Source organism: Streptomyces sp. Y7 (genome assembly GCF_043195415.1).
Lineage (GTDB): Bacteria > Actinomycetota > Actinomycetes > Streptomycetales > Streptomycetaceae > Streptomyces.
In genome coordinates this window covers 1-207,174 of record NZ_JBIDDQ010000014.1, presented here as the reverse complement: position 1 = coordinate 207,174, position 207,174 = coordinate 1, and the positions used below count along the sequence as shown (strand labels likewise).

The window sequence follows — 207,174 nt, the reverse complement described above, 5'->3', positions numbered from 1 at the left end:
CCCCTATCCAGCCCGTCCGGCGTTTGAGGACGAGGCCGTTCAGGCCGATGCGGGGGTCCGGGGGCGGCAGCCCCCGGGGACGGGACGGGTAGGGGCGGCGGGGGCGAAACCCCTCGTCAGTCGCCCGGCGACGGCGGAGCCGTCCGATGCACACTGCGCACCGCGGCCACGTCGGCCGCAACCACGGGCAGCGGAACGTGCGCGCTCAGCACGTCCAGCCGCCGCTTGATGCTCGCCGCGATCCCCTGCCCCAGCACGAACCGGGTGGCAGTGACGGCGTCCCGCGCGGTGTCGAGCAGCCGATGGGCCTCCCGGCTGCGCATACCGGTGTGCGTCAGCACCAGATGGGCGAGCCGGTGCTCCTGCCCCGCGAGCACCCGCGCCATCTCCTCGGCGGCAGCGAGGTCGACCCGGTTGTCCGCCGCCGCGAGCACCGCCGCCGCACGTACCCGCCCGAGATCCAGCAGGGTCACACCGGAAGCGGTGGCCGCCGCCACCAGCCGGGCCGCGGCCCGCGGTCCGATGCCGTTGCTGGCGAGGGACAGCCGGGCGAGCCGGCCGTGCGGCGCCCGTTCCAGGGCGTCGGCCAGGCACAGGGCCCCCGCGTCCCCCAGCCGCGCGGCGGACACGTACAACTCATCGACCGCACCCGCCTCGACCAGCGCGGCCAACGCCCGCGCACCGCGCTCCCCCAGCGGATTGCCGCCGACGAAGAGCCGCTCGATCCGCCGCCCGTTCCCGGCGGCGGCCAGGACCGCGTCGGCCAGGACGGCGACGGCACGCGCGTCGAGCCCGGTCTGCACGAGGTCGAGCGTGCGCAACGACCTGGCGGATTCGACGAGTTCGGCGGCGGCCCGCCCTCCGTCGCCGCCCAGCGGATTCCGCTTGAGCCAGAGACCGGTCACCACCTGCGGCGACGCCCGCAGCCGGTCGGCGATCCGGCAGGCCCCGCCCGCGGTGATCCCGTTGCAGCCGAGGTACAGCGTCTCGACGTCCGTGGCGGTGCCGGCGACCACGGCGGCCCCGTCGTCGCCCAGCCCGTCGGTGCCGAGCAGCAGATGCCGTACCGGAGACGGCCCTTCGGCCAGCGCGTCGGCGACGAGCGCGGCACCCTCGGCGCCCAGTCCCTGCTTGCACAGGTCGAGCCGTCCGTCGGGCAGCGCCGTGCCCGCGGCGAAGTCCAGCCGTTCCCCGGTGGGGCGCCCGGCGCGCAGCCATCGCAGCAGCGGCCCGAGGTCCGCGGTCGGGCGCGGCACCACGGACGACACACCGGCGAAGCCGACCACCGTCGCGGCGTCCACCACCGTCCCGGCGCCCACCACCGCGTCGGCGCCCACCACCGCCTCGATGGCCACCACCCTCTCGGCGTCAACCACCGCCTCGGCGTCCACCGCCGGTCCGTCCGACTCCACCCTCCGACCGACCTCGTCGTTCACCACGCCGCCTCCCGGTAGTCCTTCAGGAACACCCCGGACACCGGATCCCCGGCCTCGCCCCGCACGATCGGGTCGTACACCCGCGCCGCCCCGTCCACGACGTCCAGCGGCGTACGGAAACCGGCCCCGGCCATGCGGGCCTTCTTCGGCGCGGGGTTCTCGTCCGTGATCCAGCCGGTGTCGACGGCGCACATGTGCACGCCCTGCTCGGCGAGTTCGGCGGCGCTGGTGCGGGTGAGCATGTTGAGGGCGGCCTTGGCCATGTTGGTGTGCGGATGGCCCGCCATCTTGTTACGGACGGCGAAACGGCCCTCCACCGCGGTCACGTTGACGACGTAGCGCCGTGGGTGCGGTGCGGCCAGCAGCAGCGGCAGCAGCCGGTCGCACAGCAGCGCGGGCGCGAGGGCGTTGACCAGCTGGGTCTCCAGCACCTCGGCGGGATCGAGCTCACCGAGCCGCGCCGACCAGGAGTTCTCCGGGGACGGGTCGGGCAGCAGTCCGGCCTCGTCGGCCTCACGGAGGGCGAGCGGCAGGGACGCGGCGCCGCTCTCCAGCATCCGCATCGGGGTGAAGCCCGGTGCCCGCCGGGCGCCCTCGGGCAGCGCGTCGTACTCGCCGGCGGCCAGCAGGGCGTAGGACTCCACGGGCCGCCGTACCGTCTGCGCCGCGTTGTTGACGAGGATGTCCAGCGGCTCGCCCTCGCGCCGCAGCTCCTCGCAGAACCCGAGGACCTGGCGCGGGTCGCGCAGGTCGACGGCGACGACGGTGAGCCGGTCCAGCCACTTCTCGCTGCCGGGTGCCTCCCGGAACCGGCGCACGGTGTCGTGCGGGAAGCGGCTGGTCACGAGCAGCTCGGCGCCGTCCCGCAGCATCATCAGCGCCAGCTGGAACCCGATCTTCACCCGGCCGCCGGTGAGCAGTGCCCGGCGTCCGCTCAGGTCGGTGGTCAGGGCGCGCCGGGAGGCGTTGTCCGCGGCGCACCCGGGGCACAGCCGGTGATAGAAGGAGTCGACCTGTCGATAGGGCGACTTGCAGATGTAGCAACCGCGGGGCTTGTGGTACACGCCCGCTTCGCCCGGCGCGTCCTGGAGGGAGGCCAGCGGCGCGTCCTCGCGCCGGTCCACGGCGCCCGTCGAGGTCGCGGCCATCGTCGCCGCGTCCGCCGCCGACGCCTGCGCGTCCCGCACCTTGCGCCGCCGCAGCCGTCCGTCGCGGGCGAAGGACGCGGCGACCTGCTCGGCGCGCAGCCGTACCGGATCGTCCGGGGACAGCGCCCGCAGTCGTCCGACCGTACGGTGAAAGGCGTCGAGCTCCTCCTGCCCGATACCGGAGCCGGTGTCGGTGTCGGTACCGCTCGCGTCGCCCATCGTTCCCGCCCCGAATCGCCGCCCGTGTGGTGGGCTCCGCGGCCCCCTGTACGTGTGGGGCCCCGGCCGGATTCGAACCGGCGTATCCGCCTTGAGAGGGCGGCGAGTCTGCCTCTGCTCCACAGGGCCCACGGACGCGACCCGGGGATCGGATTCGAACCGATGTCTTTCGCCTGGGCAAGGCGAGTGCGCCTGCCTCTGCGCTACCCCGGGCGCGCCCCCGGATCCTAACCGCCGCCCGGACCCCGTCCCCACCGAATTCCGCGCTCGACACGATGGACGCGCACTTCGCTTGAAGGCGGCCCGGAGGCGGTGTTCAGCGTGACATGCGCCTGAGCTCCAGGCGCTCCTTCTCCGACAGGCCGCCCCAGACGCCGAAGCGTTCGTCGTTGTCGAGGGCGTACTCGAGGCAGGCGGAGCGGATCGGGCACATGGCGCAGATCCGCTTCGCCTCCCGGACGGAGCTTCCTGGTTCGGGGAAGAAGAAGTCCGCCCCGGTCTGTGCGCACAGCGCCTCCTCCTGCCAGGCCAGGTCGGGCGAGGTGATCATCGGGATCGTGTCGATGTGCATGCGCAGGATCGTGCCGGGCGGCGAAAAACGTTCGATCAACGCGGGATCAACGCCGCGCCGCAGGGCCCCCGGCCGACTCGATGGTCCCCTTCGCCGCGCCGTGGCGCACGGCGGCGCGCGGGTCCGGAGGAAAACATGGAGAAGCCCGACCGTCACCGACAGTGACCGGCGCCGTGGCCCCGGCAGACGGCGGCATTCCGGCAGCGATTGTCAGTGGGCGGTGCAAGACTCGGCAGTGCAGACAGCGGGACCCTTCCGAGGAGGGCGATGATGCTCACCACCCGTTTCGTCACCGGCGCGCCGAACTGGATCGACCTCGGCACACCCGACATCGAGGGAGCCGGTTCCTTCTACGGCGCCCTGTTCGGCTGGCGGTTCCAGCCGAGCGGCCCCGAGACCGGCGGTTACGGCCTCTTCCAGCTCGACGGGAAGACGGTGGCCGGCGGTATGCAGACCAGCGAGGAACAGGGTCCGCCGTCCTGGACGGTGTACTTCCGGACGCCGGACACGGACGCCACCGCGAAGGCCGCGGAGCAGGCGCACGGCGCGGTCCTGGTGCAGCCGATGGACGTGATGGACCTGGGCCGTATGGCCATCCTCGCGGACAAGGCGGGCGTGTCCTTCGGCTTGTGGCAGCCCGGAACCAACAAGGGACTCGACCTCGTCCAGGAACCCGGTTCACTGTGCTGGCTGGAGCTGTACACGCCGGACGTGCCGGCCGCGGCGGGCTTCTACAACGCGACGCTCGGGATGGAGACCTTCGCCCTCGACTTCTACGGCGGCACCTACACGACGTTCAGCCCCGGCGGCCAGGGCGAGGACGCCATGTTCGGCGGGGTCGTCGACAAGGCGGACGATCCGGCGGAGGCGCAGGGCCCGCCCTACTGGCTGACGTACTTCGAGGTCGCCGACACGGACGCGACGGTCGCCAAGGCCCAGGAGCTGGGCGGCACGGTCCGGATGCCCGCCACGGACCTGCCGGACGTCGGCCGTATCGCCAAGCTCACCGACCCCTACGGCGCCCGCTTCGCGGTGATCAAGAGCGCGCCGGCGCGGAGCTGACGGGGCGGCACCGGGTCCGGCCTACGCGGACGCGCGCCGTATCAGAGTGGTCGGCAGCACCACACTCGACGGCGCGGCCGCGATGCCCTCGTCGGCGGCGCCGCGTGCGAGGCCGCGCAACAGCAGGCGGGCCATCAGCCGGCCCATCTCCTCGATGTCCTGACGGATCGTCGTGAGCGGCGGTTCGGTCTGCTCCGTCACCGGCAGCATGTCGTCGAAGCCGACCACGGCGACATCGTCCGGCACCCGCCGCCCGGCCTCGCGCAGCACCCGCAGTGCCCCGGCCGCGGTGAGGTCGTTGGCCGCGAACACCGCGTCCAGGTCCGGGCAGCGCGCCAGCAGCTCGCGCATCGCGCGTTCCCCGCCGGCCGGTGTGAAGTCGCTCTCGACGATCAGCCGCGGATCGGCGTCCACCATCACGTCGCGGTAGCCGTCGAGCCGGTCCACCGCCGAGGTCTGGTCGAGTGCGCCGGTGATGTGCGCGATCCGGGTGCGGCCCAGACCGGCGAGATGCCGTACGGCGTCGCGGGCGCCGCCGCGGTTGTCCACGTCGACGTACACGACACCGCGCCGGTCGCCGCTCCAGCCGGGCCGTCCGCCGAACACGGTGGGCACGCCGGCGCGCTGGATCAGTTCGGGCAGGGGATCGTCGAGGTGCAGGGAGAAGACGAGCGCCCCGTCGACGTGCCCGCCGGCGAGGTAGCGGCCGACCCGGGCATGGTCGTCCCGGCCCTCGGTGAGCAGCAGCACGAGCTGGTTGTCGTGAGCCGTCAACTCCTTGCTGATGCCGCGCAGTTGCAGGGCGAAGAAGGGGTCGGCGAAGACGCGGGTCTCGGGTTCGGCGACGATGACCGCGATGGCGTCGTGACGCCGGGTCACCAGGCTGCGGGCGGCCTGGTTCGGCACGTAGCCGAGCTCGTCCACGGCCTTGCGGACCCGTTCGACGAGCGGTTCCCGCACGCCGTCCCCGCCGTTGACCACGCGTGACACGGTGGCCCGCGAGACCCCGGCCCGCGCGGCGACGGCCTCCAGGGTGGGGCGCGGGGCTGTGTCGGTCACTGCGTGGCTCCTCATCGACGGTTGCCGATCAGGATAGCCCTGCCACGAACCGCACGTGAGAGCGCTCTCGCCGCGACGACGTTCCCCTCTCGGCACCCCGGGGCAGGACGACCGGCGTTCACGGCATCTCGTGAGCCTGGGGGCCTGCGTTCTCGCCGCCTCCCGAGCCGGACAACCCCCTTCACGGCATCCCCTGAGCAGGACCCCCGACGCTCTCAACGCCACCCGCTCCCGAGCCGAACCCCCCTTCACCGCATCCCCGAGCCGGACCCCCGGCCCTCACGCCATCCCCTCAGCCTGACGGCAGGCGTTCTCGGCATCCCCTCAGCCGGACCGCCGGCGTTCACGCCAGCAGATCGACTCGCCGTCCCCTGCCCGCCCGCTCCGCCGCCCGGTAGGCCTGCCACGCCAGTGCCAGGTCCTGCCAGGGCAGCCCCACGGGTGCGTAGACGCTCCGGCTCGCGGCGCTCACCCGCCCCGGGTGGTCGCCCCGCAGGACATCGCCCAGTTCGGCGTCGGCGGCGGTCGCCGGCAGGCCGGCCGCCGCCAAGGCTCCTGTGCTCGCGGCGAGTTCGCGGTCGTCCACGACGAGCAGCGCGGCGCGCAGCAGATCCGCGGAGAGCTCCTGCTTGTCGGGCTCGTCCGCGCCGAGGCTCGTGAAGTGCTGACCCTCCCGTGTGTCCGCCAGCCGCAGCAGCGGCTGGCGGGCCCAGGTGGCCAGCAGTACGGTGTCGGCGGCCGACGCGACCTCCTGGGCCGAGGCCGCCGGCCGGCCGCCGTGGCGTGCGGCGAACTCCTCGGCCCGCCCGGCGTCCGTGTCATGGACGACGAGGGTGCTGAAGGACCGTAGCTCCGCGAGCCCGCGCAGCGTCAGCTCGGCCTGGGCGCCCGCCCCGACCACCCCGAGGGCGTCCCCCGGACCGGCCAGCGCATGCGTGCCCAGAGCCGCCGCGAACCCGGTGCGCCACGCGGTCACCGTGGCCGAGTCCAGGAGCGCGAGCAGTTCCCCGTCCTGCCCGCTGTGCAGGCAGATGACGCCGCGCAGTGCGGGCCGGGCGCCGGGGAACTTGGCGTTGACCTTCACCGTGTACGCCCCGATGCCCGGCAGGACGCCGGGGATCAGCGCGGTGGCCGTGCCGGGGAACGGCAGGTCGGTGCGCACGCGCTGCCCGGCGACCGTGGCGTCCCGTGCCCGGCGGAAGCCGTCGCGCAGCGCCTCCAGACAGGCCTCGGGTGCCAGTACCGCTTCCAGATCGCTGCGTGTCAGAACAAGAGTCACGCGTCCATGATCCGTCAGTGCTCGTGCGCGGATCCGGAGGCCGGCTCATGGCCGTGTTCGTGCGGCTCGTAGCCGGGAATCGTGCCGTCCGTCTTCTTCACCAGGAAGAGCCCCACCATCCCCATGTCGGAGTGGCTCTGCACATGGCAGTGGTACATCCACGCACCGGCGCCCACCCCCTCACCGGCGATGACCTGGAAGCCGAACGAGTCCGCGGGACCGACGATCTTGTTGTCGATGACCTGGCTGGGGTCGTCGGGACCGGTGAGCATGCCCGTGCGGTTGTCGGCCCAGCGATGACCGTGCATGTGGAAGGTGTGGTAGTACTCGCCGTGCGTGATCATCACGATCTCGACGCGATCGCCCACCGTGGCCTCGAAGTTGGGGCCGCTGTGCGCGGGTTTGTTGTTGATGAGCATGTCGTTGAAGACGATCGCGTGGGTGGCGTCGGGCAGGATGTCGCCCTTGCGCCGCACGATCACCGCCCCGTACAGGCCCTTGCGGATACCGACGGTGCCGTGCTCGGTGCCGACGACATGGTCGTGGTAGTGCCAGTAACCGGCGCTGCCCGCCCGCCAGGTGCCGTCCTTGCGGCGGCCGGGGGCGTGGGTGCGCCAGGTGTAGGTGCGGGTGCCGCCGGGTTCGACGTCGCTCTTGTTGAGCTTGGTCCCGTCGCCGGTGATCTCGTAGTCGAGGCCGTGGACGTGCAGGCTCACCGGTATGTCCATGGTGTTCTCGAACTCGACGTGCAGGGTGTCGCCCTCGTTGAGCTCGATCAGCGGGCCGGGGATGGTCGCCTTGCCCTTCTCCAGGCCGTAGCCCATCTGCCCGTCGGCGAGCTTCTCGGCGTACAGCTTCAGGTGTCTGACCTCACCTCCGGCCGGGGCGGTCCTGGCGGGTGTGTCGGCGCCGACGGCCTCGGGTACCGATCCCAGCGACAACGATGTCGCGACGGTGGCGCCGCCCAGCAGTACACGTTTGTTGAAGCTGCGTCGGTCAAAGCTGCGTCTGTCCATGCCGAACTCCCCACGGCGGTACGGAAATTACGGGGATGAACCGCTGAGACGGTACCGGCCGCTCCCTCGTTTATCCACACTCAGGACAAAGTTCGTCTCAGTCCGGTCATAGGTATTGGCGTGTCGTTCAAAGGGGTCTAGCTTCCATGTCGCTGTTGCTGTGACCGTGGAGGTGCCCATGCACTTACGAGGGTTGAGCACGAGAAGACAGACCTGGGTGGCTGCCGTGACGGCAGGGATCGTCGCCGGCGGGCTGATGGCAGCCCCGGCGGCCGACGCGCGCCCTGCCCCGGAACCACCCCTGACAACGATGTCCATCAAGTCGCCACCAGGCGGCGCCAACGTACGCGTGCTCATCTTCTACGGGTCCGCGGCGGCCGGCGAGGAGTCGCCGCTGGTGAACGCCGGTATCGAGGCGATCGAGAAGATCGGCCTGTCGGGACCCGCCGACCAGCGGTTCAAGACCGAGGCCACGAACGACGCCTCGGTGTTCACCAATGAGACCAGGCTGAGCCGGTTCAATTCCATCGTGTTCCTGACCGGTGGCGGCGACGTCCTCGACCCGGAGCAGGAGGCGGGCCTGGAGGCGTACATGGAGGCGGGCGGCGGTTTCGTCGGCATCCATGACGCCGCCCGCGCCGAGCCGTACTCGGACTGGTTCACCGGCCTGGTCGGCGCCCGCCCCGCGGCCGGCGGCCCGGCGAACGCGCAGCGCGCGGTCGTCGAGGTCGGCGACCGCCGGCACCCGGCCACCAAGGACCTGCCGGTGCAGTGGAAACGGCCCGACAAGTGGCTGAACTGGGCGAAGAACCCCTCGGGTTCCGTGCACACCGTCGCCCGGGTGCGGGAGTCCAGCTACCAGCCGGGTTCCGGCGCCAACGGCTGGGACCACCCGGTGAGCTGGTGCCGCGACTACGACGGCGGCCGCTCCTTCTACACCGGCATGGGCGGCACGGTGTCGTCGTACGACGAGACCGACTTCCGCGCGCATCTGCGTGGCGCCCTGCAATGGACGACCCGGCTGTCCCAGGCGGACTGCAAGGCCACCATCACCGGGAACTACAAGGCCGAGCGCCTCACCCAGCCCAACCAGGCCGGCCAGAACGACCAGATCGGTGAGCCGCACGGCCTGGTCACGGCCCCCGACGGCCGCGTGCTCTACATCGGCCGGGGCGGCGCCGACTCCTCCCAGCCGGTGGTGACCGACTGGAACAACCCCGACATCGGCAAGGGCAAGGGCGAGATCCACGTCTACGACCCGAAGACCAAGAAGGTCACCCTGGCCGGGGCGCTCACGGTGTTCGGCAACAAGGGCGGCGGCGACGAGCTGATCAAGGTCGAGGAGGGGCTTCTCGGCATCGAGCTCGACCCGCGCTTCGAGGAGAACGGGTGGGTGTATCTGCACTACACCCCGCACTCTCAACTCGACCGCGACAAGCAGATGGCCGAGCGGCGCGTCTCCCGCTTCACGCTCGACCTGGCGACGAACAAGCTGGATCTGGGCAGTGAGAAGGTGCTGCTCAAGTGGCCGGTGCAGGTGCACAGTTGCTGCCACGCGGGTGGCGGGATGACCTGGGACTCCAAGGGCAACCTGTACATCGCGACCGGTGACAACAACTCCAGCGGCTTCAGCGGCGGTTACTCGGGCAACAACCCCGAGCCCAACTACAAGGGCGTCTCCTTCGCCGACGCGCGCCGCACCGCCGGCAACACCAACAACCTCAACGGCAAGATCCTGCGCATCCACCCGGAGCCGGACGGCACCTACACCCTGCCGACGGGCAACCTCTTCACCGGCGAGGAGCCGGACGAGGGCGGCGGCAAGACGCGCGGCGAGATCTACGTGATGGGCGTAAGGAACCCGGCGCGCATCTTCGTCGACCAGCAGACCGACATCCTGTACGCGGGCTGGGTCGGCCCCGACGCGGGCTCGCCGTCGACGACCTGGGGTCCGGCCAAGTACGACACGTTCGCCGTCATCACCAAGGCGAGCAACCGGGGCTGGCCGTACTGCATGGGCAACAAACAGCCCTACCGGGACCGCAACCTGCCCGATCCGAGCAAGCCGCTGGGCTGGTACGACTGCGACCACCCGAAGAACGAGTCGCCGAACAACGACGGCCTCGTCAACCTGCCGCCGGTCACCGGCAACAACATCTGGTACTCGCCCCAGGGCGGCGCCCCGGACTTCCCGCGCGACGCGAACGGCGTGCCGTCGTACAAGCAGGAGGAGGCCACCTACGGGCTGCCGTGGCTCAAGGGCGGCGGTCAGGCCGCGATGAACGGTCCGGTGTACCGGTACGACGCGGCGAGCACCAGCGGCACCCAGTGGCCCGCCTACTGGGACGGCAAGTGGTTCGTCGGTGACTTCTACGACGCCGACCAGCCCCGCAACGCGGTGCTCACCGACCCGAAGACCCACGGGGACGGTGGTCTGCCGGTGCACTCGGAGTCGCTGAAGAAGATCGTGCCGATCGGCAACGACGGCATCAAGAACCTCATGGACTGGAAGTTCGGTCCGGACGGCGCGCTGTACGTGCTCGACTACGGCCGGGGCTTCTTCACCTCGGACGCGAAGTCGGCGCTGTGGCGGGTCACCTACACGGGCGGCGGGCCGACGCCGGCCGCCGACCAGCTGGCGAGGGGGGCGCAGTGACACGGCAACGAAGAATGTGGGCGGCCCTGTTGGCCGCACTGCTGGTGGTGCTGGGCCTGCAGGCACTGCCCGCGACCGGACAGCCGCAGCCGCGGCCGGAGGCGGCCGCCGCCGCACAGGTCCTGACCTGGACGGCCGGCGACGACATCACCAAGTACGGCTCGGCGCCCACGACGGCCGTGGCGGGCGCGACGACGATCGTGTTCGAGAACAGCACGGCGACCGGCAACACCACCGGGATGCCGCACACGCTGACGTTCGACACGTCCGATCCCGAGTACAACAACGACGTCCAGCTGAACATCCTCGCCAACCCGAACGACGACCAGGCGGGCAAGCACACCGCCGAGGTCACGCTCACCCCCGGCCGCTACCGCTACTACTGCACGATCCCCGGCCACGGGCAGATGCAGGGCATCCTGGTGGTGACCGAGGGCAGCGGTGAGGACACGACGGCGCCCGAGGCGTCGGCGCACGTCAGCGGGACGCAGAACGCCCAGGGGCAGTACGTCGGTTCGGCGAGCGTGGCGCTGCACGCCACCGACAACGAGGGCGGATCCGGCGTCGACCGCGTCGAGTACGCGGTCGGCGACGAGGGCGCGTGGACGCCGTACGCCGCGCCGGTCGTGGTCGACCAGGTCGGCGATCACAAGATCCGCTACCGCGCGCTCGACAAGGCGGGGAACGTCTCGGCGGAGAAGAGCGTCACGTTCACCGTCGTGGCACCGCAGAGCGACGACACCACCGCGCCGGCGACGTCGGCGACGGTCACCGGTGAGCAGAACCCCGACGGGACGTACGTCGCCATGGCGACCGTCACCGTCTCCGCCTCCGACACCGGTTCCGGCGTCAACACCATCGAGTACGCGATCGGCTCCGGGGCCTGGCAGCCGTACACCGCGCCCGTGATGGTGCACGAGGTCGGCAGCCACACGGTGCGCTACCGCGCCACCGACAAGGCGGGCAACGTCGCGGCCGAGAAGAACGTGCAGTTCACGGTCGTGGCGGCGCCCCAGCCGGACACGACGGCGCCGGTGACGGGCGTGAGCGTGGACGGTACGAGGAACTCGTCCGGGGCGTACATCGGCACCGCCAGAGTGACCGTCACGGCGACGGACGAGCACCACGGCTCGGGTGTCGACCGGATCGAGTACTCGATCGCCGGCGGACCGTACCTCGCGTACACCTCCCCGGTCGTCGTCGACCGCGTGGGCACCCACACCCTGGCCTACCGGGCCACCGACAAGGCGGGCAACACCTCGGCCGCCCGCACGGTGACCTTCACGGTGGTGTCCGGTCAGGTGCCGGCGCCCAACTGCCCCGAGTTCGACGAGCGATTGACGGTGATCGTCGGCACGGTCGACTCCGGTGTCCCCAACCGGCTCACCAACAGCCGGTGCCGGATCAACGAGCTGATCGAGGACGAGAAGGAGTGGACGTCCCACGCGCTGTTCCTCAAGCATGTGACGGCGGTCCTGGACAAGCTCCTCAAGGAAGGCGTCGTCGACCAGCGGGAGTACAACGCGGTGCGCAAGGCGGCCCGCCAGTCCGGGATCGGCAAGCCCGGCCAGACCGAGGGCTACCGCACGATCCTCGACGGCAGCGCGGCGTCGTTCGCCAAGTGGCAGCAGGTGGGCGGCGGTTCGTTCGCACCGAACGGCGACGGCTCGATCACCTCGGGCACGACCAAGGCCGGCCTGGGCATGCTGTGGTTCCCCGAGCGCAAGTACGGCGACTTCTCGCTCAAGCTCCAGTGGCGTGACGACGCCCCGGGTACCGGCAACGCCAACTCCGGTGTGTTCGTGCGGTTCCCGTGGGTCCACGACCACCCGGAGGAGTCACGGCCGGAGTGGGTCGCCATCAAGTACGGGCACGAGGTCCAGGAGTTCGACCGGCCCGACGGCGACATGTACAAGACCGGTTCGGTCTACGGCTTCGACCGGGTGGGGCTCGCCGGTGCCGGCGTCACCCAGAAGGGCACGTGGAACGACTACGAGATCCGCGTGGTCGACCAGCACTACTCGGTCTACCGCAACGGTGTGCTGATCAACGAGTTCGACAACACCGGCGGCCAGGTGTTCTCCCCGCCACGCTCGGACGACCCGGGCACGGACGGGCGGCGCTTCGCCTCCGGCTACATCGGGCTCCAGGTGCACGGCACGACGGACGTGGTCTCGTACCGCGACGTGCGGATCAAGGAGCTGTAGGTTCCGAGGGAGGCGCCTCCGACGGGGGCGTCTCCTTCTTCGCGGCCTTCTTCGCCCGGCTGGGCTGCACCCGCTTCGGCTCCCCCGGCATCTTCGGGTATTCCGGCGGATAGGGCAGGTCGCCCAGCCCGTGTTCCTCCTCGTCGCGGCGGGCGAGGTCCAGCAGGGCCTCCAGGGAGAAGCGGTGATCGTCCATGTCGGCGTGCACGTCGCCGAGTTCGGCGAAGCGCGCGGGCATGGTGGTGATGTCGAAGTCCTGGGGGTGGGCCACCCCGACCTCGTCCCAGCGCAGGGGCGCGGAGACCGGGGCGTGCGGGCGGGGGCGTACGGAGTAGGCGGAGGCGATCGTGCGGTCGCGGGCCGTCTGGTTGTAGTCGACGAAGATGCGCTCGCCGCGCTCCTCCTTCCACCACTTGGTCGTGACCTGGTCCGGCATCCGCCGCTCCAGTTCCCGGCCGACGGCGATCGCGGCGCGCCGGACCTGGGTGAAGGTCCAGCGTGGCTCGATGGGGACGAAGACGTGCAGGCCGCGGCCGCCGGAGGTCTTGGGCCAGCCGCGCAGGCCGCCGAACTCGTCGAGGACGGCGCGCAGTTCATGGGCGGCGCGCACGGCGTCGTCGAAGTCGGTGCCGGGCTGCGGGTCGAGGTCGATGCGCAGTTCGTCGGGGCGGTCGACGTCGTCGCGGCGGACCGGCCACGGGTGGAACGTGAGGGTGCCGTACTGGGCGGCCCACAGGACGGCGGCCTCCTCGGTGGGGCACATCTCGTCGGCGCTGCGCCCACTGGGGAAGGTGATGTGGGCGGTGGGGATCCAGTCGGGCATGTTCTTGGGCGCCCGCTTCTGGTAGAACCACTCGCCGTTCAGGCCGTCCGGGTAGCGCTCCAGGGTGGTGGGGCGGTCGCGCAGGGCGCGCAGGATGCCGGGGCCCACCGCGATGTAGTAGCGGGCGAGGTCCAGCTTGGTGTAGCCGTGCTCCGGGAAGAAGACCTTGCCCGGGTTGGACAGGCGTACCGTCCGCCCGGCCACCTCCAGTTCCACCGCTTCGCCCATGCGAGCCACGGTAGGCGCCCGGCGCACCGCTCGCACACCGGGCGGCGCCGACCGGATGCGAGCAGAATCGTCTGCATGGACCTGCCGGTGATGCCGCCCGTGAAGCCGATGCTCGCCAAGTCGGTGGCGAAGATCCCGCCGGGCATGCAGTACGAGGCGAAGTGGGACGGGTTCCGGGCGATCGTGTTCCGCGACGGGGACGAGGTCGAGCTCGGCAGCCGTACCACGAAGTCGCTGACCAGGTACTTTCCCGAGCTGGTCGCGGGGCTGAAGGCGCGGTTGCCGCAGCGGTGCGTGCTGGACGGGGAGATCGTGATCGCGCGGGAGGGGCGGCTGGACTTCGACGCCCTCACCGAGCGCATCCACCCGGCGGACTCGCGGGTGCGGATGCTGGCCGAGCGGACCCCGGCGTCGTTCGTGGCCTTCGACCTGCTGGCGCTGGCGGACGACTCCTTGCTGGAGACCCCGCTCGCGGACCGGCGGGCGCTGCTGACCATGGCGTTGTCGGGGGTGTCGGAACCGGTGCATGTGGCGCCGGCGACGACCGATGTCGAGACGGCGAAGGGGTGGTTCGAGCAGTACGAGGGGGCCGGTCTCGACGGTGTGATCGCCAAGCCGCTGACGTTGCGCTATCTGCCGGACGAACGGGCCATGTTCAAGATCAAGCACGAGCGGACGGCGGATGTCGTCGTCGCGGGCTACCGGCTGCACAAGAGCGGGCCGATCGTGGGCTCCCTGCTGCTCGGCCTGCACGACGAGCACGGCACGCTCCAGCACGTGGGGGTGTCGGCCGCGTTCTCGATGAAGCGGCGGGCCGAGCTGATCGAGGAGCTGGAGCCGCTGCGGATGGAGGACGCAGCGGGGCATCCCTGGGCGGCGTGGGCCGAGGAGGCGGCGCACGAGTCGGCCCGGCTGCCGGGCGCGCCGAGCCGCTGGTCGGGCAAGAAGGACCTGTCCTGGGTGCCGCTGCGACCGGAGCGGGTGGCCGAGGTGGCCTACGACCACATGGAGAACGGCGTGCGCTTCCGGCACACGGCCCGCTTCCGCCGCTGGCGCCCGGACCGGACCCCGGACAGCTGCACGTACGCCCAGCTGGAGGAGCCGGTCCGCTACGACCTGGCGTCGATCTTCGGCCCGCAGGCGTGATTGCGAGGGCGGGGCGTCCTCACCCGTCCCGTCAGGGCTTCATCAGCACCTTCACGGCGCCGTCCTGCTTCCGCTGGAACATCTCGTAGGCGTGCGGGGCGTCGCTCAACGGCACGCGGTGGGTGGCGAAGTCGTCGACGCCGAGAGGGTCCTCGTCCGTGAGGTACGGCAGGATGTCGTCGGTCCAGCGGCGCACGTTGGCCTGGCCCATCCGTATCTGGATCTGCTTGTCGAACAGCGTGAGCAGCGGAATCGGGTCGGCCATGCCGCCGTACACGCCGGACAGCGAGATGGTGCCGCCGCGCCGCACCAGGTCGATGGCGGTGTACAGGGCGGCCAGCCGGTCGACGCTGAAGCGCTCGGCGAGCGGCGCGCCCAGCTTGCGCGGCAGCAGTGCCGAGGCCTGCTGGGCTAGCCGGGCCGCGGCGCTGCCGTGGGCCTCGGTGCCGACCGCGTCGATGACGGCGTCGGGTCCGCGGCCGTCGGTCCGGTCACGGATGGCGCCGACGAGTTCCTTCTCGTCGTCGAAGCTCCTGAGGTCGAACGTCTCCACGCCCCGCTCCCGCGCCCGCTGCAGCCGCTCGGGCACCAGGTCCACGCCGAACACCCGCCCCGCGCCCGTCACCTGGGCGACACGGCAGGCCATGTCGCCGATGGGCCCGAGGCCGAGCACCGCGACGCTGCCGCCCTCGGGGACCTCGGCGTAGCGGACCGCCTGCCAGGCGGTGGGCAGCACGTCGGAGAGGTAGACGAACCGGTCGTCGGGCGGCCCTTCCGGGATCTTGATCGGGCCGAACTGTGCCTGCGGGACCCGCAGGTACTCGGCCTGTGCGCCCGGTACCGCGCCGTACAGACGGGTGTAGCCGAACAGAGCCGCGCCCATGCCCTCGCCGGTGACCTGGGTGGTCTCGCACTGCGTGGGCAGCCCGGTCAGACACATCCAGCAGTCGCCGCACGCGATCTGGAACGGCACCACGACGCGGTCCCCCGCCTGGAGGTCCGGAACTCCCGCGCCGACCTCCTCGACGATCCCCATCGGTTCGTGGCCGAGGATGTCCCCCGGTGTCATGAACGGGGTGAGCACCTCGTACAGATGCAGATCGGATCCGCACAGCCCGGTGGAGGTGATGCGGATGACCGCGTCCGTCGGTTCCTGGATCCCGGGATCGGGCACGGTCTCCACCCGCACGTCCCGCTTGCCCTGCCAGGTCACTGCCCTCATCGCCCGCGCTCCCTCCGGTCGTCCGCGCACGGCGCTCGTACGGTGGGCGACCCGGGTACCCCCACGCTTCCGGGCCGAATCCGTGCGGGCGGGCCCCCGGCCGGTTCCCGGCCAGCCGGGCGGTACCCGAGGGCGCCCGGTGTGTGGGCCGACCGGCCCTCGCCGCCAGGTCCGATCGACGGAATCCCGGGAAGCGGCGGACCCCACCGGGTATGGGCACCTATGAACAGATAAGCGCACTATTGATGACATGAACCGGACGGGTGGCTACGGGTGACGACAGTGGGCAGACAACGAGCTGCGCGCGCAAGACGCGCCACGACCATGACCGGACTGCTGGCCGCCGGCCTGGCGGCCTCCCTGGCCGCGGGCTGCACGACGTCCGACGGCCCGCGCGACGACGGCCGCGGCCAGAGCAGTTCCGCGGACGGCGAGAGCCGGGCGAAGGGCGGCTCGGTACTGGCCGTGAAGATCGACAACTCCCGTCACGCACGCCCCCACACCGGCCTGAACGAGGCCGACATCGTGTACGTCGAGCAGGTCGAGGGCGGCCTCAGCCGTCTGATGGCGGTGTACGCGCAGAAGCTGCCGAAGGCCATCGGGCCGGTGCGCAGCGCCCGCGAGAGCGATCTGGAGGTGCTGCGCCAGTTCGACCGGCCGACCCTCGCCTTCTCCGGCGCCCAGGGCAAGCTCCTGCCGAAGATCGACAAGGCCCCGCTGAAGGCGGAGCCGCCGGGCAAGGCGTCCGACGCGTACTTCCGCAGCAAGATGCGGCCCGCCCCGCACAACCTGTACCTGCGGCCCCACCGCCTGATGGCGAAGCCGCCCGGCACGTCCGCCCTGACGACCGGCTTCCGCTTCGGTTCCGCCCCCGCGGGCGGCAGGCCCACCGCCACGCAGACGGTGCGCTACGACGCCGCCGAGTACACCTTCACCTGGTCCAGGAGCCAGAAGCGCTGGCTGGTCGGCATGGACGACAAGGCCGCCGGCACGACGGACGGCAAGCGGGTCATGGCCGGCACGGTCGTCGTGCAGTACGTGAAGGTGCGCAAGTCCACGTTCCACGACAAGCTCGGCCACTACACGCCGTACACCGAGACCGTCGGCTCCGGAAAGGCGCGGGTGCTGCGCGACGGGCGGGCCTACGACGTCAGGTGGAAGCGTCCGAAGCCGTCGGACGGCACGACGTTCACGACCGGCGACGGCAAGCGCATGAACTTCCAGCACGGCCAGGTCTGGGTGGTGTACGCGAACGCGTCCTGACCGCCGGGCGCACGCGTGCCGGGCCGGGATCAGGGCCGGGCGACGAGGGGCTCCGCAGGGTTGCGCAGCCCCTCGGCTGCGTCCGCCACCCGCCGGATCAGGTCGAAGAACAGCTTCTGCTCCTCCCCGGAGAGCGGGGCCAGGAACACCTGGTTCATCCGGGCCGTGCGCACGGTGAGCTTCTTGTGGGTGCGCACGCCGTCGTCCGTGAGGCGCAGCAGGAAGCGGCGGCCGTCCTGGGGGTCGCGGACCTTGTCGAGCAGCCCGCGCCGGCCGAGCCGGCTGATCACCTCGGCGATGGTCGACCGGTCCAGCCCGACCCGCTCCCCCACCGTCCGCTGGTCCAGGCCGGGCTCGGCGACCAGGGTGTTGAGCACGGCGAACTGGGGCGAGGTGATCTCCTCGGAGACCATCGTGTTCCACAGCAGGTAGTGCGCCTGCTGGAGCCGCCGGGCCAGATGCCCGGGGTGGGTGGTCAGATCCACGGCGGCCATGCACGCTCCCCTGGTCGTTATCGTCGGTGCACTGAACAATACCCGGCCACATCACGGCTGTCTGCGGCTCGGGCAGCTCCGTCGGCCTCGTATTCGCCGAGGTCTTGACGGCTCCCCGCTCCGGTGGCAGCGTGAGGGACGACCTCGCACGAATAATCAGTGCCCTGACTAATTCGGGTACTGGGGGCGCGGAAGAGATGGGGCTTCTCGGATGGACAAGGTGGTCGCCACGGCCCTGGAGGCAGTGGCCGATGTCGGCGACGGCGCGTCGCTGGCGGTGGGTGGCTTCGGGCTGAGCGGTGTGCCGAACGTACTGATCCAGGCGCTGTACGAGCGTGGTGTGTCCGGGCTGTCGGTCGTCTCGAACAACTGCGGGGCGATGGAGTCCGGCCTCGCGGTGCTGCTGTCGGCGGGCCGGATCGCCCGGGTGACCGGCTCCTACATCGGCGCGAACAAGGAGTTCGCCCGTCAGTACCTGGCCGGGGAGCTGGAGGTGGAGATGATCCCGCAGGGCACGCTGGCCGAGCGGCTGCGGGCCGGCGGGGCCGGGATCCCCGCCTTCTACACCCCGGCAGGTGTCGGCACCCAGGTCGCCGAGGGCGGACTGCCCTGGCGCTACGACGGCTCCGGCGGGGTCGCGCTGGCCTCTCCGCCGAAGGAGGTCCGGGAGTTCGACGGCACCGAGTACGTGCTGGAGCGCGGCATCCGGACCGACTTCGCGCTGGTACGGGCGGCCAAGGGCGACCGGCACGGGAACCTGGTGTTCAACAAGTCCACCCGGAACTTCAACCCGCTGGCCGCGATGGCCGGGCGGGTGACGATCGCCGAGGTCGAGGAACTCGTGGAGCCGGGCGGGATCGACCCGGACGCGGTGCATCTGCCGGGGATCTTCGTGCAGCGGGTCGTGGCGCTCACCCCCGAGCAGGCCGCGGACAAGGGCATCGAGCAGCGCACGGTTTCCGTGCCCCAGGCACGAGGGACGGAGAACTGACCATGGCGTGGACGCGGGAAGAGATGGCCGCGCGGGCCGCACGCGAGCTGACGGACGGCCAGTACGTGAATCTCGGCATCGGCCTGCCGACCCTGATCCCGAACTATCTGCCGGAGGGCGTGGAGGTGATCCTGGAGTCGGAGAACGGCATCCTGGGCACCGGCCCCTACCCCACCGAGGAGCAGGTCGACCCCGACCTGATCAACGCCGGCAAGGAGACCGTGACGGTCCTACCGGGCGCCTCCTTCTTCGACTCGGCGCTGTCGTTCTCGATGATCCGCGGCGGGCACATCGACGTCGCCGTCCTGGGCGCCATGCAGGTGTCGCAGACCGGTGACCTGGCGAACTGGGCGATCCCCGGCAAGATGATCACCGGGATCGGCGGGGCGATGGACCTGGTGCACGGCGCCCGCTCCGTCATCGTCGTGATGACGCACACCGCCAAGGACGGCTCGGCGAAGATCCTCACCGAGTGCGCGCTGCCGCTCACCGGCAAGGCGTGCGTGAACCGGATCATCACCGACCTCGGCGTCCTGGACGTCACCGAGGACGGCCTGCTGCTCGTGGAGACGGCACCCGGCGTGAGCCCGGACGAGATCGCCGCGAAGACCGACGCCAAGCTCACCGTCGCGGAGGGCCTGCTGTGAAGACCGTGTACCTCGTGGACGCCGTCCGCACCCCCGTCGGCCGCTACAACGGCGCCCTGGCGGGCGTACGCCCGGACGACCTGGCCGCCCACGCCATCCGCGAACTGGTGGGCCGCACGCCCGACCTGGATCCGTCCCGCATCGAGGACGTCTACTTCGGCAACGCCAACGGCGCGGGCGAGGAGAACCGCAACGTCGGCCGGATGGCCGCCCTCCTCGCCGGGCTGCCCACCTCCGTGCCGGGCGTGACCGTCAACCGGCTGTGCGCCTCCGGGCTCGAAGCGGTGATCCAGGCGGCCCGCGCCATCGCCGCCGGGGACGCCTCCATCGCCGTCGCGGGGGGCGTGGAGTCGATGACGAGGGCGCCGTACGTGCTGCCCAAGTCCGACCGGCCCTTCCCGGCCGGGCACACGGAGCTGTTCTCCACCACGCTGGGCTGGCGCATGGTCAACCCGGCGATGGAGCCGCAGTGGACGGTCCCGCTCGGTGAGTCGGCCGAGCTGATCGCGGACAAGCACAAGATCGGGCGGGAGCAGCAGGACGAGTACGCGCTCGCCTCGCACCTCAAGGCGGCGAAGGCCCAGCAGGCCGGCCTGTTCGACGCCGAACTGGCGCCCGTGTCGATCCCGCAGCGCAAGGGCGACCCGGTCGTCGTCGCCGCCGACGAGTGCGTACGTCCCGATGCCTCCCTCGCCGCGATGGCCCGGCTGAAGCCGTCGTTCCGCACGGAGGACGGCACCGTGACGGCGGGCAACGCCTCCCCGCTCAACGACGGCGCCGCCGCCCTGCTGCTGACCGACGAGGAGGGCCTCGAGGCCACCGGCCGAGAGCCGCTCGCGCGGATCTCGGCCACCGGCGTCTCCGCGCTCGACCCGCACTACTTCGGCCTCGCCCCCGTCGAGGCCGTCAACCGGGCCCTCGCCAAGGCGGGCAAGGGATTCGGCGATCTGGACGTCCTGGAGCTGAACGAGGCGTTCGCCGCCCAGGTGCTGGGCTGTGTCGCCGAATGGCCCGACTTCGACCCGGCGATCCTCAACCCGCAGGGCGGCGCCATCGCCCTGGGCCACCCGCTGGGCGCATCCGGTGCCCGGCTCGCCGGCACGGTCGCCCACCAACTCGCCCGCAAGGGCGGCGGAGTCGGCGTCGCCACCCTCTGCATCGGCGTGGGCCAGGGCCTCGCCCTCGTTCTGGAGCGTTAGGAACCCGAGGAACTCCCATGACTCTCACCCAGCACGACATCGACCAGGAGATCGCGGCCGAGCACGCCGCGTACGAGAAGCGGGTCGCCGACGGCGCCCCCGTCGAACACCACCCGCGGCGCGACTACGCCCCGTACCGCTCCTCCGTCCTGCGCCACCCGAAGCAGCCGCCGATCTCCATCGACGTCAGCCGGGACCCGGAACTGGTGGAGCTGCACTCCCCCGCCTTCGGCGAACGCGACATCACCGAGATCGACAACGACCTCACCCGGCAGCACACCGGGGAGCCGGTCGGCGAGCGCATCACCGTCGAGGGCCGCCTCCTCGACCGCGACGGCCGCCCCGTCCGCGGCCAGCTCATCGAGATCTGGCAGGCGAACTCGGCCGGTCGCTACGCCCACCAGCGCGAGCAGCACGACGCCCCGCTGGACCCGAACTTCACGGGCGTCGGCCGCACCCTCACCGACGCCGGCGGCTTCTACCGGTTCACCACCGTCCAGCCGGGCCCGTACCCCTGGCGCCAGCACGAGAACGCCTGGCGTCCGGCCCACATCCACTTCTCGCTGTTCGGGACGGCGTTCACCCAGCGGCTCGTGACCCAGATGTACTTCCCGAGCGACCCGCTGTTCCCCTACGACCCGATCATCCAGTCGGTGACGGACGACGCGGCCCGGCAGCGGCTGGTCGCGACGTACGACCACAACCTGTCCGTGCCGGAGTTCTCGATGGGCTACCACTGGGACATCGTGCTCGACGGGCCCGCCGCCACCTGGATCGAAGAAGGGCGCTGACCTGCCATGACGAAGATCGACACGAGCCGTCCCGAGACGGTGCTGCCCACTCCGTCGCACACGGTCGGCCCCTTCTACGGCCACGCCCTGCCCTTCCCCGGCGGCGGCGACATCGCCCCCGCCGGCCACCCGGACACGATCACGCTCCAGGGGTACGTCCTCGACGGCGAGGGCAACCCGCTCCCGGACGCCTTCGTGGAGCTGTGGGGCGCGGACCCCGACGGCGGTGTCCCGCACGTCGACGGCTCGATGCGGCGCGACCCGGCGAGCGGCGGGTTCCTCGGCCGCAACGGCGTGGAGTTCACGGGCTGGGGGCGTGTCCAGACGGACGCCAACGGGCACTGGACCGCACGGACGCTGCGGCCGGGAGCGCGCGGGCGGAGCGCGCCGTACATCAGCGTGTGCCTGTTCGCGCGCGGGCTGCTGGTGCACCTGTTCACCCGGATCTATCTGCCGGGCGACGACACCGCGCTGGCCGCCGACCCGCTGCTCGCCCAGGTGGACGGGGCGCGACGCGACACGCTGATCGCCGAGGAGCAGGGCCGGGGCGCATACCGTTTCGACATCCGCCTTCAAGGCGAGGGCGAGACGGTCTTCCTGGAGTTCCAGTGACTTCTGCCGACGGCGACGACACCGGCCTGCTCGCCCCCGGGTGGGCAGGCTCCCCCGCGGCCACCGCGACCGGCGACACGGCCTGGCTGCGGGCCCTGCTCGACGCGGAGGCCGCCCTCACCCGGGCCCAGGCCGCCCTCGGCCTCGCCCCGGCGGAGGCCGCCTCGGCGGTGACCCGGGCGGCGCACGCGGCACGGTTCGACGTACGGTCCCTCGCCGAGCGTGCCCGTGCCGGCGGCAACCCGGTCATCCCGCTGGTCGGCGACCTGACGAAGGCCGTCGGCGACGCGTACGGGCCCTACGTCCACCGGGGCGCGACCAGCCAGGACATCATGGACACGGCGACGATGCTGGTGGCCGCGCGCACCCTCGACCTCGTCCTCGGCGACGTCGACCGCACGGCGCAGGCGCTCGCCCGGCCGGCCGCCGAGCACCGTGACACCGCGATGCCGGGGCGGACGCTGACCCAGCACGCCGTACCGACCACGTTCGGGCTGAAAGCGGCCGGGTGGCGCTCGCTGGTGCTCGACGCCCGGGACCGGGTCCGGACCGTTCGGGACGCGCTTCCCGCCCAACTCGGGGGAGCCGCAGGGACGTTGGCCGCCTTCGGGGCCTACGGCGCGGACGATCCGACCGCGCTGCCCGCCGCGTACGCCCGTGAACTCGGCCTCCGCGCGCCCGACCTGCCCTGGCACACCCTGCGCACGCCCGTCGCCGATCTCGCCGGGTGTCTCGCCTTCACGGCGGGCGCGCTCGGCAAGGTCGCCGTGGACGTGCTCACCCTGTCACGCACCGAGATCGCCGAGGTCGCGGAGGGCAGCGGCGGCGGCTCGTCCGCGATGCCGCACAAGTCCAACCCCGTACGGTCCACGCTCATCGCCGCCGCCGCGCGGCGGGCGCCGCAGCTCGCGGCCACGCTGTACGGGTCGCTGGCGGCGGAGGACGAGCGTCCGGCCGGCGCCTGGCACGCCGAGTGGGAACCGCTCAGGGACCTGCTGCGGCTGGTCGGCGGGGCCGCCCGGGACGCCGTGGAACTGGCCGGCGGGCTGCGGGTCAGGGCCGACGTCATGCGCGAACACCTCGATCTCACCCATGGGTTGATCGTCTCCGAGCGGCTGTCCGCCGAGCTGGCACCGGTGCTGGGCCGGGCCCGCGCCAAGGAACTGCTCACCCGGCTGGCCGCCGAGGGACGGCCGCTCGCCGCGGCGCCGGAACTCGCGGACGTCGACCTCGACCCCACCCACTACACCGGCTCCGCCGGAGCCCTCACCGACCGCGCTCTGGAGCGACGTTGAAACTCCTCGACCACCGTGCCGAAGGACCCGCCTCGGCACCGCCGCTGCTGCTCGGACCCTCGCTCGGCACGTCGTCCGCCCTGTGGGACAAGGTCGCGCCCGAGTTGTCGATCACCCATCGGGTGGTGCGCTGGGAACTGCCGGGGCACGGCGGTTCGAGTGCCGATCTCATCGGGGCGGGCGCGACGGTCGGTGATCTGGCCGCCCTGGTACTGGCGCTCGCCGACTCGCTCGGCATCGAGCGGTTCGCGTACGCGGGTGTCTCGCTGGGTGGCGCGGTCGGCCTGCATCTCGCCGTGCACCACCCCGAACGGGTCGACGCGCTGGCCGTGATCTGCTCGTCGGCCCACTTCAACGGTTCCAGGCCATGGGAGGAGCGGGCGGCGCAGGTGCGCCGCGAAGGACTCGCGGAGCTCGCGCAGAACGCGAACGCCCGCTGGTTCACCCCCGGTTTCACCGTGCCGGAGCTGGTCCGGGACCACCGCGACGCCGATCCCGCCGCGTACGCCGCCTGCTGTGACGCGCTCGCCGCGTTCGACCTGCGCGACCGGCTGGCCGAGATCTCCTCCCCGACGCTGCTGATCGCCGGGCGCGAGGACCCCGCGACCCCGCCGGTCCACCTGCGGGAGATCGCGGACGCCGTACCGAACGCCGCCCTCGTCGAGATCCCGGGGGCCTCGCATCTGGCACCGGCGCAGTGCCCGGAGGCCGTCCTCACGGCGCTGCGGGCGCACTTCGACGGAGCGTCGGGGCGTGGCATGGAGGTGCGGCGCGAGGTACTGGGCGACACGCATGTGGACCGGGCGCAGGCACGGCAGACGCCGTTCACCGCACGCTTCCAGGACTTCATCTCGCGCTACGCCTGGGGCGAGATCTGGACCGACCCGACGCTCACCCGCCGCGAGCGCAGCATGATCACCCTGACGGCGCTCGTCGCGCACGGCCACTACGACGAGCTGGCCATGCACGTCCGCGCGGCCCGGCGCAACGGGCTGACGCCGGAGGAGATCGGCGCCGTACTGCTCCAGACGGCCGTGTACTGCGGGGTCCCGGCGGCGAACTCGGCGTTCGCGACGGCGCAGCGGGTGCTCGCGGAAGAGGAAGGGTGACCCTGCCGGTCGTAGCTCCAGCGGCACCTCGCACATGCCTCCGCCCGCGCCTACGGTGGGGGCATGTCCACGATTCTGATCACGGGCGCCACCTCCGGTCTCGGCCGTCACGTGGCCTTCGAGCTGGTCCGTTCCGGGCACGGCGTCCTCGCTCACGGACGGGACCCGGGCCGGGTCGAACGGCTCGTGGAGGAGCTGCGGGCCGAGGGCGAGGCCGACGGGTACGTGGCGGACCTGGCCTCGCTGGAGCAGGTGCGTCAGCTGGCGGCGCACGTCGCCGGGGAGCATCCCGAGCTGGACGTGCTGATCAACAACGCGGGGGTCGGCTTCGGCTCGCCCGGCACGGGCCGTGAGCTCAGCGCCGACGGGCATGAACTGCGCCTCGCGGTGAACTACTTGGCGCCGGTCGCGCTGACCCGTGCCCTGCTGCCCGTGCTGCGTGCGAACGCGCCCGCGCGGATCGTCAACGTGGGGTCGGCGGGCCAGGAGCCGCTCGATCTGGACGACCCGGAGCTGACCCGCGGCTACGACGGCACCGCGGCCTACCGACGCAGCAAGTTCGCCCTCGCGGCCCACACCTTCACCCTGGCCGAGGAGCTGGCGGGCACCGGGGTCGCGGTCAACGTGCTGCACCCGGCGACGTTCATGGACACCGGGATGGTCCGCGAGGGCGGCATCACGCCCTGGAGCACGGTCGCCGACGGCGCCCCGGGGGTCCTGGCCCTGGCGACACGGGACATGGGAACGGGCGGCTACTACGACGGGACGTCACAGGCGCGGGCGCACGAGGGGACGTACGACCCGAACGTGCGGCGACGACTGGCCGCCGTCACGGATCAACTCCTCAGACTCTGACGCCCCCGTAGGGGCGCGGGGAACTGCGCGACCGGCCACAACGGCGCGGCAGCCGAGAACCGCCCCCTCTCGGCCGTCTAGCGGAGCGCGAGCGCCGCCTCGGCCTGAAGCACCAGCCCGTCCGCCCCGCACGACTGCGCGAGCGTGATCCCCCGCCGCAGCTCCGCGGCGGACCGCGCGGCGATGCCGTACTCGACGCGGGCCGCCGCGTGTTCGTACTGGCACGGCGAGGCCTCCAGATAGGTGACCGCCTGTTCGGCCAGCCGCACCGCCCGCTGCCCGGTCTCCAACGCGGCGGCGCACCGCAGGGCCTCGCCGATCGCGGTGTCGGTGCCCAGGCGCTCGGCGCTGCGGCGGACCTCGGTGGCGAGGCGGGCGGCACGCGCCGGGTCCTCGCTCGCCAGGACCCGGGTGAGGTCGACCGCCCAGGGGACGAGCACCGGGTTGTGGTGGCCACGCGCTTCGGCCGCCTTCTCCGCCGCCTCCAGTTCGTTGATGCCGTCCTTGGTGCGGCCGACGGCCAGGAGCAGCCGGCCGCGGACGGAGCGCGGGTCCGGCAGGACGATGGTGGACGGGTACGGCGGCGCGAAGCCGTACTGGTCGGCGATCTCCCAGGCCTCCTCGACATGGCCGCGGGCCAGGAGCGTGTCGACGAGGTTGCAGGTGGCGGACCAGTGCAGCGGCAGCCGCCGCCCGACGCGCTCGGCGAGCGCCAGCGACTTGCGCAGGGACGCCTCCGCCTCACGCAGCCGACCGCGCCTGCGCAGCCCGAGTCCGACGTAGGCGTGGGCCAGGGAGAGGTGGCCGCCGCTCCAGCCGGCGGACTCGTACGCGCGCAGCGCCTCGTTGTAGAGGGCATCGGCGCGGTCCAGCCGGTCGGTGTAGGCGTAGGCGCTGGCCAGCATCATCGGCAGTTCGATGCCCCACTCGGGGTCGGTCCAGCCGAGCCCGGGGGCGAGGCGGCCGTTGACGAGGGCCCGGTCGCACAGTTCGACGACCTCTTCGGCGTTCTCGCCGCGGGCCATGGCGTCGAAGCCGCGCAGTATCAGCAGGGCGCGCTCGGAGTTGTCGCGGCCGGTGCAGGTCCGGGCGAGTTCGGCGAGGCGGGTGGAGCGTCCGGGTGAGGTGGTCTCGCCCGCGTGGATGCCCTCCCACATGAACTGCACGGCCTGGAGGCGCAGCCTGGCCGGTCCGGCCGGGTGCCGGGCGGCCTCCGCCTCCACGGTGCGGACGGCCTCCTCCAGCTGGTCGTTGTGCAGGAGCGCCTGGGAGAGCCGGTAGACGGCGTCGACGCGCTCGTCGCCGTCGAGGCCGGGCATGGCGAGGGCGGCCTGGAGGTGGTCGATGGTGGTGGCGGGCGCGGTCAGCAGGGTGGCGCAGCCGAGTTCGTGGAGCACGCGCGCGTGGACCTCGGGCAGCGGCGGTTCCAGCAGGGCGCGCTCCAGACAGCGGCGGGCCGCGTCGGGCGCGCCGACGGCGAGGTGCTCACGGGCGGCCTCGCGCAGTTGCTCGACGAGTTCCGCGTCGTCGTCCGGGTGGACCTCCAGGAGGTGGCGGGCGGCGACCGCGGCGCCGTGGCCGTTGTCGGTGACGACGCGGGCGGCGATGCCGTGCATCGCGGTGCGCAGGGCGTCCGGGATGGAGTTGTAGACGGCGGTGGCGATCAGCGGATGCACGAACTGCAGCTCGCCGTCGTCCGGTTGGACGCCCGCCGGGTCGGCCTCGGTGAGGATGCGGGCGGTGCGCAGCTTCTCGGCGCAGCGCACGGCCTCGTCCAGGCTCATGGTGGCGAGTTCGGCGACCAGGTCGACGGAGATCCCGGTGCCGAGGATCGCGGCCGCCCAGGCGAAGCGGGTGGACTCGATGCCGAGGGTCTCCAGGCGGGCGACGAGGCCGCCGCCGCGAGCCGCGCGGTTCAGGGCGCGCAGCTCGGCGGCCGCGGACTCGGTCGGTTCGAACTCGCTGTCCTGGACCTTGGCGAGAAGTTCGACGGTCTCGTACGGGTTGCCGCCGGTGACCGCCCAGACCTCGCGGCAGAACGGGGCGTCGGCGTGCACGCCCAGCGTGGCGCGGGTCAGACCGGTGGTGGCGTCCGGGGTGAGGGCGCTCAGGGTGGCGACGGAGGACCCCGCGGCGGCGACCGTGTCGAGGTGGCGGGCGCTGTCGCCGCTGGTCTCGCCGGGGCGGCGGGCCACGACGACCAGGACGTTCTGCTCGCCGACGTGCTCGGCGAACGCGGCGAGCCAGCGCAGGGTCTCCTGGTCGGCCCAGTGCGCGTCGTCGATCAGCAGGACCAGCGGCCAGTCGCGGCGGGCCAGCCTGCGGACGGCGGCGACGAGCCCGTCGCACACGCCCTGCGGGTCGGCCTGGCGGTCGCCGGGGTCCGTTATGCCGAGGGCGGGGCCGGCGATGTCGTACCAGTCGCCGAGGTACTCGCGTGCCTCTTCCGGCATCAGCGACAGCAGCGCGGGCTGCAGGAGCTGCCGTACCACGTTGAAGGGGACGGAGCTCAGCGTCTCGCTGCCGCGGGCGGACCAGACCGTGCAGCCGCGGGCCTCGGCGATACGGCGGGTTTCGGCCAGCAGAGCGGTCTTGCCCAGTCCCGCCTCGCCCCGGAGCACCAGGAGGCTGCCCGACGAGGAGTTGTCCGCGCACAGCGTGTCGAGGGCCCCCTCGACCGCGGCGAGTTCCTCGTCGCGCTCCCAGAGGGAAGCCGAGGCGGCCGGTGTGGGCCGTACCTGCGTCATCCCGCTACCTCCCCAATGTCGCCCTGACGACGTACAGACCTCGAGCGTAGCCGTCCGGGTGACTGAGTGGAGGCCGGTCCGGGCAGCTGTTGCCGTGATGGGTGACGGTGGGTACGGGCAGGCGACGCGAACGGCCCGCGACCTGCCCCTGAAAATCTGAATGACAGTCAAAAACTGTCGCTCGAACCGGTATTCAGTCGACACCCGCTCGACCTGGCGGCCGGCCCCGGGCGACCGTCGAACGCGCGGAGATGACCTTGGCTATCCACGAGCGAGGCACGGTCCGGTCCCGCAAGGCCCTGGTCGCGGGGTCGGTGGGCAACTTCATCGAGTGGTACGAGTTCGGTGTCTACGGCTACTTCGCGACGATCATCGCGGCGCGCTTCTTCACGCCGGAGGGCGGCAGCGAGGCGGAGGCGCTGGTGAGGACGTACGCCTCGTTCGCGCTGGCGTTCTTCTTCCGGCCCGTCGGAGCGGCGTTGTTCGGCCGGCTCGGGGACCGGATCGGGCGGCGTCCGGTGCTGATCCTGGTGATCACGCTGATGACCGTGGCGACGACGCTGATCGGCGCGCTGCCGACGTACGCCACCGTCGGTGCCCTCGCGCCCTGGCTGCTGACGTTCCTGCGGGTGCTGCAAGGGCTCTCGGCGGGCGGGGAGTTCGGGGGCGCGGTGTCGGTGATGACCGAATTCGCGCCACCGGGGCGGCGCGGGCTGTACGGGTCGTGGCAGTCGTTCACGGTCGCGCTGGGGCTGCTGGGCGGCGCGGGGGTGGCGACGCTGCTCGCCACCTTGCTGACCGAGACGCAACTGGGTAACTGGGGCTGGCGGTTGCCGTTCCTGCTGACCTTGCCGCTGGGGCTCGGCGCGCTGTGGTTGCGGCTGCGGCTGGACGAGACGCCGGCGTTCCGGGAGGAGCGGCGGGCGGAGCGGCCGCCGGCCAGGGCGGTCGCGGGGGCGATCGCCCTGGGGGCCGGGCGGATCATGGGCTGGGCGGCGGCCGGCTACACCTTCCTCGTCGTACTGCCGTCCTATCTCCAGTCCACGCTGGACGCGACCTTCCAGCAGGCCCTGATCGCGACGGTGCTGGCCAACTTCGGCTTCGCGGCGACGATCGTGCCGGCGGGATGGCTCAGCGACCGGTTCGGACGGCGGCCGGTGATGCTGACGGGAGCGGTGCTCGTGGTGCTGCTCGCGGTGCCGCTGCTCAACCTTCTTCAGGACCCGGGCGTTTCCCTCACCGTGAAAGGTGCGGCAGTGTGGGGCGCGGGAGCCGTGGTGGGGCTGATGGCGGGCCCCGGGCCCGCGATGCTCGCGGAACTGTTCCCGACGAACGTGCGCTACACGGGACTGGGACTCGCCTACGCGTTGTCCAATGCGGTGTTCTCGGGGTGCGCCGGCCTCATCATCACGGAGACGATCGAACGGACCGGGAGCGTGGACATCCCCGCGTACTACGCGGCGGCCACGTGCGCGGTGAGCGTTCTGGCGCTGACGTGGACACCGAGGTCCGTGGTCGCCGGGGCCGGGGTCTCCGAGTCCGGGGGCAGGGCCGAGTCCGGGGTCAGGGCCGGGGATGCGGACGGGGCCGCGGATGCGGACGGGGCCGCGGATGCGAAGGACCCGGCGGTGGAGAACGCGAAGGGGAAGGCGAGTTGATCTGGTGCGGGCGACCGGATGCGGGTGATCGGGATGCGGGCGAAGGATGCAGGCGATCTGGTGCGGGCGACCGGATGCGGGTGGTCGGATGCGGGTGATTGCATGCGGGTGATCGGATGCGGGTGATCGGTCTGATGTCGGGGACGTCGTACGACGCCGTCGACGCCGGTGCCGTCGATCTGGGTCTCGACGGCGACAGCCTCGTCCTCAAGCCGCTGGGGCTGGTGAGCGAGGCGTACGACGAGCCGTTGCGGGAGGCGCTCACGGCGGCGCTGCCGCCGGCATCGACCTCGATGGCCGAGGTGTGCCGGCTGGACACCCGCATCGGGCAGACGTTCGCCGCGACGGCCGTACATGCGGTGCGTGAACTGTGCGACGGGCGGGCGGAGTTGATCGCCTCGCACGGGCAGACCGTGTACCACTGGGCCGAGGAGGGCCGGGTGCACGGGACGCTCCAGCTCGGGCAGCCCGCGTGGATCGCCGAGGCGACCGGGCTGCCGGTGGCCGCCGACTTCCGCTCGCGCGACATCGCCGCCGGCGGTCAGGGCGCGCCGCTGGTCAGCCTGGTCGACCTGCTGTGGCTGCGCGGCCGGCCGGGCACGCCCGTCGCGCTCAACATCGGCGGCATCGCCAACCTCACCACACCCGACGGCACCGCCTTCGACACCGGGCCCGGCTGTGCGCTGATCGACGCGGCGGCGCGGGGGTTCAGCGGCGGACGGCTGTCGTACGACGTGGACGGGGCGCTGGCCGGTCGCGGCACCGTCCACGAGCCGCTGCTGAACCGGCTGCTGGAGGAGCCCTATTACGCGCTGCCCGCGCCGAAGACGACCGGCAAGGAGCTGTTCCACCTGGGTCATCTGCGGGACGCGCTGGCCGGTGTCGGCACCCTGCCGGCCGAGGACGTCGTCGCCACGCTGACCATGCTCACGGCCCGGACGATCGCCGACGCCGTGGGCGCAGTGGGCGCGACCGAGGTGATCGCCTCGGGCGGCGGGACGCGCAACCCCGTGCTGATGAGAATGCTCGGGCAGCGGCTGCCCGGCGTGGCGCTGCGCACCTCAGACGAGCTGGGTCTGCCGTCGGCGGCGAAGGAGGCGTACGCCTTCGCCGTGCTGGGTTTCCTGACGGCGCACGGCCTGCCCGGCACCGAGCCCTCGGCCACCGGCGCCCGGCACGCACGCGTACTGGGCTCGATCACCCCGGGACAAGACGGACTACGGCTCCCACCACCGGCCGGGCGCCGTCCGGTACGGCTCGTCGTGCAGTGACGCCGGACGTCGCGCCGTACCGCCGGGGGCGAGGCCACGACCGCGCGGCCACCTTTGCGCGGCTGACGTCCGCGGGCGGGCAACGGCCCGTATGGCCTCGTCATGGCGGGACGCCCGGCCTCGCGCCATAGCGCCAACGCGGTCACGCCCACGCCGGCTCACCCTCGCCGGGCGGACTTCCACCACTGAGCCGGCAACCGCCCGTACGGCCCCGTCGTGGAGAGACGCCGGCCTCGCGCCGTAACGCCCGGCGCGGTCACGGCCACGCCGACCCGCCCTCGCCAGGCGGACTTCCACCACTGAGCCGGCAACCGCCCGTACGGCCCCGTCGTGCAGAGACGCCGACCTCGCGCCGTAACGCCGGCGAGGTCGCGAGCGCCCCGCCGCTCCCTCGTGAGGCTTCGCGGGACCGACATTCCGGGCGCCTGGCGGGGTCCTCTCATCCCGCTTTCACCGACGCCTCATACGGTGTGCACATGACCCAGGTGACTCCTCCCGGCTGGTACCCCGACCCCGGCCGGAAAAGTGACGGTCCGCCCACCGAGCGCTGGTGGGACGGCAAGGCATGGACGGACCAGGTCCGGCCCGTGGAGCCGGCCGGCGGATGGAGCCCTCCGGAGCAGCCGTCGGCCGTCGCGGAGCCCGCGGCGCATCCGGAGCAGCCACCGGCCGGGGACGAGCCCGCCGCGCAGCCGGGCCGGCCGTCGGCTGTCGGCGAGCCCTCGGCGTATCCGGCCCAGCCACCGGCCGCCGGCGACCCTTCGGCCTATCCGGCCCACCAGGGCCAGCCGGGCCAGCCGGGCCAGCCGGGCCAGCCGGGCCAGCCGGGCCAGCCGGGCCAGCCGCAGCATCCGGGCCTTCCGGCGTACCCGGGCTACCCCGTGCACCCCGGTTATCCCGGCCAGGTGCAGTCCGGCGGGCGGCGTGGGCTGCGCACGGGCATAGCCGTGGGGGTGGCCGTGGTCGTCCTCGCGAGCATCGGCGTCGGCGTGTACGCGCTGACCGCGGACGGCGGCTCGGGCGGCGGCAGCTCCAGCTCCCAGCAGGGCCCCGACGGACAGGGTGGTCAAGGCGGCCAGGGTGGTCCCGGTGGCGGCCAGGGCGGCCCCTTCGGGGACTCCGGCGGCGGCGACGGCGGTTCCGGTGGGCAGTCGCCCACGCCGGAGGGATCCGAGGCGCCGAGGATCGAGAGCGGTTCGGTCGCCGACCCGGTGAACGGGATCAGCGTCCCCGTGCCCGAGGGCTGGTACGGCCAGGAGATCACCGTGGGTGCGCAGGTGTCGTCGAAGGAGACGTACAAGTGCCCCGCCGACACCTCCGAGACCTGCATGAAGGGCGGCGCCTACTCGGCCCCGGCGCTGGCGCTCGGCACCAAGGGCGATACCGCCGAGGAGGTCGCCAAGGCGGACATCTCGGCGAACGCCGAGGAGTCCTACGGCAAGGGGTACGGCGAGATCACCTCGCACGAGGTACTGGCGTCCAAGGCGGTGACCGTGGCCGGGCAGAAGGGCTACCTGGTCCGCTGGAAGGCGGTCACGAGCAAGGGCTCCGACGGCTACGTCGAGTCGCTCGCCTTCCCCTCCCCCGCCAACGCGCGGCAGATGGTCGTGGTCCGCTTCGGCGTCGACGTCGGTGAGAAGCAGTCGGTGATCGACGAGATCACGAAGGGCATCAAGGTGTCCAGCGGCGGGGGCAACGGCCAGGACGTCTGAACCGCCCCGCCCCACCCCGATCCCCCGCCCAGGCCCAACGGTCCCCGCCCTGGGCCCGGTCCACCCAGGACAACTCGACCCCGATCCGCATCGGCCAGGCCCACCCGGGTCCGTGCCGGCCAGGACCGCCCGAACCCGCGCCGGCCATGCCCACCCCGGTCCCGCCCGGGACCACCCGACCCCGGTCCGCCTCGGACAAGAGGCGGCCGGGTGGAGCTCCTCTCCGCTCAAGAGGAACCCCACCCGGCCGGGGGGTGCGCGCCGCCCCCGTCCCCACGGTGCGGCGCGGAACAGGTCACCGTCCAGTCATCCCGTGGACGGCGGCCTGGGTCCTAGGTGAGTCCGAGCGTGGGCAGCACGGCGGCCTCCACGAACCGGACGATGTACTCCGGGTCGGCGTCCTCGCCCTCCAGCACGGGCCGGGCGCGCAGCACGCCGAAGATCTGGGCGGGGATGTACTCCAGCGCCGGATTGTCGGCGGCCACCTCTCCCCGTTCGACGCCGCGCCTGAGGATCTGCCGCAGCGCGTCGATCTCGGGGTCGATCAGCGCCTCGCGCAGCGCCTTCTTCAGTTCCGGATCCTCCATGACGGCGTGACCGAGAGCCTGCAGCAGCCGGGTGTCCTTCGCCGACCAGGCCCCCGCGGCCCGTGCGGCCTCCCGCAGGTCGTCCGCGAGCGTGCCGGTGTCGATGCCGTCGAAGCGCGTCTGCCGGCTGGCCCGCAGGGCCGCCGCCACGAACTGCGGCTTCGTCTTCCACTGCCGGTAGAGCGTGGCCTTGCTGCACCGCGTGCTGGCGGCGACGCCCTCCATGGTCACGGAGTCGTAGCCGCAGGCGCGGACCTGTTCGAGGACGGCGTCGAAGAACTCCTGCTCACGCTCGGGCGTGATCTTGGAGCGGCGCGTGGCGGCGACCGTCTCCGGTCCGTCAGCGGCCTGCGACGTCATCTGCTCGTCTCCTCGCTCGCGTGTCTCGCCCCGCCCTGTCCGGGGCTCGCCTTCCAGTGTGTCGCACGTCTATCGAAACGCCACTGTACCGGAACGCTGGCGTATCGGTACAGTGGCGTATCGGTACAGGCACGTTTCGGTACGTCGCCGTATCGATGAGTTCGCCGAACCCGCGGAGTCATCACAGTTCGACAGCACAGCCAGCACCACCCACGTGAGCGAAAGGGCCGGGGGAATGAATGCCCGCACCGAGCCTTCAGAGGCGGAGACCGCGATAGCGCGGCCTCCGCTCGTCCGGGAGCTCCTGCTCGTCGCAGGGCTCTTCCTCGTCTACAAGTTCGGCCGCCGGCTGGCCACGGGCCACACGCCCGAGGCCTTCCACAACGCGAACCGCGTGTGGGATCTGGAACGGGCGGTGCGTCTGCCCGGCGAGGGCTCGGTGCAGGACCTGCTGCTGCACGGCGACACGCTCATACACATCGCGAACACCTACTACGCGACCGTCCACTTCCCGGCCACCCTGGCCTTCCTGGTCTGGCTGTATCTGCGGCGCCCCACGCACTACGTCTGGGCCCGTCGCGTCCTCGCCGCCGTCACCGCCGCCGCCCTGGTGGTGCATCTGACGTTCCCGCTCGCCCCGCCGCGCATGCTCGCCGCGACCGGACTGCTCGACACCGGGCAGCTCTACGGCCCCTCGGTGTACGGCTCCCCGCAGACCGACCACCTGTCGAACCAGTTCGCGGCGATGCCGTCGCTGCACTTCGGCTGGGCCCTGATGGTCGCGATCGGCCTGATCGTGACGACCCGGAGCCGCCGGCGCTGGCTGTGGCTGCTGCATCCGCTGCTGACCCTGCTGGTGATCGTGGGCACGGCCAACCACTACTGGCTCGACGCGATCGTGGCGACGGCCATGCTCGGCATCGCCCTCGCGGTGATTCACCTGCCCGAGCGCACCGCGACGACGGCCGGACGCGGCACCGGCGAGCTGGTGCCGGCGGCCCGCGGCGGGGCGGCCGTCGACAAGGAGTCCGCACTCGTGGGAGCGGCCCGATGAACGCCACCGTCCTCGCCGTCGTCCTGTCGCTGTTCTCCGCCGTCGCCTACGCCGCCGCGGCCGTCGCCCAGGAGCGGCTGGCCTCCCGTGCACCGGGCTCGGGCGTGCTGCGTCTGCTGGCCTCGGGCGCCTGGTGGGGCTCGGTCCTGCTCAACGGCTCCGGCGCGCTGCTGCACGTCGTGGCCCTGAAGTACGGTCCGCTGACCCTGGTGCAGCCGCTCGGCGCGCTCACCCTCGTCGCCGCGGTGCCGCTGGGTGCGCGCCTGGCGGGGCGGCGCGTCAGCGGGCTCGAGTGGCGCGGCACGGCACTGACGCTGGCCGGCCTGGGCGCGATCCTCGTCACGGCCTCCGGGCCCGCGCCCGACGACGTGCTGAGCGCCCCCGAGGCGCTGGCGGTCGCGGCGGTGACGGCGGCCCTGATCGGCATGCTGTCGCGGCCGGGTGCCCGGCCGGGGCTGCGGCACGCGACCGCGTCCGGCTTCGCCTCCGGTGTCGCCTCGGCACTCACCCAGACCGTGACGGTGGCGGCGACGGACCACTCCGCCCCGCTGGTCAGTCTTCAGGTGGTGGGCGTGGCGCTGCTGGTCGCGGCCTTCGCGGCGAGCGGGCTGCTGTTGTCGCAGACCGCCTACCGGGGCGGCCTGGGCGCCCCGCTCGCGGTGGTGACGCTGGCGAACCCGCTGGCGGCCGCCGTGATCGGACTCGTCCTGCTCGGCGAACGCCTCCAGGGCGGGCCGACGGGGATCCTGCTCGCGCTGGCCGGAGCGGGCCTGGCGTCGTGGGGCGTGGTGCTGCTGAGCCGCGCGACACCGAAGCCGGCCGAGTCCGGCACCTCGATCGTCGTCGCCACGAACAGACCCGACATGCCCGGCCTCGCCACGACCACTCGCGCCGCGACCGACCCAGCCACGAACCCTCTCGTCACACCCGGCCCCGCCACGACCGCCCCCGGCACGACCGGCCTCGCAACGAACCCTCTCGTCACACCCGGCCCCGCCACGGCGGCCCCCGGCACGACCGGCCTCGCCACAGCCACTCCCGGCACGACCGGCCTCACCGCGAACCTCGCGGCAACCACCGGCCTCGCCACCGACCTCGCGGCGACCACCGCCCCCGCCACGAGTCCCGTGGCAACCACCGGCCACGCCCTGAACCCCGGGGCAACCACCGGCCCCGCCACAAACCCCGCGGCAACCACCGCCCCCGCCACGAACGACCGTGTCTCGCCCGAGCAGGCCGCGCACGGCGGCGCCCCGGTGGACCCGGTCCCCGGCGAGGACCATCCGGTCGCCGCCGTACTGGCCCTGGAGACCGGGCCGGCCGCCCCGGAACCGGCGTTGGTGCCCCGGCAGACGGAGCCGGGGCACCTCACCGCGTGGTGAGGTGCCCCGGGCGGCACGGCGTTCCGGACTACTCCGAGATGATCGCCGGGTCGCTGACGCCCGGCCGTCCGTTCTCGACGTGCCCGGCGAAGCGGCGCAGGAACGCCGGGTCGGACTCGGACGTGACCGTCAGGTCGTACCAGCGCCGGCTCCCCGCGAGGTCGACCGTGCGGCACACCTTGGCGCCGGGGCGCACGGTCACCGTCGAGGGACGGCCGCCGTAACCGTTGGCGATCTTGAGGCGGACGCTCGTCGTGCCCTTGTTGGTGAAGGTCAGCTCGATGTCGTCGCCCTGGTGGCGGGCGGTGACCTCGGGTCCGGCGACCTTGTTCGAGCCCTTGAAGTACCGCACGAAACCGGCCGGGCCGTGCACGGTCAGGTCGTACGAGCCGCCCGAGTACGCCGAGTTCCAGGTGTCCGCGATGCCCTTGCCGGCCTCGGTGGTGTACATCCACGGGCCGTCGGTGCGGTTGCCCGACGTGATGTGGAAGGCGGCACCGGCCTTGGCGCCGGAGGCGAGGGACAGCGTGAACTTGCCGGCCGCCGCGTCCACCGAACCGTCCACGTACGGGGCGTACTTCAGCGCACGCGAGGGACGCAGACCGCGCTCCTGCTTCGGCATGTCACCGGCGGCCGGCGGGGTCGGCTTGTAGTCGGGGTGGCGCTCGCGGTCCTGCGGCTCGTACTCGTCCGTCTCCGGCAGGGAGGCCGGGCGGCTGTCCTTGCGGGAGAAGTCGAACGCCGAGGTCAGGTCGCCGCAGATGGCCCGGCGCCACGGGGAGATGTTCGTCTCCTTGACGCCGAAACGGCTCTCCATGAAGCGCAGGATCGAGGTGTGGTCGAGCGTCTCGGAGCAGACGTAACCGCCCTTGCTCCACGGCGAGACGACCAGCATCGGCACGCGCGGGCCGAGGCCGTAGGGGCCCGCCGGGCGCTTGCTGTCGCCCTTGTAGAGGTCGAGCGAGACGTCGACGGTGGACTTGCCCTGGGAGGCGTCCTTCGGCGGCAGCGGCGGCACGACGTGGTCGAAGAAGCCGTCGTTCTCGTCGAAGGTGATGAACAGGGCCGTCTTCGACCAGACCTCCGGGTTGGAGGTGAGGGCGTCCAGGACCTGGGCGATGTACCAGGCGCCGTAGTTCGAGGGCCAGTTGGAGTGCTCGGAGAAGGCCTCGGGCGCGGCGATCCAGGAGATCTTCGGCAGCTTGCCGGCCTTGACGTCGGTCTTCAGCTGGTCGAAGTAGCCTTCGCCGTTCTTGACGTCGGTGCCGGTGCGGGCCTTGTCGAACCAGGGGTCGCCCGGCTTGGCCTCGCGGTACTTGTTGAAGTACAGCAGCGAGTTGTCACCGTAGTTGCCACGGTAGGCGTCGTTGATCCAGCCCCACGAGCCGGCCGCGTCGAGTCCGTCGCCGATGTCCTGGTAGATCTTCCAGGATATGCCCGCCTGCTCGAGGCGCTCGGGGTAGGTCGTCCAGCCGTAGCCGAGTTCGTCGTTGCCGAGGACCGGGCCGCCGCCCTGTCCGTCGTTGCCCGTGTAGCCCGTCCACATGTAGTAGCGGTTCGGGTCGGTGGAGCCGATGAACGAGCAGTGGTAGGCGTCGCAGATGGTGAAGGCGTCGGCGAGCGCGTAGTGGAAGGGGATGTCCTCGCGGTCCAGGTACGCCATGGTCGTGGTGCCCTTGGCCGGGATCCACTTGTCGTACTTGCCGCGGTTGTAGGCCTGCTGGCCGTCGTTCCAGCCGTGCGGGAGGCCCTCCAGGAACTGCATGCCGAGATCGTCGGCGTCCGGGTGGAACGGCAGGATGTCCTTGGTGCCGTTCGACTGGTGCCAGATCGACTTGCCGTTGTCGTGGGCCACCGGGCGCGGGTCACCGAAGCCGCGGACGCCGCGCAGCTTGCCGAAGTAGTGGTCGAAGGAACGGTTCTCCTGCATCAGGACGACGATGTGCTCGACATCCTCGATGGAACCCGTGCGGTGGTTCGCCGGAATGGCGGCGGCCCGCTGGATGCTGCTGGAGAGCGCCGTGAACGCCGTGGTCGCGCCCGCGATCTGCAGGAAACTGCGGCGATTGACTTCGGGCATGAGTGAGGGACCTCTTCCCATAGGGGTGTGATGACCGAACGGCATGTGACGGAATGCGCGCGGAAGGAGTGTTCCAGGAGCACCAAACGTCAGGGAAGGGTCCGGTGGCGCTCGTGTGAAAGTCGCGGGTACGTGAGGTGTGCCGGGGCCGGAGCCCGGGGATGGTCGCGATCATGACAGAGACGACGCGCACGGTTTCCCCGCCGTCCTCCCGGCCCGTACGCCAGCTTTTCGCCGCCTCGGTCGGCAACGCCGTCGAGTGGTACGACTGGTACGCCTACACGTTCCTCGCCACCTACATCGCGGCCGAGGTCTTCCCCAAGAGCGCGGACAACTCCCTCGTTCCGCTGCTGTCGACGTTCGCGGTCTTCGCGGTGGGCTTCTTCATGCGGCCGGTGGGCGGGCTGCTCATGGGCGCGATCGCCGACCGCCGCGGCCGGCGCGCCGCGCTGACGGTCACCATCCTGCTGATGGGCGGCAGCAGTCTGCTGGTCGGACTGACCCCGACGTACGACGCGGCGGGCGTCCTCGCCCCGGTGGTCCTGGTCCTCGCCCGGCTCCTCCAGGGTCTGTCCGTGGGCGGCGAGTTCGCGGCGTCCACGACCTTCCTGGTGGAGTCGGCGGGGCCGGGCCGGCGCGGGCTGTTCTCCAGCTTCCAGTACGTGTCGACCACCGCCGGACAGCTGCTCGCGTCCGGCATCGCGACCCTGCTGGTGGACACCTTGAGCGACGGGCAGATGAACGGCTGGGGCTGGCGCGTGCCGTTCGTCCTCGGGGCCGTGCTGAGCCTGGTCGGCTTCTGGATCCGGCAGGGCGCACAGGAGACACGCAGCGCCGAGCAGCAACAGGCGCCGCGCCCCGGCCTGTTGGAGGCGCTGCGCCGCCATCCCCGGCAGTCCCTGCTGATCTGCGGCATCACCGCGGGCGGTACGATCGCGTACTACACCTGGACGTCGTACCTGCCGACGTACGCCGAACTCAACGCCGGCATCGAGAAGTCGGACGCGCTGCTCGCGGGCACCCTCTCGTTGGCCTTCTTCGGCGTGCTCCAGCCGCTCGGCGGCCTGCTCTCGGACCGCTTCGGCCGCCGGCCCCTGCTCCTCTTCTTCGGCCTGGGCTTCACCCTGCTCACCGTCCCGCTGCTGCACACACTGCGCGACTCGTTCGCGGTGCTGCTGCTGGTGCAGTGCGCGGGCATGGTGCTGCTGACCGGCTTCACGTCGATCAGCGCGGCCGTCAACGCCGAGGTGTTCCCGCCCCGGGTGCGGGCGGCGGGCATCGGGTTCCCGTACTCGCTGACGGTCGCGATGTTCGGCGGCACGGCACCGTACGTCGGCACGCTGTTCAAGGAGATCGGCCACGCGGACCTCTTCCCCTGGTACGTCGCCGCCCTGTGTCTCGGCTCGTCGCTGGTGTACCTGCGCCTGCCGGAGACCGCGCACAGGCCCCTGGAACGATGAGTGCCTGGCCGGATGCCCGGGCGGCGAACGCCGGGGCGCGGCCGCCCCGTGGCGGGGCAGGCCGAGGCGGCGCATTCTGAGGGGAACGGGCCCGGCCGGGGACCGGCCTGCGCGGCCCCTCGCGCTCCGGGCCCGCCCTGCGGGGGCGGCGGAAGGATTGCCATGGTGTATGTCACGGGCCCTCTGCTCTACGGGGCCGCCGCGGGCGCCGCGGGGACGACGGCGCTCGACGTGGTCTCCTACGGCGACATGCTGGTGCGGGGCCGGCCGGCCAGTTCCACCCCCGAGACGACCGTGCGCAGGCTCGCGCAGCGGCTGCACCTGCGTATCCCCGGCGAGGGCCGGGCCGAGGAGAGTCGCGTCGCGGCTCTCGGCGCGCTGACGGGTCTGGCGGCCGGGACCGGGATGGGCGTCATGCTGGGGCTGGCCCACGCGGCCGGTTGGCGCCCCGCTCGCAGCAGCCGGTACGCGGTGGCCGTGATCGGGGCGCTGGTGGCCACGAACGGGCCCATGACGGCACTGGGAGTGACCGATCCTCGGACCTGGTCCGCGACCGACTGGGTGTCCGACATCGTTCCCCACCTCGCCTACGCCCTGGTGACGGTGAGCGTGTTCGACCGGATGGTCGGCGGGGCACCGGCCGCTCCCTGAACACCGGACTGCGGGTGCGGCCTCCCCCGAGCCGGGCGATCCTGTGGGCAGGACCTGCGGCGGCCACGTCACCGCCCCCTGCGGCCCCGGTCGGGAGGACGTCACATCATGGCCGACACGGTCTCTGACCTCATCGTCTCCATGCTCAAGGCGTCCGGGGTGCAACGGGTGTACGGCCTGCCCGGCGACTCCCTCAACGGCTTCACCGACGCCCTGCGCCGCGACGGCGGCATCGCCTGGGAGCATGTCCGGCACGAAGAGGCCGCGGCCTTCGCCGCCGCTGCCGAGGCCGGCGTCACGGGACGCCTCGCGGTCGCGGCCGGCAGCTGCGGGCCGGGGAACCTGCACCTGATCAACGGGCTGTTCGACGCGCAGCGCAGCCGCGTCCCGGTGCTCGCGGTGGCCGCGCACATTCCGCAGGAGCAGATCGGCAGCGAGTACTTCCAGGAGACCCATCCGGAGCTGCTGTTCCGCGAGTGCAGCGTGTACTGCGAACTGGCGAGCATGCCCGAGCAGGTGCCCTGGCTCCTCGGGATGGCCGTCCGCGCCGCGCTGGAACGCAGCGGAGTGGCGGTGCTGGTCGTCCCCGGCGAACTGTTCCTGGCGCCCGCCCCCGACAGGCCCGCGCAGCACCCGGTGCTCAAGACCTCGTCCCACATCCGGCCGGACGACAGCGCGCTGGACCGTGCGGCGCGGGTCCTCAACTCGGCCGAGCGGGTGACGATCCTCGCCGGGGCCGGCTGCGAAGGCGCCCACGACGAGGCCGTCGCCCTCGCCGAGGCGCTGAAGGCACCCATGGTGCACTCGCTGCGGGGCAAGGAGTTCCTGGAGCACGACAACCCCTACGACGTGGGGCTGACCGGGCTGATCGGCTACAGCTCCGGCTACCGGGCGATGGAGCACTGCGACGCCCTGCTGATGCTGGGCACCGACTTCCCGTACCGCTCGTTCTATCCGCAGAAGGCGTCCGTCGTGCAGGTCGACGTGCGCGGTGAGCACATCGGCCGTCGTACGCCGGTGGAAGTCCCGCTGGTCGGGACCGTCAAGGACACCGCCCGGGCGCTGCTTCCCCTCCTGGAGCGCCGGGACGACGACAGCTTCCTGGGGACGATGCGCCGCCACTACGAGCGGGTGCGGACCCGCCTGGACCGGCTGGCCGAGGCCAAGCCCACCGACTCCCCACTGCACCCCCAGCACGTCGCGGCCACCATCGACCGGCTGGCGGCGCGCGACGCCGCGTTCACCGCCGACGTCGGCACGCCGACCGTGTGGGCGGCACGCTATCTGCGCATGAACGGGGAGCGGCGGCTGATCGGTTCCTTCAACCACGGTTCGATGGCCAACGCCCTGCCGCACGCGATCGGCATCCAGGCCAGTCACCCCGGCCGCCAGGTGATCGCGCTGTCGGGCGACGGCGGCCTGGCGATGCTGCTCGGCGAACTGATCACGCTGCGGCAGCTGGACCTGCCGGTGAAGGTCGTCGTCTTCAACAACTCGGCTCTGGCGTTCGTCGAGTTGGAGATGAAGGCGGCGGGCGTGGTCACCTACGGCACCGGCCTGGACAACCCCGACTTCAGCGCCCAGGCCCGCGCCGCCGGCCTGCACGCGTCCCGCGTCCGGCGCGCCGACGAGTTGGAGGACGCGCTGCAGGCGGCCTTCGACCACGACGGGCCCGCACTGGTCGACGTCCACACCGAGCGCCAGGAACTCTCGCTGCCGCCCAAGCTCACCCTGGAGCAGATCAAGGGCTTCACCCTGTTCGCCACCCGCACCATCCTCTCCGGACGCGGCGACGAGATCGTCGAACTCACCAAGACCAACATGCGCCAGCTCAGCCTCGAATAGGACCACCACCCGGCCGACCGGCCACCGCTCCCGAGCCGGGAACGCCATGCCTCACATGACAGTTCGGCGGCACGGCGCCGGCCCGGGCTCCCGAGCGGGCCCATCCCGACTTCCCGGCGCACTGCCAGTAGCTGCAACGCGCGTGAGGTGCGATCATCGATGCAGGTCACAGCCACGCATCGGTGGTGACAGCGGACTCCGGTCGAAGATCGCCTGCCGTTATTCTCCGCGTATGTCCCCGACTGGCGCACAGCGCCTCCTGCGAAACGATCCGCGCACCGCCGATGTGGCGGTCCGGGAAACCGTGGCGCTTCCGCCGGTCAAGGCGCAGGCCCTGCTCGACGCCCTGAGGCCCGGCGAGCGTGTGCTGGCGCTGTATCACCAAGGGCTGGGGTACGCCGCTCTCACCGAAGACGCACTCATCCTCCTGGCCGGGGGCGCACCGACGCGGGTTCCGAGGCCCCTGGTGATCTTGCGCTCTGCGTACGGCGCCGCGCGGCGCGTGGACGTGTCCGTGGACGGGCGAACCGTGACCGTGCGGGGCTCGCAGCTCGACGCGGCCGGTGAACTCCTGTGCCGGGCGGGATCAGTGGTGCCCGAGTCCCCGGCGGATGATCCGCGCGCCGCCACGGCCTTCGCGGGCGAGAGCCTTTCTCTGCCCGAGGATCACCGGAGGAAACTGCTGGCCGAGCTCGAACCCAGCGAAGTCGTGCGGTCCTTGTACCACTGCGGCTGGGGATATGCCGCGCTCACCGACAACGGACTCATCGTTCTGCGCCGTCTCGTGGCACCCAAAGTGAGCCGAGCGCCCAGACCGTTGCGCGTCCTCCGCCGGGATCACGGCGTTCTCGACTCGGTCATGATTCTCGTCGACGGCAGGCCGTACAAGCTGCACGGGTCGAAGCTCGACCCGAAGGGGCAGCGCCTCCAAGCCGCGGGCCAACTCCTGCCTGCCGACTCCCCTTTGCGACCCAAGGGCCGTGCACGCGTCTCCGCGTGGATACGCAGACACCCCGTGCTGATGTCCGCCGTTGCGGCGGGAGCGATCTTCTCGGGGCTGGGGACGGGCAACCAGGCGACGCCGGCACGGGCCGGCGGGGACAGCTCCGTGGCCGTACCGGATCTCGGTGGGGACGCTCTCACATCGGCTGTCGCCCAAGCACGACGTCATCCCTGGCTGCGGGTCACGACGGTGGATGCCTCGTCGTCCTTCCGGCCGGTGAAGGCCACCACGCTCGGCTGGCAGGTGTGCTTTCAGACTCCGTCCGGCGGTGAGACGGTCCGCCCGTCCGTCAGGACGCTCACCCTTTACGCGGTTCCCGAGGAGGAGGCCTGCCCCACACGGCTGTTCGGCTCACGCCGGATCGTCATGCCGGACCTTCTCGGGGAGAGACTCGACGACGCCTCACGCGTCCTCGACGACCTCGGCGTGGAACACATCGCCACCTGGCACGCCCACACCGGTAAGCGTCTGACCGAAGGATCGCAGGACCTGGACGACTGGCGGGTGTGCCGGCAGGAGCCGGAGCCCGGCAGTGAAGTCCCGCTGACCGTGCAGGCCGGCCTGTGGTTGATCGGTCCCGGTGACCCCTGCACTCAGCCCAGTCCGAAGCCGACCCCCGAACCGAAGCCGAAACCCGAGCCCGAACCGAAGCCGCGCACCGATCCCCCGTCCGGCTCCACCACGGTCGCAGGCACGACAGGTGGTGGCTCCGGTGGCGACGACTCGACCGGCGGTGGCTCGACCGGCGGTGGCTCGTCCAGCAGCTCGGGCGGCACCAGCGGCGGCACCGGAAGCCGGCCCGGGATCCAGTTCGGGCAGCACTGCTCCCCGGTGGGCGCCACCGCGACCACCGTGGACGGGCGACCCGCGAAGTGCTTCATGGGCAAGGACGGCCGGCCTCGGTGGGGCTACAACTCGGGGTGATCCGCAGGATCTGTCCTCCGGCGGGCCATGACCTGTGCGGCGGTCGGAGCGTGCCCTTCACGGGACTTGCCGCCGGCCGACCCGGTCGGACGTGCACGCTCGGCAGCTGTGGGGCGCGTGCGTGGCGCGCGGTGGTGGTCCAAGTGCGGCCCCGCGCCTGTCGCATCATCAGGCCCTGTGCTGTGTCGGGGTGACCTGAGAATCAGGCGCCGGAACACGCACGGGCTGGGCGTAGGCTTCGGTCGGCAGGACACGGGGGGCGGAGTGTATGAAGTCTGAAGCTGCACCTGGGTGGGCGTCGTCGCTCGACGCGGTTGTGGTGTACGCGCAGGGTGCGCTCTGCACCCGGGTCGCGCGGGGAAGCATGCCGACGGGCGGCCGGGTACGGGTGACGGGACTGCCCCGGTCGATGGACGCCGGCTCGCTGCGGGCGAGGGTCGTGGGTGAGCGCGGCGTACGCGTCACCGAGGTGCGGGTGGAGGTCGATGCCGAACCGTCCGGCACCGGCACGGTCGAGCCCCTGCGGCAGGAAATGGAGAGGTTGCGCAACGCGTGTGCCTCGGCGCAGGGGCGGCGTGACCGGCAGGTGAACCTGATCGCGGAGGTGGCGGGGCTCCGTCCGGTACCGCCGGCCCGCAGGCGTGAGGACCCGCCCCGGCGCACGGCCGCCGATGCCTGGCTGAGGCTCGCCGAGTTCGTCGACGAACGGCTGCGAGGGCTTCACGGCCGGCTCGTCGAGTTGGAGGAGGAGCTCCGCCGAGTCCGGCACGAGCTCTCGCTCGCCACCGACCGCTGGATGCGTGCCTCCACCGACGTACCGCCCGAGCATGTCGCGACCACCGTCGTCGCGGTCCTGACGCTCGACGGAACCCCGACCGGGACCGGATCCGACGCCACAGCCGAGGGTGGGGCCGAGGTCGTGGAAGTGGAGCTTGAGTACGGTGTGCCGGGGGCCGTCTGGGTACCGGCCTACCGCCTCACGCACCGTCAGGGCGACGACGCCGGCACCCTGGTGTTGCGTGCCTCGGTCGCCCAGCGCACCGGAGAGGACTGGAACGGGGTGCGCGTCGCCCTCGCGACCGCGGATCTGAGGCGGCGACCGATCTGCCGAAGCTGCGTTCGATCCGGGTCGGACGCCGGCAGCCCGCCCCCGCGCCCTCCGGCTGGCGCGAGCCCCCCGCGGGCCTCTCCGACCTCTTCTCCGGCTACGACGCGGCGGGCCCCGGCCCCGCCCCGGCCGCCCTACCCGTCCCTGCCGCCGCGCCTGCGCCCGGCCCCGTCCCCCCGTTGCCGCCGGCACCGCAGGGGTACGGCATGCCGAGCCCCGAGTCGACCGGCACAGTGGGCGCGCCTCCGGCAGCCTTCAGCGCCGTACCGCCACCGCCGCCGCCCGCACCGCAGGGGTACGGCATGGCGCGCGCGGCGCTGCCCGAGCCGTCCGGGCTCGCCGGTGCTCCGCCGGCGGTCTTCGACACGGCCGTGCCGCGCTCGGCACCGCCGGCGCGGTCGGGACCACCGGGTGTCGGGTCCGGGCCCGCCGCCGGCGGGGGCGCCGCGCGACCCGCCATGGCCCCGGCGGCCCCTCCGCCTCCCCCGCCGTCCGCGCCCGCGGCGGCCGGTCCGCCGCGGCCGAGCGGTGCGGAGCTCGACTACGCCGGGCTCGTCCTGTCCGGCGCCGACGAGCCCGACGGCCGCAGGGGCAGGCTCTTCCCCCGCACGCCCTACGACCCGGTGGCGGACGAGCACCGCCGTCGCGCCGACGCGGTGGCCGCGCTGCCGTTGCCCGGTCACGCCGTGCGGCCCCGCGAGTCGGCGGGCTCCTTCGACCACCGTTACGACGCCGTCGCCCGCGCCGACATCCCTTCCGACGGCACCTGGCACACCGTCACCGTGACGGAGATTCCCGTCGGTCTGCGCACCGAGTACCTCTGTGTGCCCTCGGTGGAGCAGACCGTCTACGCCACCCTCGTGCTCTCCAACTCCACCGACCAGGCCCTGCTCGCCGGCCCGGTGGAGGTGACCGGCGACGACGCCTTCCTGACGACCGCCGCCCTGCCCACCCTCGCCCCCGGCGGGGTCCGCCGGATGGGGCTGGGACCCGCCGAGGGCATCCGGGTCACCCGCCGCACGAACCTGCGCGAGTCGACCTCGGGGCTGCGCAACACCACCACGGTGCTCGCCCACCACGTCCATGTGGAGCTCGCGAACCGGCTCGCCCAGGCCGTCACCGTCGAGGTCCACGAACAGGTTCCGGTCACCTCCGAACCGGACGTGCGCATCGACGAACACGCCGACTGGACCACGCCCGAGCAGGACGGCGGACCCGACCGGCACGCCCCGGGCACCCGCGTCTGGCGAGTGGACCTGCCCGCCGGCGGCAGCGCCGCCCTCGACGGCGGCTACGACATCCGCGTCCCGGCCGCCAAGGCCCTGGTCGGCGGCAACCGCAGGAGCTGACACCATGTCCACGGACCCCCAGCCGATCCCCCTGCCTGTCACAGCGGTCACGTGCCTGGAGGACCGCGCCCACATCGAGCGGACCGCCGAACTCGACCTGCGCGCCGGCGTCCAGCGGCTGCGCCTCGGGCCGATCAGCGCGCTCGCGGTCGACCGCACCCTCCACGCGGAACTGACGGGCGAGCACCGGGCGACCGTCCTCGACGTACGGATCGTGCGCACCTGGGCACCGCGCGGGCCGCTGCCCACCGCCGACGATTCCGCCCTGCGGACCCGGATCCGTGTCCTCGAAGAGGAACAGATCACCGTCGGCCACACGCGGGACCGGCTGCGTACCCGTCTCGACCTCCTCGGCGGCCTCGCCATCGATCTGCTGCGGGACATCTCCGAAGGAACCGGTCACGGCGAGACGGACGAGGCCCGCTGGACCCGCGAGCTGGACCGCATCGACGCCGAGCGCGATGCCTGTGGCGAGCAACTGCGCGCCGCGGAAGCACGGTTGACCGATGTCGCGGGCGAGCTGGCGCAGGCCCGGCAGGCCATCCTCCTCGCCGAGGAGCGGCCCGCCGAGCTGACCGGCCATGTGGAGCTGACCGTACGGTCCGAGGTCGCCGAGCGGGTCGGTCTGCGGCTGACCCATCTCACCTCGTGCGCACTGTGGCGCCCCGCCTACCGGGCCGTACTGGACGGGGACTGCGTGACCCTGGAGACCGACGCGATGGTCTGGCAGCGGACCGGCGAGGACTGGTCGGACGTGCGGCTCACCCTGTCGACGGCCCGCTCGGCGCAGACCACCGACCCGCCGCGGCTGACCGAGGACCGTCTCACCCTCAAGGACCGCTCCGCGGCGGAGCGCCGCACCGTCGACGTGGAACTGCGGGAGGAGGAGATCGCGGAGCTGGGTCCGGTCCCGGTGCTCGGCCTGCCCGGGGTGGACGACGGCGGCCAAACACGTGTGCTGCACGCGCCCGCTGCCGTTTCCGTCCCCACGGACGGCCGCGCCCACCGGGTGCCGCTCACCGCCATCACCACCGCGGCGAGCAGCGAGTTCTCCTCCTCGCCGGAGCTGTCACCACTGGTCACGCAGGTGGTGCGGTTCGACAACACCTCCGGCCACGCGCTGCTGGCCGGGCCCGTGGACCTGGTGCGCGGCAGTGGCTTCACCGGTCGCGGCACGCTGAGCTTCACCGCGCCGGGCGCCCCGGTCGATCTGGCCTACGGCAGCCGCGACGACTACCGGGTGATCCGGCACACCGAGAAGTCCCGCGACACGGCGACGTTGACGCAGCGCACCGTGATCACCCACACGGTCCGCCTGCATGTGTCGCGCTTCTCGGCTCCCGGAGCACGCGGTGAGCAGATCGTCGCACTTCGGGAGCGCATTCCCGTCTCCGAGGTCTCGGCGGTCGAGGTACGCCTGCGCAAGGAGTCCTGTGCACCGGAGCCCGCCGAGGTCGACGCCGACGGCATCGCTCACTGGAACCTCCGCCTGGCCCCCGGCGCTCACGCCACCGTCACCCTGGTCTACGAGATCTCCGCGAGCGGCAAGGTCGCGGGCCTGTGAACGGTGCGCGAGCGGGCCGGTGAGTGACGGGCCCGCTCACGCACCGACGGACATGCGTGACCTGACACGATGCAATCTCTGCTCCCGTACGGCCAGTTCTCGGCACGGCGGCCGGCCTTCGCACTCCCGCAGACGAGCACCGGCCCTGAACAGGAAGGTCCCCCGGCGTCTTCCGTGAGGCGGAAGAGGTGTTGCGGCGCCGTGACGCCGTTCCGGACGATGTCGCCATCACCCGCAGACGGGAGCCGCAGCCATGCCGCACATGACGACCTTCGCCAGGAACCAGTGGTACGTCGCCGCCTACAGTCACGAAGTCGGGCGGGAGTTGCTCGGTCGGACGATTCTCGGTGAGACGCTCGTGCTGTACCGGACCGAGGAGGAGGGGACGCCGGTGGTGCTGCACGACCGGTGTGTGCACCGGCGCTACCCGCTGTCCGAGGCGCCGACCCGGCTGGACGGGGACCGGATCGTGTGCGGGTACCACGGGTTCACGTACGACACGACGGGGACGTGCGTGTACGTGCCGGGGCAGAAACGCGTCCCGCGCACGGCGCGTGTCGCCTCGTACCCGGTCGTCGAGCAGGACTCGCTGATCTGGGTGTGGATCGGCGACCCGGCGCTCGCCGACCCGCAGGGCATCCCGCGGGCCAGGCATCTCGACTCCCCCGGCTGGGTCACCGTACGCGGCATGGAGCCGATCGACTGCGACTACGGCCTCCTCGTCGACAACCTCCTCGACCTCTCCCACGAGACCTATCTCCACGGCGGCTACATCGGCACCCCCGAGGTCGCCGAGACGCCGATCACCACGGAGGTCGACGAGGGCGCCGGGATCGTGCGGGTGAGCCGGCACATGGACGACGCCGAATGTCCGCCGTTCTACGCCAGGTCGACCGGCATCGAGGGCCGCATCACCCGCTGGCAGGACATCGAGTACTTCGCCCCCTGCCTGTATCTGCTGCACAGCCGGGTGGCGCCCGTCGGCGTGGTGCCCGAGCCGGACGGCACTGACCCGGGCGGCTTCCACACCGAGGTCACCTACGCCATCACGCCCTGCGGCGACGGCAAGGTGTACGACTTCTGGGCGGTCTCGCGGGACTGGGCGACGGACGACGACGAGGTCACCGAGTTCCTGCGCGGCAACAACCACACGGTCGTCATGCAGGACGTCAACGCCCTCAACCTGCTCCAGAAGACCCTCGGCACGGAGCGCCACGGCTACCAGGAGCTGAGCATCAACATCGACACCGGCGGTCTGGCCGCGCGCCGTATCCTCGCCCGGCTGGTCGAGGAGGGCGACAAGCCCGTGGAGAAGGTCCTGTGAGCACGGGTTCGACGGGCGAGATCTACCGCATCGACTGGCTGCCGGGCACCGATGTCCTGCACGGCACCTGTCACTGCGGCCGCGAGCACACCGCGCAGGACCCGGTGGAGATGTGGGCGTGGATGCTCGCCCACCCGCAGGGGCACGAGCCGCGAGGGAACACCGTTGATGAGTGACGTCGTCCACGAAACCGAACTCGTCGTCGACCGCCGGGAGTTCGCGGCCGACGGCGTCCTCGCCCTCACCCTGCGCCACCCGCTCGGCGAGCGGCTGCCCGTCTGGGAGCCCGGCGCCCATGTCGACGTCGTGCTCGGGCCGGAGCTGGAGCGGCAGTACTCGCTGTGCGGTGATCCCGCCGACCGGACGGCGTGGCGGATCGCCGTACTCCGCGAGCCGGACGGGCGCGGCGGATCGGCCCATGTGCACGAGCGATTGGGGCTCGGCGACAAGGTCCGGGTGCGCGGCCCGCGCAATCACTTCCGGCTGGAGCACGCTCCCCGCTACCGCTTCGTCGCCGGCGGCATCGGCATCACCCCGGTCCTGCCGATGCTGGCGGCGGCCGAGGCGGCGGGCGCCGAGTGGACGCTGCTGTACGGCGGCCGCTCCCGTCGTTCCATGGCGTTCGCCGGGGAGTTGGAGCGGTACGGCGATCGGGTCACCGTCGCCCCGCAGGACGAGTCCGGGCTGCTGGACCTCGGCTCGGTACTCGGCGACCTTCCCGACGGCACGCTCGTCTACTGCTGCGGTCCCGGTCCGCTGCTCGACGCCGTCGAGGAGATGTGTCCGGCCGGGGTGCTGCGTGTCGAGCGGTTCCAGCCGAAGGAGCAACCCGTCGGTGCGGACGGGGAGTTCGAGGTCGAGCTGGCGCGCAGCGGGCGGACGCTCACCGTCGCGCCCGGCCTCTCCGTGCTGGACACCGTCCGGGCCGCCGGCGTCGAGGTGCTCTACTCCTGCACCGAGGGCACCTGCGGGACCTGCGAGACCGACGTTCTCGACGGCACCCCGGACCACCGGGACTCCGTGCTCACCCCTCAGGAGCAGGAGGGCGGCGAGACGATGATGATCTGCGTGTCCCGCTGCCGGGGGAAGCGGCTGGTCCTGGATTTGTGATGCGCAGGTCGGACTCGATCGCGGCGACCGTCGAGCGCAGGTGCGGCAGCAGGTCCCGCCGCACCGAGTCCACGGTGTTGCGGCCCGCGTGCACCGCGATGTTGACCGCCGCGACCACCTCGCCGTCCCGGTCCCGCACCGGGGCGGCGACCGACATCAACCCCTCCTCCAGTTCCTGGTCGACCACGGCGTAACCCTGTCGGCGGACGCGGCCCAGCTCCGCCCGCAGGGCGTCCGGCGAGGTGAGCGTGCGCGCGGTCAGGGGCTTCAACCCGGCGCGGCCGAGGAGGACTTCGACCTGTTCCTTCGGACCGTGCGCGAGGATCACCCGGCCCACCGACGTGACGTACGCCGGGAAGCGCGTCCCGACCGTGATGGACGCCGTCATGATGCGCCGGGTCGCGACCCGGGCCACGTACACGATGTCGTCGCCGTCGAGGACGCACAGCGACGACGACTCCCGTACCTGCGCGACGAGTTGCTCGAGATGCGGCTCGGCGATCTGGGGCAGGGTGTAGCCGGCGAGATAGGAGTAGCCGAGTTCCAGCACACGCGGGGTGAGGCGGAAGAGGCGGCCGTCCTGGTGGACGTAGCCGAGGTCGGCGAGGGTCAGCAGCAGGCGGCGGGCGGCGGCGCGGGTCAGGTCGCAGGTGTGGGCGACGTCGCTGAGCGTGCGCGCGGGATGGTCGGCGTCGAAGCAGCGGATGACGGCGAGTCCGCGCTCGAAGGACTTCACGAAGTGCGGTGCGCGGGCCTCGTCGGACATCGCCATCTCCAAAAGTGTCAACAATGTTGTCGGCGAACCTTGGTGAAACCATTGACCGGATGCGTTTGAGGCTTCTACCTTCCCGCTGAGCAACCCCGCGCACTACTGTGCGCCTTGCGCACAACCTGTCGGAACACCGTTGCACGTTGTCTGTACAGGAGGAGCCATGCGTCGTCTGTCCGCCGGTCTCGCCGCCGGCGCCCTGCTGCTCGTCGGGACGGCCTGTGGCTCGTCCGACGGCGACTCGCCGGACGCGGGAGCGTCGTCGGGCGGGGTCACCACCGTCAAGCTCGGCGTCATCCCCATCGTCGATGTCGCTCCGCTGTATCTCGGCCAGAAGAAGGGCTTCTTCGAGAAGCAGGGCCTGAAGCTGGAGTTCACGACCGCTCAGGGCGGTGCGGCGATCGTGCCGGGTGTGGCGAGCGGTCAGTTCCAGTTCGGCTTCAGCAATGTGACGTCCCTGATGGTCGCGCAGAGCAACGGCGTTCCCGTGAAGGCCGTCGCCAACGGCATCGCGTCGACCGGCGTGCGGGGCAAGGACTTCAACGGCCTGATGGTCAAGAAGGACAGCCCCGTGAAGTCGGCGAAGGAGCTGGAGGGCAAGAAGGTCGCCATCAACACCCTGAAGAACATCAACGAGACCGCGGTCCGCCAGGCGGTGCGCGAGGCGGGCGGCGACCCGGACAAGGTGCAGCTCGTCGAGATGGCCTTCGACCAGATGCCCGCCGCGCTCGACCAGGGTCAGATCGACGCCGCCTGCGTGGTCGAGCCGGCGACGGCCACCATCCGCAGCCAGGGCGGCCGCGAGATCGCCTCGCCGCTGATCGACGTCGCGCCCGAGCTCACCGTGGCGATGTACTTCACCTCGACGCAGTACGCGCAGCAACACCCGGACGTGGTGAAGAAGTTCCAGGACGCCACCGCCGAGTCCCTCGCGTACGCCGAGGCCCACCCGGACGAGGCGCGGCAGATCGTCACCACGTACACCAAGATCCCGGCGTCTGTGCTGGAGCAGGTCATCCTGCCGAAGTGGCCGGCCGAGCCGAACCGCCCCTCCATCGAGGCCCTCATGAAGCTCGGCGAGGAGGACGGACTGTTCAAGAAGACGCCCGACCTGGACGCGCTCCTCCCGTGAGGAACGCGGCCCTCGGTGCGGCCGGGCTCGCGGCCTTCCTCGCCCTGGGCGAGGCGGTGCCGCGGCTCGGCCTGGTCAAGGAGGCGTACTTCCCGCCGACCAGCCGGATCGCCTCGGCCCTCGGCGACGAACTCTCCGACGACACCTTCTGGCACGCCCTCGGCGACACCCTCACCGGCTGGGCGCTGGGCCTCGCCATCGCGGTCTGCGGGGGCGTCGTCGCGGGCGTCGTGGTCTCGGTCGTGCCGTACCTGCGCGCGGCGACCGCCTCGACGATCGAGTTCCTGCGGCCGATCCCGTCGGTGGCCCTGATCCCGCTGGCGGTGCTGCTGTACGGCACCGAACTGCGGTCGGTCCTGCTCCTCGTCGTCTACGCCTCCTTCTGGCAGGTACTGATCCAGACGCTGTACGGGGTCCAGGACGTCGACCCGGTCGCCGAGGAGACGGCACGCTCGTACGGTCTCGGCACCTGGGCGCGTGTCCGCCATGTGCTGTGGCCTTCCGCGCTGCCGTACGTCATGACCGGTGTGCGGCTGGCGGCGGCGGTGGCGCTGATCCTCGCGATCACCGCGGAACTCGTCATCGGCGCACCGGGGTTGGGGCAGCGGATCGCGGTGGCCCAGACCTCGCAGGCGGTGCCCGAGATGTACGCGCTCGTCGTGGTCGCGGGGCTGCTCGGGCTGGTCATCAACGTCGGCGCGCGCACGGTGGAGCGGTGGGCGCTGGCCTGGCACCAGTCGGTGCGCGGGGAGGTGGCGGTGTGACCGGGCGTCTGCTGCTCAGAGGAGTGTTCGTCGTCGCGTTGCCCCTCGTCCTGATCGTCGTGTGGTGGGCGGCGTCGGCCGGGAGCACGGACCCGTTCTGGCCGCCGCTGCGGACGATCGTGGACACCTTCCCGGACGTGTGGACCGCCGACCGGCTGCGCACCGATGTCGTCCCCAGCCTGCTGCGGCTCCTCGCCGGCTATGCGCTCGCCGCCCTGGCCGGTGTCGCGCTCGGCACGGTCATCGGCTCCTACCGTGCGGTGCGCGCGGTGTGCGAGCCGGTCCTGGAGTTCCTGCGGGCGGTGCCGCCGCCCGTGCTGGTGCCGGTCATCATGCTGTTCGCGGGCATCGGCGACACGATGAAGATCGTCGTGATCGCGAGCGGCTGCGTGTGGCCCATCCTGCTCAACACCGTGGAGGGGGTGCGCGCGGTCGACTCGGTGATGCTGGAGACGGCCCGCTCGTACGGTGTCTCGGGCCTCGCCCGGCTGCGGCATCTGGTGCTGCCCTCGGCGAGCCCGCAGATCTTCGCCGGCCTGCGCCAGGCTCTGTCGATCGGGATCATCCTGATGGTCATCAGCGAGATGTTCGCCGCCGACAACGGCATCGGCTTCACCGTCGTCCAGTTCCAGCGCAGTTTCGCCATCCCCGACATGTGGACCGGGATCCTCGTCCTCGGTCTGCTCGGCTTTCTGCTCTCCGTCGTGTTCCAGCTGGTCGAGCGCCGGGTGCTCGGCTGGTACCACGGTCTGCGCGCGACCACCCGGCGGTCCTGAGTGAACACCGTGAAGGGGAGGGTCATGCTCGACGTACGCGCCCTGAGGAAGGTCTACGAGGGTTCCGGGCGGCGGGTGGAGGCGGTGCGCGACCTCACCTTCACCGTGGCCGCCGGGGAGCTCGTCTGTCTCGTCGGGCCGTCGGGCTGCGGGAAGACGACCCTGCTGAAGTGCATGGGCGGACTGCTGACGCCGACGAGCGGCGAGGTGCTCCTGGAGGGGCGCGCGGTGAACGGGCCGCCGCCCGGGATGGCTTTCGTGTTCCAGGAGTACGGGCGCAGTCTCTTCCCCTGGATGCGGGTCGGCGAGAACGTCGAACTTCCGCTCAAGCAGAAGGACTTGACCAAGGCCCGGCGTCGGGAGCTGGTCCGCGACGCGCTGGAGTCGGTGGGCCTCGCGGACGCCGCGGGGGCGTATCCGTGGCAGCTCTCCGGTGGCATGCAGCAGCGCGTGGCCATCGCCCGTGCCCTCGCCTACGAGCCCCGTGTCCTGCTGATGGACGAGCCCTTCGCGGCCGTCGACGCGCAGACGCGGGCCGATCTGGAGGATCTGGTGCGGGGGCTGTGGCGGGAGCGCGGCATCACGATCCTGTTCGTCACCCATGACATCGACGAGGCCGTGTACCTGGGCGAGCGGGTGATCGTGCTGTCGGCCTCCCCCACCGTCGTACGGGAGCAGCTGAAGGTCGATCTGCCCGCCGGGCGCGACCAGTTGCACACCCGCGTGGACCCGCGCTTCGCCGAGCTGCGGACCCATGTGTACGAGCAGATCCAGGCGGCGAAGCGCGGGGGCGTGCAGGACGCGGTCACGAAGTCTGATACGCCTCCACCTCACTGAACTGGCCCGCCGGCCAGCCGGTGTTGGCGCTGACCGACAGCCGCAGGTGGCGCAGGCTGGTGCCGGCGGGCAGGGCGACGGTGACGGTGTTGCCGGTGGCCGGGTCGAAGCGGTAGCCGGTGGCGCCGACGACCGTGGACCAGGTCGAGCCGTCGGTGCTGCCCAGCACTGTCACGGTCTGGGTGCGGGCGCCCCACGCCGAGGACGGCGGCAGCTTGAGCACCAGACGGCGTACCGGCTGGCTGGAGCCGAGGTCGATGGTCAGGGACTGCGGGAAGGCGTTGTTGCCGGACTCCCAGTAGCTGTTGACGTCGCCGTCGACCGCCTTGCCCGGTGTGTAGACGTCCTGGGAGCCGGTGGCGGTCGCGGGGCGGCCCTTGGCGAGGTTGCGCGCCGGGTCGGGGTCCGGGTTGCTCTGGCCGGGCTGCGGCCAGGTGGAACAGTCGGACCAGGTGCTGGACCAGCCGGAGTTGCCGCCGCCGTCGGTGAGGGTGAAGGAGCCGGCGGGGTAGGGGCAGTTGTAGATGCCCGCGGCGCCCACGCCGGTCGCCGTGACGTTGCGGAAGGTGGCGGCGCCCGGGGTCTCGGCCTGGACGACGACCGTGCCGGTGGTGCGGACGGTGGCGCCGTCGACGGTGACGTTCTTGGCCGCGAGGCCCCGTCCGCCGCCCGAGACGAACTCGAAGGCGCTGTACGGACTGTCGGTGATCGTCGTGTTGGTGATCTTCACCTGCGCCTCGATGGCGCTGTCGTAGGAGTCGACGCGCAGGGCGCCCATGGGGTGGTTCCAGTTGGGGTTCATCGCGCCCGTGCGGACGAGCGTGTTGCCGTCGACCGTGATGGTGCCGGACAGCGGGTGGAAGGGGTCCAGGAACTTCTGGTTGGAGATCGCGATGCCGCTGCCGAGGGCGTTGGTGTCGGAGATCAGGTTGTTCCTGACGGTGATGTCGGTGCCGCCGTAGATCGCGATGCCGTTGGCCAGGTTCGGCTGGGTGATGGTGTTGTTCTCGAAGCTGCTGTCGGTGTCCGGCGCGTTCAGGGACCACATGGCCAGCGCGTCGTCGCCCTGGTTGCGCAGGAAGTTGCCCCGGACCCTCACACCGCGCGCGTTGCCGTTGAGGTTGAGGCCGTCGGCGGTCATGTCGAGGAAGCGGTTGTTCTCGACGACGAGGTTGTCGTTGTTGCCCATCAGCCAGAGGCCGACCTTGAGGTGCTGGAGCCACATCCCGGAGACGGAACTGTTCGGCCCCAGCGAGCCGTTGACGAAGTTGTCGGGGTTGGAGTCGACCCGTTCGGTGACCTCGCCGATGACCGCGAAGTCCTTGATGTGGACGCCGCCGGACGAGCTCGCCTGGTCGATGAAGCGCGAGGTGCGCACGATCGAGTGCCAGCTGCCCGCGCCCTGAAGGGTGACGTTCTGCACCCCGCTGAGCGAGGACGTCAGCCGGTACTCCCCCGGTGGGATCCACACGACGCCGCCCTGCGCCGAGGCGATGGCGTCCCGGAAGGCCTGGGTGGAGTCGCCCTGGCCGCTGGGGTCGGCGCCCTTGGACGTCACCGACACCGACCCTGCTGGCCGGCTCGCCGCCCCCGCGACCTGCTCGAAGTCGGCGACGTCGACGGTGACCTGCGCGTTCGTCGCCTCCAGGGCCACCTTGTCGCCGGCCTGGATGTTCTGCCCGAGCAACAGCCGGGCGTTGTCGTAGAAGTGATGGGTCTTCGAGCCCGGGATCCAGCCGGTGTCCACGTAGGAGTACTTGGACGTGACGGCGATGGTCTTCGCGAGCCTGGTCCCGTTGACGTACACGTTCAGCGAGCCGCTCTGGCCGTCGGGGACGCTGTAGGCGACGTTGAGGGCGTTGGCCGCGCGCGGCGCCGTGAACTCGACCCGCTGGCCGGAGGCCAGGCGTACGGCCTGGCGCCCGGAGGCCTCCGAGGCGAGGGTGCCCTGGGTGTGATCGGGGCCGATCCTCGTGCCGGTGGTGGTCGCGGACTCGGCCTCGACCGAAGTGAACGGGAGGGTGGCCCCGGCCGCCGCGTGGGCGGTGGGTGCCGTCGCGGTGAGCAGGCCGGCGGCGAGGACGACCGTCACCGCAGTTGGCATGATCCTGACAGTTCTGCGCGGGTACCGCATGTGTGCTGATCCCTTCGTGTGGGGGTGCGGGGACAGCCGGGTCCGCGGTCAGGCGCGCAGCCAGGCCGCGGTGTCCTTCGGCAGCCGCCCGTCGGGGGCCAACGGGCCGCTGGCGAGCAGGAGTTCGGCGTGCTCGGGCAGGTCGGCGCCGGCGTCGGCGAGGTTCACCACGCAGGTCACGCCCGGCGCGCGGGTGAAGGCGAGCACCCCCTCGGGCGCCGGCAGCCAGGTCAGCGGGCCGTCGCCGAACTCGGGGCGCAGCGCGATCGCCCGGCGGTAGAGGGCGAGCATCGAGCCGGGGTCGGCGACCTGCCGGTCGGCGGCGTACGCGGCCCAGCCGGCGGGCTGCGGCAGCCACGGCTCCGCACGGGAGCCGAAGCCGGCGTGCGGCGCCTCGGCCGCCCAGGGCAGCGGCACCCGGCAGCCGTCCCGGCCGGGGTCGGCGCCACCCGAGCGGGCGTGCATGGGGTCCTCGATGCGGTCGAGGGGAATGTCGGCCTCGGGCAGGCCGAGTTCCTCGCCCTGGTAGACGTAGACGGCTCCGGGCAGGGCGAGCGAGAGCAGCGCGGCCGCCCGCGCGCGCCGGGTGCCGAGGGCCAGGTCGGTCGGGGTGCCGAAGGCCTTCGCGGCGAAGTCGAAGCCGGTGTCGTCGCGGCCGTAGCGGGTGACCGTGCGGGTGACGTCGTGGTTGCACAGCACCCAGGTGGCGGGGGCACCGACGGGCGCGTGCTCGGCGAGCGTGGTGTCGATGGACGCCCGCAGCCGCTCCGCGTCCCAGGGGCAGGACAGGAACGCGAAGTTGAAGGCGGTGTGCAGCTCGTCCGGGCGCAGATAGCGGGCGAAGCGCTCGGTGTCGGGGAGCCAGACCTCGCCGACGAAGACGCCGTCGTAGTCGTCGGCCACGGTGCGCCAGGAGCGGTAGATGTCGTGGAGTTCGTCGCGGTCGACGAAGGGGTGCGGGTCGGGTGCGTCGACGAGGTCGGTGAGCGCGGGGTCCTTGGCGAGCAGCGCGGCCGAGTCGATGCGTACGCCGGCCACGCCCCGCTCGAACCAGAAGCGCAGGATGTCCTCGTGTTCCTGACGGACCGCGGGGTGGGCCCAGTTGAGGTCGGGCTGCTCGGGGGTGAACAGGTGGAGGTACCACTCGCCGTCCGGCAGCCGGGTCCACACGGGTTCGGTGGAGCCGACGAACTGCGAGGGCCAGTCGTTGGGCGGGAGGGCACCGTCCGGGCCGCGTCCGGGGCGGAAGTGGAACAGCTCCCGCTCCGGGCTGCCGGGCCCCGCGGCGAGCGCGGCCCGGAACCACGGGTGCTGGTCGGAGACGTGGTTGGGCACGATGTCGACGATCGTGCGGATGCCCAGCTCACCTGCCTCGGCGATGAGCTTCTCCGCCTCGGCGAGGGTGCCGAACGCCGGGTCGATCGCCCGGTAGTCGGCGACGTCGTAGCCGCCGTCCTTCAGGGGTGAGACGTACCAGGGCGTGAACCACAGGGCGTCCACGCCGAGTTCGGCGAGGTACGGCAGCCGGGCGCGGACGCCCGCGAGGTCGCCGGTGCCGTCGCCGTCGCCGTCCGCGAAGCTGCGGACGTAGACCTGGTAGATGACGGCGGAGCGCCACCACTGTGCGGCGGCATGACGGGGCTGTGCCACGGTGCGGCCCTTTCTGTCGGAAGGAGGAGGGCGGGCGGTGGGAGGAGGGCGTCAGCCCTTGGTGCTGCCCGCGCCGATCCCGGCGATGATGTGCCGCTGGAAGACCAGGAACATCACGACCATGGGGATGCTCGCGATGACCATCGCGGCGATGAGCACGGTCAGCTGGATGTTCTGCGACAGCTGGACCAGCGCGACGCTGATCGGCTGCTTGTCGGTGTCGGAGAAGACCATCAGCGGCCAGAGGAAGTCCTGCCAGACGGCCACCAGGGCGAAGATCGAGACCACGCCGAGCACCGGCCGGGACATCGGCAGCACGATCGACCACAGGGTGCGCAGCTTCCCGGCGCCGTCGATCTCGGCGGCCTCCAGGACGTCGCGCGGGAGCTGGTCGAAGAACCGCTTCAGCAGATAGAGGTTGAAGGCGTTGGCGACGGCCGGCAGCCAGATGGCGAGCGGGTCGTTGAGCAGCCCCAGGTCGGACACGGTCAGGTACTTGGGTACGACCAGCGCCTGGGCCGGGACCATCAGGGTGGCGAGGATGCCGCCGAGGACCACCTTGCCGAAGACGGGCCGCAGCTTGGACAGCGCGTAGGCGGCGGCCGTGCAGAACACGATCTGGAACAGCCAGGCGCCGGCGGCCTGCACGACCGTGTTCCAGAGGTGGCTGGGCAGCTGCATCAGGTCCCAGGCGTCGGTGTAGCCGCTGACGTGCCACTGCTCGGGCACGAGGGTGGGCGGGGTCCGCGCCACCTCGTCCGGCGACTTCATCGCGCCCGACACCATCCAGTACACGGGGAAGAGGAAGGCGAGCGTGAACAGCAGGACGGTGCCGGTGAAGACGGACCAGTAGGCGGCCTTGCCCCGCGGGCGGGCCAGGACCGCCGGGGATACAAGGGTGCGGGTGCTCATGCGTCCTCCCCCTCGGTGCGCGTCAGACGCAGGTACACGGCGGAGAAGGCGCCCAGGAGCACGAGGAGCATGACGCTGAGGGCGCAGGCGCCGCCGAAGTCGTTGTAGAGGAAGGCGTACTTGTAGATCAGGTACAGGACGGTGACCGTCGCGTTCTCCGGGCCGCCGCCCGTGATCACGAACGGTTCGGTGAAGACCTGCATCGTGGCGATGATCTGAAGGAGCATCAGCATCAGGATCACGAAGCGGGTCTGCGGGATCGTGACGTGGCGGATGCGCTGCAGGAGGTTCGCGCCGTCGAGTTCGGCGGCCTCGTACAGCTCGCCCGGGATGGACTGGAGCGCCGCGAGGTAGATCAGCACGGTGCCGCCCATGTTGGCCCAGGTGGCGACGAGGACCAGGGAGACGAGGGCGGTGTCGGCGCCGTTGGACCAGTTCGAGGTGGGCAGGTGCAGGAACCGCAGCGCCTCGTTGGCGAGGCCGGTGCCGGGGTCGTAGAACCACTTCCACAGCAGGGCGCTGACCACCGGCGGGATCATCACCGGCAGATAGACCACGACCCGGAAGAACGCCTTGGCGTGCCGCAACTCGTTGAGGACCAGGGCGAGTACGAAGGGGATCGCGAAGCCGATCAGCAGGGCGAGCAGGGTGAAGGTGAGGGTGTTGCGCCAGGCCGCCGCGAACTCCGGGTCGCCGAAGACGCGGGTGAAGTTGGCGGTGCCGACCCACTCGGGGTCGCTGCCGGGCGTGTACTTCTGGAAGGCGATCACGACGGCGCGGATCGCCGGGTACCAGGAGAACAGGGCGAAGCAGACGAGGCCGCCGAGGAGGAAGCCGTAGGCGCGGGCCTGTTCGGCGAGGCGGCGCCGCCTCCGGTCCCCTGCCGGGGGCGGCGCCTGCATCGGGTGGACCGCGACCTTCGCGACGGTCCGTCGCTGAGCCGTCTTGGTCATGGACCGTCAGCCCCGGGCCAGAATGCTGTCGATCTTCCCGGACGCGTCCTTCAGGAGCTGGTCGATGTCGGCGTCCTTCTTGGTGAGGACGGCGGAGACGACTCCGTCGAGGACGGAGTAGATCTGCTGGGCGCTCGGCGGTTCGATCTTCATGTCGAGGCTCTGGTTGCCGTCGAGGAACGCCTGGTAGTTGTCCACCGGGACGTTGGCGTTGGCCTCCTTGACCTGCTGGTCCTTGGCGTCGGCGGCGCCGGTGAACAGCCGGGGCTCGGGCAGTCCGACGGGGGCGTCGTTCTTCTTGGCGCGGGCGTAGTCGCCGAGGAAGCCGTCTCCGGGCGTGAGGAACATGTGGTCCAGCCACTTCAGGCCGGCCCGGATCTGCTCGGGGCTCGCCTTCTTGTTGAACATGTAGCCGTCGCCGCCGATGAGCGTGCCCTCGCCGCCGGGCATGGGGGCGAGCGCGAGGTCCTTGTAGTCGCCGCCCTTCTCCTTGACGAGGATCGGGATGTTGTCGGGGGCGGAGAGGTACATGCCGAGCTTGCCGGAGCCCATCATCTGCTGGACGTCGTTGATGACCAGGAGCTGCTTGCTGCCCATGGAGTCGTCGGTCCAGCGCATGTCGTGCAGGTTCTGGAGCACGGCGCGTCCCTCGGGGGTGTCGACGGTGGCCTTCTTGCCGTCGGCGCTGACGACGTCGCCGCCCTGGGAGTAGAGCTCGGCGGTGAAGTGCCAGCCGCCCTGGTTCTGGGCGCTGTAGTCGGCGTAGCCGACGGTGCCGCCTCCGAGACCGGCGATCTTCTTGGCCGCGGCGCGCAGTTCGTCCCAGGTGGCCGGGGGCTTCTCGGGGTCGAGGCCGGCCTTCTCGAAGAGTTTCTTGTTGTAGATCAGGCCCATCGAGTAGCCGGTGCGCGGGATGCCGTAGATCTTGCCGTCGACGGTGTAGATGTCGCGCAGCTGCTGCTGGATGGTCTCGTAGCTCTTCAACTCCTTGACGTACGGAGTGAGATCGGCGGCCTGGTTGATGTCGACGACGTGCCGGGCGTCGGTGAAGTACGTGTAGAAGACGTCCTCCATCTGCCCGCCGGCGAGCTTGGCGTCGAAGGTCTTCGGGTCCTGGCAGGGGAACGCGTCGTGCGCGACGACGTCGATGTCCGGGTTGGCCTTCTCGAAGGACGCGATGTCCTGCTCGAAGAACTGGCGGTCGACCTTGGCGCTCTTGGGCGGCATGCAGTTGACCGTGATGCGGGTCTTTCCGCTCGCCGAGTCGTCGTCGCCCGACCCGCAGGCGGACACGGCCAGGGCGAGGGAGCAGACGCTCAGCGTGGCGAAGGTGCGGCGGAACCCGGTGCTTCTCATCGGTGGACCCCTCTGGGCAGGAGCGGTGGGCGCCGCACACTCAAGCACCGCCAACATCTGAACGCAAGATGTCGCGCGAGATTTGAAATTTATTAACAGCGGAATGGATGCCTCAGGAACGCCGGGGCACGGAGAGGGGCGGGCGTCAGACGCGAGGCGCCTGCGCCGTCGAACCTCGCACCACCAACTCCGGTTCGAAGAGCAGTTCCTCCGCGGGCACGGCGGCGCCGCCGATCTGCGCGTTCAGCAGCTCCACGGCCGCCCTGCCCATGGCCTCGATGGGCTGGCGGACGGTGGTCAGCGGGGGCTCGGTGCAGTTCATGAACGCCGAGTCGTCGTAGCCGACCACGGAGATCTCCGACGGGACGCCGAGTCCCTTGCGGCGGGCGGCCCGGATCGCGCCGAGCGCCAGCGGGTCGCTCGCGCAGATGATGCCGGTGACGCCCCGGTCGATCAGCCGCGAGGCGGCGGCGTGACCGCCCTCGATCGAGAAGATGGCCCGCGCCACGCGCTCCTCGGGCAGCTCCCCCGCCACGCTTCGCGCCGCGGCCAGCTTGCGCGCCGACGGCATGTGGTCGGCCGGCCCGAGCACCAGCCCGATGCGCTCGTGCCCGAGCGAGGCCAGGTGCCGCCACGCCTGTTCGACGGCCACGGCGTCGTCGCAGGACACCGCCGGGAAGCCGAGGTGCTCGATGGCCGCGTTGACCAGCACGACCGGGATGTTGCGGTCGGCGAGCTCCTTGTAGTGGTCGTGCGGGGCGTCGGCCTGGGCGTAGAGCCCGCCGGCGAACACCACCCCCGAGACCTGCTGTTGCAGCAGCAACGTCACATAGTCGGCCTCCGACACCCCGCCCTTGGTCTGGGTGCACAGCACCGGGGTCAGGCCGAGCTGGGCGAGCGCGCCGCCGATCACCTCCGCGAACGCCGGGAAGATCGGGTTCTGCAGCTCGGGCAGCACCAGGCCGACGAGCCGGGCGCGTTCGCCGCGCAGCTGCGTGGGCCGCTCGTAGCCGAGTACGTCCAGCGCGGAGAGCACCGCCTGCCGGGTGGCCTCGGAGACACCGGGCTTGTCGTTGAGCACCCGGCTGACCGTGGCCTCGCTGACCCCGACCTTCTTCGCCACTTCAGCAAGTCGTCGCGTCATGGACGCAAGAATAGCGCAAGAAGCGCAAACGGCTTGCGTTCCAGCGGCATCTACTTCCTCGCGGCCCAGAGTCCGCGCACATGCCCCAGGTGGCGGGTCATGACCTCGTGCACGGCCTCCTCGTCGCGGGCGATCAGCGCGTCGAGGAGTTCGAGGTGCTCCTCGGCGGAGGCGAGGAGCCGGCCGGCCTCGACGAGCGCGGTGAGGCCGTAGAGACGGGAACGCTTGCGGAGGTCGCCGACGACCTCGACGAGATGGGCGTTGCCGGCGAGGGCGAGCAGGCCGAGGTGGAAGCGGGTGTCGGCCTCGACGTACGCGATGAGGTCACCGGAGACGGCGGCCTGGACGATCTCCCGGGCGGCGGGGCGCAGCGCCTCCAGCGAGACCTTGTCGGCGCTGCGGGCCAGCTCCACCACCGTCGGGACCTCGATGAGCGCCCGGACATGGGTGTACTCGTCCAACTGCTGCTCGGAGACGGCGGTGACCCGGAACCCCTTGTTGGGAACCGTGTCGACCAGGCCCTCCTTGACCAGGTCCAGCATGGCCTCGCGCACCGGAGTCGCCGAGACACCGAAGCGGGCGGCGAGCGTGGGCGCGGAGTACACCTCGCCGGGGAGCAGCTCCCCGGCGATCAGCGCGGCGCGCAGGGCGTCGGCGACCCGCTCCCGGTAGCTGCTCTTCCTGCCGCCCAGGCTGGGCAGCGCCGGGGCGGCTGCGGTGGACGGGGCGGCGCCGGTGCGCTGGGCGGCCATGCGGTGTCTCCTAGCTGGTGCGATGTCACGCGCCGGTGGGTCGGTCGTGATCCTGACGCGCTGGTGCGTCGTGATCGTGACGCGCCGGTGGGTCGTGATCGTGACGCGTTGGCGCATCGTGATCGTGACGCGCCGGTGCAATGTCACGCGCTACCGTCACGCGGTACCGGCCATTATCCCCGGCGTCGGTGCTCCGCCGGGGCGCTTCCCTACAGCACGAAGCCGGCCGGGAACGGGTCCGAGGGATCGAGCAGGTACTGCGCGGTCCCGGTGATCCAGGCGCGGCCGGTGAAGCTGGGCAGCACGGCGGGGCGCCCGGCGACCTCGGTGGTGCCGAGGAGCCGGCCGGTGAACCGGGTGCCGATGAAGGACTCGTTCACGAACTCGGTGTGCAGCGGCAGTTCACCCCGCGCGTGCAGCTGCGCCATGCGGGCGCTCGTGCCCGTCCCGCAGGGCGAGCGGTCGAACCAGCCGGGGTGGATGGCCATCGCGTGCCGGGAGTGCCGGGCGGTGGCGCCGGGGGCGATCAGGTGGACATGATGGCAGCCGCGGATGGACGCGTCCTCCGGATGGACGGGCTCCTCGGCGTTGATCGCGTCCATCAGCGACAGACCCGCCTGGAGGATGTCGTCCTTGCGCGAGCGGTCGAAGGGCAGCCCGAACTGCTCCAGCGGCAGGATGGCGTAGAAGTTGCCGCCGTACGCCATGTCGTATGTCACCGTGCGCCCGTCGGCGAGGGTGATCTTGCGGTCCAGGTCGACGGAGAAGGATGGCACGTTCTTCAGGGTGACCGCCTTCGCGGCGCCGTCCTCCACCGCCACTTCGGCGACGACGAGGCCCGCCGGGGTGTCGAGCCGGATGGTGGTGACCGGCTCGACGACCTCGACCATGCCGGTCTCGACGAGCACGGTCGCGACCCCGATCGTGCCGTGCCCGCACATCGGGAGATAGCCGGAGACCTCGATGTAGAGCACGCCCCAGTCGCAGTCGGGGCGGGTGGGCGGCTGGAGGATGGCGCCGCTCATCGCCGAGTGGCCGCGCGGCTCGTTCATCAGGAGCTGCTTGATGTCGTCGCGGTGCTCACGGAAGTACAGCCGCCGCTCGTTCATCGTCGCACCGGGGACGGTGCCGATCCCGCCGGTGATCACCCGGGTGGGCATGCCCTCGGTGTGCGAGTCGACGGCGTGCAGGACGAGTTTGCTGCGCATGGTCCAGCCTCCCTTGTGCCTACGCGAGCCCTGCGGCCACGGCCTTCTCGGTGGCGGCGCGGATCGCGGCCTCCTGCTCCGGCAGCAGCGGCACCCGCGGTGGACGGCAGCGTCCCCCGTGCCGGCCCACGATGTCCATGGAGAGCTTGATCGCCTGCACGAACTCGACCTTGGAGTCCCAGCGCAGCAGCGGGTGCAACTGCTCGTACAGCTTCTTCGCGGTGCCGAGGTCACCGCCGACGGCCGCGCGGTACAGCTCCACGGTGGACCGGGGCAGCGCGTTCGGATAGCCGGCCACCCAGCCCTTGGCGCCGGCCAGCGCGAGCTCCAGCAGGACGTCGTCGGCGCCGATCAACAGGTCGAGTTCCGGGGCGAGTTCGGCGAGCTGGTAGGCGCGCCGGACGTCGCCGGAGAACTCCTTCACCGCTTGGATGTACCCCTCGCCGTGCAGCTTGGCGAGGAGTTCCGGGACGAGGTCGACCTTGGTGTCGATGGGGTTGTTGTACGCCACGACCGGGACGCCCGCCCCGGCGACCTCCTCGTAGTGGGCGAGGACGGAGCGCTCGTCGGCGCGGTAGGCGTTCGGCGGCAGCAACATCACGGACGCGCAGCCCGCGTCCCGGGCCTGCTCCGCCCAGCGCCGGGACTCGGCCGAACCGTAGGCGGCCACGCCCGGCATCACGCGTGCGCCGCCGATCGCGGCGACGGCCGTCTCGACGACCTTCGCCCGCTCCTCGGGGGTGAGCACCTGGTACTCCCCGAGGCTGCCGTTCGGCACGACACCGTCACAGCCGTTCTCGACGAGCCAGGAGCAGTGCTCGGCATACCTGCCGTGGTCGACGCGGAGGTTGTCGTCGAGCGGGAGGGCGGTGGCGACCAGGACGCCACGCCAGGGGCGGTGTTCGGTGACGGTCATCTCGGATTCCCTCTCAGTGGACTGCGATAGTGGCGTGTGACATTGCATTGAAGCGGGTGACCTTGCATGGGAGCGTGCGGCCTTGCATTGATCCGTACGGCCGACCGGCGCCCGGCGGCTCCGGCGCTCAGCCGTCCTCGTCCTCCCCCGCCCGCGCGAGCACCCCGAGGGGCACGGGCCGGGCGAAGGGCCTGCGCGAAGGGGTGAGTTCGCACCCGGCGAGCCCCGCGACCGCCGGCCCGCACACCCGCCCCTGGCACCATCCCATCCCGGCCCGGGTCATCAGCTTCACCGTCCTCGCGTCCCCGGCGCCCAGCTCCACGACCGCCGTCCGGATCGCCCCGCCCGTGACCTCCTCGCAGCGGCAGACCACGGTGTCGTCGGTGATCCGCTCGGCCCAGCGCGCCGGCGGGGCGTACACGGAGTCGAGCGCGGCGAAGAACGCGCGCAGTCGGGTACGGGTCCGGGCGGCGGCCGCCCAACCGGCCGGGTCGGGCCGCTCACCGCGCAGACGGGCGGCGGCCGAGCGCCCGGCGATGTGCCCCTCGGCGAGCGAGAGCGCCGCCCCTCCGATGCCGGTGGCCTCCCCCGCGGCCCAGACGCCGGGCACGTCGGTGCGCTGTTCGTCGTCGACGCGTACGGCGAGTCCGTCGAGGCCGCAGCCGAGGGTCTCGGCGAGGTCGGTGTGCGGGAGCATCCCGTGGCCGACGGCGAGGGTCTCGCACGGGATACGGCGCCCGGTACCGGGCCTGACCCTCCCGTCGACGTCCAGCGCAGCCACCGTCACGGCCTCCAGCCGCTCGGTGCCGTGTGCCTCGACGACGGTGTGCCGCCCGAGCAGCCGCACCCGGTGACGCAGCAACCGGGCGGCGTACCGCGCGCCTTCGGCGACCTTGGCGGGCTGGGCCGCCAGCGCCCGGGTGCGTCGCAGGAACGCCTTCGGGTCGGCGGACTCGACGAGCGCGGCCACCTCGACGCCGGCCGCGGCCAGCCCGGTCGCCACGGGGAGCAGCAGCGGGCCGGTCCCGGCGACGACCGCGGTGCGCCCGGAGAGGGCGAGGGCACCCTTGAGCATGGCCTGGGCGCCGCCCGCCGTGACGACGCCGGGGAGGGTCCATCCGGGGAAGGGCAGGACCTTCTCGTAGCCGCCGGTGGCGAGGAGCACGGCGTCGGCGCGCACTTCGGCCGGATCCCGCTGTTCGGGGCCGAGCAGGGCGTGCACGGTGAACCCACCGGCGGGCAGACGCTCGACGAACCAGACATGATGATCCGTCAAATGCCGTACATGTCCTGCCTCGACGTGTGCGGCCAGCCCGTCCCGCAGCCGCTCCCACACCCGCCACTGATGGTGCAGAGCCTGCGGGCTGCGGGCGTTCAGCCCGGCGGCCGGCTGCCGGTAGAACTGGCCTCCCGCCTCCGTCGCGGAGTCGAGCAGCGTGACCCGGACCCCTCGGGCGGCGGCGGCAACGGCCGCGGCGAGCCCGGCGGGTCCCGCGCCGATCACGGCGAGGCGCGGGGCTCCAGAGTCGGCGGGGTCGCGGTCAGTCATCGTGCCCCGTCCCTTCCTGGGTCCGGATGGTGTCGCCGGGGTGCAATGGCACCAGACAGGCCCGTTGGTTGGGGTGGTCGTTGACGGTGATCAGGCAGTCGAAGCAGACGCCGATGCCGCAGAACACCCCGCGCCTGCGGCCCTCGCCGCGGGTGGTGCGCCAGGAGGTGACCCCCGCCGCCCACAGCGCGGCGGCGACCGTCTGGCCGGGCAGGGCCTCGATCTCACGGCCGTCGAAGGTGACCGTGAAGGCCGGGCCCGGGTGGGCGTCGGCGAGCTCCAGAGGGGTTCTCATACGGCCTCCTCGCCGAAGCGGTCGGGGCGGAACGGCGTCAGGTCCAGGTCGGGGGTCTTCTCGGTCAGGGCCTGCGCGATCAGGTGGCCGGTGCCGGTGGCCAGTCCGATGCCGGCGCCCTCGTGACCGCAGGCGTGATACAGACCGGGCACACGGGGGTCGGGGCCGACGGCGGGCAGGTGGTCCGGCATGTAGGGGCGGAAGCCGAGGTAGGCACGTGTCGCGCGGACGTCGGCGAGGAACGGGAACAGGCGCGTCGCGTCCGCCGCCAGCGCCCGCACGACGGGCAGCGCGAAGGTCCGGTCGAAGCCGACGCGTTCCCGGCTCGCGCCGATGAGGACCGGCCCCGCCGCGGTGCCCTCGACGACCGGCGAGGTCTGCAGCGCGGCCGAGTCGCTGGCCACGTCGGCCACGTAGTCGGCGGCGTAGACCTTGTGCCGGACCCTGCGCGGGAGGGGTTCGGTGACCAGGACGAAGCCCCGGCGCGGCAGCACCGGCAGCACGGCGCCGGCGAGTGCGGCGACCTCACCGCCCCAGGTGCCGGCGGCGTTGACGACCGCCGGGGCGTGGATGTCCCCCCGGTCGGTGCGGACCCCGCGCACGGCGCCGGCGCTCGTACGCAGGACGTCGGTCACCGTGCGGCCGGTGAACAGGCGGGCGCCCGAGCCGCGCGTGAGGTGGGCGGCGGCCAGGGCGGGCATGACCTGGCAGTCCTGGGGATAGTGGACGCCGCCCGACAGGCCGGGGGCGAGATGGGGTTCCAGGGCGTACAGGGCGTCGCCCGCGACCGGTTCGGCGACGACCCCGGCGGCGCGCTGTCCGTCGGCGAACCGCTCCAGCGCCGCGAGGCCGTCCAAGGACGAGGCCACGACGACACCGCCCTTCGCCTCGTACTCGACGGCTGCCCCGAACTCCCCCGCCAGCTCGCCCCACAGCCGGCCGGACAGCAGAGCGAGGTCCAGTTCGGGGCCGGGTTCCTTGTCGGAGACGAGGAGGTTGCCCTCACCGGCGCCGGTGGTGCCGCCCGCCACCGGGCCGCGGTCGACGAGGATCACGTCCAGGCCCGCCCGGGCCGCGTACAGCGCGCAGGCCGCGCCCACCATGCCGGCTCCGACGACCACGACGTCGCAGGTCAGTCGCTCGCTCACGCCAGTACTATGTCACACACCACTCTACGAGGGAATGGTGCGACGCCCTGGTCCCGCGAAAGGGATAGGCCCGAAAACTCCAGGGCGAACGTTCCCGCGCTGACGGGGCGCCGTCGGCGACCTGAACGCCGACGGTGCCCCGTTCAGTCCTCGGTGGCGGGCACGACGCGCAGATGGCCGGCGCCGCGGCGCGCCACTCGCGTCCGGGGCCGCTCGCGGCGCAGCTCGCGCAGCACCAGCGTCAGCCGGGTGTAGCCCATCTCCTCAAGGGTCCTGGGCGTCTCGTCCACGACCCGGCACTCGGTCGCGCCCCAGCGCGGGTCCGGGTGCAGCAGCGGACGTACGGCGCCGTCCCGGGCGACCACCTGCTCATCGACCGCGCGGATCCAGTGCGGCAGACCCTGCCGGTAGGCGGCCTCCATGATCGGGTCCTGCGCGATGTCCCGGCGGATGGCCTGCAAGCCGTGGTCGTGGCCGTGCCGCTCCACGGCGGCCGCGAAGTGGGCCAGCATCGGCAGGCACCAGCGGGACTCGTGCTCGCCGAGGACCGTGCTCGCGTCCGGGTGGAAGAGCACGAATCTGAGGAAGTTGTCGCCGGGCATCGCCGTCGGATGCGGGCCCACACCGCGGAAAAGTGACGCGAAAGCGGTGTTCGCGAGCACGACGTCCCAGCGGTGGTCCAGCACGACGGACGGGAAGGGCACGGCCTCCACGAGAGCGGCGTAGTCCCGCAGATACGCCTGGGCCTCCGGCCTCTCGAGGACGGGGCGCGGCACGGACCGCTCCCCACCTGCCTGATATGCCATCGGGAGGTCACCCCTCTTGCCTATGCGGCCTTCACGCGGCGCCCCGATCCTGATGCCCGAGCCGGAGCCGTGTCAACTATCGTGGCATTTCATGTCTGTTGACGGCTGAAATTGGCCACAGTTGTGGCGAGACCTGGATGTGAGTTCGAACTACCCGGTAATCTCCGTCGAGTTCACGGGAAGGGCTTGTGAGGAGCCTGTGAGAGACGTAGGAGATCTGCCGGTGACGGATGGCTTCGAGGGTTCGGGCGCCACGCCGACGGTAGCGCTGCCGGCCGTCGTCGCCCGGGTCACCGCGCTCGCCGACCGGCTCGGCGTGTCGCACGCGGAGGTCTTCGACACCGGGCGGCTGTCCGTCGCCTCCGGCGTCCCCGAGCCCGTCGTCAAGGCCCTGCTGAGCGGCCGCCCGGCGGGTGAGCCCGATGTGCAGGCGCGTTTCCTCCAGCGGCTGGACCTGTTGCGCCGCACCCGGCTGAAGCCGAACGGCCGCAAGTACACCCAGCAGGAGATCGCCGACGGCGCGGGCATGTCCCGGCAGCAGGCCGGCGCCCTGATCAACGGCGACCGCCGTCCCACCATGGAGCACTGCGACGCCATCCAGCGTTTCTTCCGCGTGCACGCCGGATTCCTCACGGCCGAGGACCCCGAGGCGCTCGCGGGCTCCCTCCAGCGCACCGAGCAGGACCTGCTCCAGAAGCTCGCGGAGCGCGAGGCGGCCCAGGCCGCCGAGGACCCGCTGGAGAGACTCCTCCAGGATCACGGCGTGCGCGGCATAGCCTGGCGTGCCGCCCAACTGCCCACCGACCAGCACCGTGACAAGGTCGCGGAGTGGCTGGACATGCTCCTGGAGAGCGTCAAGCGACCCGAGTCGTGATCCGGGGAGAACGGGAGATCTGTGGGCATCGGTAAGGAAATGCGCCGCCTGTGCGGCGAGTTGATCGCGGAGCTGGAGATCCCCGCCCCCGCGGCACCCGGCATGCTGTACGGCGCGCTGTGCGACGCGATGAGCAGACGCCGCGGCCGTCCCGTCCATTTCCGTACGGCCGCCTTCCCGGCCGGCACCGCCAGCGGGCTGTGGCTCGACATGGCCGACCAGGACCTGGTCGTGATCGAGGAACGCACCGCGCCGGACCACCAGTTGGTGATCCTCGGCCACGAGCTGTGGCACATGAAGGCAGGCCACTGCACCCACAGCATCGAGGGCGCGACCGTGGCGGCCCGGCTGCTCAGCGACGACGCCGATCTGCGCTCCACGGTGCTGAAGGTCGCCGCCCGCAGCCGCTTCGACGAGGCCGACGAGCAGGAGGCCGAGAGCTTCGGGCTGCTGCTGGCCAGCAAGTGCCGCACCTGGCTGGCGGACTCGTCGGTGCGCGGGCAGCGGGACCATCTGGCGGGGCGCATCGAGGCGTCACTGGGCTATCTGGGGCCGCAGGGCTGACCGGGAGGCACACCGGTTCGAGGTCGCGCGGCGGGTCAGGTCGCGCTGCGCTCGCTCGCCTCCCGCAGCTCCCGTTCCACCGCCCGGGAACGCGCCGTGTCCGGCTGTCCCGCCGCCGTACCGGGCCGTCCCGCCCGCAGCATCTCGCGCCAGTTCTCACGGCTCCAGTCGGCGGCGGCCGTGCCGGCTGCGAACTCCTCGACCAGCGCGACGAAACGGGCCGGGTCGGTGTGGAACGGGAAGTGGCCCGCCCCTTCGAAGATCTCCAGCCGGCTGCCGGGCATCGCCTCGTGCGCGCCGTACGCGTGCCGCACCGGCACCACGCTGTCCCGGTCGCCCCACACCAGCAGCGTCGGCATGCCCGCGGTCAGATAGCAGCGGTCCAGCATGGTGACCACCTGCCCGCGCCAGTCCACCACCGCCCTGAGGGTCCGGATGAAGGCGTTGCGCGAGGTCTCGTCGGGCAGGGCGTCGACGAGGGTGAGCAGTTCCGGCGCGTCCTGCCCGAGGTCGGTGTCCAGCAACCGCATCAGCCGTACCGCCTGCCCCACTTGCAGCCGCATGCCCGGCAGCCGCAGCGCGGACAGCAGCAGATGGGCGCCCGGCAGCGAGACCAGCCGCAGCACCGGATTGACCTCGCGGCCCACCCCGCCCGCGCTGACCAGGATCAGCCGCTCGGTGCGCTCGGGGAACTGGTACGCGAACTGCATCGCCACTCCCCCGCCCAGCGAGTGTCCGACCAGCGTCGCCGACTCGATGCCGAGGGTGGTGAGCAGATCCCGCACGCCGTTCGCGTAGGCGGCCACCGAGTAGTCGGCACGCGGCTTGTCGGAGGCGCCGTGGCCGAGCAGGTCGGGGGCGATCACCGTGTGCGTGCGGGCGAGGTCGGGGATCAGCTCGGCCCAGGTGTCGGAGGAGTCCCCGATGCCGTGGATCAGCACCAGCACCGGCCCCTCACCGGCCATGCGAAAGGCGCGCCGGTAGCCGTGCACGACGCGGTACTGCAGCGCGAGTTCTCCGTCGCCCACCGGCCGCAGCCGTACCGCGCGCACCGGGCGTCGGCCCTGGGCATCAGCCACGTGCCCACCTCCGTTCCTGCCGCGCTCCCGGGCCGCGGGTGTGCGGCGCGAGGCCGTTCCCTCCAGCGTAGGACTCCTTTCCCACCAGGGGTTTCGGGGAGGTTTCGCCTCCGCTAAGCGGGCGAACGGACGGGGGACCGAACCCGATTGTCAGTGGTGGACGGCAAGCTGGTGGTGCGCCCTCGTATGCGGGCGTGACGCGACGACGCCGACTTGGGGAGAGCCGACCGATGCCCACTGCCGTACTGACCGATCGCGAGCGCACCGCCGTCCAGGCCTACCTGCGGCTTTTGCACACCGTACGAGCCGCGTTCGACGGTCCGCCCGGGAAGGGCCGACCACCCGTGGTGCCGCCGGCCGTGCTCGCGGAGGCGGAACAGGCGCTGGCCGCCGCGGGTCTGACGGGCAACGAGGAGGAGTTCTTCCGGCTGCTGAAGGGCTGGTGCCCGGCGGAGCCGTAGCGGACCTCAGGACGCCGGAGGGGGCTCAGGTGTGCGGCACGCTGACCGAGGTCGCCACCAGCCCCCGCTGGACGGTCCACCGGCCCTCGAAGACGTCGATCCGGCGTTCGCCCACCAGTGGGCCCGGCACGAGCAGCCGTGCGCGCAGGCCGCCACTGTGCCGCTCGCCGGGGTCGGCGAAGAGGTCGATGTCGGCCTCGGTGAAGTCCAGCCACTTCCCGGTGAGGGGGAACCACGCCTTGTAGACGGACTCCTTGGCGCTGAACAGGAGCCGGTCCCAGTGGACATCGGGGTGGTCGGCGGCCAGCCGGCGCAGCCGGTCCGCCTCCGCGGGCAGGGAGACGGCGGGCAGCACGCCCTCCGGGAGCGTCCGGTGGGGTTCGGCGTCGATGCCGAGGGAGGCCAGATCGGCGGCGCGGACCAGGGCCGCGGCGCCGTAGCCGTCGCAGTGGGTCATGCTGCCGACCAGTCCGGGGGGCCAGCCGGGGGCGCCCCGTTCACCGGGCAGGATCGGCTGCGGGGGCACCCCGAGCTTCTCCATGGCGCGGCGCGCGCAGGAGCGTACGACGGCGAACTCCCGGCGGCGCTTGTCGACCGCCTTGGCGACGACGGCCTCCTCCTCGGGATACAGGACCGTGCCGGCGTGCTCGTCGTTGCCGTACGCCTCGACGGTGACCACCGGGTCGGGCAGCAGTTCCTCGATCACCGGGCCGCGCCCTCCTTCGGCAGAATCCGGCGCAGACGGCCCGGCGGGTCCGGTCGCTTGCGCCACTCGCGGGGATACCCCACCGACACCTCCTCGAAGCGGACGCCTTCGTGCCAGGTGGTCCGCGGGATGTGGAGGTGGCCGTAGACCATGGTCCGGACGCGGAACCTGCGGTGCCAGTCCGCGGTCAGCCGGGTGCCGCACCACATGGCGAACTCGGGGTACCACAGGACGTTCGTGGGATGCCGGTCCAGCGGGTAGTGGTTGACGAGGACGGTGGGCAGGTCCTCGGGCAGCGCGGCGAGCCGCCGTTCGGTCCCGGCGACGCGGGCCTCGCACCAGGCCTCGCGGGACGGGTAGGGGTCGGGGTGCAGCAGGTACTCGTCGTTGCACACGATCCCGGTGCCGTGCGCGTACTTCAGTCCCTCCTCCTTGGTGGCGCAGCCGGAGGGCAGGAAGGAGTAGTCGTACAGCAGGAACAGGGGGGCCACCGCGACGGGGCCGCCGGGTCCCTCCCAGACGGGGTAGGGGTCCTCGGGGGTCGTCACGCCGAGTTCCCGGCACATCTCGACCAGGTGCTCGTAGCGTGCGACGCCGCGCAGGGTGACCGGGTCCTTCGGGTGGGTCCACAGCTCGTGGTTGCCGGGCGCCCAGACGACCTTGTCGAACCGCCCGGCGAGCGTCTTGAGGGCCCAGCGGATGTCGGCGACGGTCTCCGCCACGTCGCCGGCCACGAGCAGCCAGTCGCCGTCCGACTCGGGGCGCATCCGCTCGACGAGGGCGCGGTTCTCCTCGTATCCGATGTGCAGGTCACTGATGGCCAGCAGCTGTCCGGCCCCGCCGGCCGTCGACGTCACCCTTCGCCCCTTCCGGTCACACGGAACGATCACACGAACAGGACCACCAGAACACAGTGTCCCCCGCCCGTACAAGGCCGGATCACGTCGTCACCGGGAGGGAGTACCGGGGGTGTTCCTGACGGTCAGGAAGCATCCGCAATTCCGTAACACGTACGTTGCACGCGGCACCCCTTGAAACCCGTATGATCGCCCCAACACCACCGCCGTGAACGTCCCTTCGCAAGGGGCGGTTTGGTGTACCTCCAACCACCCTGCCCGGGCACGGGCCTGCTTCGCCCTGCCCGCACACCCGAAAGGACGGCCCTGCATGGTCTCTCGCGTACGCGTCTGGCTCAACCGCACGTACGCGGAGAACGTGTTCTTCATGGATCAGCTGCGACGAAATCCCAGCGATCGGGCCGTGGAGATCCATGCGACGCACGGGGACGCCGACTCACCCGTGCTCGCCGCCGCCGACACCGCCGAGCTGGAGCCGGAGGGCCTGTCCCCGGCCGGGTACGTGGAGTACGCCCTCGCCCAGTGCCGCCGTCGCGGTATCGACGTGTTCGTGCCCCGGCTGCACCAGTCGGCGGTCGTGGCACACCGCGCGGAGTTCGAGGCGGTCGGCACGGCGCTGCTGGCGCCGCCGCCGGAGGCCGTGGCCGTCTTCCAGGACAAGGTGATCGCGTACGAGGCCGTGCAGGCGGTCGGCGTGCCGGTGCCGCCGTGGTGGCGGGTGCGCAACGCCGATGAACTGGTCGCCGCCGTCGAGGAGTTGGAGGAGGCCGGGCACAAGGCCTGCTTCAAGCCGGCGTCCGGCGCGGGTGGCGTGGGCTTCCGGGTGATCACGCGCTCCCCCTTCTCGCTGATGCACCTCAGCGGCTTCCCGACGCCGTATGTGCAGCTGGACCTGGTGGTGGACGCGCTGCGGCGGAGCGACGAGCCGGTGGACTGGCTGGTGATGCCCCGGCTGGAGCAGCCGGAGGTGTCGGTGGACTGCCTGACCGGGCCGGACAACCGGGTCCGGCTGGCGATCGGCCGCAGCAAGAGCGGCCGCCGGCGCGGGTTCACGCTCCAGGAGCAGTGGCTGGAGCCGGCGCGGCTGATCGCGGAGGGGTTCGGGCTGCACTACCTGTCCAACATCCAGTTCCGGATGTTCGGGGACACGCCGGTGCTGATGGACGTCAACACACGCCCCGCGGGCGGGCTGCACCAGCTGTCGCTGTGCGGGGTCAATGTCCCGTGGCTGGCCGTCCAGCTGGCGCTCGGCGAGGACCCGGGCGAGGTCGTTCCGCCGTTCCTGGGGCAGGACTACACGGTCGTCTCGGGCCCGCGGCAGCTGCGGCCCGTGTCCATTCCGCTGCAGCGGGCGGCCGAGGAGACGGAGCCGCTGCTGCCGGCCGTCCCGGCGCCCGCGCCGGTCGAGTCGGTCGAGAGCGCGACGGCTCAGGTCCTGCCGCTCTAGGCCGTACGCCGGGTGCGGGCCGCGCGTGGCCGATCGCGCGGTTCCCCGCACCCTGACGGCGTTTCACCACCCCTGGTATGGACCAATCTCGGCGCCGGCACTTGACACCTGAATTGGTCCATACCAACTTGGTCTGCGCACCTCTTCGCACATCTCTGCACCTGTGCACTCCCGAACACCCCACTTTCCCAGGGAGATCACGTGCGCAACCAACCCCTCAGACGTCTCAGACGTCGACTTCTCGCTCTCGTCGGCTCCACCGCTCTCGCGATCGCCGGAGCCGTCGCTCTTCCCGGTACGGCCCAAGCGGCCAACGTCCTGTCCAACGCCGGCTTCGAGTCGGGCGGGCTCTCCCCGTGGAGCTGCACCGGCAATCTCGGGTCGGTCGTCTCCTCGCCCGTGCACGGTGGGTCCAAGGCCCTTGCGGGGGCCGTCAGTTCGAGCGACATCGCCAAGTGCGGCCAGACCGTCGCGGTGCAGCCGAACACCACGTACAGCCTCAGCGGCTGGGTGCGCGGCTCCTACGTCTACCTCGGCGTGGACGGCGGCGCCTCCACCTGGACGTCGTCGCCGTCGGCGTACAGCCGCCTGTCGCTGTCGTTCACGACCGGCGCCTCGCAGACCAGCGCCCAGGTGTACGTGCACGGCTGGTACGCGCAGGGCACCTACTACGCCGACGACATCAGCCTCGACGGGCCGGGCGGCGGCTCGGACGGCCAGGCGCCGAGCGTGCCCGGCAGTCTGCGGTCCACCGGCAAGACCTCGTCCAGCGTGTCGCTGGCGTGGAACGCCTCGACGGACAACGTCGGGGTGACCGGGTACGACGTCTTCCGCGGCGCCACCCAGGTGCTCAGCGTCTCCGGTACGAGCGCCACGGTCAGCGGGCTGTCGCCCAGCACGGGCTACACCTTCACGGTGAGGGCACGGGACGCGGCAGGGAACGTGTCGGCCGCCTCCAACGCCGTCACGGTCACGACGGACGCGGGCGGCGGTGGCGGTACCGGCTTCAAGCAGGCCGCGCCCTATCTGTACCTGGGCTGGGGCGATCCGCCGAGCGCGACCTCGGTGATGAGCTCGACCGGGATCAAGTGGTACACGATGGCGTTCATCCTCTCCTCCGGCGGCTGCAACCCCGCCTGGGACGGGTCGCGTCCGCTGACCGGCGGGAACGACCAGAGCGTCATCAACTCCATCCGGTCCGCCGGCGGTGACATCGTGCCGTCGATCGGCGGCTGGAGCGGCAACAAGCTCGGGCCGAACTGCTCCAGCGCCGAGGCGCTGGCGGGGGCGTACCAGAAGGTCATCGACGCCTACGGGCTGAAGGCCATCGACGTCGACATCGAGAACACCGACGAGTTCGAGAACGCGACCGTGCAGGACCGGATCCTGAACGCCCTGAAGATCGTCAAGGCGAACAACCCGGGTCTGCGGACCGTCCTCACCTTCGGCACCTCCACGACCGGCCCGACGTACTGGGGCAACCGGCTCATCGAGCAGGCCAAGGCGCTGAACGCGGACATCGACGTGTTCACGATCATGCCGTTCGACTTCGGCGGCGGCGCCGACATGTACGGCAACACCGTGAACGCCTCGGAGGGGCTGAAGAACAAGCTGAAGTCCACCTTCGGGTGGGACGACGCCACGGCCTACGCCCACCTCGGCATCTCCGGCATGAACGGCCTGTCCGACCAGCAGGAGCTCACCTCGACCGCGACCTGGACACAGATCCGGGACTGGGCGAACTCGCATCACATCGCCCGCCTCGCGTTCTGGTCGGTCAACCGTGACCGGCCGTGCCCGGGCGGCGGCGTGACGAGCAACTGCTCCGGGATCAGCCAGAGCAACTGGCAGTTCACTTCGATCACGGCCGGGTTCACCGGCTGAGGCCCCGGTCACCCTCCCGGAGAATTTTTTCCGGGAGGGTGTATCAGGGCTCCACCGACGTGCTCATAAGAGTGAAAGGCAACGGGGGAACAACCGGGGGACCGAGGAAACACGGGGGAAGCACCACCACGGGGGAAGCACGGGGGATTCGGGCCGGCCGACCGCTGCGACGGGGGCGGCGGCCGACCGGCCCGAAGGAAACCGCGGGGTGACGCGTCAGAAGCGGCCCGCGCCCCGGTACAGCTCCAGCTCCCCGTCCAACTCGACCGCGAGCACCGTGGCGTGCGGGTCGAGGTCCGCCCCGGTGGGCGGTTCGATCCAGAGCACCCCGGGCGTCTCGTGCAGACCGCCGGTGACCCGGTGGGCCAGTTCCCGGCCGCTGCCGAGCACCGTGACCCGGTGTACCCCACCGAGCAGCCCGCGTACGTTGATCTCCGCGCGCGGGGCGTCGAAGACCATCAGGTACAGGGTGCGGCGGTCCTTGGAGAGGGTGCTCGGGCCGTAGTGGTGCCCGGCCGGCAGACCGCGTTCGGTGCCGTACACCGCCTCCGCGTGCCTGGCGATCCAGTCGCCGAGTCCCTCCAGCCGCTCGGCCTGTTCGGCCGGGATCGTGCCGTCCTCGCGGGGGCCCACGCTCAGCAGCAGATTGCCGCCTCCCCCGATGGTCTCGGTGAAGTAGCGGATGAGCTGGTCGACCGACTTGTGGTTGTGGTCGTGGTGCTGGTGGCCCCAGGAGTCGTTGATCGTCAGGCACAGCTCCCAGGGGCCGTCGGGCGGGACGACCGGGGCGCCCTGCTCGGGCGTGGCGTAGTCGCCCTCGCTGAGCATGCGGGCGTTGAAGACGACGTCCGGCACCTCGGAGCGGATCAGCGCGGCCAGCTCCGGGATGCGCCACTGCTCCTCGCTGCGGTCCCACTCGCCGTCGAACCACAGCAGGTCCGGCCGGTAGCGGGACGTCAACTCGGCTATCTGGCCGTCCCGGTAGGCCAGGAAGCGTTCCCATGCCTCCAGGTCCTCGTCCTCGGCGGCGACCTCGGAGTACCGGTTGTCCTCCAGCTCCGGCGGGCGGCCGGGTTTGCGGGTGGAGGCGTAGTCGGGGTGGCTCCAGTCCGAGTGGGAGTAGTAGAGGCCGACCTTGAGGCCCTGCTCGCGCAGGGCGTCGGCGTAGCCCGCGATCAGGTCGCGGCCCACGTTCAGCTCACCGTGGGCCGAGTCCCACAGGGCCACGCCGTCGTGGTGGCGGCTGGTCAGGACGGCGTACCCGGCACCGGCCCGCGCGAAGAGCTTCGCCCAGTCGCGGGGCTCGTAGCGGGACGCCGTGAAACGGTCGAACTGGGACATGTAGCGGTCGTACGGGACGATGTCGTCGTAGAACGACCAGGACTCCTGGACGCCGTCGACGGCGTAGATGCCCCAGTGGATGAAGATCCCCAACTTGGCGTCGGTGAACCAGGGTTGTACCGCCATCAGCCCACCTCGGCGCGCTGGAGGCGAAGGGTCAGCACCTGGAAGGGGCGCAGCGACACGGGCACCCCGCCGTCGACCTCGGCGGCCTCCAGCGGGCGCTCCAACAGATCGGTGACCTGGGCGCCGGCCAGCGGGAACCCGGTGCGCAGCACGCCCTGGGCCCGCCCGCCGCGGGACTCGTAGAGACGTACGACGACGTCGCCGGATCCGTCGTCGGCCAGCTTGACCGCCTCGACGGTGACGCCGGCGCCGTCCACCGAGACGACCGGTTCGGGGGCGCCGGCCGCGTCCGCCACGCGCAGCGGGAGGTTGAGGGCGTAGCCCTCGGCGACGGCGTCCTCGATGCTCGCGCCGGGCAGCAGGGAGTAGGTGAAGCGGTGCATGCCCTGGTCGGCCTCGGGGTCCGGGACGCGCGGGGCGCGCACCAGGCTGAGGCTGACCCGGGTCGTCGTGCCGCCGTCCTCGCGGACCGTGCGGGTCACGTCGTGGCCGTACGTCGAGTCGTTGATGACGGCGACGCCGTAGCCGGGCTCGGCGATGTGCACCCAGCGGTGGCCGGAGACCTCGAAGCGGGCCGCCTCCCAGCTGGTGTTGGTGTGGGTGGGGCGCTGGATGTGGCCGAACTGGATCTCGGCGGAGGAGTGCGGGGCGCGGATGTCGACCGGGAAGCCCGCCTTCAGGATCTTCTCGGCCTCGTGCCAGTCGATCTCGGTCTCGAAGTCGACGCGGGGGCTGCCGGCGCGCAGGGTGATGGTCTGGGTGAGCGTCGAGCCCTTGCCGAAGGCGCGGGTGACCCGGATCGCGCCGATGAGCGGATCCTCCTCGACGACCGTCAGCGACTCGGTCTCCAGCAGGTCCTTGTAGCGGTTGCGGTAGTGCTTGTCGATGTCCCAGGCGTCCCAGTAGTTGGGCAGGTCCGTGTGCAGACGGAGCAGGTTGCCCTTGTCGGCGAGGACTTCGCGGCCTGCCCGGAGGTCGTACACGGACGCCAGGGTGCCGTCCTCGGCGACCTCGACCCGCACCAGGCCGTTGTCGAGGACCCGGCCGGTGACGGACACGGGCCGCGCGGGCTCCGCCGACGCGAGGGGCGCGCTGCCGCTCGCGGGCACCGTGACGTACGCCGGTGCGCCCTCGGCCGTGCGGACGACCTCGGAGCGCTCGAACGGGCTCGTGTTGAAGACCCGGGCCTCTCCCCCGCCCAGCGCCGCGACCGCCTCGGCCGTCAGCTCCTCCAGCTCCGCGGCCACGCGGGCGTATTCGGCCTCGGCCTCGCGGTGCACCCAGGCGATCGAGGAGCCCGGCAGGATGTCGTGGAACTGGTGCAGCAGGACCGTCTTCCACAGCCGGTCGAGCTTGTCGTACGGGTAGGCGTAGCCCGGCGCGTGCAGCGCGGCCGTCGTCGCCCACAACTCGGCCTCGCGGAGCTTGTGTTCGCTGCGCCGGTTGCCCTGCTTGGTGCGGGCCTGGGAGGTGTAGGTGGCGCGGTGCAGCTCCAGGTAGAGCTCGCCGTTCCAGACGGGGGCGTCCTCGTACTCGGCGCGGGCCTTGGCGAAGAACTCGTCCGGGTGCTCCACGACGACCTTGGGCGAGCCCTCCAGGTCGGCGAGCCGGCGCGCCCGTTCCATGATCTCGCGGGTGGGGCCGCCACCGCCGTCGCCCCAGCCGAAGGGGGCCAGCGAGCGCGTCCCGCCGCCCTTCTCGGAGTAGTTGCGGACCGCCCGGTCCATCTCCTCGCCGCTGAAGCGGGCGTTGTAGGTGTCGACGGGCGGGAAGTGGGTGAAGATGCGGGTGCCGTCGATGCCCTCCCACCAGAAGGTGTGGTGGGGGAACTTGTTGGTCTGGTTCCAGGAGATCTTCTGGGTCAGGAACCACTCGTTGCCGGCCAGCTTGGCGAGCTGCGGGTAGGCGGCGGTGTAGCCGAAGGAGTCCGGCAGCCAGACGCCCTTGGTCTCGACGCCGAAGTGCTCGATGAAGAACCGCTTGCCGTGGATGAGCTGGCGGGCGATGGCCTCGCCGCCGGGCAGGTTGCCGTCGGCCTCGACCCACATGCCGCCGACCGGCGCCCACTGGCCCTTCTTCACCGAGTCCTGGATCCGGGCCCACACGTGCGGGTAGTTGTCGCGCACCCACTCGTACTGCTGGGCCTGCGAGCAGGCGAAGATGAAGTCGTCGTACTCGTCCGCGAGGGACGTGACGTTGGAGAAGGTGCGGGACGTCTTGCGCTTGGTCTCGCGGATGGGCCACAGCCAGGCCGAGTCGATGTGCGCGTGGCCGACGCCGGAGATCGTGTGCGCGCTGGCGTGGGCCGGCTTGGCGAGCACGGGGGCGAGCACTTCGCGTACGGCCGCCGCGCTGCCGGAGATGTCGTCCAGGTCGAGGACGTCCATGGCCCGGTCCAGGGCGTGCATGATCTCGTGCCGGCGGGGCTCGTGCTCGCCGAGGTGGACCATGAGCTCGCGCAGCACCTGGAGGTCCAGGTCGAGGTGCCAGACCTCCTCGTCCAGGACGGCGATGTCGGCGCGCTCGAAGGTGTAGAGCGGCTTGTCGCCGGCGGTGAGGACGTCGCCGAGCGGGGTGGGGGCCGCGAAGTCGTTGGCGAGGATGTCGGGGTTGGAGGCGGCCTCGACGAGGTAGTCGATCTCCTCCCCGCCCACGACCGGGTTGCCGATCGGCACGTACTGGTTGAGCGGGTTGACGGCCTTCAGGGGGCGGCCGTCGACGAGGTGGACCAGGGCCTCGGCCTGGTTGCCGGGCCAGTCCCCCACGAAGCCGAGGTCGATGACGGCCTCGACGCGTCGTCCGGCCCAGTCGGCGGGCACCCGGCCGCGCATCCGGAACCAGGTCGTACCCCAGGGCGGGCCCCACGGCGTGTCCATCGCGAAGGGCTCGTACCGGGCGGCCGCCGCCTCCTCGAAGGAGACCGGCTCGCCCGGCGCCTGCCAGGCCGCGACCTCGAAGGGGACGGTGGCCGAGTAGATCGCGGGCTTGATGCGCTGGTTGTGGACGCGCTCGACGCGTTCCTCGATCCGGCGGCGTTCGTCGTGCATCAGGGTCTCCAGGGAGGGAGAGAACGGAGGGGAGGCGAGGGGCGGACAGGGCGAGGGAAACGCGAGGAGAAAGCGCTTTCGACGGACGAGCGCTACTTAAGGTACGCCAGTCCCGGATGGACGGAGGAGTACCCCTCCACCAGCCTGCGGGCGACGTTGACCGAGTCGACCAGCGGGTGCAGCGCGAAGGCCTTCACGGCCGTCGTACGGGAGCCGGACTCGGCCGCGGCCAGCACCTCCCGCTCGACCGCCTTCACCGAGCAGACCAGCCCGGTGGCGTGGTCGGGCAGCGGGGCGACGGCGACCGGGTGGGCGCCGTTGGCGTCGACCAGGCAGGGCACCTCGATCACCGCGTCGGAGTCGAGCACCGACAGCGTGTTCTGGTTGCGGACGTTGAGGATCAGGGTCGTGCGCTCGTCCCGGGCGATGGCCCGCATCAGCGCGAGCGCCACCTTCTCGTAGCCGCCGGAGAGGTCGTCGGCGTCGCGCTCGCCGGCGCCGGCCGTCTCCCGGTTCTCGGACATGTAGGTGGCCTCGCGCTCGGCGCGGGTGCGGTCCCAGACCTCCAGGGCGGAGGCGCCGGGGTCGCGCATCTGCTCGTAGAAGCCGGCCTGCTGGTCGCGCAGGAAGGCGCCGCGGGTCTTGTCGGCCTCCTGGTAGGCGCGGACGGCCTCGCGGTTGAAGTAGTAGTAGTGCAGGTATTCGTTCGGGATGGCGCCGAGCGAGCGGAGCCAGTCGACGCCGAAGAGCTTGCCCTCCTCGAAGGAGCCGAGCAGGTCCGGGTCGGCGAGCAGACGCGGGAGTTCGTCGCGGCCTGCGACGCGCAGGCCGCGCACCCAGCCGAGGTGGTTCAGGCCGACGTAGTCGATCCACGCCTCGCCCGGGTTCTTCACGCCGAGCACCCGGGCGATACGGCGGCCGAGGCCGACCGGCGAGTCGCAGATGCCGATGACGCGGTCGCCGAGGTGGCGGGACATGGCCTCGGTGACCAGGCCCGCGGGGTTGGTGAAGTTGATGACCCAGGCGTCGGGCGCGAGGCGGGCGACGCGCCGGGCGATGTCGACGGCGACCGGGACGGTGCGCAGGCCGTAGGCGATGCCGCCCGCGCCGACCGTCTCCTGGCCGAGGACGCCCTCGTCGAGGGCGACCCGCTCGTCGTTCGCCCGGCCCTCGAGGCCGCCGACGCGGATCGCGGAGAAGACGAAGTCGGCGCCGCGCAGGGCCTCGTCCAGGTCGGTGGTGGCGGTGACCTCGGGTGCGTCGGGCACGCCGGCCGCCTGTTCGGCGAGCACCCGGGTCACGGCGTTCAGACGGCCCGCGTCCAGGTCGTGCAGCACGACGTGGGTGACCCGCCCCTCGGCGCGGTCCGTCAGGAGCGCCCCGTACACGAGCGGCACACGGAATCCTCCGCCGCCGAGAATCGTCAGCTTCACGTCTGCACCTTTCCCGCCACGACGACCTCGACGCCCGCCTCCTGCAAGGAGGCCCGCGTCGCCGGGTCGACCGGCTCGTTCGTCACCACCACGTCCAGGTCCTCGGGACCGCACACCTTCGCCATGCCGTGCCCGGGGAACTTCGCCGCGTCGGCGAGCAGGACGACCTTGTCACTCGACTTGATCATGGCCCGCTTCACCGGCACCTCGACGACCGTCGTGTCCATCACCTGCCCGCCCGGCCGCACTCCACTGGTGCCCAGGAACAGCCAGTCGGCATGCAGCTGGCGCAGATTGTCCTCGGTGAGGAAGCCGACCAGGGAGCGGTACTCGCGGCGGAGCATGCCGCCGAGCAGCACCAGCTCGATGCCCTCGTCGTCGGCGAGCTCCTCGTAGACCACCAGGTTGCTGGTGATCACGGTGAGGCGGCGGCCGTGCAGCTGACGGGCCAGCCGGAAGGCGGTGGTGCCGATGTCGAGCAGCACGGACTGGCCGTCCTGGACCATCGCCGCCGCGTGCGCGGCTATGGCGTCCTTCTCGGCCACGCGCACCTCGGCGACCTCGGCGAAGGGCTGGTCGCCCTCCTCCACGACCGCGCCGCCGTGCACACGTGTCAGCAGGCCGTCGTCCTCGAGTTTGAGCAGGTCACGCCTGATCGTGGCGGGGCTCACACCCAGCTGCTCGGAGAGATCGGTCACGGCCGCGGGGCCGCCCGAGCGCAGGGCCCGCAGGATGAGTTGGTGTCGTCGTTCTGCCAGCACGCCGTGAACACTACTCGGCATCTTCAATCATCGCCATGCTCATTTCTGCTCGGGTATTGACCAATCCCTCGGAGCGGCGCACGATTCCGGTCACCAAATGAAGAGTTTTGACGAGCTCTCCGAGCGGGTCCCGAACGAGAGGACGTTTCCGTGGACGACGACCGGCCCGATGTGCTGCTGACCGGGCTGCTCTTCTACGACCTCGTTCTCACGGGGCTCGGGAAGCCGCCGACACCGGGCGAGGAGATCTGGACCGGCGGCATGGGCTGCGGCCCGGGCGGCATCGCCAACCTGGCGGTGGCCGCCGCCCGCTTCGGTCTGCGCACCTCGCTGGCCACGGTGTTCGGCGACGACCTCTACGGCGCGTACTGCCGGGACGTCCTGCGCGACCAGGAGGCCATCGACCTCTCGCTCTCGCGCACCGCGGACGGCTGGCCCACCCCCGTCACCGTCTCCCTCGCCTACGGCACCGACCGGGCGCTCGTCACCCACGGCCAGGAGCCCCCGTACTCGCAGGACGCGCTGATGGGCGACCCGCCCGAGGCGCGCACCGCCCTCGTGCACCTCGAGGCCGAGCCCCGCGAGTGGCTGGCCAAGGCCGCCGCGAACGGCACCCGCATCTACGCCGACGTCGGCTGGGACCCCACCCAGCAGTGGTCGACCGACCTGCTCGACCAGCTCTCCCTGTGCCACGCCTTCCTCCCCAACGAGACCGAGGCCCTGGCGTACACCCGCACCGACAGCGCGGTCGCGGCGCTCGGCACGCTCAGCGAGCTGGTGCCGGTGGCCGTGGTGACGCGCGGCGGGGACGGCGCGGTCGCCGTCGACCAGACGACCGGTGAGTACGCGGACGTGCCCGCCCTGGACATCGATGTCCTCGACGCCACGGGCGCCGGGGACGTCTTCGGGGCGAGCTTCGTGGCGGCCTCGCTGGAGGGCTGGCCCCTGGAGGAACGGCTGCGGTTCGCCGTCCTCGCCGCCGGCCTGTCCGTCGGCCGGCACGGCGGTGCCCTGGCCGCCCCCGGCTGGTACGGCGTCGACCGCTGGTGGCGCTCGCTGACCGATCCCGAACTGAGGCGGACGTACGGCTTCCTGGCGGAGCGGCTCCCGGACGATCCCGGGCCGCCCGTCGCGTACGCCCCCGTGACCCCGCCCGCACGGCGGCACTGACTTCCCCCCACGCCCCTCATGCGAAGTCCCGAAAAGATCCGAAAGGCGGTGGGAGCTGTGCGGCTCTCACGAAGAGGCCTGCTCCGCGCGGGCCTGGCCGGTACGGCCGCCACGGCGCTCGGCGGCCTGGCGTCCGGCTGTGCCGTTCCGACCGGTTCGACCGGCCGGAACATGGTCCTGTGGTACTGGAGCGGCGGCCTGAGCGACACGGTCGTCAAGAACGCCAAGGCGCGTTACGGCAGCTCCGTGGAGCTCGACGCCATCCAGATCGGCGGCTACTACCGGTCGAAGCTGATCACCACGATGGCGGGCAACGCCCACATCCCCGACATCGCAGGGCTCAAGGGCGAGGACATGGCGTCCTACCTGCCGAACTCCGACCAGTTCGTGGACCTCAGGACGCTCGGCGCCGACAAGCTCAAGAGCCGGTACCTGGACTGGAAGTGGCAGCAGGGCGTGGCCCCGGACGGCAGCCTCGTCGGCTTCCCGATCGACGTCGGCCCGGTCGTGCACTACTACCAGCCCGCCGTCTTCGAGAAGGCCGGGCTGGCCCACGAACCCGACGACGTGTCCCGGGAACTGGACACCTGGGAGAAGTTCTTCGCCGCCGGCGAGCAGCTGAAGAAGCGGATACCCGGGACGTACATCCTGACCGACGTCGGCAGCGTCTTCGAGATGTCGATCGGCCAGAGCACCACCCGGTTCGTCGATGAGGACCGCAACTTCATCGGCGACGGCACCAATGTGCGCACCTGCTGGGAACGGGCCGTGGAGGCCAAGCGGCGCGGAATCGTCTCGAACATCGTGACCGGCACACCCGACTCGATCTCGGCGACCGAGAAGGGGAAGCTGCCCAGCCAGCTCAACGCCTCCTGGGCCGCCGGCGACCTCAAGCTCGCCTACCCGAAGACCAAGGGCAACTGGCGGGTGGCCGGCTGTCCGGGCGGCCCCTCGAACGTCGGCGGCTCCTTCCTCGCGATCACGAAGGCGTGCCGGGAGCCCGAGCGGGCCTTCGAGGTCATCACCTGGATGCTGAACGCGGACAACCAGGCCCAGGGCTTCGTCGAGGCCGGCCTCTTCCCCTCGACCCCGGCGTCGTACGAGATGAAGAAGCTGCGCGAGCCGGACCCCTTCTTCGGCGACCAGATCACCATGGACGTCTTCGGACCGGCCGCGGAGAAGATCCCGGTCGCCTTCAACAGCCCCTACGACGTCGCCCTCGGGCAGCCGATCAGGGACGAGATCAAGAACGTCGGAGTCCTCGGCAAGGATCCGAAGAAGGCCTGGGAGGACGCCATGAGCAAGTGCCGGCGTATCGCCAAGCACCTGGGGGTGAGCATCTGATGGCCGTCATCGAGCAGACCCCGCCCGCCGTGAACCGGCCGCAGCCCGCCACGGCCCGGCCGAAGAAGGGCCTGCGCAAGCACTGGCACCTCTACGCCGCGATCTCCCCGTTCTACCTCCTCTTCCTCGCCTTCGGCCTGATCCCCGTCGGCTTCTCGCTCTACCTGTCCTTCCACCGCTGGGACGGCCTCGGCTCGATGGAGTGGGCGGGGCTCTCGCAGTACCAGTACCTGCTGAGCGACAGCGACTTCTGGCAGTCGATCGGGAACACGCTGATCATCTGGGCGCTGGCCACCTTCCCCATGATCTTCCTGGCGATAGTGACGGCCGTGATGCTCAACTCGGCGGTCCGCTTCAAGAACGCCTACCGGTTCGCGTACTTCCTGCCGAACGTCACCTCGGTCGTGGCGATCGCGATCGTCTTCGGATCGATCTTCTCCACCAACTTCGGCCTGGTGAACGCCCTGTTGCAGGCGGTCGGCCTGGACCAGGTGGCCTGGCTGAACACCCCGTGGGGCATCAAGGTCGCCATCGCCACGCTGATGACCTGGCAGTGGACCGGCTACAACGCGATCATCTTCCTCGCCGGTCTCCAGACCATCCCGAGCGATCTGTACGAGGCGGCCCGCATCGACGGCGCCGGTCCCGTGCAGACCTTCTTCCGGGTCACCCTGCCGCTGCTGCGGCCGACGCTGCTGTTCGTGCTCGTCGTCTCCACCGTCACCGGTCTGCAGAGCTTCTCCGAGCCGCAGGTGCTGCTCCAGACCACGGCCAACGAGTCGACGTTCTCGGGCGGCCCGGACCACGCCGGCCGGACGATGGTCCTCTACTTCTTCCAGCAGACCTTCGACAACAACGACTTCGGGTACGGCGCCGCCGTGGCGTGGGGCATCTTCCTGGTCGTCGTCCTCTTCTCGATCATCAACTGGCGCCTCGTGCAGCGCCGGGGCGAACAGTAGGAAGGCCGCGACATGGCATCCATCAAGGGCTCCGGACGCCGGGGCATCGCGCTGCACGCGTCGCTGATCATCGGTGTGCTGCTGTCGGCGTTCCCGTTCTACTGGGCCGTCATCATGTCGACGCACACCTCGTCGGAGATCTTCTCCTACCCGCCGAAGCTGCTGCCCGGTTCGCACTTCCTGGAGAACGTCCGCAGCCTGTTCGACACGATCGACTTCTTCGGGTCGATGGGGAACTCGCTGCTGGTGGCGACGGTGGTGACCTTCCTGGTCCTGTTCTTCGACTCGCTCGCGGCCTTCGTCTTCGCCAAGTTCGACTTCCCGGGCAAGAACGTGCTGTTCGCGCTGCTGATGCTGATCTTCATGGTGCCGGCCCAGATGTCGGCGATCCCGCAGTTCGTGATCATGGCGAAGATCGGCTGGATCGGTTCGATGACCGCGCTGATCGTGCCGGCGGCGGCCAACGCGTTCGGCATCTTCTGGATGCGCCAGTACATGAGGAGCGCGATCCACGACGAGCTCCTCGACGCCTCCAAGCTGGACGGCGCGAACTTCCTGCGCCAGTACTGGCACGTCGCGCTCCCGGTCGTCCGCCCCGGGCTGGCCTTCCTCGGCATCTTCACCTTCATGGGCCAGTGGAACGACTACGCCTGGCCCCTGATCGCCCTGACCAACCCGGACAACGTCACCCTCCAGGTCGCGCTGTCCCAGCTCAACGGCACCCACGGCACCACCGACTACGGCATGGTGATGACCGGCGCGGTCCTCGCCCTGATCCCGCTGCTGATCGTCTTCGCCATCGGCGCCCGCCAGATCATCGGCGACCTCGCGAAGGGGGCCGTCCGCGGATGAACGATCCGTCGATCCTCGGTCCCGGCGCCGTCGATCCCCTGATCGCCCTGCGCCCCTGGGAGGCACCCGAGGTGACCTCCTGGGGGCGGCTCCCCATGAACGCCGTCGACCGGCGCCGCGGAGGACTCCCCCTGGACGGCGACTGGCGCTTCCAGTTGCTGCCCGCTCCGCACGCGCCGGTCGGCGGTGCCTGGGCGAACGCGCACGTCCCCGGCTCCTGGACCCTCCAGGACACGGCCGACCTGCCGCAGTACACCAACGTCCGCATGCCGTTCCCCGAGTTCCCGCCCCACACCCCCGCCGCCAACCCGACGGGGGTGTACGAGCGCGAGGTGGACGTGCCCGCCGACTGGGCCGGCCGCCGGATCGTGCTCCAGGTCGGGGCCGCCGAGAGCGTGCTGCTGGTCCACGTGGACGGGCGGCCCGCCGGTGTCTCCAAGGACTCCCACCTGGCGGCCGAGTTCGACCTGACGGCACTGGTGCGTCCGGGCGCGCGGGCCACCGTACGGCTGACCGTGGTGAAGTGGTCCGACGCCTCGCACATCGAGGACCAGGACCAGTGGTGGCACGGCGGGATCACCCGCTCGGTGCTGCTGTACGCGACGGATCCGCTGCACCTCGCGGACGTCACCGTGCGGGCCGCGTACAGCGGCGAACTGCGGGTGGACTGCCGGGTGCGGGACACGGGCGGTGCGCTGCCCGAGGGGTGGTATCTCACCGGCGACCTGGACGGGCTGCCGCTCGCGCAGGACGCGGAGTTCGACCGCGCGAACACCGAGGACGAGCGGGTCTCCGACTTCCTCGGCGAGGCCAGGCTGCTGGCCGCCGTCGCCGACGTGCGCACCTGGAACGCGGAGACGCCCGAGCTGTACGACCTGACCGTGCGCCTGCACCGCCGCGACGGCACCGTCGCCGACACCTCCCGCCACCGCATCGGCTTCCGGGACGTCGAGGTCGTCGGCCGGGACCTGCTCGTCAACGGGGAGCGGGTGTTCGTCCGAGGCGTCAACCGGCACGACTTCCACCCGCTGACCGGGCGGACGGTGTCGTACGACGACATGCGCGCCGATCTGGTGCTGCTCAAGCGCTTCGGCTTCAACGCCGTGCGCACCGCCCACTACCCGAGCGACCCCGCCCTGTACGACCTCGCCGACGAGCTCGGCCTCTACGTCGTCGACGAGGCGGACATCGAGTCGCACGACCACGCCCACGAGATCGCCGACGATCCGCGCTATCTGAGCGCCTTCGTCGACCGTGTCTCGCGCATGGTGCTGCGCGACAAGAACCACCCGTCGGTGATCATCTGGTCCCTGGGCAACGAGTCCGACTACGGCGCGAACCACGACGCGGCGGCCGGCTGGCTGCGCCGGCACGACCCGACGCGGCCGGTCCAGTACGAGGGCGCCGCCAAGCTGGGCTGGGCGGACCCCGACGTCGCCTCCGACATCGCGTGCCCGATGTACGCGCCGCTGGAGGACTGTCTCGCCCACGCGCTCTCCGGGAAGCAGACCAAGCCGCTCATCCAGTGCGAGTACTCGCACGCCATGGGCAACAGCAACGGCACGCTGGCCGACCACTGGGCTGCCATCGAGGCCACCCCGGGTCTTCAGGGCGGGTTCATCTGGGAGTTCTGGGACCACGGAATTCTTCAGCGCGTGAGCGACGGAAGACCGGCCGGGCGTGGGGGCGCCGGCCTCTACGACAACGGTGTCGCCGCGCCCGGGTACCGCTGGGCGTACGGCGGTGACTTCGGCGAGTCCCTCCACGACGGCGCGTTCATCGCGGACGGCGTGGTGTTCCCCGACCGCACGCCCAAGCCCGCGATGTACGAGCACCGGGAGATCGCGGCGCCGCTGCGTATCGAGTGCTACAAGCACGAGGGCATCGTGCTCGGCAACCACCAGCACTTCCGCGGCCTGGACTGGCTCGCCGGCGAGTGGCGGCTGGACCTCGCCGACGGTACGACGCTGACCGCGCCCGCCGCGCTGCCGCGCCTGTGCCCCGGCGAGACGGCCGCCGTGCCGCTGCCCTTCGCGGTGCCTCGCGACGGCGGCGAGGCCTGGTTGACGCTGCGGGTGACCGTGGCCGAGGACCAGCCGTGGGCGTCGCGCGGCACCGAGGTGTGCGTGCCGCAGGTGCGGCTGCGCGGGCCGGCCGCCGCCGAAGCCGTTCCCGTGGACCGGCGGGTGCAGGTCGACGGCGAAGGGCTCCTGGTCCACCCGCTGCTGACGGCCGCGCCGACGCTGTCGCTGTGGCGGGCGCCCACCGACAACGACGAGCTCGGCGGCATGGCGCAGCGCTGGCGCAGCTGGGGGCTCGACGCGCTGGTGCGCAAGGCCGTGTCGGTGCGCCGGGACAGCGGCCGGGTGACGGTGGAGGCCGAGTACGCGGGCACGACCGGTGTCGTACGGCACCGGCAGGTGTTCACACCGGTCGAGGGCGGCGTCCGGGTCGAGGAGGAGGCCGAGCTGCCGGAGGCGTTCGACGACGTGGCCCGGGTCGGCACGGTCTTCGAGACGGTCGCCGGACTCGACCTGCTGGACTGGTTCGGGCAGGGCCCCTGGGAGTCGTACCCCGACCGCAGCGCGGGCGCGCCCGTCGGCCATCACTCGGTCCCCGTCGAGGAGTTGTTCACCCCGTACCTGCGGCCCCAGGAGAGCGGCGGCCGGCACGGCGTGCGGCGGTTCACACTGTCGGCGCCGGACGCCACCGGGCTCTCGGTCGTCCTGGACGAACCCCGCCAGATCTCGGTGACCCGTTACCGCGCGGAGGACCTCGCCGCCGCCGGCCATCACGACGAGCTGGTCCCGCGGCCCGGCTGCGTGGTGCACATCGACGCCGCGCACCGCGGCCTGGGCACCGCTTCCTGCGGGCCCGACACCTCACCCTCGTATCTCGTCGCACCGGGCATCCACCGCTGGAGCTGGACCCTGCGCGCGCTCTGAACCCCCCACGCCCTCCACTGTCACCTTTCCTCACGGATCTTCCTTACGGAGCACACGTGTGTACTTCGCATGACCAGGAACAGGGCGAGGCCGCGCAGGCCGGTGCCGGCAGACGCGGATTCCTGCGCGCCACCGCGCTGCTCGGTGCCGCGGCCACGGCCGGGGTCGCCCTGCCGAGCGTGGCGGAGGCGTCCTCGGCGCCGGCCGGCCGGCGTCCCGACCCGGAGAGCCGCCGCTTCACGCTGGCCGTGATGCCGGACACCCAGTACCTCTTCGACGGGCCGAGCATCAACCCCGCGCCCATCGAGGCGTCCCTGCGCTATCTGCTGGAGCACGGCCGGGACGAGAACATCGTGTTCCTGTCCCATCTGGGCGACCTCACCGAGAACGGCGCCAAGGAGGAGTTCGCGGCGATCGGCACGGCGTTCGAGCTGCTGGACCGGCGTGGCGTCGGCTACAGCGTCCTCGCCGGCAACCATGACGTGAAGTCGTCCACCGACGACCAGCGGGGTGCGACGCCGTACCTGGACACGTTCGGGCCGCGGCGGTTCCAGGGCAAGTCCACCTTCGGCGGGGCCTCTTCGGACGGCTACAACACCTACCACCTGTTCGAGGCGGCGGGCCGCGAGTGGATGGTGCTCGCGCTGGACTGGCGGCTGTCGGCGCGGGGCTACGCCTGGGCGAAGGACGTCCTCGCCCGGCACACGAAGACGCCCGTCGTCCTCACCACGCACGAACTGGTCGTCGACGACGACACGCTGTCGTCCTACGGGCAGCAGCTGTGGGACCGGCTGATCAAGGACCACGACCAGATCTTCCTGACCCTGAACGGGCACTACTGGCCGGCGGGCCGGGCGGTCCGGAAGAACGCGGCGGGCAACGACGTCCATCTGCATCTGACGAACTACCAGAACCGCTACTTCGGCGGCGCGGCGATGATCCGCCTCTACCACTTCGACCTGGACCGGAACGTCATCGACGTCGAGACGGTCTCCCCGTGGATCCTGGGCCGGGCCGCGAAGGGGCTCAACGAGCTGGAGCGGCAGGAGATCGAACTCAGCGGCGACGCGGACCGGTTCTCGGTCGACATCGACTTCGCGGACCGCTTCTCCGGCTTCGCCCCGGTGCCGCCCCGTGCGGCGCGCCCCGCGTCGAAGATGCTGATCCGGGGCACGGCCGCCTACTGGCGCTTCGACTCCCCCGTCTCCGGCACGATCCGTGACCTGTCCGGCCGGGGCAACGACCTCACCGTGGTCTCCGTCGGCGGCGGCACCCTCGGCTGGTCGGCCGACCACCACCCCGACCAGCCCGGTCACGGCAGCCTGGAGTTCACCGGCTTCAAGTCCCCGTTGAAGGGCGCGTATCTGCGCACGGTCGACGGCGCGCCGCTGAACTCGGCCACCTTCCGGGACGGCTACACGATCGAGGCGTTCTACCGGGTGCCCGCGGACTGGGACGCCTCGCACCACGCCTGGGCCGGCCTGGTCAGCCGTACCGGCACGGGCGGCGCCGCCGGCAAGACGGAGGGCGACCCCGACGAGCCGCTCGCCACGCTCTCCCTCTCCGACGGCCCCGGCCCGCAGTGGGCGGTCCGGCCGCTGAACCAGCAGGGCATCGCCACCAACTGGGGCGACGAGACCGCGCGCGAGACCTGGTGGCATGTCGCCGTCGTCAACGACGGCCGGCACACCACGATGTACGTCCAGGGCTGCCCGGTGGCCCGCAACCCGCACGCCACCGCGATCGGCCTGACCTCGGTCGGCCTGCCGTGGCTGCTCGGCGGCTACGAGTACGGCGGCAGGATCGACCAGATCCTGTACGGCCGCCTCGGCGACGTCCGGATCGTCGAACGGGCGCTGCCCGTCACCTCCTTCATGAACCGCTGACGCACAGCCGAGGATGATGATGACCGAGCAGCAACTGCCCACCTGGGCCGACCCGTCCGTCTCCCCCGCCGACCTGGATCCGCAGGGCGTCTCCCGACGCGGACTCCTGCGCGGCGCGGGCCTGTTCGGCGCGGCCTTCGCGCTGGGCTCCGCGGCCACCGCCGTGCCCGCCGCCGCGGCCGAGCGGCGTCTCGGGGGCGACGACCCCCGCCTCGCCTACCTCGTCGGCGACCACCACATCCACACCGTCTACAGCCACGACGCCAAGTACACGTTCTCCCAGCTGGCCGCCGCGGGCGCCCGGTACGGGCTGGACTGGATGGTGTTCACCGAGCACTCCAACTTCGGGCACGCCAAGTACGGCGCCGCGCTGGAGCACGAGGAGATCCGCCGGGCCCGCGCCGAGAACCCCCGACAGCTGATCTTCCAGGGCCTGGAGTGGTACATCCCGGCCGCCGAGCACTGCACGGTCTTCGCCGCGCCCGGCCGCCACGAGGTCGATCTGCTCTCCCGGTTCGAGAGCGCCTACGACGGCAAGCTGCTCGGCTACACCGAGGGTGCCCCGGGGGCCACGGACACGGCCCGCAACGAGGCGCACGCGGTGAAGGCCATCAAGTGGCTCGCCGAGCAGCGCCGCAACGGCTACGTGGACGACGTGCTCGTCCTCGCCAACCACCCGCTGCGCCTCGGCATCGACTCCCCGCACGAGATGCGCAACTGGCGGGACGCGGCCCCCGAGATCATGATCGGCATGGAGGGCGCGCCCGGTGCCCAGGGCGCGGCGATCCCGGGCTGGCGCGGGGCGACGTCGATGCGCGGCGAGTACGAGAACAAGCCGTCGGCGCAGTCCTGGCCGGGCTACCCGGCGGAGGCGTATCTGACGTACGGCGGCTTCGACTGGGCGACGGCGACGGTCGGCGGCCTGTGGGACTCGATGCTGGCGGAAGGCCGCCCGTTCTCGATCACGACGAACTCCGACGCCCACCGCATCGTCTTCGACACCTGGAAGAACGGTGACTGGCCGGCCGGCCAGAACTTCGACAACACCGGCAGGTTCCCGGACCCGGTGAACACCGACACCCCGCAGCCGGGCAGCGACTTCTGGCCGGGCCAGTTCAGCCGCACCCACGTCGGCGTGACCCGCTACGGCTACCGTGCGGTGATGGCGGGCCTGCGCGCGGGCCGGGTCTGGCTGGACCACGGGCATCTGCTGGACGGCCTCGACGTCCGCCTGAAGCGGGACTGCGACCACGGCAGGGGCGTGACGCTGGGCGGCCGGCTGCGCGTCCGCAAGGGAGAGCGGCTGACTCTGAACGTGACCGTGACGACGGCCTCCCGCCCCAACCCGCAGGGCGTCCTGCCGGAGTTGGCGCACGTCGACGTGATCCGCGGGTCGGTGCACGGCCCGGTGACGGACCGTGACGCCTGGCGGGCCCCTGACACGAAGGTCGTGTCGACGACGGACGTGTCCGGCCGCAAGGGCACCTACACCCTCCGCATCCCCCTCACCGCCGGCGACAAGCCCTTCTACGTCCGCCTGCGGGGCAGCGACGGCAACCGCAACGGCGCCGGTCACCTCGGCGCCTCGGTCGACCCGCACGGGCCGATCCCGCACGCTCCCGGCGACGGTGACCCGTGGACCGATACGTGGTTCTATTCGAACCCCGTATTCGTCGACGTGGCAGGAGCCTGAGCCTGATGAAGCGTCAACTGACCGCTGTGGCCGCCTTATGCGGCGCCCTCGCACTGGGCACCACGGGCACGGCGTCGGCCGCCGGTGACCCGGGCCGGGTGGAGACCGGCACGGCGTACACCGACACCCTGGGCGGCGGGCAGGGACTCGCCGCCCGGGCGGACGGCTCGCTGCTGTACCGGGGCCTTGCCGACATCCCGCTGGACCTGCGGATCAAGGGCTGGAACCACGTCGGCGACCCCGACATCGCGCGCGGCCACACCTTCGACGCCTACCAGGGCCCGGACACGGCCACGTCGAAGATGTACGCGGTGACCACCCCGTCCGGCAAGCGCTACGAGTACGTCCACCAGCTCAACCCGGGCGAGAAGCTCAACAACTCCTTCGCCACGGTCTCGCCCGACGGCCAGTGGCTGGTCTCCGGCGAGTGGGGCGAGCAGCGAAGACTCCAGGTCTTCCCCGCTCCCCTGCTCAACCCGGCCACGCCCCCGACCGGCGGCGACCTGAAGGAGGCGTGGCAGATCACCCTGGACCGGCCCGTCCGCGACATCCAGGGCTGCGACTTCGTCACGGACATCCGCCTGCTGTGCGCCTCGAACGACGCCACGGGCACCCTGTTCCCGGAACTCCACCCGCTCCTCCAGGTCGACCTCCCCCGAAAGGTCGACGGCCGGCCGATCACCGCCACCGTGAAGCCCCTGCTCGCCCTGCCCCGACGGAGCGTGTGCAAGGGGGCGTTCGAGACCGAGGGCATCGACTACGACGTGAACACCGGGACACTGCGGGCGCAGATGATCCCACCGGGGGTGTGCGCCGTGGCCACGGCCGTGTACTCGTACAGGCAGGCGGCGAACTGACCGAGTGGTCGCGCAAGGCCACGGTGCCCGGAGAAACGGTCACCGTGGCTTTCGTCTTTCGTACCGGACCGACAAGTCGGCGCCACCTCTTGGCCATTGACCCGCCAGAAGCCGGAAACACCCGCACTTCGGGATGATCTGGGGCACGATGGGGAATGGCCGTTGCACGACCACACGGCATGCCGCAGCGGGCGGGGGGCTTCGGAAGGGGGCCGCGCATGCTCAAAGACGTATTCACGGGGGACGGGCGCCGATTAGCCGTCGAGATCAGTGGAGATCCCGGCGGCTCACCCGTGTTCCTGCTGCACGGCACCCCCGGCAGCCGGCTCGGTCCGGCGCCCCGGCCGATGCTCCTGTACCACCAGCAGGTCAGGCTCATCACCTACGACCGCCCCGGCTACGGCCCCTCCGACCGCCTTCCGGGGCGTCAGGTCGCCCATGTCTCCGCCGATGTCGCCGCCATCGCGGACTCGCTCGGCGTCGAGCGCTTCGCCGTGGTCGGCCGCTCCGGCGGCGGCCCGCACGCGCTCGCCTGCGCGGCCCTGCTGCCGGACCGGGTGACCCGGGCCGCCGTCCTGGTCAGCCTCGCGCCGCGGGACGCGGACGGGCTGAACTGGTTCGCGGGGATGGCGGCCTCCAACGTCAGCGAGTACACGAAGGCTCTGGACGGACCCGAACTGCTCGCGGACAGTCTGAGAAAACGTTCAGTCGACATTCAGTCCGATCCCGGCAAGTTGTTGGCACAACTGCGCTGGGAGCTGACCGAATCCGATCTGAGAGTGGTCGCCAACGCGGTCATCCGCGGGATGCTGCTGCGCAACTACCGAGAGGCGCTCAGCGTGTCCGCCGACGGCTGGGTCGACGACGCCCTGTCGTTCTGCGTCCCGTGGGGCTTCTCACCGGCGGACATCTCCGTACCCGTCCTGCTCTGGCACGGCGAACGGGACGGGTTCTCGCCGGCCAGCCACACCCGGTGGCTGGCCGAACGCATTCCCGGGGGCCGGGCCGTCGTGCACCCCGAGGAGGCGCACTTCGCATCGCTGCGGGTGCTGCCGGACGTCTTCACCTGGCTCCTGGGCGGACGTTCGCGGCTCACGGCCGACCGCACCTGAGCCCTCCGGTCACACCGCCGGCGGTTCCAGATCCCGGTGGATGCGCTTGCCCTCGCGGACGCTCACCGTGTGCGGGTGGTTCTCCCCGAGCATGCGGACGAACTCGGCGTGGCTGCTCTCCTGGAGCTGTTCGGCCTCGGGGATGCGCCCCAGGGATCGCAGCGTCACGCCCAGATTGGCGCGCGAGACGACGGTGTCCGGGTGCCGGTGGCCGAGGGTCTCCTGGAAGCCGGCCACCGCCATCCGCTCCAGTCCCTCCGCCTGGCGCAGCTCGTTCAGCTCCGCCATCACATTGGCGAGGTTGACGGCACAGGCCAGCGTGTACGGGTGCCCTTCGCCGAGGGCCTCCCGCAGGATGTCGAAGTTCTTCTCCAGCAGCGCCCGCGCCCTGCTCACCTCCCCCGAACCGCGCAGGAAGATCCCGAGGTTGTTGACGGCGGCCAAGGTCGCCGGATGCCGCTCCCCGGGTGCCGTGCGGTACTGGCGCACGATGTCCTGGGCCAGCGACAGAGCCTCCTCGCGCGCACCGGTGGCATACAGGTCGGTGGCGTAGTTCAGGGTGCAGTCCAGCACGTCGGGGGTGGACGCAGGCGTGTCACGCAGCCGGTAGTGCTCCCGCGTCTGTTGGGTGAGCGCCCGGGCCTCGTCCACCCTCCCCGCTTTGCGCTGCGAGACAGCGAGGCTCTTCGCACTGCGCAGGGTGTCGGGGTTGGCCTCGCCGAAGAGTCGCTTGTACGACTCGTAGCTGCTGCTCAGCAACGAGATGGACGCCTCGTACTCGCCCGTCTCGCGAAGATCACGGCCCAGGTTGGTGATGCTGATCAGGGTGTGCGGATGGGCGGCGCCCAGGTCGTTGCGCCGCAGGTCGTAGATCTCCTGGTCGACGTCCCTCGCCTCGGTGTAGCGGCCGAGGAGGCGCAGACACACCGCGCGGTTGTTGTTGGCGCTCAGGGTGCGCGAGTGATCCTCGCCGAAGTACTCCCTGAAACCGTTGTACGCCTCGGTCGCCAGCTCCAGGGCGTCCTCGAACCGGCCGATGCTGCCCAGGTCGGTGGCGAGGCCGCTGGCCGTCATCATGATGTGCGGGTGGCCCAGTTGCAGCAGGGCGCGCTGCTGCGCGAGGGTGTCGGAGCCGAGTTCCTCCGCCTCCACGTACTTGCCCAGCGAACGCAGCACGTTGGCCATGTGGAACCGCAGGTGCAGCAACTGGGTCTGGAGTTCCGTCGCGTACCGGCGCTCCTCGTCGAGAGTGCGCGGGGCCCGCGGGTCGACCGTGCCGTTCGCCCCGGTCACCCGCGCCTGTCCGGCGGACTCCTGCTTCTCCAGGTCGGCGATCCGTGCACGGCTGTCGGTCAGCTGGTGCTCCCACAGCTCCCGCAGACCACCGGCGAAGGAATGGGCGGCGTTCAGGTCGCCGCGCTTCCACAGGTAGCGGACGCGGTCTATGAGCAGCTGCCGGGTCTTCGGCTCGTCGCAGGTACTCGCCTCGGAGGCCTCCAGGTGCGGCCAGATCGCGGCGAAGATGGGCTGGTTCTTGGGGTCGTCGATGGGCTCCTCGCCCGAGGGACGTGCGCCGGCGAGGATGCGGTGCACGACGTGCTGGGCGTCCTCCTGCTCCCGAGCCGTGAGCTGGGAGCGGATCACCGCCTGCACCAGCCGGTGCACCTGGATCGACTCGGTGGCCCGGTCCACCTTGGCGAGGGCGAACCGGCCGATCTCCCGGATCACCCGGCCGAGCACCATCTTCTCCTGCAGCGAAGGGTCCAGCTCGGACAGCACGCTCGTCATCTCGTCGCCGTACAGCAGCTCCATGGAGATGGGTTCGGCGGCGAAGAAGGCACACAGCTGGAGCAGACGAACGGCGGCCGGGGAGCGTTCCGTCAGCCGCTCGATGGACACGTTCCAGGTGGCGCCGACCGGCTCGGGATAGTTCGCGGGCTGGCTGAGCGACAGCACCCGCGCCGCCTGCTGCTCCAGTTCGGCGAGGTAGGTGTCGACGGGTGTGGCGGTCTCGGCCAGCCAGGCGCCGGCCTGGTCGAGGGCGAGGGGCAGGTCACCCACGGCCGAGGCGACCCGGTCGGCGTCCTCCGTGGTGAGGTCGGCGGCCCGTCGCAACAGGTGCTCGATGCTCTCCTCGCGCAGGAACGGGTCGATCTCCAGGGCCTCGCCGAAATGCAGCCAGGTCTGGTTGCGGGAGGTGACCAGCACATGCCCGGTGCCGCCGGGGAAGTGCTTGCTGACCTCCTGCGGCTCGTCGGCGTTGTCGAACACCAGCAGCCAGCGCAGCGTCGAGGACGACTGGCGCAGATGGTCACAGACCTCCTGGGCGGCCTGGGCGGCGTCGTCACCGACCCGCAGGCCCAGCCTGCGCGCGAGATCGGTGAGGGCGGAGACCACGAGTTCGTTCTGCTCGGACGGGATCCACCACACCAGGTCGTAGTCCGCGGCGAAGCGGTGCACGTACTCGAGCGCGATCTGGGTCTTGCCCACACCGCCCAGCCCGTAGAGCGCGCACGGCGCCGAGGAACCCGCCGAGTTGCTGCTGCCGAGTCCGTCGCGGAGCTTCTCCAGCAGGGCGCTGCGGCCCGTGAAGGAGGAGTTGCGCGGCGAGACGTTCCAGAACTTCGGCACCGTGTCCGGGAAACGGGCGTCCCTGAGCGCGGTCTCCTCGGTCAGCTCGGCCGGCAGCGGCGGCTTGCCGAGGGCCCGCAGCAGCGCCGACGTGGCGGTCTTCTCGCTGGTGCGCACGAGGTCGACCGACGGCCGCTCACCGAACGTGGGCGACGGACGCAGGTCACCGACCCTGACGCCCACCACCTGGCGGCGGCCCGAGAGGTCGCCGCCGGTGGCCGCGTCCCACACCTGACGGGCCCGCGCGGAGCGCTGGAAGGCCGGGGAGAGGACGAAGACGGTGCGGTCGGCGGGCTTCTCGGCGCCGTCCCCCTCGCAGCCGACGTACTTGCGGGACACCTTGAACCCGGCCCGGGACAGCTGGACGGCGATCCAGTCCGCCCACATGCGGTCCTCGGACACATAGCTGAGGTGCAGGTCGACGGGGAGGGCGAGGCGGGGGCGGGTGAACTTGGCCGTGACGGTCTCGCGCACTTCCTTGGGCATGCGCGGCAGGGAGATGACCGCCTGTTCGCTGATCATGCCGGTGAGCCGCTCGAACGCGGACAGCAGCGACGTCGCGTTGCCGGCCTCGTCGCCGAAGGTGGCCAGCGTCTCCTCGTAGGCGTAGTAGGGCCGGTACGGGACTTCCACCGACCCCCAGTAATGGGTGAGTTCGTCCTCGGTCATGCCGGAGGGGAACCCGTCGAACTTGGCGCGGGCCAAGGCACGTCCGGCGTCCGCCTTCTCCTTCTCGCCCTCGTCGATGCGCATGGGGACGGGCAGGATGCGGATACGGCGGCTGCGGAAACGGTCGCGGATGTCGTGCGCGACGGCCGAGGCGCCGTCGATGCTCTGGTCGCTGAGGGTGAAGCAGTCGACCAGGACGTCGGGCAGGTGGGCGGTGCAGATGTCAGCTATGTCGGACAGCCCGGTACGGCTGTCGATGAGGACGTAGTCGTAGTTCTGCCGCATGTCGTCGCGCAGGGCGTCGAAGAAGAGCCCGCCGCCGAGGTCGTCGTAGAAGTGGTCCCAGTCGAAGGTGCTCACGAGCCCCGAGTACTCGCGGTCCTGCCGTCCCGCGGACACCAGGTCGAGAGTGCCGGGCTCGGGAAAGTGCTGCCAGTCCAGGGAGACGGCGTGGCGCTGGATGCGCGCGTAGTCCAGATGCCAGTCCGGCGGCCGTTCGTCGAGGTCGCCGAGGTCACCGTCGCTGGTGGCGGCCCAGGCGTACTCCTTGAGCATGTCGATGACGCCGGTGGTGGCGCCGACCGTGGCGGGGTCGAGGAACGGGTGGAAGAAGCGGTGCAGGCCCGGTGCCTCGAGGTCCCAGTCCACTGCGAGGACACGCTTGCCGTTGGCGGCCAGTATCCACGCCGCGTTGGCGAGAGCCATCGTCCGGCCGGTGCCGCCCTTGTACGAGTAGAACGTGACGATCCGGCCCGCCCGGCCTTCCTGTTCGTCAAGGCTGCTCATCGCGGTCTTCCTCCTCGGCGTTCCGGCGGTGTCCTTGGGGTCGGCTGTCCTGGTCGTCCTTCCCGCACAGCCGGAATCGCTCGGTGCCCTTCCCGGCCGGCGGCCTGGGCTGGGCCCGTTTGCGGTATTCGCCCTCCGCCCACTGCACGACTTCGGGGAGCACCTTGTCGAAGGCCTGGCGGTCCGGTACGCCGCGGACCGCGGGTCTGCACGCCTGCCGGCCGATCCGGATGCGGCGCGGCAGCGTGTCCTCGGCCTTCGCGGCGAGTTCGTACTCGGCCTCGTCACTGTCGGGATCGTTCTCGTTCCACGGCACCACCAGGCCCGTCGGCGGAAGATCGCTCCGGTCGAACTCGCCGAGCGCGGCGCGGCGTGCGGGATCGCGCAGCACCCAGCGGTCCAGGAGCACGACCTCCGGCCCCTCGGCCGGACCCGCGGTGTGGTCGAACTCGCGGACATCGGGGCGAAAGGCCAGACCTTCCGCGATGTCCGCGGCGAGTTGGGCGAGGGGCCGGCTGGACGTGGGCTGGTACGGGTTCCAGTCGACGGCCGACGGACCGTAGTAGTCGGGGGTGCGCCCCTCGGGCAGCTGATCCCTGGAGGGCGCCGCCACGCTGATCCGCAGAGTGCGCCCGGTGGTCGAGGTGGTCCTGGGGGTGGCCGCGAAGGCGTCGGGCGCCGCGTCGAGCTGGACCCGGTTGGCGTGGCTGACGACGATGTTGTCGCCCACGTCGACGATGCGCCGGGCCAGGTGCAGGACGGCCTTCTCGTAGTCGCTGCGGAACGCTTTGAGCTTGGCGAGCCCGTACAGGCCGAACGTGCGGTAGCGCTGCCCGAGTTCGGGGTGCGCGTACTGGACTTCCTTGACGCATGGCGGGAGTCGGTGATCGGGCACCGGGGCCCACAGCGCGGGCACCACCGCGCTGGCGACGCCCGGCTGATCCTCCTCGCGATGGCGCGCCTCGCGGGTGGCGAAGGCGCCCCACTCCCTGCCGCACCAGGAGCTGATGAAGTACCGCGGCGAATACAGGGGAACGAACACCCGGCAGCGGGCCAGCGAATCGCCGAGCTCACTGCTCCAGATCTGCCCCACACGCATCGAACCGTCCATGAATCCCGGCGCACCGGCATGGGCGGTCATGTTCTTGATGTGCTCGCACAATTGCTCAAAGAGGCGATGGACCCACAGGTCCGGGTTCGTCGCACCAGCTCCGTCCTGCGGCATTCGGGCGTAACTGAGAAAGAAATAGGGGGCAGTAGCGTCCCCCCATGGTCCCATCGGCTCCACGCGATCCCCCGATCCCGTCCCCCGCCTCCCGTACCGCCCTGCGGGGGTGGACACTCAGTGTAGGAACCCCGCAGCGTTTTGTGACGGGTCTGTGAAAAGGCGGCGGGATCGATTTCCGGACAGCCATTGGGTCGCGAAGTCCACGGCCTCGTCGAGCGGGAAGAGCCGGGCGTACGCGTCCCCGACGCGCCCGCCGTGTACGACCGGATCGGGCCGGGCGGCGTCGCCTTTCTCGAAGTCTGCGCCCAGCGCCCCGAAGTCCCTGTCGTCCAGATCGACGTCCTCGTACCCGATCCAGCGGCCGACCCCGCCTTGCCCGACCACACAGCGATACCTCCGCCGGGGCGGGTCGGGCACCCGGTACTCGGCGAGGTGGAACGCGCTGCACACCTCGAAGCCGACGCCCATGAGCAGCACTTGGGCACCGGCCTCGTAGAGCCGGCCCAGCGGGGAACTCTCGCCCAGGTGGCATGCCCCGTCGTGTCCGGCCAGCAGTTCCTCGGCCCGGGCGCCGACGGCGGCGAACGAGGTCTGCGGATGAGTGCTGCGCACTCGCCCTTCCGTGCGTCGCACGGCCTCGGCCAGCTGTCCCATGCCCTCGGACGGCGTACGGTCCGGATCGAAGGGCGGCATCTCCTTGTGCAGTGCCTTGATTTGATCGGTCGTCATGTTCCGGATGCGGTCCCGGTACGCCGGTGAGGTGTCGGAGTTGCCGGCGGTGAACGTCGGAACGACGAGCGTGCCCTCGGGGCCCAGGACGTCTCGCAGCGCGTCCAGGGCCATGTCGGGCCCGAAGCCGACTCGGCGCAGCGAGGCGTGGGCCAGGACGGTGGCCCCGGGGCGCAGCCCCAGGGTCACGAGGTCCTCGGCGAGCGAGGGGGTGTCGGTCACAGGCTCCGCCCGATGCCGTCGACGAACCGCCGTCCGAGCGCGGTCAGCGAGCCGGCCACCGACAGCTCTGCCCATCGGTCGTGGGTGCGGCCGGCCGCTTCGGGGTCGTGTCGCAGGGCGTCGGTGGCGGCACGCACGTATGTGTCGCCGAGCAGGGTTCCGGTGCGCGCGTCCGACTCGTCGTACAGGTCGCACACGTCGAGCAGAGAGTCCAGGACGCCGAGCCGGAATCCGCGCACGAGTTGCACCGCGACGCGTTCCGGATCGGGTTCGAGGTGGACGCCCAGCGCGCCGAACCCCCCGCCGGGCACGAAGTGTTCGGGGTCCGGCGGCGCGGCGAGCGGAGTGATCACGCGGACCCCCGCCGCGATCCCGGAGGCGACAGGCGGAACGGCCTTGCGGATCAACGCCCAGGCCTGCGGCAGCACATGGAGCCCCAGCTCGGTCTCGGCGTCCGTCAGCCGCCCGGCGACGGGAGTGCCGAAACAGTCGCGATGGGGGTCGCAGTCGTCCAGGACGACGTCCAGCCCGTCGCAGCGGACCCGACGCAGCGGCTCCCAGTCCGGCCCCGTGAGGTGCCCAGCCGTCAACTCGACTGTGGACGCGACGGGTTCGACGCGCAGCCTGCCCCGTCCCGGCAGGTGCGCGAAGCCGTCGCTCGTCGGCACAGCCACCTTGTCGACCGCCCCCTCCGGCAGCGCCACGGCGGCCAGGAGCGAGGCCAGGTGGCCGGGTGCGGCGGCCCCGTCGAGGCAGCGCACGGCCCAGGTGCGGGTGGAGGGGTGGGACAGCAGCGCTTCGAGCAGTGTGGCGTCCCGCTGCCCCAGGTCGAGGGCGAGCTGCCAGTCCCGCGTCCAGGGCTCGCCCGCCCGCACCCCGATCTCCCCGTGCACGGCGGTCAGCAGCCCCCGGGTGACGTCCTGCCGCGCCCGCGCCAACTCCCGTACCCCGACGCCCTCGTCGCTCCCGTCGGCCAGGGCGTCGAAGCCCTCGACGGGGCGAGTCGCGCTCGCGTCGGTCCGGGCGTCGATGGAGAGGATCAGTTCCTTGAGATCCGCGCAGAACACGGACGGGTTGTCGAACCCGGTGCCGTCGGAGCGGTAGCGGTGCGCGAACAGCCCGCCGCCGCAGGAGCGCACCACGGGGCAGGCCCGGCACTGGGCGGACAGGTCGTCCAGGCCGTGCTGCCGGGCGGCGATGCCCGGATGGGTGGCCACCTCGTCCAGGGAGTGCTGGAAGACATCCTTGCCGGTGACCGGCGCCCCGTCGTAGGCGGTCTTCAGTGAGTCCGCCTGCTCGTAGGTGCCGTCGGTCTCGACCACGACGACATCGGCGGCCTCCAGCCCCATCGACTCGGTGAGGCTGGGGCCACCACCGAGGGTGCTGACGACCGAGTCGAACAGCCGCACCGGCATCGGGCGGCCCTGCTCGCTCCAGCGGTCATGAAGGGTGAGGAGCCAGTCGGCGTACGGGGTGTCGTGGCCGTCGGGACGCAACGGCGGCTCGTCCCAGGTGGCGTGGGGCAGCAGGAAGTCGATGCGCGGGGGCCGCAGGTCGGCCAGGGCGTCGTAGACGGCGACGGGGTCGTTGCGCACGTCGATGGTGCACAGGATGCCTGCGTAGAGGTGGCGGTAGCGGTCCTGGTCGAGCAGGGCGACGGCCCGCAGGACCTTGTCGTGGCTGCTGCGGCCGTTGGCGAAGAGGCGGTGGCGGTCGTTGGCGGCCCGGTCGCCGTCGAGGGAGACGCCCACCCGGACGCCGTACTCGGCGAAGAGGTCGAGGTGGCGCTCGTTGAGCTGAACCGCGTTGGTGTGAATGCGCAGATCGAGTTCACAGACGCCACGTAATGCGTTGGCCAATGCCTCGCAGACGGCGCGTAAGCGCGCCGGGCCGGCAAGCAAAGGCTCGCCTCCGTGCAGAATGACCTGCACGGAGGCGAGCTGATGTTTCTTGGCATGCTCCGCCAGCCGAAGGGCGGTCCAGGAGATCGTTTCCTGTGAGATCACCCTGGGTCGCGAACTCCAGCTCTGGTCGGCGTGCTCGTAGATGTAACAGTGCCGGCAGGCGAGATCACATCTGCTGTGCACTTTCAGTACGAGCTGCCGCAGCGGGACGGTCGGACCGGTCATGACGGAGTATGCGTAGTCCTCAGATGGACGACTGGAAGGTTACCCCGGCCCCCCTGCGCGTCTGCGTGGACGAACGAGCTCGACGTACGCCTCGGACGCTCTTCGGGTCGTGCGGAGCGTCGAGACGCTGCCCGGACGTGTGAGCTTCGACGGCCTCGGGCCGCACCGCGATGCTGGCAGTGGCTCTGGTAGGAACGGTCACGGTATTCCCTGATCAGGAGGGGTGAGGTGGGTGAGCGACTGGTCACTCAGACAGCACGTTACAGCCGCGGAGCCGCAAGTACCCCGCTGCAGACCAAACTATGCACCCGTCCGGGGGATACCGACACCGTTTTCGGGGTATTGAGACGCCTCAGCCATAGAACCGGGACAGACTCGTCAACACTGCCGCCGGCTTCGCCGCACCCTCGATCTCTATCGTGCCGTCGACCGTGATCTGTACACCGCCCGGCACCTCCTCCACCTCCGCCAGTTTACCGACGAGTCGGATGCGGGACCCGGCTTTTACCGGAGACGGGAAACGCACCTTGTTCAGCCCGTAGTTGACCTTCGTCGAGACGCCCTGTACATCCAGCAGCTCGGTGAACATGGGGATGAAGAGGGAGAGCGTCAGGTAGCCGTGGGCGATGGGGGCGCCGAACGGGCCCTCGGCCGCCTTCTGCGGGTCGACGTGGATCCACTGGTGGTCGCCCGTGGCGTCGGCGAAGGTGTTGATGCGGGACTGGGTGACCTCGATCCACTCGCTGGTGCCGAGGTCGCTGCCGGCCAGCTTCTTGAGTTCTTCGAGGCCGTTCACGGTGAGGGTCATGCGCGGGGTTCCTTACCTGTTGCCGTAGCGGGTGCGGAGGCGGGACTTGAGGAGCTTTCCGGAGGCGGTGCGGGGGAGTTCGTCCGTGAGGACCAGGGACTTGGGGATCTTGTACCTGGCGAGGCGGCCGGCGAGGGACGCGAGGATCTCGTCGGGGTCCGGCGCCGTGCCCTCGCGCGCGACGACCACCGCGCGCGGCACCTCGCCCCACTTGTCGTCCCGTACGCCGATGACCGCGCACTCGACGATGTCCGGGTGGGCGAGGAGGAGGTCCTCGATCTCGGCGGGGTAGATGTTCTCGCCGCCGGAGATGATCATGTCCTTGATGCGGTCGACGACGTAGACGTAGCCGTCCTCGTCGACGCGGGCCGCGTCCCCACTGCGGAACCAGCCCTCGGCGAAGGACGCGGCGGTCTCCTCGGGCAGGCCCCAGTAACCGGGCATGACGTGCGGGCCGCGGACCACGATCTCGCCGGGTTCGTCGGTGTCGACCGGGGTCAGGTCCGGCCGTACCACCCGTACGTCGCTGAAGAAGTGCGGTACGCCCGCCGAACCCGCCTTGGTGATCGCGTGTTCGGCGTCCAGGAACAGGGTCCCGGGGGCCGCCTCCGTCATGCCGTAGCCCTGGAGGAAGGTCAGGCCGCGTTCCTGGTAGGCGGCGATGAGGGGGGTCGGGACCGGGGAGCCGCCGCAGGTGAGGATGCGGAGGGACGACAGGTCCGCGGTGGGCCAGCGGGGGTGGCGGGACAGTTGGTCGAACATCGTCGGGACGCCGAACATGAAGGTGATGCGGTGACGGTCGATCAGGTCGAAGGTGGCGTCCGGGTCGAAGGCCTCGACCAGGACGCAGGTGCCGCCCTTCAGGAGCACCGGGAGCGTGAGCATGTTCAGGCCCGCCGTGTGGAACAACGGGGCCGAGACCAGGGCGCGTTCGTCGGCGATCAGGTCGGTGTCGACGAGGACGTTGAGGGCGTTCCAGGTGATGTTGCCGTGGGTGAGCATGGCGCCCTTGGGGCGGCCGGTGGTCCCCGAGGTGTACATGATGATGCAGGTGTCGTCAGGGGTGACGGGGGCGTCGATCGGCTCGTCGGGGGACGAGGCGAGGGTCGCTTCGTAGTCCGGGCCCGTTTCGAGGTAGGTACGGACGTCGGTGTGGCCCGGCAGGCCCGCGACCAGTGCGGCGTGCGACGGGCCGTGGAGCAGGGCCTTGGCTCCGGAGTCGGCCAGTTGGTAGGCGATCTCGGGGCCGGCCAGACGGGTGTTGAGGGGGACGAAGACCGCTCCGAGTGTGCCTGCGGCGAAGAGGGTCTCCAGGTAGGAGGGGTGGTTCGGGCCCAGGTAGGCGATGCGGTCGCCGCGGCGGATGCCCCGGTCGCGCAGGGCGTGGGCCAGGCGGGTGGTGCGGTCGTACAGGGCGGCGTACGACGTCGGTGTCCCGCCGTGGATCAGGGCGGTGCGGTGGGGTGTCTTGCGGGCCCGGCGTGCGGGCCACGACCCCAGTCCCTCGTTGCGCATGTCGCGCCCCTTTACGGTTTCGTCAGCCCCAGCAGCCGGGCGGCGTTCTCCTTGAGGATCCTCGGCCTGACCTCGTCCTTGATCGGCAGCTGGGCGAAGTCGGCGAGCCAGCGGTCGGGGGTGAGGACGGGGAAGTCCGATCCGAAGAGCACCTTGTCCTTGAGCAAGGTGTTCGCGTACTGCACGAGTTGGGGCGGGAAGTACTTGGGCGACCAGCCGGAGAGGTCGATGTGGACGCCCGGCTTGTGGGTCGCCACCGCGAGGGCCTCGTCCTGCCAGGGGAAGGACGGATGCGCCAGGATGATCTTCAGGTGCGGGAAGTCGGCCGCCACGTCGTCGACGTGGAGCGGGTTGGAGTACTTCAGGCGGATGCCCCCGCCGCCCGGCACTCCGGCGCCGATGCCCGTCTGGCCCGTGTGGAAGAGGGCGATGGTGCCCGTCTCCTCGATCACCTCGTAGAGGTCGTACGCCACCGAGCGGTCGTTGGGGAAGAAGCCCTGGATGCTGGGATGGAACTTGAATCCCCGCACGCCGTACTCCTCGACCAGGCGCCGCGCCCGCCTCACGCCCGCCTTCCCCCGGAAGGGGTCGATCGACGCGAACGGGATCAGCACGTCCGCGTTGGCGGCGGCCGCCTCGGCGACCTCCTCGTTCGGGACCGGGGGCGTGCCCGTCGCGGACTCGGCGTCGACCGTGAAGATCACGGCGGCCATCCTCCGCTCGCGGTAGTAGGAGGCGGTTTCCTCAAGGGTCGGCTTCCGCTTACCCTCGACCTTGAAGTAGGCGGAGGAGGCGTCGTGCAGGTCGTCGTCCAGGGAGGCGTGGCCCTTGGAGGAGACCTCCGCGTGGGTGTGGACGTCGATGGCGACCAGGTCGTCGGGATGCATGGAGGGGACCATCACGCCTCCGGGAACTTGGGCGCCGGGATGCCGACCGACTGGAGTTCGGCGCCGACCGAGGTGGGCCAGACGTCGGCGAGGGTGTCGGGGGTCCAGCCGCCGTCCGCGTACGCCGCCGCGATCTCCTGCGGATGCGACCAGAGTGCCACCTTGTCCCCGCCGATGCCGATGGCCTGGCCGGTGACGCCGCGGGCCGCCTCGGAGGCGAGGAAGGGAACGAGGGCGGCGCAGTCCTCCGGGGTGCCGAATCCCTCGCCCTTGCGCAGGAAGTCCGGGAGCGGCGTGCCGGCGCGCATCGCCTCGACGTACGGGGCGAAGGCGGGGATGGTCTCGGTCATGGCGGTCGCGGCGACCGGCACGATCGCGTTGACGGTGATGTCCGCGCGGCTCAGCTCCATCGACCAGGTGCGGGCGAAGGCGGCGATGCCGGCCTTGGCGGCGGCGTAGTTCGTCTGCCCGAAGTTGCCGCGCTGTCCGGCCGGGGAGCCCACCAGGATCAGGGTGCCGCCCTCGCCCTGCTCGCGCATGCGGACGGCGGCGGCGCGGGCACAGGTGAAGGTGCCCTTGAGGTGGGTGGTGAGCACGGCGTCGAAGTCGTCGTCGGTCATCTTCCACAGGACCTTGTCGCGCAGGATGCCCGCGTTGGTGACCAAGACGTCGAGCCGCCCGAACTCCTCCACCGCACGGCCGACCAGGCGGTCCGCGGCTTCGGCCGTGCCGACCGCGACGACCTCGGCGACGGCGGTGCCGCCGGCCTCGCGGATGGACTTCACGGCCGCTTCGGCCACGGCCTCGTCGACGTCGTTGACGACCACCGAGGCGCCGTGGGCGGCCAGGGCGTGGGCGTAGGCGAGGCCGAGGCCCCGGCCGCTGCCGGTGACGACGGCGGCCTTGCCGGTGAGATCGATGCTGGGCACGGCGGGTCCCTTCGGGGAGAGGTGCGCAGAGACGCACAGAGGTGCGGCTGCGAGATCGAAGGTAAGAACAATAGTTGTTGACGTCAATAGTTGTTGCGGACCCGTCCTTGCGTCATGCTGGGTCCGTACGTCCGCACGCCCCGCCCCGCCCGGGGCCTCGACCAGGGAGCCCGCCATCGCCAGTCGGCAGACCACGAACCCCGTACCGATCGACGCCGACGAGCCGTGGATGCGGGGACTGCACGCGGACACGGGCTATCTGCTCTACCGCCTGGGCCTGCGCTCCGGTCAGCTGTTCAACTCCTTCCTCCAGGAGTCGGGCCTGCGGCTGCGCCACTACGCGGTGCTGCGCTACCTCTCCACCGGCCCGGGCGCGCTCCAGCGCGAGCTGAGCGCGTCGCTCGGCTACGACCCGAGTGCGATCGTCGGCCTGGTCGACGACCTGGAGAAGCTGGGCTTCGCCGAGCGGCGCCCCTCCCCCGACGACCGGCGCAGCCGGATCATCGTGCTCACCGAGGGCGGCCGGGCCTTCCTGCGGGACACCGACGAAGCCGGGCAGCGTGTGACCAACGAGCTGGTCGGGCCGCTGGACACCGGCGAGCGCGCGCAGTTGCACGCGCTGCTCCAGAGAGTCGCCGAGTCCGGGCTCGGGTGACGGCGTGGCGTCCGTGCCGGCCCCTGCGCGTTCCGCGCCCGACCGGCTCCTGTCGGTCCTCGGAGCCTTCGACCTGGAACATCCGGCACTGTCCCTCACCGACATCGGCCGGCGGGCGGGGCTGAGCCTGAGCACCGCGCACCGCCTGGTGGCCGCGCTCACCGAGTGGGGCGCGCTGGAGCGGGACGACGCCGGGCTCTATCACGTCGGACTGCGGTTGTGGGAGCTCGCGGCACTGGCGCCGCGCGGTCTGGCGTTGCGGCAGGTCGCGCTGCCGTATCTGGAGGACCTGTACGAGGCGACGCACGAGAACGTGCAGTTGGCGGTCCGGGACGGACCCGAGGTCGTCTACATCGAGTGGCTGTCGGGGCGGTCGGCGGTGGGTGTGCACATCCGGGTCGGCGCGCGCTGGCCGTTGCACGCCACGGGGGTCGGCCTGGCGCTCCTCGCGCACAGCGACGCGGAATTCCAGGAGGGGTACTGCGGCGGGCCGCTCGCCGCCTTCACGCCGTACACCGTCACCGATGCGGCCGCGCTGCGCCGCATGCTGGCCGAGGTGCGCCGCACGGGGGTGGCGGTGAGCAGCCGCCAGGTCACCGACGACGCGTTGTCCGTGGCCGCGCCGGTGCAGGGACCGGGCGGCGCGGTCGTCGCCGCCGTGTCGGTCGTGGTCCCCCAGGCGGACGCCCAGGTCCCGGTACTGGCGCCGGCCGTACGGCTGGCGGCGCGGGGGATATCGCGGGGGCTGGGGTGGCAGCCGGAGAAGGAGGCACAGGGGCGGTAGGGCGAGCGGGCGGCGACGCTCTCTGACGCATGCGGCGCTGCGGAGTTCTTCGTCCGCGGCGCCGTCGCGCAGTTCCCCGCGCCCCTGGAGGGCGGTTCGGCAACGCCCTCCAGGGGCGCGGGGAACTGCGCGAAGAGCCACAACGCGCCCGCAGCCGCTCGACGACCTGACACGCCCCCGGCGGCAAGAGCGCATGGCGCACTCCCGCGGATATCCCTCTCACCGGTGAGGACGAGGCAGGAGCCCGCTCGCGATACTGAAAGGGCCCTTGCCCCGAGGAGCCGCCCGTGTCCGCTCGTACCTGGATCTCCCCCGCCGCCGAGCGACTGCGCACCGCCAACCCGTACGTCCTCGACTCGGCGCTCGCCGCCCTCGTCCTGTTCGCCGTCTCGTTGCAGTGGATCTTCCCCGACGAGGGCGACGACCGGCTGACCTGGCAGGGCTGGCTGATCGGCGCCGCGACGGCCGTACCGCTGGTGTGGCGGCGCAGGGCGCCGTTCGCGACGGCGTGGGCCGTGTCGGTCGCCACCCCGGCGCAAGCCGTCTATCACGCGCCGCCGCCGGACGTGATGTACGGCGGCATGGTCGTGCTCTACACGATGGCCGCCCTGGGCAAGCCGTGGCAGCGGCGGGTGATGCTGGCCGGCTGGCTGATCGGGGTCTCGCTGACGATGATGCACAAGGAGGACCCCCAGCCCTTCGAGTACGCCTTCCACCTGCTCAGCGTGGTGTGCGCGTACGGCTTCGGCGTACTGGCGCGGGTGCAGCGGGCGTACACCGCCGAGCTGGAGGACCGGGCGCGGCAACTGGAGCGGGAGCGGGCCGCGGACACGGCGCGGGCCATCGCGCAGGAGCGGGCCCGGATCGCCCGGGACATGCACGACGTCCTCGCGCACGCGGTGAGCCTGATGGTGGTGCAGGCCGAGGCCGGTCCGGTCGTGGTGCGCAGCGATCCGGCGCGCGCGGAGGCCGCGTTCGACGCGATCGCGGGGGCCGGGCGGGACGCGATGGCCCAGCTGCGCCGGATCCTCGGTGTGCTCAAGGAGCCCCAAGGCGGCGGTGGCGCGTGGCGGCTGCCGCAGCCGGGCGTGGCCGAGCTGCCCGGCCTGGTCCGCCAGGTCGGCGAGTCCGCCGGCCTGCGAGTGGAGCTGCGTACCTCCGGCCCGCCCCGTCCGCTGCCGCCGGACACCGAGGTCGCCGCCTTCCGTGTGGTCCAGGAGGCCCTCACCAACACCGTCAAGCACGCGCGGGCCACCTCCGCTACCGTCGAACTCGACTGGACGGAGGGCGAGTTGACAATCACGGTCACGGACGACGGACGGGGACCGGGCTCCGGCCACGGCGGCGGGCACGGTCTGATCGGCATCCGGGAGCGGGCCGCCGCCTGCGGGGGCAGCGCACGGGCCGGTCGCGGACCGGAGGGCGGGTTCCGGGTGGTCGTACGGCTGCCGGCGGCCGTCGACCGGGAGGGGGCCCTGGGATGAGCATCCGGGTGGTGGTCGCCGACGACCAGGAACTGGTGCGGGCCGGGTTCGGCATGATCCTCGAGGCGCAGCCGGACATCGAGGTGGTCGCGGAGGCCGGCGACGGCGCCGACGCGGTCGCCGCGGTGCAGCGCCACACGCCCGATGTGCTGCTCCTCGACATCCGGATGCCGGTCATGGACGGTCTGGAGGCGGCCCGGCGGGTGTGCGGGCAGTCGAGCTGCAAGGTGGTCATGCTGACCACGTTCGACCTGGACGAGTACGTGTACGAGGCGCTGTGCGCGGGCGCCAGCGGTTTCCTGCTGAAGGACGTGCGGCGCGACGACCTGGTGCACGCCGTACGGGTCGTCGCGGCCGGGGACTCGCTGCTCGCGCCGACGGTGACGCGGCGGCTGGTCGCGGACGTCGTGCGGCGCCGCCGCGAGGAGGCCGCCGCCGAGGTCACCCCGCAGCGCCTGGACGTGCTGACGGCGCGCGAGGTGGAGACCCTGCGGCTGCTGGCGCGCGGGCTGTCCAACTCCGAGATCGCCACGACCCTGTTCGTCAGCGAGCACACGGTGAAGACCCATGTCAGCAACGTGCTCGGCAAGCTCGCTCTGAGGGACCGGGTGCAGGCGGTGATCTGCGCCTACGAGACGGGGCTCGTGACCCCGGGATCCCCCTAGCGAGGGAGATCCGGGCCCCGCTCCCCCGTGCGACGGAGGCCCGCAAACCGCTCCCACCGGCGATCCGGTGACCACCCCCGCGGCGTGAGTCTGAGGGTGATGGCAACCGACCGTCCTGCCGGGAGGGACCGTGCTCTCCACGCTCGCCCGGGCGGCGACCCGCCGCCCGCTCACCGTCATCGCCCTGTGGGTGCTCTTCCTGCTGCTCGGCTTCGGCCTCGGGACGGGCGTCTTCAGCCGCCTCTCGGACAACGTGGCCGACATCCCGGGCACCGAGTCCGAGGCCGCCGCGCAGTACCTCGACCGGGCCGACCCCGCCGGGGAGTCGATCACCGGAGTCGTCGAGGGCACCGCCGTCTCCGACCCCGCGCTGCGGGCCCAGGTCGAGCGGGCCGTCGCCGATGTGCGCTCCCTCGACGGGGTGGCCGCCGTGCCCGACCCGTACGCCACCCGTGGCCTGACCGCCGAGGACGGGCGGGCCCTGATCATCCCGGTCACCCTCGAAGGCGGGCTCGACGACGCCGCCGAGGAGGACGCCGTGGACGCGGCGGCCGAGCGGATCCGGCAGATCGACGCGCCCGAAGTGCACGTCAGCGGCGGCCCGTTGCTGGGCACGCAGATCGGTGAGCGGGCCCAGGAGGACGTACGGAACGCGGAGTTGATCTCGCTGCCGGTCGTCCTCGCCCTGCTGCTGGTGGTGTTCGGCGGCCTGCGCGCTGCGGCGCTGCCGCTGGTGATCGCGGTGAGCGGGATCGCCGGGGCGTTCCTCGCGCTGTTCCTGTTCAGCGAGGTCACCGACATCTCGGTGTACGCGATCCAGGTGACCACCATGCTGGGGCTCGGACTCGCCGTGGACTACGCCCTGTTGATGGTGGTGCGCTTCCGTGAGGAGCGGCGCGACACCGAGGACGTGGCGGAGGCGGTGCGGCGTACGGTCGCGGCGGCCGGCCGTACCGTGCTGTTCTCCGGGCTCACGGTCGCGGTCAGTCTGACCGGGCTGCTGGTGTTCCCGAGTGTGTTCCTGCGCAGCATGGGTCTTGCCGTGGCCGCCGTGGTGGTGGTCGACATGCTCGCCGCGCTCACCCTGCTGCCGGCGCTGCTGGCGAGGTTCGGGGGGAAGATCGCCCCGGCGAAGAAGCGTCCGCAGGGCGAGGAGGGCCGCGTCTTCGCCCGCCTGGCCCGCTTCTCGGCCCGACACCGGGTCGCGGTGGTGGCCACCGTCGTACCGGTTCTGCTCGTGCTGGCGCTGCCCGTCTCCGGTATGAAGATCAACCTCGGCGACGCCGAGCAGCTGCCGGCGAGCACCGAGGCACGGCAGTTGTACGACACCGTGGACGCCCATTTCCCGCCCGGGACCGGCGTCTCCCCGATCACCGTCGTGCTGAGGCCGGGCACGGACGCCTCGACCGGCGACCGGATCCGTGCGCTGTCGCCGGCGACCGAGTCCCACGAGCTGCCGGGCGGGGCGACGGTCCTGCGCGTCCAGCCGCCGGGCAGCGTCGACGGCGCGCGGGCCACCGCCCTGGTCGAGCGGATCCGGGAGGTGCGCGGCGACGAGCCGGTCGAGGTCACCGGGCCGGCCGCCCGTCTGGTCGACTTCCGGGAGATGCTCGCCGAGAGGGCGCCGTGGGCCGCGGTCACCGTCCTGGCCGGCATCTTCGCCCTGCTGTTCGCGTTCACGGGCTCCCTGCTGATCCCGTTGCGGACCATTGTCACCACCCTGCTCAGCCTGGGCGCCGCGCTCGGCGTGGTGGTGTGGGTCTTCCAGGACGGACACCTGGCCGGGCTGCTGGGCAGTGAGGGCCTCGGCGCCCTGAGCCTGACCGCGCCGCCGCTGATCGTGGCGATCGCCTTCGGCCTGGCGATGGACTACGAGTTGTTCATCCTGGCCCGGATGCGCGAGGCACGGCAGCTCACCGGCGACGACCGGGAGGCCGTGGTCACCGGTCTGCGCCGCTCCGGTCGTGTGGTCACCTGCGCGGCCCTGCTCCTCGCTGTGGTGTTCGGCGCCTTCATGACGGGCGGCTTCGCACCCATCCTGCAGATCGGCCTGGGCCTGACCCTCGCGGTGCTGATCGACGCGACGGTCGTACGGATGCTGCTGGTCCCGGCGACGATGGCCCTGCTCGGCCGGCGCGCCTGGTGGGCCCCGAAGCCGTTGCGCCGGGCCCACGACCGGTTCGGTCTGCACGAGGAGGCCGCGGCGCCGACGCCTTCCGTGACGACGAGGGCCTGACACCCTCGGGCACCGGCACCTCATCCGTGCCGGTGCCTAGAGGCGCACGGTCATCCGCACGGACACCTCGTCGCCCGCACCGAGGCCCTGTGGCCGCCGGACCGCGTTCTTCAGGGGCAGCAGGTAGCCGCCGTCCCTGGGGAAGAGCGACGTCTCGAAGACGGTCTCGCCGACCCGGGCCTCGACCGGGATCACACCCCAGCCGTAGGTGGCCAGCGCGGCCACGTCGCGGATGTCGGCGGACTCCTCGTCGGGGACGCGGACGAAGTAGTACGGCGCCGGTCCGCGCCATTCGATCACCGAGCCGGTGAAAGCGAGTTCCATACGCTGCGGGCCCCTTCCGCTCTCGTCGGACCGCCGAGTCGTCCTCACGGGAATCTCAGACTGCCGTGCCGGGATTCAAAGGATCAACCAAGGAAGAACCTGCACGATGCACGCGTACCGCGACGTGGGCAAGACCTGTCAGGAAGGCGTGCCGTGGGTGTCCCGCACATATCCGACCCGGTCAGCGGCGGCGACGCCGAACACACCACCTGGTCCGGGATCATGGTGATCAGCGAGCGGTTCGAGCAGACGCGCATGGAGTCCTCCACGGTCGGTCTCGGCGACGAGTACGACATCGCCGACGTCCCGCACGCCCAGCGGCTCACCACCTCCGGCACCTTCATCCACGGCAACTACTGGGCGTCGACGGCCGTGTTCGGCAACGAGAACACCAGCCACGGCTGTGTCGGCCTGCACGACGCGAAGGGCGCGGACGACACCTCCGTCGACGGCTACCGGTTCTACGACAGTTCCTTGCTCGGGGACGTGGTCGTCGTGCGGAACTCGGGCGAGCGGACGGTCGATCCGGCCAACGGCCTGAACGGGTGGAACCTGTCCTGGGCGCGGTGGAAGGCGGGCAGCGCGCTCTAGACACCCGGTTGCCTTCACAGAGTGAACTTCCCTGTGGTGCAAGGGATTTCTCTGCTTCACCTCTTGACGACCGGAGCACCTGCGAGCACATTGGCGGCACTGTGAGAGCGCTCTCAGGCATCGTCCGAGGTTTCTCACGCACCCCCGGGCGCTCCCGAAGGCATCCCGCTCCCCACTTCCGTACACCGAGAGGCAGCACCCCCATGAGTGACCCCTCCGGCATACATCGCAGACCCCGCTCCCCCCGGCGCGCGCTCCTCGCCGTGCTCGGCACGCTCGGCCTGGTGGCGGCGGCCACCACCGTCGCCGTCCCGTCCGCCAACGCGTCGGCGCCCACGCCCCCTTCGGGCTGGACGCAGCTCTTCCTCGACGACTTCGAAGGTGCCGCCGGCTCCGGCGTGAACACCTCCAACTGGCAGTACGCCACCGGCAAGGGCTATCCCGGCGGCCCCGCCAACTGGGGCACCGGCGAGATCGAGACGATGACGAGCAGCGCCGACAACGTCTCGCTCGACGGCAGCGGCAATCTGCGCATCACGCCCCGCCGGGACGCGTCCGGCAACTGGACCTCCGGGCGCATCGAGACCAACCGCACCGACTTCCAGCCTCCGGCGGGCGGCAAGCTGCGGGTCGAGTCCCGTATCCAGGTGCCGAACGTGACCGGCGCCGCGGCCAAGGGCTACTGGCCGGCGTTCTGGATGCTGGGCGCCCCGTACCGCGGCAACTACTGGAACTGGCCCGGCGTCGGCGAGCTGGACATCATGGAGAACACCCAGGGCATGAACACGGTGTTCGCCACCATGCACTGCGGCACGTCACCGGGCGGCCCGTGCAACGAGACCAGCGGCATCGGCAGCAACACCACCTGCTCCGGCACGACCTGTCAGGCGGGCTTCCACACCTACCGGATGGAGTGGGACCGCTCGACGAGCATCGAGGAGATCCGCTTCTCTCTCGACGGCGTCAACTTCCACACCGTGCGCGCCAACCAGGTCGACGCGACGACGTGGACGAACGCGACGAACCACGGTTACTTCGTCATCCTCAACGTGGCCATGGGCGGCGGCTTCCCGGACGCCTTCGGCGGCGGGCCCGACGGGGGCACGCAGCCGGGCCACTCCATGCTGGTCGACTACGTCCAGGTGCTGTCCAGTGGGAGCGGTACCACGCCGCCGCCGACGGGTAACCGTGACGCCTACAGCGCCATCCAGGCCGAGTCCTTCGACGGGCAGGGCGGAGTGGGCACCGAGTCCACCTCCGACTCGGGCGGCGGGCAGAACATCGCCGCCCTCGCGAACGGCGACTGGGCGCTCTACCGGGGCGTCAACTTCGGCTCTTCGGCGGCCACGCAGTTCGTCGCCCGGGTGGCGAGCGGGGCGGCGAGCGGTGTCAGCGGGTTGGTCGAGGTACGGCTGGACAGTCGCAGCAACGCGCCCCTCGGGAGTTTCGCGGTGGGCAACACCGGCGGCTGGCAGTCGTGGCGGACGATTCCGGCGAACATCACCGGGGTGACCGGCACGCACGACGTCTATCTCACCTTCACCAGCGGTCAGCCGGCGGACTTCGTGAACGTGAACTGGTTCAACTTCGGCCGCTGAGCGCTCTGCGGGTTGCGCCGGTGTCGGGCCGTCGGTCGGCCGCGGGGCCGTCGTGGCTCGTCGCGCAGTTCCCCGCGCCCCCAACCAACCGGGCGCTGGGCATCCGCCCCTTCAGGGGCGGCGGCGGAACCGAGCGCTCCGTGACAGGCCGTCAGTCGGCCGCGGGACCGTCGTGGCTCGTCGCGCAGTTCCCCGCGCCCCCCGACGGGGCGCGGGGCATCGGCCTGTTCAGGGGCGGCGGCGGAGTGTGCGGATGGTCTTCGGGAGGGCTGCTGCGAAGGCGATGGCGGCGATGGGGAACACGACGTCCCTCCAGGGGTCCCGGATGGCCCGGTAGGTGGTCACGCCGTCGCGGATCTCGATGTACCCCAGGGGCTTGGCCTCGACGCCCCCTCCGCCGCCACCGCCGTCCCCCGCCTTGGCGCCCTCGGCCGTGCGTCCCGCACCGCCGCCGAAGCCGTAGGCGACCTTGGCGACCGGGATGACGGTGACGCCGTCGGCGGTGACGGGGTCGCCGTAGACGGCGGTGACCGAGGCACGGCCGCCGAGCTTCTCGGCGAGGCGTTCCAGGAGGGTGACGGAGGCGTGGGCGGCCGTGTCGTCGGGGTCGGGCGGGGACAGGGGCACGAGGTCTTCTTTGCCTTCTTCGTCGGCGGTCATGCAGGTTTCGTAGGCACATGGGATCCCCATGTCAAGGGACCCCGCCGGTTCACGCCGTCGTCACGACCGCTCAGCGTCCCTTCAGCACCCTGTTCGGCGAGCCCCTTCGGTGAACCCAGTCCTGTGAACCCAGTCCGGCGAGCCCCGTCCCGTGAACCCAGTCCGGCGAACCCGTCCCGTTAACCCCGTTCGGCGAACCCGTCCCGTTAACCCCGTTCGGCGAGCTCCGCCGGTGCCTCGTTCGCCACGCGTGTCCTCAGCGGAGCTCCGCCCGGAAGACGGCCGGTGTCGCGTCCGTGTGCTGGTGGAAGAACTTGGAGAAGTTCGCGGCGTCCGGAAACCCGACCGCCGCCCCGACCCGTCCGATCGGCATGTCCGTGTGGGCGAGGAGCCGTTTGGCCTCCAGAATCACCCGCTTGTCGATGAATCCCTTGGGGGTCTCACCGGTGGCGGCGCGCACCGCGCGCACCAGCGTCCGCCTGGAGTAACCGAGCTGGTCGGCGTACGCGCTGACGCTGTGGTTGGTGGCGAACCCCTTCTCCACCGCGTCCCGGAACAACGTGAACGTCGTGTCCCCCTGCTGCCGCACGGCCTCGGCCGAGCTCGCGGCGAGATGGGCCAGCCTCAGCAGAAACGCCGTCAGCGAGTGACGCAGCACGGCCGTGTGCAGGCTCAGCGGCAGGGTCGTGCTGTCCTCGTACTCGCGTTGCAGCTGGGCGAGGGCCGAGCGCAGGGCGGGGAGCTGGGCCGCGTCGGGGTGGAGCAGGGGCGGCAGGTCGTAGCGGTAGAGGCCGGTCGCCTCGACCGTGGCGCGGGGCAGGAAGCCGGGCTGCATGGTCAGGACGGTGCCGCGGTAGTCGTCGGTCCCGGAGAAACGGTGGACCTGGCCGGGGCGGATCCACAGCAGGTCGCCGGCGCCCGCCTCGTACTCCGCGAAGTCGATCATGTGCCGCACGGGCCCCTCGGTGAAGAGCATCACGACGTGGAAGTCGATGCGGTGCACCCGCTCCAGCGGTGTGCCGGTGGCGTGCCAGGTGCGGCCCGCGCCCATGCGGCCCACCTGCATACCGACGCCGAGGACGCTCAGGTCGGCCGGGAACGGAAACGTCCGTATGGCGTCACCGCCTTGAGGACCCGCGTCCGCGATATCCGCCATTTCCACCATGTCCGTCTCGTGCCGTCTCACTCGTGCGCGCCCCTCGCTCAGCCGTGCGCGGCGCGCCGCGCGGTGTCCCACTTTCACCACAGCCTGACACACGCCGACCTTCCCTCTCAAAAGTCAGACTTTTACTTTTGAACGCGTTGGACCAGCTACTTCGCTCCGATCGAGGACTTTTTGAAGATGAGCACGCAGACCCCGGACCGCTTCGAATGGACCGAACTCGACCGGCGTGCCGTCGACACGGCCCGCCTTCTCGCGGCCGACGCCGTGCAGCGGGTCGGCAACGGCCACCCGGGCACCGCGATGAGCCTGGCGCCCGCCGCGTACACGATCTTTCAGAAGGTGATGCGGCATGACCCCGCCGACCCCGAGTGGACGGGGCGCGACCGCTTCGTCCTCTCCCCCGGCCACACCTCCCTGACCCTCTACACCCAGCTCTTCCTCGCCGGGTACGAGCTGGAGCTCGACGACCTCAAGTCGTTCCGGACGCACGGCTCGAAGACGCCGGGTCACCCCGAGTACGGCCACACCGCCGGGGTCGAGACGACGACCGGCCCGCTGGGGCAGGGCGTCGCCAACGCCGTCGGCATGGCGATGGCCGCCCGCTACGAGCGCGGTCTGTTCGACCCGGAGGCTCCCGAGGGCGAGTCCCCGTTCGACCACACCATCTGGGCAATCGTCTCCGACGGCGACCTGCAGGAAGGCGTCTCCGCCGAGGCGTCCTCGCTCGCCGGTCACCAGAAGCTCGGCAACCTGGTCTTCCTCTACGACGACAACCACATCTCCATCGAGGGCGACACGGCGACCGCGTTCTCCGAGGACGTGCTGGGACGCTACGAGGCGTACGGCTGGCACGTGCAGCGGATCGAGCCGGAGCTCGGCGGCGACGTCGACGTCCACGCGCTGTACGCGGCGCTGAAGGCGGCGCAGGCCGAGACCGAGCGCCCCTCGATCATCGCGATGCGCACGATCATCGCGTGGCCCGCCCCGAACGCGCAGAACACCGAGGCCTCGCACGGCTCCGCCCTCGGCGACGACGAGATCGCCGCCACCAAGCGCCTGCTGGGCTTCGACCCCGAGAAGTCCTTCGAGGTCGCCGACGAGGTCCTCGCCCACTCCCGCCGGGCCCTGGACCGGGGCGCCGAGGCGCACGCGGCCTGGGACAAGCGGTTCGGCGCGTGGCGCTCCGCCGCCCCCGAGCGCGCCCGGCTGTTCGACCGGATCGTCGCCGGCCAGCTCCCCGAGGGCTGGGAGTCCTCGATCCCGGTGTTCGAGGAGGGCAAGTCGGTCGCGACGCGCGCGGCTTCCGGCAAGGTGCTCCAGGCGCTGGGCGCGGTCCTTCCCGAGCTGTGGGGCGGCTCGGCCGACCTGGCAGGCTCCAACAACACCACCATCGACAAGGCGAGTTCGTTCCTGCCCCAGGGCAACCCACTGCCGGAGGCCGACCCGTACGGCCGTACCGTCCACTTCGGCATCCGTGAGTTCTCGATGGCCGCGGAGATGAACGGCATCGCCCTGCACGGCAACACCCGGATCTACGGCGGCACCTTCCTGGTGTTCTCCGACTACATGCGCAACGCCGTGCGCATGTCGGCGCTCATGCAGCTGCCGGTGACGTACGTCTGGACGCACGACTCCGTCGGCCTGGGCGAGGACGGCCCCACGCACCAGCCGGTCGAGCACCTGGCGTCGCTGCGCGCCATCCCGGGTCTGAACATCGTGCGCCCGGCGGACGCCAACGAGACCGCCGTCGTCTGGGCCGAGATCCTGCGCCGCCACTCGACCGACCCGGCCCCGCACGGCCTGGCGCTCACCCGGCAGGGCGTGCCGACGTACGCGCCCGACGCCGATGCGGCGAAGGGTGGTTACGTCCTGCGGGAGTCGTCCACCGGGACGCCGGAGGTCGTTCTCGTCGCGACCGGCTCCGAGGTCCAGCTCGCCGTCGCCGCGCGGGAGCTGCTGGAGGCCGAGGGGACCGGCACCCGGGTGGTGTCGATGCCGTCCGTGGAGTGGTTCGAGCAGCAGCCGCGGGAGTACCGCGAGAGCGTGCTGCCGCCCGCCGTGAAGGCGCGGGTCGCCGTCGAGGCCGGTATCGGGCTCACCTGGTACCGGTTCGTGGGCGACGCCGGACGCATCGTCTCCCTGGAGCACTTCGGCGCCTCCGCCGACGCGAAGACGCTGTTCGCCGAGTACGGCTTCACCCCCGAGAACGTGGCCGCCGCCGCCCGGGAATCGCTTGCCGCCGCCCGCGGTTGACCTGAACGCAGAAAGAAGATGATCACTGTGACCACCGAAGCAACCGCGACCGCGGGCACGCTGAAGCGTCTCTCCGACGAGGGCGTCTCGATCTGGCTGGACGACCTGTCGCGCAAGCGGATCGAGTCCGGCAACCTCGCCGCCCTCGTCGCGGACAGGAACGTCGTGGGTGTCACCACCAACCCGTCCATCTTCCAGGCCGCCATCGGCTCGGGTGAGGGCTACGAGGAGCAGCTCGCCGACCTGGCGGTGCGCGGCGTCACCGTCGACGAGGCCGTGCGGATGATGACCACCGCCGATGTCCGGGCCGCCGCCGACATCCTGCGGCCCGTGTACGAGGCCACCGAGGGCCGGGACGGCCGGGTCTCCATCGAGGTCGACCCGCGCCTCGCCCACGACACGGCGGCCACGGTCGCCGAGGCCAAGCAGCTCGCCTGGCTGGTCGACCGCCCCAACGTGATGATCAAGATCCCGGCGACCCGGGCGGGCCTGCCGGCGATCACCGAGGTCATCGGCCTCGGCATCAGCGTCAATGTCACGCTGATCTTCTCGCTGGAGCGCTACCGCGAGGTCATGGACGCCTACCTGGCCGGTCTGGAGAAGGCCGCCGCGCGGGGGCTCGACCTGTCGGTCATCCACTCCGTGGCGTCGTTCTTCGTCTCCCGCGTCGACGCCGACATCGACAAGCGGCTGACGGCCATCGGCACGGACGAGGCCCTCGCGCTCAGGGGCCGCGCCGCGCTCGCCAACGCGCGCCTCGCCTACGAGGCGTACGAGGATGTGTTCGGCTCCACCGGCAGTTCGACGCCGTCCGGAGCCCGCTGGACGGCCCTGACCGGGGCCGGAGCAAACAAGCAGCGCCCGCTGTGGGCCTCCACGGGCGTCAAGGACCCGGCCTACAAGGACACCCTGTACGTGGACCGACTCGTCGCGCCCGGCACCGTCAACACGATGCCCGAGGGCACCCTGAACGCCACCGCCGACCACGGCGAGATCACCGGCGACACGGTGACGGGCGGCTACGCGCAGGCGCGCGCCGACCTGGCCGCCGTCGAGGCGCTGGGCATCTCCTACGACGAGGTGGTCACCCGTCTGGAGCACGAGGGCGTCGCCAAGTTCGAGGTGGCGTGGCAGGACCTGTTGGACGCCGTCAAGAAGTCGCTGGGCAGCAAGGGAGCTGACGCGGAATGACCTCCGACTGGGGCAACCCCCTCCGCGACGCGCGAGACCGCCGTCTCCCCCGGATCGCGGGCCCGTCCGGGCTGGTGATCTTCGGGGTGACGGGCGACCTGTCCCGCAAGAAGCTGATGCCGGCCGTGTACGACCTCGCCAACCGCGGCATGCTGCCGCCGGGCTTCTCGCTCGTCGGGTTCGCCCGCCGGGACTGGGAGGACGAGGACTTCGCGCAGATCGTGCACGACTCGGTGCGTGAGCACGCCCGGACCGAGTTCCGTGAGGAGGTCTGGCAGCAGCTCTCCGAGGGCATGCGGTTCATCCCCGGTGACTTCGACGACGACACCGCGTTCGACCGGCTGCGCCAGACCGTCGAGGAGCTGGACAAGGCGCGCGGCACCAGTGGCAACTACGCCTTCTACCTCTCCGTACCGCCGAAGTTCTTCCCCAAGGTCGTCCAGCAGCTGAAGAAGCACGGCCTGGCGGACGCCCCCGAGGGGTCCTGGCGGCGCGCGGTCATCGAGAAGCCGTTCGGCCACGACCTGGCGAGCGCCCAGGAGCTCAACGCGATCGTGCACGACGTGTTCGACCCGGAGCAGGTCTTCCGGATCGACCACTACCTGGGCAAGGAGACCGTCCAGAACATCCTGGCACTCAGGTTCGCCAACCAGATGTTCGAGCCGATCTGGAACCGGTCGTACGTCGACCACGTGCAGATCACGATGGCCGAGGACATCGGCATCGGCGGCCGCGCGGGCTACTACGACGGCATCGGCTCGGCCCGTGACGTCATCCAGAACCACCTGCTCCAGCTGATGGCGCTGACCGCCATGGAGGAGCCGGCCGCGTTCGACGCCGCGTCGCTGCTCACCGAGAAGCTGAAGGTGCTCAGGGCGGTCAAGCTGCCGGAGGACCTCGGCCGGCACACCGTGCGCGGACAGTACGCGGCGGCGTGGCAGGGCGGCGAGAAGGTGCTCGGCTACCTCGACGAGGACGGCATCGACCCGGAGTCGAAGACCGACACCTACGCGGCCGTCAGGCTGAACGTCGACAACCGGCGCTGGGCGGGCGTGCCGTTCTACCTGCGCACCGGCAAGCGGCTCGGGCGCCGGGTGACGGAGATCGCGGTCGTCTTCCAGCGGGCGCCGCACTCCCCGTTCGACTCCACCGCCACCGAGGAGCTCGGCCAGAACGCCGTCGTGATCCGGGTCCAGCCGGACGAGGGCATGACGGTGCGGTTCGGCTCCAAGGTGCCGGGCACCTCCATGGAGATCCGGGACGTGACGATGGACTTCGCCTACGGCGAGTCCTTCACGGAGTCGAGCCCGGAGGCGTACGAGCGGCTCATCCTGGACGTCCTCCTCGGTGACGCCAATTTGTTCCCCCGTCACCAGGAAGTGGAAGAGTCCTGGAAGATCCTCGATCCGATCGAGGAGTACTGGGACAGGCACGGCAGGCCGGCGCGATACGCGTCCGGGAGCTGGGGACCCGAGGAAGCCGACGAGATGCTCGCACGAGACGGACGGAGCTGGCGCAGGCCATGAAGATCGACCTGAGCGACACCACGGCAAGCAAGATCAACAAGGCGTTGGTGCAGGGCCGCCGCGCCATCGGCACGCCGGCCGTGGGCATGGTCCTGACGATGGTCATCGTCACGGACGAGGAGAACGCCTACGACTCGATCAGGGCGGCCGAGGAGGCGTCGCACGAGCACCCGGCGCGCACCCTGGTCGTCATCAAGCGGCACGCCCGCACCCCGCGCGACCGCACCCGCTCCCACCTCGACGCCGAGGTCCGGGTGGGCGCCGACGCGGGCACCGGCGAGACGGTGATCCTGCGGATGTACGGCGAGGTGTCCGACCACGCCGACTCGGTGGTGCTGCCGCTGCTGCTGCCGGACGCGCCGGTCGTGGTGTGGTGGCCGGTGGACGCGCCGGAGAACCCGTCGAAGGACCCGCTGGGCGCGCTGGCCCAGCGCCGGATCACCGACCTGTACACCACCGAGAGCCCGCTGTCGGACCTGGAGGCGCGCGCCCGCTCCTACGCGCCCGGCGACACCGACCTCGCCTGGACCCGGCTCACCCCGTGGCGCTCCATGCTCGCGGCGGCCCTGGACCAGGCACGCGTGCCGATCGTGTCGGCGGTCGTGGAGGCCGAGGCCGACAACCCGGCCGCGGAGCTGCTGGCGCGCTGGCTGGAGGCCCGGCTGCACGTCACCACCGAGCGCGTGGTCACCGCCGGACCGGTCGTCACGGGCGTGCGCCTGGGCACCGAGAACGGCGAGATCGTCATCGACCGGCCCGAGGGCCCGCTGGCCACGCTGTCCCTGCCGGACCAGCCCTCGCGCACCCTCGCGCTGAAGGTCCGCACCACGTCCGAACTCATCGCCGAGGAGCTCAGGCGCCTCGACGCCGACGAGATGTACGCCATCGCCCTGCGGGGCGAGACCGGCAAGGAGACCACCTCCCATGTCTGACTCGCTGTCCGGCTCCCCCCGGCTCACCCACCGCCCCGAGTGGACGGCCCTGGAGGACCACCGCGCGGAGGCGATGCAGCGCCCGCAACTGCGTGAGCTGTTCGCCGCCGACCCGTCACGCGCCGAGCGGTACGTCGTACGCGTGGGCGATCTGCGCATCGACTACTCCAAGCACCTGGTCGACGACGACACGCTCGCCCTGCTGCACGAACTCGCCGTCGCCACCGATGTGTCGGGGCTGCGCGACGCCATGTTCCGCGGCGAGAAGATCAACGTCACCGAGGACCGCGCCGTGCTGCACACCGCGCTGCGGGCGCCCAGGGACGCGGTGATCGAGGTCGACGGTGAGAACGTCGTGCCCAAGGTGCACGCCGTGCTCGACAGGATGAGCGGCTTCGCCGAGCGCGTCCGCTCCGGCGCCTGGACCGGCCACACCGGCAAGCGGATCAGGAACGTCGTCAACATCGGCATCGGCGGCTCCGACCTCGGCCCCGCCATGGCGTACGAGGCGCTGCGCCCGTTCACGGCACGGGAGTTGACGTTCCGGTTCGTCTCCAACGTCGACGGCGCCGACCTGCACGAGGCGGTGCGGGACCTGGACCCGGCCGAGACGCTGTTCATCGTCGCCTCGAAGACGTTCACCACGATCGAGACGATCACCAACGCCACGTCGGCCCGGTCCTGGCTCCTGGCGGGGCTCGGCGGCGAGGAGAAGGCGGTCGCCCGGCACTTCGTGGCGCTGTCGACCAACGCCGGCAAGGTCACCGAGTTCGGCATCGACCCGGACAACATGTTCGAGTTCTGGGACTGGGTCGGCGGGCGCTACTCCTTCGACTCGGCGATCGGCCTGTCCCTGATGATCGCCATCGGACCGGCGCAGTTCCGCGCGATGCTCGACGGTTTCCACACCGTCGACGAGCACTTCAGGAGCGCGCCCGCCGAGGGCAACGCCCCGCTGATCCTGGGTCTGCTGGGCATCTGGTACGGCAACTTCTTCCACGCCGAGTCGCATGCGGTGCTGCCGTACAGCCACTACCTGTCGAAGTTCACGGCGTACCTCCAGCAGCTGGACATGGAGTCCAACGGCAAGTCGGTGGACCGCGACGGGCACGTCGTGGGGTGGGAGACCGGTCCGGTGGTCTGGGGCACGCCCGGCACCAACGGTCAGCACGCCTACTACCAGCTGATCCACCAGGGCACCCGGCTGATCCCGGCCGACCTGATCGGCTTCGCCCGCCCGGTCGCCGAGCTGAGCGACGAGCTCAGGGCGCAGCACGACCTGTTGATGGCGAACCTGTTCGCGCAGGGCCAGGCGCTCGCCTTCGGCAAGACCGCCGACGAGGTCCGCGCGGAGGGCGTGCCCGAGGCGCAGGTGCCGCACCGCACGTTCCTCGGCAACCACCCCACCACCACGATCCTCGCCCGTGAGCTGACCCCGTCGGTCCTCGGCCAGCTGATCGCGCTCTACGAGCACAAGGTCTTCGTGCAGGGCGCCGTGTGGCACATCGACTCCTTCGACCAGTGGGGCGTGGAGCTGGGCAAGGTCCTCGCCAAGCAGGTCGAGCCCGCCCTCACCGAGGGCGCCGACGTGCCCGGCCTCGACGCCTCCACCGCCGCCCTCGTGGCCGCCTACCGTGAACTCAAGGAAGTGAACTGATATGCAGCTCGGTCTCATCGGTCTCGGCAAGATGGGCGGCAACATGCGCGAGCGGATCCGCCGCGCCGGCCACACCGTCATCGGCTACGACCGCAACCCCGAGGTCTCCGACGTCAAGAGCCTCGAAGAGCTGGTCCAGCAGCTCGACGCGCCGCGCACGGTGTGGGTGATGGTCCCGGCCGGCACCGCCACCCAGGGTGTCGTCGACGAGCTGAAGGACCTGCTGTCCGCGGGCGACACGGTGGTCGACGGCGGCAACTCCCGCTGGACGGACGACGAGAAGCACGCCGCCGAACTCGGCATCAAGGGCATCGGCTTCGTCGACGCGGGTGTCTCCGGCGGTGTGTGGGGCCTGCAGAACGGCTACGCGCTGATGGTCGGCGGCGACAAGGAGCACGTGGAGCGGCTCGAGCCGATCTTCGAGGCGCTGAAGCCGGAAGGGCCGTACGGCTATGTGCACGCCGGCCGGGTCGGTGCCGGGCACTTCTCGAAGATGGTCCACAACGGCATCGAGTACGCCATGATGCAGGCGTACGCCGAGGGCTGGGAGCTCCTTGAGAAGGTCAACTCGGTGGACAACGTCCGTGAGGTGTTCCGTTCCTGGCAGCAGGGCACGGTCATCCGCTCCTGGCTGCTGGACCTCGCGGTGAACGCCCTGGACGAGGACGAGCACCTGAAGAAGCTGAAGGGCTTCGCGCAGGACTCCGGTGAGGGCCGGTGGACCGTCGAGGCGGCCATCGACAACGCGGTGCCGCTGCCCGCGATCACCGCGTCCCTGTTCGCCCGGTTCGCCTCCCGTCAGGACGACTCCCCGCAGATGAAGATGGTCGCGGCGCTGCGCAACCAGTTCGGCGGGCACGCCGTCGAGTCGAAGGAGTAGCGAGCCGTGGGGGATCTGCTCCTGGTCCGGCACGGCGAGACGGAGTGGAGCAGGTCGGGACAGCACACCAGCTGGACCGACCTGCCCCTCACCCGGGAGGGCGAGGAACAGGCCAAGTCCCTCGCCCCGCTCCTGTCCGGCCGGACGTTCGCGCTGGCGCTCACCAGCCCGCTGAGCCGCGCCGTGCGCACCGCCGAACTGGCGGGCGTGACCGGGGCCGTACCCGACCCCGACCTCCACGAGTGGGACTACGGCGGCTACGAGGGCGTCACCACCGTCGACATCCACCGCACCCGTCCCGACTGGTACCTGTGGACCGACGGCGTGGCACCGGGCCCCGCCGATCACCCCGGTGAGTCACCGGCCGAGGTGGGTGCGCGTGCCGACCGGGTCCTCGCCCGGGCGGCCGCGGCACTGCCGCACGGCGACGTCGTCCTCGTCGCCCACGGCCACTTCCTGCGCGTCGTGACGGCCCGCCGGCTGGGGCTGGCCCCGGCGGAGGGACGGCTGTTCCAGCTGGCGACGGGGACGGTGAGCCGGTTGTCGACCGAGCACGGCCGGCCGGTGATCGCGGAGTGGAACACCCGGCCCTGATCCGTGCGACCGGCGGGCCCGCCCACCGGTCCGAGGCCGCCGAGCCTCCTTCCCGCTGTCGGCCTGGGTGAGTGCTTCGCCGCCCGGGTCGACAGCGGGAAGTGTCTTGTCGACGCCACGCCTCCGCTGTATGGCTGGATGATGAGCCGAGTCTGGACGGAGTGCGGCGCGCCCCGGTGCGGCGCGGTCGTCGTGCCCGGCCGCGTCCACTGCCTGCGCCACTTGGACGAGCCGCAGTTGCAGGCGGCCCTCGCGGCACTCGCTCCGGGCGCGGACGTGGACTTCCGGGGACTGCGCTTCACCGAGGAGCTGTGGCGGTCGGTGACGGCCGCCGTGGGCGCACGCTTCGGGAGGGCTCGGTTCGACACGGCCCGCTTTCCGGCCCGAACGCACTGCCAGGGCACGCGCTTCGGGGGGCCCGCCTACTTCGAGGGGGCGCACTTCGAGGGCGATGCGCACTTCACCGGGGCCGAGTTCGCCGACTACGCCGGGTTCGACGCGGCCACGTTCGCGGGGCCGGCCTACTTCCGGGAGGTGCGCTTCCACGGCGAAGTCCGTTTCGTGGAGGCACGATTCGCGGCGGAGGCGTTCTTCGACGGGGTGTCGTGCGCTTCCACCGCCCGCTTCTCGCAGGCGTGGTTCGACGGAATCGGCGCGTTCACCGCCGCCTGCTTCTCGGGCGGCGTGTCCTTCACCGAGTCCTGGTTCCGGCGGCGGGACGGCACGAGCGCCGACTTCTCCGAGGCGACCTTCCACCGGCCGGCGGAGTTCCACGGCGCGCGGTTCCGGGGCCGGGCCGCGTTCGCGGAAGCGGTCTTCGAGAGCGAGTGGCGCGGGGCTGTGGTGTGCGGGGACGAGCTGTGGATGCGTGGGGCGTCGTTCAGGACGCCGCTGCGCATGGGCATCGCGGCCCTGCGGGTGGACATGAACCGGGTGCGGTGCGAGTCCACCGCCGCCTTCCAACTGCGCTACGCGGCGGTGTCGTTGCGGGACGCGGTGCTGGCGGAGCCCGTGACCCTGTCGTACGAGGCGATGCCGTTCATGGCGGGGCAGCGTCAGCTGGAACAGGAGATGCCGCGTGAGGAAGGCAGCGTGGCCGTCCGGCTGCTGCGGTTGTCCGGGGTCAACGCGGCCCATCTCGTCCTGACCGACGTCGACCTCTCACGCTGCGAGTTCTCGGGCTCCTACAACCTCGACCAGATCAGTCTGGCGGGACGCTGCGAGTACGGCACCCCTCCTCCGGGGCTGCGTCGTGGCGGCCGGTTGCCGCTGTCCTGGTGGAGCCGTCGGCAGGTGATCGTCGAGGAGCAGTACTGGCGGGCACTGCCGGGGGCGAGCCGCACGGCCGCGGACACCGACGGATGGCTCACGGGCCTCGGCCATCCCGATCCGGCGCAGAGCCCCACGGCCGACGACGTCGCGATCGTCTACCGGCAGCTGCGCAAGGCACTCGAGGACACGAAGAACCAGCCCGGTGCGGCGGACTTCTACTACGGCGAGATGGAGATGCGCCGCCACAACAAGGACACCCCGCCCGGGGAACGTGCCCTGCTGCACGCCTACTGGCTGCTGTCCGGCTACGGACTACGGGCCTCGCGGGCCCTGTGGGCACTGCTGTGCGCCATGGGTGTGACCGTACTGCTGCTCATGCTGTTCGGACTGCCCGCGGCCCCGCCGACGAGCCGCATGACGGGGCAGGTGCCGGTCAACGGCGGCCGGGTCGTCCTGACCCCCGACACCGCGGGCAGAGGTGTCCCCCACCACTTCCGTGACCGCTTCAGCACGGCACGAGTGGAGCGAGCCGGTCGCGTGGTCGTCAACTCCGTGGTGTTCCGCAGCAGCGGCCAGGACCTGACGCAGGGCGGCATGTGGATCGAGATGGGCAGCCGGCTGTGCGAGCCGGTCCTGCTCGGTCTCGCCGTGCTGGCCGCCCGGGGGCGGGTGCAGCGGTGACCGGAGCTGCGGGCGGCGGCAGAAGCTGAGTTGACAGGTCCGGCGGCCGGCGTCAGAGTCCCCGCTGATGGAGATCAACGAGCTGACGCCGGCCGAGCGGCGCGTGTGGCAGGCCTTCGCCACGGGTGCGGAGGTGGACTTCCGGGAGCGTGGCGAGCCGGAGGGGGCTCCCGAACGCACGCTTCGCGCCGGGGTGTTGCGGACCCTGCTGCTCGACGGCCCCCGTGAACCGGGGGAGATCGCGGCCCTGAAGGTCCGGGGGGCGCGGGTCACCGGTCAGCTGGATCTGCGGTACGCGACGATCGACAGCGTCCTGCATCTCACGCACTGCCACTTCGAGAACGTCCCGGACTTCGTGGGCGCCCAGCTGCGCTACGTCAGCCTGCGGGACTCCGAGCTGCCCGGCCTGTCGGTGACACGCGCCCGGATCGACGGCAGTCTGCGGCTGACGCGCTGCCGGTTCGAGGGGCCCGTGCGGATCGACGGCGCGCAGATCGCGGGTGCCCTCTTCATCGACCGGGCGGAGATCACCGTCGCCGATGCCGCACAGCCCGCCCTGCAGCTCAACCAGGTCTCCGTCGACGACGACCTGTGCGCCCATCATCTGCGTGCGCGGGGGCGGATCCGGCTGGACGGCGCCACCGTGGCGGGCTCGCTCGACCTGGAGGACTCCGAGCTGAGCAATCCCGACGGCAATGTCATCGACGCGGAGGCCCTCGAAGTGGGCGCCAATGTGCTCTGGCGGCGGCTGAGCACCCGCGGTCGCATCGACCTGCGCGGCGCCCGCATACCCGGCCGGCTCGACCTGCTGTACAGCAGGCTGTCCAACCCCGGCGGCACAGCGATGCGCGCGAGCAGCTGTGTCATCGGCGAGCTGTGGCTGCGCAGGGGCCCGCGCGTCGAGGGCATGCTGAATCTGCGCCGTTCGCAGATCGAGCACCTCAACCTGGACCCGGAGATGCTCCCGGACCAGGTCCGCCTCCTCGACCTCGGCTACACCTCACTGACCCCGCATGTGCCGCCGGAGCAGCGGCTGCCCATGCTGGAGCGGGACGAGGACACCTTCGACCCGCACGGGTACGAGCAGTTGACCGCCGCCTACCGCCGCACCGGCGACGACCACGCCGCCCGGCTGGTGCAGCTCGCCAAGCAGCGCCGGCACCGCACCACCCTGCCCCGGTACGGGCGGCTGTGGGGACACGTCCAGGACGCCACCGTCGGCTACGGCTTCCGGCCGATGCGTGCGCTGGGCTGGCTGCTGTCCCTGCTCGCGGTCGGCTCGGTGGCGTTCGCGCTGCACCATCCCCCGGCCCTGAAGGCGGACGAGGCTCCGCGGTTCGACCCGGTCTTCTACACCCTGGACCTGCTGCTGCCGGTGATCTCCTTCGGCCAGGAACCGGCGTTCGCCCCCGAGGGCTGGCAACAGGCGCTGGCGTACGCCCTGATCCTCGTCGGCTGGATCCTGGCCACCACGGTCATCGCCGGTGTGACCCGTACCGTCAGCCGCCAGTGACCGCCCGTGCGGTGTGCTGCGCGGCCAGCCGCACCGGCGCGTTCTGCGCCCCGTAGCCGCGGTAGCCGTCCCGCTGCACGAGTTCGAAGAAGACGCGGCCGACGGTCATGGTGTAGCAGTGCCGGAACTCGCCGTGCGCGTCACGGTCGTAGAGGATGCCGAGTTCGCGGTACGTCTCCAGCTCGCCGTCGGCGAACTCGTGCCGGGCCGCCAGGTCGTCGTAGTAGTTGGCGGGGATCGGCAGCAGTCGCCCGCCCGCCGCCCGGAAGCGTCGGGCGGCGGTGACGACGTCGTCCGTGGCCAGTGCGATGTGCTGGGCGTGCACGGTGTCGTCCGTGGGCGCCGCGCCGACGCCCAGGGCGATGCGGACGCTGCCGTCGGCGTTGGTGACGGCGCGGCTGCGCATCAGGCCGTACGGGTCGGCGACGTCCACGCTCTCCTGGGCGTGCAGGCCGAGGACGCTGCGGTGGAAGAGGGTCGCCTCGTCGTAGTGGTGCCAGGGCTGGGTGAGGGCGAGGTGATCGATGCGGTGGACGCCCGCGGTCGCCCGCTCGTGCTCGACGTCCGCGAAGTCGGCGCGCCAGTTGGGCAGTTCGGGGCGGTCCGTCGCGCAGAAGAACAGTTCGGTGCCGTCGGGTGCCGCGACCGCGTCGAGCGGGGCGTCCCCGGCGGCGCGGCGTCGTGGCAGGAGGGGGGCGAGCAGAGCCTCGGCGCGGCGGGCGGCGGCCGTCGGGTCCGGTGACTCCAGGCCGATCGCGGCGAGGCGGGTGCCGGTCCGGCGGGCGGCGCCGGAGGTGTTGACCAGGATGCGGGCCTCGCCCTGCTGCCAGAGGTCGACCGGCTTGCTGCGATGGCGGGCGGTGCGGGCGAAGCCGAGGGCGCCGAGCACGGCGGCGACCGGTTCGGCGTCGGGCGTGCCGAGTTCGGCGAAGGCGACGCCGGTGGGGACGACGGGCGCGGGCGGGGTCGCGACGCCGACCGTCTCCTGCAGCACGAGCAGCGAGCGGTGGGCGTCCACGGCGGTCGGACCGGCCTCGGCCTGGCGGAAGACGTCGTTGAAGATCTCCAGGGAGAGGGGGCCGTCGTATCCGGTGCGCAGCACCTGGCGGACGAGTCCGGCGACGTCGAAGCCGCCCTGGCCGGGGAAGCAGCGGTAGTGGCGGCTCCACTGGAGGACGTCCATCGCGAGCAGCGGGGCGTCGGCGAGCTGGAGGAAGAAGATCTTCTCGCCGGGGATGTCCGCGATGCCCTTGGGGTCGGAGCCGCGGGAGAGGATGTGGAAGCTGTCCAGGCAGGTGCCGAGCGCGGGATGGCCGGCCGTCTCGACGATGCGCCAGGCGTGGGTGTAGGTGTTGACGTGCCGGCCCCAGGCGAGCGCCTCGTACGCCACCCGCACACCGAACTCCTGCGCCAGGTCCGCGAGTCGGCTGAGGTGCTCGGCGGCGAGCGCGTCGTCGTCCACGGCGAGCGGATGGACGCTGGAGCAGACGAGGACGGTGTCCGCGCCGAGCCTGCGCATCAGTTCGAACTTGTGCCGGGCCCGTCGCAGATTGCGCCCGAACTCCTCGGCCGGCACGGCCTCGATGTCCCGCATCGGCTGGTAGAGGTCGACGCTCAGCCCCAGATCGGCGCACCGCGCGCGAATCTCCTCCGGAGCCAGCGGGCCGGCCAGCAGGTCGTTCTCGAAGATCTCGACCCCGTCGAACCCGGCCCGCGAGGCGGCCGTGAGCTTCTCGGTGAGCGACCCGCTCAGCGAGACGGTCGCGATGGACGTACGCATACCTGCTCCTTCAACACACCGCACTACAGCGCCCCGTGAGGGACGCGGGGAACTGCGCGACCGGCCCGGGGCGGCCCGCAGAGGTCATACCGCCTTGCCCACCGGGCTCTCGACGTCACCGGCCAGCTCCGTGATGTCCGCGAGCATCCGCGTGCTGTCCGGCTCACACCCGGTGAACAGCCGAAACGCGTCCGCGGCCTGGAACACGGCCATCCCGCCCCCGTCCAGTACGGCGCAGCCCACCGCACGCGCGGTGCGCAGCAGCTCCGTCTCCAGCGGCCGGTAGACCACCTCGGCGACCCACAACCCGGGATGCAGCAGCTCGGCGGCGAAGGGCAGCCCGGGGTGGGCGGCCATGCCGGTGGGCGTGGCGTGCACGACCCCGTCCGCCGCGCCGAGCAGCCGGGCGAGCTGATCCGGCGCGGCCGCTGCGGCCCGCCCCGGACCGAAGTGCCGGTTCAGCGCCCCGGCGAGACCCGCGGCCCGTTCGTCGAGCGCGTCGACGACGGTGACCCGTCCGGCGCCGAGGGTCAGCATGGCGTGCGCGACGGCCGCGCCCGCTCCCCCGGCGCCCAGCTGCACGACCCGCTCCAGCGGTACGTCGGGCAGCCCGCGCGCGAAGGAGGCGGCGAAGCCCGTGACGTCGGTGTTGTGACCGACGGCCCGGCCGTCCTCGAAGACGACGGTGTTGACCGCGCCCAGGGCCTGGGCCTGCGGGGCGAGCCCGTCCAGGTGCCCGAGGACGAGCTGCTTGCAGGGGTGGGTGATGTTCAGCCCGTCGAAGCCCAGGTCACGGGCGGCCCGCACCAGGTCGCCGACGGCCTCGGGCGGGACGCCGAGCGGGTCGATGTCGATCAGCCGGTACAGATACCGCAGGCCCTGCCGGGCGGCCTCGCGCTCGTGCAGGGCCGGGCTGAGCGAGGGGCCGATGCCGGAGCCGATCAGCCCGACGAGATACGAGTCCTTGGTGTCCTTGGCCACCGGTGGGACCTCCTGAGCGGCTCACTAATGTACGAACTGGTGAGTTAGTCATAGCAGGCGTCGCAGGCGCTTGTGAAGACCTGTCCCGGCACGCGGGGCGGGCGGGCTTCTACAATCACCGGCACGCGGGTGGGCCACCGGAGGGCTCCCGCCCCTGGCCGAAGGAAGCCGATGACCAGCGTCGAAGAGCCGGCACGCACCAACGGGCGGATCCGCGACGCCGCCCGCACCCAGGCCGAGATCCTCGACGTCGCGACGCAGGAGTTCGCCCGCGCCGGCTACGACGGCGCCCGCGTGGACGAGATCGCCGCCCGCACCCGCACCACGAAGCGGATGATCTACTACTACTTCGGCGGCAAGGAGCAGCTCTTCACGGCCGTACTGGAGCGGGCGTACGGCGTGATCCGGGAGGCCGAGCAGCAGCTCGACGTCGAGCACCTGGACCCGGTCGCCGCGATCCGCCGGCTGGCCGAGCTGACCTTCGACCACCATGAGCAGCACCCCGACTTCATCCGCCTGGTCAGCATCGAGAACATCCACGGGGCCGAGCACATCGCTGCCTCCGAGAAGCTCGGCAGGATCGGCTCGCCCGCCCTGGACGTGATCCGCCGGATCCTGGAGTCGGGGCAGGAGTCCGGCCTGTTCACGGCCGACGTCGACGCCGTCGACCTGCACGCGATGATCAGTTCCTACTGCTTCTTCCGGGTCTCCAACCGGCACACCTTCGGCGCCCTGTTCGGCCGTGACCTGGTGGATCCCGGCCGACGCGCGTATTACCGCTCGATGCTCGGCGACATGGTCATCGCCTATCTGACGGCGCCGCGCGCCGGGGACTGACCGCACCCGGTCCGCGGACCCCGACGACAAGATCCTTCGGCGGCACCTCTTGACACCCGGGAAACGTCGGCGCAACATCCCTAGCCATCCGCTACTAACTATCCAGTGGGTTAATTAGCCGGGTAGCTCCCGGCGCGGCCGACCCGTCACCCCAGGGATCCGGCGCCTCGCCCCTCCTCTGCACACACTCCCCATAAGGTGGAGTTCCCTCGAAGGAGCACCCCTGTGTCCGTCCCCGACACGCACGCCGGCCAGCCGCGGAAGGCGGCCACGGCCGCCTGGATCGGCAGCGCCCTGGAGTACTACGACTTCTTCATCTACGGCAGCGCGGCCGCGCTGATCTTCCCGGAGGTCTTCTTCGACGAGTCCGACCCGGCGACGGCCACCCTGCTGTCGCTGGCCACGTTCGGTGTGGCGTACGCGGCCCGGCCGGTGGGCGCGCTGTTCCTCGGTCACTTCGGCGACCGGCTGGGCCGCAAGAAGATCATGGTCTTCACGCTGATCCTGATGGGCGTCTCGACGTTCCTGATCGGCTGTCTGCCCACCCGGGACCAGGTCGGCACCCTCGCGCCGGTCCTGCTGGTGCTGTGCCGGGTCCTGCAGGGCATCTCGGCGGCTGGAGAGCAGGCCAGCGCCAACTCCATGACCCTGGAACACGCGCCACCGCACCGGCGCGGTTTCTTCACCAGCTTCACGCTGAGCGGTACACAGGGCGGGCAGTTGCTGGCCACGCTGGTCTTCATCCCGATCGCCGCGCTGCCCGAGGAGCAGCTGATGTCGTGGGGCTGGCGGGTGCCGTTCTGGATGAGCGTCGCGGTCGCCGTCGTCGGCTATGTCATCCGCCGCAAACTCGACGAGACCCCGGCCTTCGAGCAGCAGGCCGCCACCGAGGGCGTCGTCAAGCTGCCCCTGGCGGTGCTGATGCGGGAGCACTGGGCGGATGTGCTGCGGGTGATCGGCGGTGCGCTGGTCGCCTCGGTCAGCACGATCTTCACGGTGTGGGCGCTGTCGTACGCCACCAGTGACTCGGTCGGGATGGACAGGTCCTCGATGCTGTGGGTGGGCGCCCTCGCCAACCTGGTCGCGCTCGGCGCGATCCCGCTGTGGGCGACCCTGTCGGACCGCATCGGCCGCCGCCCGGTGTTCCTGATCGGCGCGGCCGGCAGCGCGGTGACGATGTTCCTGTACCTGTGGGCGATCTCGACCGGCTCCTACCCGCTGACCCTGCTCCTGGGCATCGTCGCCTTCGGGGTGGTCTACAGCGCCGCGAACGGCGTGTGGCCCTCCTTCTACGGCGAGATGTTCTCCACCCGGGTCCGGCTGTCCGGCATGGCCATCGGCACCCAGATCGGTTTCGCGGTCGCCGGTTTCGCGGTCACCTTCGCCGCACAGATCGCCGGCCCGGACGGCGACGACTGGTCGGCGGTGGCCCTGTTCACGGCCGCCCTGTGCGTGCCGCCGGTCGTGGCCGCGCTGTCCGCCCGCGAGACGGCGAAGGTCCCGACGGAGCGGCTGGGTGAGCGGGCGGTCGGGCAGGCCGCGCAGCCGGCGAAGGTGACGGCCTGAGACACCGGGTCCCCGGACGCCGCGAGGGCGCCGGGGACCCGCGGTTCACATCACGGCGCGCACAACAGCTCCGTCCAGGTCTCGGCCACCCGGTCCAGCGAGAACCCCTCCCTCACCTGCACCCGGGCCAGCTCCCCGGCCGCCTGCCAGTCGTCCTCCTCCAGCACGGCGATCGCCTCGGCCATCGCCTCGGGGGTGTCGTGGATCCAGCGCCGGTCGTAGATCTCGTCCGCGCCGGGCCACGGCAGCAGTGAGGGGACGGCGCCGGAGGCCATGCCCTCGGCGGGCGCGAGGTGGAAGCTCTCGTCGTCGCTGGTGGACAGCACATGCCCGACGCGGCGCAGCCAGCCCGCCACGTCCGGCCCGAAGGTGTCGAAGACGACGGCGCCCTCGAGCAGCGGCGAGGTCTGCATCCGGCGCAGCACGCCCTCGTAGTGTTCACGCTCCTCGGGCTTGTTCCAGATCCACCAGTACTCCCACGGCGGCTTGGACTTGACCGACAGGTGCCAGCGCTTGTCCCGGGCGCGCAGCGCCTCCAGCACGTCGAGGCCGAGGTCGAGGCGTTTGCGGCTGGGTGCGATGCCGATCATGCCGAGGCGGCGGTGGGCGCCCGGCGCCTTCGGCCGGTCGAGCTGGTCGGTGTCCACCCAGTTGGGCACGACCACGACCTTCGAGGCGGGCCAGCCGGTGTGCTCACGGGTGCGGCGGGCGTAGTACGGGCTGACGCACACCACCCGGTCGACGGCGTCGATGTCGACCTGGCGGGGCCAGCCGGCGTCCAGTTCGAAGCGGTGCAGCCGTACGATCAGCCGGCTGCCGCGCCGCTTGTGGCGGCTGTACCAGACGGCGGCCGGGCCGCACCACTCCACGACCACCACGTCCGCCCAGTCGGCGAGTTCACGGCTGGCGTCCGGGTCGTGGCGGGCCAGCGCCGGCCAGGCGTCGACGCGGACCTCCAGACCGGGGGTCGAGCGGAAGTGGTCGAGCAGCCGGGTGAGGAACTTCAGGTCGTGCCCGGCGACGCCGACGCGCAGCGGGCGCCCGCGGTCCGTCACCCCGGTGGGCGCGGTGGGGAAGGCGCGGTCGAGGTGGGCGCGCCAGCGGGCGGACGCTCCGTCCAGGGTGTACTGCCGTGCCGCCGCGCGGCAGCGGTCGGCCGCCAGACGCCGTGACTCCGGTTCGCGGGCGACCCGGGCCAGCGCCTCGGCGGCGTCGTCGAGTCCGGCGCGTCCCGGCACGAACAGCGGATAGTCGGTGCCGAGCAGTGCCTCGTGCGCCGGGGTGCGGTTGAGGACCACGGGCAGGCCCAGCGCGCCGAACTCCAGGACCTTGGTGGACAGTTCGAGGCTGGAGTCGAGCACCGGGTCGCGCCAGCCGAGGCCGACGTCGCAGTCGGCGGCGATGCGCATGGCCTCCTCGCGCGACTGCCCGCCGTGATGGACGACGCCGGGCGTGCCGGCCAGCGCACGCGTCATGTCGGCCTGGAAGTCGGGATGTCCCGGGTCGTCGTGGATCTTGTCGCCGACGGTGTGCAGTTCGGCGGCGACGCCGCGTTCGGCGAGCAGCTGCGGCAGCCGGGTCATGGGCAGGGTGTTCCAGCGGGGTGCGAACTTGCCGGTGTAGACGAGCCGGAGCGGATCGTGCGGGGTGTCCCGGTCCGGCACCGGGAAGCCGGGCTCGGGCACGGCGGGCGGGCTGAGCACGCACTTGCCGCAGGCCTCGGGCACCCAGGTCTCCAGGAAGCAGCGCAACTCCTCGGTCTGGCAGAGCAGTCGGTGCGATGCCTCGGCGATGCGGACGAGGTCCGCGCGGGCCGCCTCGGTCATCTCGCTCGCGGACTGCGGGATGTCGGTGAGGTAGGCCCAGATCCGCCCGTCGAAGACGCCGTCGGCGACGATCCGGGTGACCAGCCGCCGGCCCCGCAGCACCAGCAGGTCGCAGGGCTCGTCCTCGTCGAGCCGGGCCAGCACCTGGGAGGCCTGCACCGGCGACATCGGCCGGTCGGCGAGCCCCGGCAGCAGCCGCTCCTCGTGCGGGGACACCAGGCCGACCCGGGGCAGCTCGGCCAGCGGATCGGTCAGCCGGCCGGTGCGGACCGGCGCCTTGAGGACGAGCCGGGTGTCGCAGCCCGCCCGCGACAGTGCCTGCACCGTCGACTGGGCCCAGACGGCGGAGCCGTCGATGAGGTTGAGGTCGACGTCGCCGTAGACGAGCGCCCGCAGGGTACGGCTCATGACGGCTCCTTCCCGCGCACGGCGAACAGTCGGTGTCCCCGGCCGGCCCAACTGCCGGGCTCCGTACCGGACAGGTGCAGCGACCGGCGCACCAGCAGCGGCCGCAGCGACGGTACGAAGACGTAGTCGTCGGCGGTCGGCGTGTGGCCCACCGCGTCGGCGCCGGAGTACTCCTGGGCGCACATCAGGTCCAGCAGCAGGGTGTCGGGCCGGTCCTCGGAGAGGTCCGTCCAGTCGGCGACCCAGGGCGCCAGGGGCCGGCCCCGGCGTACCGTCACCCCGGCCGCGGTCAGTTCGTCCAGGCCCTCCGGGTCGGGTACGACGACCTCGGCGGGGCGGTGCAGCTGGCCGAGCACCTGGCCGACGAGCCGGGCGACGTCGGTACCGTCCCGTGGCTCGGCGAGCACGGCGACGCGCCGCTCGTCCAGCGGGTCCGGGGCATCGGCCAGCCGGGCGAGCTGCGAGAGCCGTACCCGGGTGCTGTCGGCGCGGAAGATCTCGCGCAGCCGTTCCCTGCCCTCGGTCGCCGGGTCGAGCCGGGCGAGCCGTACGCCGGGGTCGGCGTCGAGGACGGCGTCCCAGGCGAGCCGGGTGAGGCCGGGCGCGGCGGAGGCGGGGCCGTCCCGCCACAGCACGGAGGTCCGGCCCAGCACCCGCTGCTCGGCGAGCAGTTCGGCGAGGGTGCGATCCAGGTCGGGGGCGAGTCCGGTGCCGGTGAGCCACCAGGGTCCCTCGCCGGTGCAGGCACTGAGCTGCACGACGAGCACATCGGGGTCGGTGCGCTGCACGAGGAGGCGGCCGTCGTGCGGCAGCAGCGCGTTGACCACGGCGTCCGCCGCGAGGTCCGCGGCGGTGGCGGGGGTGAGCACGCCGGCGACCACGAGGCGGTCGCGGGGCGCCGCGGTCAGGGCGCGGTGGGCGAGATGCTGACGGCCGTCGAGCTGCGGCTCCGGCTCGGCCTGGGGTCTGGGGGCGCCGTCGGGTGCCCGCCCGGGTCCCTGCCGGCGCCCGCGCCACAGTCCGTACAGCTCTCCGGGCAGCCGCGCCGCGCCCCGCTTCGGCGAGCGCGCGGCCGACACCAGTGCCTTGCCCACCCGCAGCGAGGTCGAGCCCTCCAGCATGGCCACCCGTGCCTGAAGGACGTCGACCCGGTCCCGGGCGGCTCTGAGCGCGCCGGCGAGCTGTTCCTTCTCCCGTACGGCGGCGGCGAGCCGGTCGGCGAGGGCGTCCTGCCCTGCCGCCTCCCGGGTGCGTTCCGCGTCCTCCGCGGCCGTTTCCAGGTCGAGCACCCGGGCGCGCAGGGAGCGGGAGGCGAGGTCGGCGAAGACGTACTCGTCGGCGATCCGCAGTGCGGTGGCGTAGCCGTCGGACGGCACGGGCCGGCCGAAGAAGTCGTGCGGTGGCAGGAGTTCGTCGGTGCGGGCGATGACCGCGCCCGCGTGCAGATGGACGTAGTCGAGGGGGGCGGCGCGCAGGACCTGGCAGCGGTGGCCGACCAGGTCGTCCAGGAGCCGGTGGTAGGGGAGCTCGGAGCCGCCGTGCCCGAAGACGATCAGTCCGCGGGCACCGGGCCGCATCCGGGCCAGCACGGCGCGCAGGGCGTCCTCGCCGCCGTGCAGTTCGGGACGCGGCCCGAAGGACAGGAGGGCCAACTCGCCCTCGATGACGGGCCGTTCGTCGTCGGCGCGCAGGGCGACACCCGGCGGCAGGTGCAGATAGGGCTCCAGGCGCAGTCCGCCGCCGGTCGCGTCCACCACCGTGGTGACGGTGTCCAGGTGCGGATGGAGCAGATCGGTCAGACGCATCAGCGGGTCCTCGTGAAGACGTGGAAGCCGACTCGGTTCTCCCGGAAGCCGTACGGCCTGGAGAGCGTGTGCCGCAGTCCGAGCGGCTCCAGTTCGGCGCGGTAGGCGGTGAGCGGGCGGTGCACGATGCGGGCACCGCGGGGGGTGCGGTGGGCGGTGTCCTCGTCGGTGACGATCAGCCGGCCGGCGACGCGGACGAGGGAGGCGAGGTTGCGCAGCCCGGCCGCCCACTCCTCGTCGTCGAGCACGTGGAACAGGACGTCCACGCAGACGACGATGTCGTACGGCCAGGGAGCCCGCCACTCGTCGAGCGCGGCGACGTCGTAGCGGGGGCCGCCACCCTCGGCGCGGGCGTGGTCGACGGCGGTCCGGCTGGTGTCGAAGGCGTCGACCCGGTGGCCGCAGCGGGCCAGGGCGCGGGCGAAGTGGCCCTTGCCGCAGCCGGCGTCCAGCACGAACAGCGGGGCGGCGGGGCTGGACAGGTCGCCGACGAGGGAGAGCAGGGTGCCGAGCCGCTGGGCGTAGAAGAGTTCGTTGCCGGGGCGGTCGAGTCCGATGTGTCCGCCGGAGGCGAGCTCGTCGTGCTCGCGGTGGCGGGTCTCCCAGTAGGCCCGGGTGTCCTCGTGGGTCGTCGTCGCGTCAGCCATGGCGCTCCAGCCACCCGGTGATCACGCGGGCGATCCGGGCGCCGGCCCGGCCGTCCCACAGGGGCGGTCCCTCGGGGGGTGCGGCTCCCGCGCCGTCCAGCAGCTTGCGCAGCGCGGGCACGAGTTCCCCGTGCCGGACCAGCCGGTTGGTGCCGTGGGTGACGGTGACCGGGCGTTCGGTGGTGGTGCGCAGGGTCAGGCAGGGGACGCCCAGGACGGTCGTCTCCTCCTGCACGCCGCCGGAGTCGGTGATCACGACGGCGGCTCCGCGCACCAGGCTCATGAACTCGACGTAGCCGAGCGGGTCGAGGAGGTGGATGCCGGGCGCGTCGGCGAGGCCGGCCGCCCGCAGCGCGGCCCGGCCGCGCGGGTGCAGCGGTACGGCGAGGTCGAGATGGCGGGCGGCCTCGGTCAGGACGCGGGCGGCGGCCGCGGCGGCCTCCGGGTCGTCGACGTTGGCGGGCCGGTGCAGGGTGACGACGCCGTAGCGCTCGGGCAGTCCTCGGGCGGTGCGCGCGCTCGCGGCGTCGAACTGCTCCATATGGGTGAGCAGGGTGTCGATCATGGGGTTGCCGACGAGGTGCACCCGCTCGGTGGCGACACCCTCGCGGGCGAGGTGGCCGACGGCCTCGGGGCTGGTGGCGAAGAGCAGCCGGGCGAGCTGGTCGACCAGACGCCGGTTGACCTCTTCCGGCATCGTCATGTCGAAGCTGCGCAGGCCGGCCTCCACGTGCGCCACGGGGATGCCCAGTTTGGCGGCGGCCAGCGCGGCGGCGAGCGTCGAGTTCACGTCGCCGTAGACCGTGACGAGGGCGGGTGCGCGGGCGGTCAGCTCGCCCTCCAGGGCCACCAGGAGGTCGGCGGTCTGGCGGGCGTGGGTGCCGGAGCCGACGCCGAGGTCGGTGTCGGGTTCGGGCAGGCCGAGTTGCCGGAAGAAGATGTCCGACATCCGTTCGTCGTAGTGCTGTCCGGTGTGGACGAGCACCTGCGCGCAGCCTGCCGCGCCCAGTGCCGCGACGACCGGCGCCGCCTTGACGAAGTTCGGCCGGGTGCCGACCACATGGAGTACGCAGCCGTTCATGGTTGCCTCCGCGTTCGATGGCTCGGTCGCCTGCGCGGCGTCCTCAGCCGGTGTCGAGACGGCGCGCCCGTTCGGCTCCCTCGCGGCCGGTGTCCTGGGGACGGTGACGGTGGGTGGGCCGTTGCTCGGTGCTGGCTCTACTTTGACTTTATGTTCCGAAATGTTCCACTTGCTCTGTCGCTGGCGGCCTCGGTGGCCGTCGGCGAACTGCGCCAGGATCCGTTGCGGGCCGCGCTGCTCGCCGTACGCCTGCTGCCGGGGCCGGCGCGGCGGCGGCTGGGGCCGATCGAACAGCGGCTGGCGGTGCGCGCCCGTGCCGCGGGGCCGGCGGCGACGCCTTCGGCCGCTCGGGTGCCCGCACCCTGGGGACTGCCGTACCGTCCCGTCCCCGGGCGGGTGCTCCATCTGGTCACCAACGGGCTGCCGTTCCGGCACGCCGGTTACACCGTGCGCACGCAGAAGCTCGCCGAGGCCCAGCTCGCGGCCGGGCTCGACCCGCACGTCGTGACCCGGATCGGCTTCCCCGTGACCGGCGGAGTGCTGGACGCCCGCCCGAAGCAGCACGTGGGCGGGGTCCCGCAGCACCGGCTGCTGCCCCCGTGGCTGCCGTACGGCCAGGCCGCCTCGCTCGCGCTCAACGCCGAGCTGGCCGCCCGGTTGGTGGACCGGCTGCGGCCCGCCGTGCTGCACGCCGCCAGCGACCACGGCAACGGGCGCGTGGCGCTCGCCCTGCGGGAGACCTACGGGCTGCCGGTGGTCTACGAGGTACGGGGCTTCCTGGAGGAGACCTGGCTGACGCAGGCGCCGGGCCGCAGCAGGGACGACGAGACGTACCGGACGCGGCGCGCCCTGGAGACGCAGTGCATGCGCGAGGCCGATCTGGTGCTGACGCTGGGCGAGGCGATGAAGGCCGAGATCGTGGACCGGGGAGTGCCGCGGGAACGGGTGCTGATCGTGCCCAACGCCGTGGACGACGCCTTCCTCGCCCCACCGCCGGACGGGGCACCCGTGCGGGCCCGCCTCGGCATCGCGCCGGACGAGTTCGTCGTGGGCACGGTCGGCACCCTCGCCCCGCACGAGGGGATCGGCACATTGCTCCATGCGGGTGATGAGCTGCGGCGGCGTGGAATGCCGCTGCGGCTGTTGATCGTCGGCGACGGTCCGCAGCGCCCGGCGCTGGAGCGGCTGGCGGCCCGGCTCGGCCTGGACGACGGGACCGCGCTGTTCACCGGCCGGGTGCCGCACGCCCAAGTCCGCGACTTCCACGCCGTGTTGGACGTGTTCGCGGTACCGCGGACCGATGAACGGGTCTGCCGGCTGGTGACCCCGCTCAAGCCGGTCGAGGCGATGGCGAGCGGTGTTCCGGTGGTCGCGAGCGATCTCCCGGCGCTCCGGGAACTGGTCGAACCGGAGGTGAACGGGAGGCTAATCAGGGCTGAATCGGCACATTCCTGGGCTGATGAGCTGGAAATACTCCTTTACAGTCGAAATCGGCGTGCTGAGTGGGGAGCAGCAGCCCGCGCGAGAGTCGCGCGTGACCGCACCTGGAAGCGGGTCGCCGCCACAACCCGTGAGGCGTACCGCGCCCTTGGCAGCCTTGATGCGGGGTGAGTCCCTATGCAGGCCGAAGAGAACGGACCACTCGGGGAAGCGAGCGAACCCCTCGGGGAAAGACGACCGCTCCCCGAGAGCACGCCCGGCAAGAACAACCGGCTCGCCGAGAGCGTGCCGCTCGGGGAGACAGAACGGCCCGACCACGTGGAACTCGCGGTGATCGGGCTCGGCTACGTCGGACTGCCGCTGGCGCGCGAGGCCGCGTCGATCGGCCTGAGGGTCCTGGGCCTGGACCGCGATCCACGGGTCGTGGAGGCGCTGAACACCGGGCACTCCCATGTCGACGACGTCTCCGACGACGACGTCCGCCGGATGCGGGCGGCCGGTTTCGCGGCGTCCACGGACGACGCGAGCCTGGCCCGTGCGCAGGCGATCGTCATCTGCGTGCCGACCCCGCTCGGCAAGGACGGCGGGCCCGACCTCGGCGCGGTCACCTCGGCCACGAGAACGGTGGCGGGACGGCTGCGCCCCGGTCAGCTGGTGGTGCTGGAGTCGACCACGTATCCCGGGACCACCGAGGAGATCGTCCGGCCGATCCTCGAGGAGTCGGGACTGCGGGCCGGCCAGGACTTCGCGCTGGCGTTCTCGCCGGAGCGGATCGACCCGGGCAACACCGCGCACGGCCTGCGCACCACGCCCAAGGTGGTCGGTGGCTGCACCCCGTCGTGCGCGGCGCGCGCGGTCGCCTTCTACGGCAAGCTCGTCGACACCGTCGTCCAGGCGAAGGGCACCCGCGAGGCCGAGATGGCCAAGCTGCTGGAGAACACCTACCGGCACGTGAACATCGCCCTGGTCAACGAACTGGCCGTGATCAGCCACGAGTTGCACGTCGACCTGTGGGACGCGATCCGCTGCGCCGGCACCAAGCCGTTCGGCTTCCAGGCGTTCCGGCCCTCCCCCGGCGTCGGCGGACACTGCATCCCCATCGACCCCAACTACCTGTCGTACAAGGTGCGTTCGTCCCTGGGCTACGAGTTCCGGTTCGTGGAGCTCGCCCAGGAGATCAACCGGCGGATGCCGGAGTACGTGGTGCGGCGCGCCCAGGACCTCCTCAACACGGCCGGGCGGCCGCTGCACGGGTCGCGGATCCTGCTGCTCGGCGTCACCTACAAGCCGGACGTGGCGGACCAGCGGGAGTCGCCGGCGGTGCCGGTGGCGCGGCTGCTGCGGGAGCGGGAGGCGGAGATCTCCTTCCACGATCCGCATGTGCCGCTGTGGTCCGTGGACGGGGAGAGCATCCCGCGTGTCACCGACGTCATGGCGGCGGTGCGCGAGCACGATCTGACGGTGCTGCTCCAGGACCACTCGGACTACGACCTGCCGGCCCTCGGCGACGCGGCCCGGCTGCTGTTCGACACGCGCGGGCGGATCTTCCGGCCCGGGGTCGAGGTGCTGTGACCGCCTGATTCTCTCCGGTCCGCCCGGCGCGGGCCCCCGGGTCCGGGATCCGTCGTTCCCAGATCCCTGATCCCGGGGGCCGTCGCCGGCCGGTGCCGTCGTTCTCGGATCCGTCACTGCCGGGTCCGTGGTTCTCGGGGCAGTCGAAAGGTTGCGTGCTCTCATGCGGATACTCGTCGTCACCGTCGTCCACCACCCCGAGGACGCGCGGATCCTGCACCGGGAGATCGCCGCCCTGCTGGAGCACGGCCACCGGATCGTGTACGCCGCCCCCTTCGCGGCACGTCGGACGTCGCCGCGGCAGAACGTCGAGGGCGTGGACCTGCCACGCGCGGTCGGACGGGACCGCCGGGCGGCACTGCGCGCGGCGCGCACGCTGCTGGCCGAACGCGGCCCCCAGGTCGACGCGGTCCTGCTGCACGACCCGGAGCTGCTGCTCGCCCTGCCCGGCACGATGCGCCGCTGGCGGCGCGGTGGCCGGGTTCCGGTCACCGTGTGGGACGTGCACGAGGACACGGCGGCGGCGCTGGTGATGAAGCGCTGGCTGCCCCGGCCGCTGCGGCCGCCGCTGCGGCTCGCCGTACGGACGGCGGAACGGCTGGCGGAGCGGCACCTGCGGCTGCTGCTCGCCGAGGACGCCTACCAGCGGCGCTTTCGCCGGTCGCATCCCGTGGTGGCCAACCTCGCGACGGTGCCGCCCGAGCCGCCCGAGCCGCCCGGCGACGACCGGGTGGTCTACCTCGGTCATCTGTCGCGGGCCCGCGGCGCGCCGGAGCTGATCGAGACGGCACGGCTGCTGGCGCCGGACATCCGGGTCGAGGTGATCGGCGCGGCCGACCCCGACATGCGGGGCCCGCTCGCCGAGGCCGACCGGGACGGCGTACTGCGCTGGCACGGCTATCTGCCCAACGACCGTGCCCTCGGGCTGCTCTCGGGCAGTCTGGCCGGTCTGTCCCTGCTGCGGGACCAGCCCAACTACCGTCATTCGCGGCCCACCAAGGCCGTCGAGTACATGGCGCACGGCGTCCCCGTGGTCACCACCCCCACCCCGCTCGCGGCCGAGCTGGTCGAACGCTACGGCTGCGGTCTCGTCGTCCCCTACGAGGACCCGGCCACCGCCGCCAGGGCCGTACGGCATCTGCGCACCGACCGGGCGATGCGGCGCCGGGCGGCGGCCCGGGGCTGGGAGGCGGCTAGGGCCGACCTCAACTGGGCCGACGGGGCGACCGAGTTCGTGATGTGTCTGGAGTCGTGGGTGAAGGAGGCGTCCGCGGCCGGGGACGACGGACCCGCCGCCCCGGTCGCCCGCGACAGTGCCCGGACCGTCTGACCTCTAGGCGTTGGACCAGCCGCGCCGGCACAGCACGAGCCGGTACCCGTCCGGGTCCTCGATCGTGACGCCCCACTCGTTCCAGTAGGGGTTGGGCGACGGGACCCGCTTGCCGCCGTGCTCCTCCAGCCCGGCGACCAGGTCGTCCGGCACGGGCCCGTCGACGTAGACCACGAGGAGGTCCTCCTCCGTCGGCCGGGGCTCGACGGGGCGGGCGGGCTCGTGGACCAGTTCCAGGTGCCAGCCTGCCTCCGGCCAGCCGAGCATCAGCAGGTCGTGCTCGCCGGGTTCGGGGCCGCCCACCGCCCGCCAGACGACGTCGAGTCCGAGCCCGCCGGCCCAGAAGCGCTCCGCCGCGGCCAGGTCCCGGGACGGACGGGCGATCCGGATGTGACTGCGGCCGTCGACCGGCATGGTGACCCTCCGTGGGGCGTCAGGGGCTGTGTCGATCCACCGGCAGCGTAGGCGGCTCACACGAGCCGGGACCATCGGTCATGAGGCCTGCGCCCCGCGCCCTAGGCCCCGCTCTTCGGGACGCCGTACGCCCGCTCCACGCGCAGCCGCAGCACGAGCCGCCGGTCCCGCACCATCGTGGCCCGGAAGTCGTCCCAGTCGGGGTGTTCGCCCTGGACGTCCCGGTAGAGGCGCACGAGTTCCTCGACCGTCGCGTCGTAGGGGTCCTGCGCGACCGGCGACAGGTCGGCCGTGCCCTCGGCGACCGCGTACGCCCATCGGTCGGAGGTCGTGACGTGGTACGACGCCCTCGGGTCGCGTCGCAGATTGCGGGTCTTGGCGCGGTCGTCGGTGATCGAGACGCGGAGGGTCCGCTCGTCGGGGTAGTAGGCGTGGCTGACGTTCGACAGCTGCGGCCGGCCGTCGCGTTTCAGGGTGACCAGCACCCCGCCGTGGCTCTCGGCGAGGAGCGCGAGCAGTGCGTTGTGGGTGGCGTCCTGAGTCATGTCTGAGTCAACCCTGGCGTGCGGGGTGCTCATTCCCGCGAAATCCGACGTAGACACTGTCTACGCGATCATGGTAGACAGTGTCTATGCAGGCATTCGAAGCATCGGACACGGGGTTGCGCGCACGACTGGTCGACGTCGGCGTCGAGCTCGTGGCGCGCGAGGGCGTCCAGGCGCTCACCCTGCGGGAGATCGCCCGCCGGGCCGGCGTCTCGCACGGCGCGCCGCGCCGCTACTTCCCCACCCACCTGGAGCTCCTGTCGGCCATCGCGCGCCGCGGCTTCGAGGAGCTGGGGGCGCGGGTGTCGGCGGTGACCGGGGACGGCGGCGCACCGCCACGGGAGCAGCTGACCGAACTGGGCTGGGCCTATCTGGAGTTCGCGCTCGGCAACCCCGGGATGTACGAGCTGATGTTCCGTCACGATCTGCTGGAGAGCGGTCACCTGGGGCTGCGGGACACCAGTCTCCCGCTCTTCGCGCGGTTGGTGGACCTGGTCGGCCGGGTGCGCCCCGACGCCGACCCGCGTCTCGTCGCGGGCGCTCTGTGGGCGGGCCTGCACGGCATCGCCCAGCTGTGGGGCTGGGGCAGCCTGCAACTCGCCACCGGAGCCGAGGACTTCGCACCGCTGCTGCGTGCGGTCCTGGACGCCCATCTCGGTCCGGAGGACGGATGAACCAGCGCCTCACCCTTGCGAGCAGCGTCGTAGGAACGGTGATCGTCGCGCTCGACGGCACCGTGCTGACCGTCGCCCAGCCCGCTCTCCAGCGCGACCTCGGCGCCTCCTTCGCCCAGGTCCAGTGGACCGGAACCGGCTATCTCATCGCGGTGGCGAGCCTGTTGGTGTTCGCCGGACGACTCGGCGACCGGTACGGCCACCATCGTCTCTTCGGCATCGGCATGCTCGGCTTCGCGGCGGCGTCGGCGGGCATCGCGCTCGCGCCCGACGTCGGCTGGGTGATCGGACTGCGGGTGGTGCAGGGGGTGTTCGGGGCGCTGCTGCAACCGGCCACGCTCGGGATCCTGCGGGCGGCGTTCCCGCCGGACCGGCTGCGGACGCCGATCGCCGTGCGGACGGCGGCGATCGGGGTGTCGGCCGCCGTCGGGCCCCTGCTGGGCGGCGCGCTGGTGGCGGGACCGGGCTGGCGGATCGTGTTCCTGCTGAACGTCGTCCCGGCCCTCGTCCTCGGCACGCTCGCCCTGACCGTACGATCCCCGCGCACGTCCTCCCCCGCCCGGCTCGACATCCCCGGCGCCCTCCTGCTCGCGCTCGCTCTCGCCTGCCTCGTGCACGCCCTCGTGGGACTGCCGGGCCGGCCCTGGACCGCCGCGACGGCCGTGGTCTCCGGCGCCGCGTTCGTCCGGCACGAGCGCCGTACCGCGAGCCCGCTGCTGCCGCCGGACGTGATGCGCCCGGCGGCGGTGCGCTCGGCGCTCGGCGTACTGGTGGCCGCGTCGGCGGCGCTGTCCGGGGCACTGTTCGCGGGAACGTTCCTGCTGCAGGACACCCTCGGTCTGGACCCGTTCCGCAGCGCGCTGGTCAGCCTGCCGCTGGCCGCGCTGATGGTGGCGGCGGCGCCCACGTGCGCGGTGCTGCTGCGCCGGGTCGGTGCCCGCCGTACGACCGTGACGGCGCTGACGCTGCTCGCGCTCGGCATCCTCCTCCTGTCCCGCACGTCGGCCATCCCCCTGCTGTGCACGGCGTTCGCCCTGGTGGGGGCCGGTTTCGGCACGGTGATGGTGGCGGCGACCCATGTCGTCGTACGGGAAGCGGCCGTCGCGTCGGCCGGGGTCGCGGGCGGGCTCCAGCAGACCGCGATGAACGTCGGTCCGGTGCTGGGCGTGGCCGTCGCGTCCGCAATCCTCGGCACCGGCGGCGACCCCGGCCGGCCGCTGATCGTCCTCGCCGCCCTCGCCCTGGCCGGAGCTCTACCGGGCCGTACGCTGCCCGGTCGACCGGACCCGAGCATGAACGATCATGGCGATTCGAAGGACCGTACACGTGTTCCTGCGCAACGATGAGGTCAGAGGCTGTTCCGGCGGGGTATGCCGGAGCGCACCCTCGTCGCACGTATCGGAGGAGAGCGATGGCACTGCTGACACAAGAGGTCGACCCGGGTGAGGTCGGGCTGGACGCGAAGGCGCTGGACCGCCTCGACCAGTACTTCGCCCACTACGTCGACGAGGGGCGGCTGCCCGGCTATCTGGTGGCCGTCGCCCGCGGTGGACGCGTCGCGCACCTCACCACGCACGGCCACCGGGACATCGCGGCCGGGCTGCCCGTCGAGGCCGACACGCTGTGGCGGATCTACTCCATGACCAAGCCGGTCACCTCCGTCGCCGCGCTGCTGCTGATGGAGGAGGGCAAGCTGTCGCTCGACGACCCGGTGAGCCGCCACCTGCCGGGCTTCGCCGAGCCCCGGGTGTACGTCGGCGGGTCCGGCGCCGACGTGGTGACACGCCCCGCCGACGGGCCGATAACCGTCCGGCATCTGATGACCCACACCGCCGGTCTGACCTTCGCCTTCTACCACACGCACCCCGTCGACGCCCTGTACCGGGACGCCAACCTGGACTCGGCGGTGCTGCCGGGCTCCGACCTGGCCGGCACGGTCGACGTGTACGCGCGGCTGCCGCTCCAGTTCGAGCCGGGCACGCAGTGGAACTACTCGGTCGCCACCAACGTCCTGGGCCGGGTCGTCGAGGTGGTGTCCGGGCAGCCGCTGGACGAGTTCTTCGCCGAGCGGATCTGCGGCCCCCTCGGGATGACCGACGCCGGGTTCTGCGTCAGCGACGAACAGGCGGTCCGGCTCTCGGAGTTGTACGGCGAGACCGAGGGCGGCGGCATCGAGCCGATCCCCGGCCTCCCGCTGCGTGGCGGCCGTCCCCGGTTCCTGTCCGGCAGCGGCGGACTTGCGGCCTCCGCGCACGACGTCCACCGCTTCATGGAGATGCTGCGCCGCCGCGGCGAACTCGACGGCACCCGGCTGCTGGCGCCCGGGACGGTGGACCTGATGACGTCCAACCAGCTCCCCGGCGGCGCCGATTTGCGCGCGTTCGGCAGCCGCCCCGCCCACGACGAGGCCGGCAACGACGGCGTCGGCTTCGGCCTGGGTGTCTCCGTCGTCATCGACCCGGCCCGCACGAAGGCACCCACCGTGCTCGGCGCCTACGGCTGGAGCGGCGTGGCGACCACCACGTTCTGGGTCGACCCGCGCCACGATCTGACGGTGCAGTTCATGACGCAGGTACGGCCCAGGACCTCGCACACGATGTTCCATGACCTCAAGCGGCTCGTGCACGAGGCACTGACGCAGGGCTGATCCCGCCGCCGGTCACTGGTCCACGCGCAAGGTGAACTCCACTCCTTCCAGGGCGAGTTCGCGCAGCCACTCCTCCGAGCGGGCCGCCGTCTCCGCGGCCCGGCTCAGGCCCGCCGGCAGGGAGCCGTCCAGGATGTGCCGGACGCCGAGGGCGAGCGGGCGGGAGACACAGCGGGCCATCGCGCTCTCCTCCTCGTCCCCCACCAGGTCCAGCAGATAGCTGCCGGACCACGACCGCCCCGACCCGCCGCGCACGTCCAGCGACACGGCGAGGACGACCCGGTCGCGGTCGGCCTCCGTGGTCGGGTAGGTGGCCGCCAGCTCCCCGGCGAGGGCGGCGATCCGGGCGTCGTCGCCCGCCCTCAGCTCCTCGAAGACGGCGTCCCAGGCCTGCAGCCAGCCCTCCAGACGCAGGGTGCCGCGCACGAAGGTCAGCGGCTTCCAGCCGTCCGGCAGCCCGTACTGCTCGACGAACGGCACGCTGTCCCGGTTGGGGTAGACCTCGAACACCTCCCCGTCGACGGTGTGCGGCCGGGTCACCTCCCAGGGCCGCTCGGCGACGGTCTCGGCGCCGTCCTGGAGGTAACGGGCCGGTGAGCGCAGGGCGTTGAGGACCCCGGCGGGCGCCCAGCTGAAGCGGTACCTGAAGTCGTTCGGGACCGCGGGGATCCCGCCGCAGTACGAGGTGAGGCTGTACGAGGCTCCCGCGTCGTCGCCGACGGCCTCCCGGGCGCGACCGATCAGGCAGTGGGCGAAGAGGTGGTCGATGCCCGGGTCGAGACCGGCCTCGGTGAGGACGACGAGCCCGGCCGCCGTGGCCGCCGGCACCTGGTCGAGGACCGCGTCCGACACATAGCTGGAGCAGGCGAAGTGGGCCGACCGGTCGACGCAGGCCGCCAGGATCCCGGCGTGCTCCGGCGCGGGCAGCATCGACACGACGACGTCGCCGGGCGCCAGTTCGGCCGTGAGCGCGGGCAGCGTGTACGCGCGGGGCTCGGCGAGCCCGGTGAGGCCGCGCCGGGCGAGGGCGTCGGCGGCGCGGTCCTCGGTGCGGTGCCACAGCCGAACCCGCCCGGCCGTCTCGCACAGCCGGGAAAGCCCGCTGCCGGTGGACAGGCCGGCGCCGACCCAGTGGACGGTGCCGCTCGCGGGAACCCGTGCGGATCTGTCAGCCATTGCGGAACTCCCCTTGTCCGATGCCGAGTTCACGGCACGCCTGGTGGAACCGGTCACGGCAGCGCCCCCACGGCCCGCCCGTCTCGAAGTCCAGCAGCTGGGGCACCAGCGCCGACGAGAAGTCGGCGCTGGACTCGCGGGGCAGCAGGGACGGCAGATTGTCGATGGCGATGAGGTCGAGCGGGGGCTCCTTGCGCAGCCGGCGTACCGGGTCGGCCCACTCGGTGGTGCGGTCGTAGACCGGCAGCACGTTCAGGGGCGAGCCGACGTCGACGGTGACGTCGCACACGGTGCGCAGCCGGCGGCCGGGTTCGTCGAGGTCCTCCTCGCGCAGGAAGGGCGGAACGGGGGTGGTGGCGAGGACGGCGTTGACCAGCACGTCGTGCGCCAGCAGCGTCGGGCGGTCCAGCGCGCGGGTCTCGGCGAGGTCCCAGGGCGTCGCCTCGAGACCGGCGGTCATGAACCCGAGCCGCGCGCCCCGCCCGCTGCGCCCCAGGGCGCCGATCACCAGCGCGGTGAACTCCTCGTCGCCGGCGACCGGTCGCAGGAGGGCGTCCAGCTCGTCCTTGGACAGGGGCGTCAGCGGCGCGGCGAGCCGGCCCCGGTGCTGGAGGACGGCGAGCGCGGCGCCGAGATAGCCGGCCCAGAAGCCGAAGGCGGCGAGGCGGCGGCCGTCGTCGTCCACCAGGTACTCCAGGTCGAGCAGTGTGCCGCCGCCGGCCGCGAAGCGCCGCAGCAGTGCCTCGGCGCCCGGCTGCCGCTTGTAGGCGTGCCCGAAGAAGATGTGGCGGTGCGTCAACCGATCCGGCTCATCCGGGAGTTCCTTCAGTCCGACCACCACGGCCGCCTCGGGTGCCGACACCCAGGATCCGGTGGGCGCGGTGCGGCACCCGGCCGCCTCGTACTCCTCGACGGGGAAGATCCGCTGCGCGGACTCCTCGACGGTCAGGGTCACCCCGCGCTCGACGAGCCGGCGGGCGTCCGACGGCACGATCGGAGTGCGTCGCTCGGTGGAACGGACCTCGTGGCGCAGCCACAGATGGAGCTCGGTCATACGCGGTTGGCCTCCGGGCGCGGGGCGTCGGCCGCGAACCGGCCGGCGCTGAGCGGGCTGACGTCCACGAAGGGTACGCGGCCGAGGTACAGGTCACGGACGACCTCGCCGACGGCCGGTCCCTGGAGGAAACCGTGGCCGGAGAAGCCGGTCGCGTACAGGAAGCGGGAGACGGAAGTCGCCTCGCCGATGAGTGCGTTGTGGTCCGGGGTGACCTCGTACAGGCCCGCCCAGCCCCCCGTGCGGCGCAGGTCCAGCAGGGCGGGGGCGCGGCGCTCCATGGCGGCGGCCAGCCGGGGGATCCAGCGGTCGTGGGTGTCGGTCGCGAAGCCGGGCCGCTCGTCGGGGTCGGACATGCCGAGGAGCAGGCCGGGGCCCTCGGAGTGGAAGTAGAGGCTGGTGGTGAAGTCGATGGTCATGGGCAGGTGCGGCGGCAGTCCGCCGACGGGTTCGGTGACCGCCACCTGCCGGCGCAGCGGCACCACCGGCAGGTCGACGCCGACCATCGCGCCGATCGACCGCGACCAGGGGCCGGCCGCGCAGATCACCGTCTCGGTGGTGATCCGGCCTATGGTCGTCGTCACGGCGGTGATGCGGTCGCCGTGCAGTTCGATGCCGGTGACGTCGTTGTGACGTAAGATCCGCGCCCCGTACGCGCGGGCCGCGGCCGCGTAGCCGTGGACGACGGATTCGGGGGTGCAGTGGCCGTCGTCCGGGGAGAACGCGGCCGCCAGCAGTCCGTCGGTGGTGATCAGCGGGGACAGCCGCTGCGCCTCGGCGGGGTCGATCATCCGGCTGGGCACCCCGAGGGAGTTCTGCAGCCGGACGCTCGCCTCGAAGCCGGCGACCTCCTCGGGCGTCGACAGCAGGAACAGATAGCCGACCCGGTGCAGCCCGATGTCGTGGCCCATCTCCAGCCCGAACCGGGCGAACGCCTGCAGGCTGCGCGCCCCGAGCTGGATGTTGAGCTCGTCGGAGAACTGCGCGCGCACTCCGCCGGCCGCCTTCGAGGTGGATCCGGAGGCCAGTTCGTCCCGCTCGACGAGGACGACGTCCCGTACGCCGGCCCGGGCCAGGTGGTAGGCGATGCTGGTGCCCATCACCCCGCCGCCGATGACGACGACATGGGCGTGTGTGTTCACGGGCGGGCCCCCTCGGTCGTGGCTGCTGTGGTCGCGCTCGCCGTCACCGGCCCGCCTTCCTCGCCGCCTCGACGACGGCCCAGGCGGCGGCCGCGTCCTGGATGCCGAGGCCGACGCTGTTGTAGTAGACGATGTCGTCGGGCCCCGATCGCGGGAAGCTCCGGCCGGTGAGGACGGCGCCGAGGCCGACCAGGTCCTCGGGGGCCAACGCCCCTTCGCGCAGGGCGTGCACCACGGGACCGGCGTGCTCGGCGGCGGTCGCCGGGTCGTCGACGACGACGCTCGTGGCCCGCAGCAGCACGTCGTCGTCGACCTCCCGGCGGCCGGGCTCGAACGATCCGACGCTGACCACCGTGCACCCGGGAGCCAGCCACCGCCCCCGTACGACGGGCGTCGCGCTGAGCGTGCAGGCGGCGACCAGAGACGCCCCCGTCACGGCATCCTCGGCGGTGCCGACCTCCTCCACGGCGAGGCCGAGTCCGGCCGTGAGTTCCTGCGCGGCGCGGGAGCGGTTGCGTGCGGTCGGGCTCCACAGCCGTACGGACCTCAGCTCACGCACCCGGGCGACGGCCCGGGCGTGCGCGAGGGCCTGGGTGCCGGAGCCCAGGACGGCGAGGTCGGCGCCGCCGGGGGTGGACAGGGCGTCGACCGCGACGGCGCTCGCGGCGGCCGTGCGCAGGGTCGTGATCGCCGTGCCGTCCATGACGGCGGACAGGCGGCCCGTCACCGGGTCGAGCACGGTGATGACCGCGTGGACGGTCGGCAGGCCGGACGCCGCGTTGCGCGGGTTGACGCTGCCGATCTTCGCGACGGTCCCGGTGTCCGCGGACAGCCGGGAGACGTACGCGAAGACGACGCTGTCGTCGAAGCGGCTCGGGTGCATGATCTTCCCGGGCAGGTCGGCCGCGTCGGCGCCGAGCGCCTGGAAGGCCGCGCGCTGCGAGGCGATCGCCGCGTCGAGGCCGAGCAGGCGCGAGACCTGTTCTCCGGTCAGGAAGAGGACGTCGTCGGTCATTCCCTCTTCCTGTCCGGACGGGCCTCGCCGCAATCAGGACAGCTGCCCGACCGCGTCCAGATGGGGCAGGTGGTGATCGAGGCGTTCCCGCTTGGTACGCAGGTAGGTGATGTTGTTCTCGCACGGCGGGATGAGCAGCGGAACCTGCTCGGCGACCTCGATGCCGTGCTGCACCAGCGCCTCGCGCTTGCGCGGGTTGTTCGACATCAGACGCACGCTGCGCACGTTCAGGTCGTGCAGCATGCCGGCGGCGACGCCGTAGTCACGGGCGTCCACCGGCAGCCCGAGGGCGAGGTTGGCCTCGACGGTGTCCAGGCCCTCCGCCTGCAGGGCCATCGCCCGCAGCTTGGCGAGCAGACCGATGCCGCGGCCCTCGTGGCCCCGCAGATAGACGACGATGCCGCTGCCCTCGGCGACGACCGCGCGCAGGGCGGCCGCCAGTTGGTCGCCGCACTCGCAGTGCTGGGAGCCGAAGGCGTCACCGGTCAGGCACTCCGAGTGCAGCCGGGTCAGCACCCTGTCCGTGCCTATCTCGCCGTGGACGAGGGCCACTTGCTCGTCCCCGCGGTCGTGATCGAGGTAGCCGATCGCGCGGAATTCGCCGTACACGGTGGGCAAGGGCGCATTCACCACGCGTTCCACGCCGGAACGCTGCGGTCGCTGCGCGGACTTCTTGCCGAGGACGCCAATTTTTTCTGTCATGATTCTTCAGTTCCTAAGCAGAGACGAAAGGCCGTGAAAAGATGAGTGGTTCGCACATGCGGCCGGCGGCACACTCGCTGGTACCGGCGGACACCACCGAAGACGTACGGACCCGGGGGGCGGGCGTCTCACGGCAGGTGGCGGTCCTGCCCGTCGGAAGCTTCGAGCAGCACGGTCCGTTCCTTCCGCTGGCGACCGACACGCTGGTGGCCTGCGCCATCGCGCGCGAGCTCGCCGCCGCGCACCCGGTGCACCTCCTTCCGCCGGTGACGATCTCCTGCTCGCACGAGCACGCGGCGTGGCCGGGGACCGTCAGCATCTCCTCCGTGACCCTTCATGCGGTGATACGGGACATTGCGGCTTCGCTCCGCCGGTCGGGCGTCGACGCCCTGGTGCTGGTCAACGGGCACGGCGGAAACTACGTACTGGGCAACGTCGTTCAGGAGTCCTCCGCGCGGGGTGAGCGAATGGCGCTGTTCCCGGCCCCGGAGGACTGGGAGGCGGCGCGGGTGCGGGCGGGGGTGGAGACCTCGCTGCTCACCGACATGCACGCGGGGGAAATCGAGACCTCCATCCTTCTGCACGCTCATCCCGAATTGATCCGACCCGGTTATGAGACTTCCGATTTCGTGGCGGACGACCGCCGTCATCTGTTGACTCTCGGTATGTCCGCCTATACCGATTCCGGTGTCATCGGCCGCCCTTCGCTGGGTTCCGCGGAAAAGGGCGAGCGACTGCTGGCGAGCCTCGCGGATTCCTTCGGCGCGTATGTGTCACTGCTGACCTCCGCGGACGATTCCATAGCGGACACGGATGACGCCTGAAAATAGCCGCTGGGTTCCGGGTTCGCCATGGTCACGGCGGATCCGGATCCCTCGCGCGGTCCGGCGCACCAGCGGGCGACCAGGACGAAGAGGCCCGGCAGGGCGGCCACGAAGCTGAGCACGCCGTAGACGACGGCGACCGTGAACCCGGTGGTCGCGCCCAGCCCCGCGGCGCCGAACGCCCAGGCGGTGACGCCCTCTCGGGGACCCCAGCCGCCGACGTTCAGGGGCAGTCCCATCGCGAGGAGCGCGAGGACGGCGAGCGGCAGCAGCGCGGCCACGGAGGCGTCGGAGCCGGCGACGCGGGCGGCGAGCACGAACATCCCGAGGTGTCCGGCCAGCACGACGGCCGAGGAGACGGCGACGCCGGGGCCGTTGCGGCGCGACACGAGGGCTTCGCGGGCCTCGTCGAGCGTCGTGCGCAGCGCGGACGGCCGGGTGCGGTCGCGCCGCGACGGCGCCCGGTTCATGCGTACGGCGGCCACCACGGCGAGCGCGCCCACCCCGGCGAACAGGATGAGCGGGGTGATGTCGCGGGCCTGGTCCAGGACCGGCGACGGCATGGTCAGCAGCACGACGGCGCCGACGGCCGCGAGGACGACCTGTCCGGCGGTCCGCTCCAGTACGACCGCGCGGACGCCGCGTCCCATGTCTCCGGCGCTCTGCCCGTGCCGCACGGCCCGGTGGACGTCGCCGAGGACGCCGCCGGGGAGGGCCGCGTTGAGGAACAGGGCACGGTAGTAGTCGGCGACGGCGGGCCACAGCGGCAGCCGGATCCGCAGCCCCCGGGCCACCAACTGCCAGCGCCAGGCGCTGAACACGGTGGTCACGACCCCGATCCCGAGCCCGCCGGCCAGCGCCACCGCGTCGATCCGGCGCAGCCCGTCGAGGAACACGCCGGTGCCGAGCCGCCAGAACAGCACGACCAGGATGACGACACCGACGACCGTGCCCAGGTGGGTGCGGACGGCGGGGGTGTTGAGGCGGGACAGCACGCCGCGCAGCCGGCTCCGAGCCGGCTCGGTGACGACGGCCCCGGACGGGGCCGGGGAGACGGCGGCGGCATCCGCGACGGGGGCGGCCGGAAGGACCGCCCGCACGTCGGCGCCGCGCGCGCCCGGCCGTTCCGCTCGGCGGATGCGGGGCCCGGTGACCCGGCGCTCGCCGCGAGTCCGCGCCACCGTCTCCACGCTCATGACGCTCCGCCCTTCGGCCGGCACAGCGCGAGCAGGTCGCTGTGGTGGACCACGACCCGCAGTTCGCCCGCCTGGCAGGCGGCGAGACGTTCCGTCAGATAGCGGTCGGCGCGCTCGCGCAGGTCGGGCCGCTGCTCGACCGCCGCGCCGACCCAGCCGCGCAGCCACTGGGCGGCGAGCGCGGACTCGCCGGGGCCGAGCCGCCACGGGCTCGGTTGGACCTGCACGGTCGCGCCGTGCTCGGAGAAGGCGTCGGCCGCCACGGTGATCGCGTCCGGGCCGAGCAGGCCCGAGCGCCTCTGGTGGGCGTTGAACGCCTCGGCGATCTCACCGTCCAGCGGGTCGGACGGGGTGAGTTCGACGCGGCCCGCGACCGAGAGCGTCAGCAGCGCGGGGCAGCCGGCGCCCGCGCAGGCGGCGGCGAGGGTGCCGATCTCCTCGACCGTGAGGACGTCGAGCAGCGCGGACGCGGTCACCAGGGAGGCGCCGAGCAGGGCGTCCGCGGTGAGCCGGCCGATGTCGCCGCGGCGTGTCTCGACGGTGACCCGGCTGCCGTCGGCGGAGGAGCGCGGGGAGGCGACGGCGGCGAAGTGCAGGAGGTAGGGGTCGCGGTCGTGCAGGACCCAGTGCTGGGGGCCGTCGAGATGGGGCGCGAGCCAGCGGCCCATGGAACCGGTGCCGCAGCCCACGTCGTGGATGACCAGTCCGCCGGACCGGGCCGGCAGGTTGGCGAGCCGGATCCGCAGCGGGTCGAGCAGGTCGTGCGCCCGCGCGGAGGCGTCGGCGCCCTCCCGCAGCTCCAGCCATTCGGGGGCGTAGCGCGGCGGGTCGTCCGACCCGGCGTCCCGCAGCCGCAGGGTGGCCCGCTCGCCGGGCGTGACGGTGGGGCCGGCCCCGAGGATCACGGAGTCGGCGTCGGCGTCGGATGCCGACGGTACGGACGCGCCACCCATGTCACCCTCCGCCGGGACGATGTCGCTGTGCTGCGGCCCGGGCTGCCCGTCGACGCCCGCCTCGCGGTGTGCCGAGTCCGTCGCCTCCAGGGGACCGGGCTGGGCCGGGATCGTCCCGCCGCTCTGTGCCGTCGCCGTCTTCCTCATGCCGCCCTCCGGGGTTCGTTCGGCAGCCGGCCCAGTACCGAGGCCAGGCTTCGGGCCGTGCCGGCCCAGCCGTTCAGGGCGGCGCGTCGTCCGCGGGCCGCCGCCTTCAGCCGGCGTCGTACGTCGGCCTCGCCGAACCAGCCGCGCAGTTCGACGGCGATCGCGGCGGGGTTCTCCGGCGGGACGAGGATGCCGGGGACACCGCCGTCGGGGGCCCGGCCCACCGCTTCGGGGAGCCCGCCGACGTCCGTCGCCAGCACCGGGATGCCGCGCGCGAGGGCCTCGGTCACCGCCATGCCGTACGTCTCGGCGTAGGAGGTGAGCACCATGAGGTCGGCGGTGTTGTAGCTGGCGTCCAGTTCGGCGCCGGCCTGCGGGCCCGCCAGGATCAGCCGGTCCTCTAGGCCGTGCTTCGCTATCAGGGACCGCAGTTCGGCCACGTACCCGGGGTCCTGGTTCAGCCCGCCCACGCAGACGCAGCTCCACGGCAGGTCGGTCACCGCGGCCAGCGCCTCCACCAGCCGGTGCTGTCCCTTGCGCGGGGTCACGGCGGCCACGCACAGCAGGCGGGACACGCCGTCGGTGCCCGCGGCGAGCGGCGCGATGTCGGCGCCGGGGGCGGCGACATGGACCCGCTCGGGGGCCAGGCCGTGATGGGAGACGAGGCGGCGCACCGCCCAGTCGCTGGTGGCGATCACCGCGTCGACGGCCCGCAGCACGGTGCGTTCCCGGGCGTCCAGCTCCGCGGCGACGGCGGGTTCGAGGCCCGTCTCGTCGCCGAGCGGGAGGTGGACGAGGACCGCGAGCCGCAGCCGCTCCGCCTCCGGCACGACGATCTCGGGCACGCCGCACGCGACCAGTCCGTCCAGCAGGACGACCGTGCCGTCCGGGAACTCCCGCAGCGTACGGGCGAGTTCCGCACGGGCCTCGGCGCCGGGGCGGGGCCAGCTGCCGTCCACCGGGTGCTTGTGCACCTGCCAGCCGAACCCGGGCAGGTCCAGACACACCCGCCGGTCGTAGGCGTTGCCGCCGCTCGGCGCGGACAGGTCGTCGACGCCGCCCGGCAGCACGAAGTGCACGGAGCGCAGGGACATGGGGATGATCTCGGCGTTCTTCAGGACGGTGTGCTGCACCGGCAGGTAGCCGAGCGCCACCTTCTCCGGCTTGTCCAGGGGGACGGTCCTGCCGAGGGCCGCGTTGTTGCCCAGGCCGCCGTCCTTGTCGAAGGACACGTTCTTTTCCAGCGTCACGTCCGTCACAGGGCACGCTCGTAACTCGCCCACGCGACATGCGACTCGTGCAGCGTGACGGTGAGTCCGGCGAGGCCCTTGGCGCCCTCGCCCAGCGCGCCCTTCTCGATCCGCTCGGCGAGGCGGTCGGCGATGACCTTGGCGAGGAACTCGGTGGAGGTGTTGATCCCGGCGAAGTCGGGTTCGTTGTCGAGGTTTCTGTAGTTCAGTTCACCGACGACGGCACCCAGTTCCCGCGTGGCCAGTCCGATGTCGACGACGATGTTGTCGTCGTCCAGCTGCTCGCGCCGGAACGTTGCGTCCACCAGGAACGTCGCTCCATGCAGGCGCTGCGCGGGTCCGAAGACGTCGCCGCGGAAGCTGTGGGCGATCATGATGTGATCGCGGACGGTGATGCTGAACAACGGACGACCCTCCAGGTGCGGTGCGCTCCTCATCCCCGCCGATGGCTGCCGGGGATGCCGTGTAGTACGGCTCTTGGCTTCCCCGTGTTCAGCCGTCTCTCACTCTTTTCTCAGGTCAGGCGCTCTTGTCGTCCGGGAATGAACGAGTCCGTCAGGGCGTGTCCGTGTACCGGACGCGGTGGCACAGGGCCGGGATCTCCCCCGAGGTGAGCTTCGGCATCACCTCGGGGAGCTCCTCGAAAGCGCTCTCCCCCGTGACGAGGGCGTCGAGGGCCGGGTCGGCGAGCAGATCGAGGGCGAGGGCGAGCCGGTCGGCGTAGCCGCGGCTCGCGCGGCGGGCCGGGGAGACGGTGCCGACCTGGCTGCTGCGGAGGGTGAGCCGCCGCGAGTGGAAGGCCTCGCCGAGCGGGAGGGCGACCCGCCGGTCGCCGTACCAGCTGAGCTCGAGGACGGTGCCCTCGGCCCTGAGCAGTTCCAGCGACCTGTTCAGGCCCGGTTCGGTGGCGCTGGCGTGGACGACGAGGTCGCACTCGCCGAGCGCGTCCCCGGGCGCCGCGAATTCGACGCCGAGGGCCTCGGCGACCTCGGCCCGGCGGGGGTCGGCGTCGACCAATTGGAGCCGTACGCCGGGGAAGCGGGCCAGCAGTGCGGCTACCGAGCAGCCGACCATGCCGCCGCCGACGACGGCGATCCGGTCGCCGACCAGGGGTGCGGCGTCCCAGAGGGCGTTGACCGCGGTCTCGACCGTGCCGGCGAGGACGGCGCGGGCGGCGGGCACGTTGTCCGGCACCACGGTCACGGCGCTCGCCGGGACGACGTACCGGGTCTGATGCGGGTACAGGCAGAACACCGTACGGCCGACCAGTGCCGTCGGCCCGGCCTCGACCACCCCGACGTTGAGGTACCCGTACTTCACGGGGGCGGGGAAGTCGCCCTCCTGGAACGGTGCCCGCATGGCCGCGTGCTGGTTCTCGGGGACGCCGCCGCGGAACACGAGTGTCTCCGTGCCCCGGCTGACTCCGGAGTACAGCGACCGCACCAGCACCTCGTCCTCGCCCGGCTCCGGAAGGACAGCTTCCCGGATCTCTCCTTCACCCGGAGAGCTGAGCCAGAACGCACGTGCCGCGCGGTTCATCGGATTCCTCCTGAACGATCGTGAAGCCGTGCACGTACGGAGGTGTGCACAGGTCGCGCACAGTACGCGGCCTTGATCGACTCTGTCATCTGGCCGGAGGAATGTGCGGTGGCCCTGAACAACACTTACGACGCGAGGCTGGTCCAGCAGGAGACCGCTGTGGGAGCGGGCGTGCAGATCCTGTTGCTGGCCCTGCTCGGATCGGCGATCGGCCTGGGGCCGGCGGGCTGGCTGACGGGCCTCGTCTTCGCCATCGCGACCTGGGCGCTGCTGTCGCTGGCCCTGCACCGGTCCGGGCTGCGCTCCTTCGGCCCGGCGAACCGGGTCACGCTCGGGCGGGCGACGCTGGTGGGCGGTGTCACGGCGCTGGTGGCCGACTCGTTCCAGAGCTCGCCGCCGGTCACGCTCTTCGTCGGCCTGACGGCGGTCGCACTGATCCTGGACGGCGTGGACGGCAAGGTGGCCCGCCGCACGGGCACGTCCACGGCGCTCGGCGCGCGTTTCGACATGGAGGTCGACGCGTTCCTGATCCTGGTGCTGAGCGTGTACGTGTCGATGTCGCTGGGCCCGTGGGTCCTCCTCATCGGCGCGATGCGCTACGGCTTCGTCGCCGCCGCCCGCGTCTGGCCCTGGCTGAACGCGCCGCTCCCGCCGAGCACGGCCCGCAAGACGGTCGCCGCGACGCAGGGCGTGTTCCTGCTGCTGGCCGCGTCCGGCTACCTGCCGTACACGGCGACGTTCGCAGTGGCCGCGGTCGCGCTGGCCGCGCTCGTCTGGTCGTTCGGGCGGGACATCATGTGGCTGTACCGGACGTCGTGTACGGAGCCTGTCTCCGTGGCGGAGGTGCGGGAACTGGTGGCGTCCTGAACCCGATCGGCCGTCGATCGTCTGCGGTCACCGTTGTCGCTGGTCGCGCCCACGCGGCGGAGCCGCGCATCGATACAGTCCCGCGCCCTTCGGGGCTCTGCCGGACCTACCGGCGAGGCAGCACACCGATCGCCGCCAGTGGCACGGCCGCCAGCACCAGCCATGGCACGGCCGCCGGCAGGCCCGTGTCCAGGAGGGTTCCCGTCGCCGAGCTCCCGATCAGGACGATGACGCCGGAGATCGAGGACAACGCGCCCGTGTAGAGGCCGAGTCGGCCCTCCTCGGCGAGGTCCGGGATCCAGGCGCGGGCGACCGGGGCGACGAGCATCTGGCCGAGGGTGAGCAGGACGACGAAGACGGCCGCGGGCAACAGGGCCGCCGTACCCGTCCGGTCGGCGGGGCGCGCCGAGGCCACGACCGCGAAGCCCGCCGCGATGAGCAGCAGGCCGGCCACCATGGACCGGCGCAGGGTGAGCCGCTCCCCCGCCCAGCGGGTGACGGGCAACTGGGCGATCACCACCAGCAGCGAGGACAGGGCGAACAGCCAGGCGAGCGCGGACTGGGAGCCGGTGGCGCGCTCCACCTCGTCGGGGAGCGCCAGGTAGAGCTGGTTGTAGGCCAGCAGATAGGCGCCGTACGCGCAGCACAGCGCGAGGAAGCGGCGGTTGCGCAGCAACGGGCCGAGCCCGCCACGGAAGTGGACGCCGCCCCGCCCGGGGACGCGCTGCGGCAGCAGCCAGGCGTGTCCGGCGAGGACGAGGACGAAGATTCCGGCGCCGGCGAGGCAGACCGTTCGGAAGTCCACCGACAGCAGCAGCGCGCCGAGCAGCGGTCCCACGAACGCGCCCGCCTGGCCGGCCACCGTCAGCAGCGCGAGCACCCGGGTACGGGAGCCGCCGCCCTGCTCCTCCCACAGCACGGCCTGGCGCGCGACCTCGGACTCCACGGCCGGCGAGAACAGCGCGGCGGCGAACCCGATCAGCAGCACCGCCCCGATGACCGCCCACGTCTGGCGCGCGTACCCCAGCCATACGAACCCGGCGATCCTGAGCACGCACCCCGTCAGTACGACCGGGCGGATGCCGTACCGGTCGGCGAGCGCACCGCCCACCACGAACAGCCCCTGCTGGCTGAACGTCCGCAGTCCCAGCACGAACCCGACCAGCCACCCGGCCATGCCGACGGCCTGTCCGAGGTGTGCGGCGAGGAAGGGCAGCACGGCGAAGAAGCCGACGTTGAAAGCGAGTTGGGTGAGGATGAGAAGGCGGAGGAGCGGCGAGAGGCGGGGCCGGTCCGAAGCGGCTCTGCGGACACCCGGCACGGACGGCCTCATCGGGCCGCCACCAACTCCCTCGCGCCCGGCTGCTTCTCCGGCACGTCCGCCGCCGGGGGAACCGGCGCACGTCTGCGACGCCGCACCCCTGCGGCCGCCGTCACCGCCAGCGCGCCCAGCAGGGCGAGTACGGCGGCGGGGGCGAGGACCGCCCAGGGGGCGCGTTCGGCGTAGGGCTGGTTCTCGGCCAGGAGCAGGCCCCATTCCGGGGAGGGCGGCTGGGCGCCCAGGCCGAGGAAGGCGAGCGAGGCGAGGGCGAGGGCGACGCCGGGCAGCCGGAGCAGGGCGTGCCGGGTGACGGGCGGCACCACGGCGGGCAGGAGTTCGTGACGCAGGAGGTACCAGCGGCCGGCGCCCAGCGCGCGGGTGGCGGTCAGGTGCAGCGCGGCGCGTTCCTGCCGCAGCAGCGCCGAGGTGTGGGCGGCGAGCGGAGTCCACGCGACGGCGGCCACGGCGAGCGCGGGTGTGCCGCTGCCGCTGCCGACGATCGCGGTGACGAGCAGCGCCACGAGGACCGGCGGCAGCGCGGTGACGGTGTCGACGACCGGCCCGGACAGCCGCGGCAGCAGACCGAGCGCCAGACCGGTGAGCAGGGTGACGGCGGTGATCGCGAGCGCGAGCAGCAGTGTGTCGAGGGCGCCGTGCGCGACCCGGGCGAGGACGTCCCGGCCGAGGGCGTCGGTGCCGAACGGGTGGGCGCCTGAGGGCGCGGCGAGTCGCTCGGCGGTGTCGAGGGCGAGCGGGTCGCGGGGCAGGCCGACGGCGATGACGGTGACGAGCAGGCCGCCGTGGAAGAGAGGCAGGAGCCGGTGAGCCGGCGGTGCGGGGCGGTGCGGGGACGGCAGCGCGCCGTCGCGCAGGGCCGGGCCGATCAGCAGGCGGGTGAGGAGGTGGGCGAGTGCGGCGGCCGCCGCGGCAAGCAGGACGAGGGCGAGGGTGCCGGCCTGGAGGACGGGCAGGTCCTGGGCGAGGGCGGCCTGGAGCGTGGTGCGGCCGAGGCCGGGTATGTCGTAGATCTGCTCGACGGTGACCGCCCCGCCGGTGATGCCCACAACGAACAGGCCGGTGTTGGGCAGCAGTCCGGGCAGGCAGCGGCGCAGGGCCTGCCGGGCGACGGTGCGGCCGGGCAGGCCCCGAGCGGTGGCGGCGAGGGCCCAGGGCTCGGCGAAGGCGCCGGGCAGCAGGTCGTCGAGAAGCCGGCCGATGACGGCTCCGGCGGGCAGGCCGAGGGCGAGGGCGGGCAGGATCGTCCACGCGAAGCCGTACCAGCCGAGCGCCGGCAGCCACCCCAACTGCACGCCCACGACGGTGGCGAGGACGGACGCGGTGAGGAACTCGGGCAGCGCGGCGAGGACGGCGGAGCCGCTGCCACCCGCCCGCCGCCCGTCGAGCCGCCGCCGCGCCCCGAGCCACAGGGTGCGCGCGCAGATCAGCGCGGCGGTGCCGGCGGCGACCGCGAGGGCCACCGCCATCAGCAGCAGGGATACGCCCAGGGCCTGCAGCACGGCGGGGGTGACCTCGCTGCCGGAGATCCACGACCGACCGGCGTCCCCGCGCGGGAGTCCGCCCAGCCAGTCCCCGAGAAGCGCGAACGGACCCTGTTCCAGCCCCAGTTGGGCCCTGATGTCCGCCAGCACCTCGGGGGTGGGGTCGCGGTCCGCCGAGCGGGCCTTGAGGACGGTGAGCGCCGGATCGGTGTGGGAGAGCCAGGGCAGTACGCCGATGGCGCACACCAGGGCGGCCGCGATCCCCGCACGCCACAGGAGCGTGACTGCCCGGTGCCGCACGGGTCAGCGCCGGGTGCCGGTGCCGACGAGGGTGCGCTCGTACGGGTCGAGGAGCGCGCCGCTGACGGAGCTGCCGACGCCGCTGATGATGCGCTGGTGGACCAGCGGCAGCACGGCGTCGGTGCCGAGGATGCGGGCCTCGGCGGCCATCGCCGCGTCCTGCCGCGCGGCGGTGTCGGTGGCGCGCTCGGCCTCGGCGACGGCGCGGTCGACGTCCTTGTCGCACAGCTGGGCGAGGTTGTAGCCGCCGTCGCAGGTGTAGTCACTGGCGAGGACGGAGACGGGGTCGCCGGTGTCGACGAGGGTGTTGCGGGCGAGGACGAACGCGTCGAACCTGCCGGCCAGCGCGTCGCTCTCCAGCCGCGCGTACTCGCGCACCTCGAGAGTGACCTGGAAACCGGCCTTCTCCAGCTGCTGCTTCAGCACCTGGGCGACCTCGGGCAGTTCGGGCCGGTTGTCGTACGTGGCGAGCGTGACGCGGGTCCCGTCGGGGCGCTGCGGCGCCGCCCGCCCGACCGGCTCGGTCCGCTTGCCTGCGGCCCAGGTGACGGCGGGGCCGTAGATGCCGGCGCCGGCGTCGGCGTATCCCTCGTAGACGCCCTTGGCGAGCGCGGAGGTGTCGACGGCCTCGCGGACGGCGGCCCGCAGCCCGGCGTCCTCGAAGGGGCCCTTCTCCGAGTTGAGGAGCAGGCTCGTGGTGCGGGTCGTGGCGGTCGCCTCGCGGGTGCCCTTGTCGAGGGTGGCGGCCTGGGCGACGGGGATCGCCTCGGCGAGGTCGACCTGATCGGTGCGCAGGGCGCTCGCGCGGGCGGTGCCGTCGGCGACGAACTTCACGTCGATGCCGGTGGCCTGCGCGCGTCCGCCCCAGTAGTCGTCGTAGCGGTCGAGGGTGGCCGCGGTGGTGCCCATCACCTTGGTGAGTTCGAAGGGTCCGGTGGCGGTGCCGGCGAGGTCGACGCCGCCCTTCTCGTCGTACGCCTTGCCGGACAGGACGGCGAGGGAGGGGCTGGACAACCGCAGCGGCAGGATCGGGTCGGGGTCCCCGGTCGTGATCCGTACGCCGTCGCCCCCTTCCGCTTTCGCGGTGAGGGTGACTCCCTCGAGGGCGGCCGGCGCGGGCTCGGCCCGGGTGGCGTGGGTGAGGGCGGCGGCGACGGCGGCCGGGGTGACCCTCGAACCGTCCTGGAAGGTGGCCTCGCGCAGGGTGAACAGCCAGGTCCTCTCGTCCTCCTGGCGCCAGGAGGCGGCGAGGGCGGGGGCGGCGACGCCGTTGGCGTCCAGCGCGGTCAGGCCCTCGGTGACGCCGAGGCGGCTGAGGATGGTGGCGTCGGCGCCGTACGGCGAGAGGTTCTCGGCGGGCGGGAAGGCGAGGGCGACCCGGAGGCGGGATCCGGAGTCGGTGGATGCGCCGCTGCCGCCGCCTGAGGCGAAGCAGCCGGTCAGCACCGGGGCGAGGACCAGGGCGAGGAGCGGGCGGAGTCGGCGTCGCACGGTCTATCGCTCCATGGGTATCTCGAAGTGGACGACGTCGTTGCCGCCGTCGGTGTCCCCGCGTTCGTCGTGCACGACCTTGCCCAGCGAGCGCCAGAAGCTCTCGGCGCCGGGCACGTTCGGGTCGGTGTGCAGATAGACGGCGCGGTAGCCGCCGTCTGCCGCCGCGAAGGCCAGCAGTTCACGCACGAGCCGCCGGGCGATGCCGCGCCTGCGGTGCTCGGCGCGGACGTAGACGCGGCGCAACTGCGCGGTCGCGCCGGAGGGGTAGCGCTCGGCCAGGTCGAGCGGGTTCGGCGGGTGGGCCGGGCCGCGCGAGTCGAGGGCGGCCGTGGCGACGACACCGTCGCGCGGGTCGAGTGCGACGAGGAGGGTGTGGCGCGGTGAGGCGAGGTAGGCGGCGGCCGGATCGATGATGTCCGCGTGCCAGCGGGGCACGTAGCCGGTACCGAAATCGCGGTGGACGGTGTCGAGCATCAGGGCTCGCGCAGCGTCCAGGTCGTCCGGGCTCGCCGCCCTGATGCTGTAGTCATGCACTTGCACATCATATGCATTAAGCATCAGAGGTGATCACGACGACCCTCATGACCTCTCACCCCCTTACGGCTCAAGCGATTTGACAGTGATCGCGGACCGCGACCAACCTTGCCACATGACATCCATTTTCAACAAGCGTATGCTGATCTCGAAAGCGGGCCGCTGATGCGTGTCGCGTTCGTCGGCAAGGGCGGCAGCGGCAAGACGACGCTGTCGGCGCTCTTCACCCGCCATCTGGCTCGCTCGGGCGCACCGGTGCTGGCCGTCGACGGCGACATCAACCAGCACCTCGCCGAGGCGCTGGGCCACACCGGCGCCGCCCTGGACGCCCCGCCCCTCGGCGCCCATGTCCGGGACATCAAGGAGTACCTGCGCGGCACCAACCCGCGCGTCCCCTCCGCCGACGCCATGATCAAGACCACGCCGCCGGGACGCGGCTCCCGCCTCCTGCGCCTCCTCGGCGACGACGAACTGCACACCCGGCACGTCCGCCGGGTCGGCGAGGTGCCGCTGATGGTCACGGGCGAGTTCGACGAGAGCGACCTCGGGGTGGCCTGCTACCACTCCAAGCTGAGCGGGGTCGAGCTCTACCTCAACCACCTCGTCGACGGCCCCGGCGAGTACGTGGTCGTCGACATGACCGCGGGCGCGGACGCCTTCGCGTCGGGCCTGTTCACCCGCTTCGACATGACCTTCCTGGTCGCGGAACCGACTCGCAAGGGTGTCTCGGTCTACCGCCAGTACCGCGACCACGCCCGCGAGTTCGGCATCCGTGTCGCGGTCGTCGGCAACAAGGTGACCTGTGAGGACGACCTGCTCTTCCTCAAGGAGGAGGTCGGCGACGACCTCCTCACCCACCTCGTCCAGTCCTCCTGGGTCCGCGCGGCCGAACAGGGCCGCGAACAGGGCGAGCTGGAGTCGGCCAACGTGCACGCCCTCAACGTCCTGCGCGAGGCGGTCGACGCCTGCCCCAAGGACTGGCCCACGATGCACGGCCACGCCGTCGAGTTCCATCTGCGCAACGCCCGCGCCTGGGGGGACGCCAGAACGGGCGACGACCTCGCATCCCAGATCGACCCGGACTTCGTACCGGGCCCGCCGGCCCTGTCCTGACCTCGGGCCGGCCTGCCGCCACCGGTCGACGTCCTCCGAGTGCCGGCGGAGCCGGGCGCACGCCACGAGGACCGTGCGGGACAGCCGCCTGAAATTCCGGCGACTCCGGTCAGGCGGCCGCCTACGCTGACGGCATGGCCCACGCGAAGACCTCGTACGTCTGCCTGCCCTGCCGGGCCTCGTACAAGCAGCCGTACGGCGTGGACAGGCAGCGGATCTGCCCCCGTTGCGCCGAGCCGCTCATTCACGTCGGCTCCGCCTTCGCCGCGCCGCCACGCCGTGACCGCGCGGCCTGGCGGGCCCTGTCCGTGCTGCTGCACGCGGGCGTCCGGTTCCACAAGAGCTGCTGCGGCGGGCCCGGTTACCGCCCGCGCACTGTGCGGGAGGTGCGTGAGCGGATGGCCTACGCGCGCCGAACCGGTGAACCCTTCGCACGGGCACTCGTCCGCCCTGAGATGCCCTGACGCACCTCCCGGTCACGAGCGTTCAGCCCGGCTGCCTCACAGCCCTGCCCGTGCCAGCAGCGCGGGCAGCGCCTCCGGCTTGACCTTCTGCACCGACCGCACCTGGCCAAGTCCGAGTTCCTCACGGCTCACCGGCTCGCGGTACAGCGCCTTCGTCGCCTCGGTGATCATGGTCACCGCGACCAGGTAGGGAACGTCGGGGTCCTCGTCGTCCGCCCGGGGTTCCTCGTCGACCTCGGCCACCGCGGCGACCGCCGACTCCGGCTGAGCGAAGAAGAACCAGAGGCGGTCGCCCGGCCGCATCCGGTAGCGACGGCTGAGCCAGAGCTCCAGTTCCGGCTCCTCCTCCGCCAGTTGCCGCATCGTCTCCTTGTCGGACGGCTCCCCGTCCAAGGTGTCCTTGCGCGGATTGAGGATGTAGATCCAGTCCGCCATGGAATCCCCTTCGGTCAAGCCCTCGGCCCGCGAGCCATGCGTGCAGCGCCTCATCGTGTCAGGCCGCGGCTCCCTCGGCACTCGCATTTTCGGAGACCGGTCGGTTCGCCCGTCACGGCGCCTCGAGCCGTCGGCCGGAGTCGGGGGCGTTGTCAGTGGGTGGCGATAGCTTGATCCCGTTGCGTCGCTCTGGCGTTGACATCCCCTTTCGCATGCATGGGAGATGGTGCGTTGTCGGTCTGGGAGAGGTCGAGTACGGCACGGGTCGTGCCGTCCGCGCGCCCGCGGAAGCTCGCGAAGGTGCCGTTCGTGGAGCTGGCCGACGGGCGGTTGCAGGGTGTGGTGTCCAGCGGTTCGGACATCGGGCGGGTGTATGTGTCGTCGGTCGAGGCGGGGACGTACGCGTTCGCGTGCAGCACCAACAACAACCGTCCCTGTGGTGGGGCGCGCGGGTGGTTCTGCAATCACATACGTGCGCTGATCAGTGAGGCGGTGCTGCAGTACGGCGCCGACCGGGTGGGCCGCTATCTGAAGGTCGAGGTCGCCGGCGACGCGTCCGCCGACGCGGGTTCCCTCACCGATGCGATGACCGCCACCCGGCCCGCGCAGGGGGACAGTTCGGCCGCGGCCCAGGTGTTCAGCCGGTTCCTGCGGCATCTGGCGTATCTCGAACTCGCCCCGACCACCGCTCCGCTGCCCGAGATGCAGTGGTTCCCGACGACGAGGGCGGTGGCCTGATGCGTGCCGATCTGCTGACCGACGCCGTCGACGGGCTCGACGAGGCCCTTGCCGCGGTGGACGCCTTCGACGACGTGCTGGTGGCCGGTCTGCTGCGTCCACACCCCGCCCAGGCCCATGGGCCGGCCGCTCTCGCCGAGGCCGTCGCCGGCTCGCCACTGGCGGCGCGGGTCGCCGAGGCCGCCGAGAAGACCGCTGCCGGAGCCGCAGGCGAGGATCACTTCGTCGCGCTCGCCGCCGCTCGTACCGCCCTGCTCGGTTCCGTGCACGACGCGCTGGTTCTGCGCGTGGACGAGGCGGTCGGGCGACCCCGGGACGAGCAGGGCCCCACGACGGCCGGCGATGCGGAGCACGCGGTCAATCTGCTGACCGCGGCGCGTAGTTGGCTGTGCGACGTCGCGCGGGCCGGATGGCGGGGCATCGACCATGAACTCGTCGGCGGGGCCGTGCCCGTCGTGTCCGCGATGCTGCCCGACACCGCGCTGCGCCGCCTGGCCACACTGCTGGACGGTTTCGCCGCCGAACTGGCCGCCTCCTGCCCGGGATCGAGCCTGGAGCGGGTTCCGGTGCGGCGGTGGGCCGACCTGTGGTCGCGCGCCATGCTGCTGACGGTGCCCGGAGCAGCGGCCCGTGCTCCCGGCGGCACCGAGGCGACCGGCCGTCTGCTGCCGCTCGGTGTCGACGTGCAGGAGCACGCCACCGCCGTACAGGCGCAGGTGCACGCGGTGTTCGAACCGGCGGACGGCGGCACGCCGCGGCTGGTGCGGGCCTCGGTGTCCGCGCCGAAACCCGACACCGTCGTCGGTGCCGGGCTGTGGCAGCTGTTGCGGCCGCACATGTCCCTGCTGGCCGCGGTGAGCGAGGGGCGGGCGATGGAGCTCGACGCGATGCCCGTCACCGGTGAGGGCGATCTGATCTGGGACGACGCCCGGGCCCGCACGGGTGAGCCCGCGGAGGTTTTCGCCACCGCGCGGGTGGCGCTGCCCACCGCTGCCGCCTTCCCGACGGCGCCGCTCGACCGGCATCCGGCGCGTATCGCCGTGCCCGTCCTGCTGGAGGGGTATGCCGTGGAGGAGGGGGAGGACGGGGTGGCGTTCCAGGTCGCGGGTCAGCGTCTCGCCGTCGACACCGACCGGGTTCCGGCCGCCGGTCCGCTCACCCCCGAGGTCGTCGCCTCGTCCGGTGCGTGTATCGGGCTGCTCCGCTGGGATGCCGGGGAATTCCTGGTGCAGCCGCTCGCCGTCGAGCGGACCGTGCGGAAGAAGTCCGTCGCCGAACACGCCGGGGCCTGGGCCGGAGGTACGACCGACAAGGCCGGCGTACGGGCCGAGAAGGCTGCCACCGACGCGGTCACCGTGCTGCGCGAACGTGCCGGAAGGCTGCTGCGGAAATGAGCGAGCGGACGATCGAAGGGGCCCCCGCGCCCGATCCGGACGAGAACCGACGGCAGGTGCTGTACTGGCGGCTGCTGGCCCGGCTGTTCGACCCCGAGGAGCAGGCCGACCTGGAGTCGGCGAGTCTCGCCGTGGTCGAGGACATCGGCCTGCCGTCCGCGCTGCTCGACCCGGGGGCGTCCGTCGACTCCGTCGTGCAGCGGCATCCGGGGCTGGCCGCCGAGTTCGACGGACTGATGACGCCCGGGCCGGACGAGGACGGCGGGCGGGACCGGGCCGCCGAGGTGCGGCGCGCGGCGCTCGTGTCGAAGGTGCTGCTGAACGTGTTCCCGACCGGCTCCGGCACGGTCACCGCCGAGCAGCTGGCGCGCTGGCAGTCGGACGCGGGATGGCTGGAGCGGGCGCTGGGCTGCCGGCCCGGCGAGCTGCGCGGCGGGCAGGGCGGTGCCGGCCGTGCGGGAGGCGGGCCGGGCGTCAGCCCGACCGGTACCGGTTTCGGCGGACCCACCCCCGACCTCAGCCGGCTGATCCCCGAGATCGGTCCGGAACTCGGCGCCATCGAGGCCGGTCTCGTCAAGCGCATGCACCTGCGCGAGGTGCTGGCCGATCCCGCGCTGGCCTCGCGGCTGACACCGAGCATGTCCCTGATCGAGCAGTTGCTGCGCGACAAGGACAACCTCTCCGGTGTCGCCCTGGCCAACGCCAAGTCGCTGATCCGGCGTTACGTCGACGAGGTCGCCCAGGTGCTGCGCACCCAGGTGGAGAAGGCCACGGTCGGTGACATCGACCGGTCCGTCCCGCCCAAGCGGGTCTTCCGCAACCTCGACCTCGACCGCACGATCTGGAAGAACCTCACCAACTGGGATCCGGAGGGGGAGCGGCTCTACGTCGACCGGCTCTACTACCGGCGCACCAGCCGCAGGACGACACCCCAGCGGCTCATCGTGGTCGTGGACCAGTCGGGTTCGATGGTCGACTCGATGGTCAACTGCACCATCCTGGCGTCCATTTTCGCCGGGCTGCCGAAGGTGGACGTCCACCTGATCGCGTACGACACCCAGGCGCTGGACCTCACGCCCTGGGCGCACGACCCGTTCGAGACGCTGCTGCGGACCAAGCTCGGCGGCGGCACCGACGGCACCGTCGCCATGGCGCTCGCCCAGCCGAAGATCGCCGAGCCGCGCAACACCGTCGTGGTGTGGATCTCCGACTTCTACGAATGGCGCACGGACGAGCTGTTCGAGAGCATGGCCGCCGTCCACCGATCGGGGGCGAAGTTCATCCCGGTCGGGTCGGTGACCAGCTCCGGGCGCGGCAGCGTCAACCCGTGGTTCCGGGAGAAGTTCAAGGACCTCGGTACGCCGGTGATCTCCGGCCACATCAAGAAGCTCGTGCACGAGCTCAAGACGTTTCTCACCTGATCAACCGGCGTTCGTCCACGTCTCGTTGTGATCACCGTACGGAAGGCTTTCCCCCATGTCTGACCTGCTGCGCGCTCCTGCCGAGATCAAGTACGCCGAGGAGCTCGACTGGCTGGAGTCGATCGACGACGGCCCCAAGCCGTTCTCGTGGCGGCTGTCCCCGAAGATGGTCCGCCTGTTCATCCTCGGCTCGGAGCGTGCCGACGGACTGGACCGGGAGGTGTCGCAGAAGTGGTTCGGCGACCGCAGCTTCGTCGAGCGGTCCATCGTCACCCTCGCCTCCGACCGCGGTCTGCTGCTCATCGGTGACCCGGGCACCGGCAAGAGCTGGCTGGCCGAACTGCTGTCCGCCGCGATCAGCCGCAACTCCACGCTGGTGGTGCAGGGCACGGCCGGGACCACCGAGGACCACATCAAGTACTCGTGGAACGTGTCGATGGTCATCGCCAAGGGCCAGTCACGGGAGTCGATGATCCCCTCGCCGATCATGACCGCGATGGAGGGCGGTTCGATCGGCCGCTTCGAGGAGCTGACCCGGTCGACGAGCGACGTCCAGGACGCGCTGATCTCGATCCTCTCCGAGAAGTACATCTCCGTCCCCGAGCTGGAGAGCGGCGCCGGTGACGACAACATCGTCTTCGCCAAGCCCGGCTTCTCGATCATCGCCACCGCCAACAGCCGCGACCGGGGTGTCAACGACCTGTCGTCCGCGCTGAAGCGCCGGTTCAACTTCGTCCGCATCCCCGTCGTGACGAACAAGAAGAGCGAGGCGGAGATCGTCCGCTTCCGCACCGAGGAACTGCTGCGCCGGCACTCGATCGACCTCGACGTACCGCCGACCCTCCTCGATGTGCTGCTCCAGAGCTTCGCCGACCTGCGGGCGTCCGCCGCGGCGGCCGGCAGCGACGACGAGAAGCTGGAGTCCGCGCTGTCCACGGCCGAGCAGATCGGCGTGCTGGAGGACGCCGTCCTGCACAGCAACTTCTTCGGTGAGCGCGCCCTGACCGCCCGCACCTTGGCGTCCTCCCTCGTCGGCTCCCTCACTCGGCGTGAGCCCGAGGACCTGGCGATTCTCAACAAGTACCTGCACGGTGTGGTCGAGCCGCGCAGCAAGGAGGAGGGCGGCTCCTGGCCCGAGTTCCTTCAGGGCGGCCGCGACGCGATCGCCACGCTGTCATGAGCGGACCCCGGGAGAGCACGTCGTTCGCCGCGCTCCGCGGCCAACTACAGCAAGCCGCGGCCACGTTCGCGGGCGGGCCCGACGCCCTGGAGGGCATCCTTCTCGGCATGGTCGACGACGTCGACCGCGCGGTCCGCGAGCCGCTGGAGATCTTCCCTGTCTGTCACCACTCCCCCGCCTCGGCTCTCGCCATGGCCCGCCGGCTGCGCGAGAAGCAGCCCAAGGTGGTGTACCTGGAGCTGTGCGAGGACATGGCGCCGCTCCTGACCGAGCTGCGCAACTGCAGGCTGCCGGTGGCGGTGCAGGCGTTCGCCGGCGACGTCGACGGCTTTCCCGCCGACTGGGCCCCGCTGTCGGTCGTGGCGCCGGTCACGGAGGCGTCCGCCGAGTACCAGGCGATCGCGTACGCCCTGGACACCCCGGGCGTCGAGCTGGTGCTCGTCGACCGGTCCTCGGACCACGTCTTCCAGTGGGACAGGGCAGGCGAGCACGCCCAGGAGGGCGCCGCGCCCGCGGACGAGCCCGAGGCCGCGCTGCACGGCGAGGCAGTCGGCGTCGAGATCGGCGACCTGCGGCCGCGCTTCGCCGAGTTGGAGGAGCATCTGCTCCGCCACGGGAAGGTGCGGCACTGGTCGGAGTGGTGGCACCAGTACGTCGAAGTCCCGCTCGTGGACAGCGATCACGACACCTACCGCCAGGTCATGTTCCTCATCGGCAGCCTGTTCCGGCGGCTCGCCCCCGGCGACCGGTCCCGCGTCCGGGTGGACGAGGACCGCGAGCGGTACATGTGGACCCGGATGCGCGAGCACCTGACGGCCACCGGCACGGACCCGGAGGACTGTCTGTACGTGTGCGGCGCGTTCCACGCGGCCAGCCGCGTCGAGGAGTTCGGCGTGCACGGCCGCTCGGACACCTTCACGATCTCCCCTCGTACGGCCACCACCTGGCAGTACGGGCTGATCCCGTCCAGTCACGCGGCGATCGAGGCGCAGTTCGGGCTCGCGGCGGGCTCGGTGTCGATCGCGGCGACCGAGTGGGCGAAGAGCCTGCGGCGGACCCGGGTGAAGCCGTTCCGGCTGGAAGGCCAGGCAGGGACGAGGAAGCCGGGGAAGAAGTCGGCGGCCGCCGCCGTGGCCCCGGCGCCTCGGTCCACGGTCGCCGCGGACAAGCTGTCCGGCTTCCTGCGCAGACCGCCCGTGCTCGACGGGCTCGACGAGGCCGAACTGCTCGGCTGGTCGGTCGACATCGTGCGCGCGGCCCGGCGCAACGGCTATCTGGCCTCCACCGCCGACGCCATCGCCGTGTTCGAGACGTCGATCCTGCTCGCCGGCATGCGGGACCGGGCCAAGCCGACGCCGTACGACTTCCAGGACGCGGCGGTCACCTGCATCGAGAAGGACAGTGTGCCGGGGCGGCGGGACGTGCGGCGTCTCGTCGAGATCATGATGGGCGGCGACCGGATCGGCCAGGTCGGCTACGACTCGCTGCCGCCGCTCGCACGCGATGTGTACGACCGGCTCGCACCACTGGAGCTGAAGCTCGAGCAGCGCGGGGTGCGCCGGGCGCTGCTGGACATGGCGTCCCGGCCGGAACTGCGGGCGTGTTCCGACGTGCTGTGGATGCTGCGGCGGCTGCTGCCGCAGGGCGCGGCGCGGCCGATCATGGGTGAGCGCAAGCTGGGTGAGCGGTCGATCCAGGAGTCGTGGGACCTGGCGCTCGGCACGCATCAGCGGTCTCTGATCGAGCTGGGCTACGAGGGTGTCAGTCTTGAGCAGGTCCTGGAGCAGCGGCTGCGGCGCGAGGCGTACGGGCCGCAGGCGACGACGGCTTCGGTGCTGGCCGCCGTCGAGGACGCGACCCTGTACCTGCGCAGCCGCCGCCTCGCGGACGAGTTGGGCACGCACGCGCTGAAGCTGCTCGCCACCGAGCGGAGCGTGGACGGCGCGCCGGAGGTGCTGCGCCGGGTGCGTGCGCTGCTGGCGTACTACCGCACCAGCGAGCCGGTGCTGCCGTCGTGGATCGAGTCCTTCGTCAAGACGGGGTACGCCCACTACTGCACGCTGCTGCCGACGGCGTTCCGGGACGAGGACGCGACGGTCGGGCAGGTCGCGGCGATGCTCGGCTTCCTGTTCAGCATGGAGAGCCTGGCCCTCTCGCTGGGCTGCGACCGGACCCAGCTGGAGCTGGCCGTCGCCCAGTCGCACCCCGACGAGCCGTCGAAGACGGCACTGCTGTGGGCGGCGCAGGTGCAGCTGGGCACGCTGTCCCGGGCCGAGCTGCGGGCGCGGTGCGACGAGCTGCTGGACAATCCGCTGGTGGTGCCCGCCTATCCGCGCTACCTGAGCGGCTTCGTGCACGCGTTGGAGCCCGTGCCGGGGCTGGCGGACGTGGTCGTGGAGGCGGTGTCGAACGCGTTCGGGCGGCTGCCGGACACGGTGCTGCTGCCGTGGTTGCCGCTCCTGATCACCACCCTGCGCTCCGGCGCGTCCGACCTCGCCCCTCTGCTGATCCGCGAGGCCGGTCGCGTCTTCCCGGGCCGGCTGGCGGCACTGGACGCATGGGTACCGCCCTGGAAGATGCCGCAGACGGATCCGTTCGCCGCGGCACGGGCGAAGACCGCACCCGACGTCAGCCGCCGTGGCGCCGCGCTCCTCACGGCGCACCCGTCGACCTGCGACGCGGTGGCGGAACTGCTCGGCTGCGACGGCGTGTGGGCGCGCTCCGAGGTCCCGTTCTCCTCGGGCGTGGGGTTGCTGGCATCGCACCCGTCGACCTGTGACGCCGTGGCGGAACTGCTCGGCTGCGACGGCGTGTGGGCCGGGACGGCGACCGGTCCGGACCCGTCGGGCGGGGCCGTGCTCACGGCCCGCCATCCGGGGACGGCGGACGCCCTGAAGTCCCTGCTCGCCGGCGGATGAGGCAGGCGGTGGCCCGGTTCGGAGCACCCGGGCCGGGCCACCGGCCAGGGGCACTCACCCCTTCTGCTCCACCCGCACCCAGTCCACCTCCGCCTGCACTCCCCCGCCCGCGACCCGGTCCACGCTCGACTGCGGCAGCCCCCAGTAGGGCGTGGTCACCTGGTTCCAGCCGGCCGGATAGGCACCGCCGAGGGCCAGGTTCAGGATCACGTACTGGTTGTGGTCGAAGACCCACTGCCCCCGCGTCGACTCCAGCTTGTTGCGGGTCGTCTCCTGGACGAGACGGTCGTCGACGTAGAAGCGCATGCCGGTCGGGGTCCACTCGACGGCGTAGGTGTGCCACTGGTCGACGCCGCCGCCGTTCGGGAGGATCTGGCGGGCGCCGATGTTGCCGTCGGCCGAGTAGCCGGGGCCGTGCAGGGCGGTGCTGGTCCAGTCGCGGTAGCCGATGTTCTCCATGATGTCGGTCTCGCCGGAGCCGGGCCAGGAGACCGAGGGGTTGTCGACGTCGCTGCCGAGCAGCCAGAAGGCGGGCCAGAAGCCGTCGCCGACGGGGAGCTTCATGCGGGCGCTGACCCGGCCGTAGGTGAAGTCGAACTTCGTGTTGGTGTCGATGCGGCCGGACGTGAAGTCGTAGGTGCCGCCGCCGGCCCGCGTGCAGCCCTTGCAGTACTTCGCACGCAGGACCAACGCACCGTTCTCCGTGCGGATGTTGTCCGCCGAGTCCACGTACGCCTGCGACTCGCCGTTGACCGAGCCCATCTCGGTGCCGGTGCGCACCACGCGCCACTTGGAGCGGTCGAGGGCGCCGGCGGTGAAGTCGTCGAAGAACGTGGTCCGGTACGTCCCCGGCTGTTCGGCCGGGAGCGCGGGGTAGGCCGCCGCGGCGCTGCCGCCCGTGCCCCAGACCTCGAACTCGTACAGGGAGTAGCCGAACTGGGCCGTGGCGGGGGCCGGGTTGTGGAAGCTGCGGCGCTCCTTGCCGAGCATGCGGACGTAGCGACCGGTCGCCGGGGAGGCGAGGTTGATCGTGTCGTGCAGGCCGACCGCCTCCGCCGGGGACTTCACGTTGGCGCGGCGGGCGGCGACCTCCGCGGACGAGGGCCGGTGGACCGTGCGCCAGGTGCGGTGGTCGTCGGAGACCTGGAGTTCGTAGTCGACCGCGTAGGCCGCCTCCCAGTACAGGTCCACGGAGTTGATCGTGGACGTGGCTCCCAGGTCCACCGAGATCCAGCGGTCCGCGTTCCAGTCGCTCGACCAGCGGGACGCGTCGGCCTTGAGGTCCGCCGGCCGGCCGCCGTCGGTGACGAACGCCGGTGAGTTGCCGGCGTGCTGGTAGAAGTTCGCGTAGGCCGGGTGGTTCAGGGCGAGGTTGGCGCGGGTGGTGGAGGCGGGGGCCGGTTCGCCGCCGTAGACCTTGAAGGAGTACAGCGAGTAGCCCCAGGGCGTGGCGCGTTCGACGCCCCGCATGCGGACGTACCGGCCGGTGACCTCCTGCGGGTAGGTGTGCGCGGTGACCGAGCCGCCGGTGCCGGCGGTCTCCGTGTAGAAGGGGGTCCAGTCGGTGCCGTTCCTGGAGACCTCCAGGACGTATCTCTTGCCGTAGGCGGCCTCCCAGTCGAGGACCACCCGGTCGACCCGAACCGTGGCGCCGAGGTCGACGCGGATCCAGGCGTCGTCGGCGAAGTTGCTGGACCAGCGGCTCGCGCCGTCGCCGTCGAAGGCGAGGCCGGGGGCGGTGGCGCCGTTCTCGCTGCCGGAGGCGGTGACGCGGTTCGGGTCGGCGGCGTAGGAGGCGTTCGCGCGGTCGGTGTCCCAGGCGACGGCGGCGGACGCGGCGGACGCCGGTGCGCCGAGGGCCGTGCCCGAGGACAGCAGGGCCGCCGTCGCGAGGGCGGCCAGGAGGGTACGGGGGATGCGGGTCGGCATGCGGCTCTCCTGATCGATGATGTTGTGTTCATGACAGGTCAGTGCCGGTCGCTGGTGCGCATGACATTCCGAGGGGGGTGGGAGCGGTGGGCGTGGGCTCCGGCTCCCACACCCACCGCCGTCGGGTCAGGCCGCCCGCTCGGCCCCCGCCCGGTGCGCGCGGACGATGTCCGCGTACCGGTGACCGGTGCCCTTGATCGTGCGGACCTGGGTCTCGTAGTCGACGTGGACCAAGCCGAAGCGCTTGGCATAGCCGTACGCCCACTCGAAGTTGTCGAGCAGCGACCAGGCGAAGTACCCCGCCAGCGGGACGCCCTTGCGGGCGGCGGAGGCGCAGGCCGCCACGTGCTGGATCAGGTAGTCCTGGCGCTCGGGGTCGTCGATCGTGCCGTCGGGGCGCACCACGTCCGGGAAGGCGGAGCCGTTCTCGGTGACGTAGATCTTCCGCGGCCCGTACTCCTCGGTCAGCCGCAGCAGCAGCGTCTCGATGCCGCTCGCGTCGATCTCCCAGTCCATGCCGGTGCGCGGCACGTCCGGGCGGCGGACCGCGCGGGCGTGGGGCGCCGGGCCCTCGGGGTCGTCCACGACGTAGGCCGGGAAGTAGTAGTTCAGGCCGAGCCAGTCCAGCGGGGCCGCGATCGTCTCCAGGTCACCGGCCCGCTCGGGGAGATCGACGCCGTACGTCTCGACCATGTCGGCGGGGAAGCCGCGGCCGTGCACCGGGTCGAGCCACCAGCGGTTGACGTGGCCGTCCTGGCGGCGGGCGGCGGCCTCGTCCTCGGGGCGGTCGCCGGCCGCGTACACCGTCGAGAGGTTGTTGACGATGCCGACCTCGGCGCCGGGCGCGGCGGCGCGGATCGCCTGCGTCGCCAGGCCGTGGCCGAGGAGGAGGTGGTAGGAGGCGCGGACGGCGGCCGTGAGGTCGGTCAGACCGGGCGCCATCTTGCCCTCCAGGTGGCCGATCCAGGCCGAGCAGGAGGGCTCGTTGAGGGTGGCGAACTGGGTGACCCGGTCGCCGAGCCGGGCGGCGACCACGGAGGCGTACTCGGCGAAGTGCTCGGCGGTCGCCCGCTCGGGCCAGCCGCCCCGGTCCTGGAGCGCCTGCGGCAGGTCCCAGTGGTAGAGCGTGACGGAGGGAGCGATGCCCGCCTCCAGCAGACCGTCGACCAACTCGTCGTAGAAGGCGAGGCCCTTGGCGTTCACCGGGCCGTCCCCACCCGGCACCACACGCGGCCAGGCGACCGACAACCGGTAGGCGTTGGTGCCGAGCCGGCGCATCAGACCGATGTCCTCGCGCCAGCGGTGGTAGTGGTCGCAGGCGACGTCGCCGTTGTCGTCGTTGTCGATCTTTCCGGCGGTGTGCGAGAAGGTGTCCCAGATCGACGGGGAACGGCCGTCCTCCGCCACGGCTCCCTCGATCTGGTACGCCGCTGTGGCGGTGCCCCACAGGAAGTCGTTCGGGAGTGCGGCGAGGTCGATGCGGTCGGACACAGAAATCCTCTCGGAACGGGGGGTGTGGATCACTTGACGGCGCCCGCGGTCAGGCCGGCGACCAGATAGCGCTGAAGCAGCAGGAAGCCCGCCACCACGGGCACGCTGACGACGAGCGAGGCGGCCATGATCTGGTTCCAGTACACGTCGTTGAGCGTGGAGTAGCCCTGGAGGCCGACGGCGAGGGTGCGGGTGGTGTCGTTGGTCATGACGGACGCGAAGAGCACTTCGCCCCAGGCCGTCATGAACGCGTAGACGGCGACCGCGACGATGCCGGGGATCGCGGCCGGCACGACCACCCGGAACAGCGCGCCGAGCGGTCCGCACCCGTCGACCAGCGCCGCCTCGTCCAGATCACGCGGCACCGAGTCGAAGTACCCGATCAGCATCCAGATCGAGAACGGCAGCGAGAAGGTCAGATACGTCAGGATCAGGCCGCCGCGCGAGCCGAACAGGGCGATGCCGGTGGCGTTGCCGATGTTGACGTAGATGAGGAACAGCGGCAGCAGGAAGAGGATGCCCGGGAACATCTGCGTGGACAGGACGGTGACCGTGAAGACCCGCTTGCCGCGGAAGGTGTAGCGGCTGACGGCGTACGCGGCGAACACCGCGATCACCACCGAGCACACCGTCGCCGCGCCCGCCACGATCAGCGAGTTCACGAAGTACCTCGCGAGCGGCACCGTCGACCAGATGTCGATGTACGGGCGGATCGTCAGGCCACTGGGCAGCCACCGGAACTGGCCGGAGACGTCCGCGAGCGGCTTGAGCGAGCTGGAGACCATCACATAGACGGGGACCAGGACGAAGCCGGTGAGCAGGGTGAGGAAGATCCGCCGGGACCACAGGAAGGAACGCGGCGGTGCCATGGGCGAGTTACGCATTCTTGGTCCTCCGTCCGCGCGAGGTGAGGACGAGGTACACGCCCGTCACCACGAGCAGGAACAGCAGCAGGAGCACGCTCATCGCGGAACCGGTGCCGAAGTTCCAGGTGACGAAGCTGGCTTGATAGATGTGCACCGAGATGAGGTCCCCGGCCTGCGGCGCGGTCTTGCCGAACAGGACGTACGGCGTGTTGAAGTCGTTGAACGTCCACAGGAACAGCACCAGCACGAGGACCTGGTTGACCGGGCTCAGCGACGGCAGGGTGATGCGGCGGATCTGCTGCCACATGCCCGCGCCGTCGAGCGCGGCCGCCTCGTACAGCTCCTTCGGGATGTTCTGCAGGCCGGCCATGACGATGAGGAAGGCGAACGGCCAGCCCTTCCACACCGACACCGTCAGCAGCGCGATGAAGCTGTTGTCGCCGATGAGCCAGAAGGAGGGCTTGTCGGTGATGCCGAGCTGGTCGTGCAGGACGTGGTTCACCAGGCCGTTGTCGTGCTGGAACATGAACACCCAGGTGATCACGGCCGTGTAGACGGGCAGCGCGTACGGCACCAGGAACAGCGCGCGCAGCAGACCCCGGCCGCGGAAGGTGTCCTGCATGTAGATCGCGGCGGCCGTGCCGATCAGCCAGCACAGCCCGACCGACAGCAGCGTGAAGGCGAGGGTGACCAGGAACGAGTGGAGCAGCGCCTCCCCCACGGGGGCGTTGAAATCCACCGACATCCGGTAGTTGTCGATGCCGTTCCAGGGCGCGGTGGTCCAGTCACGGATGTAGAACTGCGTGAGCTCCTTGAAGCTCATCAGGACACCGATCACCATCGGCACCAGATGGACCAGGAGTTCCAGCAGCAGGGCGGGCAGGAGCAGCAGATAAGGCAGTCCGATGCGGCGGATCCGCCCGGGACGGCGGCGGGGGCCGTCCGCCGTCCCGGGGGAGCTCCGACGCACCTCGGCCTCGGCGGGCACCGTGGTCGTCATCGTGCTCACTTCGTCGGCATCTGCTGCTGGGCCTTCTCCAGCGCCGCCTTCACCGAGTCCGTGGTCACCGGGCGCCCGCCGGCGGCGTCGGCCCACAGCTCCTTGATGGCGGTACCGACCGCCGTCTCGAACTGGGACTCGTCGGCGACCTGCGGTGCCGCGATGGCGCTCTGCGCGAGGGTGTCCTTCAGGACCGCGTTCGCGGGGGTGTTGAAGGACTCGTCCGACTGCGCGCCCTTGACCGGCGGGATCGAGCTGTAGGCCTCGTTGAGGATCTTCTGCTCGTCGTCGCTGGTCATGAACTTCACGAACTTCGTGGCACCGTCGATGTTGTCGGTGTTCTTGAAGACGGCCAGGTTGATGCCCATGACCATGGAGTTGACGCTGGTGCCGGAGCCCGGGGTGCCGGACTGCACCGGCACCGGCGCGATGCCGTAGGCGTCCTCGCTCATGCCCTGCGACTTGAGGTTGGCGGAGGCGGACTGCCACAGCAGCATCGCCGTCTTGCCCTTGGCGAAGTCGCTGACGGACTGGTTCTGCGCGTACTCGGCGTTGCCGGGCGCGATGATCTTGTCCTTGGCCATCAGGTCGACGAACTGCTTGACGCCCTCGACGGCCTTGTCGGAGGTGAAGTCCGGCTTGCCGTCGGCCGTGAAGAAGTCGGCACCGTGCTGCTTGGCGAAGACGACGGCGTGGTGGATGTTCTCCGACGGGTTCGAACCCTCCACGCCCAGGCCCCACTTGCCGCCCTTGGACAGCTTCTTGCCGTCGGCGACCAGCTCCTCCCAGGTGGCCGGCGGCTTGGAGATGCCCGCGTCGGCGAACATCTTCTTGTTGTAGTAGAGCGCGTACGACATCGAGTACAGCGGCACCGCCGCGGGGTCCTGCCCCTCGGCGCCGGTCGAGCCGAGCGCGGAGTCGACGAACCGGTCCTTGCCGCCGATCTTGCCGAAGTTCTCGGCGTTCCACGGCAGCAGCGCCCCGGTGGCCTGCAGGGAGGCGCTCCAGGTGTTGCCGATGTTGAGGACGTCGGGGCCCTGGCCGGAGGTGGTCGCGGTCAGGATCCGGTTGAGCAGATCCGACCAGGGCACGACCTCCAGCTTCACCTCGATGCCGGTCTGCTTCTCGAACTTGTCGAGTTCGGGCTGGAGGACCTTCTTGTCGACCTCGATGCTGGCGCCCTGGTTGGAGGCCCAGTAGGTGAGGGTCTTCGGTGCGTCGTTCGACCCCCCGCCGTCGGTGGACGAACCGCCTCCGCAGGCCGTTGCGGCCAGGGCGAGAGACATGGTGACGGCAGCTACGGCCGCGGCTCGCGTTGTGCGCATGGCTCCAGGTGTCCCTTCCGGGAGTACTGCTGCTTAATTTAGAGCGTGAGTTAAGCCCTAAGGAGCCGCCGCGTCAAGGCTTTTGACACAGTCCCCGGACTCTGGTCCAAAGTCTTGACTCCATCGTTTTACAGCTGAACCATTCACCGGCGAGAGAGCGCTCCCAAACCCCACCACGTTCACTTCCTGAACAAGGAGAGCCGCCCCTATGCCTGCTTCCTCCCCGGATTCCCGGCCCCCCTCGATCGGCCGCCGTACCCTGCTGGGCGCCGCCGCCGCGGCCACACCGGCAGCCGTGCTGGGCGTGGCCACGCCGTCCTCCGCGGCCCCGTCCTCCGCGGCCCCGTCGGCCCGCAAGAAGCCACGCGCACTGCCCGGCGGCGGAGACCTCGGCCCGAACGTCATCGTCTTCGACCCCTCGACCCCCGGCATCCAGGCCCGCCTCGACGAGGTCTTCCGCCGGCAGGAGTCGGCGCAGTTCGGCACCGGCCGCTACGCCCTGCTGTTCAAGCCGGGCACCTACAACGGGCTCAACGCCCAGCTCGGCTTCTACACCTCGATCGCGGGCCTCGGCCTGTCCCCCGACGACACCACCATCAACGGCGACGTCACCGTCGACGCCGGCTGGTTCAACGGCAACGCGACGCAGAACTTCTGGCGGTCGGCGGAGAACCTGGCCCTGGTCCCGGTCAACGGCACCAACCGGTGGGCCGTCGCGCAGGCGGCACCGTTCCGCCGGATGCACGTCCGCGGCGGCCTCAACCTCTCCCCCACCGGCTACGGCTGGGCGAGCGGCGGCTACATCGCGGACAGCCGCATCGACGGGCAGGTCGGACCGTACTCGCAGCAGCAGTGGTACACCCGCGACAGCGCGATCGGCAGCTGGCTCAACGGCGTGTGGAACATGGTGTTCTCCGGCGTCGAGGGCGCCCCCGCGCAGAGCTTCCCCAACCCGCCGTACACCACGCTCTCCACCACTCCGGTCTCGCGCGAGAAGCCGTTCCTGTACCTCCAGGGGAACGAATACCGGGTCTTCCTCCCGGAGAAGCGGACCGACGCCCGTGGCGTCACCTGGGGCAACGGCACCCCGAGAGGCACCTCGCTGCCGCTGTCACAGTTCTACGTCGCCCGGCCCGGCGTCTCCGCGGCCACCCTGAACGAGGCGCTCACGCAGGGCCTGCACCTGCTGCTCACCCCCGGGATCTACCATCTCGACCGGCCGGTCCAGGTCAACCGCGCGAACACCGTGGTCCTCGGCCTCGGCTACGCGACCCTCATCCCGGACGGCGGAGTCACGGCCGTGAAGGTCGCCGACGTCGACGGCGTCCGCCTGGCCGGGTTCCTGGTCGACGCCGGACCGGTCAACTCCTCGACCCTGCTGGAGATCGGGCCGCGGGGCGCGTCCCGGGACCACTCCGCGAACCCCACCACGGTCCAGGACGTGTTCGTCCGCATCGGCGGCGCCGGCGCCGGCAAGGCCACCACCAGCATGGTGATCAACAGCCGGCACACGATCGTCGACCACACCTGGGTGTGGCGGGCCGACCACGGCGAGGGCGTCGGCTGGGAGACCAACCGGGCCGACTACGGCGTCGTCGTCAATGGCGACGACGTCCTGGCGACCGGCCTGTTCGTCGAGCACTTCAACAAGTACGACGTGCAGTGGAACGGCCAGCGCGGGCGCACGATCTTCTTCCAGAACGAGAAGGCGTACGACGCCCCGAACCAGGCCGCCATCCAGAACGGCTCCCTCAAGGGCTACGCCGCCTACAAGGTCGGCGACGGCGTGACCACGCACGAGGGCTGGGGCCTGGGCAGCTACTGCTACTACAACGTCGACCCGACGATCGTGCAGCACCACGGCTTCGCCGCGCCCGTGCGGTCCGGGGTGCGCTTCCACAACCTGCTCGTCGTGTCGCTGGGCGGCAACGGGCAGTACGAGTGCGTCATCAACGACACGGGGTCGCCGACGTCGGGGACCTCGACGGTGCCGTCGACCGTGGTGTCGTACCCCTGACGACCCGCCGGGCTCCGGTGACGGGCTGCTCTCCCGGGATCTCCGTCCGGGGAGAGCGGCAGCGGGTCAGCGGGTCAGCGGGTCAGCGGGTCAGGGGGTCAGGGGGGCAGGGCAGGATCTCGACGTACCCCTCGGTTCCGTGCACGCGGATCCGCTGACCGTCCCGGATCCGCCGGGTCGCCTGCTCCACGCCCACGACGGCCGGCAGACCGTACTCCCGGGCGATCACCGCGCCGTGGGTCATCAGGCCGCCCACCTCCGTCACCAGCCCCGCGATTCCGACGAACAACGGCGACCAGCTGGGGTCCGTGAAGGGCGTCACCAGGATGTCGCCCGCTTCGAGATCGGCCTCCGCCATGTCGAGGACGACACGCGCCCGCCCCTCGACGGTCCCGGCGGACACCGGCAGACCGACCAGGGCCCCGGCGGGCACGTCGTCGCGCCGGTAGGAGCCGGTGACGGCCTCGCCGTCCGAGGTCAGCACCCGGGGCGGTGTGAGCGCGTGATACGAACGGAACGCGTCCTCGCGCTCGCGGATGAGCCGTTCGTCCACCTGGTTCGAGCCCACGGCGTCGCGCAGTTCATGGAATGTCAGGTAGAAGGCGTCCTCCGCCCGGGAGAGCACACCGGCCCGTACGAGGCGCTCCGCCTCCCGCAGCAGGGCCTGCTTGTAGACGAAGTAGCGGCTGATGATCCCGTACTTCGGGTACTCCCGGTACCCGATGAAGGTGCGCACCCGGTCGATCATCCGCTTGGTCTCGTCGGCCTTCCGCTCCCCGTCGGGCAGGGCGCGCAGCCGGGACAGCACGTCCTGCTCCTTCTGCTCGGCCCTGTGCCGCCCCTGCTCGAAGCGGCGCACGGCGGCGCCCGGCCCGAAGTTCCTGACGTTGTCGAGGATCACCGGCACCAGGGTGGTGGGACGCTCACGCCACCGGGGCCGCGTGATGTCGATCTCGCCGACGCAGCGCATGCCGTACCGGTCGAGGTAGGACTCGATGGCATCGCGTGCTTCGGTCCCGCCGGGCAGTTTGGCCAGCTCGTCCAGGAAGCCCTCGTCCCCGGCGCCCTGCAGGAACGCCACCACCTCGGCGTGCGGACGGATCACGTCGGCGACGTCGAGCAGCTCGAGTCCCATCTCCGAGGTGACGTTGCCGGGGGCGGACAGCGTGAGCGTGTCCGCCGCGTTCTTCTCGCCCAGCCACTCCAGCAGGTTGTCGTTGAGCCACCACGTGGCCTCCATCCCCGCCATGATCGCCCGCATGCTCAGCGGGTCGCTCAGGACTCGCTTGTGTTCCTCGAAGGCCTCCAGCAGGAAGTCGAACAGCTCCGGTCCGGTCTTCGTCCGGATGTCGCGCTCCAGGGCGGCGACGGACGTCCGGCTGCGCTCGATCAGCTCGGTGACGACGGCCGGATCGGTCTCGAGCGGGGCCGGGGCCGCACCGCCGGCCGGAGGCCCGCCGGGGTCCGCGTCCGGGAGCGAGGGCACGAATGCGTCGCGGTCGAGGACGGTCTCCAGCGCGTCCCTGATCAGAGGATCGCCCCGGCCCAGGACGTCCAGGAGACCGGCGCGGCTCGCGGGTGCGGCCAGGCGCCGGGTGACGTCGACGAACAGCCTTCCGCCGGCCTCGTACATCGGCACCATGGCGGTCGACTGCCACATGGAGTAGCCCAGGGGCTTCATCGGGTCGGTCATCATCTGCCCGTGACCGACGGAGACGTAGACGTGGTTCTCCCCGTCGTCGCGCTCGGGGACGGGGAACAGCGTCGTGATCGGCCGGCTCTGCACGACCTGGAAACCGTCGTCGGCCAGGCACCATTCGATGTCCTGCGGGCGGCCGAAGTGCGCCTCGATCCGCCGCCCGAGCCGCACGAGCTCCACGGCCTGCGCGTCGGTCAGCGCGGGCCGTTCCTGCCGCTCCTGCTCGATCGCCACGTCCCGTGTACCGCCGCCCGGCAGGGCCTCCACGGCACGCTGCTTGGCGGCGATCGTCCGTGCGACGACCTCGTCGTCCCGCACCTTGAAGACGTCCGGGTTCACCAGGCCGGACACCAGGGCCTCGCCGAGGCCGAAGCCGGCGTCCACGGTGGCGACCTTCCGGTTGCCCGTGACGGGGTCGGCCGTGAACAGGATGCCGGACGCCCGCGGGATGACCATCCGCTGCACGACCACGGCCATCCGGACCGTCCGGTGGTCGATGCCGTTGCGCCGGCGGTAGGTCACCGCGCGCTCGGTGAACAGCGAGGCCCAGCACCGGCTGATGTGCCGGAGGATCTCCTTCGGCCCCACGACGTTCAGGTACGTGTCCTGCTGGCCGGCGAAGGACGCCGTCGGCAGGTCCTCCGCCGTCGCGCTGGATCGCACCGCGTAGGCGGCCCGCTCGTCGAGCCCGGCGAGCGCGCCGGTGATCGCCGTCGCGAGATCGTCCGGGACGGGGATCTCCTCGACGGCGCGGCGAATCCGCGCGCTGAGCGTGCGGATCGCCTCCCGGTCGTCCGGGTCCACCTGCGCCAGCCGGTCGAGCAGTTCGTCGATCGACGGGGCCTGCGCCATGATCCGCCGGAAGGCGTCCGTCGTCACGCAGAAGCCGACCGGGACGCGGACGTCCTCGATCCGCGACAGCCCTCCGAGGTGCGCGCCCTTGCCTCCCACGACAGCGACCTGCGACTCGTCGATCTCCTGAAGACCCAACACGTACAGCTCAGTCAACGCGATACCTCCGGGGCGCCGTGATCCGGCGGGCAGGACTTGCGATGCCAGGTTGCGGCATCGGCCGACGATTCTGCGCCGTGCCCCGGGCCTTGTGGCAAGCCCCCCGGTGCGCTATATGTTGAGAGTGGCAGGGAGAGACAGTTCTCCTTGCCTTTTCTTTTTGCCGTCCGACGGGTGCCTCGCGGGACCGGGGCGAGCCGAGCAACGTCGTGCGCGTACGCGTGCGGCCTCCGTGTATGCGTGCGCCACCTGCCGTGCCCGAGAGCGGCCCCACCCGCGTACGAGTGGGGCCGCCCCCGTCATTCACCGGGCCGGTGTCACCACCGGCGCCGGCGCGTAGCCGGTCGGCCGGGCCGTGAAGGTGCCGCGGCCCTGGGTCCGGCTGCGCAACCGCGTCGCGTAACCGAAGAGCTCGGCCAGCGGCACGGTCGCCGTCACGACCGCGGCGCCCGCCCGGGTCACCGAGCCCGAGACCCGGCCGCGTCGTGCCGCCAGGTCGCCGAGCACGGTGCCGACGGCGTCCTCCGGCACGGTGACCGTGACCTCGACGACCGGCTCCAGCAGGACCATCGCGCAGGCGCGCAGGGCGTCGCGCAGGCCGAGACGGCCGGCCGTGCGGAAGGCGGTGTCGGAGGAGTCCTTCACATGGGTCGCCCCGTCGGTGAGGGTGACCCGCAGCCCGGTCACCGGGTGACCACCGAGGGGGCCCTCGGCGAGGGCGTCCCGGCAGCCGGCCTCCACGGCGCGGACGTACTCCTGCGGCACCCGGCCGCCGACCACGGCCGAGCGGAACTCGAAGCCGGACCCCGTCTCCAGGGGTTCGACGTCGAGCACGACATGCGCGAACTGACCCGCGCCGCCGTCCTGTTTGACGTGCCGGAAGACGAAGCCGGCCACGCCTCGGCCGACGGTCTCGCGGTACGACACCCTCGGGCGGCCGACGTTGACGTCCAGGCCGGCCTCCCGCCGGATCTTCTCCACCGCGACCTCCAGATGCAGTTCACCCATCCCGGACAGCACCGTCTGCCCGGTCTCCGCGTCGGTCCGCACGACCAGCGACGGGTCCTCCTCCGCCAGCCGGGCCAGCGCGGTGGCCAGCCGGTCGGTGTCGGTGGAGCTGCGGGCCTCGACCGCGACCGACACCACCGGGTCGGCGACGCCGGGCGGTTCGAGGACGAGCGGCGCGCCGGGTGCGCACAGCGTGGAGCCCGCGCGAGCCGACTTCAGACCGATCACGGCCACGATGTCCCCGGCGGTGGCCCGGTCCACCTGCGCGTGCCGGTCGGCCTGCACCCGCAGGATCCGCCCGATCCGCTCGGTGCGTCCCGCCGTGGCGTCCAGCACCGTGTCCCCCTTCCCGATGGTTCCCGAGTACACCCGCAGATACGTCAGCCGTCCGGTCGGCGTCGCGCTCACCTTGAACGCCAGCCCCGCGAACGGCGCCGACGGATCGGCGGACCGTTCCTCGTCGGCGTCGTCGTGCAGGCCGCGTACGGCAGGCACGTCGAGCGGCGACGGCAGATACGCCACGACCGCGTCGAGCAGCGGCTCGACACCGCGGTTGCGGTAGGCGGAGCCGCACAGCACGACCACGCCCTCGCCCGTGCGGGTCAGCTCCCGCAAGGCGGCGACCAGCGTCTTCGGCGCGAGCGTCGACCGGGCGCAGAACTCCTCCAGCGCGTCCGCGTGCAGTTCGGCGACGGCCTCCTCCAGCGACCGCCGGCGCCGCTCGGCCTCCTCCCTCAGCTCCGCGGGCACTTCTTCCACCACGAAGGTGTCGGCGCCGTCGGCCCACACCAGCGCCCGCATCCGTACGAGGTCCACGACACCGCGGAAGCCGTCCTCCGCGCCGATGGGCAACTGCACGACCAGCGGGGTCGGATGCAGCCGTTCCCTGATCGACTCGACGGCCCTGTCGAGGTCGGCTCCGGCGCGGTCCAGCTTGTTGACGAACGCGATCCTGGGCACACCGTGCCGGTCCGCCTGCCGCCACACGGACTCGCTCTGCGGCTCGACCCCGGCGACGGCGTCGAACACGGCGACCGCGCCGTCCAGGACGCGCAGAGCCCGCTCGACCTCGTCGGCGAAGTCGACGTGGCCGGGGGTGTCGATGAGGTTGATGCGGTGGCCGTCCCAGGCGCAGCTCACGGCCGCGGCGAAGATGGTGATGCCTCGGTCGCGCTCCTGCGGGTCGAAGTCGGTGACGGTGGTGCCGTCGTGGACCTCGCCGCGCTTGTGCGTGGTGCCGGTGGCGTACAGGATCCGCTCGGTGACGGTGGTCTTGCCCGCGTCGACGTGGGCGAGGATGCCGAGGTTGCGGATGACGGCGAGGGTGTTGAGGTCGGTGCGCACGGCCCTTGGCCTTTCGGATGTTCCGGAAACGGAAAGGGGTCAGCGCGATTCCGGGACGACGGGCGGACGCACGCGAGCGCGACCTGTCACTCCGTCAGGAATGAGGCGGAGTACAGGGATTGAGGTGCTCGGGCGCTGTCAGAGGTTCGTCACGGGCATCCGGTACCGGCCGCGCAGCGGGCACCGGGAGGACGAGGACACGAGGATCACCTCGGACCGGAAGGACCGGGAACGGGGAGCGGCGACAGCGACGTGATCACGCACGGCCGGGCTCCCCTCGCTGGTCACGATGTCGATGCGAGTGTAGGGAGAGGCGGGGCGGCGGGGCCACGGAATTTCCGACGGGTCCCCCGGCCGGGCACGACAAGGCGCACTGCTGTGTCCTCGACGCGGCCCGCCGGGACTCGGCCACGCGGCCCTCGCGGTCGTAAGGGCCGGGGTGTTTTATGGTGAATCGAGGAGTATGCCCCTACCGGAGGTGCAATGATGCGCGCCGCGGCAGCGATCGTCTCTCTGGCTGTCAGCGGGGCGCTCATCGTCGCGGCATCGGCATGCGACCAGGGCAGGTCGGAGTCGTCGAACCCGCGCTACGGCGACTGCCAGGTCTCGGGGCATCACGGGGAGTTTCATCTGTCGCCCGAGACGGCGGGCGCCCTGACGGTCAAGACGACCCTGCCCGCACCCGGCTGGTGGAACGGCGACACACCGGAGACCGTCAAGAGCGGCTACGAGTACTGCATGGCCGCCAACATCGCCTACCGGTCCGGACTCGACCGGGTCGAGGTGAAGAACGCCCCCTTCCCGGAGGTCGTGTCCGGCCGGACGAAGGACTTCGACCTGGCCCTGGCACAGATCACGATCACCCCGGAACGGAGCAAGGTCGCCGAGTTCTCCCCGCCGTACCTCTCCTCGACCCTGGGACTGCTGATCAGGGACGGCGAGAAGATCAACCAGGACAACGTCCGTGACGTCCACATCGGGGTGGCCGAGGGCACCACGGGCGAGGAGTTCGTCGAGGACCGCATCAGGCCGACCAAGCCCGTCACCGCCTTCGCCAACGACCCGGAGATGATCACGGCGCTGGAGGAGGGGCGGATCGACGCGGTCATCCACGACACGACCATCCTGCTGGCCTATCCCCAGAAGCCGGGAAGCAGGGTGAGCCTGGTGGGCCAGTACAGGACCGACCAGGGGTACGGCGCCCTGTACCCGGCGGGGTCTCCCGACAGGGAGGAACTGGACCGGATCATCAAGCAGTTGATCGACGACGGGACACTCGCCAAACTGTCGGCCGTCTATCTCGGGGCCGCATTCGGCCAGGACCCCGCCAAGATCCCGTACATCACGGCAGACGACGGCTCCTGAACGCTCCGGACCACCGCACACCCCGTGGCGTTCGGCGGTTCCCCCTTCGTTCCGCCGTGACGTTGGCGGTCCGGCTTCCGCTCCGCCGTGACGTTCGGCGGTCCGGTTCCCGTCCCGCTTCACAGGCCCGCCATCGGGAGCCCGCTCAGCTCCCCGGCGGCTCCGCCGTCGATCCCCTGCTCAGCCCAGATGATCTTGCCCCGGTCGGTGTACCGGGTCCCCCAGCGGCGGGACAGCTGTGCGACGAGGAACAGACCACGGCCCCCCTCGTCGGTCAGGGTCGCGCGGCGCAGGTGCGGGGAGGTGCTCGTGCCGTCGCCGACCTCGCAGATCAGGCTGTCGTGATCGCGCAGCAGCCGCAGGCCGATGGGGCTCTTTCCGTACCGGATGGCGTTCGTCACCAGTTCGCTGAGGATCAGCTCGGTCGTGAAGGCCGCCTCCCCGAGGCCCCAGGACTCCAGCCTGAGGGTGGCCTCGGCGCGGATCCGGGAGACGGCCGCGGGATCCTCGGGCACTTCCCAGTCCGCCACCTGGTCCGGGTCGAGCAGCCGGGTGCGTGCGACGAGCAGGGCGACATCGTCGCTCGGCCTGGCGGGCAGCATCGCGTCGAGCACCCTCTGACAGGTGTCGTCCAGGGTGGCATCGTGCGTACCGGCCAGCGCCTCCCTCAGCAGGCCGAGCCCGATGTCGATGTCACGGCCCCGGGCCTCGACCAGGCCGTCCGTGTACAGGACCAGCCGGCTGTCGGCGGCCAGCCGGAGTACGGCCTTCTCGCCCGGCAGACCTCCTCCCACGCCGAGCGGCGGGGCGACGGGGATGTCGGGGAAGGTCACGGAGCCGTCGGGCGAGACCAGCGCCGGACCGGGGTGACCGGCCCGCGCGAGAACGCACTGCCCGGAAACCGGATCGTAGACCGCGTACAGGCAGGTGGCACCGGATACGGCCTCCGTCTTGCCCTCGGCGGCCGCGTCCTCGTCGATCCTGGTGACCAGGTCGTCCAGATGCGCGAGAAGCTCCTCCGGCGGCAGGTCCAAGGCGGCGAAGTTGTGCACCGCGGTCCGCAGGCGCCCCATCGTCGCGGCGGCGTGCAGACCGTGTCCGACCACGTCGCCGACCACCAGGGCCACCCGGGCCCCCGGCAGCGGGATGACGTCGTACCAGTCGCCGCCCACCCCGGCCTGGGCGGGCAGGTACCGGTGCCCGACCTCCAGGGCGGACAGTTCGGGGAGCGCGCCGGGCAGCAGGCTGCGCTGGAGGGTGACGGCCGTGGTGTGCTCGAGGGTGTAGCGGCGCGCGTTGTCGATGCACACGGCGGCCCGGGTGGCGAGTTCCTCGGCGGGGGACAGGTCGTCCGGCTCGAAGGGGTCCTGCTCCGCACGCCAGAACTCCACGACCCCCAGCAATTGGCCCCGGGCCTGGAGCGGCACCGAGATCATGGAGTGGATGCCGTAGGCGTTGATCCGATGGGCCCGCTCCGGGTCCTGGGCCCGCCATTCGTCGGCCGTGGCGAGGTGCGCCACCAGGACCGGCCGGCCGGTCGTCAGACCGGTGGCCACGGGGTTGCCGGGCACGTAACGCACCAGCGTCCCGACCGGGTCGAGGGGCGCGTCGTCCCGGACGCCTGCGGCAGCGATGTGGCGCATTGCCGTACTGGCCCCCGTCGGTTCACCACCTTGCAGCACGGGTTCCGCCAGCTCGACGGTGGCGAAGTCGGCGAAGCGCGGGACCGTCACCTCGGTCAGCTCCTCGGCGGTGCGCTTCATGTCGAGGGTGGTACCGATCCGTGTGCCGGCCTCGTAGAGCAGTTGCAGGCGTCCGCCCGCTACGTCCGCCCGGCCCGCGAGGGCGCGCAGCTCCGTGGTGTCCCGCAGGGTGGCGACGCTGCCCTCCTTCGGGCCCACCGGCCGCACGTTGACCGCGAGCAGGGTGTCCCCGGCCAGGAAGACCTTGTCGGTGGCCGCCCGGCCCGATCCCAGCAGTCCGGCCAGGGCGGGGCTCAGACCGAGTCCGGTGACCGGCCTGCCCTCGACCTCCGGCGGCAGTGCGAGCAGCCGGCGCGCCTCGTCGTTGACCAGCAGCACCCTTCCGTCACCGTCCAGGATGATCACGCCTTCCCGGACCGCGTGCAGGACCGCGTCGTGATGCTCGTACATGCGGGTCATCTCCACCGGCCCCAGGCCCCGGGTCTGCCGCCGCAGACGCCCGCTGACCAGTGCCGACCCGCCCGCGGCCAGCAGCAGCGCGACACCGCCGGCGGCGAGGATCACCGGCAGTTGCTGCTGCACCACACTGGTCACCTTGTCCACGGTGACCCCTACGGTGACCAGGCCGACCGCGGTCCCCTCGTCGTTGAAGACGGCCACCGTCGAGTCGACCGCCATGCCCAGACTGCTGTCGAACGTGGTCTGGTGGGGCTCGCCTTCGAGGGCCTGACCGTAGGAGGTGGAGACGTGCTTGCCGATCTGGTCCGTGTCCGGGTGGGTCCACCGGAAGCCGTAGGGGCTCAGTGCCACGACGTAGTCGACGCCGGTCTTCTTGCGCACCGCCTCGGCATGTGGCTGGAGTTCCGCCGTCGGGTCGTCGCTCTCCATCGCCTCCGCGGTGCCCCGGGCATTCGCGAACGACTCGGCCGCCACCAGTGAGCGGTCCTTGGCTTCCTGGATGGCGCGGTTGCGGTCCTGGATCACGAGCGCTGTCACGGCCGTCGCGATCAGCAGCAGGACGACCACGAGTTGCAGCAGGAAGACCTGACCGGCGACGGTGCGCGGCTTCCGCCACGACAGCAGACGTCGGCCGGCCGAATGGTGACGGGCCGTCGGACCGGCATCCGGCGCCCCGGCCGCGGGACCGGCGTCCGGTGGCCCGGACCTCGGACCGGCATCCGGTGACGCGGCCGTGGGACCGGCATCCGGTGACACGGCTTTCGGTGGCACGCGTTCGCCCCGTCGGCTCGCTGGGGCGTATCGCCCGAGTTTGCCCATTTCCTCAGTATCAGTGACCGAGTGGACGGGCGCGGCTCAGGACGGGATGAGGCGGGCCGCGGTGCCTCGGAAAAGCAGAAGCCCTCCGCATGAGAACCATGCGGAGGTGCGGGATTCGAAGAGAGTGTCCGAGGGGGGACTTGAACCCCCACGCCCGATAAAGGGCACTAGCACCTCAAGCTAGCGCGTCTGCCATTCCGCCACCCGGACCAGGTGTCTGCCGCCTTGCCGGGGGTGTTCCCCTCGGCGACGTGGACAACAATACCAAGCTTTCGGAGTGGCTTTCACCTGCGTTTCCTTCCACCGGGCGGGGGTCCGGGACCTGGTGCTCCGATGCACCTAGGGTCGGACCATGAGTGACTGGCTGGTTACGCAGAGCCTTCCCGCAGGTCGCCGCCCGCGTGTGCTGTCGCCCTTCCGGGAGCATCTGCGGGACACGTTCTGGTTCGCCCCGACCGCCGCGATGGTGGGCGTCTTCGTGGTCTGGCTGGCGGCGCAGGAGCTCGACACGGCCATCGTGGACGCGCTGCGGGACGAGGGCGACTACGAGACGCTCGACGAGCTGCTGCGGTTCGCGCAGGACGCCAAGGCCGTGGTCAGTGCCGTCGGGTCGGCGATGATGACCTTCATCGGCGTGGTCTTCAGCATCTCGCTGGTGGCCGTGCAGATGGCGAGCGGGCAGTTCACCCCGCGCGTGGTGCGGCTCTTCGTCCGCAGCCGGATCACCAAGGCGACCTTCGCGGTCTTCCTGGCCACCTTCGTGCTGACCCTGCTGGTGCTGACCGCCTTCGACACCGTCGACGATCCCCGGGACGTGACGACGCTGCCCCTGGTGCAGTCGATCCTCACGCTCCTCATGGTCGCGCTGAGCCTCCTGCTCTTCGTGCTGTACGTGAACACCACCCTGCGGCTGATGCGGATCAGCCATGTGATCGCGCGGATCGCCAAGGAGTCCTTCCGGGCGATCGCTTCGATGCCTCCGCCCACCGGCGAACCGGGGCCGCCCGAACTCGGTTCCGCGACGGCGTGGGTGCCGCACGAGGGCCGGGCGGGGGTGCTGCGGGACGTGCACATCGCACGGCTGGTGCGGGTGGCCCGCAGACACGACGTCGTGCTGCGGCTGATCCCGCGGATCGGGGACTTCGTGGTGCCGGGCACGCCCCTGCTGGCCGTCCACGGCGGTGCGGCCCCGCCACCCGGCGCCCTGCGCTACACCACGTACGTCGGGGTGGAACGGACCTACCACCAGGATCTCGGTTTCGGGCTGCGGCAGTTGTGCGACATCGCGCTGCGTGCCCTGTCGCCCGCGATCAACGACCCGACGACGGCGGTGCAGGCGCTGGACCGCATCGTGCAGTTCCTCTCGGCCCTGACCCGGCGTCCCCTGGACGTCGCGCTGCACCGGGACCGCGGCGGCACCGTACGGCTGGTGCAGCCCGTGCCGGGGTGGACCGAGCTGGTGGATCTCGGGTTCACCGAGGTGCGCGGGTGCGCCCCCGGGAGCCCGCAGGTGTCACGCCGCATGCTCGCCGGTCTGGACGACCTGCTGCTGCTCGCGCACCCGGACCGGCGGGAGCCGCTGCTGCGGCATCGCGAACTGCTCCTCCAGGCCGTCGACGAGACCGCCCCGAACGCGACGGACCGCGCGTTCGCGCTGCGCCCGGACCGGCAGGGCATCGGCTGACCGGTCGGCCGGCCGATGCCCCGGCGCTCCTGTGCGCGCTGCGCTCACGGAAGCAGCTGGTACTCCGGGAAGTTGCCGGGCAGCCTCTCCCCCGCCGGTCCCTGTGTCACCGCGCGCACCAGCAGCTCGCCGCCGACGAACGCCCCGTGCCAGGACGCGCCGAACCCGCCGAACAGCTCGTCCCGGTCGCCGCGCGAGCGGGGCTTGCCGTGGCCGACCTTGAACGCGCGGATCTGCGGTGCCAGTCGCTCGTACGTCGCCCGGTCGTCCGTGGACAGCGTGGCGACCAGCGCGCCGTTGGAGGCGTTCATGGCCGCCAGCAGCTCCGCCTCCGTGTCGACCAGGACGATCGTGTCGACCGGGCCGAACGGTTCCGCGTGATGCAGTGGCGAGGACGGCGGCGGGTTCAGCAGCGTGACGGGCTGGACGTACGCCGAGGTGTCCTGGCCGGGCAGGAAGCGGGCGTCGGACGTGTCGCCCCGGTGCAGCGGGACGGCTCCTCGGTCGATCGCCTCGGCGACCTGGTCATTCAGCTCCTTGGCCTTGGCCGCGTTGATCACGGGCCCGAAGTCCAGCTGCGGGTACGGGTCGCCGCGCTGCTCGACCGCCAGGGGGTGCCCGACCTTGAGGGTGCGCACCGCCGGCAGGTAGGCCGCCAGGAACTCGGCGAACAGCTCACGTTGGACGACGAAGCGCGGGTACGCCGTGCAGCGCTGCTTGCCGTAGTCGAAGAGCTTGGGGACGACCGCGGTGAGCGCGTCCCAGTCGGTGTAGTTCCAGATGCCCCAGGTGTTCAGTCCCTCCTGTTCGAGTACATGTCGTTTGCCGAGGTCGGCGACGGCCGTGGCCACCGCGGCGCCCGTGTCGCGGCCGCCGACGAAGGAGACGCAGCCGATCTCGGGCGCCCGCACCAGCGCCTGGGACAGCTCGCCTCCGCTGCCGCTGACGAGGGTGACGGGAAGCCCCTCGCGGGCGGCGAGCGCGCAGGCCAGGGTCAGACAGGCGACACCGCCGTCGGTCGGGGTCTTGGCGATGACCGCGTTGCCCGCCAGTGCTTGTACCAGCACTGCGTGAACGAGCACGCTCATCGGGTAGTTCCAGCTCGCGATGTTGGAGACCGGCCCGTCGAGCGGGGCCCGGCCGGCGACCATCGGCTCGATGCCGTCGACGTACCAGCGCACGCCGTCGATGGCCCGGTCGACGTCCGCCTGCGCGAGCCGCCAGGGCTTGCCGATCTCCCAGACGAGGAGCAGGGCGAGCAGTTCACGGTGCTGGGTGAGGGCGTCGAGGGTCGCTGCGACGCGCGCCCGGCGTTCCTCCAGCGGGATGTGCCGCCACGCGCGGTGCTGGTCGAGCGAGGCGCGTACGGCCTGGTGGGCGGTGTCTCCGTCCAGGCGCGGCGGTCCGGCGATCGGGCTGCCGTCGACGGGGCTGGTGGCGGGCAGGGCACGGCCGTCGGCCTGCCAGGTGGAGTTCCAGAGGTTGAGGACTCGGTCGTCCCGGAAGGCCTCCGGGGCGACGGTCAGGCAGCGCTGCCAGGCGTCGGCCCAGGAGGTGCCTGATTTGAGGGTGAGGGTGGTTGCCATGGGGGTCTCCGCTCTCGGTGCACAGTCGGGGGCGGTTGGTGATGGCTACGGCGGAAGCTAGCGAGGCGCGGACGCGCCTGAAAGTGACCTGGCATGGACTATGAGTGACGTCACGCCTGTGCGCCCAGGCGATCGAGCAGCAGGCGCGCGGTCTCGGTGGGCGTGCTGCCGACTCCCACGCCGACCGCCTCCAGCGCTTCCTGCTTCGCCGCGGCCGTGCCGGACGAGCCGGACACGATCGCGCCCGCGTGTCCCATCGTCTTGCCCTCGGGTGCGGTGAAGCCGGCGATGTAGCCGACGACCGGCTTGGTGACGTGGTCGCGGATGTAGGCGGCCGCGCGTTCCTCGGCGTCGCCGCCGATCTCGCCGATCAGGACGATGAGTTCGGTGTCGGGGTCGTCCTGGAAGGCGGCCAGGCAGTCGATGTGCGTCGTGCCCACGACGGGGTCGCCGCCGATGCCGACGCAGGTGGAGAAGCCGATGTCGCGGAGCTCGTACATCAGTTGGTAGGTGAGCGTGCCGGACTTGGAGACCAGGCCGATGCGGCCGGGCTTGGTGATGTCGGCCGGGATGATGCCCGCGTTGGACTGGCCGGGGGTGATCAGGCCGGGGCAGTTGGGGCCGATGACGCGGGTGCCGCGCGCCTTCGCGTAGGAGGTGAAGGCGACGGAGTCGTGCACGGGGATGCCTTCGGTGATCACGACGGCGAGTCCGATCCCGGCGTCGGCGGCCTCGGCGACGGCCGCCTTGGCGAAGGCGGGCGGCACGAAGACGACGGTGACGTCGGCGCCGGTCGCGCGCATGCCGTCGGCGACCGAGCCGAAGACGGGGACTGCGCGGTCGTCGAAGTCGACGGTGCGGCCCGCCTTGCGCGGGTTGACGCCGCCGACGACGTTCGTGCCGGCGGCCAGCATGCGCCGGGTGTGCTTCATGCCCTCGCCGCCGGTCATGCCCTGGACGAGGACCTTGCTCTCCTTGGTGAGGTAGATAGCCATGTCGTCGTGTCTCCTCAGGCTGTGGCGGCGGCGAGTTGGGCGGCCCGCAGCGCGGCGCCGTCCATGGTGGTGGCCTGCTGGACCAGCGGGTGGCCGCGGCCGTCGAGGATGGCGCGGCCACGGGCGGCGTTGTTGCCGTCGAGGCGTACGACGAGCGGCTTGGTCAACTGGACGCTGTCCAGGGCCTGGACGATGCCGTCGGCGACCGCGTCGCAGGCGGTGATCCCGCCGAAGACGTTGACGAAGACGGACTTCACGGCGGGGTCGGAGAGGATGACGGAGAGTCCGTCGGCCATGATCTGGGCGGAGGCGCCGCCGCCGATGTCGAGGAAGTTGGCGGGGCGGGCGCCGCAGCCCGCGACGACGTCGAGGGTCGACATGACGAGGCCCGCGCCGTTGCCGATGATGCCGACCTCGCCGTCGAGCTTGACGTAGTTGAGGCCCTTGGCCGCGGCGGCGGCCTCCAGCGCGTCGTCGTGCTCGACGCCCTCGGCGCCCCACCGTGCCTGTCGGAAGCGGGCGTTGTCGTCAAGGGTGACCTTGCCGTCGAGGGCAAGGATCTGGCCCTGTTCGGTGCGTACGAGCGGGTTGACCTCGACCAGCAGCGCGTCCTCGCGGACCAGCGTCTCCCAGAGTCTGACGAGCACGTCGACGGTCTGCGGTGGCAGGCCGGCCGCCTCGGCGATCTCGCTGGCCTTCGCCGAGGTCACGCCCTCGGCCGGGTCGATGGGGATGCGGGCCACGGCCTCGGGCCGGGTGGCGGCCACCTCCTCGATCTCCATGCCGCCCTCGGCGGAGGCGATGGCGAGGAAGCCGCCCGCCGCGCGGTCGAGTACGTAGGACACGTAGAACTCGGTCTCGATGTCCACGGGTTGGGCCAGCATCACCTTGCCGACCGTGTGGCCCTTGATGTCCATGCCGAGGATCTGGCGGGCCGTGATCTCGGCGGCGGCCGGATCGGCGGCGACCTTCACACCGCCCGCCTTGCCCCGGCCACCCGTCTTCACCTGCGCCTTGACCACGACCCGGCCGCCGAGCCGGCGGGCGATCTCGCGGGCTTCCTTCGGTGAGTCCGTCACCTCCGCACGCGGCACCAAGATGCCGTGTTCTTCGAAAAGTTCCCTTGCCTGGTGTTCGTACAGGTCCATTCCGGCTCCTGACTCAAAAGTGCCGCACGCCCCCTGGACACCACCCACCGGATGCGGGATAACAAGGTTCATACAGTATTCGTCGACTGTATGCAATGTACCGCGAGAGCCGTTCCACCCCCCTACGAAGGGACAGGACTTCGCCATGCCCGACGACACCCAGGACGTCATTTCCGGTGGTCATCTCGTTGCCAAGGCGCTGAAGGCCGAGGGGGTCGACCGCATCTACACCTTGTGCGGCGGCCACATCATCGACATCTACGACGGCTGCGTAGACGAGGGCATCGAGGTCGTCGACGTCCGTCACGAGCAGGTCGCCGCCCACGCCGCCGACGGCTACGCCCGTCTCACCGGCAAGCCCGGATGCGCGGTCGTCACCGCGGGTCCCGGCACCACCGACGCCGTCACCGGTGTCGCCAACGCCTTCCGCGCCGAGTCACCGATGCTGCTCATCGGCGGCCAGGGCGCGCTCACCCAGCACAAGATGGGGTCCCTCCAGGACCTCCCGCACGTCGACATGATGACGCCGATCACCAAGTTCGCGGCGGCCGTGCCGGACACGGCACGCGCGGCGGACATGGTGTCGATGGCGTTCCGCGAGTGCTACCACGGTGCGCCCGGGCCCTCCTTCCTGGAGATCCCGCGCGACGTGCTCGACGCGAAGGTGCCGGTGAGCAAGGCGCGTGTGCCGAAGGAGGGGGCCTACCGTGCCTCCACCCGTTCGGCCGGCGACCCCGAGGCGATCGAGAAGCTCGCCGACCTGCTGGTCCACGCCGAGAAGCCGGCGATTCTGCTCGGCAGCCAGGTCTGGACGACACGCGGCACCGAGTCGGCCATCGAGCTCGTACGCACCCTCAACATCCCGGCCTACATGAACGGCGCCGGCCGCGGCACCCTGCCGCCCGGCGACCCGCACCACTTCCAGCTGTCGCGCCGGTACGCGTTCTCCAACGCGGACGTCATCGTCATCGTCGGCACGCCCTTCGACTTCCGCATGGGCTACGGCAAGCGGCTGTCCCCGGACGCGACCGTCGTGCAGATCGACCTCGACTACCGCACCGTCGGCAAGAACCGCGACATCGACCTCGGCATCGTCGGCGACGCCGGACTGGTGCTGAAGTCGGTCACCGAGGCCGCCTCCGGGCGCGTCAACGGCGGTGCGTCCAAGCGCAAGGAGTGGCTGGACGAGCTGCGCGCGGCCGAGCAGACCGCCCTGGAGAAGCGGCTGCCCAGCCTGAAGTCGGACGCCTCGCCCATCCACCCGTACCGGCTGGTCAGCGAGATCAACGACTTCCTCACCGAGGACTCGATCTACATCGGCGACGGCGGCGACATCGTCACCTTCTCCGGTCAGGTCGTGCAGCCCAAGTCGCCGGGCCACTGGATGGACCCGGGCCCGCTGGGCACGCTCGGCGTCGGGGTGCCGTTCGTGCTCGCGGCCAAGCAGGCGCGGCCCGACAAGGAGGTCGTCGCGCTCTTCGGCGACGGGGCGTTCTCCCTCACCGGCTGGGACTTCGAGACGCTCGTCCGCTACAACCTCCCCTTCGTCGGCATCGTCGGCAACAACTCCTCGATGAACCAGATCCGCTACGGCCAGGCCCAGAAGTACGGCCTGGAGCGCGAGCGGGTCGGCAACACCCTCGGCGACGTCCACTACGACAAGTTCGCGCAGATGCTGGGCGGTTACGGCGAGGAGGTCCGTGACCCCGCCGACATCGGCCCCGCGCTCAGGCGCGCCCGCGAGTCCGGCAAGCCGTCGCTGATCAACGTCTGGGTCGACCCGGACGCGTACGCCCCCGGAACCATGAACCAGACCATGTACAAGTGAGGAGGCCTTCATGACTGCTACGTCGACCAAGGCTCTCGAAGGCATCCGCGTCCTGGACATGACGCACGTCCAGTCCGGGCCCTCCGCGACCCAGTTGCTCGCCTGGCTCGGCGCGGACGTCGTCAAGCTGGAGGCGCCGACCGGTGACATCACGCGCAAGCAGCTGCGCGACCTCCCGGACGTCGACTCCCTCTACTTCACGATGCTCAACTGCAACAAGCGGAGCATCACCCTCAACACCAAGACCGAGCGCGGCAAGGAGATCCTCACCGAGCTGATCCGGCGCTCCGACGTCATGGTCGAGAACTTCGGACCGGGCGCGGTCGACCGGATGGGCTTCACCTGGGACCGCATCCAGGAGATCAATCCACGGATCGTCTACGCCTCCATCAAGGGGTTCGGCGAAGGCCCGTACACCAACTTCAAGGCGTACGAGGTCGTCGCGCAGGCCATGGGCGGGTCGATGTCGACCACCGGTTTCGAGGACGGGCCGCCGCTGGCGACCGGAGCCCAGATCGGGGACTCGGGGACGGGTGTGCACGCCGTCGCGGGGATTCTCGCGGCGCTGTTCCAGCGCGAGAACACCGGGCGTGGGCAGCGGGTCAACGTGGCCATGCAGCACGCCGTACTCAACCTGTGCCGGGTGAAGCTGCGGGATCAGCAACGCCTGGCACACGGGCCGCTCGCTGAATATCCCAACGAGGACTTCGGCAGCGAGGTTCCCCGCTCGGGAAACGCGTCCGGCGGCGGCCAGCCGGGCTGGGCGGTCAAGTGCGCGCCGGGCGGCCCGAACGACTACGTGTACGTCATCGTGCAGCCCGTCGGCTGGAAGCCGATGAGCGAGCTCATCGGCCGGCCCGAACTCGCCGACGACCCCGAGTGGGCGACGCCGGAGGCGCGGCTGCCCAAGCTCAACAAGATGTTCCAGCTGATCGAGGAGTGGTCCTCGACCCTGCCCAAGTGGGAGGTGCTGGAGCGGCTGAACGCGCACAACATCCCGTGCGGGCCGATCCTGTCGACCAAGGAGATCATCGAGGACGCCTCGCTGGTCGACAACAAGATGGTCGTCACCGTGCCGCACCCGGAGCGGGGCGAGTTCGTCACCGTCGGCAGCCCGCTCAAGCTCTCCGACTCACCCGTCGAGGTGAGCAGTTCGCCCCTGCTCGGCGAGCACAACGAACAGGTCTACATCGGCGAGCTCGGCCTCGGTGACGAGGAACTGCGCCTGCTCAAGTCGAACGGAGTGATCTGACGTGATGGCCGAAGACCGCGAGCTCAGGGTGCGGACGCTTCTCGACTCCGTGCGGGCCGAGGGACGGACCGCGCTGACCGCGCCCGAGGGCAAGGTGATCGCCGACGCGTACGGGATCGCCGTACCGGGCGAGGAGCTCGCGACGGACGTCGACGAGGCGGTGGCCTACGCGGCGCGCTTCGGCGGGCCCGTGGTGATGAAGATCGTCTCGCCGGACATCCTCCACAAGACCGACGCGGGCGGCGTGATCGTCGGCGTCGAGGGCGCGGCGGACGTACGGGCGGCGTTCCACAAGATCGTCGACAACGCGCGGGCGTACGACGCGAACGCCCGAATCGAGGGCGTCCAGGTGCAGGAACTGCTCCCGCAGGGGCAGGAGGTGATCGTCGGCGCGGTCACCGACCCGACGTTCGGCAAGGTCGTCGCCTTCGGGCTCGGCGGAGTGCTCGTCGAGGTCCTCAAGGACGTCACCTTCCGCCTCGCCCCGGTGAGCGCCGACGAGGCGCTGTCCATGCTGGACTCGATCCGGTCGGCGGAGATCCTGCACGGCGTGCGCGGCCGGGCGGGCGTCGACCGGTGGGCGATCGCCGAGCAGATCCGCCGGGTGTCGCAACTGGTCGCGGACTTCCCGGAGATCGCCGAGGTGGACCTCAACCCGGTGATCGCCACCGCGGAGGGCGCCGTCGCCGCCGACATCCGCGTGATCCTCGCCGAGACGGTCGCGAAGCCGCGCCGGCGCTACTCGCGCGAGGAGATCCTCACCTCGATGCGACGGCTGATGCAGCCGTCGTCGGTCGCGGTCATCGGCGCGTCCAACGAGCAGGGCAAGATCGGCAATTCGGTCATGCGCAACCTCATCGACGGTGGTTTCGCCGGGGACATCCACCCGGTGAACCCCAAGGCCGATGACATTCTGGGCCGCAAGGCGTACAAGAGTGTCACGGACGTTCCCGGTGAGGTGGATGTGGCGGTCTTCGCTATCCCCGCCAAGTTCGTGGCCTCGGCCCTGGAGGAGGTGGGACGCAAGGGGATCCCCAACGCCGTACTGATCCCCTCCGGGTTCGCGGAGACCGGTGAACACGCACTCCAGGACGAGATCGTGGCCATCGCCGAGCGGCACGGCATCCGGCTGCTCGGGCCGAACATCTACGGCTACTACTCGACGTGGCAGGACCTGTGCGCCACGTTCTGCACGCCGTACGACGTCAAGGGCGGGGTGGCGCTGACCTCCCAGTCCGGCGGCATCGGCATGGCCATCCTGGGCTTCGCTCGGACCACGAAGACGGGCGTGTCGGCGATCGTCGGCCTCGGCAACAAGTCGGACCTGGACGAGGACGACCTGCTGACCTGGTTCGGCGAGGACCCGCACACCGAGTGCATCGCGATGCACCTGGAGGACCTCAAGGACGGACGGGCCTTCGTCGAGGCCGCGCGGGCGACCGTGCCGAAGAAGCCCGTCGTCGTCCTCAAGGCGGGCCGTACGGCCGCGGGCGCGAAGGCCGCCGGGTCGCACACCGGAGCCCTCGCGGGCGACGACGCCGTGTACGAGGACATCCTGAAGCAGGCCGGTGTCATCCGGGCGCCCGGGCTGAACGACATGCTCGAGTACGCGCGCGGGTTGCCGGTCCTGCCCGCTCCCAAGGGTGACAACGTCGTGATCATCACGGGGGCCGGCGGCAGCGGCGTGCTGCTCTCGGACGCCGTCACCGACAACGGCCTGACCCTGATGGAGATCCCGCCGGACCTGGACGAGGCCTTCCGGAAGTTCATCCCGCCCTTCGGGGCGGCGGGCAACCCGGTCGACATCACCGGCGGCGAGCCGCCGTCGACGTACGAGGCGACGATCCGGCTCGGCCTGGAGGACCCGCGCATCCACGCGCTGGTGCTGGGCTACTGGCACACGATCGTCACTCCCCCGATGGTCTTCGCGGAGCTCACCGCGCGCGTGGTGGCCGAGTTCCGGGAGCGCGGCATCGAGAAGCCCGTCGTCGCGTCGCTCGCGGGGGACGTGGAGGTCGAGGAGGCCTGCCAGTACCTGTACGAGCGGGGGGTCGTGGCGTACCCGTACACGACCGAGAAGCCGGTGGCCGTGCTCGGCGCGAAGTACCGCTGGGCACGGGCGGCGGGACTGTTGGGGGGCGGTTCATGAGGTGAGGCAGCGGGGGGGCGGCCGCCGGTGCGCGTCGGCCGGCCCCCGGCCCCCCCC

General features: G+C 71.7%; 158 protein-coding genes, 3 tRNA genes and 4 pseudogenes. 84 read left to right on the top strand and 81 right to left on the bottom strand.

Going from position 1 to position 207,174, the window contains the following annotated elements; genetic code table 11:
- Positions 1-116: 116 nt before the first annotated feature.
- The 5 genes from ACGFW6_RS29365 to ACGFW6_RS29345 form a co-directional block, all read right to left on the bottom strand.
- Complete coding sequence (locus ACGFW6_RS29365; protein WP_393516215.1) at positions 117-1,439, bottom strand: ribonuclease inhibitor; 1,323 nt, start codon at positions 1,437-1,439, stop codon at positions 117-119.
- Complete coding sequence (locus ACGFW6_RS29360; protein ID WP_393516212.1) at positions 1,433-2,803, bottom strand: SDR family NAD(P)-dependent oxidoreductase; 1,371 nt, start codon at positions 2,801-2,803, stop codon at positions 1,433-1,435. Before ACGFW6_RS29360 ends, ACGFW6_RS29365 begins: the two co-directional genes overlap by 7 nt.
- A gap of 57 nt (positions 2,804-2,860) precedes the next feature.
- Positions 2,861-2,932, bottom strand: a tRNA-Glu gene (locus ACGFW6_RS29355).
- A gap of 10 nt (positions 2,933-2,942) precedes the next feature.
- Positions 2,943-3,016: transfer RNA gene (locus tag ACGFW6_RS29350), tRNA-Gly, on the bottom strand.
- A gap of 103 nt (positions 3,017-3,119) precedes the next feature.
- The gene (locus tag ACGFW6_RS29345) at positions 3,120-3,374 is read right to left on the bottom strand and encodes a WhiB family transcriptional regulator (RefSeq protein WP_393516209.1); all 255 of its coding nucleotides are present in this window, start codon (positions 3,372-3,374) and stop codon (positions 3,120-3,122) included.
- 270 nt (positions 3,375-3,644) lie between these two features.
- On the opposite strand from ACGFW6_RS29345, the gene ACGFW6_RS29340 reads away from it, so the two are divergent.
- On the top strand, positions 3,645-4,436 hold the full coding sequence (locus ACGFW6_RS29340) for a VOC family protein (RefSeq protein ID WP_393516241.1): 792 nt from the start codon (positions 3,645-3,647) through the stop codon (positions 4,434-4,436).
- A gap of 21 nt (positions 4,437-4,457) precedes the next feature.
- Here ACGFW6_RS29340 and ACGFW6_RS29335 read toward each other — a convergent pair whose 3' ends face one another.
- From ACGFW6_RS29335 to ACGFW6_RS29325, 3 genes are all read right to left on the bottom strand, one after another.
- Positions 4,458-5,495, bottom strand: a complete 1,038-nt coding sequence (locus tag ACGFW6_RS29335; protein ID WP_393516206.1) for a LacI family DNA-binding transcriptional regulator — start codon at positions 5,493-5,495, stop codon at positions 4,458-4,460.
- A 343-nt stretch (positions 5,496-5,838) separates the two neighbouring features.
- Positions 5,839-6,774: an ornithine cyclodeaminase family protein gene (locus ACGFW6_RS29330; protein WP_393516203.1), complete on the bottom strand. Its 936-nt coding sequence runs from the start codon at positions 6,772-6,774 to the stop codon at positions 5,839-5,841.
- 14 nt (positions 6,775-6,788) lie between these two features.
- The gene (locus ACGFW6_RS29325) at positions 6,789-7,790 is read right to left on the bottom strand and encodes a multicopper oxidase domain-containing protein (protein ID WP_393516200.1); all 1,002 of its coding nucleotides are present in this window, start codon (positions 7,788-7,790) and stop codon (positions 6,789-6,791) included.
- Positions 7,791-7,968: 178 nt separating this feature from the next.
- On the opposite strand from ACGFW6_RS29325, the gene ACGFW6_RS29320 reads away from it, so the two are divergent.
- Together ACGFW6_RS29320 and ACGFW6_RS29315 are read left to right on the top strand one after the other, a co-directional pair.
- Entirely contained in the window at positions 7,969-10,446 is a 2,478-nt protein-coding gene (locus ACGFW6_RS29320) for a ThuA domain-containing protein (protein WP_393516197.1), read from the top strand.
- 14 nt (positions 10,447-10,460) lie between these two features.
- Positions 10,461-12,653 carry an OmpL47-type beta-barrel domain-containing protein gene (locus tag ACGFW6_RS29315; protein WP_393516238.1) on the top strand — a complete coding sequence of 731 codons (2,193 nt, stop codon included), beginning with the start codon at positions 10,461-10,463 and terminating at the stop codon, positions 12,651-12,653.
- On the opposite strand, the gene ligD is transcribed toward ACGFW6_RS29315, so the two are convergent.
- Positions 12,640-13,704 (bottom strand): non-homologous end-joining DNA ligase, encoded by a 1,065-nt coding sequence (ligD, locus tag ACGFW6_RS29310; RefSeq protein WP_393516194.1) that lies wholly within the window; start codon positions 13,702-13,704, stop codon positions 12,640-12,642. The two genes, ACGFW6_RS29315 and ligD, sit on opposite strands and share 14 nt — an antisense overlap.
- Before the next feature lie 75 nt (positions 13,705-13,779).
- Between ligD and ACGFW6_RS29305 the strand changes: the two genes are divergently transcribed.
- Entirely contained in the window at positions 13,780-14,850 is a 1,071-nt protein-coding gene (locus ACGFW6_RS29305; RefSeq protein ID WP_393516191.1) for an ATP-dependent DNA ligase, read from the top strand.
- 31 nt (positions 14,851-14,881) lie between these two features.
- On the opposite strand, the gene ACGFW6_RS29300 is transcribed toward ACGFW6_RS29305, so the two are convergent.
- A complete protein-coding gene (locus ACGFW6_RS29300; RefSeq protein WP_393516188.1) occupies positions 14,882-16,072 on the bottom strand; it encodes a zinc-dependent alcohol dehydrogenase in 1,191 nt (396 codons plus the stop codon).
- 324 nt (positions 16,073-16,396) lie between these two features.
- On the opposite strand from ACGFW6_RS29300, the gene ACGFW6_RS29295 reads away from it, so the two are divergent.
- Positions 16,397-17,335 (top strand): DUF3048 domain-containing protein, encoded by a 939-nt coding sequence (locus ACGFW6_RS29295; protein WP_393516185.1) that lies wholly within the window; start codon positions 16,397-16,399, stop codon positions 17,333-17,335.
- Positions 17,336-17,364: 29 nt separating this feature from the next.
- Here the strand turns inward: ACGFW6_RS29295 and ACGFW6_RS29290 are convergent, their stop codons facing one another.
- Entirely contained in the window at positions 17,365-17,829 is a 465-nt protein-coding gene (locus ACGFW6_RS29290) for a MarR family winged helix-turn-helix transcriptional regulator (protein ID WP_393516182.1), read from the bottom strand.
- A 211-nt stretch (positions 17,830-18,040) separates the two neighbouring features.
- On the opposite strand from ACGFW6_RS29290, the gene ACGFW6_RS29285 reads away from it, so the two are divergent.
- The 8 genes from ACGFW6_RS29285 (at position 18,041) to ACGFW6_RS29250 (ending at position 25,328) form a co-directional block, all read left to right on the top strand.
- Positions 18,041-18,820: a CoA transferase subunit A gene (locus ACGFW6_RS29285; protein WP_393516179.1), complete on the top strand. Its 780-nt coding sequence runs from the start codon at positions 18,041-18,043 to the stop codon at positions 18,818-18,820.
- A 2-nt stretch (positions 18,821-18,822) separates the two neighbouring features.
- Complete coding sequence (locus ACGFW6_RS29280) at positions 18,823-19,467, top strand: CoA transferase subunit B (protein WP_393516176.1); 645 nt, start codon at positions 18,823-18,825, stop codon at positions 19,465-19,467.
- Complete coding sequence (locus tag ACGFW6_RS29275; protein WP_393516173.1) at positions 19,464-20,666, top strand: thiolase family protein; 1,203 nt, start codon at positions 19,464-19,466, stop codon at positions 20,664-20,666. Before ACGFW6_RS29280 ends, ACGFW6_RS29275 begins: the two co-directional genes overlap by 4 nt.
- A 17-nt stretch (positions 20,667-20,683) precedes the next feature.
- Complete coding sequence (pcaH, locus tag ACGFW6_RS29270; RefSeq protein WP_393516170.1) at positions 20,684-21,457, top strand: protocatechuate 3,4-dioxygenase subunit beta; 774 nt, start codon at positions 20,684-20,686, stop codon at positions 21,455-21,457.
- Between the two features lie 6 nt (positions 21,458-21,463).
- Positions 21,464-22,069, top strand: coding sequence for a protocatechuate 3,4-dioxygenase subunit alpha (pcaG, locus tag ACGFW6_RS29265; protein WP_393516167.1), 606 nt, complete (start codon positions 21,464-21,466; stop codon positions 22,067-22,069).
- On the top strand, positions 22,066-23,364 hold the full coding sequence (gene pcaB / locus ACGFW6_RS29260; RefSeq protein ID WP_393516165.1) for a 3-carboxy-cis,cis-muconate cycloisomerase: 1,299 nt from the start codon (positions 22,066-22,068) through the stop codon (positions 23,362-23,364). The genes pcaG and pcaB overlap by 4 nt, the downstream gene beginning before the upstream one ends.
- The gene (gene pcaD / locus ACGFW6_RS29255; protein ID WP_393516162.1) at positions 23,361-24,473 is read left to right on the top strand and encodes a 3-oxoadipate enol-lactonase; all 1,113 of its coding nucleotides are present in this window, start codon (positions 23,361-23,363) and stop codon (positions 24,471-24,473) included. Before pcaB ends, pcaD begins: the two co-directional genes overlap by 4 nt.
- Positions 24,474-24,536: 63 nt before the next feature.
- Positions 24,537-25,328 carry an SDR family NAD(P)-dependent oxidoreductase gene (locus ACGFW6_RS29250; protein ID WP_393516159.1) on the top strand — a complete coding sequence of 264 codons (792 nt, stop codon included), beginning with the start codon at positions 24,537-24,539 and terminating at the stop codon, positions 25,326-25,328.
- 77 nt (positions 25,329-25,405) lie between these two features.
- On the opposite strand, the gene ACGFW6_RS29245 is transcribed toward ACGFW6_RS29250, so the two are convergent.
- Entirely contained in the window at positions 25,406-28,075 is a 2,670-nt protein-coding gene (locus ACGFW6_RS29245) for an ATP-binding protein (protein ID WP_393516156.1), read from the bottom strand.
- A 257-nt stretch (positions 28,076-28,332) separates the two neighbouring features.
- On the opposite strand from ACGFW6_RS29245, the gene ACGFW6_RS29240 reads away from it, so the two are divergent.
- From ACGFW6_RS29240 to ACGFW6_RS29230, 3 genes are all read left to right on the top strand, one after another.
- Complete coding sequence (locus tag ACGFW6_RS29240; protein ID WP_393516153.1) at positions 28,333-29,733, top strand: MFS transporter; 1,401 nt, start codon at positions 28,333-28,335, stop codon at positions 29,731-29,733.
- A gap of 116 nt (positions 29,734-29,849) precedes the next feature.
- Positions 29,850-31,004, top strand: a complete 1,155-nt coding sequence (locus ACGFW6_RS29235) for an anhydro-N-acetylmuramic acid kinase (protein WP_393516150.1) — start codon at positions 29,850-29,852, stop codon at positions 31,002-31,004.
- Positions 31,005-31,480: 476 nt separating this feature from the next.
- Positions 31,481-32,716, top strand: a complete 1,236-nt coding sequence (locus ACGFW6_RS29230; RefSeq protein ID WP_393516147.1) for a DUF2510 domain-containing protein — start codon at positions 31,481-31,483, stop codon at positions 32,714-32,716.
- A 332-nt stretch (positions 32,717-33,048) separates the two neighbouring features.
- Here the strand turns inward: ACGFW6_RS29230 and ACGFW6_RS29225 are convergent, their stop codons facing one another.
- Positions 33,049-33,663 carry a TetR/AcrR family transcriptional regulator C-terminal ligand-binding domain-containing protein gene (locus ACGFW6_RS29225; protein ID WP_393516144.1) on the bottom strand — a complete coding sequence of 205 codons (615 nt, stop codon included), beginning with the start codon at positions 33,661-33,663 and terminating at the stop codon, positions 33,049-33,051.
- A 235-nt stretch (positions 33,664-33,898) separates the two neighbouring features.
- Between ACGFW6_RS29225 and ACGFW6_RS29220 the strand changes: the two genes are divergently transcribed.
- Together ACGFW6_RS29220 and ACGFW6_RS29215 are read left to right on the top strand one after the other, a co-directional pair.
- A complete protein-coding gene (locus ACGFW6_RS29220; protein WP_393516141.1) occupies positions 33,899-34,717 on the top strand; it encodes a phosphatase PAP2 family protein in 819 nt (272 codons plus the stop codon).
- Positions 34,714-35,530, top strand: a pseudogene (locus ACGFW6_RS29215) (DMT family transporter); the annotation flags it as partial. The gene ACGFW6_RS29220 and the pseudogene ACGFW6_RS29215, both read left to right, overlap by 4 nt.
- Positions 35,531-36,127: 597 nt before the next feature.
- Here the strand turns inward: ACGFW6_RS29215 and ACGFW6_RS29210 are convergent.
- Positions 36,128-38,179, bottom strand: a complete 2,052-nt coding sequence (locus ACGFW6_RS29210) for a phosphocholine-specific phospholipase C (protein WP_393516138.1) — start codon at positions 38,177-38,179, stop codon at positions 36,128-36,130.
- Positions 38,180-38,340: 161 nt separating this feature from the next.
- Between ACGFW6_RS29210 and ACGFW6_RS29205 the strand changes: the two genes are divergently transcribed.
- The 9 genes and pseudogenes from ACGFW6_RS29205 to ACGFW6_RS29165 all read left to right on the top strand — a co-directional run bounded on the left by ACGFW6_RS29205 (position 38,341) and on the right by ACGFW6_RS29165 (position 50,517).
- Entirely contained in the window at positions 38,341-39,639 is a 1,299-nt protein-coding gene (locus ACGFW6_RS29205) for an MFS transporter (RefSeq protein ID WP_393516135.1), read from the top strand.
- 162 nt (positions 39,640-39,801) lie between these two features.
- Positions 39,802-40,290, top strand: coding sequence for a hypothetical protein (locus ACGFW6_RS29200; RefSeq protein WP_393516132.1), 489 nt, complete (start codon positions 39,802-39,804; stop codon positions 40,288-40,290).
- Positions 40,291-40,398: 108 nt separating this feature from the next.
- Positions 40,399-42,135, top strand: a complete 1,737-nt coding sequence (poxB, locus tag ACGFW6_RS29195) for a ubiquinone-dependent pyruvate dehydrogenase (RefSeq protein WP_393516129.1) — start codon at positions 40,399-40,401, stop codon at positions 42,133-42,135.
- A 232-nt stretch (positions 42,136-42,367) separates the two neighbouring features.
- Positions 42,368-44,062 carry a hypothetical protein gene (locus ACGFW6_RS29190; protein WP_393516126.1) on the top strand — a complete coding sequence of 565 codons (1,695 nt, stop codon included), beginning with the start codon at positions 42,368-42,370 and terminating at the stop codon, positions 44,060-44,062.
- A 268-nt stretch (positions 44,063-44,330) separates the two neighbouring features.
- Positions 44,331-46,519 (top strand): annotated as a pseudogene (locus ACGFW6_RS29185) (DUF4139 domain-containing protein).
- Between the two features lie 4 nt (positions 46,520-46,523).
- The gene (locus ACGFW6_RS29180) at positions 46,524-48,083 is read left to right on the top strand and encodes a DUF4139 domain-containing protein (protein WP_393516123.1); all 1,560 of its coding nucleotides are present in this window, start codon (positions 46,524-46,526) and stop codon (positions 48,081-48,083) included.
- 253 nt (positions 48,084-48,336) lie between these two features.
- Complete coding sequence (locus ACGFW6_RS29175) at positions 48,337-49,407, top strand: Rieske 2Fe-2S domain-containing protein (protein ID WP_393516120.1); 1,071 nt, start codon at positions 48,337-48,339, stop codon at positions 49,405-49,407.
- Entirely contained in the window at positions 49,404-49,583 is a 180-nt protein-coding gene (locus ACGFW6_RS29170; protein WP_393516117.1) for a hypothetical protein, read from the top strand. Before ACGFW6_RS29175 ends, ACGFW6_RS29170 begins: the two co-directional genes overlap by 4 nt.
- Positions 49,576-50,517, top strand: coding sequence for a PDR/VanB family oxidoreductase (locus ACGFW6_RS29165; protein WP_393516114.1), 942 nt, complete (start codon positions 49,576-49,578; stop codon positions 50,515-50,517). Before ACGFW6_RS29170 ends, ACGFW6_RS29165 begins: the two co-directional genes overlap by 8 nt.
- On the opposite strand, the gene ACGFW6_RS29160 is transcribed toward ACGFW6_RS29165, so the two are convergent.
- Positions 50,432-51,283: an IclR family transcriptional regulator C-terminal domain-containing protein gene (locus ACGFW6_RS29160; RefSeq protein ID WP_393516235.1), complete on the bottom strand. Its 852-nt coding sequence runs from the start codon at positions 51,281-51,283 to the stop codon at positions 50,432-50,434. The genes ACGFW6_RS29165 and ACGFW6_RS29160 overlap by 86 nt on opposite strands.
- A gap of 166 nt (positions 51,284-51,449) precedes the next feature.
- On the opposite strand from ACGFW6_RS29160, the gene ACGFW6_RS29155 reads away from it, so the two are divergent.
- From ACGFW6_RS29155 to ACGFW6_RS29140, 4 genes are read left to right on the top strand one after another with little or no spacing between them, the layout of a single operon-like run.
- Entirely contained in the window at positions 51,450-52,418 is a 969-nt protein-coding gene (locus ACGFW6_RS29155; RefSeq protein ID WP_393516111.1) for an ABC transporter substrate-binding protein, read from the top strand.
- A complete protein-coding gene (locus tag ACGFW6_RS29150) occupies positions 52,415-53,182 on the top strand; it encodes an ABC transporter permease (RefSeq protein ID WP_393516108.1) in 768 nt (255 codons plus the stop codon). The genes ACGFW6_RS29155 and ACGFW6_RS29150 overlap by 4 nt, the downstream gene beginning before the upstream one ends.
- On the top strand, positions 53,179-53,958 hold the full coding sequence (locus ACGFW6_RS29145; protein WP_393516105.1) for an ABC transporter permease: 780 nt from the start codon (positions 53,179-53,181) through the stop codon (positions 53,956-53,958). The genes ACGFW6_RS29150 and ACGFW6_RS29145 overlap by 4 nt, the downstream gene beginning before the upstream one ends.
- A gap of 24 nt (positions 53,959-53,982) precedes the next feature.
- Positions 53,983-54,795: an ABC transporter ATP-binding protein gene (locus tag ACGFW6_RS29140; RefSeq protein ID WP_393516102.1), complete on the top strand. Its 813-nt coding sequence runs from the start codon at positions 53,983-53,985 to the stop codon at positions 54,793-54,795.
- Here the strand turns inward: ACGFW6_RS29140 and ACGFW6_RS29135 are convergent.
- The 13 genes from ACGFW6_RS29135 to ACGFW6_RS29075 all read right to left on the bottom strand — a co-directional run bounded on the left by ACGFW6_RS29135 (position 54,764) and on the right by ACGFW6_RS29075 (position 69,618).
- Complete coding sequence (locus ACGFW6_RS29135; RefSeq protein WP_393516099.1) at positions 54,764-56,899, bottom strand: discoidin domain-containing protein; 2,136 nt, start codon at positions 56,897-56,899, stop codon at positions 54,764-54,766. The two genes, ACGFW6_RS29140 and ACGFW6_RS29135, sit on opposite strands and share 32 nt — an antisense overlap.
- Positions 56,900-56,977: 78 nt before the next feature.
- Positions 56,978-58,579 carry an alpha-amylase family glycosyl hydrolase gene (locus ACGFW6_RS29130; protein WP_393516096.1) on the bottom strand — a complete coding sequence of 534 codons (1,602 nt, stop codon included), beginning with the start codon at positions 58,577-58,579 and terminating at the stop codon, positions 56,978-56,980.
- A gap of 51 nt (positions 58,580-58,630) precedes the next feature.
- Positions 58,631-59,491, bottom strand: coding sequence for a carbohydrate ABC transporter permease (locus ACGFW6_RS29125; RefSeq protein ID WP_393516093.1), 861 nt, complete (start codon positions 59,489-59,491; stop codon positions 58,631-58,633).
- On the bottom strand, positions 59,488-60,444 hold the full coding sequence (locus ACGFW6_RS29120) for a carbohydrate ABC transporter permease (RefSeq protein ID WP_393516090.1): 957 nt from the start codon (positions 60,442-60,444) through the stop codon (positions 59,488-59,490). Before ACGFW6_RS29120 ends, ACGFW6_RS29125 begins: the two co-directional genes overlap by 4 nt.
- A gap of 6 nt (positions 60,445-60,450) precedes the next feature.
- The gene (locus ACGFW6_RS29115) at positions 60,451-61,800 is read right to left on the bottom strand and encodes an ABC transporter substrate-binding protein (RefSeq protein ID WP_393516087.1); all 1,350 of its coding nucleotides are present in this window, start codon (positions 61,798-61,800) and stop codon (positions 60,451-60,453) included.
- Between the two features lie 145 nt (positions 61,801-61,945).
- Complete coding sequence (locus ACGFW6_RS29110) at positions 61,946-62,944, bottom strand: LacI family DNA-binding transcriptional regulator (RefSeq protein WP_393516084.1); 999 nt, start codon at positions 62,942-62,944, stop codon at positions 61,946-61,948.
- Between the two features lie 50 nt (positions 62,945-62,994).
- Positions 62,995-63,696 carry a GntR family transcriptional regulator gene (locus tag ACGFW6_RS29105; protein WP_393516081.1) on the bottom strand — a complete coding sequence of 234 codons (702 nt, stop codon included), beginning with the start codon at positions 63,694-63,696 and terminating at the stop codon, positions 62,995-62,997.
- Positions 63,697-63,905: 209 nt separating this feature from the next.
- Positions 63,906-64,904, bottom strand: a complete 999-nt coding sequence (locus ACGFW6_RS29100; protein WP_393516078.1) for a proline racemase family protein — start codon at positions 64,902-64,904, stop codon at positions 63,906-63,908.
- 19 nt (positions 64,905-64,923) lie between these two features.
- Complete coding sequence (locus ACGFW6_RS29095) at positions 64,924-65,820, bottom strand: dihydrodipicolinate synthase family protein (protein ID WP_393516075.1); 897 nt, start codon at positions 65,818-65,820, stop codon at positions 64,924-64,926.
- A 127-nt stretch (positions 65,821-65,947) separates the two neighbouring features.
- Positions 65,948-67,369 (bottom strand): NAD(P)/FAD-dependent oxidoreductase, encoded by a 1,422-nt coding sequence (locus ACGFW6_RS29090; RefSeq protein ID WP_393516072.1) that lies wholly within the window; start codon positions 67,367-67,369, stop codon positions 65,948-65,950.
- On the bottom strand, positions 67,362-67,664 hold the full coding sequence (locus ACGFW6_RS29085; RefSeq protein ID WP_393516069.1) for a (2Fe-2S)-binding protein: 303 nt from the start codon (positions 67,662-67,664) through the stop codon (positions 67,362-67,364). The genes ACGFW6_RS29090 and ACGFW6_RS29085 overlap by 8 nt, the downstream gene beginning before the upstream one ends.
- Positions 67,661-68,812, bottom strand: a complete 1,152-nt coding sequence (locus ACGFW6_RS29080) for an NAD(P)/FAD-dependent oxidoreductase (protein ID WP_393516066.1) — start codon at positions 68,810-68,812, stop codon at positions 67,661-67,663. The genes ACGFW6_RS29085 and ACGFW6_RS29080 overlap by 4 nt, the downstream gene beginning before the upstream one ends.
- A 143-nt stretch (positions 68,813-68,955) precedes the next feature.
- On the bottom strand, positions 68,956-69,618 hold the full coding sequence (locus ACGFW6_RS29075) for a hypothetical protein (protein WP_393516063.1): 663 nt from the start codon (positions 69,616-69,618) through the stop codon (positions 68,956-68,958).
- Positions 69,619-69,841: 223 nt separating this feature from the next.
- Here ACGFW6_RS29075 and ACGFW6_RS29070 point away from each other — a divergent pair, with 223 nt between their 5' ends.
- Entirely contained in the window at positions 69,842-70,492 is a 651-nt protein-coding gene (locus tag ACGFW6_RS29070) for a helix-turn-helix transcriptional regulator (RefSeq protein ID WP_359053445.1), read from the top strand.
- A gap of 39 nt (positions 70,493-70,531) precedes the next feature.
- Complete coding sequence (locus tag ACGFW6_RS29065; protein WP_393516232.1) at positions 70,532-71,056, top strand: toxin-antitoxin system, toxin component; 525 nt, start codon at positions 70,532-70,534, stop codon at positions 71,054-71,056.
- A gap of 35 nt (positions 71,057-71,091) precedes the next feature.
- Here ACGFW6_RS29065 and ACGFW6_RS29060 read toward each other — a convergent pair whose 3' ends face one another.
- Positions 71,092-72,135, bottom strand: coding sequence for an alpha/beta fold hydrolase (locus tag ACGFW6_RS29060; protein ID WP_393516059.1), 1,044 nt, complete (start codon positions 72,133-72,135; stop codon positions 71,092-71,094).
- Between the two features lie 230 nt (positions 72,136-72,365).
- Here ACGFW6_RS29060 and ACGFW6_RS29055 point away from each other — a divergent pair, with 230 nt between their 5' ends.
- A complete protein-coding gene (locus ACGFW6_RS29055) occupies positions 72,366-72,596 on the top strand; it encodes a hypothetical protein (protein WP_030954880.1) in 231 nt (76 codons plus the stop codon).
- Between the two features lie 25 nt (positions 72,597-72,621).
- Here ACGFW6_RS29055 and ACGFW6_RS29050 read toward each other — a convergent pair whose 3' ends face one another.
- Both ACGFW6_RS29050 and ACGFW6_RS29045 read right to left on the bottom strand, forming a co-directional pair.
- Positions 72,622-73,302 carry a 4'-phosphopantetheinyl transferase gene (locus tag ACGFW6_RS29050; RefSeq protein WP_393516055.1) on the bottom strand — a complete coding sequence of 227 codons (681 nt, stop codon included), beginning with the start codon at positions 73,300-73,302 and terminating at the stop codon, positions 72,622-72,624.
- On the bottom strand, positions 73,299-74,159 hold the full coding sequence (locus ACGFW6_RS29045) for a metallophosphoesterase family protein (protein ID WP_393516052.1): 861 nt from the start codon (positions 74,157-74,159) through the stop codon (positions 73,299-73,301). Before ACGFW6_RS29045 ends, ACGFW6_RS29050 begins: the two co-directional genes overlap by 4 nt.
- A gap of 310 nt (positions 74,160-74,469) precedes the next feature.
- Between ACGFW6_RS29045 and ACGFW6_RS29040 the strand changes: the two genes are divergently transcribed.
- Positions 74,470-75,606, top strand: a complete 1,137-nt coding sequence (locus ACGFW6_RS29040) for an ATP-grasp domain-containing protein (RefSeq protein ID WP_393516049.1) — start codon at positions 74,470-74,472, stop codon at positions 75,604-75,606.
- Between the two features lie 201 nt (positions 75,607-75,807).
- The gene (locus tag ACGFW6_RS29035) at positions 75,808-77,490 is read left to right on the top strand and encodes a carbohydrate binding domain-containing protein (protein ID WP_393516046.1); all 1,683 of its coding nucleotides are present in this window, start codon (positions 75,808-75,810) and stop codon (positions 77,488-77,490) included.
- 216 nt (positions 77,491-77,706) lie between these two features.
- Here the strand turns inward: ACGFW6_RS29035 and ACGFW6_RS29030 are convergent, their stop codons facing one another.
- The 4 genes from ACGFW6_RS29030 to ACGFW6_RS29015 form a co-directional block, all read right to left on the bottom strand.
- Positions 77,707-78,957, bottom strand: a complete 1,251-nt coding sequence (locus ACGFW6_RS29030; protein ID WP_393516043.1) for an alpha-L-fucosidase — start codon at positions 78,955-78,957, stop codon at positions 77,707-77,709.
- Positions 78,957-82,004 carry an alpha-mannosidase gene (locus ACGFW6_RS29025; protein WP_393516040.1) on the bottom strand — a complete coding sequence of 1,016 codons (3,048 nt, stop codon included), beginning with the start codon at positions 82,002-82,004 and terminating at the stop codon, positions 78,957-78,959. Before ACGFW6_RS29025 ends, ACGFW6_RS29030 begins: the two co-directional genes overlap by 1 nt.
- A gap of 92 nt (positions 82,005-82,096) precedes the next feature.
- Positions 82,097-83,437 (bottom strand): 6-phospho-beta-glucosidase, encoded by a 1,341-nt coding sequence (locus ACGFW6_RS29020; protein ID WP_393516037.1) that lies wholly within the window; start codon positions 83,435-83,437, stop codon positions 82,097-82,099.
- Positions 83,434-84,198 carry a DeoR/GlpR family DNA-binding transcription regulator gene (locus tag ACGFW6_RS29015; protein WP_393516034.1) on the bottom strand — a complete coding sequence of 255 codons (765 nt, stop codon included), beginning with the start codon at positions 84,196-84,198 and terminating at the stop codon, positions 83,434-83,436. The genes ACGFW6_RS29020 and ACGFW6_RS29015 overlap by 4 nt, the downstream gene beginning before the upstream one ends.
- Before the next feature lie 150 nt (positions 84,199-84,348).
- Here ACGFW6_RS29015 and ACGFW6_RS29010 point away from each other — a divergent pair, with 150 nt between their 5' ends.
- The 9 genes from ACGFW6_RS29010 to ACGFW6_RS28970 all read left to right on the top strand — a co-directional run bounded on the left by ACGFW6_RS29010 (position 84,349) and on the right by ACGFW6_RS28970 (position 97,016).
- A complete protein-coding gene (locus ACGFW6_RS29010; protein WP_393516031.1) occupies positions 84,349-85,368 on the top strand; it encodes a carbohydrate kinase family protein in 1,020 nt (339 codons plus the stop codon).
- Positions 85,369-85,425: 57 nt separating this feature from the next.
- The gene (locus ACGFW6_RS29005; protein ID WP_393516028.1) at positions 85,426-86,712 is read left to right on the top strand and encodes an extracellular solute-binding protein; all 1,287 of its coding nucleotides are present in this window, start codon (positions 85,426-85,428) and stop codon (positions 86,710-86,712) included.
- A complete protein-coding gene (locus tag ACGFW6_RS29000) occupies positions 86,712-87,671 on the top strand; it encodes a carbohydrate ABC transporter permease (RefSeq protein ID WP_393516025.1) in 960 nt (319 codons plus the stop codon). The genes ACGFW6_RS29005 and ACGFW6_RS29000 overlap by 1 nt, the downstream gene beginning before the upstream one ends.
- Positions 87,672-87,683: 12 nt before the next feature.
- Positions 87,684-88,523, top strand: coding sequence for a carbohydrate ABC transporter permease (locus ACGFW6_RS28995; protein WP_393516022.1), 840 nt, complete (start codon positions 87,684-87,686; stop codon positions 88,521-88,523).
- Positions 88,520-91,468, top strand: a complete 2,949-nt coding sequence (locus ACGFW6_RS28990) for a glycoside hydrolase family 2 TIM barrel-domain containing protein (RefSeq protein WP_393516019.1) — start codon at positions 88,520-88,522, stop codon at positions 91,466-91,468. Before ACGFW6_RS28995 ends, ACGFW6_RS28990 begins: the two co-directional genes overlap by 4 nt.
- Positions 91,469-91,524: 56 nt before the next feature.
- Positions 91,525-93,354 (top strand): LamG-like jellyroll fold domain-containing protein, encoded by a 1,830-nt coding sequence (locus ACGFW6_RS28985; protein WP_393516016.1) that lies wholly within the window; start codon positions 91,525-91,527, stop codon positions 93,352-93,354.
- A 19-nt stretch (positions 93,355-93,373) separates the two neighbouring features.
- Positions 93,374-95,047 carry a PHP domain-containing protein gene (locus ACGFW6_RS28980; RefSeq protein WP_393516013.1) on the top strand — a complete coding sequence of 558 codons (1,674 nt, stop codon included), beginning with the start codon at positions 93,374-93,376 and terminating at the stop codon, positions 95,045-95,047.
- A gap of 5 nt (positions 95,048-95,052) precedes the next feature.
- Positions 95,053-95,904, top strand: coding sequence for a hypothetical protein (locus ACGFW6_RS28975; RefSeq protein WP_393516010.1), 852 nt, complete (start codon positions 95,053-95,055; stop codon positions 95,902-95,904).
- 218 nt (positions 95,905-96,122) lie between these two features.
- Positions 96,123-97,016, top strand: a complete 894-nt coding sequence (locus ACGFW6_RS28970; protein ID WP_393516007.1) for an alpha/beta fold hydrolase — start codon at positions 96,123-96,125, stop codon at positions 97,014-97,016.
- A 9-nt stretch (positions 97,017-97,025) separates the two neighbouring features.
- Here ACGFW6_RS28970 and fxsT read toward each other — a convergent pair whose 3' ends face one another.
- The 8 genes from fxsT to ACGFW6_RS28930 all read right to left on the bottom strand — a co-directional run bounded on the left by fxsT (position 97,026) and on the right by ACGFW6_RS28930 (position 109,549).
- On the bottom strand, positions 97,026-101,102 hold the full coding sequence (fxsT, locus tag ACGFW6_RS28965; RefSeq protein ID WP_393516004.1) for an FxSxx-COOH system tetratricopeptide repeat protein: 4,077 nt from the start codon (positions 101,100-101,102) through the stop codon (positions 97,026-97,028).
- Positions 101,089-102,381 (bottom strand): TIR-like protein FxsC, encoded by a 1,293-nt coding sequence (locus ACGFW6_RS28960; RefSeq protein WP_393516001.1) that lies wholly within the window; start codon positions 102,379-102,381, stop codon positions 101,089-101,091. Before ACGFW6_RS28960 ends, fxsT begins: the two co-directional genes overlap by 14 nt.
- 63 nt (positions 102,382-102,444) lie before the next feature.
- Positions 102,445-103,281 carry an aminoglycoside N(3)-acetyltransferase gene (locus ACGFW6_RS28955; protein WP_393515998.1) on the bottom strand — a complete coding sequence of 279 codons (837 nt, stop codon included), beginning with the start codon at positions 103,279-103,281 and terminating at the stop codon, positions 102,445-102,447.
- The gene (locus tag ACGFW6_RS28950; RefSeq protein ID WP_393515995.1) at positions 103,278-105,410 is read right to left on the bottom strand and encodes an FxsB family cyclophane-forming radical SAM/SPASM peptide maturase; all 2,133 of its coding nucleotides are present in this window, start codon (positions 105,408-105,410) and stop codon (positions 103,278-103,280) included. Before ACGFW6_RS28950 ends, ACGFW6_RS28955 begins: the two co-directional genes overlap by 4 nt.
- Before the next feature lie 352 nt (positions 105,411-105,762).
- Positions 105,763-106,218 carry a MaoC family dehydratase gene (locus ACGFW6_RS28945; RefSeq protein WP_393515992.1) on the bottom strand — a complete coding sequence of 152 codons (456 nt, stop codon included), beginning with the start codon at positions 106,216-106,218 and terminating at the stop codon, positions 105,763-105,765.
- Positions 106,219-106,230: 12 nt separating this feature from the next.
- Positions 106,231-107,733, bottom strand: a complete 1,503-nt coding sequence (menE, locus tag ACGFW6_RS28940; protein ID WP_393515989.1) for an o-succinylbenzoate--CoA ligase — start codon at positions 107,731-107,733, stop codon at positions 106,231-106,233.
- 11 nt (positions 107,734-107,744) lie between these two features.
- Positions 107,745-108,620, bottom strand: a complete 876-nt coding sequence (locus ACGFW6_RS28935) for an amidohydrolase family protein (RefSeq protein WP_393515986.1) — start codon at positions 108,618-108,620, stop codon at positions 107,745-107,747.
- A gap of 11 nt (positions 108,621-108,631) precedes the next feature.
- The gene (locus ACGFW6_RS28930) at positions 108,632-109,549 is read right to left on the bottom strand and encodes an SDR family NAD(P)-dependent oxidoreductase (protein WP_393515983.1); all 918 of its coding nucleotides are present in this window, start codon (positions 109,547-109,549) and stop codon (positions 108,632-108,634) included.
- A gap of 229 nt (positions 109,550-109,778) precedes the next feature.
- Between ACGFW6_RS28930 and ACGFW6_RS28925 the strand changes: the two genes are divergently transcribed.
- The 5 genes from ACGFW6_RS28925 (at position 109,779) to ACGFW6_RS28905 (ending at position 115,373) form a co-directional block, all read left to right on the top strand.
- Positions 109,779-110,204, top strand: coding sequence for a MarR family winged helix-turn-helix transcriptional regulator (locus ACGFW6_RS28925; RefSeq protein ID WP_393515980.1), 426 nt, complete (start codon positions 109,779-109,781; stop codon positions 110,202-110,204).
- 4 nt (positions 110,205-110,208) lie between these two features.
- Positions 110,209-110,988, top strand: coding sequence for an IclR family transcriptional regulator (locus tag ACGFW6_RS28920; protein ID WP_393515977.1), 780 nt, complete (start codon positions 110,209-110,211; stop codon positions 110,986-110,988).
- Positions 110,989-111,275: 287 nt separating this feature from the next.
- Positions 111,276-112,472, top strand: a complete 1,197-nt coding sequence (locus ACGFW6_RS28915) for a sensor histidine kinase (RefSeq protein WP_393515974.1) — start codon at positions 111,276-111,278, stop codon at positions 112,470-112,472.
- A complete protein-coding gene (locus ACGFW6_RS28910; protein ID WP_393515971.1) occupies positions 112,469-113,137 on the top strand; it encodes a response regulator in 669 nt (222 codons plus the stop codon). Before ACGFW6_RS28915 ends, ACGFW6_RS28910 begins: the two co-directional genes overlap by 4 nt.
- Before the next feature lie 130 nt (positions 113,138-113,267).
- The gene (locus ACGFW6_RS28905; protein WP_393515968.1) at positions 113,268-115,373 is read left to right on the top strand and encodes an MMPL family transporter; all 2,106 of its coding nucleotides are present in this window, start codon (positions 113,268-113,270) and stop codon (positions 115,371-115,373) included.
- 36 nt (positions 115,374-115,409) lie between these two features.
- Here ACGFW6_RS28905 and ACGFW6_RS28900 read toward each other — a convergent pair whose 3' ends face one another.
- Positions 115,410-115,697: a DUF1905 domain-containing protein gene (locus tag ACGFW6_RS28900; RefSeq protein WP_393515965.1), complete on the bottom strand. Its 288-nt coding sequence runs from the start codon at positions 115,695-115,697 to the stop codon at positions 115,410-115,412.
- A 174-nt stretch (positions 115,698-115,871) separates the two neighbouring features.
- Here ACGFW6_RS28900 and ACGFW6_RS28895 point away from each other — a divergent pair.
- Both ACGFW6_RS28895 and ACGFW6_RS28890 read left to right on the top strand, forming a co-directional pair.
- Positions 115,872-116,288: pseudogene (locus tag ACGFW6_RS28895) on the top strand (L,D-transpeptidase); the annotation flags it as partial.
- Positions 116,289-116,491: 203 nt separating this feature from the next.
- Positions 116,492-117,886 (top strand): glycoside hydrolase family 16 protein, encoded by a 1,395-nt coding sequence (locus ACGFW6_RS28890; RefSeq protein ID WP_393515962.1) that lies wholly within the window; start codon positions 116,492-116,494, stop codon positions 117,884-117,886.
- Positions 117,887-118,114: 228 nt separating this feature from the next.
- Here ACGFW6_RS28890 and ACGFW6_RS28885 read toward each other — a convergent pair whose 3' ends face one another.
- Both ACGFW6_RS28885 and ACGFW6_RS28880 read right to left on the bottom strand, forming a co-directional pair.
- Positions 118,115-118,546 (bottom strand): GerW family sporulation protein, encoded by a 432-nt coding sequence (locus ACGFW6_RS28885; protein ID WP_393515958.1) that lies wholly within the window; start codon positions 118,544-118,546, stop codon positions 118,115-118,117.
- 256 nt (positions 118,547-118,802) lie between these two features.
- A complete protein-coding gene (locus tag ACGFW6_RS28880; protein WP_393516230.1) occupies positions 118,803-119,702 on the bottom strand; it encodes a helix-turn-helix domain-containing protein in 900 nt (299 codons plus the stop codon).
- Between the two features lie 186 nt (positions 119,703-119,888).
- On the opposite strand from ACGFW6_RS28880, the gene tkt reads away from it, so the two are divergent.
- From tkt to ACGFW6_RS28835, 9 genes are all read left to right on the top strand, one after another.
- Positions 119,889-121,964 carry a transketolase gene (gene tkt / locus ACGFW6_RS28875; RefSeq protein ID WP_393515955.1) on the top strand — a complete coding sequence of 692 codons (2,076 nt, stop codon included), beginning with the start codon at positions 119,889-119,891 and terminating at the stop codon, positions 121,962-121,964.
- Positions 121,965-121,982: 18 nt separating this feature from the next.
- Positions 121,983-123,155, top strand: a complete 1,173-nt coding sequence (gene tal, locus ACGFW6_RS28870; RefSeq protein WP_393515952.1) for a transaldolase — start codon at positions 121,983-121,985, stop codon at positions 123,153-123,155.
- Positions 123,152-124,681, top strand: coding sequence for a glucose-6-phosphate dehydrogenase (gene zwf, locus ACGFW6_RS28865; RefSeq protein ID WP_393515949.1), 1,530 nt, complete (start codon positions 123,152-123,154; stop codon positions 124,679-124,681). Before tal ends, zwf begins: the two co-directional genes overlap by 4 nt.
- The gene (gene opcA, locus ACGFW6_RS28860; RefSeq protein ID WP_393515946.1) at positions 124,678-125,613 is read left to right on the top strand and encodes a glucose-6-phosphate dehydrogenase assembly protein OpcA; all 936 of its coding nucleotides are present in this window, start codon (positions 124,678-124,680) and stop codon (positions 125,611-125,613) included. The genes zwf and opcA overlap by 4 nt, the downstream gene beginning before the upstream one ends.
- 4 nt (positions 125,614-125,617) lie before the next feature.
- Positions 125,618-127,270 (top strand): glucose-6-phosphate isomerase, encoded by a 1,653-nt coding sequence (pgi, locus tag ACGFW6_RS28855; RefSeq protein WP_393516227.1) that lies wholly within the window; start codon positions 125,618-125,620, stop codon positions 127,268-127,270.
- A 1-nt stretch (position 127,271) separates the two neighbouring features.
- The gene (gnd, locus tag ACGFW6_RS28850) at positions 127,272-128,150 is read left to right on the top strand and encodes a phosphogluconate dehydrogenase (NAD(+)-dependent, decarboxylating) (RefSeq protein WP_393515943.1); all 879 of its coding nucleotides are present in this window, start codon (positions 127,272-127,274) and stop codon (positions 128,148-128,150) included.
- Between the two features lie 6 nt (positions 128,151-128,156).
- Entirely contained in the window at positions 128,157-128,744 is a 588-nt protein-coding gene (locus ACGFW6_RS28845) for a histidine phosphatase family protein (protein WP_393515940.1), read from the top strand.
- A gap of 141 nt (positions 128,745-128,885) precedes the next feature.
- A complete protein-coding gene (locus tag ACGFW6_RS28840; protein WP_393515937.1) occupies positions 128,886-130,697 on the top strand; it encodes a pentapeptide repeat-containing protein in 1,812 nt (603 codons plus the stop codon).
- 67 nt (positions 130,698-130,764) lie between these two features.
- On the top strand, positions 130,765-132,210 hold the full coding sequence (locus ACGFW6_RS28835) for a membrane-associated oxidoreductase (RefSeq protein ID WP_393515935.1): 1,446 nt from the start codon (positions 130,765-130,767) through the stop codon (positions 132,208-132,210).
- Here the strand turns inward: ACGFW6_RS28835 and ACGFW6_RS28830 are convergent.
- Positions 132,197-133,990, bottom strand: a complete 1,794-nt coding sequence (locus tag ACGFW6_RS28830) for a bifunctional sugar phosphate isomerase/epimerase/4-hydroxyphenylpyruvate dioxygenase family protein (protein ID WP_393515932.1) — start codon at positions 133,988-133,990, stop codon at positions 132,197-132,199. The genes ACGFW6_RS28835 and ACGFW6_RS28830 overlap by 14 nt on opposite strands.
- An 84-nt stretch (positions 133,991-134,074) precedes the next feature.
- Positions 134,075-134,971, bottom strand: coding sequence for a shikimate dehydrogenase (locus ACGFW6_RS28825; protein ID WP_393515929.1), 897 nt, complete (start codon positions 134,969-134,971; stop codon positions 134,075-134,077).
- A gap of 171 nt (positions 134,972-135,142) precedes the next feature.
- On the opposite strand from ACGFW6_RS28825, the gene ACGFW6_RS28820 reads away from it, so the two are divergent.
- Both ACGFW6_RS28820 and ACGFW6_RS28815 read left to right on the top strand, forming a co-directional pair.
- Positions 135,143-135,808, top strand: a complete 666-nt coding sequence (locus ACGFW6_RS28820) for a TetR/AcrR family transcriptional regulator (RefSeq protein WP_393515926.1) — start codon at positions 135,143-135,145, stop codon at positions 135,806-135,808.
- Positions 135,809-136,033: 225 nt separating this feature from the next.
- On the top strand, positions 136,034-137,374 hold the full coding sequence (locus ACGFW6_RS28815) for an MFS transporter (protein WP_393515923.1): 1,341 nt from the start codon (positions 136,034-136,036) through the stop codon (positions 137,372-137,374).
- A 50-nt stretch (positions 137,375-137,424) separates the two neighbouring features.
- Here ACGFW6_RS28815 and ACGFW6_RS28810 read toward each other — a convergent pair whose 3' ends face one another.
- The 4 genes from ACGFW6_RS28810 to wecB are packed head-to-tail and all read right to left on the bottom strand — an operon-like array spanning position 137,425 to position 143,141.
- Entirely contained in the window at positions 137,425-139,608 is a 2,184-nt protein-coding gene (locus tag ACGFW6_RS28810; protein WP_393515920.1) for a glycosyltransferase, read from the bottom strand.
- Complete coding sequence (locus tag ACGFW6_RS28805; protein WP_393515917.1) at positions 139,605-141,413, bottom strand: hypothetical protein; 1,809 nt, start codon at positions 141,411-141,413, stop codon at positions 139,605-139,607. The genes ACGFW6_RS28810 and ACGFW6_RS28805 overlap by 4 nt, the downstream gene beginning before the upstream one ends.
- On the bottom strand, positions 141,413-142,060 hold the full coding sequence (locus tag ACGFW6_RS28800) for a class I SAM-dependent methyltransferase (RefSeq protein WP_393515914.1): 648 nt from the start codon (positions 142,058-142,060) through the stop codon (positions 141,413-141,415). Before ACGFW6_RS28800 ends, ACGFW6_RS28805 begins: the two co-directional genes overlap by 1 nt.
- The gene (wecB, locus tag ACGFW6_RS28795; protein ID WP_393515911.1) at positions 142,053-143,141 is read right to left on the bottom strand and encodes a non-hydrolyzing UDP-N-acetylglucosamine 2-epimerase; all 1,089 of its coding nucleotides are present in this window, start codon (positions 143,139-143,141) and stop codon (positions 142,053-142,055) included. Before wecB ends, ACGFW6_RS28800 begins: the two co-directional genes overlap by 8 nt.
- Positions 143,142-143,291: 150 nt before the next feature.
- Here wecB and ACGFW6_RS28790 point away from each other — a divergent pair, with 150 nt between their 5' ends.
- The 3 genes from ACGFW6_RS28790 (at position 143,292) to ACGFW6_RS28780 (ending at position 147,483) form a co-directional block, all read left to right on the top strand.
- The gene (locus tag ACGFW6_RS28790) at positions 143,292-144,752 is read left to right on the top strand and encodes a glycosyltransferase family 4 protein (protein WP_393515908.1); all 1,461 of its coding nucleotides are present in this window, start codon (positions 143,292-143,294) and stop codon (positions 144,750-144,752) included.
- Positions 144,753-144,758: 6 nt separating this feature from the next.
- Positions 144,759-146,153, top strand: a complete 1,395-nt coding sequence (locus ACGFW6_RS28785; RefSeq protein WP_393515905.1) for a nucleotide sugar dehydrogenase — start codon at positions 144,759-144,761, stop codon at positions 146,151-146,153.
- 163 nt (positions 146,154-146,316) lie between these two features.
- On the top strand, positions 146,317-147,483 hold the full coding sequence (locus ACGFW6_RS28780) for a glycosyltransferase (RefSeq protein WP_393515902.1): 1,167 nt from the start codon (positions 146,317-146,319) through the stop codon (positions 147,481-147,483).
- Positions 147,484-147,486: 3 nt separating this feature from the next.
- Here the strand turns inward: ACGFW6_RS28780 and ACGFW6_RS28775 are convergent, their stop codons facing one another.
- Both ACGFW6_RS28775 and ACGFW6_RS28770 read right to left on the bottom strand, forming a co-directional pair.
- On the bottom strand, positions 147,487-147,897 hold the full coding sequence (locus ACGFW6_RS28775; protein WP_393515899.1) for a VOC family protein: 411 nt from the start codon (positions 147,895-147,897) through the stop codon (positions 147,487-147,489).
- A 101-nt stretch (positions 147,898-147,998) separates the two neighbouring features.
- Positions 147,999-148,442: a PPOX class F420-dependent oxidoreductase gene (locus tag ACGFW6_RS28770; RefSeq protein ID WP_393515896.1), complete on the bottom strand. Its 444-nt coding sequence runs from the start codon at positions 148,440-148,442 to the stop codon at positions 147,999-148,001.
- Between the two features lie 86 nt (positions 148,443-148,528).
- On the opposite strand from ACGFW6_RS28770, the gene ACGFW6_RS28765 reads away from it, so the two are divergent.
- From ACGFW6_RS28765 to ACGFW6_RS28755, 3 genes are all read left to right on the top strand, one after another.
- A complete protein-coding gene (locus ACGFW6_RS28765) occupies positions 148,529-149,116 on the top strand; it encodes a TetR/AcrR family transcriptional regulator (protein WP_393515893.1) in 588 nt (195 codons plus the stop codon).
- Positions 149,113-150,462, top strand: coding sequence for an MFS transporter (locus ACGFW6_RS28760; RefSeq protein WP_393515890.1), 1,350 nt, complete (start codon positions 149,113-149,115; stop codon positions 150,460-150,462). The genes ACGFW6_RS28765 and ACGFW6_RS28760 overlap by 4 nt, the downstream gene beginning before the upstream one ends.
- Before the next feature lie 65 nt (positions 150,463-150,527).
- A complete protein-coding gene (locus tag ACGFW6_RS28755) occupies positions 150,528-151,763 on the top strand; it encodes a serine hydrolase domain-containing protein (protein WP_393515887.1) in 1,236 nt (411 codons plus the stop codon).
- A gap of 12 nt (positions 151,764-151,775) precedes the next feature.
- On the opposite strand, the gene ACGFW6_RS28750 is transcribed toward ACGFW6_RS28755, so the two are convergent.
- From ACGFW6_RS28750 to ribA, 5 genes are read right to left on the bottom strand one after another with little or no spacing between them, the layout of a single operon-like run.
- Positions 151,776-152,939 (bottom strand): saccharopine dehydrogenase family protein, encoded by a 1,164-nt coding sequence (locus ACGFW6_RS28750; protein ID WP_393515884.1) that lies wholly within the window; start codon positions 152,937-152,939, stop codon positions 151,776-151,778.
- Positions 152,932-153,993, bottom strand: coding sequence for a saccharopine dehydrogenase (locus ACGFW6_RS28745; RefSeq protein ID WP_393515881.1), 1,062 nt, complete (start codon positions 153,991-153,993; stop codon positions 152,932-152,934). The genes ACGFW6_RS28750 and ACGFW6_RS28745 overlap by 8 nt, the downstream gene beginning before the upstream one ends.
- The gene (locus tag ACGFW6_RS28740) at positions 153,990-155,135 is read right to left on the bottom strand and encodes an NAD(P)/FAD-dependent oxidoreductase (RefSeq protein WP_393515878.1); all 1,146 of its coding nucleotides are present in this window, start codon (positions 155,133-155,135) and stop codon (positions 153,990-153,992) included. The genes ACGFW6_RS28745 and ACGFW6_RS28740 overlap by 4 nt, the downstream gene beginning before the upstream one ends.
- A gap of 43 nt (positions 155,136-155,178) precedes the next feature.
- Positions 155,179-156,150, bottom strand: a complete 972-nt coding sequence (locus ACGFW6_RS28735) for an ornithine cyclodeaminase family protein (RefSeq protein WP_393515875.1) — start codon at positions 156,148-156,150, stop codon at positions 155,179-155,181.
- 33 nt (positions 156,151-156,183) lie between these two features.
- Complete coding sequence (ribA, locus tag ACGFW6_RS28730) at positions 156,184-156,852, bottom strand: GTP cyclohydrolase II (RefSeq protein WP_393515873.1); 669 nt, start codon at positions 156,850-156,852, stop codon at positions 156,184-156,186.
- Between the two features lie 41 nt (positions 156,853-156,893).
- Here ribA and ACGFW6_RS28725 point away from each other — a divergent pair, with 41 nt between their 5' ends.
- Positions 156,894-157,676 carry a creatininase family protein gene (locus ACGFW6_RS28725; protein WP_393515871.1) on the top strand — a complete coding sequence of 261 codons (783 nt, stop codon included), beginning with the start codon at positions 156,894-156,896 and terminating at the stop codon, positions 157,674-157,676.
- Positions 157,677-157,828: 152 nt separating this feature from the next.
- Here the strand turns inward: ACGFW6_RS28725 and ACGFW6_RS28720 are convergent.
- The 5 genes and pseudogenes from ACGFW6_RS28720 to ACGFW6_RS28700 form a co-directional block, all read right to left on the bottom strand.
- Positions 157,829-158,872, bottom strand: a pseudogene (locus tag ACGFW6_RS28720) (YbhN family protein); the annotation flags it as partial.
- The gene (locus ACGFW6_RS28715) at positions 158,869-159,972 is read right to left on the bottom strand and encodes a class I SAM-dependent methyltransferase (RefSeq protein WP_393515869.1); all 1,104 of its coding nucleotides are present in this window, start codon (positions 159,970-159,972) and stop codon (positions 158,869-158,871) included. The gene ACGFW6_RS28715 and the pseudogene ACGFW6_RS28720, both read right to left, overlap by 4 nt.
- A complete protein-coding gene (locus ACGFW6_RS28710; protein ID WP_393515867.1) occupies positions 159,969-161,231 on the bottom strand; it encodes a glycosyltransferase family 4 protein in 1,263 nt (420 codons plus the stop codon). The genes ACGFW6_RS28715 and ACGFW6_RS28710 overlap by 4 nt, the downstream gene beginning before the upstream one ends.
- Positions 161,228-161,626, bottom strand: a complete 399-nt coding sequence (locus ACGFW6_RS28705; RefSeq protein ID WP_093747920.1) for a 6-carboxytetrahydropterin synthase — start codon at positions 161,624-161,626, stop codon at positions 161,228-161,230. Before ACGFW6_RS28705 ends, ACGFW6_RS28710 begins: the two co-directional genes overlap by 4 nt.
- A 151-nt stretch (positions 161,627-161,777) precedes the next feature.
- Entirely contained in the window at positions 161,778-162,761 is a 984-nt protein-coding gene (locus ACGFW6_RS28700; protein WP_393515865.1) for a zinc-binding alcohol dehydrogenase, read from the bottom strand.
- 108 nt (positions 162,762-162,869) lie between these two features.
- Between ACGFW6_RS28700 and ACGFW6_RS28695 the strand changes: the two genes are divergently transcribed.
- On the top strand, positions 162,870-163,628 hold the full coding sequence (locus tag ACGFW6_RS28695) for a CDP-alcohol phosphatidyltransferase family protein (protein WP_393516224.1): 759 nt from the start codon (positions 162,870-162,872) through the stop codon (positions 163,626-163,628).
- Positions 163,629-163,734: 106 nt separating this feature from the next.
- Here ACGFW6_RS28695 and ACGFW6_RS28690 read toward each other — a convergent pair whose 3' ends face one another.
- Genes ACGFW6_RS28690 through ACGFW6_RS28675 form a run of 4 tightly spaced genes read right to left on the bottom strand, consistent with a single transcriptional unit; the run spans position 163,735 to position 168,776 of the window.
- Positions 163,735-164,961, bottom strand: coding sequence for an MDR family MFS transporter (locus ACGFW6_RS28690; protein ID WP_393515863.1), 1,227 nt, complete (start codon positions 164,959-164,961; stop codon positions 163,735-163,737).
- Entirely contained in the window at positions 164,958-166,748 is a 1,791-nt protein-coding gene (locus ACGFW6_RS28685) for an ABC transporter permease subunit (RefSeq protein WP_393515860.1), read from the bottom strand. The genes ACGFW6_RS28690 and ACGFW6_RS28685 overlap by 4 nt, the downstream gene beginning before the upstream one ends.
- A gap of 3 nt (positions 166,749-166,751) precedes the next feature.
- Positions 166,752-168,239 (bottom strand): ABC transporter substrate-binding protein, encoded by a 1,488-nt coding sequence (locus tag ACGFW6_RS28680; RefSeq protein ID WP_393515858.1) that lies wholly within the window; start codon positions 168,237-168,239, stop codon positions 166,752-166,754.
- Positions 168,240-168,242: 3 nt separating this feature from the next.
- A complete protein-coding gene (locus ACGFW6_RS28675; RefSeq protein ID WP_393515855.1) occupies positions 168,243-168,776 on the bottom strand; it encodes a GNAT family N-acetyltransferase in 534 nt (177 codons plus the stop codon).
- A gap of 165 nt (positions 168,777-168,941) precedes the next feature.
- Between ACGFW6_RS28675 and ACGFW6_RS28670 the strand changes: the two genes are divergently transcribed.
- Complete coding sequence (locus ACGFW6_RS28670; protein ID WP_393515852.1) at positions 168,942-169,889, top strand: ATP-binding protein; 948 nt, start codon at positions 168,942-168,944, stop codon at positions 169,887-169,889.
- Positions 169,890-170,023: 134 nt separating this feature from the next.
- Complete coding sequence (locus ACGFW6_RS28665) at positions 170,024-170,353, top strand: deoxyxylulose-5-phosphate synthase (protein WP_393515849.1); 330 nt, start codon at positions 170,024-170,026, stop codon at positions 170,351-170,353.
- A gap of 36 nt (positions 170,354-170,389) precedes the next feature.
- Here the strand turns inward: ACGFW6_RS28665 and ACGFW6_RS28660 are convergent, their stop codons facing one another.
- Positions 170,390-170,788 (bottom strand): hypothetical protein, encoded by a 399-nt coding sequence (locus tag ACGFW6_RS28660; RefSeq protein ID WP_393515846.1) that lies wholly within the window; start codon positions 170,786-170,788, stop codon positions 170,390-170,392.
- Between the two features lie 216 nt (positions 170,789-171,004).
- Here ACGFW6_RS28660 and ACGFW6_RS28655 point away from each other — a divergent pair, with 216 nt between their 5' ends.
- From ACGFW6_RS28655 to ACGFW6_RS28635, 5 genes are read left to right on the top strand one after another with little or no spacing between them, the layout of a single operon-like run.
- Entirely contained in the window at positions 171,005-171,526 is a 522-nt protein-coding gene (locus tag ACGFW6_RS28655) for a hypothetical protein (RefSeq protein WP_393515843.1), read from the top strand.
- Positions 171,526-172,920, top strand: a complete 1,395-nt coding sequence (locus tag ACGFW6_RS28650; RefSeq protein ID WP_393515840.1) for a hypothetical protein — start codon at positions 171,526-171,528, stop codon at positions 172,918-172,920. Before ACGFW6_RS28655 ends, ACGFW6_RS28650 begins: the two co-directional genes overlap by 1 nt.
- Positions 172,917-174,341, top strand: coding sequence for a VWA domain-containing protein (locus ACGFW6_RS28645; RefSeq protein ID WP_393515837.1), 1,425 nt, complete (start codon positions 172,917-172,919; stop codon positions 174,339-174,341). The genes ACGFW6_RS28650 and ACGFW6_RS28645 overlap by 4 nt, the downstream gene beginning before the upstream one ends.
- A gap of 55 nt (positions 174,342-174,396) precedes the next feature.
- A complete protein-coding gene (locus ACGFW6_RS28640; protein ID WP_393515834.1) occupies positions 174,397-175,521 on the top strand; it encodes an AAA family ATPase in 1,125 nt (374 codons plus the stop codon).
- Positions 175,518-178,439, top strand: coding sequence for a hypothetical protein (locus ACGFW6_RS28635; RefSeq protein WP_393515831.1), 2,922 nt, complete (start codon positions 175,518-175,520; stop codon positions 178,437-178,439). Before ACGFW6_RS28640 ends, ACGFW6_RS28635 begins: the two co-directional genes overlap by 4 nt.
- Positions 178,440-178,493: 54 nt before the next feature.
- Here the strand turns inward: ACGFW6_RS28635 and ACGFW6_RS28630 are convergent, their stop codons facing one another.
- From ACGFW6_RS28630 to ACGFW6_RS28610, 5 genes are all read right to left on the bottom strand, one after another.
- Positions 178,494-180,368 (bottom strand): discoidin domain-containing protein, encoded by a 1,875-nt coding sequence (locus ACGFW6_RS28630; RefSeq protein WP_393515828.1) that lies wholly within the window; start codon positions 180,366-180,368, stop codon positions 178,494-178,496.
- 126 nt (positions 180,369-180,494) lie between these two features.
- Complete coding sequence (locus tag ACGFW6_RS28625) at positions 180,495-181,859, bottom strand: GH1 family beta-glucosidase (RefSeq protein WP_393515825.1); 1,365 nt, start codon at positions 181,857-181,859, stop codon at positions 180,495-180,497.
- Positions 181,860-181,888: 29 nt separating this feature from the next.
- Positions 181,889-182,728 carry a carbohydrate ABC transporter permease gene (locus ACGFW6_RS28620; protein ID WP_393516221.1) on the bottom strand — a complete coding sequence of 280 codons (840 nt, stop codon included), beginning with the start codon at positions 182,726-182,728 and terminating at the stop codon, positions 181,889-181,891.
- A 7-nt stretch (positions 182,729-182,735) separates the two neighbouring features.
- Positions 182,736-183,725, bottom strand: a complete 990-nt coding sequence (locus tag ACGFW6_RS28615; protein WP_393515822.1) for a carbohydrate ABC transporter permease — start codon at positions 183,723-183,725, stop codon at positions 182,736-182,738.
- A gap of 5 nt (positions 183,726-183,730) precedes the next feature.
- Positions 183,731-185,050: an ABC transporter substrate-binding protein gene (locus tag ACGFW6_RS28610; RefSeq protein ID WP_393515820.1), complete on the bottom strand. Its 1,320-nt coding sequence runs from the start codon at positions 185,048-185,050 to the stop codon at positions 183,731-183,733.
- A gap of 208 nt (positions 185,051-185,258) precedes the next feature.
- Between ACGFW6_RS28610 and ACGFW6_RS28605 the strand changes: the two genes are divergently transcribed.
- Positions 185,259-187,067: a coagulation factor 5/8 type domain-containing protein gene (locus ACGFW6_RS28605; RefSeq protein ID WP_393515817.1), complete on the top strand. Its 1,809-nt coding sequence runs from the start codon at positions 185,259-185,261 to the stop codon at positions 187,065-187,067.
- A gap of 82 nt (positions 187,068-187,149) precedes the next feature.
- Here the strand turns inward: ACGFW6_RS28605 and rph are convergent, their stop codons facing one another.
- Both rph and fusA read right to left on the bottom strand, forming a co-directional pair.
- A complete protein-coding gene (gene rph, locus ACGFW6_RS28600; protein WP_393515814.1) occupies positions 187,150-189,774 on the bottom strand; it encodes a rifamycin-inactivating phosphotransferase in 2,625 nt (874 codons plus the stop codon).
- Positions 189,775-190,080: 306 nt separating this feature from the next.
- Positions 190,081-192,129 carry an elongation factor G gene (fusA, locus tag ACGFW6_RS28595; RefSeq protein WP_393515811.1) on the bottom strand — a complete coding sequence of 683 codons (2,049 nt, stop codon included), beginning with the start codon at positions 192,127-192,129 and terminating at the stop codon, positions 190,081-190,083.
- Positions 192,130-192,615: 486 nt separating this feature from the next.
- Here fusA and ACGFW6_RS28590 point away from each other — a divergent pair, with 486 nt between their 5' ends.
- Positions 192,616-193,494: an ABC transporter substrate-binding protein gene (locus tag ACGFW6_RS28590; protein ID WP_393515808.1), complete on the top strand. Its 879-nt coding sequence runs from the start codon at positions 192,616-192,618 to the stop codon at positions 193,492-193,494.
- A 119-nt stretch (positions 193,495-193,613) separates the two neighbouring features.
- Here ACGFW6_RS28590 and ACGFW6_RS28585 read toward each other — a convergent pair whose 3' ends face one another.
- The gene (locus ACGFW6_RS28585) at positions 193,614-196,280 is read right to left on the bottom strand and encodes a SpoIIE family protein phosphatase (RefSeq protein ID WP_393516218.1); all 2,667 of its coding nucleotides are present in this window, start codon (positions 196,278-196,280) and stop codon (positions 193,614-193,616) included.
- A gap of 320 nt (positions 196,281-196,600) precedes the next feature.
- Positions 196,601-196,685, bottom strand: a tRNA-Leu gene (locus ACGFW6_RS28580).
- Between the two features lie 142 nt (positions 196,686-196,827).
- Here ACGFW6_RS28580 and ACGFW6_RS28575 point away from each other — a divergent pair.
- On the top strand, positions 196,828-198,159 hold the full coding sequence (locus ACGFW6_RS28575) for a DUF2254 domain-containing protein (protein ID WP_393515805.1): 1,332 nt from the start codon (positions 196,828-196,830) through the stop codon (positions 198,157-198,159).
- Between the two features lie 44 nt (positions 198,160-198,203).
- On the opposite strand, the gene ACGFW6_RS28570 is transcribed toward ACGFW6_RS28575, so the two are convergent.
- From ACGFW6_RS28570 to sucC, 3 genes are all read right to left on the bottom strand, one after another.
- Positions 198,204-199,745: an aldehyde dehydrogenase family protein gene (locus tag ACGFW6_RS28570; protein WP_393515802.1), complete on the bottom strand. Its 1,542-nt coding sequence runs from the start codon at positions 199,743-199,745 to the stop codon at positions 198,204-198,206.
- 110 nt (positions 199,746-199,855) lie between these two features.
- Complete coding sequence (gene sucD / locus ACGFW6_RS28565) at positions 199,856-200,740, bottom strand: succinate--CoA ligase subunit alpha (RefSeq protein ID WP_393515799.1); 885 nt, start codon at positions 200,738-200,740, stop codon at positions 199,856-199,858.
- A 14-nt stretch (positions 200,741-200,754) separates the two neighbouring features.
- Entirely contained in the window at positions 200,755-201,888 is a 1,134-nt protein-coding gene (sucC, locus tag ACGFW6_RS28560; protein ID WP_393515796.1) for an ADP-forming succinate--CoA ligase subunit beta, read from the bottom strand.
- Positions 201,889-202,033: 145 nt separating this feature from the next.
- Between sucC and ACGFW6_RS28555 the strand changes: the two genes are divergently transcribed.
- Genes ACGFW6_RS28555 through ACGFW6_RS28545 form a run of 3 tightly spaced genes read left to right on the top strand, consistent with a single transcriptional unit; the run spans position 202,034 to position 207,117 of the window.
- On the top strand, positions 202,034-203,716 hold the full coding sequence (locus ACGFW6_RS28555; protein WP_393515793.1) for a thiamine pyrophosphate-binding protein: 1,683 nt from the start codon (positions 202,034-202,036) through the stop codon (positions 203,714-203,716).
- 10 nt (positions 203,717-203,726) lie between these two features.
- A complete protein-coding gene (gene frc, locus ACGFW6_RS28550) occupies positions 203,727-204,968 on the top strand; it encodes a formyl-CoA transferase (protein WP_393515790.1) in 1,242 nt (413 codons plus the stop codon).
- 4 nt (positions 204,969-204,972) lie between these two features.
- Complete coding sequence (locus tag ACGFW6_RS28545; RefSeq protein ID WP_393515787.1) at positions 204,973-207,117, top strand: acetate--CoA ligase family protein; 2,145 nt, start codon at positions 204,973-204,975, stop codon at positions 207,115-207,117.
- Positions 207,118-207,174 lie beyond the last annotated feature (57 nt).

Bases quoted from the DNA above. Each gene is read 5' to 3' on its own strand.
- opcA (WP_393515946.1), top strand. From the start codon at position 124,678: ATGAAGATCGACCTGAGCGACACCACGGCAAGCAAGATCAACAAGGCG.
- ACGFW6_RS29065 (WP_393516232.1), top strand. From the start codon at position 70,532: ATGCGCCGCCTGTGCGGCGAGTTGATCGCGGAGCTGGAGATCCCCGCC.
- ACGFW6_RS28570 (WP_393515802.1), bottom strand. From the start codon at position 199,745: ATGGCAACCACCCTCACCCTCAAATCAGGCACCTCCTGGGCCGACGCC.
- ACGFW6_RS28990 (WP_393516019.1), top strand. From the start codon at position 88,520: ATGAACGATCCGTCGATCCTCGGTCCCGGCGCCGTCGATCCCCTGATC.
- ACGFW6_RS28970 (WP_393516007.1), top strand. From the start codon at position 96,123: ATGCTCAAAGACGTATTCACGGGGGACGGGCGCCGATTAGCCGTCGAG.
- tkt (WP_393515955.1), top strand. From the start codon at position 119,889: ATGAGCACGCAGACCCCGGACCGCTTCGAATGGACCGAACTCGACCGG.
- ACGFW6_RS28945 (WP_393515992.1), bottom strand. From the start codon at position 106,218: ATGACCCTCACCGTGAACGGCCTCGAAGAACTCAAGAAGCTGGCCGGC.
- ACGFW6_RS29000 (WP_393516025.1), top strand. From the start codon at position 86,712: ATGGCCGTCATCGAGCAGACCCCGCCCGCCGTGAACCGGCCGCAGCCC.
- menE (WP_393515989.1), bottom strand. From the start codon at position 107,733: ATGCGCAACGAGGGACTGGGGTCGTGGCCCGCACGCCGGGCCCGCAAG.
- ACGFW6_RS28820 (WP_393515926.1), top strand. From the start codon at position 135,143: ATGACCAGCGTCGAAGAGCCGGCACGCACCAACGGGCGGATCCGCGAC.
- ACGFW6_RS29305 (WP_393516191.1), top strand. From the start codon at position 13,780: ATGGACCTGCCGGTGATGCCGCCCGTGAAGCCGATGCTCGCCAAGTCG.
- ACGFW6_RS28655 (WP_393515843.1), top strand. From the start codon at position 171,005: ATGGGAGATGGTGCGTTGTCGGTCTGGGAGAGGTCGAGTACGGCACGG.
- ACGFW6_RS28995 (WP_393516022.1), top strand. From the start codon at position 87,684: ATGGCATCCATCAAGGGCTCCGGACGCCGGGGCATCGCGCTGCACGCG.
- poxB (WP_393516129.1), top strand. From the start codon at position 40,399: ATGGCCGACACGGTCTCTGACCTCATCGTCTCCATGCTCAAGGCGTCC.
- ACGFW6_RS29220 (WP_393516141.1), top strand. From the start codon at position 33,899: ATGAATGCCCGCACCGAGCCTTCAGAGGCGGAGACCGCGATAGCGCGG.
- ACGFW6_RS28830 (WP_393515932.1), bottom strand. From the start codon at position 133,990: ATGCGTACGTCCATCGCGACCGTCTCGCTGAGCGGGTCGCTCACCGAG.
- ACGFW6_RS29105 (WP_393516081.1), bottom strand. From the start codon at position 63,696: ATGGCCGCCCAGCGCACCGGCGCCGCCCCGTCCACCGCAGCCGCCCCG.
- ACGFW6_RS29300 (WP_393516188.1), bottom strand. From the start codon at position 16,072: ATGAGGGCAGTGACCTGGCAGGGCAAGCGGGACGTGCGGGTGGAGACC.
- ACGFW6_RS29190 (WP_393516126.1), top strand. From the start codon at position 42,368: ATGTCCCCGACTGGCGCACAGCGCCTCCTGCGAAACGATCCGCGCACC.
- ACGFW6_RS28775 (WP_393515899.1), bottom strand. From the start codon at position 147,897: ATGCCGGTCGACGGCCGCAGTCACATCCGGATCGCCCGTCCGTCCCGG.
- wecB (WP_393515911.1), bottom strand. From the start codon at position 143,141: ATGAACGGCTGCGTACTCCATGTGGTCGGCACCCGGCCGAACTTCGTC.
- ACGFW6_RS28750 (WP_393515884.1), bottom strand. From the start codon at position 152,939: ATGGCTGACAGATCCGCACGGGTTCCCGCGAGCGGCACCGTCCACTGG.
- ACGFW6_RS29110 (WP_393516084.1), bottom strand. From the start codon at position 62,944: ATGACGCGACGACTTGCTGAAGTGGCGAAGAAGGTCGGGGTCAGCGAG.
- ACGFW6_RS29165 (WP_393516114.1), top strand. From the start codon at position 49,576: ATGAGTGACGTCGTCCACGAAACCGAACTCGTCGTCGACCGCCGGGAG.
- ACGFW6_RS29325 (WP_393516200.1), bottom strand. From the start codon at position 7,790: ATGGACAGACGCAGCTTTGACCGACGCAGCTTCAACAAACGTGTACTG.
- ACGFW6_RS29210 (WP_393516138.1), bottom strand. From the start codon at position 38,179: ATGCCCGAAGTCAATCGCCGCAGTTTCCTGCAGATCGCGGGCGCGACC.
- zwf (WP_393515949.1), top strand. From the start codon at position 123,152: ATGACCTCCGACTGGGGCAACCCCCTCCGCGACGCGCGAGACCGCCGT.
- ACGFW6_RS29205 (WP_393516135.1), top strand. From the start codon at position 38,341: ATGGTCGCGATCATGACAGAGACGACGCGCACGGTTTCCCCGCCGTCC.
- sucC (WP_393515796.1), bottom strand. From the start codon at position 201,888: ATGGACCTGTACGAACACCAGGCAAGGGAACTTTTCGAAGAACACGGC.
- ACGFW6_RS28890 (WP_393515962.1), top strand. From the start codon at position 116,492: ATGAGTGACCCCTCCGGCATACATCGCAGACCCCGCTCCCCCCGGCGC.
- ACGFW6_RS29340 (WP_393516241.1), top strand. From the start codon at position 3,645: ATGCTCACCACCCGTTTCGTCACCGGCGCGCCGAACTGGATCGACCTC.
- ACGFW6_RS29095 (WP_393516075.1), bottom strand. From the start codon at position 65,820: ATGACCGTCACCGAACACCGCCCCTGGCGTGGCGTCCTGGTCGCCACC.
- ACGFW6_RS29345 (WP_393516209.1), bottom strand. From the start codon at position 3,374: ATGCACATCGACACGATCCCGATGATCACCTCGCCCGACCTGGCCTGG.
- ACGFW6_RS29040 (WP_393516049.1), top strand. From the start codon at position 74,470: ATGGTCTCTCGCGTACGCGTCTGGCTCAACCGCACGTACGCGGAGAAC.
- ACGFW6_RS28910 (WP_393515971.1), top strand. From the start codon at position 112,469: ATGAGCATCCGGGTGGTGGTCGCCGACGACCAGGAACTGGTGCGGGCC.
- ACGFW6_RS29200 (WP_393516132.1), top strand. From the start codon at position 39,802: ATGGTGTATGTCACGGGCCCTCTGCTCTACGGGGCCGCCGCGGGCGCC.
- ACGFW6_RS28800 (WP_393515914.1), bottom strand. From the start codon at position 142,060: ATGGCTGACGCGACGACGACCCACGAGGACACCCGGGCCTACTGGGAG.
- ACGFW6_RS28835 (WP_393515935.1), top strand. From the start codon at position 130,765: ATGGAGATCAACGAGCTGACGCCGGCCGAGCGGCGCGTGTGGCAGGCC.
- ribA (WP_393515873.1), bottom strand. From the start codon at position 156,852: ATGACAGAAAAAATTGGCGTCCTCGGCAAGAAGTCCGCGCAGCGACCG.
- ACGFW6_RS28645 (WP_393515837.1), top strand. From the start codon at position 172,917: ATGAGCGAGCGGACGATCGAAGGGGCCCCCGCGCCCGATCCGGACGAG.
- ACGFW6_RS28900 (WP_393515965.1), bottom strand. From the start codon at position 115,697: ATGGAACTCGCTTTCACCGGCTCGGTGATCGAATGGCGCGGACCGGCG.
- ACGFW6_RS29245 (WP_393516156.1), bottom strand. From the start codon at position 28,075: ATGACGCAGGTACGGCCCACACCGGCCGCCTCGGCTTCCCTCTGGGAG.
- ACGFW6_RS29250 (WP_393516159.1), top strand. From the start codon at position 24,537: ATGTCCACGATTCTGATCACGGGCGCCACCTCCGGTCTCGGCCGTCAC.
- ACGFW6_RS29280 (WP_393516176.1), top strand. From the start codon at position 18,823: ATGGCGTGGACGCGGGAAGAGATGGCCGCGCGGGCCGCACGCGAGCTG.
- ACGFW6_RS28765 (WP_393515893.1), top strand. From the start codon at position 148,529: ATGCAGGCATTCGAAGCATCGGACACGGGGTTGCGCGCACGACTGGTC.
- ACGFW6_RS29085 (WP_393516069.1), bottom strand. From the start codon at position 67,664: ATGAGAACCCCTCTGGAGCTCGCCGACGCCCACCCGGGCCCGGCCTTC.
- ACGFW6_RS29100 (WP_393516078.1), bottom strand. From the start codon at position 64,904: ATGCGCAGCAAACTCGTCCTGCACGCCGTCGACTCGCACACCGAGGGC.
- ACGFW6_RS29030 (WP_393516043.1), bottom strand. From the start codon at position 78,957: ATGGCGGTACAACCCTGGTTCACCGACGCCAAGTTGGGGATCTTCATC.
- ACGFW6_RS28715 (WP_393515869.1), bottom strand. From the start codon at position 159,972: ATGAGGAAGACGGCGACGGCACAGAGCGGCGGGACGATCCCGGCCCAG.
- ACGFW6_RS29295 (WP_393516185.1), top strand. From the start codon at position 16,397: ATGACCGGACTGCTGGCCGCCGGCCTGGCGGCCTCCCTGGCCGCGGGC.
- ACGFW6_RS28880 (WP_393516230.1), bottom strand. From the start codon at position 119,702: ATGGCGGATATCGCGGACGCGGGTCCTCAAGGCGGTGACGCCATACGG.
- ACGFW6_RS29135 (WP_393516099.1), bottom strand. From the start codon at position 56,899: ATGCCAACTGCGGTGACGGTCGTCCTCGCCGCCGGCCTGCTCACCGCG.
- ACGFW6_RS28615 (WP_393515822.1), bottom strand. From the start codon at position 183,725: ATGACGACCACGGTGCCCGCCGAGGCCGAGGTGCGTCGGAGCTCCCCC.
- ACGFW6_RS28885 (WP_393515958.1), bottom strand. From the start codon at position 118,546: ATGACCGCCGACGAAGAAGGCAAAGAAGACCTCGTGCCCCTGTCCCCG.
- ACGFW6_RS28640 (WP_393515834.1), top strand. From the start codon at position 174,397: ATGTCTGACCTGCTGCGCGCTCCTGCCGAGATCAAGTACGCCGAGGAG.
- ACGFW6_RS29180 (WP_393516123.1), top strand. From the start codon at position 46,524: ATGTCCACGGACCCCCAGCCGATCCCCCTGCCTGTCACAGCGGTCACG.
- ACGFW6_RS28725 (WP_393515871.1), top strand. From the start codon at position 156,894: ATGAGTGGTTCGCACATGCGGCCGGCGGCACACTCGCTGGTACCGGCG.
- ACGFW6_RS28735 (WP_393515875.1), bottom strand. From the start codon at position 156,150: ATGACCGACGACGTCCTCTTCCTGACCGGAGAACAGGTCTCGCGCCTG.
- ACGFW6_RS28590 (WP_393515808.1), top strand. From the start codon at position 192,616: ATGCGCGCCGCGGCAGCGATCGTCTCTCTGGCTGTCAGCGGGGCGCTC.
- ACGFW6_RS28975 (WP_393516010.1), top strand. From the start codon at position 95,053: ATGAAGCGTCAACTGACCGCTGTGGCCGCCTTATGCGGCGCCCTCGCA.
- ACGFW6_RS29075 (WP_393516063.1), bottom strand. From the start codon at position 69,618: ATGGCATATCAGGCAGGTGGGGAGCGGTCCGTGCCGCGCCCCGTCCTC.
- ACGFW6_RS28840 (WP_393515937.1), top strand. From the start codon at position 128,886: ATGAGCCGAGTCTGGACGGAGTGCGGCGCGCCCCGGTGCGGCGCGGTC.
- ACGFW6_RS29025 (WP_393516040.1), bottom strand. From the start codon at position 82,004: ATGCACGACGAACGCCGCCGGATCGAGGAACGCGTCGAGCGCGTCCAC.
- ACGFW6_RS29160 (WP_393516235.1), bottom strand. From the start codon at position 51,283: ATGTCCGACGAGGCCCGCGCACCGCACTTCGTGAAGTCCTTCGAGCGC.
- ACGFW6_RS28770 (WP_393515896.1), bottom strand. From the start codon at position 148,442: ATGACTCAGGACGCCACCCACAACGCACTGCTCGCGCTCCTCGCCGAG.
- ACGFW6_RS29315 (WP_393516238.1), top strand. From the start codon at position 10,461: ATGTGGGCGGCCCTGTTGGCCGCACTGCTGGTGGTGCTGGGCCTGCAG.
- ACGFW6_RS28635 (WP_393515831.1), top strand. From the start codon at position 175,518: ATGAGCGGACCCCGGGAGAGCACGTCGTTCGCCGCGCTCCGCGGCCAA.
- ACGFW6_RS29055 (WP_030954880.1), top strand. From the start codon at position 72,366: ATGCCCACTGCCGTACTGACCGATCGCGAGCGCACCGCCGTCCAGGCC.
- ACGFW6_RS28980 (WP_393516013.1), top strand. From the start codon at position 93,374: ATGACCGAGCAGCAACTGCCCACCTGGGCCGACCCGTCCGTCTCCCCC.
- tal (WP_393515952.1), top strand. From the start codon at position 121,983: ATGATCACTGTGACCACCGAAGCAACCGCGACCGCGGGCACGCTGAAG.
- ACGFW6_RS29090 (WP_393516072.1), bottom strand. From the start codon at position 67,369: ATGACTGACCGCGACCCCGCCGACTCTGGAGCCCCGCGCCTCGCCGTG.
- ACGFW6_RS28805 (WP_393515917.1), bottom strand. From the start codon at position 141,413: ATGCGTCTGACCGATCTGCTCCATCCGCACCTGGACACCGTCACCACG.
- ACGFW6_RS28620 (WP_393516221.1), bottom strand. From the start codon at position 182,728: ATGGCACCGCCGCGTTCCTTCCTGTGGTCCCGGCGGATCTTCCTCACC.
- ACGFW6_RS29115 (WP_393516087.1), bottom strand. From the start codon at position 61,800: ATGAGAAGCACCGGGTTCCGCCGCACCTTCGCCACGCTGAGCGTCTGC.
- frc (WP_393515790.1), top strand. From the start codon at position 203,727: ATGACTGCTACGTCGACCAAGGCTCTCGAAGGCATCCGCGTCCTGGAC.
- pcaH (WP_393516170.1), top strand. From the start codon at position 20,684: ATGACTCTCACCCAGCACGACATCGACCAGGAGATCGCGGCCGAGCAC.
- ligD (WP_393516194.1), bottom strand. From the start codon at position 13,704: ATGGGCGAAGCGGTGGAACTGGAGGTGGCCGGGCGGACGGTACGCCTG.
- ACGFW6_RS28960 (WP_393516001.1), bottom strand. From the start codon at position 102,381: ATGGGACCATGGGGGGACGCTACTGCCCCCTATTTCTTTCTCAGTTAC.
- ACGFW6_RS29285 (WP_393516179.1), top strand. From the start codon at position 18,041: ATGGACAAGGTGGTCGCCACGGCCCTGGAGGCAGTGGCCGATGTCGGC.
- ACGFW6_RS29175 (WP_393516120.1), top strand. From the start codon at position 48,337: ATGCCGCACATGACGACCTTCGCCAGGAACCAGTGGTACGTCGCCGCC.
- ACGFW6_RS29230 (WP_393516147.1), top strand. From the start codon at position 31,481: ATGACCCAGGTGACTCCTCCCGGCTGGTACCCCGACCCCGGCCGGAAA.
- ACGFW6_RS28745 (WP_393515881.1), bottom strand. From the start codon at position 153,993: ATGACCGAGCTCCATCTGTGGCTGCGCCACGAGGTCCGTTCCACCGAG.
- ACGFW6_RS29320 (WP_393516197.1), top strand. From the start codon at position 7,969: ATGCACTTACGAGGGTTGAGCACGAGAAGACAGACCTGGGTGGCTGCC.
- ACGFW6_RS29290 (WP_393516182.1), bottom strand. From the start codon at position 17,829: ATGGCCGCCGTGGATCTGACCACCCACCCCGGGCATCTGGCCCGGCGG.
- ACGFW6_RS29235 (WP_393516150.1), top strand. From the start codon at position 29,850: ATGCGGGTGATCGGTCTGATGTCGGGGACGTCGTACGACGCCGTCGAC.
- fxsT (WP_393516004.1), bottom strand. From the start codon at position 101,102: ATGAGCAGCCTTGACGAACAGGAAGGCCGGGCGGGCCGGATCGTCACG.
- ACGFW6_RS28780 (WP_393515902.1), top strand. From the start codon at position 146,317: ATGCGGATACTCGTCGTCACCGTCGTCCACCACCCCGAGGACGCGCGG.
- ACGFW6_RS29155 (WP_393516111.1), top strand. From the start codon at position 51,450: ATGCGTCGTCTGTCCGCCGGTCTCGCCGCCGGCGCCCTGCTGCTCGTC.
- ACGFW6_RS28700 (WP_393515865.1), bottom strand. From the start codon at position 162,761: ATGAACCGCGCGGCACGTGCGTTCTGGCTCAGCTCTCCGGGTGAAGGA.
- ACGFW6_RS28660 (WP_393515846.1), bottom strand. From the start codon at position 170,788: ATGGCGGACTGGATCTACATCCTCAATCCGCGCAAGGACACCTTGGAC.
- ACGFW6_RS28935 (WP_393515986.1), bottom strand. From the start codon at position 108,620: ATGCATCCCGACGACCTGGTCGCCATCGACGTCCACACCCACGCGGAG.
- ACGFW6_RS28650 (WP_393515840.1), top strand. From the start codon at position 171,526: ATGCGTGCCGATCTGCTGACCGACGCCGTCGACGGGCTCGACGAGGCC.
- ACGFW6_RS29360 (WP_393516212.1), bottom strand. From the start codon at position 2,803: ATGGGCGACGCGAGCGGTACCGACACCGACACCGGCTCCGGTATCGGG.
- ACGFW6_RS28630 (WP_393515828.1), bottom strand. From the start codon at position 180,368: ATGCCGACCCGCATCCCCCGTACCCTCCTGGCCGCCCTCGCGACGGCG.
- ACGFW6_RS28545 (WP_393515787.1), top strand. From the start codon at position 204,973: ATGGCCGAAGACCGCGAGCTCAGGGTGCGGACGCTTCTCGACTCCGTG.
- ACGFW6_RS28575 (WP_393515805.1), top strand. From the start codon at position 196,828: ATGAGTGACTGGCTGGTTACGCAGAGCCTTCCCGCAGGTCGCCGCCCG.
- ACGFW6_RS28925 (WP_393515980.1), top strand. From the start codon at position 109,779: ATGCGGGGACTGCACGCGGACACGGGCTATCTGCTCTACCGCCTGGGC.
- ACGFW6_RS29140 (WP_393516102.1), top strand. From the start codon at position 53,983: ATGCTCGACGTACGCGCCCTGAGGAAGGTCTACGAGGGTTCCGGGCGG.
- ACGFW6_RS28950 (WP_393515995.1), bottom strand. From the start codon at position 105,410: ATGACCGGTCCGACCGTCCCGCTGCGGCAGCTCGTACTGAAAGTGCAC.
- ACGFW6_RS29125 (WP_393516093.1), bottom strand. From the start codon at position 59,491: ATGAGCACCCGCACCCTTGTATCCCCGGCGGTCCTGGCCCGCCCGCGG.
- ACGFW6_RS29120 (WP_393516090.1), bottom strand. From the start codon at position 60,444: ATGACCAAGACGGCTCAGCGACGGACCGTCGCGAAGGTCGCGGTCCAC.
- ACGFW6_RS28760 (WP_393515890.1), top strand. From the start codon at position 149,113: ATGAACCAGCGCCTCACCCTTGCGAGCAGCGTCGTAGGAACGGTGATC.
- ACGFW6_RS28755 (WP_393515887.1), top strand. From the start codon at position 150,528: ATGGCACTGCTGACACAAGAGGTCGACCCGGGTGAGGTCGGGCTGGAC.
- ACGFW6_RS29225 (WP_393516144.1), bottom strand. From the start codon at position 33,663: ATGACGTCGCAGGCCGCTGACGGACCGGAGACGGTCGCCGCCACGCGC.
- pcaG (WP_393516167.1), top strand. From the start codon at position 21,464: ATGACGAAGATCGACACGAGCCGTCCCGAGACGGTGCTGCCCACTCCG.
- gnd (WP_393515943.1), top strand. From the start codon at position 127,272: ATGCAGCTCGGTCTCATCGGTCTCGGCAAGATGGGCGGCAACATGCGC.
- ACGFW6_RS28790 (WP_393515908.1), top strand. From the start codon at position 143,292: ATGTTCCGAAATGTTCCACTTGCTCTGTCGCTGGCGGCCTCGGTGGCC.
- ACGFW6_RS28670 (WP_393515852.1), top strand. From the start codon at position 168,942: ATGCGTGTCGCGTTCGTCGGCAAGGGCGGCAGCGGCAAGACGACGCTG.
- ACGFW6_RS28665 (WP_393515849.1), top strand. From the start codon at position 170,024: ATGGCCCACGCGAAGACCTCGTACGTCTGCCTGCCCTGCCGGGCCTCG.
- sucD (WP_393515799.1), bottom strand. From the start codon at position 200,740: ATGGCTATCTACCTCACCAAGGAGAGCAAGGTCCTCGTCCAGGGCATG.
- ACGFW6_RS28810 (WP_393515920.1), bottom strand. From the start codon at position 139,608: ATGAGCCGTACCCTGCGGGCGCTCGTCTACGGCGACGTCGACCTCAAC.
- ACGFW6_RS28605 (WP_393515817.1), top strand. From the start codon at position 185,259: ATGCCTGCTTCCTCCCCGGATTCCCGGCCCCCCTCGATCGGCCGCCGT.
- ACGFW6_RS28690 (WP_393515863.1), bottom strand. From the start codon at position 164,961: ATGAGGCCGTCCGTGCCGGGTGTCCGCAGAGCCGCTTCGGACCGGCCC.
- ACGFW6_RS28610 (WP_393515820.1), bottom strand. From the start codon at position 185,050: ATGCGCACAACGCGAGCCGCGGCCGTAGCTGCCGTCACCATGTCTCTC.
- ACGFW6_RS28785 (WP_393515905.1), top strand. From the start codon at position 144,759: ATGCAGGCCGAAGAGAACGGACCACTCGGGGAAGCGAGCGAACCCCTC.
- ACGFW6_RS28555 (WP_393515793.1), top strand. From the start codon at position 202,034: ATGCCCGACGACACCCAGGACGTCATTTCCGGTGGTCATCTCGTTGCC.